The organism is Postechiella marina, from assembly GCF_039538365.1.
In the GTDB taxonomy this organism is placed as follows: Bacteria; Bacteroidota; Bacteroidia; order Flavobacteriales; family Flavobacteriaceae; genus Postechiella; species Postechiella marina.
The window spans coordinates 1-230,686 of record NZ_BAABCA010000007.1; the positions used below are offsets into that span (position 1 = coordinate 1).

The following is a 230,686-nucleotide window of genomic DNA, read 5'->3' on the forward strand; positions in this document are numbered from 1 at the left end:
AACGTTCGCTAATTACTGTTACCGTTTTTAGCGGGTGCAAATATACATTCCTTTTTGACTATAGCAAGGCTTTTTTTAACCTTTTTTTTATGTTTTTTTAATATTGAACTTAATGTGTTTTTAATCAGCGTATTACAAGAGTGGGTTTTTCAACTTTTTTTATAGCTTCTGAGAAATATACTTTTTTATTCAAAAATTACAATGTAGCGTGTTACTTTTAAGTATTGAATATTGGTAAATTTTCTTGTTTTTTGATTGGAATGACTTGCTTTTGCTTCTTTAATTAAATTTAAAACAGTTCTTTTTTTATTGGCTTTTATGGTTTGACTACCTTGTTGCATTGTCCTTATTATATATACTACTGTTTTTATGTAATGGAATATATAAATTTGAACCCCAACTCTACCCTAAAACGGAATTGCTTTTTTTGTTGATTTTCTTCTATACAATAAAGATTCAAATATGATTGAAAGTATATTATGTGGATTTTTAATAGTGTATTGCGTTATAAAATACTTTATTATTTTTTTTACAGTAAACTACTTTCTTTTTCTAAAAAATATATTTCCCTATTTAATATGGGACATCCTTTTTTAATTTAATAGACTGTTTACTTAATTATTAACTAATAAGTATCAAACTTTTATCTTATATTATAATTATCTTAAAGAAAATTTAGTAATAAGCGCATTACTATATAACAAAAAAATCCCGCGTAAACGGGATTTTTATTATATAGGATGCTAAAGCAACTTTAGCTACTGTATTACTATACAAATAAAGGCCTATTTTGCATTAACGCATTTACTTTGTTTTTTACATTTGCTAATACTGCTTCATCTTCGAAATTATTGATTACCTCATCTACTAACTCGACAACAGCTATAATTTCTGTTTCGTTTAAGCCACGCGTAGTAATTGCTGCTGCACCTAGACGAATCCCAGATGTTACAAATGGTGATTTATCGTCGAACGGTACCATGTTTTTATTTACTGTTATGTCTGCTTTTACAAGCGCTTGCTCTGCATCTTTTCCAGATAGGTTTTTGTTGCGTAAATCAATTAACATACAGTGGTTATCTGTACCATTAGATATAATTTTATATCCTTTACTTACTAATGCATTTGCCATTGCTGATGCATTTTTCTTTACTTGTAATTGATAAGCTAAAAACTCATCTGTTAAAGCTTCTCCAAAGGCTATTGCCTTTGCTGCTATAATGTGCTCTAAAGGTCCTCCTTGGTTTCCAGGGAAAACTGCTGAATCTAACAAAGAAGACATTTTTCGTAAGTTTCCGTTTTTAAGTTTGATTCCAAATGGGTTTTCGAAATCTTCGCCCATCATAATCATTCCTCCTCTTGGACCTCTTAGGGTCTTGTGAGTTGTTGTTGTTACGATATGGCAATGCGGTAACGGATCGTTTAATATTCCTTTTGCAATTAATCCAGCTGGATGCGAAATATCTGCCATTAATATTGCTCCTACACTATCTGCAATTACTCTAAAACGTTTAAAGTCTATATCTCGAGAATATGCTGATGCACCTGCAATTATTAATTTCGGCTGTTCTTTTGTTGCAATTTCTTGAATTTTATCGTAGTTTAAAACTCCTGTTTCTTCTTCTACACCGTAAAATACTGGATTATATAATTTACCTGAAAAGTTTACTGGCGAACCGTGAGTTAAATGCCCACCATGAGACAAATCGAATCCTAATATTTTATCGCCTGGGTTTAAACACGCATGATAAACCGCTGTATTTGCCTGACTTCCAGAGTGTGGCTGTACATTTACATAAGCAGCACCAAATAATGCTTTTGCTCTATCTATTGCTATTTGCTCTACTTCATCTACAACTTCACAACCTCCATAATAACGTTTTCCAGGATATCCTTCTGCGTATTTATTTGTTAACACAGAGCCTGCAGCTTCCATTACTTGTGGGCTTACAAAATTCTCTGATGCAATAAGTTCTATACCATGTAATTGGCGTTCTTTTTCGGCTTGAATAAGTTCAAAAATCTGTTCGTCGCGTTGCATAAAATTAATTATCTGATTAAATATTTAGCAAAAATAGCAAATAGATTACTTATTGCTGTATAAAAAGAAATAATTACTTATAAGTTTTTAACGAAATTATAAACTGTTAGAGATTATATAGATTTTACACAATATTTAATAAAAAAATAAAAAAATTATGTACGTTTGATAAGAATACAACAATAACATCCCTTAAAATTATATACTATGCCTATTACCGCTAATAATCCTGATAGAATATCGTGGTTACACGTTGACAAAAATTCAGATTTCCCTATTCAAAACATTCCATTTGGAGTGTTTTTAACTCGAGATGACATTATTACCATAGGAACAAGAATTGGTGATACAGCCATAGACCTTGGTGCTTTACACCAATTAGGTTACTTTGAAAACATACCTTTAACAGATGATATTTTTCTTCAAGATACTTTAAATGATTTTATTGCTGATGGAAGAAAAACATGGCGCCTAGTTAGAAATAGAATTGCCGAAATTTTTGATGCCGAAAATGACATCTTAAAAAATAATTTAAAACATAAGGAGGTTGTTCTATTTCGTTTAGACGAAATAGAAATGCAATTACCAGTACAAATTGGCGATTACACCGATTTTTACTCTAGTATAGAGCATGCCACCAATGTAGGCACTATGTTTAGAGACCCAGACAATGCTCTATTACCAAACTGGTTACATATACCAGTTGGATATCATGGTAGAAGTTCTTCTATAATTCCTTCAGGAATACCTGTACACAGACCTCTAGGCCAAACTTTACCTGGAGACTCTAAAACTCCCGTTTTTGGCCCATCTAAACTTGTGGATTTTGAACTAGAAATGGCTTTTATTACTACAGATGCTAACGACTTAGGAGACAGCATACCCGTTAACGAAGCCGAGGAATACATATTTGGTATGGTTTTATTTAACGATTGGAGTGCTCGTGATATCCAGAAATGGGAATACGTACCATTAGGTCCATTTTTAGCTAAAAACTTTGCGTCTTCTATTTCGCCATGGATTGTTACACTAGATGCTTTAGAGCCTTACCGTGTAGAAGGACCTAAAGCTATTAAGCCACAACTTGACTACCTTCAATACAAAGGAAAAAAGAGTTTTGATATTAATTTAGAAGTGTCTATACAACCAAAAGGCGCTAAAGAAACCGTAGTTAGCAATTCTAACTTTAAATATATGTATTGGAATATGGCACAACAATTAGCACACCACACTGTTAATGGTTGCCCTATAAACTCTGGAGACATGATGGGAAGTGGAACTATTTCTGGGCCAACACCAGACTCTTATGGATCGATGTTAGAATTATCTTGGAGAGGAGAAAAGCCTATTAAAATGAATGATGGTTCTGAGCGTAAATTTATAAATGATTACGATACTGTTATAATGCGAGGCCATTGCGAAAAAGATGGCACACGTATAGGTTTTGGAGAAGTATCTTCACAATTACTACCCGCAAACATTAAAAATAAAACACTAGAAAACAATTAGTTAGACTTATATTGAAAGTTTTGGTTAGTTTTGGCATTACTATTGAAATAATACCCAAATAACCAAAACTTTTATCTTATGAAAAAAGGACTACTCTTATTTTTTACATTTATATTTCTTTTTGCTTGTAACACAAGAAAGCAAGTAGAACAAGCTGTAAATTCGGGCAATTACGATCAAGCCATTTCGACTGCTTTAGAAAAACTACGAACTAATAAAAACAAGAAGCGTAAATACGATTATGTATTAATGCTCCAAGACGCATATTACAAAGCTATAGATCGAGATTTAAACACTTTAGATTTTCTAAAAAAGGATAACAACCCCGAATCTTTAAGCAGAATTTACGAGTTATATTTAGATTTAAACGCTAGACAAGAATCTATAAAACCTATTTTACCTTTGAGTATAGACGGAAAAAACGTTCCGTTTAAGTTTAATAATTATAGTAATAATATAGTTGAAGCTAAAGAAAACGTATCGGACTATATGTACGAAAAAGGTATCTCGCTTTTAGAGTCTGACGATAAAGTAACTATTAGAGAAGCATACAGTGTTCTTGAATATTTACAGCATATTAACCCCAATTACGAAAACACACAAGAACTACTTGAAGAAGCTCACCAACGTGGCACAAATTACATATTGGTTGGCATAAACAACCAAACCCAACAAATTATTCCTGCTCGTTTAGAAAAGGATTTATTGAATTTTGACACCTATGGACTTAATAAGTTTTGGAGCGTATACCATGCCAATAAAGCTGAGCATATTAAATATGATTATGCTATGCAACTTAACTTAAAACACATAAATATTTCTCCTGAGCGTATTAAAGAACGTGAATTTATTAGAGAAAAAGACATTAAAGATGGTTGGAAGTACAAACTGGACAGCAAAGGTAATGTTGCCAAAGACACTTTAGGAAACGATATTAAAGTTGATAAAATTATTAGAGTTAAGTGTCGCATTAAAGAAACTATACAAACTAAATCATCTCAAGTTATTGGAGATGTGGTTTATTTAGATCTATTATCGAATCAAGTATTAGATAATTTTCCTGTTAAAAGTACATTTGTTTTTGAATATATTTTTGCAAAATCTAGAGGAGATAAACGTGCGTTAAACAATGACGATAGAAACTTATTAAAAAACAGGCGTATACCCTTCCCTACTAACGAACAAATGGTTTTTGATACTGGAGAAGACTTAAAGCTACAGTTAAAGGATATTATAAATTCCTATAAGATTTAAATAAACAAAAAAAACGCCCAACCAAGTTGGGCGTTTTTTTTGTTTTTACTTTACTCTAAATTAAACAAACTGAGCCAAATCAATCTCGTTTATAATTCCATGCGAAGCATGCTTTACAACCACTCCGTTTTTTATAACCAAAATTTGCGGAGACTCGTGTATTACTTGGAATTTATACCCAACCTCGTTACTAACATCTCTATAACTTAACAAATCTAAATAATATAAATCTAAATCTTTTTCGGTTAAATTATACATGTCTACAAATTGCTTCATAACCATTGAGCTTATACCACAACGTGTAGAGTGCTTGAATATAACTTGCGTTTTATTAGCCGATTTTTTTTCTATATGTTCAAGTTGAGGCAACTCATTTAAAGGTATCCAAGGTAAAACCTTTTTCTCCTTAGACTCTGTTTTTGCTCCAAAAATTTTATTAAAAACCCCCATAGTATCTTTTCTTTTTTTTAATTATGATTTAATCATAATTTATTACAACTAAATATAACACCAAAACAGTAATTTTAAACACTTTTAAAATTGCTAATACGCTTCACTATTATTTAATTTTTAATTTTAGTCCTTTAATCTATTTAAAACTTACAATTAAAAAACATTATATATGTGATTTTTTTGCAGTATTACTAAATTTCACAATAAATGTAGAGCCTTCTCCAACAACACTTTTTACACTAATTTTTCCTCCCATAGATTCTACGTGTAATTTGGTCATATACAAACCAACACCTTTAGCGTTAGGATGCCTATGGAACACCTTATTTAAACCAAATATTTTATTACGATGCCTATCTAAATTTATACCAAGACCATTGTCTTTAACTTTTAAAACAATATTACCATCTATAAGCTCTGTATGTAAATGAAGTTTTAAAACTCTAGATTTAGATCTATATTTTATAGCGTTTTCTATCAAATTAAGAAAAATACTTTCAAAATAAACCTTGTTATGAAGTGTTTTGTTAATTGAAGTAAAATCGCTTGTTATTTCTGCTTTAGACTCTATTATTTGCCCAGCTAAAACCTCTTTTGTTTTTTCAAAAGTTTTATCAAAATAAACATAAGACACCTTTACTTTTCCTTCTTTTACCTTTAAAGCTTCTAGTAAGGTGTTAAGAGTAAATGTAAGATGATTTACCACTTTTTTAAATTTTTCAAAAACCTCTTCCTTATCACTATTATCGTCTGATATAGCATACAAATCTACTAAAGAGCTAAGGTTACTAACTGGAGCTCTTAAATTATGAGATGTTATTTGGGCAAAATCTGCCAACTGTATATTTTTACTTGTTAATTCTTGAGCTAGTAGTTTTAAATTATCGTTAACATGAATAATTTTTTGCTCAGCTTCCTTTTGTGCTGTTATATCTCTAATGGCTGCAGAAACCAATATACCTTCTTCGGTTTCTAATGGACTTAAACTTATTTGAACCGTAAACTCTTCGCCATCTTTATTAATACCTATTAATTCTCTGCGCTCTCCAGTTTTTATAAATCTAGGGTTCTCAAAATAATCATCACTATAAACTATAAAATTATCGATAATACGATCTGGAATTAATACTTCTATTTTCTTATCATAAAGTTCTGAAGCCGAATAACCAAACATTTTTTCTGCTTGTTTATTTACTAAATGGATTCTTTTATTTTCATTTAAAATAATCATAGCATCTGGAGCAGACTCTAACAAGCCTCTAAACTTAATTTCGGCTATTCTTTGCAAAGTTATATCTTGACATGTACCAACTACCTCTATAATTTCCCCATCACTATCTGTAAAAATTTTAGCTAAAACTTGAATAGTCTTAACACTATTATCTTCCGATATAATTCGTTGTACCAATTCACCATCAAAATGTTTTGTCTCCAAACCTTTTTTCATATATGACTTAACCTTATCTATATCATCTGGATGAGTTATTTCAAATAAAGTATTGGGCTTAACCTCAAAAGAATTTTTATTAAATCCCATAATATCATATAAATTTGAAGACCAAGTAACTATATTCGTTTTTAATTCCCACTGCCAGTGCCCCATCTTAGATATTTTCTCTGCAAAACTTAACAATTGGTTTTGTTTGGTTAGGGCACTTTCACTTTGCTTTATTTCTGTAATATCCTGAAAAATTCCATAAACACGTACACATCTACCTTCTATAAATTCGGCTTGACCAATATCTCTAATCCAAATATCTTCTCCCTCCATATTAATAACTTCCAATTCGAGATCAAATGGCTCTCCTGTTTCTTTTATCTTTCTTATAGAGTTTATTATTTTATCTTTACTTACCCCGTCTTTATATAAATGCAAACTAGAATTTCCATAAACTTGATAATCTTTTGGCAATTTTAATATTTCTCTAGACATATCGCTAAATGTAAGCTTATCTGTCTCAATATCTAGTTCCCAAGTACCAATTCGCGATACTTTATTAGTACTTTTTAATATTTGCTCTATTCTATGCTTTGCTAAACTCTGTTTTTTTATATCGGTTATATCACCAGTATACATAAGCAAACCACCTACTTCGCCATCTGGTAAATACCATGGTCTAACATCCCAAAAAATCCACTGCACAGATCCGTCTGCTCTTACAAAAGGGGCTTCTTCACATTTATCTATATAACCTGCTAAACACTTTTTGTGTTGCTCTTTCCACTCCTGCTTAATCTCCGGAAACACTTCGTAATGCGATCTACCAATAACAACTTGCCCTTCCATATTGTAATCTTGCTTCCACTTTTCAGATACAGCCATATATTTCATATCCTTATCTAGCATAGCTATTGATGGTGGAGCCTGATTAATAAAAATTTTATTAAAACGCTCTTTATGTTCTAAATCTATTTTAAGCTCTTTTAATTCGTTAAGGCTTTGCTTTATTTGTAATTTAGAATGTGCAAGTTTTTCGTTGCTACGTATTAATAACTCATTTTTTCTAATTAATTGCTGAATATTAGGAAACCACAAAAAGAAAAATCCAACTGTTAATATTAAAACAGATAAACCAAAAATAGTATAGTAACTATTTTTGGTACTTATAAAATTTGCTTGTGCTATTTTTAAATATTCGTTTACAATAGCATCCATACCAAATAAAAAAGACAATTCTGTTTCTTTTATGAGTCGTTGCGTTTTTTTGTTTAATTTAAAGTCTGGTAGAGATGATATGCTATCACTGGTTTTAACCAGTGTTTTTAAATTAACATCAACATCTCGAAATAAAGAATTTAACTTACTAGCCCTTTTAGTTTCCTTGTTTTTTTTTAATAAAAATTCGTGTGTTTGCTCTAACTCTTTGGTAAAAACTTTTAAAGAATCTTTAATTGTAGCTGCAGGCACTAGTCTTGTATCGCTATCTAAGGCAAATATTGCTTTTACTATACGCTGACTTAACATACTTTGTTTGCCAGATTTACTAATTAAAAAAGCATCTTCTCCTTGTGTTAAAATATGACTTTTAATTAAAACAAAAAAAGCCACAAATACCAAAGCAGAAATAGTTACAAAAAGCAGAAATCTTTGCCTTATTTTATTTTTGAGCACTCTCACTTATCAAATTTTTTAAAATAAATACTAAACTTATGGTAATTAGTCCATAATAAAAAGTAATAACGTTAAATATTTTTATATCAAAATTTAAGTTAATACTAATGCTTTTCAAACTAAAAGACTAACATTCGTTTTCAAAGCAAAATTTAATCCCACATAACAAAGACAAAAAGTCATTAACCAATACATTTTAACCGACATTTTGTCGGTTAAAATGTATTGGTAAGATTATTGTCTTAATTAAATTAAAAATAAAAAAGACCCGTTATGAACTTAAATAATTATACAATAAAATCGCAAGAAGCCATACAGCAAGCGCAACAAATTGCTCAGGGTTTCTCGCACCAACAAATAGAAAACGAACATATTATTAAAGGCATTTTTGAAGTTGATGAAAATGTATTACCATTCATTTTAAAGAAACTGAACGTAAATATTAATATTTTAGAACAAGCCTTAAACAAACAACTAGAAAGTTTCTCTAAAGTTTCTGGTAGTGAGCTTATGCTATCTAGAGAAGCAGGAAAGACATTAAACGAAGCATCTAATGTTGCTAAAAAAATGAATGACGATTACGTGTCTATCGAGCATTTAATAATAGCTGTTTTTAAATCGAATAGTAAAATAGCCCAAATGCTAAAAGACCAAGGTGTTACAGAAAAGGGTTTAACAGCTACTATAAACGAATTGCGAAAAGGCGAAAATGTAACATCACAAAACCAGGAGGACACATACAATTCGTTAAATAAATATGCTAAAAACTTAAATCAATTAGCTAAAGATGGTAAGTTAGATCCTGTAATTGGTAGAGATGAAGAAATTAGAAGAATACTTCAAATTTTATCTCGCAGAACAAAAAACAACCCAATTTTGGTTGGAGAACCTGGCACAGGAAAAACTGCTATTGCTGAAGGCTTAGCACACAGAATTATAGATGGCGATATTCCTGAAAACCTAAAAGATAAGCAAATTTTTGCCTTAGACATGGGTGCTTTAATTGCAGGCGCTAAATATAAAGGTGAATTCGAAGAACGTTTAAAATCTGTTATTAAAGAAGTAACCACAAGCAACGGAGATATTGTGCTATTTATAGACGAAATACACACCCTAGTTGGCGCTGGAGGCGGACAAGGAGCCATGGATGCTGCAAACATTTTAAAACCAGCTTTGGCCAGAGGAGAACTTCGTGCTATTGGAGCAACAACTTTAGATGAATACCAAAAATACTTTGAAAAAGACAAGGCTTTAGAACGTCGTTTTCAAAAAGTAATGGTAGACGAGCCCGATACCGAAAGTGCTATTTCTATACTACGTGGCATTAAAGAAAAATACGAAACACACCACAAAGTACGCATTAAAGATGAAGCTATAATTGGAGCTGTAGAGCTTTCTACGCGTTATATTACAAATAGATATTTACCAGATAAAGCTATTGATTTAATGGACGAAGCTGCATCTAAATTGCGCATGGAAATCAATTCTAAACCAGAAGAACTAGATGTATTAGATCGAAAAATAATGCAATTAGAAATAGAGATTGAAGCCATTAAACGCGAAAAAGACGAAACTAAGTTAAAGTCTCTACGGTCTGATTTAGCCAATATAAAAGAACAACGTAATGAAATTAATGCCAAATGGAAATCTGAAAAAGAAGTTGTAGACAATATACAAAATATAAAGCAAGATATTGAAAACTTTAAGCTTGAAGCAGAAAAAGCAGAGCGTGATGGCGATTATGGAAAAGTAGCAGAATTGCGTTATGGAAAGATCAAAGAGGCGCAAGAGCAGCTAGAAATTTTTCAAAAACAACTTGATGCACAAGATGAAACTTCGCTTATAAAAGAAGAGGTTACTTATGATGATATTGCAGAAGTTGTAGCTAAATGGACTGGTATTCCTGTTACTAAAATGCTGCAAAGCGAACGCGAAAAACTTTTAAAGCTAGAAGACGAATTACACAAACGTGTTGTAGGCCAAGAAGAGGCTATTATTGCGGTAAGTGATGCTGTACGAAGAAGCCGAGCTGGTTTACAAAATCCAGAAAAACCCATAGGCACTTTCTTATTTTTAGGAACTACTGGTGTTGGTAAAACAGAACTTGCAAAGGCTTTAGCAGATTATTTATTTGATGACGAAAATGCCTTAACACGTATTGACATGAGCGAATATCAAGAACGCCATGCAGTGAGTCGTTTAGTTGGAGCACCTCCTGGATATGTTGGCTACGATGAAGGAGGACAATTAACAGAAGCAGTAAGACGCAAACCTTATTCTGTTGTGCTATTAGATGAAATTGAAAAAGCACATCCTGACACCTTTAATATTTTATTACAAGTATTAGATGAAGGGCATTTAACAGATAATAAAGGACGTATTGCAGATTTTAAAAACACGATAATAATTATGACTTCTAACATGGGAAGCCAAATTATTCAGGAACGTTTTGAAGCAGTAAAAGATATTGATACCGCCATGGAAAGTGCAAAAGTAGATGTATTAGGCTTACTAAAACAAAGCGTAAGACCCGAGTTTTTAAACAGAATAGATGACACTATTATGTTTACACCTTTAAGCAAAAATAATATTGTAAACATAGTTGGTTTACAACTAAAAAGCATTACAAAAATGATAGCTAAACAAGGTATTACTTTTGACGCTACACCAGAGGCTGTAAATTATTTAGCAGACAAAGGTTATAATCCAGAATATGGAGCCAGACCTGTTAAACGAGTTATACAAAAAGATGTATTAAATGCCTTGAGTAAAGAAATATTAGCAGGAAAAGTAACTACAGATAGTATAATACTACTAGATGCTTTTGATAATAATTTAGTATTTAGAAACCAAAGCGATTTGGTTACAGAACAAATTTAATAGTTTCTATTTATAACATATACCGCTTAATTAGCCTATTAATAGGTTGATTAGAAAAAAAGCAACAAGAATCTTTAATTAGATAATTGTTGCTTTTCTTTTTAATATACCGATTGGTATATTTTAATTATATTTGTAATATCATGACAACAAAAGCAGCATTAACTTCGCAACATATTATCGAAATTTCGGCTCCTATTTTTAATAAAAATGGGTATGCTGCCACTAGTATAAGCGATATTACAAAAGCTACAGGTTTAACTAAAGGCGCTATTTATGGCAATTTTAAGAACAAAGAAGAACTAGCTTATGCCGCATTTAAATACATGGTAAAATCGTTAATTAGCCCTTTATCAAATCATTTAAGAGAGAGCAGTTCGCCAATTAAAAAATTATATTTAATCACAGATTTTTATAGAAATTACTACCCGTTTAGTAAACAACTTGGCGGTTGCCCTATTTTAAACATAGGTGTAGATGCCAATCATAGCAATTCTGAGTTGTTGCAACGTGTTCGAGAGGTTATCCAAAGAATTCAAGATCAATTATGTAGCATTATAGAAAATGGTATTGACGCTGGAGAAATTTCTACCAACATTAATGCTATGCAATACGCTAAAAGAATTGATACCATGATACAAGGTGCTATATTTATGACTCACACCTTAAACGACAACTATTACATGGAAGACACCATGAATTTAATAGACGAGTTAATAGATTTAAAACTAAAAATATAATATTTTTTTACATATAAATATATCGTTTGGTATATTATTAAAACATAATTTATGAGTAATTTACCAAAAGTACTAGCGAGTGAAGCTAAAATTAGATTTCCAGACTGCGATCCTTTTAACCATTTAAACAATGGCAGTTATATGGACTACTTTATGAATCATAGAGATGATGTACTAATAGAAAATTATAACATTGACATATATAAAATGGCGTTAAAAATTGGAAAAAGCTGGGTATCCAGCACCAATCAAATAGCTTATTTAAAACCTGCTCTATTATCAGAAAAAGTAATTATAGAGTCTAAAGTAATCGCTTTTACAAACAGTGAGTTACAGGTAGAAATGTGTATGTATAATAAAGATAAATCGCATTTAAAAGCTATGCTTTGGTCTGGATTTGTGCATTACAATTTAAAAAATCAAAAAAGAGAAACACATTCAGAAGATTTAATGCAATTATTTAAATCTGTTGTTATACCTGTAAAAGAGCACACTTTTGAAGAACGATTAAAAGAAATAAAGTCATTTAATTTAACAAAAGAAGTCTAAAATTCAAATCTTTTTATAGTAAAAATTATTTTTGGATACTTTTGAATGCAGTTCGTCTAAAAAATAAGCATAGATTAAATTTTAAGAAAATTTATATATAAATTAGCAAACACATAGTCCCCAAAACTATATATAATAAGACTTAATTTACAACTCCATTTTTGGTATTAACTACTAATATTAAAAAGTTAAAAACTACGAAATATTAATGAATATCTCCCAATTCATAGATTACGCTGTGCATAAAGATAGCGTAGAAAAAGAAGACATTATAGCATTATGTAATAACGCAGAACAAAACAATTTTTACTCGGTTACTATACCTAGCTCTTTTGTTTCGTTTGCCAAACAATTATTAAAAGGTACAAGTGTAAAAATTTGTGCTATTATAGGTTCTCCATTAGGAAACGACTCTACAAACTCTAAAATTTCTGAAGCAAAAAAAGCCATACAAGAAGGCGCCTTTGAAATTGATATGACTATTAATTTGTCTGCTCTAAAAAAGAAAAATTATATAGCGGTACTTAGAGATGTTAATGATGTAAAACTAGCTATAGGCCATACCGTTTTAAAAGCCTGTATAGAAATAACACAGTTAAGCAAAAATGAAATTATAAAAAGCTGCGAAATTTGTTTAGACACCAATGTAGATTACATTAAAACATCTAATACTTTTGTACGAAACAGCGCCACATTAACTGCTGTTAAAATTATACGAAAGACTGTTAGAGAAGGATTAAAAATTAAAGCTTCTGGCGATATAAAAGATTACGAAACCGCTATAAAATATCTTGATGCTGGCGCAGAAAGAATTGGTACCTCTTCTATTATAGAAATAAAAGAACACTCTAGACTACTAAACAATTCTAAAATATATAAACAGTATTTAGAGTCTAAAAACAAAACAAATTTAACTACTAAAAAAGAAACCAGTTTTATTTAATATTTAAATAAAGACTACATAAAACTAAAAAAGCATCCTAAAATTAATAGATTTTAGGATGCTTTTTTTTTTAATAAAAGTCTACTTTAACATTTTGTAATTCTATTTTAGACAGTAACTGTAGCTTTTCTTGTTGAAATAATTCATCTAAAGATTGTAATTTAACGCTACCTGTTTGTGGTTTATAATTGTTATAATCTACAAATCTAATCCCTTTTATATAGCGCTCGTTATAAGCTTCTCGAAACCTAAAACCTATTCCTTTACCTTCTTCATAAGAATATGCCAAATAATCAACTTTAAAAGTTTCTTTATTTACCCAATACACAAAAACGTCTTCAAAATCTTCTCCTCCACCCGCTTCATCAAAAGTGACTTTTATTTTATAATAAGCAGTATTTTTAATCTTTGTTTCACCTAAAAAAGTTTTATTTACAGCATTTGATTGTAATCCATAGGGTAAAACAGAAAAATAATGTACAGAGTTTACAGATGCAGCATATTTAGTAGCCATACTATCTATAACCTTAACCTTTTTTTTATTTACTAATCTATTAAAACCTTCATTGTTTAATAAATCTTGTATAGAGTCTTTAGTACTAACAAAACTACGTGTTAACAAAAATTCACCTTTATTTCTTGTTGCACTATAAAACTTATCTCGAAATGTAAAACTAATTTTAGACGCATCTATCTTATGCCCTCCAGAAACCGCTATAGCTTTATCTATAATCGTATTTGCATCCCTTTGTTTTTCTGTTTTACACGCAAAAACAAAAATTAAAGGCATAAAAAATATTGCAAATCGCTTTATCATAATTTAATATTTAAAAAGTAAGTCGTAAAATTAATTAAACCTTATGCACATAAATAAAGATTAACTTAAAATTTAGAAATTAAATTTAAGCTAATCTTACAACCAGTAAATTTTTGAGATAATAGATTTATTGCTTCTTTGCTAAGTTGCAACACTCTTGGGTAACCACCAGTGGTTTGGCAATCTCGCATTAAAACAATTAATTTTCCAGAGGGCGTTAATTGTACTGTACCTGGCAGTACCGGAGCTGTAATTATAGGCGCTAAACTATTAGTTACAGTTTCTTCTAATTGATAGGCCATTCTGTTATTCTGTTTTGAGACCGTAAACGGTTTAAAAAATAATTGTTTCTGTTTATCTTTTGCTAACTCATTAAACTCTGGGCCTTTAAAAACCGACAAAGTATTAGAAGCTATGTAAGATGCATCAACTCTTAAAAAAGCATTTGTTTTTAAACTTGGTTTTAAAGTAGACTTAATTTGTAATTCATCATTTTTATTAAGCCTTATCTGCTTTGTAATATTTTGATACATGCTTTTACTCTGCATAACTTCTGGAGCGCTAAACCCACCCAAAACAGCTAAATAACTTCTAAACCCGTTATGTAATTTACCAAACGATAGAATATCATTAGCTTTAATATTTATAACTTTATTAATACTAATAGCTAAACCATTTAATTTGGCAGACATATCTGCACCCGATATAACAATATAAGTTGCAGTATTAAAAAGTAATTTAGCACCCGTCATGGTCATTTCTATAACAGCTTCGTTTTTACTATTCCCCAACAAAGCATTAGCTATTTCGGCAGATTTTCTATCCATAACACCAGAATAAGGTACGCCATATTCCTGAAAACCTATACGTCCAAAATCCTGAACAGTAGTATAAAAACCGGCATGTAAAACTTTTATCATACCCTATTATTTTCTATAACATAAACATGGGCATCAACCAATGTTTTAATATCTTTATAAACCTTTAACGAAATAGGATAAAATTTAATTTTATCTCCAGCCTTAGCAAAACAAGGTTGCTGCTTTGTAACATCGAAAAAATTAATTGGTGAATTACCAATAATATTCCAACCGCCAGGGCTTTCGCTTGGGTAAACACCTGTTTGCTCTCCTCCAATTGCCACAGATCCTTTATTAATTTTTAACCTTGGTGTAGCCTTTCTAGGCATAAAAATAGAAGCATCTAAACCGCCTAAATATAAAAAACCAGGTAAAAAACCTATAAAGTAAACCGTATAAATAGTTTGCGAATGTATTTTTATTACTTGATCTATACTTATATTTTTATCTAATGCAATGGCATTTAAATCAATTCCAAAATGGGCGTCATAACAAACAGGAATTCGCCATAATCTCGAAGTATTTTTTAAACCTATATCTTGAGAAAGATAAACACCTTTTAATACCGCTAATTGCTCTTCAAAAGCAAATAATGCTTCATTATAAATTACAAGTAAGCTATTGTAAGCATTAGTAATTTGTATTAACCCTTTAATAGCCTTATTTTCAATTTTAAACTTAAAATTTAAAACATCCTGCAGTACCTCATCATTAATAACAGTTGGCCATTCTATTAAAATAGAAGTCTTTCCAAAGCGTTTATATGTAATATTAAAAGACATTAATTGTTAGTAGTTATCTAATTGCAATACCATTTAACTCTAATTTATCTTTCAAATTTTTAATTAAAACAACAGCATTAGGGTTATCGCCATGAATGCAAAACGTATTAGCCATAATATTAATTTCTTTACCACTAATAGTTTTAACCCTTTGCTTAGTAACCATATTAAAAACATGATTAAACATGGCATCAACATCACTAATTAAAGCATCTTTTTCTTGTCTAGAAACCAAGGTTAAATCTTCGTTGTAATTTCTATCTGCAAAAGCTTCATAAACAATACCAATGCCATTTTTAGTAGCTATATCTGCAATAACAGATTGGTATGGTACATATAATTTAACCGGCAACACCAAGCTTTTCATTACTTCAATAATAACATGTGCAACCTTAGTATTAACCGCAGCTACATTGTAAAGTGCACCATGTGGTTTTACATGGTGTAACACTCTATGCTCTTTAAAGAGTATAGTTTGTAAGGCTTTAATTTGTTTTTTTAAAGATGTAAATAAAGCAGCACAAGACATATCTATGTGTACACGACCAAAATTAGCTCTATCTGGAAACGATGGATGCGCTCCTATTTTTACAAGATGTGTCTTAGCTAAACGCACAACAGTTTCCATAGAGGTTTTATCTCCAGCATGGCCACCACAAGCAATATTACAAGACGAAATAAAAGGCATAATCTCGGCTTCGTTACCTATACCCTCGCCCATATCTACATTAATATCTATTGCTTTATTTTCCACCTAACCAATTTAATTATAATTTATTTTGAAGACTAATTTATTAAGAACAAATAATTACAAAACATCGTTTTCGTTAATATAATTAACCAAAAGCGCCACCACATAACTATAACTTTCCATACCTTTATTTTGCTTATTAGCCTTTAAGTAACCACTATAAAACAACTTAAAAAAAGGTTCTATTGGGTTTTGGTGTGCATCCCAAAATATTCGCACTTCCTCATAATTTTTTAAAACACCGCTATTTAAAGTTTTTACAATTTGGGTATACAAAGCCTCATCGCGTCTATAAATTTCGTTTAAACAATAACGCAACCCAAACGTATAACCGCAATATTTAAAATATATGTTTTCGTTGTTAATAGCAGCCAAACAACCAATAAAATTAGCCTCGTTTTCTGCAGCAAACCCTAATTGATGCGCCATTTCGTGCGTAGAAGTTGTCGAGAATTTATAAACCGGAATCATGCCATCTACCTGCGCCTCGTTAGTCCAAGGATTTAAATATCCACTAAACCCCATGTAAGTTAAAGGCAAACTAAACAACGATATTTTAGCACTAACTGGCGTATATTCTAAATCTGGAAACTGCTTTTTTAACCCCACATAACCAGCGGGCGCCATATTTAAAACCTCGTGTTTTGCATAAGGTACATTTACCTTAACCGTATCATTTTTAGTAATTTTAAAATGTGTAGCATTAGCTCGCTCTATTAATAATTTAGTAACATTAACAAGCTGCTCTGTGGTATAATCTGCATTTATATTTAAACTTTTATGCAATGGCAAACGGTAATAATTAAACCCCCAAAATAAATGAAACGCAAAATAAATAATAGAAACCGCAGTAAACACATCTACAAACCACTGCTTAGTATCTTTTCGTAAGCGCTTTCTATTTATAAAAAGCCACCTAACAGCATAAATAATACCAAAAGCATACACCAAATCGCCAAACGAAAATGGCAACCAACCTAACATATATCTAAAAGCCTTAGATATATAAACATACAAACCATTACTATAATACAACTCTACAACATCAGGATAATTCCCTAGTAATTTCACAAAAAAATATTGCGGAATTAACAACAACGCTATAATGGTTTTCTTCTCTTTTAGCATAAATCAAAAGTAATAAAAATTTGCACCCTAAAGCCCTTGCATGTCAATAAAGGTTTCTACCTGCTTTCCGCTATATCTTTTTTTCGCAACCTCAAAAAAGGATGCCGCATCAATCAGGAGTAGCTGCCTAAATCAGTCCTTTTTTGCTATCTTTGACACATAAATTACATACACATATGAGTCAAGATATAAGACAACTCGAACCACAACAACTTTGGAATAAGTTTGCCGATTTAAACGCTGTACCACGCCCTTCTAAAAAAGAAGAACGCGTTATTGCCTTTATAAAAGATTTTGGTAAAAACTTAGGCTTAGAAACCATTGAAGACGAGGTTGGAAACGTGATTATAAAAAAGCCAGCAACCACTGGTATGGAAAATAGAACTACCATAGTTATGCAATCGCATTTAGATATGGTACATCAAAAAAATAACGATACCGTTTTCGACTTCGATACACAAGGTATCGATATGTATATAGATGGCGATTGGGTACGAGCAAAAGGCACAACCCTTGGTGCAGATAACGGACTTGGAGTTGCAACAATAATGGCTATTCTAGAAAGCAAAGATATTGTACACCCCGCAATAGAAGCGCTTTTTACCATAGACGAAGAAACAGGTATGACAGGTGCTATGGGTTTAAAAGGAGGTTTACTTTCTGGAGGCATCCTACTTAACCTAGATACCGAAGAAGACGACGAAATTGGTGTTGGCTGTGCTGGCGGAATCGATGTTACCGCTACAAGAACTTATAACGAAGAAGAAACACCTGAGTTTAAAATTGGTTACAAAGTAACTGTTAAAGGTTTACAAGGCGGGCATTCTGGTATGCAAATTCACGAAGGTTTAGGTAATGCAAATAAAATTATGAACCGCATATTATTTGATGGTTTCGAAAACTTTGGATTACGCATTTCTGAAATTGATGGTGGTAGTTTACGCAACGCTATTCCTAGAGAAAGCAATGCTATTGTTGCCATAGATGCTATACACGAAGAAGCTTTTGTACTAGAAATGCAATTACAAGCAGATACTATTAAAACCGAACTAAAAACCATGGAGCCCGATTTAGAAATTAGTGTTTCTAAAACCGAAACTCCAGAAAAAATAATGGATCTTGGTATACAAGAAGGTTTAACAAGAGCTATTTACGCTGCCTGTAATGGCGTATATAGAATGAGTGCCGATATTCCAGAATTGGTAGAAACATCAAACAACATAGCCCGTGTTATTGTAAAAGAAGGTCAAGTTAAAATTGGATGCTTAACACGCTCGTCGGTCGAGAGTGCTAAATGGGATTTGGTTAACACACTACGAGCAACCTTTGAGTTAACTGGTTGTGAGGTAGAAGCCTCTGGCGATTACCCAGGTTGGACACCTAATATGGATTCTGCAATTTTAAAAGTACTTTCTAAAATATATATAGACATGAATGGCCAAGAAGCTCATGTTGCTGCTTGTCATGCTGGTTTAGAATGTGGTATTTTAGGAACTAATTACCCAGATATGGATATGATTAGCTTTGGGCCAAATATTAAAGGTGCACACTCGCCAGACGAACGTGCTCAAATATCATCGGTTCAAAAATACTGGAAGTTTGTTTTAGAAATTCTAAAAAACATTCCAAAAGCATAAGATCATAAAAGCTTATTTTAGCGTAATTTTTAAACGTTTTAGTACAAGTTACTCTCACATTAAAAATTACGCTTAAACTAAGTTTTATTTTCTATTTATTAGTTTCCAACCATAAAATTTTCTAAAATTAAGTATTTACCCTATAATTAGAATTTAAAATTCTCTACTATTCCAGAAAGCAAATTCCGATATGAGGAAACTAGAGGAGATAATATAAGTTGAGAATTGATACAACTTAAGGCACAGGGTCGTAACCAGAACCACCCCATGGATGACAACTAAATATACGTTTTATAGCTAACCAACTTCCTTTTATCAATCCGTGTTTTTGCAATGCTTTTTTTGAATAACTCGAACATGTTGGATTATATCGACATGTAGCAGGTGTTAATGGAGATATAAAGATTTGATAAATTTTTATCAAAAACAAAAAAGGTGCAATAAGTAGTTTTTTCAAAATAAAGCAATCTAGCTACCAAAGGTAAATAAAATATAAAGGTTTATTAATACCTTCTTACCATAAAAAGATAGAGTACAGGTTTTTAAAGCTGTTTGTAGCTTTACTTAACACATTTATAAACGATCTTTATGTGCTTTGTAAAAATCTTGAACCAACTTGGTTTGAGTATCATTTAATTTTTCTGTTTTTAAAAACCAATATACACGTCTTGCAGCTATAAAGTTTCCGTTTAAAAGTGGCATAACCTGTTTAATAACCGTTGCAGATCCTGTATTCTTAGTCTGCATAAGTTCTAACAAAATGGAAACTTCGTGAAAAGATTTTAAATTAGAAAACTCTTTACTAACACCATCTAAAAAGCTTTTTGGAATACTTTGACTTGAAGTATTTAAAGATCTTATTACTGCTAATTTTTGTTCTTTATTACCATTAACTATTAATTGATGTAAGGTGCTTAAATAAACATCTAATGGTGCAGATTCTAAATATAGCAGGCCCGTTTTTAATAGTTTTTCATTGTCTAACAACCTATTATAAACTGCTGTAGTGTATTTAGGCGCATATAGTTTTCTAGATTTTAAACTTTTAACCGCTATATTAAAATAGGTATCATCTTCTTGATTAAAAAGAAAATTAAAAAGATGCTCTTTGGACACTAGCCCTGTTATGGTTTTTATATTGGCTATAACATTACCGTTAGCCCAATGCCATAATGTAAAACAAGTGAGAGCTGCACCAGGAACGGTATCTTTTTCGTCCAATTCTAATGCTGTAGCACCAGAAACTGCATCAATATCTTCGCTTAATTCATCTGGAACAGTTAATATGTCTTCAATAAAAACTTTTTTAAAAGGCGATGCAGTATTAGATAAAATAGTATGCAGTTTATAATAATCTTCTGGGGCAAAAACATCGGCTTCATACTTTTCTAGCGTAGCACCTTCATCTAACTCATATTTAGTGTACTGCCCTATATTATCCCAAAATAGCCTAACAGGAATAACTTTACAAACCTCTTCTAAACATATAACAGACCTAACATCCATATAATATTCAACAGGTAAACCTGCTTGGTTTTGCACTTCGGTTAAAACCGTTTCTACCAATGATTTTTCTCCAGGATGAGAAATAACCAATGTGTGCTCTATAGTTTTTAATTGTGTTCGATTATCTTCTTTGTTTACTAAAAACCAAAAAGGAAAAAGAAAGCAAACTATTATTTTAAAGTTATATATCATATTAAATTATGCGTAACAACGTACTTCAAATAACTTTACATTTTTCATGCCATAAGTTTCTGTCATATTTATTCGAATTGCTGTTGTTTTTATTGTATTAAAATTAAATTTAATAAGACGCGTTCTATTATCTGTTATAATTCCTAATTTTTTCCATTGCCCATTTACACGACCTTCAATATTTAAAGCTTTAAGCATTTCCTTTGGCACTTGATTCCCGTAAAGTTTATCATTCTTACTATCTTTTCGCATCATAATGTTTCTTTTAACATTAGTATCACACTTTAGCTCTACCTTAGACACATTTACAGGGATATTCCATTCTAATTGAATTTTAGCATTTAAACCATCAGATTGCCAGTGGTTTATTTCGCCATCAATATCTCTAGAAATTCCGTTTATTAAATTTTTAGCATCTCCAGAAGACGTTGTAGAACCAAATATTTCGTTGGCCTTTTTTGCTAAATCTAAAGGATCTTTAGCAGGTCGTTTAGGTATAAAAGCATCATCTCTCATAAGCTGTTCTTGAAGCTCGTTTATATAGTTTTGCCCAACCTCTCTTGGTAAAATGTTTCTTTTATTGCAAATAGTTGCAGCTGTACCTACTGCTTGACCTTGCAAAGCACATGTTGCCATTATACGACTTGACGACAATGCTATATGTGTTTGACTTACGTTACGACCAGCAAACATTAAATTAGATACATTTTTTGAATATAAACTTCTAAATGGAAACTGATAAACACTTTTAAAATGATAATGAAAATAGCTAGGAGGTTCTGATATGTTTTCTATTCCGCCAGGGTTATGCTCGTCTAAAGACCAACCTCCAAAAGCTACTGCATCGATAAAATCTCTATGCTCGGTCATATCTTTTTCAGACATAATATAATCTCCAATAAAACGTCTTGACTCTCTTCTACATGGTAAAGACCCTACCCAATCTAAAGCTAAATTATCGGCTTCAGGAAAATTACCAGAATTTTTAATATAATCCCACACTCCATGAAGATACGCCATAAGCTTATGTCTGTTTTCTTCAAAATCTGCAATAATATCATCATCACTTCCTACTTCAATCCACCAAATACCATCTTTAAACCATTTAAAATGTCTTCTTGGATGAGCACCTTCGTGGGTATATTTTATAGCGTAAGATGGTGGCGAGTACTTTATTGGTCTTCCCATATCTTTAGAAGACATTAATAACGATGCACCCATTTGCCAACCATCTGCAACATCTGGTGCGTAAGTCTCATTAAATTCTGCTTTACCTTCTCTACCTGTTCTATATTCGGCTCCCGAAGTTGCAGCTAACAAACCATCTCCAGAACAATCTATAAAAATAGAAGCATTGATAGTATACATTTTTTCGGTAGTGGCTTGCCAACAAAGTGCAGACTTTATTTTGTCTCCATCCATAACAGCCTCTACAGCTTGAGTATTTAACATTAACGTTAAATTAGGCTCGCGTACTACAAAATCGTACATCACATGATCAAAAATAGGAAATGACTCTTGCTCGTTTTCGAAACGATTATGTAATAAAATTTCTTCTATAATTCCAGTTTCGCGTTCTGCCTTACCTTTTAAGTTATTAACACCGTTTAAATGCACACGCATTTCGCTTGATGCATTACCGCCTAAAACCGGTCTATCTTGAATAAGGACTGTTTTTGATCCGTTTCTTGCCGAAGCAACAGCTGCACAAATACCAGCTGCACCACCACCAATAACAGCTACATCATAATTAGCTATAGGCTTTCTGTTTGGTATGCCACTCTTGCCAGTACCTAAATGATACCATTTATCTTTTGGCTTATCGTAAACTATATCGTTTGTGCTAGCACAAGAAGTAAAAATCATTGGTATAGTGCCTGCTGCTATAGCTGCGCTTGTTCCTTTCCTAAAAAAATCTCGCCTTTTCATAATTCTTCGTTTTATATTGTTCTAATAATTAGTTTTAGTTGGTATATTTCCTGACCATCCTTTATTGAATTGTTGAATAAGCTGTTTAACCAATTCCGGATTATTATCAGCTATATTTATAGTTTCTTTGGGGTCTATTTTATGGTCGTAAAGTTCAATGTACAAAGGAGTTTTACTTAAATGCTCACGATCTTTCCAAACAATAAGGCGATATTGTTGTGTTCGCATAGCGTACCCCATTAATGTGTTTTCGAACAAATCTCTGTCCCAATTTTCTTTTTGTTGCTTTTTTACTCTAGTTTCTACCTCCTCTATTAATGGTCCAAAATAAGTTTCTCTCATTGCAGGTCTTAAAGGATAAGCTCCCCATTCTCTTAATGCTGGTGAAGGAAATTGACTAAAAGCTGCTGATTTCCATTTAACATTTGGATCTTTTAATACAGGCACAAAGCTTGAACCTTCGACATGGCTTGGAATATCTATACCTGCCAAATTAGCTAAGGTAGGATACATATCTACAAGCTCTACTAAAGCATCAGTAGATTTACCACGATTCCCCTTAGGCATGTCTGGAGTCCAAATTATAAGTGGCACTCGTGTAGCTATTTCGTAATTAGTAGCTTTTCCCCAAATCCCCATATCGCCTAAATGCCAACCATGATCGCTCCAAACAATTATTATCGTGTTTTCTCTAACTCCTGCCTCTTCCAGAGCTGTTATCATTTTACCAATTTGGGCATCAACATAACTTACACATGCTAAATAAGCATGCTTTAATGTTAACGCAAGATCTTTATCTATGCTCCCTTTCTTTGGTATTCCACTTCTAACACGAAGCTCAAAAGAAGGATGCAATCCCATTTCTGCACCTCCTTTTGGCATACTGTCTTGCGCAGTTACTTTTAATTCTTCTCTATTGTATAAATCCCAATATTTTTTTGGAGATACCCAATTAAGATGAGGTTTATTAAAGCCTAAACCCAAAAAGAATGGTTTATTTTTTTTGGCAATCATTTCTTTCATTGTAGCTATAGCTAGTTCTGTATTGTAACCATCCGAAAAAGTATTGTCTGGCACATCAACACCTTCATAAGCTTGCCCCATAGCTAATCCGTATTTAGCAACTTTACCATATTTAGCAATCATTTCTTTTTTAGTGTGAGCCCGTTCTTTTATATTTTTTTCTAATGCAAAACCTACTGGTTTTTTTATGCCTTTAAACGTCATACTATCTACAGCTGGTAATCTACTCCACGATTTTTCGTCATCTAAATCGCCATGATGGAATATTTTACCTGTATATACGGTTTCATAACCATTATTTTTAAAATGCTGAGGTAGTGTTACTACATTAGGGTTTGCTTCTCTAAATTTTATATAATTATGAAAAACCCCACTGGTTTCAGGTCTAATTCCTGTTAATAAACTAGCTCTTGATGGTCCACAAATGGCTTGTTGGCAATAAGCTTTATTAAAAAGCAATCCATCATTTGCTAATTGATCTAGGTTTGGACTAACAGCTACTTCTGAACCATAACAACCTAATTCTGGCCTTAAATCGTCTATACCTATAAAAAGGATATTGGGCTTTTTTAATTTTTGTTGTGCTTTGGTGCAGCTTAAACACAATAACAGTGTGCATATATATAAAGCGAATTTCATAATAAATAATGTAGTTACCTAAATAAGTTTTAGTTGGTTTGTTCCAGCAATTTAAGAAGGCTTTATGTAAAAATTGTATAAATTCGTATTACAAAAACTTAACATTGTGCTTTTTAAGACTTTTTAAAAACTTAACTTACAAAAAACAAATACTCATGAAAAAAGAGCTTAAAACATTACATATAAGCCATTTAAAAAAAATAAAAGTCTATTTTTTTCTTATAAGCACACTTATCATTTGTTCTTTTCTTCAATTACAAGCACAGCAATTTAAATCTTACTACAATTCTAACAATTCTTTAAAAAAAAAATATTCTGACTCAATTTTTAAAAGTTATAAAAAAGCCTTTACACAAGCTTCTTTAAAAAAAGACACAATTAAAATAGTAAATAACCTTATAAACCTAAGCATTTATAAACGAAATAATTTAGACTATGATGATGCCTTTAATGATGCTGGCGATGCTCTTTTTTTAGCTGAAGAATATGGGAATTATTTACTACAAGCAAAAGCTTTTGAAGAGCTAGGTGCCTTAACCTATTTATACAAACAAGATGATGAAGCAGGTTACAACTTTAAAAAAGCGCATTATTACTTCAAAAAACTTTACAAAAACAAAAAAATAGAAGCTAAGCAACTCTATAAATCTTATTATAACTTAGCACTATATAGCCAAAGAAAACAGAATATTAAACATTTAAAACTCTATATTGATTCTTGTAACTTATTAAAACATAAACTAAAGAACAATGAGATATATGATGTTTTTCTTGATGAGAAACGAGCTACTTTTGAAGGTTGGCAAGGCCAAACTTTACAATCTATTACCCTACTAAAAAAATCTGTTAGTACACTTGAAAACTTAGATGTAACTAAACTAAACCATCGTATTTCTAAAAGTTTTTTATTAATTCTTTATGGAAGAATTGGTGTTATCTATATGGCTATGGGTGAATTGGATCTTGCGAAATCTTACTTTAACAAATCGGTAACTTCTGAAGATATATGCGGTGAAGGTATATTTTATAAAGCTTTTATTTATGAAAAATTAGCCAACCTACTTGCTGCTCAAAAAAATTACAAAAAAGCCTTTGAGTACAGAGAAAAAGCTAACGTAATTTACAACACCTATTTAAACCCGAGAAACGATAAAAACCAAGGGTTTTTAACTATTAGAAATCGTTATAAAGATCAATTAAATAAAAAGAACGCCTTACTTAATAAACAAAGTTTAGAATTAGCAGAACAAAGGCAAGAAACTTTAAGATTAAGAATTTTCTTTTTTATAATCCTATTTACCTTTGTTGTGTTATTTTTTCTTGTAAGGTCTAGAATTAAGACTTTAAAATATCAAAAAAAGGAAGAAGACTCTAAAGCGCTTTTAGATGTTAAAAACAGTGAATTAACTACAAGCACATTACAGTTAATTGAACGCGAAGAGGTTATTAAAATGCTAAGCGATCATGTTAAAAAAAATAATTTAGACAAAGGTACACGCACATTATTAAAATCTATAGAAAAACGATCTGTAAGTCTATGGGATGCTTTTAATAATAGGTTTATTTCTCAAAACGAAGGGTTTTACGAACGTTTACAGGACAAAGCACCTAATTTAAGTGCTGCAGATTTAAAAATTTGCGCTTTAATTAAATTAAATTTTTCTGGAAAAGAAATGGCTTATTTATTAGGTATTTCTCTTGGAAGTGTACACGTAGCAAGACATCGACTTAGAAAAAAAATGAATCTAAGTCGAGATGTAAATCTTACTAATTTTATAAATTCTATTTAGTTTGTAGAAAACGTAGTACCTTCTCTACTATCTTTTAACTGAATCCCAACTTCTGCTAGTTCGTCTCTAATTTGATCTGATAAAGCAAAATCTTTATTTGCTCTTGCTTGCTGTCTTAGTTTTATTAACAACTCGACTGCGCCAGATAACTTATCGCTTCCTGCTTCTGTTTTACTTTCGTTTTGAAGTCCTAAAACATCAAAAACAAAAGCATTTATACTATTTGCAAACAGGGCTAAATCTTTAGATGATAAAGTTTCTGTTCCTTCTTTTACTTGATTTATATATTTTACAGATTCAAATAAATGAGCTATAAGAATTGGCGAATTAAAATCGTCGTTCATAGCATCATAACACTTTTGTTGCCATGCATTAATATCTATTGAAGATATTTCTGAAGCTTTTAATTTCTTTAAATTATTAACCGCATCCATTAACCTATAAAATCCTTTTTCGCTGGCTAACAACCCGTCATCTGTTAGATCTAAAACACTACGGTAAGACGATTGTGCTATAAAAAAACGAATAACACTTGGTGCATATGCTTTACTAAAAAAATCGTTATTTCCAGAAAGCAACTCGTCTGGGTTAACAGTGTTTCCTGTAGATTTAGACATGCGTTGCCCGTTAAGCTCTAACATATTTGCATGCATCCAATAATTAACTGGTGACTTGCCTTTAGCAGCTTCATTTTGAGCAATTTCGCATTCGTGATGCGGAAACTTTAAATCCATTCCGCCTCCATGTATATCAAATTGTTCGCCTAAATACTTTGTACTCATCGCTGTACACTCTAAGTGCCAACCAGGAAAACCATCGCTCCAAGGCGAAGGCCAACGCATTATGTGTTGTGGTTCTGCTTTTTTCCAAAGTGCAAAATCTTGTGGATTTTTTTTATCACTTTGACCATCTAATTCTCTAGTATTATGAATTAAATCTTCAAGTTTACGCTTACTTAATACACCGTAATCTTTGGTTTCATTATACTTATGCACATCAAAATAAACAGATCCGTTTACTTCGTATGCAAAACCATTTTTAATTATAGTTTCAATTAATTCAATTTGCTCTATAATATGCCCTGTTGCTGTAGGCTCTATACTTGGTGGCAAAAAGTTAAATATGCTTAATATATTATGAAAATCGACCGTATAACGCTGCACAACTTCCATAGGCTCTATTTGCTCTAAACGTGCTTTTTTAGTAATTTTATCTTCACCTTCATCGGCATCGTTTTCCAAATGTCCTGCATCTGTAATATTACGAACATAACGCACTTTATATCCCAAATGTTTTAAATAACGAAAAATCATATCAAAAGACATGAAAGTTCTAACATTTCCAAGATGTACATTACTGTAAACCGTTGGTCCGCATACATACATACCTATATAACCTTCTGTAATGGGTTTGAAGGTTTCTTTAGTTCCTGTAAGTGAATTATAAATTTTTATTGGGTTGGTGTTATAAAGTTGCATTACTGTATGTTATTTAGTAGTTTTTATTAAGTTGACCATTTTAAACTTTAAGAGAATGATTTCGTAATGCATTAATCTTAATTTGTTATAAATTCAACCTGCAATCTAATACTTTTGTAGTTTTTTTTCGGAAATAAAATCTATTGTTTTTGATATTATAGTTTGATTTAACAAATTAAAAACAGAATAGGCAAACAATTGCCATAAAATAAGCTTTATCTTTAATTTGTTAATCTAGTTGTGCCTTCTGCTATATTTTAAGGTATAGAAACCAAACTTTTCTTTTCTTATAAATTCTGCTGCATAACTATATAGTTATTTTTAGTTTCATTAATTTTTTCCAAACCTCAAGTTCTCTAACTAATATTTATGCGTGCTAATGGTTTCATGCTAAATAAATAACATCTAAATAAAATACATATTAGAATTTAGTATCTAATTTAATGTAATCTAAAAATTCTCTTCGTGTAGCGTTTTCTTTAAATTTACCGCCAAACTCTGAAGTTACCGTGCTACTTTCAATATCGCGAATACCTCTGGAATTAACACATAAATGTTTGGCATCTATTACACAAGCTACATCTTGAGTGTTTAAAACCTCTTGCAATTCTTTTACAATTTGAATGGTTAGGCGCTCTTGTACTTGCGGACGCTTTGCAAAATAATCTACAACACGATTCATTTTAGACAATCCAACTACTGTACCGTTAGATATATATGCAATATGTGCTCGCCCCACTATAGGTAATAAGTGATGCTCGCATGTAGAATAAAGTGTAATATTTTTCTCTACAAGCATTTCTCCATACTTATATTTATTATCAAATGTAGATGCCTTTGGCTTATTTTCTGGATTTAATCCTCCAAAAATTTCTTTTACAAACATTTTTGCTACACGGTTAGGTGTACCTCTTAAACTATCGTCTGTTAAATCAAGACCTAATGTTTCCATAATATGGCGCACATCGTCTTTAATAATATCTATTTTTTCCTCGTTGGAAAGTTTAAAAGCATCGCTTCTCATAGGTGTTTCTTCAGACGTACTTATATGGTCGTCTCCTATAGAATCAAAATCTTCAATGTTATTTTCCGTTTTCATTTAATTTAAAATCATGTTTTAAGGGTGCAAAGATAAGTAATTCACTTTTCTTTATGTTTTGAATTAACAAACAATTAATGACTTAAAATGTTTGTGTACAATTTTTAATGTAAAATACATTGTTTGCAAAAAAAAGCCTGAACCTTAACGTTCAAGCTTTTTTATAGTATGTTTTATTCTTTCTAGATATTAAAACTTAAAGATAAAGTAATATTAGAGTTTGTTTTATCCAATAAAATAGGACTTGTTAAACCTTGATTAAACATTGGTGTTTCGAAATCTCTCATGTATTGGTCGAAAGTAATATCGAACCTTGTGTTTCCAAAATTATAACCAACACCTAGAGAGTAACCGTTTAAATCTCCAACAGTTGTACCGTTTTCATACGGACTTTCTTCAAAACGGTAACCGCCTCTAAAACTAAACTGCTCGTATTTATACTCTCCTCCTAGTCTATATGTTGCAGCAGCAGCCAATTCGCTGTTTATTTGGTTGTTTTGTGCTGTAAAATCTCCTGTAGGCTTAAACTTAGCATTACCATAATCTTTTCGAGAATAATCGAAACTTATTAAACCTTGTTTGCCAACTACATAAGCTAAACTACCTGTAAATTTAGCTGGTGTTTGTAATTTATATTCTGGATAAACATTAATAATACCCGGATCTATAACATCTAAATCTTGGGCTACCAACTCACTAGTATCTAAAAACTGCGTTGTTTCTTCTTCTATGGTATACCATGTTGGCGAGTCGTAAGTTAGACCCAACCTAAGTTCTTTACTTAGTTTAATAATGCTACCTATTTGAAACGAAAATCCGTTTCCTGTAGTTCTTAGTGTATTTCTAAAGTCTATTTCGTTAATTAAACCACCGTTTCCATTAGTTTCATACAATCTTGTAGAGCGTTCGTAATCTATAAAGTGAGAATTTAAATTTATACCTAAATATAAATTATCGCCATATTGTGCTGCCATATTAAAAGCTATTTTACCATTATACCCTGTAGATAAATATGAGTAATCGTGTGTAAAATTACCGTTTTCTAAGTTAATTAAATATTCTGTATTGTTGTCATCATCTATATCTACCGGTTGTAAAATATAAGATTCAAATCCTAAAAAAGCTTGTTGGTGTCCAAACCCGTAGGCAGCTCCAATATCTGCATAAGCATCAGCAATAGACTCTCCTTCTAATGTAGAAATATCGCCTAATGGTAACCCATTGGCATAATCAAAAAAATAACTAGCAATGGTATTATCAAAATTAGTATTAACATTAGTATTGATTCCTGCAGCAAACCAATCGTCTTCATAATCACTTGTTTTATCGTAAGCCACACCTATGGTAAACTTTTTCCATGGCGAACTTGTATTATTATTTCTAAAAACAAAAGAAGCTCCACCTTGATTTAAAGAAAAATCAGAATTATTTGTAGAGGCTTCGCCTCCAAAATACTGCGTGTCGTTTGTATAATCTAAAATATTTACAGAAAACGATGCATGACTCTGACTAAACACTGCAGATCCTGCGGGGTTTATGCTCACCGCACTCATGTCGCCACCTAAAGCTCCAAAAGCACCACTTAAAGCTCTAAACCTTGCTGTTCCTTGTACTTCACTTTGAGAGTATCGCAGGGCATCTGTTATATCTTGCGCATTTAATAAAGGCATAGCTAGAACCGCTACGAATAGTATGATTAACTTTTTCATATAGTAATTTTTATTTTTTTTTGATTTTATCTTCCTCTTCTTCCTCCACTTGAAGAACCTGATCTTCTGCTGCTTCCAGAACTACTACTAGATCGACTTGTAGAATAAGAACCAGAACTACTACTAGAACTAGATGAAGACCTTCTTGTAGGTGTAGAATATGATGACTTATTAGAACTAGATCGACTTGTAGAATAATTAGGAGATGAAGAACTAGAACTTCGTCTTACCGTTGAAGAAGAACTTCTTGATGTTGGATAAGATGATGATCTTGTACTACTACTTCGTCTTACAGAGTTTGTACTTATAGCTTTAGATGACGAACTTCTACCTGTTGAAGTAGATGCACTTCTTCTTGAAGCGCTACTGTATCTTGATGTTGGAGAAGCACTACTACGTCTTATAGAACTACTAGTTCTGCCTGTAACGTTAGAAGATGATGTTCTTCTTGTAGAGTTATAAGCTACACCTCTATTACTATTATAATAAGGTCTGTTTCTATAATATCTATTATTATAGCCATAAAAACCACCATATACATAAGGATTGTAAAAACCTATATTACCATAAAAACCGCCATATCCAGGAAAACCATACCCCCATCCAGAGCCATAAAAGTCATTATATCCCCAATTATTATATCCAAAACCCCAGTTACCATAATACGGTCTGCTTCTCCAACCATAATTATAACCCCAATTATTCCAACCCCAATTATTATAACCGTAACCCCAATTGTTCCATCCGTTTGTGTGCACGTTTACAATAACATTATCATTAGTTTGTCCCCAACCTGGATATCCATTGTAAGTATTATCTACATTTTCATCTGCATAATAATCACCTTGATAAGAATCAATATCTGTAAAAATGACATCTCCATCACTAACATCTTGAAACTCTAACGCTTTATTTTTAAAATAATTCTCGTAATAACCATTGTTAGAGTTAGAAGCAGATTGATGTGCCGATGCTACTACTTTTTGTTGCGTAGGTTGCGGAGCAGAATCTCCATATATACCATCATTATCTACACCAACATATTGGTAAGATCCACATGACGATAAACCAAATAATAATCCGATTAGGGCTATAAATGGTATTTTGCTATTTAAGTAGTTATTAAAGTGCATATCTCTAGATTTTAATTGTTGGACATAACAAAAATAGTTAGTTTTGTTGAACTATTTTTATATTTAACATAATCACAATTTTTGTGCCAAAATATTAAACATGAGCAAAAAACTAACAAGTAGAACTGAGGATTACTCAAAATGGTATAACGAACTGGTTGTCAAGGCTGACTTAGCCGAGAACTCCGCAGTTAGAGGTTGCATGGTAATTAAACCTTATGGATATGCTATTTGGGAAAAAATGCAAGCAGAATTAGACAAAAAATTTAAAGAAACAGGACACCAAAATGCTTATTTTCCATTATTTGTACCTAAAAGTTTATTTGAAGCCGAAGAAAAAAACGCAGAAGGTTTTGCTAAAGAGTGTGCTGTTGTAACACATTACAGATTACAAAACGACCCAGATAAACCAGGGAAATTAAGAGTAGATCCAGAAGCAAGACTAGAAGAAGAACTTGTTGTTAGACCGACATCTGAAGCCATAATATGGAATACATATAGAGGATGGATACAATCTTATAGAGATTTACCTTTGTTAATTAACCAATGGGCCAATGTAGTGCGCTGGGAAATGCGTACACGATTATTTTTACGTACTGCAGAGTTTTTATGGCAAGAAGGTCATACTGCTCACGCCACAAAAGCAGAAGCACTTGATGAGGCTAAATTAATGAATAACGTTTATGCTAATTTTGTAGAGAACTTTATGGCTATTCCTGTTGTTCAAGGCGTTAAAACAGAAAGCGAACGTTTTGCTGGCGCAGACGAAACCTACTGCATTGAAGCATTAATGCAAGATGGAAAAGCCCTGCAAGCAGGAACTTCTCACTTTTTAGGTCAAAACTTTGCTAAAGCATTCGATGTAAAATTTGCTAATAAGGAAGGGAAACAAGATCATGTTTGGGCAACGTCTTGGGGTGTATCTACAAGGTTAATGGGTGCTTTAATAATGACACATAGTGACGACCAAGGCTTAGTACTACCTCCTAGCCTAGCACCAAACCAAGTTGTTATAGTACCTATATATAAGAGTGACGAAGATTTAAACGCTATTACAGAAGTTGCTAATAGTATTATTACAGACTTAAGAGCAAAAAACAGAACTATTAAATTTGATAATAGAACAACCCACCGACCAGGTGCTAAATTTGCACAACACGAATTACAAGGCGTACCACTACGTATTGCTATTGGACCAAAAGATTTAGCTAATGGTACTGTAGAAATTGCTAGACGAGATAACTTAACTAAAGAAACCGTTTCTTTAAACGATTTAGTAAACAGAGTTGAAGAATTACTAGAAGATATTCAAGCGTCATTATATAAGAAAGCTTTAGATTATAGAGATTCTCATATTACAGAAGTAGAAAACTTTGATGATTTTAAAAATGTTTTAGAAAATAAAGGTGGATTTATTTCTGCTCATTGGGATGGTACAAATGAGACTGAAGATAAGATAAAAGAGCTTACAAAAGCCACTATTAGATGTATCCCTCTGGAAAACAAGGAGGAAGAAGGGGTTTGTGTATACACAGGTGCACCATCGAAACAACGTGTGTTATTTGCAAAAGCATATTAATCGAAAAAAAATCAAAAAAAAAATCAAAAAAAATTGAAAAAGTGTTGTGACATTTAAAATAAGTTGTATATTTGCACCCGCAATGCAGATATTGCTAGTTATTTGAAAGGAATTGTAAGTTAAAAATTAATTTTTATATTTGCATTCTCAGCACAAATGGCCCGTTCGTCTATCGGCTAGGACGCCAGGTTTTCATCCTGGTAAGAGGGGTTCGATTCCCCTACGGGCTACAATTTTTATAATAAAGAAAGAACACAGTACACATGGCAAATCATAAGTCAGCGTTAAAAAGAATTAGAAGTAACGAATCTAAAAGATTAGTAAACAAATATCAGCATAAAACTACTCGTAATGCTATTAAAAAATTACGTGAATTAACTGATAAGAAAGAAGCTGAAGCTTTATTTCCTTCTGTTTCTTCTATGTTAGATAAGTTAGCTAAGAAAAATGTAATACATGCTAACAAAGCTGCTAACCTTAAATCTGGTTTAGCTAAATTTGTAGCTACTCTTTAATATAAATTAAAGCTAAAATATTTAAAAGCTTCTCAGAAACGAGAAGCTTTTTTTGTGGTTCAAATTTTTAATTTAATATTTGTAAAAAAAGCAATTCTTTTACTATAATTTTATGAGTAATAATATATTTAGAAACTACACCAATTCTATATCTAATAATAAAATAAAACCTCTCCTATTAGTTCTATTATCGCTTTTAATGCTATTAACCAACGCTTGTAAACAAGAAAGTTATAACGAGCCTATAATATCTCTAGAAAAATACCACATTAAAGAAGGCTTTAACTTAGAGGTTGTTGCTTCAGAACCTTTTATAGAAGCCCCAGTAACTATGGATTTTGACAACCAAGGACGCATGTGGGTTGTAGAAATGCGTGGTTATATGCAAAATCTAGAAGGCACTGGAGACGATATGCCTAACGGAAGAATTACTATTTTACAAGATTTGGATAATGATGGTATTACGGATCATTCTAAAATATTTTTAGACAGCCTTGTCTTACCAAGAGCTATTGCTCATGTATATGGCGGTTTATTATATGCAGAGCCACCTAACCTTTGGTTTGTAGATATAGAAAATGACAAACCCGCCAATAGGGTTTTAGTCGATTCGCTATATTCTGGAAACGGAAACGTAGAGCATCAGCCTAACGGATTGATGATGCATATAGATAATTGGATTTATAATGCAAAATCTAAATATAGATATCAAAAGAAAAACAATAAATGGATAAAAGAAGCTACCACCTTTAGAGGGCAATGGGGCATTACCAAAGATAATTTTGGCAGACTTTATTATAACACCAACTCAACACAACTTATTGGCGATTATGTTTTACCTAATACCATAATTAAAAATACATTTTACAAACCCGAAGAAGCTTTAAGTAAAAAATTAACTCCAAATCAAAGGGTTTACCCCTTACACCCTACTGCAATTAATCGAGGCTATATAAAAGGCAGATTAGATAAAGACAGTATTCTTGTAAATGTTACCTCTGCTTGTAGTCCGATAATTTACAGAGGCGATAAATATCCCGAAAGTTTTAAACAAAATGCTTTTGTTTGTACCCCCGAAGCTAATGCTGTAAAACGAAATATTTTAAATTTTTCTTCAAATAAAATAACAGCAAAACAAGCGGTTGTTGGCAAAGAGTTTATTGCTTCGACAGACGAAGGTTTTCGTCCTGTAAATTTATTTAACGCGCCAGATGGTAACATGTACATTGTAGATATGCACAGAGGCATACTGCAAGACAAAGTGTTTTTAACACCTTATTTAAAAAAACTATACGCCAAAAAGAAATTAGATACCATTATTGGCATGGGGCGCATTTTAAAAGTTACCAACCAAAACAACACGAACAATACAACCTTAAACATTGCAAATTTTAACACCACTAAACTTGTTAAACTATTATACCACAATAATGGCTGGTTTAGAGATAGAGCTCAGCAATTGTTAATTACTCAAAAAGACAAAAATGCTATACCTCTATTAAAGAATGTATTAAACGACACTAGCAATAGTATAGCCCAAATACATGCTATGCATACGCTAAATGGTTTTAATGCTTTAAATTTTGAGTTATTAGAAAAGATACTATACTCGAATGGAGATAGCAGTGTTATTAGCCATGCGCTTGTTTTATTAGAACAATTTGCTCACGAAAACAAGGTAACATCTGTAAAAAAAATAACAGAGCATTTATTTTTAAAAAATAATACCGAAATAGATTTATACACCATTTTATCTTTAGGGCGTTGGGTAACATTATCTAAAGATGATATGTTTCCTGCATTGTGGCAAATTTCTAACAAGTACAAAAAGGACCTATTATATCAAGAAGCATTGATAAATAGCTTACGTGGTTTAGAAGAAGATTATTTCTTGTATTTAAATAAAAATAACAAAAACTCTCAAGACAATGTTTTTACAAAAGTTTTGGATACAACATTAACTAATAAAAAGAATTATATAAAAAACTCCGTTTACGGTAAAAAAGGGGTTAAACAAAATGCTAAATCTGCTGGACAAAAAATATTTAAAAATTTGTGCGCTACCTGCCATGGTATTAATGGCGAAGGTGTAGAAAATCTTGCTCCTCCATTAAAAAACTCTGAATATATAAGTAAATCGTCAAAAAGATTAGCTTTAGTTATTCTACACGGTTTATCTGGACCTATACATGTAAATGGTAAATTATACGAACTTAATACTACCATGCCAGGCCTGGTTAATAACCCCGATTTTAGTGACAAAGATATTTTTAATATTATTAAATATTTACAAAATACTTTTTCTGATGCCCCTAAACCAATTAATTTAGACCAAATTAAAAAGCTTAGAAATATAAAACCAAAAAATGGTGGTGTTTTTAGCGAAACAGAATTGCTAGAATTAGAAAAATAAAATATTCGTTTTTGATTTTTTTTGAGTCAATAAAAATTTAAATTTGCAAATAATAGAAGTTAATTAATCATATAACATACGCCCTTTTGGAAAATAAAAAAGCAATAAAATTAATCGATAAAATTCTAGAAAACCTTGACGCAACAGGAATTAACACAGATGCATTAATAGACGACATTAAAGAATTAAGAACTTATGCTTTAGAGCAACAAGTGCCTTTAGTTGTTAAGGTACTTAGACTTACTTACGAGCATATTGAAGCAAACCAATCTTTTCTTATTCCAATTCTTGAAGATGAGAATGACGAGGAGCTTGCAGAGGCACAAGAGGTTGAGTCTACTCCTGTAGAAAGTCTTAAATATTTAATTGCTCTTACAAGAAATCTTAATAACAAGATGAATATATCTGATTTAAGAGAATATAAAGAGCTTTTAATGGCGTATTAAAATATAATATATATAATAAAAAGAAAGCCTAAACATTAAAATGTTTAGGCTTTCTTTTTCGATTTCAATATTAATTACTCTACAAGCTTAGCCCCATCTACCATTTTAAACATAGCATCACTAGGCGCAGTTTTAGATACAGATACATTATTAAATTGTATTGTTTTACTAACTGTTGTAGTTGGCTTATTATTTACAGTTTTATACCAAGTTAAAGTTTCTGGCAATAACAAACCATTAATAGTTTGCCAATTACTGTATTTTATATAACTAAATTTTTCACTTTTTTCTTTAGTAAAATAAGTAACAGTATAACTTAGCCAAGTCATTTTATGCGTTTTTGCATCAAAATATAAAACATACTCGTCTCCAGAAGACAACCCTACTCCATTATTATAAGAAATTTTAACACCAGGATATGTTTCTCCCTCAACCACTAAAGGTTCAACGTTTTCATAATTAATTCCATCATCACCTAAAATAAAAGGCATAGCATAAAAATAAGTTCTTAAATTATAATAAAACTTAGCATTGCCTTTATACACCGAAGCATCGTCTTTTAACCAAACCTTTTCTCCATCAAACCCTATTTTATAATTATCCGTTTCTACTAAAGCTTTTCTGCTTTTTAGAGCAGTTAATGTTTTCTCTATACCATTTGGTGTATCAAACTCAAAAACCAAACTCTTCATAGTATTCCAAGTATCTATACCTCCATGAGCTTTAAAAACTCCAGAAATATTATCTGGATAAATTTTAGAAGCTTTAACCGGTATTACACTCATTTTTTCGTTCTGCTTATTTGCAGTTTTATTTGTGTTTTGCTTACAAGACATTATTAATAATAGTGTTGTAATTGTAAAAAGTACTCTCATAATATTTATAATAAAATAGATTAGCGCGATAAGTCGAATAAATCCATATAAAATTACATTAAAATAAATTACTTTTGTTCTTAGATGAATAAATTAATTACCAGCATACAAAACCCCTTTATTAAGCAGCTTTCTCAATTAAAAGATAAGTCGAGAATACGCAAAAAAGAACAGACTTTTTTAATAGAAGGCTTACGCGAAATAGAACTTGCCATAAAAGGAAATTACGATATTGAAACGATTCTATTTTATGCTGATTTATTTTCCGAAGATCAATTAAATAACCTAGTTAATAAAGACGTAAATGTTATAGAAATTTCTAAAGAAGTCTATCAAAAACTAGCTTATAGAGATACTACTGAAGGTGTATTAGCTATTGCAAAAAGTAAACAACACCATATTTACAACTTAGAATTTAAAACAAAAACGCCATTAATTTTAATTGCAGAAGCTCCAGAAAAGCCTGGAAATATTGGTGCTATTTTAAGAACTGCAGATGCTGCAAATGTAGACGCTGTTATTATTGCAAACCCAAAAACAGACTTATACAACCCTAACATTATTAGGTCTAGTGTAGGTTGTATATTTACAAATCAAATTGCAACAGGTACAACAACAGAAATTATTGATTTTTTAAAGTTGAAAAACATAAATATTTACTGTGCGATTTTACAAGAATCTGTTACCTATCATTCGCAAGATTTTACAAAACCAACTGCTATAGTTGTTGGAACAGAGGCTACTGGTTTAAGCAACGAATGGCGCATAAATTCTACTCAAAATATAATAATACCTATGCAAGGTGAAATAGATTCTATGAATGTATCGGTTGCTGCTGGCATTTTAATTTTTGAAGCCAAAAGGCAACGTAATTTTAATTAAAAGTTATCTAGAACCAATTAAATAAAGGTTATTCTAGTAAATAATAATTCTACAAAATAACATGACAGCAACTACCTTATTTTACATTATTATAGGTATTATAATTATTAATTTTATAGTTGATAAAATTTTAGACGCCTTAAATGCAAGACATTATAATGATATATTACCCAAAGATTTAAAAGATGTTTACGATGATACTGAATATAAAAAATCTCAAAACTATAAAGCTACTAAATATAAATTCGGATTAATTACTTCTACCTTTTCTATACTTTTAACACTAGGCTTTTTACTTTTTGATGGTTTTGAGTTAATTGATAATATAGCTAGGCACTATAGCGAAAACTCGATTGTAATAGCTCTTATTTTTTTTGGCATTATAATGATTGGCAGCGATATATTAACAACACCTTTCTCGTATTACAGCACTTTTGTTATAGAAGAAAAGTTTGGTTTTAATAAAACAACTGCAAAAACCTTTTTTTTAGACAAAATTAAAAGTTGGCTAATGATGTCTGTTGTTGGTGGTGGTATAATTTCTTTAATTATTTGGTTTTATAACATTACAGGTTCTCTTTTTTGGTTATATGCTTGGGCTTTAGTTGCAGTATTTACTTTGTTTATGAATATGTTTTACTCTAAACTTATTGTACCACTTTTTAATAAGCAAACCCCATTAGAGACAGGTGTTTTACGTGATAAAATTTCTGAATACGCACAAACTGTAGGTTTTAAACTAGACAAAATTTTTGTTATAGATGGCTCCAAACGTAGTACAAAAGCTAATGCTTATTTTTCTGGATTTGGAAACGAAAAACGTGTTACCCTTTACGATACTTTAATTAATGATTTAGATGATGATGAAATTGTTGCTGTTTTGGCGCATGAGGTTGGACATTATAAAAAGAAACACATTATTTTTAATTTAGTCGCTTCCATTTTATTAACTGGTTTAACTCTTTTTATTTTGTCTCTGTTTATTTCTAACCCCATATTATCTAACGCTTTGGGTGTTAAAACACCCAGTTTTCATATTGGATTAATAGCTTTTGGTATGCTCTATGCTCCAATTTCAGAAATTACTAGTTTAATTATGAATATAATTTCTAGAAAGTTTGAATATCAAGCTGATGATTACGCAAAAAACACATATAAAGCAGAACCTCTTATTACATCTTTAAAAAAGCTATCTAAAAATAGTTTGAGTAATTTAACACCACACAAAGCATATGTTTTTATGCATTATTCGCACCCAACACTTTTACAGCGCATTAATAATTTAAGACAGTAATTATTATAAGAAAAATAAACAATCTTATCTTTTTCTATTTTAAACAAAATTTCAAAGTGTAAGAATTTTTTACTATATTCGTTTTGTATCAAATCTTACTCAGGTTTATGTTGCATTACTTGCAACAAATAAATACTCTAATTATATACAATTACTTTATTAATAACATTATGAAAGTATCAAAGGAAGGTGCGTATGTTAGCCTAAAAACAAATCAAGGTAGTGCTGATGAATTACGTAATTTTTTAATTGCAAGTGCCCCAGTTGTTAAGGAAACAGAACCAGATACTTTGTTATGGATTGCGCTTCAATTAGAAGAAAACACATTTGCTATTTTTGATACTTATACGAATATAGAAGGCAAAAATGCCCATTTTCAAGGAAAGGTTGCTGGCGAACTAGCAGAAAAAGCACCAACATTAATTGCTGGCGGATGGAATAACGGAGTACTTAAAAATGTAATTCATCCTAAAATACTTGGAGCTAAAGTTGATACAAAACACACAAATAAAGTAAAAAAAGCCCTTGTTATTAAATTTACTTCAAGTAAAGGTAAGCAAGAAGAAGTTGTAGATTTTTTGATAAATAGCGCCAACATTGTTGAAGAAACTGAGTCTGAAACCCTGTTTTGGTATGGACTTAGAATAGATGACAATACCTTTGCCACTATAGTTTTATTTTCTGACCAATATGGAATTGACCTACATATGTCTGGCCAAGTTGCAAGAAAACTACAAGAAAAAGCCCCTGATTGGATTGAAGGTGATTGGGAAAAAGGAATTATTGAACATATTAATATATTTGATGTTATAGCGATAATTTCTCAATAAAATAGACATAGTAAAACTTTTTAAATTTTATTAAAAATACCATAAACAACAAACAGATGCGTTAACGATTAAACGGTATGTTTGAAATCCTCTTTACCTTTTTTAGGCAAAAAGATTGAGTAGTGAAAGCGTGTTAAAACGTCCAAAATATAAAACAAAAAAACTGTCTATAAATTAGACAGTTTTTAAATATTTGCATTATAACAAGGTTTTAGCCTTCTTTTGCTGCTAAATAACGCTCTGCATCTAAGGCAGCCATACAACCTGTACCTGCAGCAGTAATGGCTTGTCTGTAAACATGATCGGCAGCATCTCCAGATACAAAAACACCTGCAACGTTAGTTTTTGATGTTCCTGGTTCGTTTATAATATACCCTGTTTCGTCTAAGGTTAAGTAATCTTTAAAAATATCTGTATTAGGTTTATGTCCTATCGCTGCAAAAAATCCTGTTGCATCTATATCGCGTTTTTCGTTTGTTTGATTATTAAACACACGTACACCAGTAACCACTTGCCCGTCTCCTAAAACCTCTTCGGTTTCAGTATTAAACATTATTTCTATATTTTCTGTATTAATAACTCTTTTTGCCATAATTTTAGAAGCTCTAAACTCGTTTCTACGCACTAGCATAGTAACTTTTTTACACAGTTTAGATAAGTAATGCGCTTCTTCGCAAGCAGAATCTCCTGCCCCAACTATTACAACTTCTTGATTTCTATAAAAGAATCCGTCGCAAACAGCACAAGCAGAAACTCCGCCACCTAATTTAAGGTATTTTTGTTCTGACTCTAAACCTAAATATTTAGCAGAAGCTCCTGTAGAAATTATAATAGTATCTGCGTGTATCTCTTTTGTATCGTTAACCCATACTTTGTGCACATCTCCAGAGAAATCTACTTTTGTAACCCAACCATCACGTACATCGGCGTCAAAACGCTCTGCTTGTTTTTGTAGTTCCATCATCATTTCTGGTCCTGTTATACCAGTAGGATATCCAGGGAAATTTTCAACCTCATTTGTTGTTGTTAATTGTCCTCCTGGTTGCATACCTTGATACAAAACAGGGGCCATATTAGCTCTAGCCGCATATATTGCAGCTGTATAACCTGCAGGTCCAGAACCTATTATTAAGCACTTTACTCTTTCTATTATATCAGACATAGTTTAATTTGTTTATTATACTAACAAAAGTAGCTTTTTTGATATAAAACTAACATAGAAGTTATTAACAGTTAATTATAGTACAATATCTAAAATCTATTGCTTTTAACCGTACTTTTGCTATTAATTGTAAACCAAAACACATAAGTATTATGAAAACTAACCTACTTTTTATTACAGTAATTTCTTTAATTATTTTTTCTTGCAATAATGCTAAAAACGAAAAGGAAGCCATACCTACTGAAACACGCTCGTTAGCAGGCACATGGGAACACACTAGCACTTACAAATACGTAAACGGTAAAATTAATGATACTGTAAAAGTAAAAACTGATAGCAGACAAATTAAAATTTATACAGACTCTAAAATTATGTGGTGTAAGCATGTAAAAGCAGACTCTACAGATTGGTTTGGTTATGGTAATTATACCATTAAAGGAGATACACTTACTGAGATTTTAGAGTACGGATCTAGAACCATGATACCGCATATAGCTTATAACGATACCTTTACCTTTAAGTTAGATTTAAATGAAGATAGTTACAACCAATTAACCATTGATGATAAAGGCAATAAACTTTTTGCAGAAAATTACCGCAGAATTAAATAATTAATTATTAAGGCTCTTGTAAATGTTTTAACGTTATATGTTTATATTTAAACTCTATTATTTAAAATAAGGATATGAAAATTGTAGTATTAGATGGATACACTTTAAACCCTGGAGATTTAAGCTGGGATGTTATAAAACAATATGGAGCATTAAAAGTTTTTGATAGAACTAACTTTAACCCAGAAAATGTTATTAAAACTATTGGCGATGCAGATATAGTTTTTACTAATAAAACACCGTTACCTAAAACTGTAATAGAGCAAGCTCCAAACTTAAAATATATTGGTGTTTTAGCTACGGGGTATAATGTTGTTGATGTTGTTACTGCAAAAAAATTAAATATTACAGTTAGCAATGTGCCTGGCTATGGTACCAACTCTGTAGCACAATTTACTATGGCGCTTTTGCTAGAAATGTGCCACAACATAGGCAAACACAGTAAATCTGTACATAATGGAGATTGGATTAAAAGTCCTGATTTTTGTTTTTGGAATTCGCCTTTAGTTGAATTAAAAGACAAAACTTTAGGCATTATTGGTTTTGGAAACATTGGTCAAGCTACTGCTAAAATGGCAGAAGCCTTTGGGCTAAATATTATTGTATATAGCAGGACAGTAAGACAGGAATTAGAATCTGAGAATTGCACCTTTGTTTCTTTAGAAGAATTACTACAGACTGCCGATATAATTAGTTTACATTGCCCTTTATTTGAAGAAACAAAAGGTATTATTAATGCAGATAATATTTCTAAAATGAAAGATGGTGTTAAAATTATTAATACCTCTCGTGGTCCGTTGATAGTTGAAGAAGATTTAAAAAATGCTTTAAACAGTGGTAAAATTTCTAGCGCAGCTTTAGATGTTATTTCTAAAGAACCTATGAGCGCTAACAACCCGCTATTGCAAGCAAAAAACTGTATTATAACTCCACATATTGCTTGGGCTCCTAAAGAAGCTAGACAGCGTTTAATGCAAACAGCTGCTAATAATTTAAATGCTTTTATAAATGGAAAAATTATAAATGCTGTTAATTAAAATACAACTAAAAAGTCCGACTTAAAACTAGTTTTAAGTCGGACTTTTTTTAGTTTATGTTTTAATACAATAATTACATGTTATAAACACCTCCGTTAATATCGAGGGTAGCTCCTGTAATAAATCCGTCGTATTCTGAAGCTAAAAACAAAACAGCTCTTGCCACGTCTGCTGCATTACCTGCTCGCATAATAGGAATACTAGCTGTTGTTTCGGCTGCAGATTCTTCTGTAGTATGTGTATTATGGAACGACGTACCAAGAATAAGACCTGGTGCAACTGCATTAACCCTAGTACCTTGAGCGCCTAACTCTGTAGAAAGTGCTCTTGTAAAAGTTAAAATAGCTCCTTTACTTGTAGAGTAAACTAACGAACCTGGATGACCGCCTTTGCGTCCTGCCAACGATGCTAAATTTACAATACTACTGCTTTCGTTTTTTGCTAAATATGGAGATGCTGCTCTTGTTACAAACATCATAGAAGTAAGGTTAATATCCATTACTTTATGCCAAAACTCTGCTTCCATTTCATTTAGCATTTTTCGTGCCACTAGCGAACCTGCATTATTTATTAAAATATCTATACTACCTAAGGCTTCTACCGTTTTTTCTACTAAAGCTGTGGCATCAAATTCTTTTGTTAAATCTCCACTTATAGCAATTGCATTTTGTGCTTTGCTTTTTGCATATTCTACCAACTTGTTAGCAGTTTCTGCACTAGAAAAATAATGAATAGCAACATGAGCACCTTTATCTATAAAGTGCTTTGTTATTGATTCGCCAATGCCCTGAGCGCCTGCGGTTATCAAAACATTTTTCCCTATTAATTTATTAGTGTTTTCCATATCTTTTCTTTTGGTGGGATAATAATTTAATTATTATCATTTGCTCTTTTTTTATTCTTATTACTTAAATATTCTACTCAAGACTTCTTTTAACTAACACCACAATATTCGTATAACAATTTAAAGTGCTTTTTCATTAATTGTTCTGCCTCGTTTGGTTTTTGATCTTTAATAGCCTTAAAAATATCTAAATGCTCATTAATTCTTAATTCATCTAAATCGTCGTATGCGGTATGGTATTTTTTAAAATCTACAATAATTTGAGGTGTAATACCTATCATAATTTGATTTATTGTAACGTTTCCGCTGGCTTTTGCTATAGCTAAATGAAACAACAAATCTTCTTGAACAGCATCATCTTCTCCTGATTCTAATTTAGCTTTATGAGCATTTAATGTTGCTTTAATTCTATCCAAGTCTAGTTCGGTACGCCTTTCGGCAGCAAGTCTAACTGCTTTTAATTCTAATAAAATTCTTGTTTCTACTAAAGATTTAAAATTTGGTAAGCCTAAACTTAAAATATCTTCAATCATCCCTTTCATAGCAACAGTACCTATGTTTGCCAAAAATGTACCACTTTGAGGTTTTGATATTAAAATACCATAAGATTCTAACTTTAGAATAGCAACCCGAACACTTCGCCTGCTTACATTAAACTTTTCGGCTAATATGCGCTCGGCTGGCAATCTATCTCCTGGTTGAAAGTGTTTCTGAGTAATTAAATCGTTTATCTGAGAAATAATTTTTTTTACTCGTACTGTTATTTCTTGGTTTTCGTTTTTTGAGAGGACATCTAAATTCATATTGATAAAAATTGGTACACCAAATTTATTGAATTTATTACTTCTTTAAACAAGAAAAGAGATTTTAGTTTTAAAATCTCTTTTCTTGTTTAATATATGCACTATTTAAATAAATCTACTGGCCTAAAATTTAGACCAGTAGATTATAAAACTAAAATCAAACTATTTTTTAGTACCCTGTATTTTGAGTAATTACGCCATTAGTTGCATCTATTTCAGAATTTGGAATTGGAAATACATAATAATTACTATTAACTGTTACTCCCATGGCAGCATCAACAGTTCCAGTTCTAACTAAATCAAACCATCTTTGCCCTTCAAAAGCCAATTCTAATCTTCTTTCGTTAAGAATAGCAGTTCTAACATCATCTTTTGATGTTACCGTTCCAGTTAAACTAGCTAAACCTGCTCTTGTTCTTATATCATCTAATAAAGGTAATACTGTATTTGCAGCAACATTATTTTCATTCATCGTTTCTGCAAGCAATAATATAACATCTGATAGTCTGATTTCTATCCAATCATTCTCTAAACCTCCACTATACTTAACACCTTTTTCGGCTACTTCATCAATAGTTAGAGCTTTTCTTACCGTATCTCCAGCAGCATCAAAAGCAGCTGTTAAACTAGGGTTTAATGGTGGTTGTGCTTTATCTTCACTCCCGTCATACCAAACCGTAAATTCGCTAAAACCATATTCATCTCCCCAAGCAACTGACTTTTGGGTAGCAAAAATAATTTCTGAATTACCATCAGATAATACATTAGAAGTAGAAGATTCTAAAACCACACCTTCCATTGCTGACTCACTTATTGCGTCTTCAAGGTAACCTTGAGCAGTACCAAAATCTGCCATATATACATAAACTTTACCTAATAATGCATTAACAGCAATACTAGAAGCTCTTCCTTCTGATAGTCCAGAATTATCTAAAACTAAAGCATCTGTTAAATCAGAAACAACTTGAGTATAAATACTTGCAACTGGTTGTCTTGCTAAAATAGAAGCATCTGTTGTACTTGGTGAACCTGAAAGATTCAATGGTACATCACCAAATACTATTGCTAACTTAAAGTAAGATAAACCTCTTAAAAACTTAGCTTCTGCTATTTGAGTAGCATCTGTTCCATTTTCTATAACGTTATTAGCACTTAATATAGACTTATATAAATTAGCATAAAAAGGTCGGAAAAATTGATCTTCCATACTAGAACTCAAATTATTATTAAATTCACTAAAATCAGTATAAGGTGCTTCTTGCATTAACATGTTATCAGCTCTAAAATCTCCCATTACTGCCATAGGAGTAGAAGCCCCTTGCTGATAATAATAAGCCGCATTTAAAACATCTGTAAAATCAGTTAAAGAATCTGCACTTGCTATATTTGGTGGAAATTGCTCTAAATCTTCACACGCTGTTGTAAACAACATGGCAATTAATCCTATTAAAAATATTTTTTTCATTTTTTTTCTATTTAAAAATTAACATTTAATCCAAAAGTGAAACTTCTTACAGTTGGACTTGACCCTAATTGTACACCGTAAGTTAAAGGTCCTTGATAAGTATCGCCTCCTTGATTAGCAGTTAAAACACCTTCAGGGTTATATGATGTATAATCACTTGATGTAAAATACAATAAGTTAGTTGCTGCTGCATATATTCTAACAGAACTTAGACCAACTTTTTCTGCAATATCACTATTTAAAGTATATCCTATAGTCATATTACGTAAAGCAACATAAGAAGCATCTTGTATCATAGAATCTGCACCATCTCTGTTTCTAATAACATGTTGACCATTGTGATCTGCAATCCTAGTATTATCATTATTATCTAAATTAGTATCAAAGGTAGGCTGTAAAGTTCTTCCCCATTGCGAACCATAATAAAGTGGGTCTAGATTATAAACATCTCCGCCTTGTGCACCTTGGAACTGTAAAGACAAATCAAAATCTTTATAAGAGAAATTATGAGACATACCCCAATAAAAATCTGGTGAACTTTGTCCTATTTTAACAAGGTCTTCACTATTTATTACTCCATCTTCATTTTGATCTACAGCATAACTATATCCGCTCTCTTTGTATGGATATTCTGTAGGATCTGACATATAAACCATTTCAACTTCTCCAGTTGTTTCATACCCCCACATTTCTCCAATTTCTCCACCAACATAATTTCTAAAAGTTGGACCTCTACCACTTGTACCATATTGATTATCTGGTAATGCTTCTAAGTCTCCTAAATCTGTAACTTCTGTCTCTACTGTTGATAAATTTCCGCTAAAACTCCAAGAAAAGTTATCATTTCTAATAGCATTAAAATTCATCTCGAATTCAAATCCTGAGCTTCTTACGTCACCAGAATTTAAATTAATTGCCGATGTTCCTAAAACTTCTGATACACTTTGTTGAATCAACATATCTTCAGTATCAGATGTATAGTAATCTATTCCTAATCGTAAACGATTGTTCATTAAACCTAAATCTACACCATAGTTAGTTTCTGTATTGGTTTGCCAAGTTAAATCAGAATTCTCGATATCTGAAGGAATTAAATATCCGTTACCATATGCTGTAGTTGCTGGATTTAAAAGACTTAAAGAGTTATATGCTCCCAAGAAAGATGTTGTACCAAGAGACCCTGTACTAACTCTTAATTTTAAAAGACTTACAGCTTCTGAATCCCAAAATGCTTCGTTATGTACATTCCATCCAAGAGAAACAGCTGGGAAAGTTTCATAACGTTGATTTTTACCGAAACGAGAATCACCATCACGTCTTATAGAAGCAGATAATAAATATCTATCATCATACGCATAGTTTACTCTACCAAAAACACTTTCTCTAGCAATAGTCTCATCTCTTTCAGACACTGTAATATTAGCAGGATCTAAAAGTGAATAGTTAAGAGGTTCATCACTTGGTAAACTAGTACCAACTAGACCAATTGCTGTTGTATATAAATTTTGAAACTCAATTCCAACTACCGCAGAAATATCGTGCTTATCATTTAACACTGCAGCATAATTTAAAGTTGTTTCACTCAATACAGAAGATCTTTTTGTATTTGTTTCATTAAGACGTGTTTGAGAAATTTCTCCACTTCTGTGAGCTTGAGATAATTGATGGGAGTTCGTCTCAGTATCTCTCATATCTCCACCTAAAACAGTCTTTATATTCAATCCATCTATAATTTGGTATTGTAAATAAGAACTAATATTAGCAAAATAAGTTTTTTCTGTAGAACTTCTTTCTAATAGTTTTGCTCCAGGCCCTTGATTACTTGAACCTCCAAAAACACCAGATCTTCCTCCATAATGCCAATCGTGCGCATAATCACCTGGTTCCAAAGTATATATACTAGAATTAAATTCAGTAGCACTATCTGGAGATCCTGAGGTAATATCACTATCAAAAGAGTCGCCTCCTTGATTCTGCCATTCTTGATCTAATTGTTGTACATAAGCAATCGAAGCTTCTGTATGTATAACTGGATGTACACTATAAGCTCTTAAAAGATCTCTCATATCATGAGCTAATAAAGTTCTATCCGAAGTAAATCCATTGAAACTTACACCTGCTTTAAACTTATCACCTAATTTAGCATCTACATTTAAACGTGCATTAAGTCTTTCGAAATCTTGAGTTCGCACAATACCTTCTGTATCTTGATAACCAACAGAAGCAAAATAATTTACATCCTCAGTTCCTCCACTCATACTAAAATTATGACTTTGAGTTGAACCGTTTTGAAATAGCCAATCTTCTACAGCTACTTGATTAGGAGAGTCTCTGTAAAGAGCATGTCTAAAAGCTAAAGTAGCAGGATCTACTTGTGAAACATCAAAAGTACCATTCGCGATATTAGCGTCTGCTATATCAGCCCATTCAGCTGCAGTACCTTTTATATTATCAATATATTTACTTGAAAAACTAGTATAAGCATTATAATTAAAGCTAGCTTTACCTTGTTTCCCTTTTTTAGTTGTTACTAAAATAACACCATTTGCACCTCTAGAGCCATAAATAGCTGCAGAAGCTGCATCTTTTAAAACCTCTAAACTTTCAATATCGTTTGGGTTAACAGTTGCCAAACTACCAGAAATAGGATACCCATCTACAACAATTAACGGACCTGAATCTCCCGAAAGAGAAGAAGCTGCTCTAATTTGTATTTTAGGATCAGCACCTGGCTCTCCACTTTGGTTTTGTATTAAAACCCCAGCTAATTTTCCAGCTAAAGCATCATCGACACGAGTAGCTTGTATGGCAGCAACATCGTCACCTCCTACTTTTGCAACCGCTCCTGTTAAATGCGATTTTTTACGTGTACCATAACCAACAACTACTACCTCATCTAATTGCGAGGCATCTTCTACCAAATTAATATTTAACGTTTTTTGATTAGTTATTGTTACAGATTGAGAAACATAACCTATAAATGAAAAATTAAGGACATCTCCACTTTTAACTACTATTTGAAATTTTCCATCAAAATCTGTAGCTGCTCCTTTTGAAGTGTTAGCTACAATTACATTAGCTCCAGGAATAGGCATACCTCCTTGGTCTAATACTGTACCGGATAATTGATATCCGTCTTGTGCAAACAATGATATATTATATATCAACATTAACACTAAAGTAAGTTTCATTTTTAAATTCATTTGTAAATCTTTTTAGTTATTTTTTTGGTTTTCCACTTTGGTTTGACAAACTGGTTTACCAGAGTGGTACGCCAAATATATGTTATTTTTTTGTTAATTAATACATATTTGTCAATTAATTGATCAAATATTTTTAAAACTGCATTATTACTGGCCTAAACTTATTTTATATGGAGTAATTTTAACAAAATATTTAAGGATTTGATTTTACCATGTTAATTTATTTCGAAATCTATACTGTATAAAAATCATTATAAATTAAGACTAAAAACACCTAACATTTACTGTATAAATGCAAAACACCCTAATCAAATAGAAATCTATTTAATTAGGGTGTTTAAAACTTAATCTACTATAATTTAAACTATTATAGTAGTAAATTATTTAGTTACTTTAATTACTCCTAAATCTAATCCGTCTGTTCCTTTTTTCTTTAATGGTGATTTTTCTGAAAGCTCAAAACTTCATGCATTAAATTCTGGTTTTAAGTTATAAAGTTTATCAATGTTATATTTTTGATCTCCAGTAACTATCACCTCATCAGATTTATAATAATTATTATTCACCACATTCACAATAGGTTCCCCAACAACCAAATGCATATTTAAACCTTTTGTATTATTGAAATTGTTATTCTGAATGTCGTTAACCTGAACACCATATAAAGATATAGCTGCATTATATTTATTCTTTTTACCAAAACCTACATTATTAAATGTATTGTGATCGACTTCTAGAAATGGGCCGAATGTACTTTCGTCTTTTCCACCTCTATATAATCTTAAAGCAGCACCTTGTAAATCGGTTACCGTGTTGTTTTTCATGATGAGATACTCAACGTTATAAGCTCCAATATCATCAGTTTCTTTATCTAATGCCGTGATATGACCAGAAATGTTTTTGAAAGTTGAATTTTGAATACTTATCGTATCTGCAAAGGTTCCTTTTGAAACTCTTAAGACATCGAATGAATGATTAACCACCATATCCTTGAACTCGCAATTATCTATGAATAATTTATAATTATCAATCATTGAGTTTTTACTTGTGCTAATTACTGAATTACCAGCGTAATCTGGAGATTTTGTACCATCGAAACTCACATTTTCAAGTGATAAGCTTCCTCCGTTTTGAATTTCGAAAGCCATCATACGTTCAAACAAAACGGTTGCTTTTTTAGCGCCAACAGTTTTAAACGTAAGCGGATGATTAATTTTTACAGCCTTTGTTATTAAATATGTTCCATCGTCTTCTAATTCTATAATATCACCAGCTTCAGAAGTTTTTACAATTTCATATAAGGTATTAATACCTGGCTCTACCTTAATCGTTTTCCCAGTATTTAATGCTACGCTATTATCTGCTTTTGAATACCAAGATGTTCCTGTATTAGCTTTGGTTGCAATTTTTGGACTGATTGAAATTTCATTTTTAATTTTATCAGACTTCGGTATTAAAAAGCCTTGGTCATTTTTCACCAAAGTAATAGCTGCATTTTCAAAACCGCTTTTAATTGCGGATACTCCATTTTCTCCAAGAAGATTATCCTTAAAAGTTATACCGCTAATATCATCATACACGGTAAACGTATCATTTTTATTTTCGTTATAAAAAATGTTTCCTGAAATTTCTGAAGTTCGTGGTGCTTGACTGCGTTCTGAATCACTACCCGCACAAAGTTGAATATGATCGCAGTTAATAAATGTATTGTTTTCTAATTTAGAATCGATAACCGGCACATAACGGTTTGGTGGCGAATTTGGCACACCATTCATCATTACAAAAGCACCTCTAAATCGATAACCAGTTAAACCAATATGATAATTATTAATTACCGTTTGCGTTTCGTTTATAATACGCACACCACCTGTACTCGGTTTTCCGTTACCAATAAAAACATTACCATCTACCATGGTTTCGTTTCCATGACGCATGGTTAAGGTTCCTGTACATTCGTAAAACGTGTTGTATTTAAATGTGTTTTGACAGGCTTTGTTTGAAATAATTTCGTGCTCGCCATTTGTTCTATCAAAATAATTGGACTCTACTAAAGTGTTTGAGTTTTCTAAGGCATGATGACTTGTACCAATCCTTAATGTTTCGCCACCGTTATTACCGTAAGTTGGTCTTGGACCAAAATAATTATGATCGATGCTGTGGTTGTTTTTTCGGCTGCCTTCAGTATCTAAACCAACAATCATGGTAACACCTAAATTCTTTTTACCAGCAATATGGTTATGATCGATGCGGTTGTTCTGCCCGTAGATGGTTACCCAATAATCTTGAACTTGACGTTCTGGATTGTTATAATTATCAATAACACATTCGGTTAAACGACAGTTATTAGCCATTTCTTCTCTATTTTTTCTGAATGAAATAACAGCGTTGGTTGGCGTATATCCGTTTTTAAAAACTAAACCTTCAACAATTAAATGTTCTCCAGCCAATTGTAAGTTAGAGTTACCTTCTAAAGTTACTTTCCCTTTTTCTTCAACGGTTAATGTAATAGGCTCTTCTTCGGTTCCTTTTCCTTCAAAAACAAGTTCCGCATTGTTCCAAACACCATTAGCTAATGTAATAACATCACCAGGGTTTGCATGTTTTACAGCATCGTTAAATTCTATAACATCTTTTACCAACAATCCGTTTGATACTTCTTCTTTACAAGAGAAAGTTAAAGCAAAAATCATGCATGCTACGATATGAAATTTTAATCTATTTTTCATTTAAATAATTTTTTAAAAATATTTAGTCATTATTCCAATTACACCTGTGTAAGACACTACACAAGAGAAAAACAAGGCTGCATATAATCCTATATTAACCCCTAAACTTGTTTTATAGCCTTTCATTACCTTTTTGTTATTTACTAATAAAATAATTCCTAAAACAACTAGCGGTAAAATGAATACATTAAAAACTTGAGACAGGATTTGAATTTCTATAGGATTCCCTCCAAAAGCAGGACCAATTAAAGCCACTAAACATGCTATAAATGTTATAATTCTGAATTGTTTTGAATTGGTATCTAACTCTCCCGATTGATAATCGGCCACTAATAAAGGTGCTATTAATAAACATGGAAAAATAGAAGACAAACCTGCACTTAAAGCCCCGAAAAAGAAAATAGTTACCGCCCATTTACCAGCAACAGGCTCTAAAGTATTTGCCATATCTAATACTTGAGTTACCACTTTACCATCGTAAAACAAAGCACCTGCAGCAACCGCCATTATAGTCCCGCTAATAACAAAAATTAAAATGGCTGCGGTAATTGAATCTTTTTTCTGTCTGTCTAAATCTTTAATGGTCCACCCTTTTCCTTTTACAAATAAAGGACGGGATAAAAACGTTGCTGCTGCCATAGTTGTACCTACAAATGCTGCTACTAACATTTTACCGTCTGGAACATCGGGAATAGATGGTATTAAACCTTGAACAACATCCATGGGTAATGGCTGCACTAAACATAGCGACAGGATAAATGAAAGCCCCATTAAGGATACAAAAATCACTAATATCTTTTCGAAAAACGTATACTTACCAACTAGCATTAGCAAGTAAAAAACGATTATAATTATTATGGCTGTAATTAGAACAACCTCGTATTTTAAATCGCCCAAACCATCAAAATTAACTGCGAGTATTTCATAGATAATATTAGAAGATATACCTAAAATCCCCATCAGGGAATTCCATTGTCCAAAAGTGATACCGACTATAATTAAGATAGCCAAAGCCTTACCGTATTTTAGGTGTTTTTTAAACCCAAAAAGTGCTGTTTCGCCTGTAATTAAACCATAGTTTCCATAGACAAACATTAAGACGCCTGAGAATAGGCAACTTAATAATAACACCCATAATAATTGCATGTTGAATTTACTACCAGCAACAATCATAGATGTTACACTACCTGTACCAATAGTATAACCAATTGCAAAAATACCGGGTCCGAAACCCAATACAATCGCTATGATTTTTTGGAGTAAGGATTTCTTCTCTTTTGATTCTGCCATAGGTTGAATTATTTAGTTTAGTTAGTTTTTAAATTTTAAGATGATTACCAGTTTGTGTGGTGAAATTTACCAGTAGCATCGTCGGTGCGTTGATACGTATGTGCGCCAAAATAATCGCGCTGTCCTTGAATTATATTTGCAGATGAATTTGCTGTTGTATAATTATTTAAAAAATTAACAGACTCGCTTAAACAAGGCACTGTTAGTTCTTTTACAATACACTCTGCCACAACTTTATTTACAGATGGTTTTAAGGCTTTTACTTTATCTATGATAAGTTGGTGTTTTAAAATATTATCGTCTGTCTTTAAAACATCAATGAGTTCTACCATAAAATCTGATTTTATGATACAACCATTTGTCCAAATTCTTGCAATCTCGCTTAAATTTAAACTCCAATTATAAGCTTTACCAGCTTCAGAAATTAATTTAATACCTTGATAATGGTTTATAATTCTTGCAAATTGATACGCCTCTAAAACATCGTTATTCTCTAGGTTTAAAGCTGATGGCGTTATATTAAAGTTCTCTCTTGCTTGCAATCTTTCTTCTTTATAAAACGACGTATAACGTGCAAACAAAGCAGATGCAATTAGTGTACTTGGAGCACCTAATTGCGCTGTGGCAATTGTGGTCCAGTTCCCTGTTCCTTTATTTCCAGCTTTATCTACAATTTTATTAATTAGCCAATCTTCGCCATCTTTCTTTCTTAAAATTTCTATTGTAATTCCTAATAAATAGCTATCTGCTTTAGGTTTCCAAGATTCTAGAATATCGGCAATGTCGTCTGGGTTTTTCCCTATAAGTTTAAAAATGGTATAAACCTCGGCTAGCAATTGCATTTCGACATACTCAATACCGTTGTGAACCATTTTTACAAAATGCCCACTCCCCTCTTCACCTATATAAGTACAACACGGTAAATTATTGGCATCTTTGGCCGATATACTTTCTAAGTAAGGCTTCACTAAATCGTAAATCTCCTTATTTCCACCAGGCATTATTGAAGGTCCTTTAAGCGCTCCTTGCTCGCCTCCAGAAACACCAACACCTATAAAGTGAATGTTTTTAGACTGTAAGTAATCGTAACGTTCTTTAGTTTTTAAGTAATTAGAATTTCCGCCATCAATTAACACATCGCCATCAGATAAAAACGGAATTAAATCATCAATAACCATATCTGTAATTTTACCTGCATTAACCATAAGCATGATTCTTCTTGGTGTTTGCAAAGAGTTTACAAAAGCTTCGATATCTGAAAATGGTTGAGCCAATTCTAGCTCTTTATGTGCCTTTTTAAAATTAACCGCTACATCGACCTCAAGATCGTCAACATGTCTATTAAACATAGAAATTCTGAATCCGTTGTTTGCTAAGTTTCTGCAAAGGCTTTTTCCCATAACCCCTAAACCAAATAATCCAAATTCTGAAGTATTCATTAATTCGTTTTTTATTTTTTTAATAATCTGTTTTGGTGTTAAGCTAATATCTACTGTTATGGCTTCCTTTGGAGTTTCTAAAATATCGAACTGCGATTTTAGTAATTCCGGAGGCATAAAATGATCTGCTCTACTATTTAATCTTTCGTAAATCTGATTGAAGCTACCTGCTAAATGTACCCATTTCGTTTGCGTTTGAATGCCTTCGCTTAAAATAGTTCTATACTTCTGTTTAAGTGCAGAACATACAATAACACAGCTGTTAGTTTTTAGTTCCTTTTTAGCTAAATCATTTAACGTTTCTAGCCAACCTTGTCTGTCATCATCATTTAAAGGTTTACCAAGCGACATTTTTTTAATATTACTTTCTGGATGAAAATCGTCGCCATCAAAAAAAGGCATCCCTAAAGTTTCTGCTAATAATTTTCCAATGGTACTTTTACCACAACCCGAAACGCCAATAATAAATATTACTTTGTTCAATATTTCTGGTTTTAGTGTTTTGGTGCTTCTCCTGGTCCTACTGTTGCTTCTTTAAACCAAACCTCTGCATAACATCCGTTGGCATATTGTTTTGCTATATCACCACCATAAGTTTCAGACCCCGTATAATACACTATGTTTTTTTCTGGATCTTTACCATTTGTTTGATTATAAGCGCCTTGTTTAAAATACTGAATCTCGCCAGCATAAGCACTATCGCGCTCTACACCGTCGCGACCTAAAGTAGAATATAAAGTCCAAATTTGCTCAGGGATATCTTCTTTTTTTGTAAAATCAGATTTCAACAAGTTTTTTGTGTACGTTTTCGTTTCATGACCTTCACTTGTAAATGTTACATACATAACACCTTTATATACATTAATTACATAACTAAATTCTTCTCCCAAAGCAATACCATCTTCTGGCTCCGTTGGATATGTATCTGGGCTATCGCCAACAACAGAAATATCATGCCCCCAAACTGCTGTTGAGAAATCCCATCTGCCTGAGTTTTCGCCTGCTGTATTAATTTCATAATTCCAGAATACCGAACCTTTTGTGTGGCCTGGGAATTTTTTATAAAAGATTTTTATTGGCTCGTTTTCATTACCTTCGTCACTATGAATTTGCCCAACAACCACAGAATAAGAAGCAGCAACTCTAGCATCACCAGAAGTAGACACATGTTGTACTTTTAATGTTCCTGTTAGTTTACCTCCAACTTCTGGAATCCAGTGTTTTTTTTCACCTAACTCGGTTCTAGTATTACTTGATGTTCTTGAGGTTATACCCGAATTTGGTGTTTTATAAACCACCCAATTTGTATCGTTTTCGTTTACTACGTAGAAAAAATCTTTTTTCTCGTAATTTAATAATGAATCTGTGTGTGTGCCATCTCCAAGAAGAATTTTCCATTTATCCATAAAAGGTATAACGTCACTTGGATAAACGGTGCTGTTTTCTTGTTTTAATTCGAGAGTTTTTACTGTTTTTTTACAGCTAAAGAAAACTATTGCTATGCAAGACAATAAAAAAATTAGAAATAACGATTTAGACATTTTAATACTCATTTTGTTAGTTTTTTCATTGTTTCGACCTAAACTACTTAAAATCTAAAAAGAAATAATATTAAATAATTCCTTAAATCAATCTGGTAAACCAGATTGGCGTACCAAATATAATTATATTTAATTAGGAATAAAATTTATTTAACTATAATAACAAAAATATTTAGTAATAAATGTATTAAATGAAGTCTTATCTACTATTAACACTAAGAGAAAGCTTATTACTTAAGAATTAATAATTATTGAAATAAAGCCGATTTTTCAACAAAAAAAAAGAGCCAAAAAGAAACAATTAAGTCTATATAAAACAAAAAAAGTAATTTAATTGTAAAATAGAAGCTGGTAAAAAGGAAAAAGCCAACAAAAACGTTTGTAAAACAAAAAACACTGTTAATAATAAAATTAACAGTGTTTTTGTTTACCTATCTAAAGGTTGTCGGGGTGGCAGGATTCGAACCTGCGACCTCCGCGTCCCAAACGCGGCGCGATAACCGGGCTACGCTACACCCCGAATTAATACGGTTATCTCTAACGGGATGCAAATATACTTTTTTTATTCATTTATCAATTATTATTTAATAAAAAAAATGAATATTTTTTTATTTCAACTGATAACATATAAAACTTGTAATTTAGCTTAACCTAAACAGCATTTTAAATCTTGTGAATTTTATTTTAAGAGCACGCCTTATTCTCCCCTTTTGCTTAATACATTTTTTAAGCTATTCGCAGAGCTTACTAAGTGGTAAAGTTATAGATAAAGAAAATGGAATAGCCATACCTTTTGTAAACGTAACCAATAATAAAAGCAATTATAAATTACAATCTAACCAAAATGGGCTATTTACACTTCATCATTCTGGTACATATACCTTTAAAAAAGAGGGCTATTTAGATTATACCATTGATATTAAAGATAACTCGTTTCATATTATTCAGCTAACAATAAATCCTTCAAAATTAAAAGAAATTATAATAAACGCTAATTACCTTCCTAAAACACTAAAAGAAGCAACATCTACAACTAACATTTTAACTAATAAAAATCTAAAGTTAGCCAATACTACCGATATTTCTTTGGTTTTAAACAAAGTGCCTGGCGTATTTATGCAAAGTGGCGCATTAAACACTAATAGAATATCTATTAGAGGTATTGGAGCTAGAAATTTATATGGCACAGCAAAAATTAGAGCTTATTTTAAAGATATACCACTTACCAACGGAAGTGGAGCGACAAATATTGAAGATTTTGAACTTGAGTCTTTATCTCGACTAGAAATTATAAAAGGTGCTTCTAGCTTATATGGAGCAGGATTAGGAGGTTCTATACAACTAACACCACAAAATAGTTATGTAAACCAATTTGATATAGAAAACGAAATTTCTATGGGTTCTTTTGGGTTAATAAAAGGGATTACAAAGCTTAATTATGGTAATAACAAAACCAGTTTAAATGCGATTTACAGTAACACTCATAGCGATGGTTTTAGAGACAACAATACCTACGACAGACAAACATTTACGATAAACATAAATCGCTTTATAAACAAAAAAAACGAAATATCTATTTTAGGAAGCTATATAGATTTAAAAGCTTTTATACCTAGTTCTATTAATGAAGACACCTATAAAAACTCACCCAAATCGGCAGCCTTTACTTGGAGCAATGCAAAAGGGTTTGAAGACTCTAAACGCGGGTTGTTAGGTGTTTCTTGGCAACATAATTATAATGAGAACTTAAAACAAGTTTCTAGTATATTTACATCGTTTAGAAACGCATACGAACCTAGACCTTTTAACATACTTACAGAAAAAACACTAGCCTTTGGGTTACGATCTCGCTTAATTGGTCACTCTCTATTTTTAAATACGCCCATAAGTTGGACTTTTGGAGGAGAAACATTTAAAGACATTTATAAATGGGGTACTTTTAGTAATTTATATCAAGATTTACCTTCTGCCAACGGAAGTGTTAAAGGAGATAGGCTCTCTAACTTTAAAGAAAAAAGAAGGTATTTCAATGTTTTTATAGAATCAAACTACAGTATTTCTAAAAACACAACACTGTCTTTAGGCTTAAATTATAACAAAACAGCTTATCATTTAGAAGATCGATTTAAAATTTCTGATACCAATATAGACCAATCGGGCTCTTTTAACTATAAAGGCATTTTATCTCCAAAAATTGGTGTTGCTCATCAACTATCACAATCTATAAATATATACGCTAATTCAAGTCATGGTTTCTCTCCTATTTCTCTAGAAGAAACGCTTTTACCAGACGGACAAATAAACACAGATTTAAAACCCGAAACAGGTTGGAATTTTGAATTAGGCACCAGAGCAGCTCTTTTAAAAAACCGTTTACAATTTAATGCTGCTATTTTTAGGCTTGACATTAAAAATCTTTTAGTTGCAAGGCGTACCAGCCAAGATCAATTTATTGGTATTAATGCTGGTAGAACACAACACGATGGTTTAGAAATAAATTTAAATTATAACTGGCTACAAATAGAAAGCCTATCCATCAACTCATTCTTAAACTACACATTAAACAACTTTATTTTTAAAGATTTTATTGATGATACAAATAATTATTCAGGAAACGATTTAACAGGTGTTCCTTCAAGCATTTTTAATGCAGGATTAACTGTAAACTCTCATTTAGGGTTTTATGGCAATATTAATTTCCAGTATGTTGGTAGCATGCCAATTACAGATTCTAATAGTCTATACAGTAATAGTTATAGTATTACTAACCTAAAAACAGGCTACAAAACTAACCTTAATAAAAACCTTAAACTAAATACCTATTTTGGTTTAAATAATATATTTAACAAGGCCTACGCTTCGCAAATTTTAATAAACGCATCTGGTTTTGGTGGTAATGCACCTAGATATTATTATCCAGGAAATCCCATTAATTATTATACTGCAATTAACTTAAATTATACTTTTTAACGTAAATTTATATCAAAAAGCAAAACATGAAACACATACACTCCATAGTAATCCTTTTATTAGTTACGCTTTCTGCCTGTGCACAACAAACGGACTCTGCTGTAAAAGCAGAAACACCACCCCACTTAAACTATACAACAGAAACAGTTGTTCCAGATATTAACAACCCATGGGGTATGGCGCTATTACCAGATGGCAGTATGCTAATTACAGAAAAATCTGGAAAACTTATTCTTTTTAAAGACGGAATAAAAACAAGTATTACGGGCTTACCCGATGTTTATGTGCGTGGCCAAGGTGGTTTATTAGACATTGCGCTGCACCCTAATTTTGCTGTAAACGGATGGATATACTTTACCTATGCATCTTCAAAAGGAGAAGGCGATGGCGGACACACAGCATTAAGTAGAGCAAAAATTAAAAACAACACCTTAATAGATCTTCAATTATTATACAAAGCAAGTCCGAATACTAAAAAAGGTCAACATTGGGGTTCTCGTATTGCTTTTGATAATGATGGATACATCTATTTTTCTATAGGAGAACGAGGAGCTCGCGATGTAAACCCGCAAGACATAAATAGAGATGGCGGAAAAATTTATAGGCTACATGACAATGGCAGTATTCCAAAAGATAATCCGTTTGTAAATGTAGCAAACGCAAAAAAAGCAATTTATAGTTATGGGCACAGAAATCCACAAGGCATGTTTAAACACCCAATAACTGGCACTATTTGGGTAAACGAACACGGGCCAAAAGGTGGCGACGAAATAAATATTATAAAAAAAGGAGCTAATTATGGTTGGCCTGTTATTTCTTATGGTGTAAATTATAGTGGCACATCGTTTACAGAAATAACCGAAAAAGAAGGTATGGAGCAACCCTTATTTTATTGGGTACCTTCTATTGCACCTTGCGGAATGACTTACGTAACTTCCAATAAATACCCAGACTGGAAAAACAATATCCTTGTAGGGTCTTTAAAATTTCAATATTTAGAACGTTTGATTTTAAAAAATGATGTCGTTGTAAAACGAGAGAAACTTTTTGAAAATATAGGAAGAGTTAGAAATGTAATTGAAGCAACAGATGGTTACATTTACATTGCTGTTGAAGGTAAAGGTATTCTAAAAATAATTTCAAAAAAATAAGTAATAATGAAATTAATATTTATAAGCTGTATAACAATTTTAGCATTACTTAATGCTAACCTTAACAAAAACATTTACACGCAAACCAATCCATTACAAGAAAGTATAGCACGCGGTAGCGACATTTATTTAGATTTCTGTATAAATTGCCATATGGCAAATGGCGAAGGTGTTGATGCTACTTTTCCGCCTTTAGCAAAATCAGATTATTTAATGCAAGAAAGAGCAAAAAGCATTAAAGCAATTAAGTTTGGAATAGAAGGAAAACTTACTGTAAACGGAAAAACATACAATAGTAATATGGTTCCGCTAGGGTTAAGTGATGACGAAGTTGCTGACGTTATGAACTACATAACAAACAGTTGGGGTAATAAAAATAACAAAATGATTACTGAAGCTGAAGTTGCCAAACTAAAAAAATAAAACCAACTACCCTTTTTTGACTGCGGATTTAACTAACTTTGTAAAGACTAACAAAATAATGAATCATGCTTATAATAGGAATTGCTGGTGGTACTGGCTGTGGAAAAACTACGGTTGTAAATCAGATATTAAAAGAACTTCCAGAGGGTGAAGTTGGTGTAATATCTCAAGACTCTTATTATAAAGATACGACACACTTAACATACGACGAACGTGTAAAAATAAATTTTGACCACCCAAGATCTATAGATTTTAAACTTTTAGCAGAACATTTAAAAGCTCTAAAAGAAGGTAAAATTATAGAACAACCTGTTTACTCTTTTGTTAAACATAACAGAACCGGAGATACTATTTTAACCCACCCAAGAAAGGTTATGATTATTGAGGGTATTTTAATACTTACAAATCCAGAATTAAGAGAAATGTTTGATATTAAAATGTTTGTACATACAGATACAGACGAGCGCTTAATAAGGCGATTAAAACGAGACATATCAGAACGTGGAAGAGATTTAGACGAGGTGCTTTCTAGGTATTTAACAACCTTAAAGCCCATGCACGACCAGTTTATCGAACCTATGAAAGAGTATGCAGACATTATTATACCAAATAACAAGTACAATACTGTTGCTGTAGATATTGTTAAAACTATTATAAACGACAAACTGTAAAATGGTTAAAGGCAAAATAAAAAGTAAATGGTTAAAGCCATTTAAAAATGTATTTATACTTACATTAATTGCCTTTACGGTATGGATGCTCTTTTTTGATAATAATTCGTGGTTTATTCACAACGAATTAAATAATGAAATAGACGCTTTAAAAACAGAAAAAGAATACTATAAAAAAGAAATAGAAAAAGATAATAAAGCAATTAAAAAGTTAAGTACAAAAGATGGTTTAGAAAAATTTGCTCGCGAAGAATATTACATGAAACGTGAAAACGAAGAAATCTTTATTATAGAGTACGAAGACAGTTTAAAAACTAAAAATAATGCCGATTAAGTTATTTAATGAATTTACACCCGTTTCTTCTAAACAATGGAAACAAAAAATTCAGTTTGACCTAAAAGGTGCAGACTATAACGAGGCGCTTATTTGGCAAACACCAGAAGATATTGCTGTAAAACCTTTTTATCATGCAGACGAGTTTTCAAACTCATCAGGAAACTCGAATACTAAAGCTACAAACTGGAAAATTTGCCAAACTATATATGTCTTTGATGTCGAAAAATCGAATATAAAAGCTTTAGAAATTCTTGAAAAAGGCGTAGATACTTTAACCTTTATTATTCCGTCTAAAGATATTGCTCTAAAAAATCTTTTAAAAAACATAGACAAACAAACTCCTATTTATTTTAATTTAGAGTTTATGTCTGAAGATTATATTACTAACATACTTCTATTATTTCCGTTAGCAAACATAACTATAGATCCTATTGGAAACTTAGCCAAAACTGGAAATTGGCACACTAATATAACTACAGATTTTAATCAGTTTCAATCTATAACAAACCGCACAAATGCTATTTCTATAGATATTTCATTATACCAAAATGCTGGGGCAAATATGGTGCAACAATTGGCATACGGGCTTAATCATGCTAACGAATATTTAAATAAATTAGATAAGCACATTTCCAAAGAAAAAAAAGAATTATTTAAAATCATATTCAATGTCGCTGTAGGTAGCAACTATTTTTTTGAAATCGCTAAACTAAAAGCATTAAGAATACTTTGGAAAACCTTGGCTACCGAATATCAGTTTAATCAAGATTGCCAAATTATTGTAACGCCTACAAAAAGAAATAAAACACTTTACGATTATAATACAAACCTTTTACGCTCAACCACCGAGTGTATGAGTGCTATAATTGGAGGCGCAAACACGATTTGCAATTTAGCTTACGATGCTTTTTACCATAAAAGTAACACATTTGCAGAACGTATTGCTCGCAATCAATTACTGATATTAAAACACGAAAGCTATTTCGATAAAGTAAATAACCCGTCTGACGGGGCTTATTATATTGAAAATATTACCCAACAATTTTCTGAAAAAGCATTAACTCTATTTAAAGATATTGAAAATAATGGTGGTTTTTTAGAACAACTAAAGCTAGGTACTATTCAAAGAAAAATTAAAGAAAGTGCAACAAAAGAACAGCTTCAGTTCGATTCTGGAGACCTTATTTTATTAGGTAGTAATGCATACCCAAACCCTAACGATAAAATGAAAACCGAGTTAGAACTTTTTCCGTTTGTAAAAACTAACAAAAGAAAAACACTAATAGAACCTATTATAGAGAAACGGTTAGCAGAAACATTAGAGCAAAACCGCTTAAATAAAGAGTAACCTTTTATATTTATTTTTTAAAATGAAAACACCATTTTTTAAACTTTTTGTAGTCGCTTTATTAATAACTTTTACAAGTTGTAAAAAAGAAGTAAAATTATCAGAATATAAATTTGCAGAAAAAGGCATTGTTTTAAACTGTGATAAATTTGATTTAAAACTTTTAAATGAAGCCCTATTTTCTTTTGAAAATGATATTATTAATTTTTATTCTAAAGATGAAAAAAACGTATCTCGTGCTTACGGACAATTTGTAAGAAATGCTGTTAACAACCGTCTTAACTACAAAAATGTAGCATCTCAACATACTTTAGAGATATTCGAAGTTTTAAAAACTAAAACTAATTTGTGGAATTTAAACAATACCGTAAGCAAATTTAATTACAATAATCCTGTTTTTAATTGCATAAAGCAAAACATACAAAACAAAGATTTAAAAACAACTTTAAATGCCTTAACAACTACTAATTCAATGAGTCCTAAATTATTTGGAGCATCATTAAGTAAAGGTTTTGTATACGCCGAAAAAGACAAATATTTAGCAGCTTACATAGCTTTCGATTTATTTTATGCAAAATTCTTTGATATCGAATTTTCAAAAAAATAATATTAAAATCAATTTTAAACTAAACTAAACTAAACCACAAAATAGATTTGAGAAAAAACCTTCAACATATAACTATTAAAGACACAAATAATAAGGAGACTACAAACGAAAATTCTTTTTTAACAGCAGAAAACATTGAGATTAAATCTACATATTCAAAAAAAGACATTGAAAATTTAGAGCATCTTAATTTTGTTGCTGGTATTGCTCCAAATTTACGTGGCCCTTATAGCACAATGTATGTTAGAAGACCTTGGACTATTAGACAATATGCAGGTTTTAGTACCGCCGAAGAAAGCAATGCTTTTTACAGACGTAATCTTGCTGCTGGACAAAAAGGACTTTCTGTTGCTTTTGATTTAGCCACGCATAGAGGTTACGACTCTAACCACGAGCGTGTTGTAGGAGATGTTGGAAAAGCTGGAGTTGCTATAGACTCTGTGGAAGACATGAAAATTCTCTTCGACCAAATTCCTTTAGATAAAATGTCGGTTTCCATGACCATGAATGGCGCAGTTTTACCAATTATGGCATTTTATATTGTTGCAGCAGAAGAACAAGGTGTAAAACCAGAACTATTAGCAGGAACCATTCAAAACGATATTTTAAAGGAGTTTATGGTACGTAACACGTACATTTACCCTCCAACACCATCCATGAAAATTATTTCGGATATTTTTAAATATACGAGTAATTACATGCCTAAATTTAATAGTATTAGTATTTCTGGCTACCACATGCAAGAAGCTGGAGCCACATGCGATATTGAATTAGCTTACACTTTAGCAGATGGCTTGGAATATATAAGAAAAGGATTAGCTGCAGGCATGGATATTGATACCTTTGCCCCTCGCCTATCTTTTTTCTGGGCTATTGGCATGAATCATTTTATGGAAATAGCTAAAATGCGAGCAGCAAGAATGCTTTGGGCAAAATTGGTAAAACAATTCCATCCAAAAAACGAAAAATCTTTATCATTACGCACACATTGTCAAACTAGTGGTTGGAGTTTAACAGAACAAGATCCTTTTAACAATGTAGCGCGTACAACCATTGAAGCTGCTGCTGCTGCGTTTGGAGGCACACAAAGTTTACACACCAATGCCCTAGACGAAGCCATAGCATTGCCAACAGATTTTTCTGCAAGAATTGCAAGAAACACTCAAATATTTTTACAAGAAGAAACCAAAATAACAAAAACGGTAGACCCCTGGGCTGGCAGCTATTTTGTTGAAAAACTTACTAACGATATTGCACAAAAAGCATGGTTATTAATTGAAGAAGTTGAAGAACTTGGTGGCATGACAAAAGCTATAGAAGCTGGTATTCCTAAAATAAGAATTGAAGAAGCAGCTGCTAGAAAACAAGCTAGAATAGATTCTGGCCAAGATATTATTGTTGGTGTTAATAAATACCGATTAGAGCAAGAAGACCCCATTTCTACGCTTGAGGTAGATAACCAAACAGTGAGGCGTCAACAAATAGAAAGCCTAAATAAAATTAAAGCTGAAAGAAATACTAAAAAAGTAGAACAAGCATTAAATAATTTAACAGCAGCAGCAAAGTCTGGTCAAGAAAATTTATTAGCTTTAGCAGTAGAAGCAGCACGAGAACGTGCTACTTTAGGAGAAATTAGTGATGCTTTAGAAATTGTATTTGGAAGATATAAAGCTCAAATAAAATCATTTTCTGGCGTGTATAGTAAAGAAATTAAAGACGATAAATCTTTTGCAAAAGCAAGAGAACTAGCAGATTATTTTGCTGAGCAAGATGGTAGAAGACCTCGTATCATGATTGCAAAAATGGGACAAGATGGACATGACCGTGGTGCAAAAGTGGTAGCTACTGGTTATGCAGATGTTGGTTTTGATGTTGATATTGGACCATTGTTTCAAACTCCAAAAGAAGCAGCAAAACAAGCTGTAGAAAACGATGTTCATGTTCTTGGCGTATCGTCTTTAGCTGCTGGACATAAAACCTTGGTTCCGCAAGTTATTCAGGAATTAAAAAACTATGGTCGAGAAGATATCATGGTAATTGTTGGTGGTGTAATACCAAAACAAGATTATCAATATCTGTTTGATGCTGGAGCTGTTGCTGTTTTTGGTCCAGGAACTAAAATAAGTGAAGCAGCCATTACACTTCTAGAAATATTAATAGACTAAAATAATAAGTAACACCATTAGATAGTGGATTACAACATACTCGACATCATAAGTATTTTATCCCTATTTATTGGACTTTTTTTTGGCGTTTTTCTATTCTCAAAACATAACAAAAACAAACTTAGCAATAAAATATTTGGTGCATTTTTAATTTTATGTGCCACTGACAATATATTTTTATCTAAATTATTACACACCAATTTTGAAGGACTTAGTCGTTTTATTGCCTTTGGTGTTTTTTTACAACTTCCTGTGTTTTATCTTTATGTGCTTTCGGTTTGTTATTCAGATTTTAAACTAAAACCAAAACATTTGTTGCATGCTATTCCTTTTGTTATAGTTAATATACTTATGGCTAGCACTATTTTTGGCATAAATCCAGACTCTAAAGTATTATTACTATCAGGTCTTACAAACGATTTTAAAAATGCATTTATCCATGTTTTTGTACATATACAAGTTGTATCGTATTTAGTAGCTGTTTTTGTGGTTTTGCGTAGAGCTAAAAAAATATACCTAGAAAATTATGCAAATGCTTCTATTGCATTTTACACGTGGTTATTTCAATTAACCATTGTTATTTCTATACTTCATAGTTTTGCCATATTAAAAAATATTTACAAGTTTTCAGACTACGACACCTTTTATTATTGGACTAGAATCTTACTTGTTTTAACCGAGTTAATTATTTTTTGTTGGTATGTTTTAAAGGCTCTAAACACACCAGAGCTATTTAAAAGTGTAGATTCTAAATTAAAATTGGCTAGCAATTTAGTTTTAAATGACGCTGTTACTAAAGAAAATAAAGCTGTAAATACTGATGTTGAAGCATTGCAACACTACATGACAACCAAAGAACCATTTCTAGATTCTTCCTTAACCATGCAAGATTTAGCAAATCAAATAAACTCAAATCCAAGAGATACTTCAGTACTAATAAACCATACTATTGGCAAACATTTTTTCGACTTTGTAAACGAATATCGCATTGAAAAAGCCATGCGTATTTTAGAAAACCCAGCTAAAAACAAGCAAACCGTTTTAGAAATTTTGTACGAGGTTGGCTTTAATTCTAAATCGTCTTTTAATACTGCTTTTAAAAAACATACAGGCTCTACGCCTACTGCGTACAGAAAATCAAATCAAAACCAAGTTGCATAATTATGGATAACACTACAATAATTAGTATTATCAGTCTTATAATAGTTGTTTTATTTCTATTTTTTGCAGTGTTTCTTGTTAGCGTAAAAACCACTAAAAAACTAAGTAACAAGCTACTTGCGTCTTTTTTGGTAGTAACTGCAGTAGATATTAGCGTGTTTTTTTACGCATCGCTTATAGAATTGCATCCTGTTTTAGAAATGCTAAGAATACAACTGTCTTGCTTTAAAGATCCTTTGCTATTCTTGTATATTTTATCGGTAATTTATTCTGATTTCAAACTAAAACCGAAACATTTACTACTGTTAACACCTTGGGTAATTTGTCTTATTATTTTAATTCCTAATTTCTTTTCTGTTTCAGAAGCAAATCAAACTGCATTTCTTCAAAATTACTCACAGTCTTTTGAAGCTCGAGTAATAAGACAAATAAATCGCGTTGTAGAAATCCTATACATCATCGCCGAAATCTATTACCTAATACGTTACAGAAAATTACTTTTAGAAAACTACACAAGTAAAGAAGCTTTTTATAATTACCATTGGTTAAAGCAGCTCATAATTTTTATTTTAGTTGGTCAAGCCTTAACATTTTTAAAAGGATACATTAGAGATTCTGGTGCTTTTGAGGTTGAAATCGTTAATATTTACCGCGTTATTTTATTAGTTTTTGGCCTATTTTTCAGTTTTTGGCTAGTTTTTAAAGCGTTATTATCTCCAAAGTTATTTAGAGGAATTGGTATAGACTTAAAGTTAGCAAAAGAAATGATTTCTGAAAAGGAAGATACCGCTAACAACAAGCAACATACTCAAATTGAAAAATTAAAAGCTTACATGGCTACTGAAGCACCTTACTTGGATGCTTCATTATCGGTACAGAGTTTATCAGACCAAGTTGGTATTCCTCCAAGAGAATTATCAATCTTAATTAATCAAGAATTAAATCAGCACTTTTTCGATTTTATTAATAGTTTCCGCATTGAAAAAGCCAAAGAAATTTTAGAAAATCCAGCTAAAAACAAACAAACCGTATTAGAAATTTTATACGAAGTTGGTTTTAATTCTAAATCCTCATTTAATACTGCCTTTAAAAAACACACAGGAAACACACCTACAAGCTATCGTAAAATCACTCAAAATCAATAACTTGTAAAAAGTCGAACGTTTTACAATGATAAAGTCGAACTCATTTTTATTTAAAAAAGAGTTCGACTTTTTGCATTCGGTCGCATAGCTTTAGTTTCTACTTCATATTTGCATCAAACAAAATGTAAATCAAACAAAACATCAACATCATGAAACGAGCAGTTTTAATTTTAATCTTATTTTTTCCATTATTTGTTATTTCACAATCTGAAATAAAAGGACGTATTACAGACACCAATGAACCTATTGTTTTCGCCAATATTATTTTAACCAACCCAAACAACGATAATGTTATTGGAACCACATCAGACTTTGACGGTAACTTTACTTTAAACGCAAAAAACGGAATCTACACACTTACCATTAGTTATGTTGGCTATACCACTTACACTTCAAACATTAAGTTAGAAAAAAATTTGGATTTAGGACTAATTACACTAACTGCAGATCAAAACGCTTTAGACGAAGTGGTAATTACAAGTCGAAAAAAACTGATTGAACAAAAGCCAGACAGACTAATTTTTAATGTAGAAAATAGTATTACCGCAAGTAATGGTGATGCTTTAGATGCTTTAAAAATTGCTCCTGGATTACAATTACAAAACGGTGAAATTAATATGTTTGGAAAAGGAAACCCAAGAGTATTGATTAACGATAGATTGTTGCCACTTTCTGGCGAAGAACTTACTAGCTACCTAAACACTTTATCTGCAAACGACATTAAGAAAATAGAAATTATTACTTCGCCACCAGCAAAATACGAAGCTTCAGGAAATGGCGGGTTAATTAATATTATTCTAAAAAAAGGAACCCAAAACGCTTGGAAAAACACAGTTGCGATTACACACAATATAGATACTTACAACTTTACAACCTTTAGAAACAGTTTACTTTACAACAAAAACAAGTGGAATGTTTCTTTAAGTTTAGATAAAACTAGAGGTTATATTAGAGGTAAAGAAGATTTTCAAGTGTATTATCCAGAAAGTACTTGGGATATAGATATTAAAACAAAAGATCATAAAAAAGCTTTATCTGGCCGCTTACTTTTAGACTATCAACTATCAGATAAAACAACCATTGGCATACAATATTTAGGAAGTAAAACCAATCCAGATATTAGTGATACAAGTGTAACTAGCATTTACAACACCAATAATACCTTAGATTCTTTATTAATAAATAATGGTGGCGAATTTGATGAAAGAATAAGCAACAGTTTAAACCTACATGCTATTACAAAATTGGACACTTTAGGAAGAAAACTATCTATTGATGCAGACTATTTTAACTATGATGCTGAAAAAAGCAGAGACTTTTTAACCAAAAGCTATGATGCTAATTATACGTTTCAAAATATTAATCAATCTGCACGAGGAAATTCAATTCAAAATTTAAAAAACAGAAGTTTTAAAGTAGATATGGAACATCCAATACAGGCCATAAACTTATCATACGGAGTAAAAATTAGCGCAACAGAAAGTGAGAGCAAACTCGATTTTTTTAATACAATTACTGGTACTCCAGAATTAGATACTAACATTTCAAATTCATTTAAATACACAGAAAATAATCAAGCCATTTATATAAACGGAAACAAAACCATCAACGATAAATGGCAAGTACAATTAGGATTAAGGTTAGAAAATACACAAACCGAAGGGTTTTCAAAAGAGTTAAATCAAACTACCAAAAACAACTACGCAAAGCTTTTTCCTACTGTTTTTATAATGCATAATAGTAATGATAATAATGTGTTTTCATTTAGTTATTCTAAAAGAATACAACGTCCAGCATTTAGCCATTTAAATCCTTTTAGAATTTACGTAAGCAGTAATACATACAACCAAGGAAACCCGTTTTTACAGCCTAGTTTCAATGATAATTTTGAACTAAAGCACACTTTTAAAAACAAACTAACAACTAATATATTTTACAATATAAGAAGCAATGCTTCTGGAATAATTTTCACTTCTAGTATTGAAGATAACACGCAGATAGTTACAAGAGAAAACTTTTTTAATCAATACACTATTGGTATTGGGCAAAGCTATGTTTATAATAAATTGAGTTGGATACAAAGCGTCAATAACTTTAATCTTATTCACGTTAAAAGTAAATTTAATAATGCTATTAATGCGCAACCTCAAAATGGTATTTCTTATGTAGCTTCAACTAGTAACACTTTTAAAATAGATAACCAAAACAAAATTCAGTTGGATGCTAACTACAACTCTAAAGCAAAATCTGATTTGTTTTCAATAGGAGATTCTTACAGTATAGATTTGGGTTATAGCACATCATTTTTAGATAAAAGCTTAAATTTTTCCGTACTCGTTAAAGATATTTTTGCGACTTCTTATTTAAATAATTTAGAGTCTAATGTCAATGGTGTACGTCAAGTTTATGGGCAAAATAGAAATAACAGATATGTACGTTTTTCTTTAAATTACAACTTTGGAAACAAAAAAATAAAAGGTAAAAACAGGCAATTTGGTAATAGTGAAGAAACCAGAAGGGTTAATTAATTTCTATACAAAAAGATACATGTAATAAGCAGCTTTTTCAAGCTGCTTATTAGTTTAATCAACTGTTAACAAATTCCATTTTTATTCCTCATAAATAATCGTATTTTTGTCTCTAATAAAACCAAATTTTTTAATGGGTAAAATCATTGCAATTGCTAATCAAAAAGGTGGTGTTGGAAAAACCACAACTTCAATAAATTTAGCAGCATCTTTAGGTGTTCTGGAAAAAAAAGTATTACTTATAGACGCTGATCCTCAAGCAAATGCAACTTCTGGTATAGGTATCGATGTAGAAACTGTAGAAGTAGGAACCTATCAACTTTTAGAGCATTCTCACCCAGTAAAAGATGCTATTATAAAATCTGAAACACCTAATTTAGATATTATACCTGCTCATATTGATCTGGTTGCCATAGAAATAGAGCTTGTTGACAAAGAATCTCGTGAATATATGCTAAAAAAAGCTTTAGCAGAAGTTAAAGACGATTACGACTATATTTTAATTGATTGTGCACCATCTCTAGGTCTACTAACTCTAAATGCTTTAACTGCTGCTGATGCTGTAATTATTCCAATACAATGCGAATATTTTGCTTTAGAAGGTTTAGGCAAATTATTAAATACAATAAAAAGTGTTCAAAAAATACACAATAAGTCGTTAGACATTGAAGGTCTGCTACTTACTATGTACGATTCTCGTTTACGACTATCTAATCAAGTTGTAGAAGAGGTTCAAAAACACTTTAACAACATGGTGTTTCAAACCATTATACAACGTAATGTACGTTTAAGTGAGGCTCCTAGCTACGGTGAAAGTATAATTAATTATGATGCTAGTAGTAAAGGCGCTGTTAATTACTTAAGTTTGGCAAAAGAAATCATCAATAAAAACTCTTAAATTATGGCTAAAGCAACTAAAAAACAGGCTTTAGGAAGAGGTTTATCTGCTCTTTTAAAAGACCCAAGTAACGACATTCAATCTAGTCAAGATAAAAATGCCGATAAGGTAATAGGAAATATTATTGAGTTAGATCTTAACTCTATTGAAGTTAACCCGTTTCAACCACGTACTAATTTTAGTGAAGAATCGCTTCGCGAATTAGCATCATCTATAAAAGAACTAGGTATTATTCAGCCTATTACGGTTAGAAAATTAGATTATAACAAATTTCAATTAGTATCTGGAGAGCGTCGTTTTAGAGCCTCTAAATTACTTGGTTTAGAAACTATTACAGCTTATGTACGTATAGCTAACGATCAAGAATCGTTAGAAATGGCATTGGTTGAAAATATTCAACGTCAAGACCTCGACCCTATTGAAATAGCATTATCATATCAACGTTTAATAGACGAAATTAATTTAACACAAGAGCAAATGAGTGAGCGAGTAGGAAAAAAACGTTCTACTATAGCTAATTATTTGCGTTTATTAAAATTAGACCCTATTATTCAAACAGGTATGCGAGATGGCTTTATTTCTATGGGACATGGTCGTGCTTTAATTACAATAGAAGATCAATCTGATCAACTAGATATCTACGAAAAAATATTAACCAACAAGTTATCTGTAAGAGAAACAGAAGGCTTAGTACGAAATAACAATAAACCAGAAGAAGAAAAGCCTAGCGCTTCAACTGATGATACAGATGAAGATACAGTGCCAAAACACATAAAAAAAGGCATAAAAGAGTTTTCTGAATACTTTGGACACAAAATTGACGTTAAAATCTCTAAAAATGGAAAGGGAAAAATTACGATTCCTTTTCACTCTGAAGAAGATTTTAATCGTATTAAAAAATTAGTTCAACGTGACAAATAAATTTATAATAGCAAGTTTACTTTCTCTATTATGTTGCTTTTCGTTAATTGCTCAAAATAAAAAGAAAAAAGCCAAAACCGAAATACTAGAAAACGTTGTTGTAGAAGACAGCATACAAGTAAGTACACCTATAAATGTTCTTGCTCCTGCAAAGGCAGCTTTTTATTCTGCTATTTTACCTGGTTTAGGCCAAGCCTACAATAAAAAATACTGGAAAATACCAATTGTTTATGCAGCTTTAGGTACAGGTGTGTATTTTTACATTGACAATAACAACCAGTACAATAGATATAGAGACGCCTATAAAAGTAGGCTTGCAGGATTTGAAACCGATGAATTTTATTTTGATGGTAATGGCAACAAACTCGAAGCCCCAAGGGTAACTACAGAAGGCTTACAACGTGCTCAAAAATTATTTAGAAAAAATAAAGAGGTTTCTCTTTTAGTAACCTTAGGCTTATATGCCTTAAATATTATTGATGCCAATGTAGATGCGCATTTACTGCAATACAATGTAGATGAAAATCTAACACTAGCACCACACTATAAATTTAACGATATAAAAGCAACTAATAATGTTGGTTTATCGCTAAATTTTAAATTTTAATATTGATTGCCAAAAATTATAATGCATCAATACAATTATAAAATAAACAACACATGAATATTGCTCTATTAGGATACGGGAGAATGGGTAAAACCATTGAAGAAATTGCTATAAAACGCGGACACAACATTGTTTTAAAAATAGATAAAGGAGACACTAATTACGATATTACAAAAGCTGATGTTGCTATAGATTTTAGTATTCCAGATGTCGCTTTTAATAACATATCTAATTGTTTAAAAAATAATGTTCCTGTAATTTCTGGAACTACTGGTTGGTTAGACAATTACGATAATGCAATTTCGCTTTGTAAAGAAAACAATGGTGCTTTTATATATGCATCTAACTTTAGTTTAGGCGTAAACATCTTTTTTGAGCTTAATAAAACATTAGCTAAAATGATGAGTAACCTTAACCAGTACAATGTTACTATGGAAGAGATTCATCACACTAAAAAATTAGATGCTCCTAGTGGTACAGCTATTTCTTTAGCTAACGATTTAATTGCAGAACATAGTGATTATAAAAAATGGGAACTAGATAAAGCTACAGAAGAAAACAGTATTCCTATTGTAGCTAAACGTATTGGAGATGTACCTGGCACACACACAGTAGATTATGAAAGTGAAGTAGATACAATACATATAGAACATGTTGCCCATAACAGACAAGGCTTTGCGTTAGGAGCTGTAGTTGCTGCAGAATGGATTATTGGTAAGTCTGGAGTTTTTACAATGAATGATGTGTTAAATATAGGTTAAAAGCAAAATAGCTTGTAACATAACTTAAAGAATAAGCCACTAACAACAAGAATTAAAAAATTACAATTATGACATTAATGCAATGGTTTATATTTATCTTGATTATTCAAGTTATTCACGGTCTGGGAACTTGGAAATTATATATTAAGGCTGGTAGACAAGCATGGGAAGCCTTTGTACCTGTTTACAACGGTGTTATATTAATGAAAATAATTAACAGACCTGTTTGGTGGGTTATTTTACTATTCTTACCTGTTGTAAACCTTATTATGTTTGTGGTAACATGGGTAGAAACAGCTAGAAGCTTTGGAAAAAACAGCTACTTAGATACTTTTCTTGCCATAATAACTTTAGGATTTTATAATTATTACCTAAACTATATTGCAAATGTAGAATACGTAAACAACAGAAGTTTACAACCAAAATCTGGATCTGGAGAGTGGACAAGCTCTATTTTATTTGCCATTGTAGCTGCTACTGTTGTACACACCTACTTTATACAACCATTTACAATTCCATCATCTTCTTTAGAAAAATCGTTACTAGTTGGCGACTTTCTATTTGTAAGTAAGTTTCATTATGGAGCAAGAGTACCAATGACCACTGTTGGAGCTCCCATGGTACACGATACCATTCCTGGACTAAACAAAAAATCATACTTATTTAACGATCATTTTGAAGAGAGAAAAACATCTTGGTTAAATAAATTACAATTACCATATTTAAGAATTCCTGGTTTCGAAAAAATTAAAAGAAACGACATTGTTGTTTTTAATCAGCCTGCAGATACTTTGCTGGATATGAATAACTTTAAACCAGACAGAAACTACTACAAACCAATTGATAAAAAAACAAACTTAGTAAAACGTTGTGTAGCTATAGCTGGCGACACCATGGAAATACGTAATGGTTATGTGTATATTAACGGGAAGCAAAACGAATTACCAGACCGTGCACATTTACAATTTAGTTACCATGTACAACCTAAAACAAACCGTTTTAATCCATCGGTTATGGCTAACAGATACGATATTACAGATGGTTTTGGTATTATAAATAATGAAAACACATATTATTTTTCTGCTATATCTGATGAAGCAAGAGAAAAATTTAAGAACCACCCAAACGTAGCAAGTATTACACCAATACGTGCTACAAAAGGAGAAAGAGATTTAAGTATTTTTCCGCATGATCCAAACTATAATTGGAATGTCGATTTCTTTGGCCCTTTGTATATCCCTAAAAAAGGGGCATCAATAGATCTTAATTTAAACGTTTTACCGCTTTATAAACGTGCTATATCAGAATATGAAGGCAACACCGTTAAAGTTAATGGCAATCAAATTTTAATAAATAATAAAGTAGCTACAAGTTACACCTTTAAGCAAGATTATTATTGGATGATGGGTGATAATAGACACAACTCTTTAGATGCTAGATCTTGGGGACTTGTACCTTTTGACCACGTTGTTGGAAAACCTGTTTTTATATGGATGAGCTGGAATACTCACGGTAAAGGACTAGACAAAATACGTTGGAATAGATTATTTACTACTGTTGGTGGTAGCGGAACAGCAACATCGTTTTTTATTCCTTTTTTAGTTGTTTTATTTGGTTTTATTGGCTTTAACAAGTGGAGAGCATATAAAAAAGAAAATGCTTAGTAAAATTTAAGAGCAATAAAACAAGCTATTAAAACGCATTTTAATGAGTATTATAATACATCCAACATACTTTTCTAGTATAGCTACTTTTGTTGCTATAGCGCAAGCAAATGAAGTGACTTTTGAAGTAGATGATAATTTTTTAAAGCAAACCTACAGAAATAGAGCTTATATTTATGGAGCAAATGGTAAACTAACCTTAAATATTCCTGTAATTTACTCTCAAAAAAATCGTCAAAAGTATAGAGATGTTAAAATCTTTAATGAGGAAAAGTGGCAAATTTTACACTGGAAATCGTTACTATCTGCCTATAAAACATCACCTTTTTTTGAGTATTATGAAGATGAGTTACATCCTTTATTCCATCAAAAGGCAAATTATATATTAGATTTTAACTTTAAGTGCTTTGAAGTTCTTTCTAATTGCTTACAATTAGAAATAAACAGTAAAAAAACAGAAACATATTATAAAACCGTTGATACTAAGACAGATTACCGTTATTTAGTACAAGCAAAAAAAGAGCAGGCTCAAAATTTTGAACCTTACACTCAAGTTTTTGGCAATAAACATGGTTATATAGACAATTTAAGCATTTTAGATTTGCTTTTTAACGAAGGTCCCAATGCCTTAAATTATTTAGAGTCTCAGACTTTAGCTAAATAAACTATAATGATACAAACTATTGCACATTATGGCTGCCACTTTTTATTACCATTAACTGTTGCATTGGTATTTTATAAAGCCAACTGGAAACATGCTTATTTACTTATGCTACTTGGTATGCTTATAGATCTAGATCATTTGTTAGCCACTCCAATTTTCGATTCTAATAGGTGTAGCGTCAATTTTCATCCGCTACACACCTATTACGCACTTATCATCTATATATTACTTTTATTTCCGAAGAAAACGCGTTTAATAGGCTTAGGATTGGTTATACATATAATTGCAGATACGGTAGATTGTTCTTTTATGTAAAGTTTAAAAAATCTAGTATAAAATTAAGTCTATATTAATTAGTTAAACTTAAAGATGTCATTATTGGATAATGATCTGAATAATGATCATCAAAAGCTTTAAAACCGTTAATATTAAAGGCTTCATCTGCTAAAATAAAATCTATTCTAACAGGAAAAAATCTAAAATCATAACTTCTTCCAAATCCATTTCCTGCTTCTATAAAAGTATCGTTTAAATCGCCTCTTATTTTTCTATACACATAAGAAAATGGTGTGTTATTAAAATCGCCCGAAATAATCATTTTATAAGGACATTCCTTTTTATGTTTTAAAAACAATTCGGTTTGAAATTGTTGCATTTTAAATGTGGTACCCACACGGTTAAACAAACGCTCAGAATCTTCTTTTTTAAGATGTTCTACATTGGTATTAATATGCAAAGATTCTAAATGAATATTATACACTCTAATAGTATCTTTACCCTTAACAACATCTGCAAAAATGGCATTATTACTAGTTTTAGGAAACTCTATAGACCCTGAATTTATTATAGGAAACTTAGAGAATATTGCTTGACCATACTTTACTTTTTTACCCGATAATTTCTCGTATTTATATTTAAAAAAAGATAAATCTATATTTTTATGCGGATGGTATTCTTGAAAACTTAAAATATCTGGCGATTCCTTTTTAATAAAATCTATAATTTTAGTTTCTACACCTTTTTCGGGAATCCAATCGTATAAATTAAAAAGGCGTACATTATAATTCATCACTTTAAAGTTACCATGGCTCTCCACTTTTTTTGATGACGAAAACTTATATAACGACCCAAAAGAAATATAGCCAAAAACAAGCACAAAAAGCGAAATCATAAAGTGTTTTTTAAGTTTTATAAACCAATATAAAAAGAACAACACATTTGTTATGATTAAAAACGGAACTCCTAAACTTAAAACAGAAAGTACAGAAAAATTTTTAGGAGGTAAAAAGGGTAAAATATAAGAAAACAAGAGTGCTGCTACCAATATAGCATTGATTAAATACAAGATTTTATCAATAAAACTCAGTTTCTTCATTTATAAAATTTATTTACCTGCTCTAAAAAGTAGTTCTTTTTCTTCTGCAGTAAGACTATCGTAACCACTTTTACTAATTTTATCAAGAATAATATCTATCTTTTTTTGATTATTAAACTTATTAAAATCAGATTTAGTATAACCACCAACTTTACTTTTATTTTTATGTACTGTTTTTAAAGGCCCTTTTTTGCTACCTTTAAACATATTTACAACTGCATCTGCTAGTTTTTCGAATCCTTTACCAATATCATTCCCTTTTAACAATTGTGTGGCATAAAAATAACCTAGAGCAGATCCGCCAAGGTGGGCTATATTTCCACCAGCATTACCCAAAATAGGGTCTTTAATACCTCCTAAAATACCAAAAACATCAAGTATTACAACAGCAGCTCCTAGATACCAAAACTTAAAATTAACAGTAAAAAATCTCATCTCTCGGTTAGGCATATAAGCACAAAGAAAAATAAGTAATGCACGCACAGCTGCCGAAGCACCTACAAGTCTAGAACTACCAAAGGTTTGAGGAAATAAACTATAAATTACAATAAACAAAAAACCTCCAGACATAGCCCCCAGAAAATAGACATTTAATGCCATTTTAGGATTAAAAAGGTTTATAAACCACTTGGCTATTACATACAACAAGAACATATTAAAAAGAATATGCATAAAATCGTAATGGGTAAAAGCATAGGTTATAATTGTCCAAGGTTTAACAATAAGCTCTGAAAATGTACTAGGCAATTCCAACCAACTTAAACTTGCTTGAGCACCTCCAGGCATTACAATACCTAATATAAATGCCACAAGAAAAACAATAACGTTTACCGCTATTATTTTTTCTAACACATTTAGATTAGACAATTTGTTTTTTATATCATAATTTAACGACGTCATTAATTCCAACGGTTTTTATTAAACTGCGTTTTTTTCCAATACCACATAACTATAAAGCCAACTATTGCGCCACCAACATGCGCAAAATGTGCTGTATTACTAGGGCTAAATATAGATTGTCCTGTTATACCCGAAATTAAATCGATAAGAATAATTCCAGGAATAAAAAATTTGGCTTTTATAGGGATAGGTAAAAAAATCATCATTAATTCTGCATTAGGATTCATCATTGCAAAAGCAACCATAACACCCATTATGCAACCAGAAGCTCCCACCATACCCGTATTAAACGCTTCTAAAAAAGACATTAACTCTTCTCCTGGTAAAAACTTATCCCATCTGGTATCTCGCATACCAATAGATGTGTTTAGCGTTTCGTAAATTTGATTAATATCGAAACCTGCATTTACCAAAACATCTAAATCTTTGTAAAAAACAAAAAAAGAATACCCCATTTGAAGTGCTACTGCCCCCAACCCTGCCGATAAATAAAGAAACAAAAACTTTTTGCTACCTAAATAGTGCTCTACTGGTGTACCAAACATCCACAAAGCAAACATATTAAATAATATGTGCGAAGGTCCACCGTGCATAAACATATGCGTAATAATTTGCCAAGGCTTAAACAAATCGTTTTTAGGGAAAAACATAGTAAACCACTCTCTAAACAATTCACCACCACCAATAAACATGGTACCTACAAACATAATCACGTTAATGATTATTAAATGTTTAACAGTATCTGAAATACGCATCATATTATATAAATTTTTTATCTAATTCGTCCACACTCATAGTTATAAACGTGGTTTTATTAGTAGGAGAAACATTAGGTTCTTTACAAGCAAATAGTTTATTTACCAAATGTTCTTGTTCGTTTTTTTCTAACGACTGCCCTGTTTTAATAGCCAAACTTTTAGCCATAGATTTAGCTAATAAATCGGTTGCACTAAAATGACTGTCAGGTACTTCGTTTTCTACATCGCTAATTAATTGTTCTAATATAATAGACACTTCGCTTTCTGGCACACTTACAGGAACACCTGTAATCTCCAAAGATTCGGTAGAAAAATTAGAAAAAATAAAGCCTGTACTTTCTAAATCGTCTTTTAATTCTTTAATAATAACAACCTCCTGAGTTGTAAAATGCAGCTCTAACGGAAATAATAATTGTTGGCTTACAGACTCTTTTACTGTAATATTTTTTAAAAAATCTTCGTATAATACACGTTGATGTGCACGATGCTGATCCATAACCAACATACCAGATTTTATGGTACTTACAATATATTTATTATGAAGCTGATACGTTGTGTGCACCTGCTCTATTTGATTATCGTCGCTAAAAATTGAAGCTGTTGCTTGCTCGCTTTCAAACTGCACTTCAGAGAAATCTTGCTGAGTTACATTACTTTTAGACTCTACTCCAACATACAAACTCTCCCAATGCTCTGTAGATTCTTTTTTATATGACGTTTTTTGAGGTTGTGGTGTAGACTTAAAGCTTGTTTCTTCTTTAAATGGATTATAACTTCTATCGACTGTTACAGATGGCGTACTAGGTTTGGTCTCGCTATTACTATAGCTATATGGTGTATCTAGATTGGCGTCACGCTCAAAATCCAGAACTGGCGCTATATTAAACTGTCCTAAACTATGCTTTACAGCAGATCTTAATAAAGCATAGAGTGTATGCTCATCGTCAAACTTTATTTCTGTTTTAGTAGGATGAATATTAATATCTATAGTTTGCGGATTAACTGTTAAGTTTAAAAAATAACTAGCATGTGTTCCGCTTTTAAGTAATCCATCAAAGGCAGAAGCTATGGCGTGATTTAAATAAGCCGATTTTATAAAACGATTATTTACAAAAAAATACTGCTCGCCTCTTGTTTTTTTGGCATACTCTGGCTTGCCAACAAAACCTGAGATTTTTAAAACCTCTGTATCTTCATCTACAGGCACTAGTTTTTCGTTGGTTTTATTACCAAATATGTTAACAATACGCTGTCTGTAATTACTAATGGGCAAGTTAAACGATTCGCTTCCATTATTATACATTGTAAACGCAATATTTGGATGCGCTAAAGCCACACGGTAAAACTCGTCTATAATATGCCTTAATTCGACAGTATCAGACTTTAAAAAATTTCGTCTCGCTGGTATGTTGAAAAATAAATTTTTAACAGATAGCGACGTGCCTTTAGGTGTTACAACCACATCTTGAGATGTAATATTACTCCCTTCTATAACAATACTAGCTCCAACTTCATCGTCTTCTTGTTTTGTTTTTAACTCGACATGAGCAATGGCAGCAATACTTGCTAAAGCCTCGCCCCTAAACCCTTTTGTGTTTAATAAAAATAAGTCGTCTGCATTTCTAATTTTAGAGGTAGCATGCCTCTCAAAACTTAGTCGCGCATCTGTAACACTCATGCCTTTGCCATCGTCTATAACCTGAACAAGGGTTTTACCTGCGTCTTTAATAATTAATTTAATAGTTAACGACCCTGCATCAATTGCGTTTTCTAGCAGTTCTTTAACCACAGAGGCTGGTCGCTGTACAACTTCTCCTGCAGCTATTTGGTTTGCTACATGATCTGGTAAGAGCTGTATTATGTCTGCCATGTATTATTTTAAGAAAAGAAAATAGATAAATCGAAATCTATGATATAAAGAAACACTAAAACTAGTACAGCAACAATAATTAATGTACGTCTGTTTGCTTCTCTATCTGGATTATTTTTTAATTCATCTAAAGCATTATTTATTTTAGTTTTTAAGTCTTTACTACCGCCTACTGTCGATCTAAATTCATCAAACTTATGTTTAATTTGATATGGACTACCTTGCCCTTTATCATCGTAATAACGTGGCGTATAACTATACTTTTTGTTCTTTGGTAATTTTTGACGTCCCATAGTTTTGAATGTTTTAGTTTACAAATAGTTTTTTTCTAATACATACATGCAAATCAATAATAATACCAAAAGTAAAATTACAGTTTTTACAGGCATTACACTTCCCATTCTAACTTTATGCCCAGTTTCTCTACGCCATTTAGATATAAATTCTTTTTGGTTAGATTTATCTTCCAACTGAGACTGCTCTAGACTTTCTTTAGAAAATCTTGGCTTATAATTAAACGTTTTATTTTTCCTTTTATTAAACAAAATAGTATAAATCCTTATCTATCAAAAATACTTAAAAATACGTAGAAACAGGGCGTGCAACTCCCAAAATTTGTTAACAAAAACGAAGTTTATTGGTTTTACAAAAAAATAATGTTGTGATTAATTGGCTAAGCAATTAATACATTATTGCCTTACACATCTTTTTTTTTACTCTTTATAAATACCTGCAAATAGATAGGGATCTCATCTTGATTGGTATTTATAATACTTTATTTTAACCTTTTGTAAAGTTAAGATTGGAATCTCAAAATTAAACAAAACGCTAACCAATATAGGTTAATGTAAATAATCGAGACCAAAAGTATTTTGGGATGTAATTGGATATGGCAACTTTAAAACCACATAAAACAGAGTAAGTACGCTATTATACCGCTAAAATCGCAGAGCACACGTTTTACCTTACTTACAAACTAACAGGTTTTAAATAGATTTACAAAGACATAAAGACTCTGCTATACATTATTAAAACTAGAAACTGCAGTAATAATTTTTAAGAGTATAAAATTAATTGGTTTGGGTTAACTAACTATTTTGACGTAATTCTGCCATTTTAATAGCTGCAATAGCTGCTTCTGTACCTTTATTACCGTGTTTACCACCAGAACGATCTATAGATTGTTGCATAGTATTATCGGTTAACACACAAAAGATAACTGGTGTTTCGTGTAACACATTTAAATCTTTAACACCCTGGGTAACACCTTCGCATACAAAATCGAAATGCTTTGTTTCACCTTGAATAACACATCCAATAGTAATAACTGCATTTACCATTTGTTCTTGCATTTTTTTTGCACCATAAATAAGCTCGAAGCTTCCTGGCACATCCCAACGTATAATATTTTTAGGTAATACACCGTTTTCTATTAAGGCGTCGTAGGCCCCTTTGTATAAACCTTCTGTAATGGTATCGTTCCATTCTGAAACAACAATCCCAAACCGGAAATTTTCCGCGTTTGGGATTGTGTTTTTATCGTAATCGGATAAATTTTTATTTACCGTAGCCATATTATTTATTTGCTAAAACCTGAGCTTTACCAATAAACACGTCCACATTAGCTGCTTCTGTAGAGTTGGCAAACTCATCTTTAATTCTTTTGTAATACGTTAACGCTTTATCTGCTTTTCCTAAATCTAAAGCAACAGCTCCAGCTTTACTTAGGTACATAGGCGTTGTATACTCGTTGTTTCTCATGTTGGCTGCTTCTTCGTAATAACTTAAAGCATCTTCTTTTTGGTTTAATTGCACAAAGGCATCACCAATATTACCTTTTGCCAAAGGCGCTAAAATTTCGTCTTCGCTAGAAAAATTACTTAAATGTTCGATAGCATTTTTATAATCTTTTAAGCGTAAATATGCTGTACCTGCATAATAGCTTGCTAGGTTAGCAGAATCTGTTCCGCTATATTCAGAAATAATATCTAGCATACCAAACTTACCTTCTCCACCGTTTAGTGCTAAATTGTATAAAGAATCTTTTTCTACACCTGTAACTGCTTGATCAAAATATTTTTGGGCTTGAAACATATCGTTCATAGCTTCCATTTGCTTTGGTTTAGCCACATACTCTTTATAAGCTAAAGAGCCTAAAACTACAGCAGCAACTACTCCTATAATAATAAATATATACTTTTGATTTTTTGCTACGAAATCTTCTGTTTTCGATGCTGTTTCATCAAGTGTATTAAAAACTTCAGCAGTTGTAGATTCTATTACTTCTTCTTCAACCTGTTTTTCTACCTTAGTTTTTGGTTTGTAACCTCTTTTATTATATGTCGCCATGCTTCGTTCTAAATTAATGTGGCGCAAAAATATAATTTTTCTTCATAATTAAAAGGGTATTTATTTGATATTTTTCAATAATTTGCACTTCTTTTTCACAGTTTGGGCTATAAATGCCCTTTTAGTTGTTGTTTATATGATTTTAAAATCGCTTTCTTTACTTAATTATAAAAATTTTGATAGTAAATCGTTTGTTTTTAATGACAAAATTAACTGTATTGTAGGAAATAATGGCATTGGAAAAACCAATGTGCTAGATGCTATATACCATTTATCGTTTGGTAAAAGCTATTTTAATCCTGTTGCAACTCAAAATATAAGGCACAACGAAGATTTTTTTGTTGTAAATGGAGATTACACTAAAAACGAAAAAAACGAAAAAGTAATTGTTAGTTTAAAACGCGGACAAAAAAAAGTAATTAAACGAAATGGCAAGGCTTACGATAAGTTTAGCGAGCATATAGGCTTTTTACCTTTGGTAATTATATCGCCAGCAGATAGAGATTTAATTATAGAAGGTAGCACAACGCGCAGAAAATTTATTGATAGTGTTATTTCGCAAAGCGATCAAAATTACCTTTCGGATTTAATTAAGTATAATAAGGTATTGGCGCAGCGTAATGCTTTATTAAAATATTTTGCTTTAAACCATACTTTTAATGCCGACACGATAGATGTATACAACACGCAATTAACCGATTATGGCTCTAAAATTTTTAAGAAAAGAGATACGTTTTTAAAAGCTTTTATTCCCATATTTAAATCGCGTTACGAAGCTATTAGTAATGGTAACGAGGTTGTAGAGTTGGTTTACGACAGCCATTTATTTGAAAACGATTTAAATTTACTTTTAAAAGCAAATATTAATAAGGATAGAGCGTTACACTATACATCGGTTGGTATACATAAAGATGATTTATCTTTTAATATAGAGAATCATCCTATTAAAAAATTTGGGAGTCAGGGGCAACAAAAATCTTTTTTAATAGCATTAAAATTGGCTCAGTTTGATTTTATAAAAGCGCAAAGTGGTGTAAATCCTATTTTATTGTTGGATGATATTTTTGATAAGCTTGACGAAAACCGTGTGGGACAAATTATTAAATTGGTTGATGACGAAAATTTTGGGCAACTTTTTATTAGCGATACCCATGCAGAACGTACAGAAAATGTTATTAAACAGGTACACCAGAGTTACGAGATGTTTAAATTGTAGAGTAGTTTTAAGCGCTTGCCTTTTTTAAAATAAGATAACTTTCGCAAATAAAAAACATAGGCAGCAAAGTAGCCCGCGTTAGGGATTGCAGAGAAAAGCCCACAGCTCCCTTTTTTGGGTGCGAGGACTTGTAACGTAAAGCCCGACCCTTTTCGGGTAACGCCCAAATATTTTTAATACTTTTGCTACATATATTAATGATTAAGATTTACAATTATAAATAATGGCTAAACGTATTAAAGAAAACCTAAGCATATCTGACGCTTTAAAGGAGTTTGTATCTGAAAATAAACTTGAGAAAGGTTTAGACAAGGTTAATGTTGCTGATGCTTGGGCAAAACTTATGGGTAATGGCGTAAACAATTATACTACTGCCATACAATTAGAGCGCGAAACGTTATACATACAACTAAGTTCTAGCGTACTACGTGAAGAATTAAGCTATGGGAAACAAAAAATTATTGATATGCTTAACGAAGAGTTGGGCAAAACAGTAATTAAAAAACTGATACTTCGATAATTAGGCGCTTAAATAAATATTAAAATAAAAATATTAATTTAACATTGGTGTTATTATTTAGTCTATATTTGTGGCTTAATTATTATAATACAAATACAATGAGTAAAGGTACCGTAAAATTCTTCAACGATTCTAAAGGATTTGGATTCATCACTGAAGATGACAACAACAAAGAACATTTCGTACACATTTCTGGATTAATCGATGAAATTCGTGAAGGTGATGCAGTAGAATTCGATCTACAAGAAGGTAGAAAAGGATTAAACGCCGTAAACGTAAAAGTAATCTAATTATATATATAGATTCTAAAATTTACAAAAGGAGCCTATCAATTTATTTTGATAGGCTTTTTGATTTTTAATTTAATTGGCATTATATTTGTTTATAACAAGTTATTAATTAAATATTTAAAGTATGAGTAAAGGAACAGTAAAATTTTTCAATGATTCTAAAGGATTTGGATTCATTGTTGAAGAAGGTTCAAACAAAGAACATTTTGTTCACATTTCTGGATTAATTGACGAAATTCGCGAAGGCGACTTAGTTGAATTTGATTTACAGGAAGGTAGAAAAGGATTAAACGCAGTAAACGTAAAAGTTGTATAACATATATATTATTGCTTTTTAGAAACAAAAAAATCCTGCCAATTGGCAGGATTTTTTTATTGATATATGTTTTTTATGCTTAAAACATTTCTCTACCAGAAAAATGGAAAGCACCTTCTATAGCAGCATTCTCGTCGCTATCGCTTCCATGCACTGCATTTTCGCCCATAGAGGTTGCGTACATTTTACGAATGGTACCTTCGGCAGCATCTGCTGGATTTGTAGCTCCGATTAATGTTCTAAAATCGTTAACAGCATTTTCTTTTTCTAAAATAGCAGCAACTATTGGTCCTCTTGTCATAAACTCAACTAACTCTCCAAAAAATGGACGCTCGTTATGCACTGAATAAAATGCTTCTGCATCAGCTTTTGTCATTTGTGTTAATTTCATTGCTACAATTCTAAATCCTGAAGCTGAAATTTTTTCTAATATTGCACCAATGTGTCCGTTCTCTACAGCATCTGGCTTAAGCATTGTAAATGTTCTATTTGTTGCCATTTTAATAAAAATTTATTCTGTTATAATTTATGTGTCTTATTTAAACACACCTATTTTTTCTAATTTTCTGCAAAAGTAGTGCATTTCTATTAAAAAACAAGGTAAAGCAATCATAATCACTATTTAATAACATCGCCTTATTTTTAAGTTAGCATCTTTTTATTATGATATAACTAGTGCTACCAATAACCTTATCTTTTATAATAGTTTTAACTATCATATCACATCCTATTTACTTAAGAAAAATTAAAAAAATTGTATATTCGCCTCCTATGACAAAAGAAGATATTACGAGTATAAAACAATTACTTTCTACTAAAAAAAAGATTGTAATTGTACCGCATAAAAACCCAGATGGAGATGCTATTGGATCTACTTTGGGACTATACCATTTTCTATTAAAAAATAATCAAGATGTACAAGTTATTTCGCCTAATGACTATCCGCATTTTTTAAAATGGATTCCTGGAGAAAATACAATTTTAAAACACGATACAGATACTGATAATTGTAATGCATTAATTAATAATGCAGATATTATTTTTACTTTAGATTTTAATGCTTTTCATAGAACAGGTAATATGGAATCTGTTTTAGCAAACAGCAGTGCTTTAAAAATAATGATAGATCACCACCAAGCACCAGACGATTATGCAACATACACGTTTTCTGATGTTTCGATGAGCTCTACCTGCGAGATGGTATATCATTTTATTGCCATGCTAGATCAAACTAAAAATATAGACCAAACTATTGCAACCTGCTTATATGTTGGTATTATGACTGATACGGGTTCTTTTAGGTTTAGATCGACAACAAGTACAACACACCGCATTATAGCAGAGCTTATAGACAAAGGAGCAGATAATAATGCCATACATAATAATGTATACGATACCAATAGCTACAATAGGCTTCAACTTTTAGGATGTGCACTTAGCAACTTAAAAATAATTCCAGAATCTAGAACTGCCTATATTACTTTAACACAAAATGAATTAAATAAATTCGATTATAAAAAAGGAGATACAGAAGGTGTTGTTAACTATGCTTTATCTTTAAACAATATTATTTTTGCTGCTATTTTTATAGAAGACAGACAGGAAGGTATTATTAAAATATCGCTACGCTCTAAAGGTACATTTTCTGTAAACGAATTTTCTAGATCTCATTTTAATGGTGGCGGACATAATAATGCTGCTGGTGGACGAAGCGAATTATCGATGAGAAAAACCATTGAAAAATTTATTGGTATCTTACCTAGTTATAATAAAGCTCTTAATAATGACTAAACTATACCACATACTTGTTGCCCTACTCCTTTTTGTTTCTTGTAAAACCCCTGAAGCTAGAAAACCTATTTCTGTAAAAACAGGGTCTTTTATTGATGCATCGGTAGAACGAAATAAAAAACTATATGCCATAGAGCAATCGCATATAGAAGAGTTAATGAGTAAGAAAAAAGATAATAATTACATCGCATCTAAAAGTGGGTTTTGGTACTATTATAATACTAAAACTGAAGCAGATTCGCTTATAACACCCGGGTTTGGCGACATAGTAAACTATAATTACAACGTAAAAGCATTAGACGGATCTGTAATTTATTCCAACCAAGAATTAAGAACCCAAAACTATGCTATGGATAAAGAAGAACTATTTACCGGACTTAGAGAAGGTTTAAAACTTATGAAACCAGGCGAAACAGTTACCTTTTTATTTCCGTCGCAAAAGGCCTATGGCTATTATGGCGACGAAAATAAAATAGGCAGCAACACCCCTTTAATATGCCAAGTAACGGTTAATTCTATAATTAAAAATCAAACAAAATAATAAATATGCGTGTTTTAAAAACCTCATTTAAAAGCTTATTTGTCATTTTAATAACAATAAGCTTAAGTTCTTGCAAGGCACAATATCCAGATTTGGAAGATGGTATTTATGCAGAAATTATAACAACCAAAGGCGTTATGCTTGCCAAATTAGACTATAAAAAAGTACCTATTACGGTAGCTAACTTTGTATCTCTAGCAGAAGGTACAAATACTATGGTTAAAGAAGAATACAAGAAAAAGAAGTACTACAATGGCCTTATTTTTCATCGTGTTATAGACAAGTTTATGATTCAAGGAGGAGATCCTACAGGAACAGGGTCTGGTAACCCTGGGTATAAATTTAATGGCGAATTTCACCCCGATTTAAAACACGATAAAGCAGGTGTATTATCTATGGCCAATTCTGGACCTAATACTAATGGTAGTCAGTTTTTTATCATGGAGGTACCTAAACCCTTTTTAGATAATAACTATAATGTTTTTGGTCAACTTATAGAAGGTATAGATATTCAAGATTCTATTTCTAATGTAAAAACAAATCCAGAAGACCGACCTCTTGAAGATGTTGTTATTCAAGAATTAAATATTATAAGAAAAGGAAAAGAAGCCAAAAAGTTTGATGCTCCCAATGTTTTTGTAAATCATTTTGCAGAAGTAGAACGTCTTGAAAAAGAGAAGAAAGCTAAAGCTAAGGCTATACTAGAAGCTACTAAAGCTAAATTTGACAAACAAAAACAAAACGCCATTAACTTACCTTCTGGCCTACAGTATTTTGTATCAGAAAAAGGTAAAGGCGAAAAACTAACAGAAAACGATATTGTTTCTGCTCATTATGCGGTTTATTTTGAAAGCGGAAAAATACTAGAAACAAGCAACTTAAAAACCGCTGAAGCTTTAGATATTGTTAACGAAAAACGAAAAGCTGCAGATGCTTACCAACCTATAGAGGCCGATATTAGCCCTAGCGCAGGTATGATTGCTGGATTTAAAGAAGGTTTACAACAACTTAATGTTGGAGATAAAGCCACTTTATTTATTCCATACCATTTAGCCTACGGAGAAGCAGGAAATCGCGGAATACCAGCTAAATCTAATATTATTTTTGAAGTTGAAATTCTTGAAATTATAAAATAAAACTTATGCACATATTAAAATTTGATTGGAACCCTATAACAGGAATTGATATTATAGGAAGCTTTAAACTCCACTTTTATAGCCTTATGTGGGTTATAGCATTTCTTTTGGGTTGGCAATTAATGAAACGTATTTTTACTAAAGAGAAAGTATCTTTAGAGTACTTAGATCCTTTATTTATATACACTGTTTTAGCAACTATGCTGGGTGCTAGATTAGGACACGTTTTATTTTATCAAGCAGAATTAATAACAGAAGATTTTTTCAGCATTTTTCTACCCGTTAAATTTAAAGGCGGATTCGAGTTTACAGGTTTTCAAGGTCTTGCAAGCCACGGTGCAGCAATAGGTATTATTGTAGGCATGTATTTATACAGACGTAAATACAATTACAAATCGTTACTCTGGATTTTAGATAGAGTAGTAATTACCGTAGCCTCAGGAGCTGTTTTTATAAGAATAGGTAACTTTATAAACTCAGAAATTATTGGTAAAGAATCTGGCGATTTCCCATTGGGTGTACGTTTTATTCAAGAGTATTACAACAAATACGAAGCAGTTCGTGCCACAGGTATTAAAGATGTGCAAAAAGCATACAATGCCATTGCAGACACGCCACAATTTGCAAACTTATTACAAGAAGTACCATACAGGCACCCAGCGCAATTGTACGAATCTTTCTGTTATATTTTTGTATTCTTAATTTTATGGTATTTCTATACTAAAACAGAGAAAAAAAATCAATCTGGTTTTCTATTTGGCTTATTTTTAGTGTTATTATGGACTATTCGTTTCTTTGTAGAGTTTGTAAAAGAAGCACAAAACATAGAACGTGCAGAGTGGGCCCTTAACACAGGCCAATGGTTAAGCATACCATTTGTAATTATTGGTTTATATTTTATGTTTATGTACAAACCCAAAAATGCAGTAAAATAACATGAAAAACAGAACATGTTATACACTAACGCTATTAACTTTTTTGGCGTTTACTTTCTCTTGTAAAGAAGAAAAGAAAACCGTTAAACAAACGGAAATAGCATTTACTAAAGAAGGCGAACTTTCTATCATTAAAAAAGATACAGATTCTATTCTTGTTAAATTAGATATAGAAATTGCAGATACCGATTACGACATACAAACAGGTTTAATGTATAGAAACAACATGCAAGCAAACCAAGCTATGCTTTTTGTTTTTAAAGATGAAAGTCTGCGTAATTTTTACATGAAAAATACGCATATACCACTAGACCTTATTTTTATAGATCAAAACAAAACCATTGTAAGCTTTCAAAAAAACGCAAAACCGTTAGACGAAACCTCCCTACCATCAAACCAACCAGCGCAGTACGTTCTAGAAGTTAATGCAGGCAAAGTAGATTATTGGCAAGTTAGTATTGGCGATCAATTAAAATTTTAATATAAAATAATACTATATCTCATAAAATCGCTTTACAATATCGTCGTAACTTTTAATTGTTTTCTTAACCCAATCTAATCGTTTCTCGTCAAACTCTTCTTTAGTTAAGCGCCAATTTATATTCGTTTTACGCAACTCTGTAGTAACATGCTGTAAAATTATAGCAGCAGATACAGATATGTTTAAGCTCTCTGTAAAACCAACCATAGGTATTTTTAAAAAGCTATCTGCCTCATCAATAACATCCTGGGTTAAACCCTCGGTTTCTCTACCAAAAAAGAAACACGATTTTTTAGTAATATCAAACTCATGTAAAACAGCATCGTTTTCATGCGGTGTTGTAGCCACAATTTGATAACCCTTCGCTTTTAAATCTTTAATACACGACTTTACAGAATCAAACCTATTAACATCCACCCATTTTTGAGCGCCCATAGCAATCTCCCTATCTATAGTCTTAGAGTTTTGCTCTTCAACAATATTAACCTCCTGCACACCAAACACATCGCAACTACGTATTACAGCACTGGTATTGTGCAATTGGTATACATCCTCGGTAGCCACTGTAAAATGTTTAGTACGCTCTTTTAATACCGCATTAAAACGCGCTTTTCTATTATCAGACAGATAAGTTTCTAAATGCTCCAAAAGTTTTAAATCAATCATAAATTCAAAAATAACAAATAATTTGGGGCGTTACCACAAGGGTCAGGCTTTCCGCTATATCTTTTTTTTTAGTTAATATTTAAACTACATTACTTCTTAACATGGCTAGGTTTTAACACCAAGAAGTTACTTCGTCGCAAAACGCCTCGTAACCATACCTATTTATCAAAGTAAAAAAAAGGATACCGCATCAATCCTTAACGCAAAAACCAAAAGTAGCATATTCATAAAAAATAACACAAGTTCAACTTGTTCAAAAAAATATATTATCTAATTTTATAAAATGAAAAAACATATAGTGGTACTAACAGGTGCAGGTATAAGTGCAGAGAGCGGTATAAAAACCTTTAGAGATGCAGATGGATTGTGGGAAGGTCACGATGTTATGCAAATAGCCACACCACAAGGTTTTGCAATAAACCCCAAACTTGTATTAGAGTTTTATAATCAACGCAGAAAACAACTGCTAGAAGTACTACCAAATCAAGCGCATTTAGATTTAGCTAAACTAGAAAAAGCCTTTAAAACAACCATAATTACACAAAATGTAGACGATTTACACGAACGTGCAGGAAGTACAAATGTAATACACCTACATGGCGAATTATTAAAAGTACGCAGCACAAAAAACCAAAACGACATACAAACTTGGACTAAAAATTTAGTTTTAGGAGATACCTGCAAAAACGGACACCAACTAAGACCACACATAGTATGGTTTGGAGAAGATGTAACCATGATGGATAAAGCTATAGAGGTATGTAAAACCGCAGATGTTTTAATTATTATTGGCACATCCATGCAAGTATATCCTGCTGCAAGTTTAATGCATTATGCTCCAGAAAACACAACTATTTACTTTATAGACCCTAAACCAAATATAGAAAGCAAAACAAATCTAACTGTTATAGCAGAAAAAGCAACTGTTGGCGTAAATAAAGTTATAAAATTGCTATAACTTTTAAAAAACCAGCGTTTTCTTACTAATTATCAAAAGCTTAACCTAAAAAGAATTTTAATTGCAGTACTATAAACTACCTTTGCAAAAAATGTTGAAATAGCATTTTACTAAAAGATAGATATAACTATGAATGCAATATTTACAGATGCTAGTTTTCAAAACATGGTAAACATAGCAAACCGCTATAGTATAAGCACTAACGCTGTTACAGATTTAACCTATACCTTAATGCCTAGTAATGGCACCATGGCACAATTTAACATTCCAGAATTAGGTGGTGGTGGCCAGTGGATGCTTGGTGGCATGACTATGGTTGGCGATATGTTTAACAACCAACTTAAAGCCACTGTAGACGGACTTTGTTTCGAGCTATCTAACTTAATAAATCAAGGCGACATACAATACAAACCCTTACCAAAACCAAAAAATCAAAATGGTTTTCAATCTAGTAATTGGTGGGGCAATTTAGGATTTCCTAATTCTACAGGAAGCCAAAACGGAACTAGCTACGCCATCTTTTCTAACATTAACCGTTTAGCTATACAACAAAATGGAGAAGTTATTATTTTCGATACCCTTAATAACCAAATTGGTGGTGTTGGCCAACAACAAGGAGGAAATTACTCGGTTACATTTACTAGTCAGTTTGGCACGGTAGATTTAAATACCTTACCTATTGTATCTGGCAAAGAACATATTGAGAAACCGCAACAAGTCAATAATAATGTTATTACAAAAGCACAAATAGCTCCTATAATAGAAGAGACAACACACAACATAACTAATACCGATTTAGAAGAAGATATTTTTGGTAAAATAGAAAAGCTCGCTAGTTTAAAAGACAAAGGTTTTATTACCCTAGAAGAATTCGAAAACAAAAAAACTGATTTACTTAGCAGGCTATAAAAGCATACTTAAAACTTATTATAAATTATTGAATGCGTAACTTTTATAAACTGCTGCTTATTAACTAACATAAAAGACTATATTCGCGCATTATTTAAAAAATCGATTTTATGAAACGTATTAACGAATACAAGAAATTATTTAGTGCAGAACAAGACATGAGTCTTAAAAACTTAAAATCGACTTACCGCAAGTTGGTAAAAACATGGCATCCAGACAAGTTTCAAGCAGGAGACGAAAAAGCTATTGAAGCCGAAGCCATGAGCAGAAAAATTATTGATGGTTACCACTTTTTAGTAAGTATAGCTCCCGAAACAAAAGCTGCTAACTTAGAAGAATTTAAAGTAACCATGTCTAGTCCAATTATGGATTGGCAACATAAAGGTCAGCTTTTAGAAATTACATTTTTAAACGGAGATACTTACGAATTCTTTGGTGTAAACAAAGCATTATACATTAAATTTTCGCAATCTGATAAGCAAACTCGTTTTGCTAAACGAAACATATTTAACAATTTTACATACAGAAAAATAAGAAAAAGTGAGGTTGTTGCTTAATGCACAACCTTATTTATTCTTCTCCTCTATCCATCTACTCATAAACTTGGTACTTTGCATGGTATGATGTTGTAGCATTTGCCCCGTAAAGTTATTTAAACGTTTTTGGTTTATATATTTAGTAGTATCTTCTATAATTTTTATAAAACGCATACTATGCTCGTTATAATTAAACCGGGTATTTATTACTTGCATTCCATTTTCTTGGTAAGTATTAAAAAGTACTTGGTTGGTATATAATGCGATGGCTTTATTAGCAAATGTTTCTGGATTATCTTCAATAAAACCGTTTGGTTCTATGCATCCAAACATCCCTTCTGCTCCAATTTTAGTCATTACACATGGCGTCCCATTTTTCATAGCATCAACTAACTTACCTTTTAAACCTGCTCCAAAACGTATTGGTGCTAAACACACTCTAGCTTGTTGCATTGCTATATTAACATCTTCTGCAAAGCCTTTTATAAAAAAACCTTGCTTTTTATTATGAAGCTGATTTACTTTTTGCGAAGCATAAGCGCCATAAACGTGCAATTCTGCCTTTGGTAATTGCTTCTTTATTAAGGGCCAAATGGTTTCTTTTAAATATAAAACAGCATTATAATTAGGTTCGTGCAAAAAATTGCCAATAGTAATAAAATGATTACGAGCTTCAAATTCTGGAAAAACTTTAATATCATCATCTAAAACAGTATCAAGCATAAAAGGTAAATAAAATAATAAAGCCTCATCCACTTTAAAATCATTTTTAAGTATTTCTATCTCTACCTCAGAGATTATTAAACTTATATCGCACCTATAAATACTTGCTATTTCGCGTTTAGCGATATCACCAAAAAGATATGTTTTATTAAATGCCTTGCCCTCTTTAAAAGCTTGATGCCTACCTTTGCGCAAACAGTGTAAATCTTCTGTATCTAATATTTTTATAGCATTAGGGCATTGCTCTGTTACTCGCCAACCAAATTGTTCTTCCATCATAAATCGATCGAATAAAACAATATTAGGGTGCAACGCTTTTACAAAATCATCAAAACTAGTATTATTTAACGCTATAGAAACTGGTGTAACATCTATGCTTTTTAAATCGAAAGCATTATCGCTTTTAGCACACGGACTAGCAAACGTAATACTATAATTTTGAGATTGAAATACCTGTATTAGCTGCATCATTCTGCTCCCTGCAGCAGAACTTTTGGGTTCTGGCCACACAAAACCAATGATAAGTAGTTGTTTATTTGTCACTAATAATTATTTGTTATTTTTAAGTGCTGTAGTATTTAAATACAATTAAAGCCCTAAATTATTCAGGTTTCTTTTCTAGACTATATTTTATACGCACTAATTTAGCCCAATTAACTACTGCTTCTATTTGAGCTTCGTTTAATTTAGCCTCGGTATGCGTCCAAGTATAACTTGCTAAAGGCATTTCTTTCTCTTCCATCATTTCTATAAGTTCGTCAAACTTATGGTCTTTTCGCTTAATAGAATTCCCTTCCCAATTTGATATATTAAAATGTTTTTTACCGTCTTTTACATGACTTGCTAACCAATAATTAACAGGTGTTATGTTATTGTACCATGGGTATTGTGTAACATTACTATGGCAATCGTAACAAGCTTCTTTTAAAATAAGTTTGACATCTTCAGGCGGATTTGTTTCTGTTAAAAAAGCATCAATAGAACTTAATTCGCCTTCATTTTTATCAGGTCCAAAAAATTGAGCTATTACAAGAATTATTAATAAAACAACAAGACTCTTTTTTATTATACGCATTTTAGTAAATTTAGATTTTAAAAATACTAAAATTCGTTTGACTACAGAGCAACTATATCAAGAATTAAATTACGTTAACCATTCGAAAGAAAAACGATTGCATTATGCTAATTTGTTTTTAAACAATCCTAGTCTAATTCCTAAATTACTCGATATTCTTTTTAGAGTAGACGATAAAATATCGCCTCGTGCAGCTTGGGTATTCGAGTTTATGTGCAACCACCGCATTGAAGCCATAATTCCTTATCTAGACACCTTTACTAAAAACCTTAATAAAGTTCACCTAGACTCTGCAGTAAGGCCGGTTGCAAAAATTTGCGAAATGTTAGCCAAAGCTTATACCTCTAAACAAGATAATGCTATTAAAACAAACCTAAATGCCACACATAAAGAGCGCATTATAGAAACCTGTTTTGATTATATGATTAACGATGAAAAAGTAGCCCCTAAAGCTTATGGCATGGTTACTCTTTTTTTATTAGGAGAAGAATACGATTGGATACACCCAGAATTAGCACTTATTTTAGAACGCGATTTTGCTCTGCAGAGTGCTGCATTTAAAGCTCGCGCTAGGCATATTTTAAAAAAACTAAAGAAAAAGAGAATATAAAACCTTGAAAACTTAGACTTTCAATCTTCCTACTTACGCCTAAAAAAACTATCTTTGCCACTTCTAAAAAAACAACATACATCATGTCATTATCACCTCTTAATGCTGTTTCTCCAATAGATGGAAGATACAGAAGTAAAGTAAACGAATTAGCGCCTTATTTCTCTGAGGAAGCCCTTATAAAATATCGTGTATTAGTAGAAATAGAATATTTTATTGCGTTATGCGAAATTCCGTTACCCCAACTAGAATCTATTGATAATGCCATTTTTGATGATTTAAGAGCCATATATAAAAACTTTTCTTCTGAAGATGCTGCTGCCATTAAAAAAATTGAAAGCATAACTAACCACGATGTAAAAGCAGTTGAATATTTTATAAAAGAAAAATTTGATGACTTAGGCTTATCTGCTCACAAAGAATTTATTCACTTTGGCTTAACATCTCAAGATATAAACAACACAGCTATTCCTTTAAGTATTAAAGAAGCCATGAACAATGTTTATGTGCCAGAATACTTTACAGTTCTTGAAAAATTAAAAACATTAACACAAGATTGGGCAGATATTTCTATGTTAGCGAGAACGCATGGCCAACCAGCATCTCCTACCCGATTAGGTAAAGAAATTGATGTTTTTGTTGCGCGTTTAAACGAGCAGTTTAATTTATTAAATGATATACCAAGCGCTGCCAAATTTGGTGGTGCAACAGGAAACTTTAATGCGCACCATGTAGCTTACCCAAATATTGCCTGGAAAGCTTTTGGCAGTAAATTTGTACAAGAAAAATTAGGTTTACACCACTCGTTTCCTACTACCCAAATAGAGCATTACGACCACATGGCTGCTTTATTTGATACTTTAAAAAGAATAAATACTATTTTAATTGATTTAGATAGAGATATTTGGACATACGTGTCTATGGACTATTTTAAACAAAAAATAAAAGCTGGAGAAGTAGGAAGCTCTGCAATGCCACATAAGGTAAACCCTATAGATTTTGAAAACTCTGAAGGTAATTTAGGCATAGCAAATGCTATATTCGAGCATTTATCGGCAAAACTACCTGTATCGCGTTTACAACGTGATTTAACAGACAGCACGGTTTTACGTAACGTTGGTGTACCTTTTGGGCATACTTTAATTGGTTTTAAATCGACTTTAAAAGGTTTAAATAAATTGTTATTAAACGAAAGTAAATTTGCTGCCGATTTAGAAAACAATTGGGCGGTAGTTGCAGAAGCTATTCAAACCATACTGCGTCGCGAAGCTTACCCTAACCCTTACGAGGCTTTAAAAGGTTTAACACGAACTAACGAGAAGATAAACCAAGATTCTATTTCTAATTTTATTGACACCTTAGAAGTGTCTAACACAATAAAAGAAGAATTAAAACGTATAACACCTAGTAACTATACAGGAATATAAATTTTAAGTATGTTAACAGACAAACAATCTTTATTACTTTGCGGTATTTTAGCTGGTGCCATTTTTGTTGGAGGCGTATTAGATATACTTAGTAACTTTATTGTTCAAACTGTATTAACCCTTATATTTATAACCATTATATTAAATATATTTTATACAAACGGAAAGTATAAGGAGCGAAAAAAAAGAGCATCTAAATAAAAAAAGGCTTACCAAATGGTAAGCCTTTTTAATATTAACATTTTATAATGTATACCATTATATTCAAAATAAATTTGAACTACTCACTGGTACTATTTGAAGAAATCGGCAATTCCTTCAAACTGAGATTTATCTAGGTTGGAATGTTGCATCGCTTCAACCAAAGTATATATTTTATTTGGCCTCATATTGTTTCCCAATATTCTAACAACAGCAAAACCATAATCTTTCGAGCTTCCTAATAAAATAACCTCATCTGCTTCGTCGTCATTACCTACATATTTTACAGATATTTTATTGCCTTTATCTCTAAACTCAATAAGCTCGTTGTATTTTTTGTTTTGCAAAATAGCTTTTACTTTAGCTAATTCGGTATTAAATTCTTCTACATTGGTATCGCTAATTTTGTAACCTAAAAAGTTTAATCTTTTAACAGATTTATAAGCTTCTTTTTGTGTTTCGTTAAGCTTAGATTCGTCTATTTTAAGCATAGAAATTGGCAAATCTTGAGACAGAAAGTTTTTTGTTTCTTGGTTATCTACAAAATACCGCTGCAAACTAGGTTCGCTACTACAGCCTATTAATGTTACAGAAACTAATAAAACACATATTATATAGTTGATTGTTCGTTGCATGATTGATGAATTATAATGTGTTATTATTTATTTAAATGTTTCCCTCCTGGAATATTCATTTTATCTGTAAGTTTAGATATTTCATTTAAATCGATATCGCCGGTTAACGATACAACAACGGTTTCTATTTTACGTTCTTTTCCGTTAATTTCTACCTTGTCTTCCATAACTTTATCTATACCATTTACAAAAATTAAAAGCTCTTTAACATGATCTGCATCTTTACCTTCTTTTACATAAAACTTAACTTCGGTACCATCATCTTTAACCTCCATTAACTCTTCTAAAGCACTAGATCTAGATTTAACCCACTTAGACACATCGGCAGATATAGCCTTATTATCTGTAACAATGGTTTTAAAACTGGTAATACTTTTTACCATATCTATATAGGCTTTAGCTTCAGCATCGTCTACATTAATACCCATTTTTGCTATCATCTGAAACATTTTAGGTTTTATAGATACGTAGGTTACATCTGGGTTTTCGCTATATTTATCAAAAATATTTTTTTGCGCCATCCCTGTTAAAGGCATTAACATTAATGCCATTACAAATACTATTATTTTATTTCTCATTTTATTAAATTTTAAATTATTCATTTGCTATTAATTAATACTTTTTAAAAATTATTTGTGTTGTGTTTTCAATTTCGTTTAAATACCCCAAAGTAGATGTTCCCTTTTCAATTTTATTAAGATACCCTACTGTTGATGCACCTTTATTAAAATGACTCGAAATCATGGCTAGAGATTTAGATACTTCGTCTAGCGCCTCTTGAGGGTCGCAATACGTACCTACTAAATTCTCTTGGCAACCTTCTACCACAGGTTTATTTAAATAAAACCCTAACATAAGAACCGCTACAGCTGCGACAGAAATCCACTTGTAATTAAAATTACGTTTTGTTTTTAATGGAACGTCTTTAGTAAACTGTTCTTTTTTATTCCCCAAAAAATACGCAAACATTGGCTTGTACATTTCTAAATGTGGTGCTACAGTGTCGCTAGAAAAATAGTTTTTTAACACTTGCTCTTCTTTAAGAGATGTTTCACCGTTTTCGTATTTTTCAAGTAATTTTTCTATATCATTTAATACCATAATTATGTGTATTAGTCAGTTTTTCTCTTATTGTTTTTCTCGCTCTAGATAAAGCCACTCGTACTGCTGTATTATTCATATCTAACATTTTAGCAATTTCATCTAAATCGTACTCTTCTATATCTCTTAGTTGAATTATCATTTTCTGCTGCTCTGGTAAATCTTTTATTATGCGCTCTACCCAATTTACGCTGTCTACTAATTCAACCTGTTTTTGTAATCCTGTTTGCTTATCTTCATAATTACTATGTACAATCTTTAAATTTTGAGCTTGTTTAGATTTTAATTTATCAAAACAAAAATTCTTTGTCATAGTCATAGAAAAAGCTTCAACGTTTTTATACTCTGCAATTTTCTTCTTATTGTTCCAAAGTTTTAACAAAACTTCTTGAGTCGCATCTTCTGCCTCTTCTGTAGATACTAGTAATCGTTTTGCTAAACGAAAAACTTTATCCTTAAAAGGCATTACAATATTTAAAAACTCGTTTTGAGTCATTGTGGTTAGCTTTAGTTAAAAATAGCTTAGTTATTGCTATTTGATATTACGACGACGGTGTTTCGCATTTGTTACATCAAAATTTAAAATTTATTACATAAATCTTAAAAACCTTATTTTTTCTATAGGTTACAGATGTTTATAGTATAACAAATTAATCTATTTTATTTTTTATTACACAATAATGTAAGTAAATTTAGGGTTTACTAGACTACTTATACTAAATGCCTCTTATGAAAAATTATAAAGCCCTTTCCTTACTATTATTTATTGCCCTAATTTTTACAAGTTGTTTTGAAGATAATGACGATAATCAAATTGCTGTTAGCTCTATAAACGATTTTGTTTGGAAAGGGATGAATAGCTTTTATTTATATAAAGATGACATTCCAGACCTTGCCAATAACAGATTTGCTAACAATGAAGAATTAAAAGTTTATTTAAATAGCTTTAATTCTCCCGAAGGCTTGTTTGAAAGTTTAATTCACCAACGCGAAACTATTGATAGATTTAGTTGGATTGTTGATGACTATATAGCGTTAGAACAATTTTTTGATGGTGTTGTTACAAACAACGGTATGGAGTTTCAAGTTTTTAGATTTAGCACAACAGACACTAATCGATATGGCATTGTAACCCACGTATTACCAAATACAAGTGCCGAAGCTAATGGTGTAAAACGAGGCGATATTTTTTATGGAATAGATAATGTGCAGCTTACCGCAAATAATGCTAATGCACTTTTAAGTGCCGATAATTACACTATAAACTTGGGGGTTTATGATGATAATGATACTACAGACACTAGCGACGACTCTGTTACAGAAACAAGTGAAACCATTGCCCTAACTAAAGAACAATACACAGAAAACCCTATATTAATTAACAAGGTATTAAATATAGCAAATAAAAACATTGCTTATTTAATGTATAATGGTTTTACTGGCACAGAACAATTTAATGCCGAATTAAATTCTGTTTTTGCTAACTTTAATAGTGCTGGTGCTACCGAGTTGGTTTTAGATTTACGATACAACCCAGGTGGCTCTGTTAGCACAGCTATAATGCTATCTAGTTTAATAACAGGACAATTTACTGGAGAAATATACAGTACAGAACAATGGAACTCTGAAATTCAAGAAGCATTAGAAACTGAAAATCCAGAATTATTAATAAATAGATTTGTTAGCAGCAATAATGGCGCTGCATTACAAAGTTTAAATTTAGACAGGCTTTTTGTTTTAACCACTAACAGAAGTGCATCGGCTAGCGAATTGGTTATTAATTCACTAAGACCTTATATTGATGTTGTTCAAATAGGAACAACCACTGCTGGAAAATACCAAGCTTCTACCACACTATACGATTCTGACAATTTTAGACGCGAAGGCGCCAACCCTAGCCATACTTACGCCATGCAACCGCTAATTTTTAAATCTTTAAATGTAGAAGGGGTTACTGATTATTTTGATGGACTGGAACCAGATATAACTTTAAGCGAAAAAGTAAGAAATCTTGGTGTTTTAGGAGACGAAAACGAACCGCTTTTAGCAGAAGCATTAGCTATTATTACTGGCACAGGAAAACCACAAAGAGAGAAAGGTAATAGCGTTATAATGTCTGATAAAAAAATAAACAGCTCTCCTTTTGAAGGCAACATGTATATTGATAAAGATTTACCAATAGATTTAATAAAAAAGACCTTCTTTGAATAAACACAAAACCTACTTCAATTGGAGCACAGGTAAAGATTCTGCTTTAGCCTTATACCATTTATTACAAGATGAACGCTACAGCGTAAGCGAATTAATTACTACTATAAACAGTCATTATAATAGAGTTTCTATGCATGGTCTTAGAAAAGAGCTATTAATAGCTCAAACCGATGCTTTAGAAATTCCTATTAGTTTAATAGAACTTCCTGAAATGCCAAGTATGGAAGTTTATGAGCAAAAAATGGAAGAAACCGTTTCTAGACTTAAAGACAACGGATTTACACATAGTGCTTTTGGCGATATTTTTCTTGAAGATTTACGTGTTTACAGAGAAAACAAATTAAAACAACAAGGTTTTGAAGCCATATTTCCTATTTGGAAAAGAAACACCAAAGAATTGATTTATGAGTTTTTAGATTTGGGTTTTAAAACCATTATAGTTTGTGCCAATTCCAAATATTTAGGAGAAAACTTTGTAGGAACTGTTATAGATAAAGATTTTATAGATAATTTACCCGAAAGTGTAGATCCCTGCGGTGAAAATGGTGAGTTTCACACCTTTTGTTTTGATGGGCCTATTTTTAAAACCCCAATATCATTTACAATAGGCGAAAAAGTATATCGAGAGTACAACGCTCCAAAACAAGATAACGATTCTGTTTGTAAAAGTGATGCCGAAAAATATGGTGTTTGGTATTGCGATTTACTTTTAAAATAAAAGAGCTGCTATACAGCAGCTCTTTTATTTTAAATTTAATTATAACCTTAACGCTTTATTAATTTCTGACTACGAACTGTATTTACCGTTTTTAATTTTATTAAATAAATCCCAGGTAATAAGTTATCTATTCTAATAGCGGTACCTTTTGTATATAATGCTTGCTTAAAAACCAAACGACCAGAAACCGAATAAATTTCAACCATTCCAGTATCTTGAACATGTACTATCGTTGTTGCTGGGTTTGGGTATATTACAATAGCTGTATTATCTTTAACTCCTCTCGTGCTTAATGTTTCGTTCTTAATAACACCAACAGCATCCAAATCAAAACCAGAAGAACTAAATGGAGTAGCGTATGGATCATTAACTATGTTTCCGTAACTATCGTATGTTGCATATGTAGGATCTATAGTACCAATAACATCAATAAGTTTTACATGGGTAATAGCATTTTTATTTAGCATAGCATCGTCGGGGATGTCATCTAAATTAAAAGGTGTGCCATAACTAGCTCTATATTTACCTGCAAAATTATTAATATAAGTTGGATCTATACTACCAAAGCCACCAACTTGAGTATCTGTTTGAGTTTGACTATGTGATGGAAATCTAAAAAAGTTAGTTCCATCAGAACTCACTTCAACAAAAGCTAATTCTAAAAACGTATCGCTAAAACTATTTTCAAAAACAGCAAAATCAAAACCCGAATTATTAACTATTGGTTTTTCAAATGTTAACACCGCTGTTCCTCCATCTCCAAGACTAACTACCGAATTATTAGATTTTCCAATAGCATTATTAGCTGTACCATGAGTTGCCAAAGGCCCTGTAGGGTTGGTAATATTTTGTGGGCCACGTACCACACTAACTCCTGTTGCCCAAGCTATAAAATTTTCAGAATCGCGATGAATAGCTGTTGAGCCATCTACACCTGCTTTTGGGGCGTAAGATTGCGCACTAATAGATAAACTAAATAGCATTAAAAGTAATAAACTAAAGAAATTTTGCTTCATAATTTTTTAAATTTGGTGTAAAAAAAACAGTCACAAAAATGCAACTGTTCTTATATGTTGTTATTAAATTTCTAATATTAACCCCTTAAAATCATAGCAATAGTATAATTTTAGTGGTTAAATTTTCTATATATTTTTTTAATTAAAATAAATTTTAGAAGCACCAAGACCAACATTAAAAGTCTCTAGTAAACTAGCATTAGTTAAATCGTAAATCAATAATTCACTTTGCTCTGTAAAACTTGCATTAGTAACATAAACTTTGTTATTGTTAACAGAAAGTCCGTAAAGGTTAATATCTGCTACGTCTAAAACAGAAGTTATTGGTAAATCAGACGCATCATCATTTAATTCGTAAATTTTATTACTCATAGCGTAATAAACTTCATTATTATCGTGAGCCATTTGGCTTGGGTGCATACCTGCATCAAACTCAAGCGTCTCAATAACTGCATCTGTTGCTGTATTAATTCGTGTAATAGAAGCTGCAGTTTCTACAAAATCTGATTTCAATGTTCTATTATCACCGCTACATAAAACAACCAAATTTCCATTAGAGTCTAAAGCCATTTCATCTGGCGCATCATTAACGGTAATCGTTTCAACACTATTATCTGATGTATCAATTACCGATATAATATTATTAATATTGTAGCCTCCTTTGTGAGATATATACAAACGATCATCTTTAGCTAAAATTCTCTCTGGACCTTCAGCTATATCAACAGTACCTGTTACAGTATTTGTAGTTAAATCGATTTCTGCAATAAAATCATCTGTAGTATCCGTTCCGTCTCCCCAGTTTGTTACATAACCTCTTCCGTTTAAAAAAGTAATATATCTTGGAGTTATTAAACCTGTTTTTATTTCGGCTTGCTTTACAAACGTATATCTATTTACTACAGTAATAGTGTTAGCATTATCAGAGATAATATAAGCTAAATCTCCATTAAACCCTACAGATTGCAAATACACCCCTAAATTTTCGGTGTTAACATTATAATAAATTTCATTCTCTACTGTTTTGTAATCGTCTGAAATATAAGATACAGATGCTGGTCCGCCTTCTGCACTAACTAAAATACCATTATCGTAATCTCCTAATGGTAATTGTTCACCTCCATCATCGTCATTAGAACAAGAAAAGACAAAAAGTGATACAGATAAAAGTGATAAAATAATTTTCTTCATTTTTAATTTATTAAAGTTTATAGTTAATTTGAATATTAAAATTTCTATTTGGCATAGGCCTAAAAGCTACATTTTCGTAGATTTCATTAAATATATTTTTAAGGACAACTTCTGCTTCAAGCTCGTTTTTTGTGTTTTTAAAAAAGGTATAACGACATCCTAAATTCCCTACATCGTAACTTTTTAAAGACCCAAACCTTCCTTTTAAATTATCTGCTGTAGTAAAAACATCTCCATTAAACATATGTTGATAAAATACTGTAACAGCCTTATAATTATAAGCCATGGCTAAATTCCCTTTATGAAACGGTACATAAATAAGTTGTTTATTCGTTTCTAAATCTTCAGATACGGTGTAAGAGTAATGCCCAGAGATGTTAAATTGATGCTTATTAATGGTGTAATGCGATTTCACCTCTAATTCGGCGCCATAACTTGCAACTTCACCAATATTTATAGGCGACCACAATCCTGTAATATTTGGTTGCCACTGTATCATATCTTTAGTATTAATATAATAACCATTAAGTTTTACATTAAAATTAGGGTAATTAAAATTTTGCCCTAAATCTATTTGATAAGACGATTCTGGAACCAAATCTAAATTTCCGCCTGGTTGCCAATATAAATCGTTAAAAGTAGGAATACGGTAGTTTTTAGAACCGTTTATTTGAATTTGATAATGTTCAAATAAATCAAAAACAGCATCAACCGAAAATACAAAGGGTCTCTCACCTCCTGTTGTAAAATCTTGTCGTAGGTTAACGCCATAACCTAATAAGTTATTAGGTTTATGATTAAGTAACACTGTTGTAGAAAACATGTTTCTTACCGGCTCTTTAAAACTATCTCCGTTTCCTTTAGAATTTGAATATTCTAATATGGTTTTAAATTGGAGTTTCTCATTAAAACGCACATTAAAATTATGGTTAACTAATATTGTATTTACTTTTCCTAAACTATAATTTTCTTTATCCTTATTCTCAAAATATTTAAACATTTCGTGTAAATGGACTACTTTTAATTGCGACCTAAATTTACCTGTAGTTCTAGCCCACTCTATCATAGATTTAAAATTCTCGTCTTCGTATTTAGCGCGAGAGGGTCCCACCAAAGTTCCAGAAAAATGACGTTCGCCCATGTAACTTTGATGATACAGTTTTAAAATATCTTTGTTAGATATAAAAACGCCAAGATTTACATTCATGTTTAAATTATGGAACTCTCCATTTTCGTTTATTTTATTGGTGCCCAAATATTTATAATCATTATCAGAATCTACATAATCTACACCAAGGTTTACTGTCCAAGCTTTACTACCAATAGAAGAATTAAAGCCAATATTTTTTAAATTATAACTTCCATATCCTGTTTTTAAACGCGTTTCAGAATGGTTATTAAATTTTAAATCATTATTTAAATGAATACTACCACCAATAGAGCCACTTCCATATTGCACACTACCGCCACCGCTTCTAATATCTATAGAACTATAATTTGATGTATTTATGGTATTAAAATCTGTTTGCCCGTTTAACTGAGAATTAATATTAATACCATTCCACACTACTGCTGTTTGCGAAGCTGTGGTTCCTCTAAATGATGGAGAAGACACCATACCTGCACCATTTTCTTTAAAATAAATATTAGAATTAAAAGCTAATAAATTGGTCAAAGAAATTGCGTTATTACGCAAAATAGAGTCTGTAAGTTTTTCTATTTTTACACCCGAAGCATAATTTTTTAATTTACTATCGCTTAAAATTACAGCTTCTAGTTTTTGAACACCATCTACCTGCGCTTGTAAATCGTTACAAACGCTTAAACCTAAAATTAAAAATGTAATAATTTGTTTCATAAATCTTTTAAACTCTTTACCCGAGAGTTCTTTTAGATGACGAAAATGGCAGGTCTCCTGACTTATTTTATGTTATTTTACCTTCCCAGCATATACCAGTGGTTTTTGAAGTTAATAACACCTTAAAAAAAGTATCGAAAATATTTCGATAAAAATTTACAGTTGCGGGAACAGTTCTGGTTTTTCACCAGATTCCCTTTTAATTTATTTAATATGAATATCAAATAAAACCAAAATTCGCTGCAAAGGTACCACCTATTTTTAAAATGAAAACTATCTTATTATGTAATTCTTTAAAAAGAAGTATCATAAATTAAAAAAAGCTTAGTATTTTCTAAACAGAAATTGATAAAAATGAAGATAAAAAAAGCTAGAAAGCTATTAAGTTTTCAAAAGTGACTTTATGTTAACTCTATATCAAAAAAAATAATGACCTTTGGCATATATAATTTCTTAGATGCGCTTTATAATAACCTTACTCTGTATTTGTTTATTTTTTTCTTCTTGTAAAGAAAAAACAAATACTAAAACAATGCTTTCTAAAACTACTAAAGCTGTTTTTCAAAACATTAAATACTCAAAAAACTTTAATATAAAACATTACAACAATTACAAAAAAATTGAAGTCACTTCTCCTTATCCAAATAGTAAAGACACTTTAAAATATATTTTAATAAAAGATGGGCAACCTATACCTTACCACGATAAGAATACTCTTATTATTAAAATTCCTATTAAAACTGTTGTAGCTATGTCTACTACAAACATACCTGCCCTAGAATATTTAAATATTGAAGATCGTTTAATTGGTTTCCCTAACACAGATTACATATCGTCTAAAAAAACAAGACAACGTATTGATGATGGTAAAATAAGAGACTTAAATAACAACTTAGAAATTAACATGGAATTATTGTTAGATCTAAATCCAGAATTGGTTATAGGGTTTTCGGTAAACGGTAACGACAAAACTTTAAATAAAATCAAGAAATTTGGAATTCCTGTTATTATAGACGCTGCTTGGACCGAGCAAACTCCATTAGGTAACGCCGAGTGGATTAAATTTATTGCAGCATTTTTTGATAAAGATGAAGAAGCGAATACTTTATTTAATAAAATTGAAACCAATTATTTAGAAGCTAAAGCACTTGCTAAAAAAACAAAAAGCATACCAACTGTTATTTCGGGGTCTTTATTTAAAGATGTTTGGAATATTCCTGGGGGACGCAGTTTTGTTGCTAAATACTTAGAAGATGCAAATACAAGCTACCTTTGGAAAACAAATAAATCTACAGGAAGTCTTCAATTAAACTTTGAAAATGTTTTAGACAAAGGACAAAAAGCAGATCTATGGATTGGAGCTGGTTCTTTTAAAAATAAAGAAGAAATGCTAGCTAAGCATAAAGGTTATGGCTATTTTAATGCTTTTAAAAACAACAAAACATATACCTATACTAATAAAATTGGTCCAAAAGGCGGTTTACTTTATTATGAATTAGGCCCTTTACGCCCAGATTTAATATTAAAAGATATTATTAAAATTGCACACCCAGAATTATTACCAAATTACGAATCTTTCTTTTTTAAAACCTTAGAGTAATTGGAAACCACTAAATCGTATAAAACAACATTCTTAACACTAGCCTTGGCTACTTTGGCGTGCTTTTTTATTAATATTAGTTTAGGTTCTATTACTATACCAAATTCAGAAATATTTAAAAGTTTTTTTGGTTCTATAGACAACAGGTCTTGGCAACATATTATTTTAGATTATAGGTTACCAAAAGCATTCACAGCTATTATTGTAGGTTCTGGACTTGGAATTTCTGGTTTAATGATGCAAACATTATTTAGAAACCCACTTGCAGGTCCTTTTGTTTTAGGCATAACATCTGGAGCAAGTTTAGGCGTAGCTTTAACCATAATGGGAGCCTCTATTTTTGGAGGTGTTTTAACTACCATTTTAATATCTAAATGGAGTATGGTTATCGCTGCAAGTTTAGGTAGCTTTTTAGTGCTTTTGGCTGTTGTTATTGTTTCAACAAAAATTAGAGACACAATGGCTATTCTTATTATTGGGTTAATGTTTGGTAGTATAACCTCTGCAGTTGTTAGTGTATTATCCTACTTTAGTTCTGCCGAAGAATTACAACAATACATCTTTTGGGGTTTTGGTAGCTTAGGCAATTTAACCTGGGAAGAACTTCTTGTTTTATTTATAATTTACCTTGCAGGAATACTTATTAGTTTAAGTTCCATAAAAGCTTTAAACACCTTATTACTTGGCGAAAATTATGCTAAAAGTTTAGGATTAAACATTAAAAAGAGTCGCTTACTACTTATTATTTCAACAAGTTTATTAGCAGGAACTATTACCGCATTTGTAGGGCCTATTGCTTTTATAGGTTTAGCCATACCACATATAACCAGACAAATATTTAGCACTTCAAATCATAAAATATTGCTGCCAGCAGTTTTTCTTTTAGGCGCTATAGTAATGCTTATATGCGATAGTATTGCACAATTACCAACTAGCGATTACACCTTACCAATAAATGCCATAACCTCCCTTATAGGAGCTCCTGTAGTTATCTGGTTATTAGTTAGAAAACGTAAAATGATGTTTTAAATATAAATAGTGAAAAACAAAAACCAACATACCATATTAAAAACAGAAAACCTGTCTATAGGTTATGCTTCAAAAAAGAGTAAAACTATAGTAGCTTCTAATATCAATATTGAATTACAACAAGGTGAATTGGTTGGGCTTATTGGTGGTAATGGTATTGGTAAATCTACACTGTTAAAAACACTAACTAGAGTTCAAAAACCACTTAACGGGTCTATTTTTATTAACAACAACGCGCTTGCAAAATTTGAAGCTTTAGAATTAGCGAAAGCCATGAGTTTGGTTTTAACTGAGCAAATTTCGTCTAAAAACTTATCGGTTATCGAGCTTGTTGCACTGGGTAGGCAACCGTATACTAATTGGGTTGGTAATCTATCTAAAAACGATAAAAACATTATTAACAAAGCATTGCAACAAACTAATATAGAAGGCTTAAAAAGCAAAAAGTGTTTCGAACTTAGCGATGGTCAACTTCAAAAAGCAATGATTGCTCGCGCATTAGCGCAAGACACCAATTTAATTATTCTAGACGAACCAACTACACACCTAGACATGTATCATAAAGCTTATGTTTTAAAACTGCTTCAAAAGCTTGCAAAAGAGACCAACAAAACCATATTATTTTCGTCTCACGAAGTAGATTTAGCCATTCAACTTTGCGATAAATTAATAGTTATGACAAATAACAACGTGGTAACAGACACGCCATGTAACCTTATAAAAAAAGGTGTATTTAATACTTTATTCCCAAAAAACTTAATTTCTTTTGATGAAAAAACAGGACGTTTTAGGGTAAATAAATAATCTTTCATTTATTTAAAAAGTTAAGGTATCTGTCTTCCTTCTTCAAATCAAAACAATTACCTTTGATTATATTTTTATATTTAATGAACGATAACATCATTTTAATTCTCGCTATTTTAATTTCTGCTGCCATAGGCGGATATTTAGGCATGCTTTTTACAAAACTTAAAAGCAAATCTGAAAAAAGTACTTTAGAAGAACGTAATGCTAATTTACAGCAACAACTTAACGATTTAAAACAATTTTCGACAAACGAAAACGAAAAACTAAATCATACGTTTAATAACCAAATAACCGATTTAAAAGAAACTATTTCTAAAACGGAAGCAGAACGCGAAGAAATACGCAGAGAAAAAGATTTTTTAAACTCTGAATTAGCACGTAAAAACACAGAATTAGAAAACCTACAACAATTAAATTTAAAGCGCGATGCCGAATTAGAAGAGCGCCAAGAGCAATTACGTAAAGACTTTGAGTTACTAGCCAATAAAATTCTTGAAGAAAAATCGAATAAATTTACAGAGCAAAATAAAGAAAATATAAAAAACATTTTAAATCCGCTTCACGAAAAAATTCAAGGTTTCGAGAAAAAGGTTGAAGATTCTCAAAAGGAAAGCATTAGCATGCATTCGGCACTAAAAGAACAACTTTTAGGATTAAAGGACTTAAACCAACAAATGACTAAGGAAGCCACCAACCTAACCAGAGCTTTAAAAGGTGATAGTAAAATGCAAGGTAATTGGGGGGAATTGGTTTTAGAACGTGTTTTAGAAAAATCTGGTTTAGAAAAAGACAGAGAGTATTTTGTACAACAAAACTTTACTCGAGAAGATGGCTCTCGTGTTTTACCAGACGTCGTTTTAAACCTTCCAGACGGAAAAAAGATGATTATAGATAGTAAAGTATCTTTAACAGATTACGAACGCTTGGTTAATGCAGAAGATGATGACAAACCACTGCATTTAAAAGCCCATGTTAACTCGATAAGGCGACATGTAGATCAACTTTCTGAAAAAAATTATCAAGATTTATACGACATAGAATCGCCAGATTTTGTTTTACTATTTATTCCTATAGAACCTGCTTTTGCTGTGGTTGTTAACGAGGATAACTCTATTTACAACAAAGCCTTTGAGAAAAATATTGTTATTGTAACACCATCTACCCTATTGGCTACGCTTCGCACTATAGATAGTATGTGGAACAACGAAAAACAACAACAGAATGCCATAGAAATTGCTAGACAAGCAGGAGCTTTATACGATAAGTTTGAAGGCTTAATGAAAGATTTAATTGGTGTTGGCAAAAAAATTGACGCCTCGAAGGTAGACTATAACTCGGCCATGAATAAACTATTTGAAGGTAGAGGAAACCTAATTACTAGTGTAGAAAAACTAAAAAAAATGGGAGCTAAAGCAAAAAAGGCATTGCCAGAAGCCATTATTAAACGCGCCCAAGAAGAAGATTAATATATGAAAATTTTATTTAAAATATTTATAGGAATACTAATAGCTATTGCTTTATACTTTAGTTTTATTTACTTTGTTAGCTATAGCGAAGGTGTTAGAGCGGGAGAGTTAGTTAAATTTAGTTATAAAGGCATTTTATTTAAAACTTGGGAAGGAGAAATAAGTCAAGGCGTTTCTGAAGGACAAACCTTTATTTTCTCTGTTGAAGATAACGAAAAAGAAGTGATTAAAAATTTAAACGATTTTCAAGGTAAGCTAGTTAAGCTTCATTATTTCGAACGCTTTAAAACACTCTTTTGGTTAGGTGATACCAAATATTTTATAACAAAAGTAGAAGTACAAAATTAAATATCAGTTTATGTTTAAACACGCAAAAGAATCTCAAATAACAATTACAGAACTCATGCTACCATCGCACTCTAATTTTAGCGGTAAAATTCATGGTGGGCATATTTTAAATTTAATGGATCAAATAGCTTTTGCTTGTGCTTCAAAACATTCTAGGCACTATTGCGTAACAGCATCTGTAAACAAAGTAGATTTTTTAAACCCTATTGAGGTTGGCGAATTAGTAACGCTTAAAGCATCGGTTAACTACACAGGTAGAACATCTATGGTTATTGGTTTACGAATAGAATCTGAAAACATACAAACAGGAGAAGTAAAACATTGTAACTCTTCTTATTTTACAATGGTGGCAAAGGGTGAAGATGGTAAAAATGTACCCGTTCCTGGTTTAATTTTAGATACAGAACAAAGTGTAAGACGTTTTGCTAGAAGTATAAAACGCCAAGAACAAGCTAGAAAACGCTCTAATATTTTTAAAGCTTCAGAGTTTAAAATAGACGAACATATTGATTTTATTAAAACCCAGAATGCCAAAATAGAATTATAATTACATATACTAAATTCAAAATAAATATAGTACAAAAAAAATCCGCTAATAGCGGATTTTTTTGTACTATATATTTAATATTTACTTACTTAAATACATTTTACGTCTTGAGTAAAGATCGTAAAAAGCATCATCTTTTAAGCTATCAATAAATAAGATACTTTCTCCTGTACTTTTCATTTCAGGACCTAATTTCTTATTTACATTATGGAATTTGTTAAAAGAAAATACAGGTTGCTTAATTGCATAACCATCTAATTTTGGTTTAAAATCGAAATCTGTAACCTTCTTCTCGCCTAACATTACTTTAGTAGCAAAATTTACATAAGGTTCTCCATAAGCTTTTGCTATAAATGGCACTGTTCTAGATGCTCTTGGGTTAGCCTCTATAATATAAACAACATCGTCTTTAATAGCGAACTGAATATTTATTAAACCAACTGTATTAAGCGCTAAAGCAATCTTTTTAGTATGCTCTTTAATTTGCTCCATTACCAAATCGCCTAAGTTAAAAGGTGGTAGTAAAGAGTTACTATCTCCAGAGTGTACACCACAAGGCTCTATATGCTCCATGATACCAATAATGTAAACATTTTCTCCGTCGCAAATAGCATCTGCCTCAGCTTCAATAGCACCATCTAAATAATGGTCTAACAATAACTGATTTCCTGGCATTCTACTTAATAAATCAACAACATGTTTTTCAAGTTCTTCTTTATTAATTACAATTTTCATTCCTTGTCCTCCAAGAACGTACGATGGACGCACTAATATTGGAAAATCTAAAACATCTGCAATTGCTGAAGCTTCATCAGCTGTAGTAGCAATATCAAATTTAGGATAAGGAATATTATTTTCTTTTAACATATTAGAAAACAAACCTCTATCTTCAGCTAAATCTAAAGCTTCAAAGCTAGTTCCTAATATTTTAATACCATACTTAGTTAATTTTTCTGCAAGTTTTAAGGCTGTTTGTCCTCCTAATTGCACAATAACACCTTCTGGCTTTTCGTGTTTAATAATATCGTAAATATGCTCCCAGAATACAGGCTCGAAATATAACTTATCAGCTGTATCAAAATCTGTAGATACTGTTTCTGGATTACAGTTAATCATAATAGTTTCGTAACCAGACTCTGCTGCAGCTAAAACACCGTGAACACAGCAGTAATCGAACTCAATACCTTGTCCTATTCTATTTGGCCCAGAACCTAAAACAATAACTTTTTTCTTATCTGTTACAATACTTTCGTTGTCTGCATAACGCTTACCGTCTGCAGTTTCCATATCGCTTTCAAAAGTAGAATAATAATAAGGTGTTTTTGCTTCAAACTCGGCAGCACAAGTATCAACTAATTTATAAACTCTATTTATACCTAATGCTTCACGTTTACTATATACTTCGCTTTCTAAACATTTTAACATGTGTGCTATTTGTCTATCACCGTAACCTTTTTGCTTAGCTTCTAGTAATAAATCTTTTTCTATAGTATCTATAGTAAATGTAGATATCTCGTTTTTAAGCATATGTAATTCTTCATATTGCTTTAAAAACCACATGTCAATTTTAGTAATTTCGTGTATACGACTTAATGGAATACCCATTTCTATCGCATCATAAATAATAAACACACGATCCCAAGAAGCATAAGTAAGCTTCTCTATAATTTGATCGTAGTTTTTATTCTCTTTACCATCTGCACCTAAACCGTTACGCTTAATTTCTAAAGATTGTGTTGCTTTGTGTAACGCCTCTTGAAAAGAACGCCCAATACCCATTACCTCTCCTACAGATTTCATTTGAAGGCCTAATTGTCTATCGGCTCCTTCAAATTTATCAAAGTTCCAACGTGGTATTTTTACAATAACGTAATCTAAAGTAGGCTCGAATAATGCCGATGTCGATTTTGTAATTTGATTATTTAATTCATCTAAATGGTACCCTAAGGCTAATTTAGCTGCTATTTTTGCAATTGGATACCCTGTTGCTTTACTGGCCAAAGCCGAAGAACGTGACACACGAGGATTAATCTCGATAGCAATAATATCTTCGTTTTCGTCTGGAGACACAGCAAACTGTACATTACATCCGCCAGCAAAATCGCCAATATTACGCATCATATGTATAGCCATATCACGCATTTTTTGGTATGTTTTGTCGCTTAAAGTCATTGCTGGAGCTACAGTAATAGAATCTCCTGTATGGATTCCAATAGGGTCCATATTTTCAATAGAACAAATAATAACAACATTATCGTTAGAGTCTCTAAGTAACTCTAACTCATACTCTTTCCAACCTATTAAGGCTTTATCAATCATAACTTCGTGAATAGGAGAAATTTCTAATCCACGAGTTAATAACTCATCAAAATCTTCTTCTTTATATACAAACGACGCACCAGCACCACCTAAAGTAAACGAAGCTCTAATAATTAATGGGAATCCAAATTCTTGAGCAATTTCTTTACCTTTTAAAAATGAATTTGCAGTAGCTTGAGGCGCCATAGGCACACCAATTTTAAGCATTAGCTCTCTAAATTGTTCTCTGTCTTCTGTAATATTAATAGCATCAATATTAACACCAATAATTTCTACATCAAAATCTTTCCAAATACCTTTTTCATCTGCTTCAATACAAAGGTTTAATGCAGTTTGCCCACCCATTGTAGGTAAAACAGCATCAATTTGTGGATGTTCTTTTAAAATCTGAATAATCGATTTTGTGTTTAAAGGCAGCAAGTAAACATGATCGGCCATAGATGGGTCGGTCATAATAGTTGCAGGGTTAGAGTTTATAAGTATGGTTTCTATCCCATCTTCTCTAAGAGACCTTAAAGCTTGAGTTCCCGAATAATCAAACTCACATGCTTGTCCAATAACAATTGGTCCAGATCCAATAATTAATATCGATTTAAGTTTAGAATTTTTTGGCATTTTTTTACTGTATTGTGTTTTATAATAAGGCTTTGCAAAAATAGTATTTACTAGATATAAAAAAAGGCGTTGCTATTAAGCAACACCTTTTTATTATCAACAATTGTTAATCATTATTTTTTATGTCTTGTTTCAGTAGACACAGATAATTTTTTTCTCCCTTTTGCTCTTCTACGAGCAAGTACTTTTCTACCATTGGCAGAAGCCATTCTTTCTCTGAAACCGTGTTTGTTTCTTCTCTTTCTTTTTGACGGTTGAAACGTTCTTTTACTCATTATCTTATATCTTTAATTCTGAAATGTATTTTAAAATATTGGTGCTTACCCAAAACTGACCGCAAATATACAAAGAGTTTTTACTTTGACAAATGTTATTTAAAAATATTTTTTATTTCAATCTTTTAATTTCAAAACCTTACAAATCTACTGTTTATTTGGGCTTAACAACCTGTATTTGTTAAAAATCTATGACTATATTTTAATAAAAAATTAGTTTATTTGCATTCTAAACCAAAAACAGCGCTTATTTAAACTTAAATAAGTGTTTAAATAAACATATAATACGCCATTAAAATGTACAATAAAATTATAAAACTTATTATAGCCATAGCAATTATAGTTTTTGCTGTTTATCAATTTACAGAAGGTTATATAGGTAATGGCATCATGCTTATACTATTATCTTTAATCTTTATATTTCTATATTTTAAAAACGAGTTTATATTATTAGCCTTTTTAAAATTACGTAAACAAGATTTTGATGGCGCTAAAAGCTGGTTAAACAAAATTAAAAACCCAGAAACCGCTTTAGTAAAAAAACAACAAGGGTATTACAATTACCTACACGGTATTATGGTGTCGCAAAGTAACATGAACGAAGCCGAAAAATACTTTAAAAAAGCACTTAGCCTAGGGTTATCTATGGATCATGATTTGGCCATGGCTAAACTAAACTTAGCTGGTATTGCTTTTTCTAAACGAAGAAAACAAGAAGCGCAAAAATTATTATCAGAAGCACAAAAGCTTGACAAACAAGGTATGCTTACAGATCAAATAAAAATGATGAAAGATAATATGAAACAAGCCTCAGGACCAAAACAACACTATGGTGCTGGTAGCTCTTTAAGAGCGCAAAAACGTAGAGGTTAAACCTTTACACTTTATTTTAACATCTATTTGTTTTGCGTTACCCAAGGGTCGGGCTTTCACTACTCGCTTCCTCCTACCGTCGGCGAGCTTAAACATGTCGTTCAATCCCTAACGCGACCTATTTGTAGGATAGTCAACTCTTAATAAAAGCTAGAGCTTACTTAATTAAGCAAGTTACTTTTTAATAACCGTTCCTACAATATCAGATTCGTTAATTAAACCTATATACCTAGAGTCTATAGAATTGTGTCTATTATCTCCAATTACAAAACATTTATCCTTTGGGATTTTTAAAGGACCAAAATTATCCATATTCCAGTTCTTATTATATTTTTCTTTTACTGCTTGATCTGCAAAGAATTTTTGTTCCATTTTAATATCATCAGATAGTCCATTTTCTTCAGCTACTTTATCCAATAACGTTAACATCATTCTATCCTTTATTTTAAAGGCTTCAGTTTCTTCATTAATTACTTCATTTTTTATTAAATCAAAATACGCTTCAAATTCAATAGAGTAAAAATGTTTTAATGCTATATTTTTATCAATATTTAAATCGTTAATAAAAAAAACACCATCCCTTATTTCTATTATATCATCTGTTTTACCCAAAAGTCGATGCACCCTAACCTGTTTACCATATAAGCTATCTTCATATTTGTAACAAATAAAATCTCCGTTTTCAAAATTAACCATATTAGAAACTAATATTTTTGAATTTGCTTTAATACCAGGATCGTTAGCTGTAGTAGGGATATTGTATATTTTTAATATATTCATTTCTCCCAGAGCCACAAAAATTACAATTAAAGCTCCTAGGCTAATTAGTAGTAATCTTAATATTTTTTTCATAAACAACTTAACTAAATTTTACATAAAACACTATAAATCAATACAAACATCTTATTCGTAAATATCTTGTTTAAAAAATAGTTAACAAAAAAACAAAAAGCCTTAGTGCATAAAACATTAAGGCTTTTATATAAGTTATATATTAATAATACTTTATTAATTATAGTACCCTTCTTTTGGTATTGATATGTGGTATAATTTACGCGATTTATTGTTAAGGTGTGCTTCGCGCAGCCAAGGGTTGTGTATTTTTAATACCTTATAATTAACTCCAAAACGCTCTGCGAATTTAGAAAAATCTTTTACTGCTGTATCTACTTCTACTTTATAAGTTGGTATGTTACTATACAAATCTTTATCTCTAAAGTTAAAGCCATATTTACTAGGATTAGACAGAATTTCTTTAAGCGCTACAATTCTAAATAAATAGCGCCCAGTTTCTTCACCCAAAAGCAAATCGTAATAGCTTGACACTTGTTGCTCTCTCAATCTTCTAGACACTCCTGCAGTTCCTGCATTGTATGCAGCAGCAGCCAACGTCCAAGACCCTAAACTTGCCTTAGATTTTAATAAATATTTACAAGCCACCTCTGTAGCCATTTCTAAATTGTAACGTTCGTCTACATTACTGTTAACTTCTAAACCATTTTCTCTACCGGTAGCAGGCATAATTTGCCAAACACCACGTGCACCAGCAGGAGAAACCGCATTTGTTAAACCACTTTCTATAACTGCTAAGTATTTAAAATCGTCTGGAATACCATACTTAGCCAAAATAGGCTCTATTATAGGAAAGTATTTTTTAGCACGTTTAAACATTAATAATCCGTTAGATTGCCAATAGGTATTAACTAAAAGTTCTCTATCCATACGCTCTAAAATATCTGGATTGTTAAGCGGCATGGCTTCGCCTGCAAAATTTAAATCGCTTGGTACTTGTAAGGCGTAAACATTATAATCGTTTATAAGTTTCTTTTCGAAATTTTCATCGGTAGGAACGTCTTGTAATGCAAAAACAAATAAGGTGCATAAACTTAATAATCCCACTAAAGCTAAAGCTTTCTGTACTATCTTCATTCTTAAAAAGTTTTGTTTAAAATTAGTAAAAATAGCTTAGCTATCTAAAATTATTCTAGGTAAATTTTCGTTAAACCATTTATACTTATTTATCACCGCAATATGAGTGCCATTCTTTAAAATAATACAATTTTGTATGTTTTTTATTGGAAAAACTTTATCGCTATCGCCATGAATATGTATTAATTTAGGGTCTGGTTTTTCTTGGTTCCAGGAAACCATGTTTTTAATAGCCCAATTTAAATATTCACTATCGTTTACAGACAGATATTTTTTATATAATTCTATACGTTTTGTTACGGTTTCTCCAAAGGCATATTTTTCTATAATATCTATATTACTTGCTAGTTGTGTTGGCAATAATTTATAAGCCTTAGTTGCTTTTGCTAATAGCATATGTTTTGGTAATTCGTGCATAGATTTTACACTAGATACTATTATAAGCTTACGCAAATTAATATGCTTACTCATTTCTTGAACCAATACACCTCCAAAAGACACGCCCAACAAAACAATATTTTCATGTTTAATTTTTGCACACATTCTTAAAGCGTAATCGCTTATTGGCTCGTCTTCTATAGGTAAAAACCACTCTAATAAATGTATTTTAAATTGAGGTTCTGGTAACTTTATGTATTCAAAAATTAATGGACTTGCAGCCATACCTGGCATTAGGTACACGTGAATTATATCTTGCTTCATCTTGCCTAAATGTAATTACTTTTCTTTTAAGCAATAAAATTAACAAACAGAACTAACAATTTCTACTTAAAAGGCAAGTAAATAACCTCCTAAAAAACATGTAATTCATTATTTTACAAGGTTTTAACTTTTAAACGTCTTTAATGTGATGATTTTTTCGTACTTTTGCACGGTAAAACTCGATAAATAGTACTCACTATTTAAGTTTTCGAACAAACAAAACAAATATACTATGGTTGAAGCTGCTGAATTAATAGATAACGATTTCTTACGTCAGTTTGAAATTAAAATTGATGACCAACTAGCAAAAATTGAGTATTCACTACAAGATAGAAAAATTTTTTTAACGAAACTTGTTATTCCTGAAAACGTAACAGATGAATCATTTAGTAAAGATTTTTTAAGTGCTGTTTTCGAACTTATTCAAGAACGAAACTTAAGCGTTATGCCTACTTGTCCTGCAATAGCAAAATTTGTAAGAAGTAACAGAAAGTACAAACGTATGTTACCTGTTGGTGTTAGAATATAACCTAACAGTTTTTAAACATTAAAAAACCCGAAACTTTAAAAGTTTCGGGTTTTTAGTTTGTAGTTAGTGTAATTAATTAGTAAAATTTTAAATAATCGTCTGAAACTTTATCTAAAAGTAAATTTTCTGAAGACGACATAACAAGTTGACCTTCGCTATTTAATATATAGAGAGATTGAGTAGTTTCTCCTTCTAAAACAATAGTTACTTCTTCATTATTTTTTTCCCAATTAAAAGCAACCGAACTCGAAATAATTTCGCCTGTATTAAATGTTTCGGTAGAAATTTTTAAACCCGAACTGTTTTTTCCAAAAACTAGGGTAAGCGTATTTGTAGAATTTGTATTAATTATTACATGCTCCCACACACCTAATACATCCAGTCCCTCATTAACATCATCACTAGAACAACTTGTTAGGGTAGGTAATGTAAGTACGCAAGTTAATATTAAAAGTAATTTTCTCATAGCTTTGGGGGCTTTTGTAGCTTGAAAAGTAATAGTAAGCCTCCAACTTATATAAAAAACTAGTTGATTGTATAGAATATTAGACAAACGACAGATAATAAGCAATTAAGTCTTATTTATTTCGATAAAACAGAGTTAAACTCCAACCTTACCAAACCATCTTCGTCTATTTTTGTTAGTTCTACTTGGTGTATAGTATTAACCAATTCTGGGTTCCATGGGGTTTTTACTTTTATATAGTTTTCTGTAAAACCATGTATATAGCCTTCTTTATTTTCGCTTTCAAAAAGCACAGTTCTACTACTTTTTATCTGACTTTCGTAGAAAGCACGTCTCTTTTTAACCGATAGACCTCGAAGCATTTTACTTCGTTTACTTCTTACATTACCTGGCACAGCATTATCCATTAAAGCTGCTTCTGTATTATCTCGCTCAGAATATGTAAATACGTGTAAATATGATATATCTAATTCATTTAAAAAATTATAGGTTTCTAAAAAATAATCGTCTGTTTCTCCAGGAAAGCCTACAATAACATCTACACCAATGCAGGCATGTGGCATTACTTCTTTTATTTTAGCAACGCGATCTACATATAATTCTCGCATGTATCTACGCTTCATTTTTTTAAGAATCTCGTTACTCCCACTTTGTAATGGAATATGAAAATGTGGCACAAAAGCTCTAGATTTAGCTACTAAATCTATGGTTTCGTTTTTAAGTAAATTGGGCTCTATAGAAGATATTCTTAATCGCTCTATACCTTCTACTTTATCAAGTTCGGTAACCAAATCTAAAAACGTGTGTTCGTGCTTTTTATTACCAAACTCACCTTTACCATAGTCTCCAATATTTACCCCTGTTAAAACGATTTCTTTAATATTTTTCTTCGAAATTTCTCTAGCATTTTCTAACACATTAAGCATAGTATCGCTTCTAGAAATCCCTCTGGCCAAAGGAATTGTACAGTATGTGCACTTATAATCGCATCCATCTTGAACTTTTAAAAAAGCACGTGTTCTATCTCCTATAGAATAAGAGCCTACATAAAAATCTGCTTCTTCTATTTCGCAAGAGTGTACTTCGCCTAAGTCGTTTTTAGAAAGGTCGTTAAGGTAATCTGTAATTTTAAATTTTTCGGTAGCTCCTAAAACCAAATCTACACCATCAACATCTGCCAATTGCTGTGGTTTTAATTGTGCATAACAACCAACAGCAGCTATAAAAGCATCTTCATTCTTTCTTTGCGCTTGTTTTACAATGGTTTTAAATCGTTTATCGGCATTCTCTGTAACAGAACAAGTGTTAATTACATATATATCTGCAGGTTCAGAAAAGTCTACCCTATCAAACCCCTCATTTTCAAAGTTTCTTGCAATGGTAGAGGTTTCAGAAAAATTAAGCTTACAACCTAGTGTGTAAAATGCGACTTTCTTTTTAGTATTCATTCCTATAATTAAAAGCGCAAAGTTAATAAAAAAAGAGCGTTTCGAAATGAAACACTCTTCTGTTTAAACTAAAAAGCTATTAATAGTTCTGTGAGAGACTTATACTATAAAGTAATAACTAAGTCTATATAATAAATAAGACACATAAATATTTAAAAAGTCACAATTGTTATGAAGAATATTAGAAATAACATACTTTTGGTTTATAAACCACCATTAAGTGATTAAATCGCGTAAACCATTATACCATACAATAATTACCGTTTTTACTATTGCAGTAATTGGTATTATCTTTTCTTGTGCTGATAATAAAAAAACGACATTAGACCACCTTGTTTTTAGATATAACGAACATAAAAACATAGGCTCGTTAGACCCGGCCTTTGCAAAAGACAATGCCGATATTTGGGCTACAAATCAACTTTTTAATGGTTTGGTACAAATGGATGAGAATTTAAATGTAAGACCTTGCATTGCCAAAAGCTGGACCATTGCTAATGATGCACTAACCTACACGTTTACCCTTAGAGACGATGTTTACTACCATAAGCATAAGTTATTTAAAAAAGATTCTACTAGAACGGTTTCTGCAAAAGATTTTGAATATAGTTTTAACCGACTTTTAGGCAAACAAATTGCCTCGCCTGGCAGCTGGGTTTTAAACAAGGTAGATACTTTTAATGCAGTAAACGATACAATTTTTAAAATTAAACTAAAACAATCTTTCCCTGCTTTTTTAGGGCTGCTTACCATGAAATACTGCTCTGTAGTGCCTAAAGAAATTGTAGAGCATTACAAAAACGACTTTAGAGCAAACCCGATAGGCACTGGGCCTTTTAAATTTAAACGTTGGGAAGAAAATATAAAACTAGTGTTTAGAAAAAACACTAATTATTTTGAAAAAGACCAACAGGGTAACACATTACCTTTTTTAGAAGCTGTAGCTATTACTTTTTTACCAGACAAACAAAGTGAATTTTTACAATTTGCTCAAGGCAATATTGATTTTGTTTCTGGTTTAGACGCCTCTTATAAAGATGAGTTATTAACTGCTACAGGAAAATTAAGACCAAAATACAACAGCACCACTAATATGATACGTGGCCCTTATTTAAATACAGAATACTTGGCGTTTTATATGGAAAGTAATGCTTTAGAAATACATTCTGAGTTACTAAGAAAGGCTGTAAACTATGGTTTTGACAGAAATAAAATGATGATTTATTTACGTAACGGTATTGGTATTCCTGCCAACGGAGGCTTTATACCAAAAGGTTTGCCTGGATATAATAATACTATAGGTTACACCTACCAACCCGAGAAAGCAAAAGCACTAATTAAACAATACGTAAGTGAGACAAACCATAAAACACCAAAAATAACAATTACAACCATTGGTAATTACTTAAGTTTTTGTGAATACATACAGCGCGAACTGCAAAAAATAGGTTTAGTTGTTAATATAGATGTTATACCTGCTGCAACGTTAAAAGATGCCAAAGCTAATGGGCTATTAGATTTATTTAGGGCGAGTTGGGTTGCAGATTATCCGGATGCCGAAAATTACCTCTCGCTTTATTACAGTAAAAATTTTGCTCCAAACGGGCCAAATTACACACACTTTAAAAACACCCAATTTGATACATGGTACGAACAGGCCTTTACAGAGACTAACACTTTAAAGCGTGAAAAATTATATACCAAAATGGATTCACTAGTAATGAGTAAAGCGCCTATTATTCCTTTGTTTTATGATGAAGTTGTGCGTTTTACAAGAAAAAACGTAACTGGTTTAGGCATTAACCCAACCAACTTATTAGATTTAAAACGGGTTAAAAAACATTAATTTACTTTAAAATAATAAATATCGTCGTCTCCTTTTCCTTTAAGTCGTTTTGATGATAAATAGCCAGAAGAATTACTACTGTTAATTATAAAATTAAAATCGTCTTTTACACTATTTATTGGTTTTGGCATTTTTTCTGCTTTGGCAAAAGTACCATCTTCTAACATTTTACAACGGTATAAATCGAAACCTCCATATCCGTTAGACCTGTCAGATGATAGATAAAGCGTATTATCGTTACTTACAAATGGAAACATTTCTCGACTATAAGAGTTTACTTTAGATCCTAAATTTTTAGGTTCGCTATAACTTCCATTTTCTAAAACATTAACTTTAAAAATATCCGACCCGCCTTTTGTTGTTTCTTTACCTCCACGAATATTAGCTATAAAATACATGGTTTTTCCGTCTGTACTAAAAACAGGATGCCCATAAGAGTATCTTGGTTTACAAAAAGGTAACACTTTAAAGTTTGTCCAACCTTTACCATTTACATACTCACCTACTTTTATTGTAAAATTAGTGGCTTTAAATGTGCCTTTAGGCTTATCTTTTGCATTATAATGCGCACTTAAAAAAAGCTGCTTACCATCTCTAGAAAAGGTAGCGCTTGTTACATTACCTATAAGCTGTTTAGAGTCTATTTCTATAGGCTTGTGGTTCGTAATTTGCCCGTCTGGAGAAACGGCACCCTCGTATACTGCAATTACAGGGCTACCGCCCGACTTTTTAACTTTACCGTTTTTAGATAGTAAATAGCTTGTAAAAACAACTTTATTTCCTTGAGCATATTTTATGCTATAATGGGGTCTATCGTCGTTTATTTTTAAATTAGTAAGGTTGTAATTTAAATTTTGAGAAAAGCTAACTAAACCTATTAAGTAAATAATTTTATAAAAATGTTTCAAAATAAAGTCTTGTATTAGAGCTAAATATACGAATATTTAATAATTACAAACTATTTTTACATCTTAATAACTGGCTTAACTCGATAATGTGTTAGGGATTGAACGGTATGTTTAAAATCCTTTTTGCTTTTTTGCAAAAAGATTGAGTAGTGAAAGCCCAACCCTTTTCGGGGTAACACCCAAATATTTCTTATTCTCTTCTATACTTTTTAGTTTCTTCGAAAACGTGCTCTAAAATAGCTTGGTCTTCTTGTAAAAACTCTAGTTTTCTGCGTTGCATAACGACTTTAGCTACTTCGAAAGCTTTTTTGGTTAAATAAGTTGTAAAACCAGAACTACCACCCCAACTAAAACTTGGCACAAAATTACGCGGAAAACCACTGCCAAAAATGTTAGCGCTTACACCTACAACTGTACCTGTATTAAACATGGTATTTATTCCGCACTTGCTGTGATCGCCCATCATAAGTCCGCAAAACTGCAAACCTGTACGTGCAAACCCTTCGGTTTGGTAATCCCATAAACGTACTTCTGCATAATTATTTTTAAGGTTAGAGTTATTGGTGTCTGCTCCTAAATTACACCACTCTCCAAGTACTGAGTTGCCTAAAAAGCCATCGTGTCCTTTGTTTGAAAACCCAAAGATTACAGAATTATTAACCTCGCCTCCTACTTTACTATGTGGCCCAACGGTTGTTGGCCCATAAATTTTAGCACCTAGTTTTATAGTTGCGTTTTCGCATAAAGCTAAAGGTCCTCGTACAATAGCACCCTCCATTACCTCGGCATTTTCGCCAATGTAAATAGGCCCAGAACTAGCATTAAGTGTTGTAAATTCTAACTTCGCTCCTTTTTCTATAAAAATATTTTCTGGTGCTATTATATTGTTACTTTCTGGTATGGGTTGCGATGTTCTGTCTTTTGTTAGCAAATCGAAATCTACTTGCATGGCTTCACCATTTTTAGAAAATATATCCCAAGTGTTTTCAACCTTTAAAATAGCTTCGTTAAATTCTATAGCTTCGTATGTACTAAAATCTATGTTTTCCTGTGTATCGTTAGTAAAAAAAGCAATAACATCTTCTTCTTTAAAAATAGCTTGATTAGCCTTTAATGCCTTTATTTGCTTTACCAAGCTAGGATTGGGTAAGTAAGAAGCATGTATCATTATATTCTCTTCCATTTCTACCATTGGGTATTTTTCCGATAAATAATCTTCTGTTACCGTAGTTGTGGTTGTATTTAAAACCTTTTCCCATTTTTGACGAATGGTTAAAATACCTATGCGTATATCTGCTACAGGACGCGTATAGGTAAATGGTAATAAATTGTTTCGAGATGGACCATCAAAAAGAATATAATTCATTTTTAAGATAATAATTAAAAGTTAAAAGTAATTACTTTTGCTTGTTTAAGCTTGTGGCTAATTCGATTTCAAAAGTAACTTAATTGCTTAAAATAAAAAAACCTTCAATATTAATAAATATTGAAGGTTTTAAAATATATAACTTAGCTAAATTATTTTTTGAACTTAGCGTATTTTGTTTTGAATTTGTCAATACGACCAGCTGTATCTACTAATTTAGATTTACCAGTGTAAAATGGATGAGATGTTCTTGAAATCTCCATTTTTACTAATGGATATTCTACACCGTCAACTTCTATAGTTTCGTTTGTACTTGCTGTAGATTTAGTTAAAAACACATCGTCGTTAGACATATCTTTAAATGCTACTATTCTATAATTTTCTGGATGTATACCTTTTCTCATCGCTAAATGCTTTTATTACTTTCAATTTTGGAGTGCAAATGTAACTATTTTTTACAAATGTGCAATACTTTTTTTTATTTTTATTTTAAACTTAATTGTAACGTTTTGGTATCTTTGAATACTAACTGTGTAACTAATCAAAAATACTCGACAATATTATGGAAAAAACTTTAAAATCTATTGCTACTAATTACGGTCTTTATTTAGGAGCTACTTTAACTTTACTAATATTAATTGGTTATGGTGTTAACCTAGATTTGTTTACACAAATATGGTTTGGCCTTTTATTCTTATTCTTAATATTAGCGTTTGGTATTGTTTCGGTTTTTAAATCGAAAAAATTATTAGGTGGCTATATTTCTTTTAAAGATGCCTTTACTGCATATTTTATTACTATTTTAATAGGTTTAACTATTAGCTCTATAATTAGCGTTGTAATTTTTAACTTTATAGACCCAGATGCTGCGGTAGATTTACAACAAAGAATTATAGACTCGCAAGTGGTACGTTTAGAAAACTACAATATGCCAGCCGATGCTATTGCTAAAGTAGTAGACGAAATGGAGAAAAAAGGAAATATGTACTCTATTAGTAATATTTTACAATCTTTAGTGTGGCAATTAGCAGGTTATAGTGTTGTTGGACTTATTGTTGCTGCAATAATGAAAAAAAGAAATCCAGACGCCGAATAAATTCTGTATTTTTGAATATTATTTATTTGAAAAAATTACATGAATATATCTGTAGTTATACCACTACTTAACGAAGAAGAGTCTTTAATAGAATTACATGATTGGATTGCAAAAGTTATGCAATCCAATCATTTTACATATGAAATTATTTTTATAGATGATGGAAGTACCGATACGTCTTGGAATGTTATTTCTAAATTATCATCTCTATCTAAACACGTAAAAGGCATTCGTTTTTTAAAAAACTTTGGTAAATCGCAAGCTTTACATGCTGGTTTTGAAAAGGCTAAAGGTGATGTTGTTATTACAATGGATGCCGATTTACAAGACAACCCAGACGAAATCCCTAAATTATATAGCATGATTGTTAACGACGGGTTCGATTTGGTTTCTGGTTGGAAAAAGAAACGTTACGATTCTGTAATCTCTAAAAACCTTCCGTCTAAACTCTTTAATTGGGCTGCACGAAAAACATCTGGTGTAAAATTAAACGATTTTAACTGCGGTTTAAAAGCTTACAAAAATGTTGTTGTTAAAAACATTGATGTTAATGGAGAAATGCATCGCTACATTCCTGTACTATCAAAAAACGCAGGCTTTACCAAAATAGGAGAAAAAATTGTACAACACCAAGCTAGAAAATACGGAGAAACCAAATTTGGTGTAGAACGCTTTATTAATGGTTTTTTAGACCTAATTACTATTTGGTTTTTATCTCGATTTGGTAAACGCCCAATGCACCTATTTGGCGCTTTAGGATTTATAATGTTTGCCATTGGCTTTGGCTTTTCTTTTTATTTAGGTATAGATAAACTTTACTTAAATAGAACTGGTAGGCTTATTACAGAACGCCCACAGTTTTATATCGCACTTTCTACAATGATTATTGGCACTCAATTTTTTGTAGCAGGCTTTTTAGGCGAAATTATTTTAAGAACCAAAAGAGATAAAACACGTTACTCCATAAAAAAAGAATTAAATTTTTAATAAGGCTATTAATAATAAACTATATAAAACGATTAAGAAATTAATTATAAGTTACAGCCCATTAAATAAGGCTAAAAAACAATGAAATTCTTACTTTTGCACTGAAAAACTTAAAATTATGATACACATAGAACCAACCATTTTAGAAAGAATAAACGCATGGCTAACCCCAGCTTTCGATAAAGAAACACAAGCTTTTATTAAAGATAGTATTGCCAACAACCCTAAAGATATACAAGAAAGTTTTTATAAAGACTTAGAGTTTGGTACTGGTGGTATGCGTGGTGTAATGGGAGTTGGAACTAACCGTATTAATAAATACACATTAGGAAAGAGTACACAAGGATTAAGTGATTATTTACATAAATCGTTTCCTAACGAAACACCTAAAGCTGTTATTGCTTACGATTGTAGACACAACAGTAAAACTTTAGCTAAATTAGTTGCCGATGTGTTTTCTGCTAATGGTATAGAAGTCTTTTTATTTGAAGATTTACGTGCAACACCAGAATTATCGTTTGCAGTAAAGCATTTAAACTGTCACTGTGGTATTGTACTAACAGCATCTCACAACCCGCCAGAATATAATGGATATAAAGTGTATTGGCAAGATGGTGGGCAATTAGTACCTCCGCACGATAGCGCAGTTATAAACATGATTAATGCCTTAGATTATACTGATATTAAGTTTGAAGCTAACGATAGCCTTATTACCTATATTGGTAAAGATGTAGATGATGCTTTTATTAACGCATCTGTAGAAAAAGGAAGTGTTGGCGCTACACAAGAAGCAAAAGACAATTTAAACATTGTTTTTACATCGCTTCATGGTACATCTATTACTGCTGTGCCAGAAACATTAAAACGTGCAGGATACAAAAATGTACATATTGTAAAAGAGCAAGAAGTACCAGACGGAGCGTTTCCAACGGTAAAATCTCCAAACCCAGAAGAACCAGCTGCTTTAAAAATGGCCTTAGAACTAGCTGATGAAGTAAATGCAGATATTGTTATTGGTACAGATCCTGATTGTGACAGGTTAGGTGTTGCAGTTCGTAACGCACAAGGCGAATTACAATTACTTAATGGTAACCAAACCATGCTAATGATGGTCGATTTTCTATTAAAACAATGGAAAGCTGCCGGTAAAATAGTTGGTAAAGAATTTATAGCAACAACAATTGTCTCTACGCCAATGCTAAACAAATTAGCAGACGCTTACGGTGTAGACAATAAAATTGTTTTAACTGGTTTTAAATGGATAGCCAAGTTAATTCACGATTTTCCTGAACTAGATTTTATTGGTGGTGGCGAAGAAAGTTTTGGTTTTATGGTTGGCGATTTTGTAAGAGATAAAGACGCGGTTACCTCTACCCTTTTAGCTTGCGAAATAGCAGCTATAACAAAATCTAAAGGTAGCTCTTTCTTTAATGAATTAGTTACCCTATACACAGAGCATGGCTTTTACAAAGAAAAACTAGTTTCTATAACAAAGAAAGGTATAGAGGGTGCTGCAGAAATTAAACAAATGATGATTGATGCTAAAGAAAACCCTTTAAAAATTATTAATGGCTCTAAAGTTGTAAAGTTTGAAGACTACAACCTATCTATAGCTAAAAACATAATTACAGGAGAAGAAAATAGCATTGATGTACCAAAATCTAACGTATTAATATACTATACAGAAGATGGTAGCCAAATTGCTTTAAGACCAAGTGGTACAGAGCCAAAAATAAAATTTTATGTAAGTGTTAATACTAAATTAAACACTTCAGAAGATTTTATAAAAACAGAAAAAGCTTTAGACCAAAAAAGTGAAGATATTTTAAAAGACATGAATCTTATTTAATGGATTATTTAAAAAAGCTTTCTAAATTTATAATGCCATACAAACGTTATGGCATTTTAAATATTATATGTAATGTTTTTTATGCTTTATTTGGTACACTAGCCATGGTGTCTCTAATGCCAATGATAAATGTGTTATTTGGAGAAAGCGAAAAAGTCCTTGTAAAACCTGTATATAGCGGTTTTAATAATTTAAAATCTTATTTACAAGACTCTTTAAACTACCTAATTACCTCTACTACAGAAACACAAGGACCTCAACAAGCTTTGTTATACATGATTGTTTTAATAATTTCTTTATTTTTATTAAAGAACTTATTTAATTATTTAGGACTGTATTACATTACCTTTTTAAGAAATGGTGTGCTAAAAGATTTAAGAAATGATATTTATAGCAAAGTAACCTCTCTACCAATTTCTTATTATTCAGAAAAAAGAAAAGGAGATATTATTGCGCGTATTTCAGGAGATGTTAATGAGGTAAAAAACTCCCTATTAGCAGTTCTAGAACTCATAGTAAAAGAACCATTAACTATTCTTTTTGCTATTGTAGCAATGTTTACACTTTCTACATCTCTAACTATTTTTGTTTTTCTATTTATACCTATATCTGGTTTTATAATATCTAGAATAGGTAAAAGCTTAAAACGAAAGTCTGATAAAGTACAGAGTGAACAAGGTGTATTTTTATCTACACTAGAAGAAACATTAGGAGGCTTAAAAGTTATAAAAGGCTTTAATGCAGAAGAAAAGTTTAATACAAAGTTTCAAGAATCTACAAATCGATTTTATAATTTTTCTAATATCCTTTTAAACCGTCAAAATTTGGCTTCGCCAACAAGCGAATTTTTAGGTATAGTAACCATCGCTGTTCTTTTATGGTACGGTGGCAGTATGGTTTTAATAGAAAAAACACTATCTGGTGGCGCTTTTATTAGTTTTATGGCACTCGCCTACCAAATACTTACTCCTGCAAAGGCCATAAGTAAAGCTAGTTACAAAGTAAAAGCGGGTAACGCAGCTGCAGACCGTGTTTTAGAAATTTTAAATACAAAATCTCCTCTTGACGACAAAACCAATGCTATTTCGAAAGCAGATTTTAATACATCAATTAATTTAAATAATATTTCATTTAAATATGAAGAAGATTTAGTTCTTAAAAACTTTTCTATTAATATCCCTAAAGGAAAAAGCGTAGCTTTAGTTGGACAATCTGGAAGTGGGAAATCTACCATTGCAAATCTAGTAACTCGTTTTTACGATGTAAATCAAGGTAATATTTCTATTGATGGAAAAGATATAAGAGACCTAACAAAACAATCGCTAAGAAACTTAATGGGGTTGGTTACACAAGATTCTATTTTGTTTAATGATAGTATAAAAAACAATCTTCTTATCGCTAAAGAAGATGCTAATGACGAACAAATTATAGAAGCCTTAAAAATTGCCAATGCCTGGGAATTTGTAGAAAACCTTCCTAATGGAATAAACACAAATATTGGCGATTCTGGAGGCAAACTATCTGGAGGACAAAAACAACGCTTAAGCATTGCTAGAGCTGTGCTTAAAAACCCTCCAATTATGATACTTGACGAAGCCACTTCTGCTCTAGATACAGAAAGCGAAAAACTGGTTCAAGATGCTTTAGAAAATATGATGAGAAACAGAACCTCTATAATTATTGCTCACAGATTATCTACTATTCAAAATGCAGACGAAATTGTAGTTATGAGAAAAGGAGAAATAGTAGAACAAGGTAAGCACCAAGAATTAATTGAAAAAAACGGAGCATACAAGAAACTAGTAGATATGCAAAGTTTCGACTAAATTAGTAACAACATTACAAACTATAAAACAAAAAAGGATAGAGATTTGGGCTTCTATCCTTTTTTTTAGTTTAATGCTAGACTTGGGAACGACTAACATCATAAGTAGGTTTATGCTTCAAAAATAAAACAAATAATCTTTTCTTACAAGAAAAAATGCATTTTATCGTGTTTTTATGTTTTTAATCGATATTTATAATCATAAAAGACTATTTAACAGCGTATTACAATTTTATTCAAAATAATAAAATACAGCATTAAACTTTTAGTATATTTATTAGTCTAATATCCAAAGTGCCCCTTGTGATTGACGAAATACAACTTATAGAAGAACTAAAATCGGACACCAAAAAAGAACAAGCCTTTAGAGCCCTAATAACGCTTTACAAAGAGCGCTTGTATTGGCATATACGACATATTGTAAAATCGCACGACGACACAGATGATGTGCTTCAAAACACATTTATCAAAATATATAAAAACATACACAACTTTAAAGGAGATAGCAAATTATTTTCTTGGATATATCGTATAGCAACAAACGAATCTATAACATTTATAAATAAAAATGCTAAACGATTACAAACCACAAACGAAGAAGTACAACAACTCGCCATAAACAATTTAGCATCTGATGTTTATTTTGAAGGCGATGAAATACAATTAAAATTACAAGAAGCTATTGCTACTTTACCAGAAAAACAACAATTAGTTTTTAATATGAAATATTTTGAAGATATAAAATACAAAGAAATGTCTGATATATTAGAAACTAGCGAAGGTGCTTTAAAAGCATCATATCATATTGCAGTAAAAAAAATTGAAGCCTATTTAACTAAAAATTAAACCTTTAATAATAAAACAAGTCTTAGTAGTAAGATGAAAAAGAATAATATAAATAGCATAAAAGACTCAGGGTTTAAAGTTCCTAAAGATTACTTTTCTAATCTTGAAGATCGCCTTATGTCTGAAATTAAACTTAACCAAACGGTTAAAGACTCTGGATTTAAAGCTCCAGATGATTATTTTAATACGTTAGAAAGTAATATATTAAGTAAGGTTTCTAAAAAGGAGCCTACCAAAGTAATACCTTTATTTAATAAAAAGAATTTGCTTTATATAACCAGTATCGCTGCTGCAGTTTTACTTTTATTTAATCTTTCTATTTTTGAAAAGGAAACTAAGTGGGACACTTTAGATGCCGATACTGTTGAAAACTATATATTAAATGGTAATGTTGGCACTTACGAAATAGCCTCACTTTTATTAGAAGGCGATATTGAAGAAGAAAACTTTACATCTATAGAATTTACAGATGAAGCTATGGAAGGGTATTTTATAGAAAATGCCAACATAGAAGACTTAATGATAAAATAAAAATTATATGAAGACTCCAATTTTAACCTTATTTATACTCTTATTTACAATAAGTGTATTTTCTCAACATAAAGACAGAGAACGCATAAAAGCCTTAAAAGTATCTTTTATTACAGAAAAATTAGACCTAACAACAAAAGAAGCCCAAGCATTTTGGCCTATTTACAATGCTTACGACGAAAACTCTAGAAAATGCAAATATGAAGATATGCGCAACATTAGAAAAGAAATAAAAGAAAATGCAACGACTATAACAGACGAGGAAGCAAAAAAATTATTAGAGAAATTAGTTGACGCAGAAAACAAACTGCATAAAGAGCGAGTAGATTTAATTGCTAATTTGAAGAAAATAATATCTCCAAAAAAAATAATTTTACTTAAAGCTACAGAAGACGACTTTAACAGGAAACTTTTTGACGAATATAAAAAACGCAGACACGAACGAAAATAACACTGCTATGTCAAGATTAAAACATATCAACTTATATTTTTAGTTGTTTTTTAATCTATAAACTTTAATTTAGATATTCTCCCCACACCAGCAGCATAGGCTATAGAATCGTTTAAAAAGCGTATGGTATAAAATCCTTCGTCACTTAAATGTTTCCATGTATTTCCAGCATCATTACTATAGTCAATGCCTTTAAAACCAACAGCAACAAGTTCTTGCGCATTACTATTTGGAACATATTGCACACAGCTACGGTAACCCGGGTTTTGAGCATTTGCAACTACTTGCCATGTTTTACCACCATCTTGTGTTCTTATTTTATTTGCTCTATTTGCATCTGGTAGGGTATAATCGCCTCCAATGGCAAACCCATTTAAAGCATCGTAAAAATCCATAGAGTAAATACCTTGGGTTTCTTTGTCTTTAACTATAGGTGTTATAACCACATCCCAAGTTATTCCTTTATCTGGTGAAACATAAACCCTACCCGCAGTTGTAGCTATCCAAGTTTTATTTCCTACAATAGCAATATTTGTATCGCTTGCTGCAAAGGCGCCTTCGTTTTTAGTTCCTTTTGGTAAATCTTCACAAGATAATTTATTCCAAGTGTTTCCCCCATCACGCGTTATAATTATGCTTAAACACCCATCAGTAGAATCTCCTATGGCTATGCCTTCATTATCATTCCAGAATTCCATAGCATCGTAAAATACTTTGGAATGAGATTCTTGGTAAACCAAAACCTTTTCATCATTTTTTATTTTGTACAATCTTGCAGGATTCCCTATAGAAAGTCCATATCCAAATTTACTAGTTACCGCAGCAGACCTAAAATTATTCTTAATACTATCGTGGGCCATTGGTATAGGAAAAACAATATTCGATTTTTTATCGTATTCACTATAATAAACAGTACCACCAAAACCATTAGACGTTAGAAAAAACACATGGTCGTCGTCTGTAATTTCTAAAGCCCGAATACTTAGTGTAGAATCTAGAGTATGTGTTTTAAATTCTACTGTGTTTATTATTCTTGAAACTTGCTTTTTATCAGTTTCTTTACAAGAGATAAAACTAATTAACAATAACACGACAACCTGTTTCATAACTTTTCAAATTTGTATAAAAATAAAAAAGCTTCTTTAACTTATTTAATTTTGCAGATAGTATGGACCAATACGATATTAGTAATACATCACTATCTACCCCTCATTAAACAAACATTAAAGATAACTTAATTGTTTAAATGCCATAAAAAAACAAAAACTTGCGCTAATGTCTTAATTATTTATAAATATTTTGGAGCATTATACAAGACTAAGACTTACAATTTGCCCTAGCCAGCAATTTAAAGAAATAAACTTTTTAAAGCACTAAACAAATACACATTTAAAACGTAACTTTGCACCCTTATTTTAAAGATCATGCGATTACACAGAAACTTATGCTTCTCGGTTATAGACGGTTTAACCTTAATTTTTAACGAAGGTAAATACGCCGATAAAGTTATACAACAACTTTTAAAACGCGATAAGCGTTGGGGCGCTCGCGACAGAGCTTTTGTTGCAGAAACCACTTACGATATTGTACGCTGGAAACGCCTATATGCAGAAATAGCTGAAGTAAAAGCTCCCTTTGATAGAGACAACCTATGGCGCATGTTTGCTGTTTGGGCAACATTAAAAGGTATTAAATTACCAGATTGGAAATATTTTGAATCTACACCAACTAGAAAAATAAAAGGACGTTTTGACGAACTGTCTCAAATTAGAAAATTTAAAGAATCTATTCCGGACTGGATGGACGAAGTTGGAGAAAAAGAACTAGGCAAAGCACTTTGGAGCAAAGAAATTGAAGCTTTAAACCAACAAGCAGATGTTGTTTTACGTGTAAACACACTTAAAACAACTAAAGAAAAACTACAAACTATTTTATTCGATTTAGATATAGAAACAGAGTTTGTACAAAATCATCCTGCAGCTTTAAAACTAAAAGAGCGCGCTAATGTTTTTACAACCGAAGCTTTTAAAAATGGTTTTTTTGAAGTACAAGATGCATCATCTCAATTAGTAGCCGAATATTTAGATGTACAACCAGGTATGCGTGTTGTAGACACCTGTGCAGGTGCTGGCGGAAAAACATTACACCTTGCCTCTTTAATGGAGAATAAGGGGCAAATTATTGCCATGGATATTTATGGCAATAAGCTACACGAACTTAAACGTCGTGCAAAGCGTAATGGAGCACATAATATAGAGACTCGTGCTATTGAGTCTACAAAAACCATTAAAAAACTTTACGATAAAGCAGATCGTGTTTTAATAGATTCTCCATGTTCTGGTTTAGGTGTTTTACGCAGAAACCCAGATGCTAAATGGAAATTACAACCCGACTTTCTAGATAAAATTCGTAAAACACAACAAGACATTTTACAACAATATTCTAGAATGGTAAAAAATGGCGGAAAGTTAGTTTACGCTACCTGTTCTGTATTACCTAGCGAAAACCAAAACCAAGTAGAAGCGTTTTTAAAATCGGAAGCTGGAGAAAATTTCACTTTAGTTAAAGATAAAAAAGTAATGGCTCATAAATCTGGTTTCGACGGATTTTACATGGCATTATTAGAGCGCAAAGCTTAACAACAAACTTATACCTTTTTTAATACTATAATACTTTGTCTTTATACCTAATAAAGGCAAAGTTTTTTTATAGACTACTTCATACTTTTTTCCCATTACAAAGTAGAGTCTTTTAACTCAGCTTAAAAATTAACAATCAACCGTTTTCAATTTTTTAAAAGTAATAGAAAATAAGTCACTCTTTTCACATACATTTTCAACAAGCCCTATAAATAAACTTAACACACTTATTTAAAAGTAATTAACAACTTATTATGTTAAAATAAGAAATAATTCTGTTAAAAACGGTTAAAAACGTTAAAGCAATTATAAAAATAATCTTACATAAATAAAATACATTTGATTTGTTTTAAACAATTAAAAACTTAAAACAATGAAAAAAACACTACTAGTAATGGCTATTTCCTTTTTAGGATTTGCAAAGGTTAATGCACAAGACGTTAATTTTGGAGTTAAGGGTGGTTTAAACTTCGCATCTATAACGGGAGACAACACATCTATTAAAGACGACCCTGTAACTGCCTTTAATTTAGGAGTTATGGCAGAAATTCCTATTTCAGAAGAATTCTCTTTTCAACCCGAAATATTATATTCTGGCCAAGGTTATAGCACGGGTTCTGGAGACGACGATTTAGTAGCCTTAAACTATTTTGACGTGCCTTTTATGGCCAAATATTATGTTACCAAAAAATTTAGCGTAGAAGCAGGACCGCAAATTGGCTTTTTACTATCGGCTAAAGAAGACGATGTCGATTATAAAGATCTTTTTAAAACAACCAATTTTGCTGCCAATTTAGGTATTGGCTACAAACTAGATAGCGGACTTAATTTTGGGGCTCGATACAATTTAGGCTTATCTAACATTAACGATGTTGGCAGCTCAAAAAACAGAACTGGGGTTTTACAGCTTACCGCTGGTTACTTTTTTTAACACCAAAATACTTATTTAATTATTAGTAAAACCGAAGTTTAACTGCTTCGTTTTTTTTTATATGATATAATTAGTATTCAATAACCAATTTACTTATGCTTTATCATAACTACTGCATTAAAACATAGCGCAGATTTGCTCAAACTCTTTTTGTATTGTAATACATATGCAACATAAAAAAGAATCTGCAAAAAACATAATCAACTTTGAAATACCGTTCTAAGCAAAAAACAACATGTTTAAAACCTAGTGGATAACTCGCTATTTTCCGTTTAACATTTAGTTAAAATTTGATTAAAAAGAAGTAAATTTGCTTTTTCTTTTAAACAACACAAACTAACATATAATGATTCATTTCTTTGGAAACGTTACAAGCAAAGTATTTGCAGTACAAACAGTAGAAGAATTATCGACAGAGGACACCTCTAAATTAAACTGGCTTTTTGGTAATAAACCAAAAATAGATCAAGCATCGTTGGATGCTTTTTTTGTTGGCCCAAGAGCAGCTATGATTACGCCTTGGAGTACCAATGCAGTTGAAATTACTCAAAACATGGGTATTAACGGTATTATAAGAATTGAGGAATTTGAAGCTATTGCTGAAGATTTTAATGATTTCGACCCTATGATTTCCGAGAAATTTAAAGGGTTAAACCAAGAGTCTTTTACTATAGATATTGAGCCTGAAGCCATTTTAAACATTGAAGATATTGCAGCCTACAACCAACAAGAAGGTTTATCTTTAAGCGATGAAGAGGTAGATTATTTAAATAGTGTTGCAAAGAAAATTGGAAGACCATTAACCGACTCTGAAGTTTTTGGATTCTCGCAAGTAAATAGTGAACACTGTCGCCATAAAATTTTTAATGGAACTTTTGTTATTGATGGCGAAGAAAAACCTGTGTCGCTTTTTAAAATGATTAGGCAAACTTCGGAGGCAAACCCTAACGATATTGTTTCTGCTTACAAAGATAATGTGGCTTTTATTAAAGGCCCTAAAGTGCAACAGTTTGCACCTAAACGAGCCGATATCCCAGATTATTACACTACACAAGAGTTTGAATCTGTTATTTCGCTTAAAGCAGAAACACATAACTTCCCTACTACAGTCGAGCCTTTTAATGGTGCTGCAACTGGTGCAGGTGGAGAAATTAGAGATAGACTTGCAGGTGGTAAAGGCTCTTTACCATTAGCAGGAACCGCAGTTTACATGACCTCGTACTCGCGCTTAGAAGAAAACAGACCTTGGGAGCAAAAATTAGATGCTAGAGACTGGCTATATCAAACACCAATGGATATTTTAATTAAGGCATCTAACGGAGCTTCAGATTTTGGAAACAAATTTGGTCAACCTCTTATTTGTGGTTCTGTTTTAACTTTCGAGCATAACGAAAACTCGTCTTCTAGCGATGCTAAAGCTAGAAAGCTAGGATTTGACAAAGTGATTATGCAAGCTGGAGGTATTGGTTATGGTAAAATTAACCAAGCATTAAAAGACACACCTAAAACAGGTGATAAAATAGTAATTCTTGGTGGTGAAAATTATCGAATTGGTATGGGTGGTGCAGCTGTGTCTAGTGCAGATACTGGAGAGTTCGCATCGGGTATAGAACTAAACGCTGTACAACGCTCTAACCCAGAAATGCAAAAACGTGCTGCTAATGCGGTTCGAGGTATGGTAGAAAGCAATGAGAACTTTATTGTTTCTATTCACGATCATGGTGCTGGTGGACATTTAAATTGTTTATCTGAATTGGTTGAAGATACTGGCGGTAAAATAGATTTAGATGCTTTACCTGTTGGAGACCCAACCTTATCAGACAAAGAAATTATTGGTAACGAATCGCAAGAGCGTATGGGCTTAGTGATTGCCGAAGAACATATAGACACGTTAAACAAAATAGCAGATAGAGAGCGCTCGCCAATGTACACAGTTGGAGACGTTACTGGAGATAATCGTTTTACATTTCAATCTAAAACCAAAGGCAACAAACCTATGGATTTAGCTATGGAAGACATGTTTGGAAGCTCGCCAAAAACCATAATGACCGATAAAACGGTTAAAAGAAATTACAAAAACCCAAGATATAAAACCAAAAATTTTCAAATCTATTTAGAGCAAGTTTTACAGCTAGAAGCTGTAGCTTGTAAAGATTGGTTAACAAACAAAGTAGACCGTTGTGTTGGTGGCAAAGTAGCTAAACAACAATGTGTTGGTCCGTTACAAATTCCGTTAAATAACGTTGGTGTTATGGCGTTAGACTTTAACGGTAAAGAAGGTGTTGCTACATCTATTGGGCACTCGCCTATTTCCGGATTAATTAATCCGGTTGCAGGAAGTAGAAACTCGATTACAGAAGCGCTTACCAATTTAATTTGGGCGCCCTTAAAGGATGGTTTACAAAACGTATCGTTATCTGCTAACTGGATGTGGCCTTGTAAAAACGAAGGTGAAGATGCCCGTTTATACGAAGCTGTAAAAGCAGTTTCTGAATTTTCTATAGATCTCGGTATTAATGTGCCTACTGGAAAAGATTCGCTATCAATGAAACAAAAGTACCCTAACGAAGATGTTATATCTCCTGGTACTGTTATTATTTCTGCTGGTGCTAATTGTAATGATATTACCAAAATTGTAGAGCCTGTTTTTAAACAAAATGGTGGAGATATATACTACATAAATATATCTCAAGACGATTTTAAATTAGGAGGAAGTTCTTTTCACCAAGTTTTAAATACTATTGGAAACGATGCCCCAAATGTAAAAGATGCTGCTTATGTTAAAAACGTATTTAACACTATACAATCTTTAATTGTAAACGAGCAAATTATTGCAGGACACGATGTTGCTTCTGGTGGTTTAATTACAACTTTACTAGAACTGTGTTTTGCAGATATAAATACCGGTGCAGAATTAGATTTATCTAGCTTAAATGAAGAAGACTCTTTAAAAATATTATTTGCTGAAAATTCTGGAATTGTAATTCAGGCTAAAGACGCTTCAATAGAAACGGTATTAAAAGAAGCTAATATTCAATTTCATAATATAGGACAAGTAACCAAAAGTGATACCTTAAGTGTTATTAATAATGATGAAGTATTTTTATTAACCATTTCTAAATTACGAGACGTTTGGTATAAAACATCATTTTTATTAGATCAAAAACAAACCGCAAATGGTTTAGCAGAAGAGCGATATAATAATTTTAAAAATCAACCTTTACAATACACTTTTCCTAAACAGTTTACAGGAAATCTACCAGAATTAAATGGAAAAAGACCAAAAGCAGCTATTCTTAGAGAAAAAGGAAGCAACTCTGAACGCGAAATGGCTAATGCCATGTATCTAGCTGGTTTTGATGTAAAAGACGTACACATGACCGATTTAATTTCTGGTCGCGAAACACTTGAAGACATTCAGTTTTTAGGAGCTGTTGGAGGTTTCTCTAACTCAGATGTTTTAGGCTCTGCAAAAGGATGGGCAGGCGCTATTAAATACAACGAGAAAGCAAATAAGGTTATAAAAGATTTCTTTGCTAGAGAAGATACTTTATCTGTTGGTATTTGCAATGGTTGCCAACTTTGGATGGAATTGGATTTAATTAACCCAGAACATGATGAGCATGGAAAAATGAACCATAACGATTCTAAAAAACACGAAAGCGCGTTTACCTCTGTAAAAATTCAAAAAAACAATTCTATAATGCTTTCTAGCTTAGCAGGAAGTACTTTAGGTGTTTGGATTTCTCATGGTGAAGGCAAATTTAATTTACCTTACAGCGAAGACAAATATCAAATTGTAGCTAAATATGCTTACAAAGAGTATCCGCACAACCCTAATGGCTCTGATTTTAACACAGCTATGATGTGCGATAAAACAGGTCGTCATTTAGTAACTATGCCACATATAGAACGTTCTACATTCCAGTGGAACTGGGCAAACTACCCAGATGGACGTAAAGACAAAGCTACACCTTGGTTAGAAGCTTTTGTTAATGCTAGAATTTGGCTAGAAAAATAATTAGGAAATTATATACAACTTAAAAAAAAAGCTTTTACCTTGGTAAAGGCTTTTTTTATGCCTAATAACCAACTAAAAACGAAACCATTACCATGTTTAAAAACCTAATTGTTCTACTTTTTATTTTTACACACTACTCAAGCGTATTTTCTTTACAAAGCCAAAACACTCCAATTAATAAAGTAAAACGTCATGTTTATAAAGACGGTATTGTTTCTATGGAAAAATGGTTTGGTAACGATAAACAAATTGATAGTATTAAAACCTATTATACTACAGGAGAGTTAGACGAAGTATTTTATATACTTAATGGTACAACACATGGCAAATGCTATAAATTTAATAGTAAAGGTAAAAAAGTAACAACTTGGGAATACAACAAAGGCAAGCTCGAAAAAAGAACCGATCATATTAAAGAATATAATAAAAAGGACGAAGAAAAAATAAAAGAGTTACACACTAAATTAAATGCATTAAACAACGATTTAAGACAAAACCCTAAAAACAGTGGTAGCTTTGCTAAACGCGCATATATTAGGTATATGCTTAACAACAAGATACTGACATTACAAGATCAAAGCCAATTAGAAAAAAAGATTTTAACCATTCAAAAAGTAATGAAAGGTAAAAACTTAGGCAAACCTTTAGGAAATATTTACGACGTAAAAGGTGCTATTTATTCTTCTTTTGAAATGGAAAACTATGCAACGCATTATAGGTTTAAGGCTACCGAAGCTGACCCTGAAAACGCACGCTTACATTTTAATTTAGGCGCTTATTTATTCAAAATAAAATCTTATCGTCTTGCTAAAATATATCTTAATAAAGCTCTAGAAAAATGGCCTAAACATGCTTTTACACATCGTGTCTTAGCTGCTATGCATAGTGATTTTGAAGATTATGAAAAAGCAAAATATCATATAGATATTGCTTTTCCTAAAGAAGAACACCTTTTAAAACATGGATCGGGTAAGGTAGAACGCGATATTAGAGTACTCAAAGGCTTTATATCTCATAAATTAGGTGAATCAGACTCCGCAATCGATGATTTAAAAGAAGCTATTAATTTAAATAAAGAAAACTCGTTTGCCTATAGAAACCTTGGTGTTGTTTATCACGATATTGGTAACCATAAATTGGCTTGTAAATATTTGCAAAAAGCTAAGGCTCTAGGCTACGAAAAAAAGCATGACAGAAACGATTTGCAAGCCTATTTAGACATATCGTGCAACACTCCAGAAACAGTTATATCTTCTAAATCTGAAGCAAAAAAAGAAATAATAACAAATACAAATCCTTTAAACAAACCTTATGTTTTCCCTAATCCTACAGTTAATATTGTTTCAGTCAAAAACATACCTTTTAAAAATTACGAATACAGCATCTATAATTTTCAGGCTAAATTAATTAGAACATCCCAGGCTTTAAATAACAGTATTAATCTTCAAGATTTACCTACTGGATTGTATATTTTAAAGATTAAAAATAAAGATACCGTGCATAGTTTTAAAGTTGTAAAAAAATAACCCATAAAGATTTAAATTAAAGAAATAAACAATATAGACCTTTTAATTACTTATTTAATTAAATTATAATCGAAACCGTTTCCGAAAATTTAAATGTTTTTTAAAGCTAAATAAATCTTATATATTGACTTCATTATCAAAACAATAATATATAATGAAGATTAATTTTTCGACTAAAAAAGCAAAAAATAAAATTTTATTAACAGCCCTATTGTGCTTTACTTTATGCAGTTACGCGCAGCAATCTGGTATAGAATTAAAAGGAGTTGTTAAAGACGGAACAAACTACACCGTACCTTATGCCTCTATTAGTTTTACAAATAAACCAAAAGGCACTGTAAGTAATGAAGACGGTTTATTCTCTTTAGTAATAGAAAACCATGAGGTTAACGATACTTTAATTGTCAACTCGATGGGATACGAGCCCTTAAAATTTAAAATTCAAGATTACATAAATAAAAAAGAGAACGTTATTTTATTGCAAGAAAGTATTGTAGAGTTGTCTGAAATAAAACTTCTTAGTCCTGCAGACTATGTTAAGAATGCTCTTAAAAACCTAAAGGATAATACCATAAGCAGTTCGCATGAATTAACTTTACTTTACCGAAGAGCATCGAGTGAGGAGAAAAAAGCTAGATTTTTTGTTGAGCATTATATGAAAATTAGAGATAGAGGTCCTTCTGCGATAGGCATTGAAGCTATAGAGATTTTACACTCTAGAAAATCTGCCGACTACCGTTTCTTTAAAAAGAAAGAGTTTAGGCACTCAGTAATTCCAATGACTATTAGAAACCCTGTTAGGCAACACATGCCTATAAAAAAGATAACATGGAAAAAAACAGGAGATTCGTCTTATGGCGATGAAGACGTAGTTATAATAGAAGGCAAACCTAAAGGACAAGCTTCTTTTAAATTATTTATTGGCATAGATACCTATAGCATTTACAGAATAGAAAATAGAGCAAACAACTCGTTATATGTTTATAAAAGAAACAATTCGGGGAAACTACACCTTAGCTACCATAGCAGACAATGGACATCGCAAGAAAAAATACCTTTAGCTATGCAAAAGCAATTAAGAAAAAGCATTAATCAAATACAAGCTACATATAAACACGAAGTTTTTGTTTTAAACGTAGTAACCAATAAGAAAAAAATAAAAGTTAACCATCAAGAAAAAGCAGCCAAAACAGATATGGCATTGTTAAAAGTGGACTATAATGCTAGCTTTTGGAATAATTTTATTGCTCCGCCAGACACCAAATACTTCAAAAAAATAAAAAAAGAAATAGAATCTAACTTTGGTGTGCCACTCGAGAAGCAATTTGAAATAGTTAACTAATATATCAAATTATCATATTCATAATAATAGAAAGGAGTTTTTATCAAAAAACTCCTTTTTTCTTGTATTATTTGAAAATCATATTTAATTTCATACTTTGCAATACTACAAATACGATTAATAGCAAATGACAAAAGTTACCCGAATTTTCGATATCCCGTACTATATGCACGAGACATATAAGTTAAACAAAGCGTTTACAACCAAATACAATGGTAAATGGGAATCAATTTCATCACAAGAATATATAGATAAATCTAATGCGATAAGTAGAGGTTTATTAAAGCTTGGTGTTAAAGCAAATGATAAAATAGCTGTTATTTCTAGTACAAATAGAACAGAATGGAATATTTTAGATATTGGAATTTTACAAATTGGAGCTCAAAATGTTCCCATATACCCTACTATATCATCAGAAGATTACGAGTATATTTTAAATCATTCAGAGTCTACTTATTGTTTTGTTTCTGATAAAGAAATATTAAAAAAACTAAATAAAATTAAAGGAAATACACAATTAAAAAAAGTGTACACCTTTGATGATATTGAAACAGAAAATAATTGGACCCAAGTTTTAAACCTAGGAGAAGACACCGTAAACCAAAAAGAAGTAGAAACCAGAATGGCACAAGTAAAGCCTAATAATCTAGCTACTTTAATATATACCTCTGGAACAACAGGGAAGCCAAAAGGTGTTATGCTATCTCACGACAACTTGGTTTCTAATGTCTTGTCTAGCGAAAAACGTGTCCCTTTTGAGTATGGCAAATCTAAATCGCTTAGCTTTTTACCTATTTGTCACGTTTTTGAACGCATGATTCTTTATTTATACCAATATTGTGGTGTAGAAGTTTACTTTGCAGAATCTATCGAGAAAATGAGTGATAACCTTAAAGAAATAAAGCCTACGGTTATGACTGCTGTTCCAAGGCTTTACGAAAAGGTCTTTGATAAAATTGTAGCAAAAGGAACCGAATTAACAGGCATAAAAAAAGCACTATTCTTTTGGGCTGTAGGTTTAGGTTTAAAATTTAAACCTTACGGACAAAACGGATGGTGGTACGAACTCCAATTAAAATTAGCTAGAAAATTAATATTTAGTAAGTGGAAAGAAGGGTTAGGCGGTAAATTAGACCTAATGGTTTCTGGAAGCGCTGCTTTACAACCTAGATTAACTAGAGTTTTTGCAGCTGCAGAATTACCTATTATGGAAGGTTACGGATTAACAGAGACTTCGCCCGTAATATCTGTTAACGACATGAGAAACGGTGGTTTTCGTGTTGGTACAGTTGGTAAAATAATTGACAACGTAGAAGTTAAAATAGCTGAAGATGGAGAAATACTAGTAAAAGGACCAAATGTTATGCTTGGCTATTATAAAGATGAAGAAAAAACAAACTCTGTTATATCTAATAATTATTTCCATACAGGAGATATTGGAGAGATTTGTAGCGAAGGTTTTCTTAAAATTACCGATCGTAAAAAAGAAATGTTTAAAACTTCTGGAGGAAAATATGTTGCTCCTGCCCTAATAGAAAATCAATTAAAACAATCTCGTTTTATAGAGCAAGTTATGGTTATAGGTGAAGGCGAGAAAATGCCAACAGCTTTAATTCAAATAAATCCAGACTTTGTAAAAGAATGGGCAATTAGGCATAATATAGACTACATCTCTTTAGAAAATATTATAAAAAACGAACAACTACTAGAACGCATTAGCGAAGAAGTTACAACTTGTAACAACAACTTTGGAAAATGGGAACAAATTAAAAAATTCGAATTAACACCAGATATTTGGTCTATTGATGCAGGACACCTTACTCCTACCATGAAAATGAAAAGAAAAGTGATAAAAGAAAAATACGCTGCTCTCATAGAAAAAATATACAGATCATAACATCCTTTTCTACATTTTTGATTTAAACCTCTAACATTTTTTAAATTTATTATGCATGCATAATAAATTTTTCATATATTTGGATTCAAGAACCTCTCATATGAAAGATAAAACGATAGATTATGTTCTAAGAACAACCTGGCTATCAGTTAATAAAATGTATAACGAAGAAGCTGCCAAATTTGAAAGCACAATGGCAACAGGTTTTACACTTTTAAGCATAGACCCAGAAAAAGGCACACCTTCTACTGCGCTTGGGCCTAAAATGGGCATGGAAGCAACCAGTTTGTCTAGAATATTAAAAACGATGGAGAAGAAAAAATTAATAGAAAGACGCCCTAACCCTGAAGATGGTCGTGGTGTATTAATTCACTTAACACCATTTGGTAAAGAAAAAAGAGACTACTCAAAAGAAAAGGTAATCACTTTTAACGACGCAATTAAACAAAACATATCAGAGGAACAATTAAAAAATTTTTATGATGTAGCCGAATTAATAAACAACATGGTTACCAACAAAAAAATATATAATCAAAAGTAATTTAGTTAAATTATTATGAGTAAACGTATCATTAAAAAAATTGCAGTTATTGGCTCAGGTATTATGGGTAGCGGTATTGCATGTCATTTTGCCAATATTGGTGTAGATGTATTATTGTTAGACATTGTTCCTAGAGAGCTTAATGCTATAGAGCAAAAAAAAGGCTTATCTTTAGACGATAAAGTGGTAAGAAATCGTTTAGTAAACGATGCTTTAAAAGCTGCTTTAAAATCTAAACCCTCTCCTATTTATCATCAAAAATTTGCCAATAGAATCTCTACTGGAAATCTAGAAGATGATATTGAAAAAGTAAAAGACGTAGACTGGATTATTGAAGTTGTTGTAGAAAGGCTTGACATAAAAAAGCAAGTTTTTGAAACTTTAGAAAAACACAGAACTCCTGGTACTTTAATAACATCAAACACCTCTGGAATTCCCATAAAATTTATGAGTGAAGGCAGAAGTGAAGATTTCCAAAAGCATTTCTGCGGAACTCATTTTTTTAACCCAGCACGTTACTTAAAATTGTTCGAAATAATTCCTGGACCTAAAACCGATGCCTCTGTATTAGAGTTTTTAAATGGCTATGGCGAACAATATCTAGGAAAAACATCGGTAGTAGCAAAAGATACACCTGCTTTTATTGGTAACAGAATTGGTATTTTCAGCATTATGAGCTTATTTCATGCTGTAAAAGATTTAGATTTAACCATTGAAGAAGTAGATAAATTAACTGGTCCGGTAATAGGACGTCCTAAATCGGCTACTTTTAGAACTGTAGATGTAGTAGGTTTAGATACTTTAGTACATGTAGCCAATGGTATTGCAGAAAACTGTAAAAACGACGAGCAATTAGATTTATTTAAGCTACCAAGCTTCATCAATACCATGATGGAAAATAAGTGGTTAGGAAGTAAAACCAAGCAAGGTTTTTACAAAAAAAACGTATCGGCAGATGGTAAAAAAGAAATTCTATCTTTAGATTTAAATACCTTAGAATATCGTTCTTCTAAAAAGGCAAAATTTGCAACTTTAGAACTTACGAAATCGATTGATAAAGTTGTAGATAGGTTTAAAGTGCTTGTTTCTGGAAAAGATAAAGCTGGCGAATTTTACAGAAAAAGTTTCGCTGCTCTTTTTGCTTATGTTACCAACAGAATTCCTGAAATAACAGATGAACTATACAAAATTGACGATGCCATGAAAGCCGGTTTTGGATGGGAACATGGACCTTTTCAAATTTGGGATGCCATTGGTGTAGAAAAAGGAATAGAAATAATGAAAGCCGAAGGTTTAGAACCTGCTGCTTGGGTTAACGCTATGTTAGCTTCTGGAAGTAAGTCGTTTTATTCTGTAAAAGAAGGCGCAACGTATTGCTACGATATACCAAAGAAAACACAAGAAAAAATACCTGGTCAAGATGCTTTTATCATCTTAGACAACATAAGAAAATCTAACGAAGTCTTTAAAAACTCAGGAGTAGTTATTGAAGATTTAGGCGACGGAATTTTAAACTGCGAATTCCAATCTAAAATGAACACCATTGGTGGCGATGTTTTAGCAGGAATTAACAAAGCTATAGATTTAGCCGAAAAAAATTATCAGGGATTAGTTGTTGGTAACCAAGGCGCTAATTTCTCAGTTGGCGCCAATATTGGAATGATTTTTATGATGGCTGTAGAGCAAGAATACGACGAGCTTAATGGTGCTATAAAATATTTTCAAGACACTATGATGCGTATGCGTTACTCATCAATCCCTACTATATCTGCACCTCATGGTATGTCTTTAGGTGGTGCTTGCGAATTATCAATGCACGCCGATAAAGTTGTAGCAGCTGCAGAAACCTATATGGGATTAGTAGAATTTGGTGTTGGTGTAATTCCTGGTGGCGCAGGATCTAAAGAAATGGCTTTAAGAGCTTCTGATACATTTAGAAAAGGAGATGTTCAATTAAACACACTTCAAGAATACTTTTTAACCATCGGTATGGCAAAAGTGTCAACCTCGGCTTACGAAGCTTTCGACTTAGGTGTACTTCAAAAAGGTAAAGACATTGTAGTTGTTAACAAAGATCGACAAATAGCAACAGCAAAAGCCCATGCCAAATTAATGGCAGAAGCTGGCTATACGCAACCTATTAAACGTACTGATGTAAAAGTACTAGGAAAACAAGCTTTAGGTATGTTTTTAGTAGGAACAGATTCTATGAAAGACTCTAATTATATTAGTGAACATGATATGAAAATTGCAAATAAACTAGCTTATGTTATGGCTGGTGGCGATTTATCTGAACCTACTTTAGTAAGCGAGCAATACTTACTTGATTTAGAACGTGAAGCATTCCTTTCTCTATGTACCGAAAGAAAAACATTAGAAAGAATACAACACATGTTAACCAAAGGGAAACCTCTTAGAAATTAGAAATAAGAAGCAAGACTATAAGATTCAAGATAATACGATTGATTCTTGACTCTTAATTCTATTAATCTTAAAGAAAAAAAATGAAAACAGCATATATAGTAAAAGCATATAGAACCGCAGTTGGTAAAGCACCAAAAGGCGTGTTTCGTTTTAAAAGAACCGATGAATTGGCTGCAGAAACCATCAAATATATGATGAAGGAATTGCCTAATTTAGACCCTAAACGTATTGACGATGTTATAGTTGGAAACGCCATGCCAGAAGGCTCTCAAGGTTTAAACATGGCACGTTTAATCTCTTTAATGGGACTAGAAGTTATAGATGTTCCTGGCGTTACAGTTAATCGTTTTTGCTCTTCAGGTGTAGAAACTATTGGTATGGCAACCGCAAAAATTCAAGCAGGAATGGCAGACTGTATTATTGCTGGAGGCGCAGAAAGTATGAGTAGCGTACCAATGACTGGCTTTAAACCAGAATTAAATTATGATGCCATTGTAAAGGCAGGTCATGAAGATTATTATTGGGGTATGGGAAATACTGCTGAGGCTGTAGCTAAACAATTTAAAGTATCTCGAGAAGATCAAGATGAATTTGCATACAATTCGCATATGAAAGCCTTAAAGGCACAAGCTGAAAATCGTTTTCAAGATCAAATTGTACCTATTGATGTAGAACAAACTTACATTGACGCTAACGGAAAAAAAGCAACTAAATCTTATACAGTAACTAAAGATGAAGGACCTAGAAAAGGAACAAATAAAGAAGCTTTAGCTAAATTAAGAGCAGTATTTGCTGCTGGCGGAAGTGTTACTGCTGGTAACTCGTCGCAAATGAGTGATGGTGCTGCTTTTGTAATGGTAATGAGCGAAGATATGGTTAAAGAATTAAACCTAGAGCCTGTTGCCAGAATGGTAAATTACGCTGCTGCCGGTGTAGAGCCTCGTATTATGGGAATTGGTCCTGTAAAAGCTATTCCAAAAGCATTAAAACAAGCTGGTTTAAAACAAGACGATTTAGCTTTAATAGAATTAAACGAAGCTTTTGCTTCTCAATCGTTAGCTGTAATTAGAGAGCTAAACCTTAATCCAGACATTATTAACGTAAACGGTGGCGCAATTGCATTGGGTCATCCACTAGGATGTACGGGCGCAAAATTATCTGTACAACTCTTTGACGAAATGCGTAAACGCGACATGAAAGGTAAATATGGTGCTGTAACCATGTGCGTTGGTACAGGACAAGGTGCTTGCGGATTATTCGAATTTTTAAATTAATACAAAACCCCAATTAAACTATATAAAACAATATGGAAGCAACAGAAAAAGACTTATTAAGAGGTGGGCAATTCCTTGTAAAAGAAACTAAATGTGAAGATATATTCACCCCTGAAGATTTTAACGAAGATCAGCTTATGATGAAAGAAGCTGTTACCGAGTTTGTTGACAGAGAGATTTGGGCTCATAAAGCACAATTTGAAAAGAAAGACTACGCATTAACAGAATCCTGTATGCGTAAAGCTGGAGAACTTGGCTTTTTAAGCATTTCTGTTCCTGCTGAGTATGGCGGAATGGGCATGGGCTTTGTAGATACTGCATTAGTTTGCGATTATATTTCTGGAGCTACAGGCTCTTTTAGTACTGCTTTTGGGGCACATACTGGTATTGGTACCATGCCAATTACTTTATATGGAAATGAAGAACAGAAACAAAAATACGTTCCTAAATTAGCTTCTGGAGAATGGTTTGGATCTTATTGTTTAACAGAGCCTAGCGCTGGTAGCGATGCCAATTCTGGTAAAACAAAAGCAATACTCTCTGCAGACGGGAAAACGTATAGTATCACTGGGCAAAAAATGTGGATTTCTAACGCAGGTTTTTGTAGTGTAATGATTGTTTTTGCTCGTATCGAAGACGATAAAAATATTACTGGTTTTATTGTAGAATACGATCCAGAAAAACCTAACGGAATTACTATGGGAGAAGAAGAGCACAAATTAGGAATTCGTGCATCGTCTACCAGACAAGTATTTTTTAATGATACTGTTGTACCTGTAGAAAACATGTTATCTACAAGAGGTAATGGTTTTAAAATAGCAATGAACGCCTTAAACGTTGGTAGAATTAAACTAGCAGCTGCTTGTCTTGATGCACAGCGTCGTGTTATTACAGAATCTATTAAATATGCCAACGAGCGTATTCAATTTAAAACGCCAATTTCTAGTTTTGGTGCTATTCGCCAAAAAATTGCTGAAATGGCAACAAATTGTTGGGTTGGTGAAGCTGCAACCTATAGAGCTTCTAAAAATATCGAAGACCGTATTGCGCTTCGTCAAAACAATGGAAAAGACACGCATCAAGAAGCAGAATTAAAAGGTGTAGAAGAGTATGCTATAGAATGTTCTATATTAAAAGTTGCTGTATCAGAGCATGTACAAAATTGTACAGATGAAGGTATTCAAATTTTTGGTGGTATGGGATTCTCTGAAGAAACTCCTGTCGAATCTGCTTGGAGAGATGCTCGTATTGCACGTATTTACGAAGGTACAAACGAAATTAACAGGATGCTTAGTGTTGGCATGCTTATTAAAAAAGCCATGAAAGGTCATGTCGATTTACTTGGTCCTGCAACAGCTGTAGCTAACGAATTAACAGGTATTCCTTCTTTTGAAACTCCAGATTTTTCAGAATTGTTTTCAGAAGAAAAAAGCATCATCAAAAACCTTAAAAAATTATTTTTAATGGTTGCAGGAGCTGCTTTACAAAAATATGGTGAAAAAATTGAGCAACACCAACAACTTATGCTTGCCTCTTCAGATATTTTAATTCAAATATATATGGCAGAATCGGCTATTTTGCGTGCAGAAAAGATGGCTAAAAAACAAGGTGAAGATAATGTTAAAGAGCAAATAGCTATGGCTAAGTTAAACTTATTCCATGCTATAGATGTTATTGAAACTGCAGGAAAACATTCTATTATTTCTTTCTCTGAAGGCGATGAGCAGCGTATGATGCTTATGGGATTAAAACGTTATATTAAATACGTTAACATGCCAAATATTATAGAGTTAAGAAATATAATTTCTGATAAAGTAACAAAAGAAAACAAATATTGCTTTTAAGCAATTACGATAATTTTTGAGTGACTAATTCAATTATAAAAGGCGCTTTTTGCTATTATGCAGAAGCGTCTTTTTATTTTTTATTACATTTAAAGTAAAATTATAGTCATGAAAAAAATTATAATATACCCTATTCTATTAATAACAACTTACCTATTTGCTCAACAAGATAAACAACTAGAGCCTAAATTAGAAAATATAGCTTGGATTTCTGGAAACTGGAAAGGCAAAGCCTTTGGAGGCATAACAGAAGAAAATTGGAGCAAACCAGCTGGTGGCTCTATGATGGCAACCTTCAAATTAATTAACGATGATAAAGTATCTTTTTACGAAATTGAAATCATCCGCGAAATAGAAAACTCTTTACTCCTTCAACTAAAACACTTTAATAATGATTTAAAAGGCTGGGAAACTAAAGATGAAACAGTAGATTTTCCTTTAAAATCCATAACAAAATCAAAAGTAGAATTTGAAGGCATGATTTTTGAAAAAGTTAATGATAATGAAATGAATATTTATGTTGATATTCATAAAAAAAATGATTCGGTAGAAACTATAAAGTTTAACTACAAGAAATAAAATTAACAAATTCTTTTGAAGCTTTTTATTTAATTTTGAAAAAAAATAATCAATGCAAAAACAACTACAATTATTATTAATTTTTATACTCTTTCCTATAGTTTTAATTAATGCTCAAGGTTTACTCAATCAAAAAAATAATTTTACAAGACAAGACACTTTAAGAGGTAGCATAACTCCAGAGCGCGAATGGTGGGACTTGCTACATTACTACTTAGACATAAAAGTAGATCCTGATAATAAATTCATTTCTGGAAAAAACACTATTAAATATAAAGTACTGAGCGCTAATTCTGTTATGCAAATAGATTTGCAAACACCAATGAAATTACTTAAAGCTGTTCAAAACAATAAAGAATTAGACATTAAACATGATGGTAATGCCCATTTTATTACATTAACAGATAAACAAGAAATTGGAGCCACTAATAGTGTTGTGGTATACTACGAAGGCAACCCCAGAGAAGCTGTAAATGCCCCTTGGGATGGAGGTATTTCTTGGAAAAAAGACAGCAATGGTAATCATTTTATAGCATCGTCTTGCCAAGGTTTAGGTGCCAGTGTTTGGTGGCCATGTAAAGATCATATGTACGATGAAGTTGAAGGCATGAAAATTAGCGTTAATGTACCTAGTAACTTAACAAACGTATCAAACGGTAGACTAACTTTAGTAGAGCGCATAGGAGACACCAAAACCTACACGTGGGTTGTAAAAAGCCCCATAAACAATTACGGTGTTAATATTAATATTGGTGACTATGTTAATTTTTCTGAGGTTTTCGATGGCATGGCTGGTAATCTTGATATGAATTATTACGTTTTAAGAGATAACATAGATAAAGCCAAAGAACAATTTAAACAAGCCCCAAAAATGATTAAAGCTTTCGAGCATTGGTTTGGACAATATCCTTTTTATGTCGATAGCTACAAAATAGTAGAAGTACCTTATTTAGGTATGGAGCACCAAAGTTGTGTAACCTATGGTAACAACTACCAAAACGGGTATTTAGGTAAAGATTTATCAGGAACTGGTTGGGGTTTAAAATTCGACTTTATAATTATTCATGAATCTGGACACGAGTGGTTTGCAAATAACATTACCAATAAAGATGTTGCAGATATGTGGATTCATGAAGCTTTTACATCATACTCTGAAGGTTTATATCTAGACTATTACTTTGGCAAAGAAGCCTCGGCTGAATATGTTATAGGAACAAGAAAAAACATTGTTAACGACAGACCATTAATTGGCACATATAACGTAAATAAAGAGGGGTCTGGAGATATGTATTTTAAAGGTGCAAATATACTTCATACCCTACGACAACTTATTAAAGATGACGAAGTATGGCGTAAAATTTTACGTAAAATGAATGTAGAATTCTACCATCAAACTGTAACAACTAAGCAAATTGAAGATTTTTTATCTTATGAAACTAATATTGATTTAACTGCTTTTTTTAATCAATATTTAAGAACAATACAAGTTCCTACACTAGAGTTTTCTCATAAAAAAAAGACTCTAAAATATAGATGGATTAATATTGTAAATGATTTTGCCATGCCAATTCAAATAAAAATTGGAGATGAAGAACAGTGGATTACCCCAAAGGCAGAATGGCAAACTCTAGAAACTCCTTCTAGTAAAATGCCTATTACTATTGATAAAGATTTCTATATTGAAACCAAAGAAATATAACGATTTTGGAACTTACAGAACTTTATTTTAAAACAGATACAGAATGGCGTGCATGGTTACACGAAAACCATAATAACGACCAAGGTGTTTATTTAATTTTTTATAAAGTTGAAAACAAAGAAGCCTCTATGCGGTGGGAAGAAGCTGTAAAAGTAGCGCTTTGTTATGGCTGGATAGACTCTACAGTTAAAAGTTTAGGAAATGGTAAACGCAGGCAACGCTTTTGCAAACGCAAACCAAAAAGTGTTTGGAGTGCTCTAAACAAAAAGTATATAAAAGAGTTAACAGCGAATAACCTAATGCATCAATCAGGATTTGATATTATTTCTATTGGAAAAAAAAATGGCTCTTGGACTGCACTAGATAATGCTGAAAAAGGTATTATTCCTGATAATTTACAAATGGCATTTGATGAGAACCCCAAGGCATTTAAAAATTTTAAAAACTTTGCTCCTAGTTACAGAAAAAGCTACTTATTTTGGGTAAATCAAGCAAAACGAGAAGACACCATAAAAAAGCGCATAAACCAAGTTATTGAGTTATGCGCTAATAATATTAAAAGCAGAGATACTTGGTAATTTTTAATCACGGATTTATAAATAAATCAATCTCTTTTTTAGTTAAATTTGGATTTGCACCGTCACTTTGTGCAACCAAAGCTCCAACTGCACAGGCATAATCTATAGCTTTTTGAGGAGGAACTTTATTACTTAACAAACTCACTAAAGTACCTAAAAAAGAATCTCCTGCTCCAACGGTATCGACTACCTTAATTTGATATCCACTGTTATAATAAAGTGCACCATCAAATAACAAAACAGCACCATGTTGCCCTTTAGTAACGCATATACAATTGGTATTTGTTTTTTGTGCGATGTAATTTAAATTTTGCTCTAAAGAATTATATTTTGAACCTAAATACGCACTAACCTCATAAAGTTCATCGTCATTAAACTTAATAAAATCAGATTTATCCATAAGGTACATTAGGGTATCCTTATCGTAATGAGGTGGTCTTAAATTAAGATCGAATATTTTATATTTAGCAAATTCCAACAGTTTATAAAGCGTGTTTTTAGAAGATTCATCTCTAGTAATTAAACTTCCAAAAAGTAATGCATCAGATTGTTTTACAACTTCTATTAAATCATCATTCAATTCTATTTTATCCCACGCACTAGGATATTCAATGGTATATGAAGCAGACCCTTTATCATTTAAAACAACCTTAACCTCTCCTGTTTTATAGTCTTTTAAAACCTGAATACTAGCCGTATTAATATCATTTTCATTTAAATAATCTAATAACACCTTTCCAGGCTCATCATCTCCAATCGCGCTAATCATAGCAACATTATGCCCGAACGATTTTGCTCTTAATGCCACATTTAATGGCGCTCCTCCTATTTTTTTATGCGTAGGAAATACATCCCACAAGATTTCTCCGAAACTTACAATATTAGACATATAATATCTTTAAAAACCTTAGATTTAATATATATTCGATTCCATAGTTCTTTGATTTATAGAACTTCTAAAAACTTCTAACATACGTTTTGCAATACCTGTCCAACCAAAGTTACGACGCGCAAAACGCGCACCTTCTACCGATAATTCATTACGTAATTTTGGATATAAAAGAGGCATAGCCATCATCGCACCAAATTCTTTAGGTCGATGCGGATCTGCAAATAAACCTTGATTACCAAAATCTATTAAATCGCACAACCCGCCATGAACCGTTATAATTGTTGGTGTTCCGCATGCCATAGCCTCAATAGCCACCATACCAAAAGGTTCGTATCTAGAGGGCATTACAAAAATATTTGCTGAACGATAAACGTTGGCTAAATCTTCATCGGCAATATAATTTTTCCAAGAAATTTTATCTGCTACCCCTAACTCTTCAGCCATCTTTTTGAGTTTGGCAATCCCTTGATTATCCTGCTCAGATTGATCGCCACCAATAGCTGCAACTAAACGCGCTTCAGGACATAATTCAAAAACAGTAGGTAAAGCTTGAAATAACAAATCGTATCCTTTGTTATGCGCCATTCTACCTAAGGCCAAAATATCGGTTGGTTGAATGTCGTACTTCGCTCTAATTTTATCATTTTCTTTGGAAGGTACCGGAAAAAATCTATTCTCGTCTATTCCTGGAGGAATCATACCACAGTTTTTAGGTAAAACATCGTATTGCTTAGTAAGTAAATCGACTTGTGGTAACGTAGTAGCAATAACGTAATTACACATTTGATATACGAAATATTCCTTTCGAATACGTTCTTTAAAACGATAGGTTTTTTCCATTTCTTTTTCGTCCATGTCGCTTCCCATACTGTGCTGCTTCCACCATCCTAAGGAGTGCGGTGTATGCACGTGAGAAATCCCTAACTCTTCAGCTATTTTTTGTCCTGCCCAACCTGCATCCCAATAATGTGTATATACAACATCGTATTTTTTCCGCTCTTTTTTAATGGCAGCCAACGTATTGGTTACAAACTTTTTAAGATGATCGTGCATATCCTCTTTTCTAATAAATTTTTTACCTCCAAAAGGAATTCGCCATACACTATAATTTTCATCAACCACATCGTATTCTGGTTGGTCTTCAAATTGACGCGTTACTAAATCTACACGTTTTCCTAATCTGCTAAAACGTTCTGCTAGCTCTAAAACATATACTACTTGTCCACCAGTGTCTGGCTTTCCTAATTCTGCATTTGCTCCTACATAGCCATGTAAAGAGATCATCAATATTGATTTCATTGTATTTTGTTTTAGTTAATATTATTTAATTAATTTTAAATCGTGACAAGCAGAAATATACTGAGCAGCAGACCAAGCCTGATATGCTTTGCCCATTGGCTTACCTGTTGTACCATGTGCCCATTCTGTAAACTCCCATTCTTCGTTTATACCTTCCTTATTTATTAAGGCAAGCTTGTGTAGTTCTGCTATAGCTATATCTTTAAATCCTAATTTATTTACGAATTTAACCCAGAATCCACCAACAAATGGCCAAATACCACCGTTGTGATAATGGTTTGGTAAGTTTAATAAGTTTACGGTGTAATATGGTCTCCAATCTGGATCGCCAGGACTTACAACTGGGTAAACGTTGGCTATTGGAAATGGGTCGTTAACACCAACACCCCACATAAACTTAAAGGTTTGGTGTGCTTTTTCGGCATCAATGGTACCATGTAAAAAAGCTAAAACATTTCCTAAAGTATCGCAACGCCAACTAAAATCGAAAGGTGTTGTTTGTGCTATTAAATACGAGGTATCTCCAAGAGTAAATTGCTTTTCTGCAAAAGACACCGATTGAAATAATTGTTGTTGTGTAGATGGCCAGAAATTTTGCAATATTTCTTTTTTTATAACTTGAGACCATCTAATATATTCTCCTGCGTCCTCATGGTCTCCTAACATTTCCATCATTCTACCGAAACATACATTGGCACGATACCATAGAATTTCGTCGTAAAGAATGTTATAACTTCTTCCAAATAAATCGGTCCAATCTCCAGCCTCAGGAATTTCTAGTAAAGCATCGTTATTACTATCGTGTGCTCCTAACCAACGCATGGTTTCTTTTATATCTGTAATATGAGTTCTTAAAAACTCAATATCTTTAGTTTCATTTACATATTCATAAAAAGCAATAACTACCCAAATTCCACTATCTATAGAGCAAATACCACCAACCCCAGAATAATCTGGAATATTATTTTTAATACGCACGTTAGATGGAATTTGACCATTACGAGAAATATGCTCAAACAAGGTTAAAAGTGTTTGGCGCGCACATTTATGAATATCTTCATGCTTATGAATTAAAGGAAGCGCTCCAATAACGGTAATAGCACCATCTCTGGCCCAAACACTATAATAATTCTCATCTGTACCATGAGCAACATTATCTTTTATGGAACATGCTGAAAATCCTAATGGCGTAATATTTTTTCGTAAAGCTTCCACTGCTTTATCATAACCTTCAAGAATTAAAGCTACTTTTTCATCGGCACCTTCAGCTGCTAGACTTTCAGATTCTTGTTTTATAAAAAAATCATCAGTATGATCGATATTCGATTCATCGTTCGCTTTATTAGGCAAAATCCCGTAGTATACTAAACCTTCAATAATACCATCACTTTTTTCTTTTTCGGTATGATAAACTTGTCTGTGTTTTGTGTATTGATACAGCTCTTCATGGGCATTAGCTACCACAATACCTTTAACATTTGCCATATCGAACATAGCAGAATCATTACCACTATCTCCTGCTACTAAAACCTCTTCGGTTTTAATACCTAAAGTTTTTGTAAGCCATTGCAATGCATTGCCTTTATTGGCAAATTTTGGTAAAATATCTAAAAATTTATCTCCTGAATACACCACATTAATACTCATGTTAGCATCTTCAAAATCTTTCTCGACACTTGCTATTAATTCTGGACTTGCATTATGAAAAAAGTAACTTCTTTTATAAGCATGCTGAAACTTTGTTGGCTGATCGCTAATGGGATGATCTATTTTTTGAATTAAAGTTTCTACTTCCTCTAAATCCCAACCATCATCAAGAATATTATTAAACTCTTTTACAACACTTTTTTCTTTATAATTATAAATATGAGTTCCAACTCCAGAAATAATATAATCTGGTTCTGGCAAAACACCTTTATCTATTAGAAGAAGTACATCACCAATTAAACGACCTGTGTTATAGGTTAAAAAAACATCTTTAGGTTTATACTTTTTCCATATTTTTCTGAAATTACTTTTATGGGTATGAAAGTCCATTAATGTATTATCAATATCGAAAGAAAGGAGACTAATTTTAGGCTGAATACTATCTTTAATTTTGCTCATGTTTAAAATCTAAAATTTTTATTTTTTAATGATTTTGGATGATTTTTGGTAGAAAATAGATGAATTTACATCAAAAAACAAGAAAAAAAGGCTATTTATGACTATTATTAAAGTTGTAACAATTAGTACGCTGAAGAATAATAAATATGAAAAATAGTACTTTATAAACTGAGCATATGATAATGTTTAAAACAAAAAAGCTTGTAAGAAAAAATATATTTTTCTTACAAGCTTTAATAGTATCCTTTCAATATTTTAGTTTTATAAACCGCTTATAAAACTCCCATAAGGATCTTTAAATTGAATACCCTCGGTAAAGCGTTGTTTACTTAATTGTTTGTATTCTACTAATGCCCAAAGCACAAATTCTTTTACGAAATAAGAATCTTGCGTCGATAAGTTAGGTTGATACTTCGCCAATAAATCATCTAAAGGAGAAATAGCGTTTAGAATATTTTTATATTCTTTATCTCTTAAATCGTCTAGCAACTCAAAACCTTCTTTTTGATTAAAGAACCAAGACACAATATCGTCATAAGGACTTTCTTGATCTTGCTTTTGAAGTTTACCTATTTTTGGAAAAAAGGTTTCAAATAAAGTTTTAACCGCTTCTCCAATTAAATTAAACGCTACTGCTGCTGCTCCTTCTTGCTCGCCTTCGTAAACCAACTCGACTTTGCCGGTTATGGCAGGAATAATACCTACAAAATCTGACAATCTTAATGTTGTTTGTTCGTCTCCATTTATTAACGCACGACGCTCTGCTGTACTTAATAAGTTTTCTAGAGCTGTAATACTTAAACGTGCGCTTACACCACTTTTAGCATCTATATACTCGCTTTCGCGTGCTTGAAAAACAATTTGTTCTAACAAATCTCGAGCTAAATCTGGCACAACTACAGAAGCATTCTGACTTTCTACCAGTTTAGCTTCTTGTTCTGTAATTTTTCTTGCAGTTTCAATATCTGCTGGGTAATGTGTTAATATTTGCGATCCTATTCTATCTTTTAAAGGGGTAACAATACTTCCTCTATTGGTGTAATCTTCAGGGTTAGCGGTAAAAATAAATTGCACATCTAACGGTAACCTCAACTTAAACCCACGAATTTGAATATCGCCTTCTTGTAGAATATTAAATAATGCCACTTGAATTCTAGCTTGTAAATCTGGCAACTCATTAATTACAAAAATACAGCGGTTTGCTCTTGGAATCATCCCGTAATGAATCACACGATCATCTGCATAACTTAATTTTAAATTGGCTGCCTTTATAGGGTCTACATCTCCAATAATATCGGCAACGGTAACATCTGGTGTTGCTAATTTCTCTGCAAAACGATCACTTCTATGCAACCATGTTATTGGTGTATTATCGCCGTGTTCTTTAATTAATTCTGCTGCAAATCTAGAAATGGGTTGTAACGGATCGTCATTAATCTCAGATCCTTCTACAACAGGTATATATTCATCTAACAAATTAAGCATTAAACGTGCTAACCTTGTTTTTGCTTGACCACGCAGGCCTAATAAATTAATATTATGTCTTGATAAAATAGCACGTTCAAGTTCTGGAATTACCGTATTTTCGTATCCATGAACACCTTCAAAAGTTGTTTCTTTATTTTTTATTTTTTCGATTAGGTTATCCCGTAATTCATCTTTAATAGATTTTGATTGATATCCCGATTTTTTTAGTTCTCCTAGTGTTTTTATATATTCTTCTTTCATATTACATCTTTTTGCTATTTTGCTTAGCACTTACTCTTTTATCAAAAATTCTAGAAGCTAATAGCTACTAGTTAAAAAATTATCCTTTAATTCTTTTCTTTCTGTTTGTTTCGTAATCTTCAAAAATCATTTCGCCTAAACCTTTAAGACCTGTATAAAATGCTTTTCCTTGATTTGCATGCGTAAATTCTCTAACAAATTGCATTAGGTAACTGTCTTGAGCTATCATAAACGTCGTTATAGGAATATGCAGCTTTCTTGCCTGTTGTGCCATCATGTAACATTTATTTACAATGTGAGAATCTAGCCCATTACTGTTTTTATAATACTGTCCGTCTGGTAAACGTAAACAACTAGGTTTACCATCTGTTATCATAAAAATTTGTTTATTGGTATTTCTTTTTCGACGTAACAAATCCATCGCCAATTGCAAACCTGCAACGGTATTGGTGTGATATGGTCCCACTTTTAAATACGGTAAATCTTTAATTTCAATTTGCCACGCATCATTACCAAACACCAAAATATCTAGGGTATCTTTTGGATAACGCGTTGTTATTAATTCGGCTAGCGCCATAGCTACTCGTTTGGCAGGTGTAATTCTATCTTCGCCATACAAAATCATACTGTGGCTAATATCAATCATTAACACCGTACTCATTTGAGATTTATGCAATGTTTCTTCAACTACTAAATCGTCTTCAGAAAGTGTAAAGTCTCCAATACCATGATTAATTTGAGCGTTTTTTAAACTTTCGGTCATAGACACTTTATCTAAAGCATCTCCAAATTGATAGTTTCTAAAATCGCCAGTATGCTCGTCTCCTATCCCTGGACTTTTACTTTTGTGATTGCCTTGCCCACTGCGCTTTATCTTTCCAAAAATATGATCTAATGCTTGTTGACGAATAGCACGTTCTGTTTTAGCGGTAATAGCCAAACCTGCGTTTCCTTCGGGATCAATTTCTTCTTTTAAATAACCTTTTTGTTTTAGGTCTTCAATAAAATCGTCTATAGTATACTCTGCTGTTGTAAGTTTATACTCCTTATCAAGTTCGCGTAACCAATCGATGGCTTCATCAAAATCGCCCGAAGTATGTGTAATAAGCTCTTTAAAGATATCGAATAACTTATCGAAAGGCGATTGAAAAGGTGCTTCGTATTTAGTAAACACAAAACCTTTTCTGTTCGTTTTATTATTTTCCATAGCTCTATAAAAATACTATATTTTTATAGAAACAAGAAAACCATATTTAGATTTATCTTTACTTTAACAAAAGTCTTTAAGGTTACTATTCTACACGTTTTAATCCATTAAGATTTTCAATCTTAATAAACTTACCAATTGTAGAGATTAAACCTTCTCTTTTAAATTGGGATAGCACGCGAATAGCAGACTCTGTTGCAGTACCAACAATGCTAGCGTAATCTTCTCGAGATAATAACACACTTAAGGTACCATCTGGGTTTTCGCCAAAGTTTTCTTGTATATAAATTAAAGCTTCAGCCAACCGCTGTTTAACCGTTTTTTGAGCCATATTTACAATAATATCATCAGAATCTTTTAAATCTCTTGCCATATCTTGCAACACATCAAAAGAAAATTTAGGATTGCGTTGTAAATCGCTTATTATTTCATTCTTAGGAATAAAACACACTTCCATATCATTTAAAGCTACAGCCTGAAGGTTAGAACTCTGACCACTTATTATAGAGCGTTGCCCAAGTAATTGCCCTTTTATCACCATTTTTACAATTTGGTCTTTTCCGTTTTCACTTAGTTTAGACAGTTTACATATACCATCACGTATACAATATACGCCATTTAAAACCTCGCCTTCTTCAAAAATAACTTCTCCTTTTTTTATTTTTTTAGATGATTTACACCCAGAAATACGAATTAACTCATCTTTTGTTAACGATTTTAAAGCGTTAAATTGTTTTATTATACATTGTTCGCACTTGCCCATGATTTAAAATAAGTTATAATTATGCATGATTAATGCAGCACTAAAAAAGGAGTTTCTGAGTAATATTTAATTTCTGGAACCGTAGGTTTAAACAATATTTTCTGGAAATAATTTAAATTTCTAGCCAACATCGTAATCAGATTAATATGTTGATTTTCAACAAAATTCTGAACCTGAGTTTCAATTTGTTTATTGGTTAAAAAATGAAAACTGTGCTTATTATCTCCCAAATAATCATCTAAAAAAGCTTTATTTTCTTGCTGCTCTACATTAAGTATTGCTTCCCTATTTTTAATATGTAAAACTCGAACAGAAGCCTTATTGTTAGTTACAATATTGTTTATATTCTCTAAAGTTGCTGGAGAATAAAGCGTTAAAAAATCTGTTGGAAATGCAATTTCTTTAAGCGAAGAAAATTTTGCGTTTTTTGGCACTACAAGAGTTGAACATTTTACTTTGGTAATAACATGACTCGTGTTACTGCCAAGTGATGTTGCAGTAAAATCTGAAGCACCTTTTGTGCCCATAACTATAAAATCTATTTGCTTTTCTTCTACAATATTCCTGATGGATTTAACAAGGTAATTACTGTCTTGAACCGTAATAAATCTATGATTATTACTTTTTGGTAATTCCGATTTAATTCTATTAACGGTTTGCTCTAATTTAAATTTCGCAGGAATTTTTAAAACTTGAGAAATGTTATAATCGAATAACGAATCAACCGTATTTTCTGGAGTTTTCACATTTAAAAGATAGAAATTACAAGGCGATTTTTTAAAAAACCGCACCGCATATGCTATGGCGTTCCACGCATTTTCAGAAAAATCGGTAGGTATTAATATATTTTTCATGCTTATAATAAGTATCTAGGTCACAAATATATAAGCATGAGCGTTCTTGAAATATGACCAAAATCATATCAACAGATAATTCAAGGCATTATTCTATTTTTTGAAGTGCTTTCATGTCTAAAATTCTAATATTACGCCCTTCAATTTCAATAATTTCCATGTCCTTAAAACGAGACAGCGTACGTATTAAACTTTCGGTAGCAATACCTGCAACACTAGCCAAATCGTTTCTAGAAATCCTAATAGCGTCTTCTGGTTTTCTGTTTAATTTCTCAGCAAATTTTAAAATGGTTGTTGCTGTACGCTTTCTTACGGAACTATAAGCCATTTGTAGTAATTGGTCTTTAACACCAACTAAATCTTCGTTTAACAATTGTATTAGCTCTAAAGTTACGTTATGATTGCTGTTTAGCACATCTTTAAGCTCGTTTTTAGAAATACCCAACAATGTAGCATCTTGAATAGCTGTTGCTGTTTCTTTATAGGTCGTGTTTTGTGTAAATGATGTATAGCCAAACAAATCGTCTTCCTTATGTAAGGCTGTGGTTAAATCTTTACCTTGTTCATCTAACTTATGGCATTTAATTAATCCTTTTTCAATTAAATAAATGGTGTTGGAGTGTTCGCCTTCTTCGTAAATATTTGTGCCTTTGCTAAAGGTTTTGGTTTCGCCATTATCATCGAAGAAATTCTTTAAATCGTTTAAAGTTCTAATATCATCTTCAACCTCATCTTTAGATCCCGCCTTGTCTCTAGTGTCTTTTAAAATAGCAGCCTTAGCCAATCTACTTTCAATAGCACTAATTAATTCATCTTCTTCAAAAGGTTTTGTTATATAATCATCGGCACCTAAATCCATGCCTTTTCTAACATCTTTACGCTCCGTTTTTGCAGATAAAAATATAAAGGGAATATACTTCGTGTTTTCAGTTTTAGACAACCCTTGCAAAACGCCATAGCCATCTAATTCTGGCATCATAATATCGCAAACAATAATATCTGGAATCATGCTTAAAGCAGTTTCTAATCCTAACTTTCCATTTGGTGCAGTGGTTACAGCATAGTCTGAAAGTTCTAATAATTCGGCTGTATTTTCTCTTAAAATAGTATCGTCTTCTATTAGTAGTATTCTTTTCATTATTCTGCTTTATTTTTCAATAAAATTATAAATGTACTTCCTTTATTTTCTTCGCTTGTAAAACTTATAGAACCTCCTAAATTTTCTAAATGGCTTTTTACAATATTTAAACCAATACCAGTACCTTGCGTTAACAGTGCATTTTCTGCTCTAAAATACCGATTAAATATTTGTTTTTGATCTGCCTTTGGAATTCCCATACCATGATCTGATACAACAAACTTAGTCTCGGTTTCATTTTGATTGATTTCAATACCAATAACACCATGTTCTGGCGAATATTTAATGGCATTGTGCACCAAATTTGACAAAGCCAATTCCACTATTTTTTCATCTTGATAAAGCGCGTAATCATCAATATTTTCAGGATACTTAATGGTTTGTCCTTCTTTTAAAAGCATATTGGCGTTATACACGACTTCGTCTACAACCTTACTTAATTTAAAGGTGCTGTATTTGTAGTTGATTTTTCCTGTTTCAAGCTTCTCGATAGATAAGAAATCATTTAAAATATTGTTTAAATAATGTACCTTATCGGTAATCGTTTTAATATGCTTATCGCGTTTTTCTTGCTGCTTTTCTAATTTATATTTTCCCAGTAACATTGCCGAGGTTAAAATACCACTTAAGGGTGTTTTAAACTCATGAGATACCAAGGATAAAAACTTTGTTTTTAACTCATTAAGCTCCTTTTCTTTTTTAAGCGCATTGCTTATTTTATCTTGAGCCTCTATACGTTTTTTAATTTCTAAATCGCGCTCTTTATTAACTTCTTTTAATTCTTCAACCGTGGTTATTAGCTCAATAGTTCGGGTTTCTACCTTTTTTTCAAGCTCATTATTTAAGGTTTGCAATTCTAACTCTTGCTTTTTTCTAACAGAAATATCAATAACCAAAGCCATTACAAAGGTTTCTCCATTAATATCCATAGGATTTAAACCAGCCTCTACTGGAAATGTATGACCATTTTTATGAGCGCCGTATAAATCTCGCCCATGCCCCATTTGACGCTTTTCACGATTTTTCATAAAGCCATCAAAATTCTCGCCATGGTTGGCATGGTAACGTTGCGGAATTAAAACATGAAGATGTGCATTAAGTAATTCGCCTTTAGTATAACCAAACATATCTTCGGCAGATTTGTTGGTAGAGACTATTTGCTGCTTGGTATTTACAACAATAACACCTTCTGAAACCGCCTCAAAAAGCACATTAAAAACATCTTTATCGTTTTGAAACATTTGTTTTCTAATTAGAATCAATTTTTAAACTCGAATACCAGTTTTAATTGAAAGTGTTGTAAAAATATACAAAACATGACTAATATCATATTTAAAAGTAGGTTGATTTATGACTTTTGTCTCAGGTATAAATGAGCAAATATTATGGGGCAAAAAACTTGTTTCCACTGTGGGTTAGATTCATCATCGACCGAGATTATTTTTGATGACAAATCGTTTTGTTGTAACGGTTGCAAAACGGTTTACGAAATTTTTTCTGTAAACGATTTAACCTGTTACTACGATTTACAAAATGCCCCAGGAACAACTCCTAAAGAGATTGAAGGCAAATATAATTTTCTTGATAACGATAAAATAGTTGAGAGTCTTCTGGAGTTTAACGACGAAAAAACGCAAATAGCAACCTTGTACATTCCGCATATTCATTGCAGTTCTTGTATTTGGATTCTTGAAAATTTGAATAAATTAAACCCTAGCATTTCATCTTCAATAGTAAATTTTGGAAAGAAAACGGTTCGTGTTAATTATCATACCGAAAACTTTAGTTTAAAAACCTTAGTGCAATTATTAAGCAGTATTGGCTACGAACCTTTTATTAGCTTGGACGATTATTCGGTTGGTAAAAAAAATGTAGACCGATCGCTTATTTATAAATTAGGCGTTGCAGGTTTTGCCTTTGGGAACATTATGTTTTTATCGTTTCCGGAGTATTTTCAATCTACCGAATTTTGGCTAGAACAATATAAACATGTGTTTAGATGGCTCATGTTTGCCTTTTCGCTTCCTGTTGTTTTTTACTGCGCGCAAGATTATTTTATATCGGCATACAAAGGTTTAAAAGCAAAAATTTTAAATATTGATGTGCCCATAGCCTTAGGTGTAAGTGTTTTATTTTTAAGAAGTACAACCGAAATTGTTTTAGACCTCGGCACAGGCTTTTTTGATAGTTTATCTGGTCTTGTTTTCTTTTTATTACTAGGGAAATTTTTCCAGCAAAAAACCTATAATTTCTTATCTTTTGAAAGGGATTACAAATCGTATTTCCCTATTGGAATCACTAAGATTGAAGCTGATGGAAAAGAAACTTCCATTCAAGTTTACGATATTAAAAAAGGCGACCGACTATTAATTAGAAACGAAGAGTTAATTCCGGTAGATTGTATTTTAATAAAAGGTAAAGCACGAATAGACTATAGTTTTGTTACAGGCGAATCTGAAGCGGTATCGAAACAATCTGGCGATAAATTATTTGCTGGTGGAAAACAACAAGATGGCAGCATTGAAGTTGATGTTTTAAAAACCGTAGAGCAAAGTTATTTAACCCAACTTTGGAGTAACGATGTGTTTAATAAAAACAAAGAAGACAGCTTTACAACCTTAACCAATGCTATTAGTAAAAAATTTACCATCGTGGTTTTAAGTATTGCTTTTATGGCCACAGCATATTGGTTGTTTGTAGATTCTACCAAGGCTTTAAACGTGTTTACCGCTGTTTTAATTATTGCATGCCCTTGCGCCATTGCTTTGGCTGCTCCTTTTACCTTCGGGAATTTACTTCGCATTTTTGGTAAGTTTAAATTCTATGCTAAAAACGCATCGGTTATTGAGCAATTGGCAGCTATAGACACTATTATTTTTGATAAAACTGGAACAATTACTGCAAACAAAGAAACATCTATTGAATACGATGGTTCTGAACTTTCTACAAATGAAGAGGCTTTATTGAAGAGTACATTGCGAAACTCTAACCATCCTTTAAGTCGCTCTTTGTATACGCTTTTAGCGGAAAATGATATTGTGACTTTAGATGCTTATGAAGAACATATAGGACAAGGTATTACTGCACAACACCATACGAATTCCATAAAAATCGGGTCTGCTCCTTTTGTTGGTTGCACCACTGATACTGCAACGTTAAATACTGCTGTACACGTAAGTACAAACAATACATACAAAGGGAAATTCACATTTTACAATAAATACAGAAAAGGACTTTCTAAGTTGTTTAACAAATTAAAAAAGGATTATGACTTGGTAATTTTATCTGGCGATAATGCTGGAGAAGCAGAAAACCTAACCAAGTTGTTACCTGCTAAAACGAAGTTGTTTTTTAACCAAAAACCTGAGGATAAACTGGAATATATAAAACACCACCAAAATTCTGGTGCTAAAGTATTAATGATTGGCGACGGATTAAATGATGCTGGAGCCCTAGCACAGAGTAACGTGGGTATTGCTATTTCGGAGAATGTTAATGTGTTTTCGCCTGCTTGTGATGCAATTTTAGACGCCACAAAATTTAATGGATTACATCAATTTATTAAAGCATCGAAATTGGCTATTAAAATTATAAAATGGAGCTTTTTACTATCGTTTATTTACAACAGTATTGGTATTTATTTCGCAGTTACAGGGCAATTAGCGCCCGTTATCGCTGCTATTTTAATGCCTTTGAGTTCTATTAGCATTGTGGTGTTTACAACGGTTTGCACGAATGTAGTAGGCAGAAAACTTAAATAATGATAAAACGGATTTTGGCAGATAAGCGCGTTGGGGATTGTAGTGGATAGCCCACAGCCCGACTTTGGAGGTGCGAGGACTTGTAATGGAAAGCCCGACCCTTGTGGTAACGCCCAATAAAAAATGAACAAAAGAGCCAAACATGACCAATATCATCTTTTAAATTCTAGTATGAAAGTACTTTTGAACCATAACTTCAAATAGGTATGAGTGTTATATATATTTTATTGACTATAAGCATTATAGTGGCTATTGGCTTTTTTATAGCATTTATAATGGCTGTAAAAAGCGGACAATTTGACGATAGTTATACGCCATCGGTACGCATGCTATTTGAAGATGAATTAATTAAAGAGAAACCAGAAAAAACGATACTAACCAAAGAAGAATAACAATTACAATTATGAAAATGGAACAATTTCATTACGATAATAAAATCGTTACAAAGTTTATTTACGCTACCATTGTTTTTGGTGTTGTAGGTATGGCAGTAGGTTTACTACTTGCCTTTATGTTTTTATTTCCAAACTTGACCGATGGCATTTCATGGCTTAGTTTTGGTCGGTTAAGACCTTTGCATACTAATGCTGTGATTTTCGCATTTGTGGGAAATGCCATGTTTGCCGGTATTTACTACTCGTTACAGCGTTTATTAAAAACCCGTATGGCTAGCGACTTGTTAAGTAACATTAACTTTTGGGGTTGGCAACTTATTATTGTTGCTGCTGCCATTTCGTTGCCTTTAGGTTATTCTACATCTAAAGAATATGCCGAATTAGAGTGGCCAATTGATATTGCCATTGCACTTATTTGGGTGGTTTTTGGTGTTAATATGATTTGGACCATTTTAAAACGTAGACAACGCCATTTATATGTCGCTATTTGGTTTTACCTAGCTACGTTTGTTACGGTTGCGGTGCTTCATATATTTAATAGTTTGGAGTTACCGGTTAGCGGTATGAAAAGCTACTCGGTTTACGCTGGTGTTCAAGATGCCTTAGTACAATGGTGGTACGGTCACAATGCGGTGGCTTTCTTTTTAACAACGCCTTTTCTAGGTTTAATGTATTATTTTGTGCCTAAGGCTGCCAACAGACCGGTGTATTCGTATAGACTTTCTATTGTGCATTTCTGGTCGTTAATATTTATTTATATCTGGGCAGGACCACACCATTTATTATACACAGCGCTTCCAGAATGGGCGCAAAATTTAGGTGTTGCCTTTTCTGTTATGTTATTAATGCCATCTTGGGGTGGTATGATAAATGGGCTTTTAACATTGCGTGGTGCTTGGGATAAAGTACGAACAGATCCTGTTTTAAAATTTATGGTTGTTGCTATTACTGGTTATGGTATGGCGACTTTTGAAGGCCCAATGCTTTCACTTAAAAACGTTAACGCTATTGCGCACTTTACCGATTGGATTATTGCCCACGTACACGTTGGTGCTTTAGCTTGGAATGGGTTTATGGCTTTCGGTCTTATTTACTACTTAATTCCGCGATTATTTAAAACTAAATTACACTCTACTGGCTTAGCCAATTTACACTTTTGGTTAGGGACTTTAGGTATTATTATTTATGCTTTACCTATGTATGTTGCTGGATTTACCCAAGCTAGTATGTGGAAACAATTTAACCCTGACGGTACATTAGTTTATGGTAACTTTTTAGAAACGGTTACTGAAATTATGCCAATGTATTGGATGCGTGCCATTGGTGGATCGCTTTACATTATCGGGATGTTTATTCTTGTTTACAATGTTATTGTTACTATTAAAAACGGTAGCAAAGTGCAAGATGAATTGGCTGAAGCTCCAGCTTTAGAGCGTGTAACTAAAAAACGTACCGCAAACGAAGGTTGGCACACGTGGTTAGAAAGACGCCCAATTCAATTAACCATTCTAGCAACTATTGCCATTTTAATTGGTGGTGTTATTCAAATTGTACCAACCATAATGGTAAAATCTAACATACCAACTATTGCAAGTGTAAAACCTTATACACCTCTTGAATTGGAAGGTCGAGATATTTACATACGTGAAGGTTGTGTGGGTTGCCACTCGCAAATGATTCGTCCGTTTAGAAGTGAAGTAGAACGCTATGGCGAATACTCGAAAGCTGGGGAGTTTGTTTACGACCATCCATTCCTTTGGGGAAGTAAACGTACCGGTCCGGATTTACACAGAATTGGTGCAAAATACTCAGACAACTGGCATTTTAACCATATGTACGATCCGCAAAGTACCTCATCGGGTTCTATTATGCCGCGTTACCCATGGCTAATTACAGGGAAAAGTAGTGCGCTTGATAAATCGATGACCGAGGCTAAAATGGAAGCTATGGTAACCTTGGGTGTTCCGTACACAGAAGACGATATAGCCAACGCACAACAAAGCATGTTAGATCAAGGTGCGCAAATTGAAGAAAACCTTCATGCCGATCCTGATTTTGCTAAAACCTATAAAGCTGATAAGGATTACGCTGCAGAAAACGGAGAAGACTTTATAGAAATGAAAAACAGGGAAATTGTTGCACTTATAGCCTATTTACAACGCTTAGGTACAGATATTCATGTTAAACCAGAGCAACAACAATAAAATAGTTAATCGTATTTAGCTATTGGTTTTAATAAACTAAAAACCAATGGCTATTAACCAAAAACAATATAACAACCATGTTGAAATTTGTAAAAAACCATATGGAAAGCATTACAGGTATTGAGATATACCCTATGATTTCCCTTCTTATATTCTTTACCTTTTTTGTAATGCTATTTTGGTGGGTTATTACAGCCAAAAAAGAGTATATAAAATCAGTAAGTAACATACCATTAGATAACCAAAACGACACAACATTATGAGACAATTAGTTCCATCCTGGATACGTGTTCCAGTAGTATTTTTTATCATTTTTGGAGCAGTAGAGTTCTTTGTAGACTCTGGAGATAAACCAGCATTTATAGAATATCCTGCAGTATTATTGTTTCTACTTTTGGTATTACTTATACTTATTGCTACCCAAGCTATTATTGCTGCTCTAGAAAATGTGATGCTTCATAAATTAGATGAAGAAGCTAAAGCACGCTTTTTAGCCGATAAAGAAAAGTCGGTTAAATTTACTTGGATTAAAGAAACCTATTTAAAATTACTTGGCTCTAAACCTATTGAAGAAGAAGGCGAAATTGTATTAGACCATAATTACGATGGCATTAAAGAGTTAGACAATAACTTACCGCCTTGGTGGATTTACTCGTTTTACATTTCTATAGTTTTTGCTGCGGTTTATTTGTTAAGATTCCATGTGTTTAATGGCTACACGCAAATAGATGAATTAGATACTGAATTAGCTGAAGCTAGAATAGCACTTGAAGAGTACAAAAAAACAGCAAAAGACTTAGTGGATTTTAATACAGTAACCCAGTTAACTGATGCTACCGATTTAACAGCGGGTAAAACCATTTTTGAAACCAATTGTGTGGCGTGCCATATGATTGATGGTGGTGGCGGAATTGGACCAAACCTAACCGATGAACATTGGATATTAGGCGGCGGTATTAAAAATGTATTTAAAACAATATCTGAAGGTGGACGTTCTGGAAAAGGTATGATTGCTTGGAAAGCACAACTTAAACCTTCTCAAATGGCACAAGTAGCAAGTTACGTTTTGAGTTTTCAAGGTACAACACCAGCAAACTCAAAACCGGCAGAAGGGGACATTTGGGTTAGTGAAACTGAAGACACTCATGCTGCAAACTAAATAACACTTTATTAACTAAACTTTTACTAAAACTATTTATAGACCTGTCGGGTTTTTAAAACCTGACAGGTATAACTAAAAAAAACTAAGAAATACCTACAAGGTTCTAGAAACCTTGCAGGAAACTGAAGAAACAACAATGAAGTATACGTTAATTGAGTGATAACACTTTATTATCTAAACTATTTTTCCCAGACCTGTCGGGTTTTAAAACCTGACAGGTATAACTAAAAAACTAAGAAATACCTACAAGGTTTTAGAAACCTTGCAGGACAATTAAATAACATGGAAACTCCACAAAACGAATCATTTAGAGACTCGATTGGTACGATTACCGAAGATGGTAAACGCGCTTGGGTATACCCTAAAAAACCAAGTGGCAAATTCTATGACTATAGAAAATATGTGAGCTACTTTTTATTAGCCTTTTTACTGTTATCGCCTTTTATTAAAATAAATGGCAATCAGTTTTTAATGTTTAATGTTTTAGAACGTCGTTTTAATATTTTCGGGTTTCCGTTTTGGCCACAAGACTTTCATTTGTTTGTTATTTCGATGCTAATAGGTGTTGTATTTGTAACACTCTTTACGGTGTCGTTTGGACGTATTTTTTGCGGTTGGATTTGTCCGCAAACCATTTTTATGGAAATGGTTTTTAGACGCATTGAATACTGGATTGAAGGCGACAGAAACAAACAACGCAAATTAGCAAAACAGCAATGGGATGCCGAAAAGATTAGAAAAAAAGGACTTAAAACGGTAATATTCATTATCATCTCGTTTATAATTGCCAATGTATTTTTGGCGTATCTAATTAGCAGCGACAAGCTTATTGAATACATATTAGAAGGTCCTGCCGAAAATATAAGCACTTTAATTTCTCTACTTATTTTTACAGCTGTTTTTTACTTTGTTTTTGCTTGGTTTAGAGAACAAGTTTGCATAATTGCTTGTCCGTATGGAAGATTGCAAGGTGTACTTTTAGATACTAAATCTATTGTTGTGGCTTACGATCATAAACGTGGCGAAGCGGAAAACGGTAGAAAAAAATTTAGAAAAAATGAAGATCGCGAAGCCTTAGGTCATGGAGATTGTATTGATTGTATGCAATGTGTTCATGTTTGCCCTACCGGAATTGATATTAGAAATGGAACACAGCTAGAATGTGTAAACTGTACTGCTTGTATTGATGAATGCGACCATATTATGGAGAGCATTAATTTACCAAAAGGCTTAATTAGATATGCTAGCGAGGAAAACATTGAGAAGAAAACGCCTTTTAAAATCACACCAAGAATTAAAGGTTACATCGCTGTACTTTCTATTTTAATAGGCTTACTAATTGGCATGTTATTTTTAAGAAATGATGTCGAGGCCAATGTTTTACGATTACCAGGTCAGCTTTACGAACATAAAGAAAACAACATTATAAGCAATGTATTTACTTATAAATTGGTAAATAAAACGAGTGATGCAATTGAAGATGTAAGTTTTAAACTGATGTCGCATAAAGGCGAATTAAAATTGGTTTCTACAAGTGAGGATTTTGTTGTGCCAAGTCAAGGTATTACAGAAGGCACTTTATTTATTGAGATTAATAATTCGGCTTTAAGTGGCGATAGAAATAAAATTAAAATAGGCGTTTTTAAAGGCGATGAGTTGATTGAAACGACTACTGCTAACTTTTTGGGACCTAGGAGTTATAAATAGTTTTCAGTCGTAGTCTCAGTAAACAGTGCTTACTCTTGCGAAAAAAAACAGGGTTGTATTAATCCTTCGAGGTTTTGACAACCTTGTAGGTATTAATAAAACAAAAACGGTTCTTACTATTATGATGAAAAGATGTTTAACTAACTCATCGTGCTGAATGAACCAAAAGACCTGTCCGGTTTTTGAAACCTTACAGGTCTAGAAAAGCAAACAAACCTAAAGTTTGAGTTAGAAAATGACTTTGGCGGATGGTGCATTAGGGATTGAAGCGGCATCCTTTTTTGCCATGAAAAGCAAAAAAGATATAGCAGAAAGCCCGACCCGATAGGGTAATGCCATAAAAAGTATAATAATGAGATTTCCACTTTTGCGGAAATGAAAAAAAAATATCAATATGAAATTTAATTGGGGAACTGGAATTGTACTAGCGTTTATAGGCTTTATTTCGTTTATTATGTACTTTATTATTACTATGAATTCGGGTAATAAATACGATCATGATTTGGTTAGCGAGGATTATTATGCCGATGAGTTACAATACCAAAACGATATTAATAAGCTAGAAAACACAAAAACATTAACCACGAATGTGCGTTACGAAAGAACAGATGCGGGCTTATTGATAACCTTCCCAGAACGTTTTGATTACAAGCAAATAACAGGAAACATGTTCCTATATAGACCATCTAACAAACAACTAGACTTTGAAACTGCTATATCATTGTCTAATTCTAATTTGCTCATACCTGACAATCGTTTGGTAGATGGTCGTTGGAACATAAAAATAGATTGGGAATATCATGGAAAATCTTATCTGTTTAAAGAATCTATAAATTATTAGCATGTTAGCATCTGCATTTATACTTGGTTTATTGGGGAGTTTTCACTGCGTGGGCATGTGCGGACCCATTGCTTTTATGCTGCCTGTAGACCGAAATAATGCTGCTAAAAAAATATCGCAAATTACCATTTATCATTTAGGCAGACTTTTAGCCTATAGCCTTATTGGATTAGTGTTTGGTTTAATAGGCAAGAGTCTGTTTATTTTTGGTTACCAACAACAATTATCTATAATTATTGGTGTTTTAATGATTTTGGTTGTTGTTATTCCGCAAAAAACATTTAATAAATACAATTTTTCTAAACCGGTTTATAAGGCTATTTCTAAAGTAAAATGGGCACTAGGTACTGCTCTTAAAAAGAAAACCATGGATACGTTTTTAACCATTGGTTTTTTAAATGGCTTTTTACCATGTGGTTTAGTATATATGGCATTATTTGCTGCTATTGCTAGCGGAAACGCTGCTAGCGGTAGTTTATACATGGCTGTTTTTGGCTTGGGTACTATACCTTTAATGACTACTGCCATTTATTTTAGTCATTTTTTAAAAGGTAAGGCAAGACAGCGTATCCAGAATGCTATTCCGGTTTTTGTAGTGGTTATTGGTGTTTTGTTTATTCTTCGAGGTTTAGGCCTTGGTATACCCTACATCTCTCCTACTCCGGTTTACGATTTGGTGACTAACACTTTGGATTGCCACTAGTAAGTTTCGTTTCTTTTAAATATTAATATGTTATTAATTAGTTAAATTAATAGTCTTATATCTTTATTTAATAGTAACACTATTATATTTGCGTATAAAATAACCAACGATGGACTCATTATTCTCTAACTTAAAAATTTCGGTGCCTGAAAAAATATATGTAAAAGACCCACAATCTTCAGATTTAGGTAAACGCATTATACAACATAGCATTATAGTTATAAACGATATTGGTTTTGATAGCTTCAACTTTAAAAAATTAGGAAAAGCTATTGGCTCTAATGAGAGTTCTATTTATAGGTATTTTGAAAGTAAACACAAACTTTTACTTTACTTATCGTCGTGGTATTGGGCATGGATTGAATATCAACTCGTTTTTGAAACGCACAATTTACAGTCTTTAGATAAAATTGAAAAAGCTATTGAAATAGTTACCAGAACCGTGAAAGAGGATTCTAAATTCTCCCATATTAACGAGGTTATTTTAAACAAAATTATAGTGAATGAAAACTCTAAATCTTTTTTAACAAAAGAAGTAGATCAAGAAAACAAAGAGGGCTATTTTATTATTTACAAACGCATTGTACACCGCTTACGAGACATGATAAAAACTGTAAACCCAAATTACAAATACCCTTCTAGTTTAGCTAGTACTATTTTAGAAGGCAGTTTACATCAGCATTTTTTAAAAGACCATTTTGCATCTATTACAGATTGTAACGATGGGCTTTCCCCAACCATTTTTATAAAAAACTTAGTACTTAACACCCTTAGCGTCTAACTATGGAAAACAAACAAAAAACACCTTGGCAGCGTTTATTAGGATTGCTTCAATTAGAAAAAAGAGATATTTTACAAATTTTCTATTATGCTATTTTTGCTGGAATTGTGGCACTTTCATTACCACTGGGTATTCAAGCCATTATTAACTTAATTCAAGGTGCACAAATATCTACTTCGTGGGTTATTTTAGTTATTATAGTAACTATAGGCGTTGCTTTTTCTGGAGCATTGCAGCTTATGCAATTGCGTATTATTGAGACTATACAACAACGTATTTTTACACGAGCTTCGTTTGAGTTCTCTTATCGATTTCCAAAAATAAAAATGTCGGAGTTACATAACTTCTATCCGCCAGAATTAGCCAATCGTTTTTTTGATACTTTAACCATTCAAAAAAGTTTATCTAAAATATTAATTGATGTACCTACAGCAATTTTACAAATTTTGTTTGCCCTTATATTGTTATCGTTTTATCATCCATTTTTTATCATATTTGGCCTTTTACTTTTGGGATTAATTTTTGTTGTTTTTAAGTTTACAGCACGCAAAGGACTAATTACCAGCTTAAACGAATCTAAAAAGAAATACCAAGTGGTACATTGGATTCAAGAAATAGCTAGATCTTTAATTAGCTTTAAACTATCTGGAAGTACAAGTTTAGGTATTAATAAAAATGACGATTTGGTTAACAACTACCTTAAAGCTAGAGAAAGTCATTTTAAAATTTTAATGTTACAATACATACAAATGATAAGTTTTAAACTTATTGTAACCGCTAGTTTACTATTAATTGGTGGCGCCTTAGTGCTAAATCAAGAAATGAATATTGGGCAGTTTGTTGCTGCCGAAATTATTATTTTACTAGTTATTGCTTCAGTTGAAAAATTAATTTTAGGCCTTGAAGCTTTTTATGACACTTTAACCTCTTTAGAAAAAATTGGACAAATTGTAGATAAAGATCTAGAAAGTCAAACGGGAGAAAGACCACAATTTAACAAAGGGCTACAAATTGAATTAGAACATGTGGCTTTCGAGGTTAATAATAGAGACAAACATATTTTAAAAGACATTTCGCTTAAAATAAATGCCCAAAGTAGAATATTGATTAAAGGTGAAAGTGGCTCGGGAAAATCGACCTTACTAAGATTAATTGCTGGAGTAATTGAACCTACCGGAGGACATATTTATGTAAACGACATGTCTATTAGTAGTCTGCATTTAAATTTTTACCGTTCGCAATTGGGTTTATCTCTATCAGATGAGAGTCCGTTTGAAGCTTCTATTCGAGAGAATTTAACCTTTTCGAATCCGGATATATCTGATGAAAAAATTTACGAAATATTGGAAATCGTTGGATTAAAACCCTACCTAAGAGAACAACCAGAAGGCTTAAACACCATACTTTATCCTGGAGGAAAACAAATGTCTTATTCATTATCTAAAAAAATAGTTTTAGCTCGTGCTATTTTAAAAAAACCTAAAGTTCTTATTCTTGAAGATGCTCTTGATAGGTTTAATAGAACAGAAACCCAAGCTATTGTAGACTATTTATCGCATAAAGATAGGCCTTGGGCACTTATTGTAGTTAGTTTTAGTTCGGTATGGATGGATAAGTGTAACGAAATAATTACGTTAGAAAAAGGAAATATTAAATCTAAAACCGTTTAAGTTATGCTGAATATATCAAACAATCAACTAAACAGAAACATAGATTTAGCTGCTTATAAATCTGGTAAAAAAATTATGGATATTAAGTATTATAAATACTTTAACAGATTTTTACTTGTTGCAGCCATTATATTAATAATAGTGCTTTTCTTGCCCTGGACACAAAATATAACTGCGCAAGGTAAAGTAACTACACTAAAACCAAACCAACGCCCGCAACATATACAATCGCAAATACCTGGTCGTATTGAAACTTGGTATGTACAAGAAGGAGATAAAGTTAAAGCAGGAGATACTATTTTAAGAATATCTGAAGTTAAAAGTGATTATTTTGATGATAAATTGGTGGAGCGTACCAACGATCAAATAAAATCTAAAACCCAATCGGTTACTGCTTACCATGGCAAAGTTAGCGCTTTAAACAGGCAAATTTCTGCTTTAAGAAATGAGCAAAAATTAAAGTTAGAGCAAACTCAAAACAAGTTGTTACAATCTAAATTAAAGGTTAAAAGTGATAGTATTGATTTGGCAGCATCTAAAACCAATTTAAAAATTGCAGAAACTCAATTTAACCGAATAAAAACCTTGCAACAAGAAGGTTTAAAAGCAGTTAAAGATGTTGAGGAAAAACGATTAAAACTTCAAGAATCTCAAGCTAAATTTATCTCTCAAGAAAATAAATTTTTGGCAAGTAAAAATGAAGTTATTAATGCTCGCTTGGAGTTATCTAGAACCAATGCCTCGTATGCCGATAAAATATCAAAAGCAGAAAGCGATATGTTTACTGCACAATCTAGTGGGTTTGATACCGAAGCTCAGGTTTCTAAATTAGAAAACGCATCAACAAATTATAAAAAACGTAACAACTTATTATATGTAACTGCTCCTCAAGACGGTTTTATAAATAAAGTTTTAAAAGGCGGTATTGGCGTTACTTTTAAAGAAGGAGAAGAGTTGGTTGGTATTATGCCTGCACAAATAGATTTAGCAGTAGAAACCTATGTAAGACCCATCGATTTACCTTTATTACATATTGACGAAAAAGTTCGTGTACAATTTGATGGTTGGCCAGCCATTGTTTTTAGCGGTTGGCCCAATGTATCTTACGGTACTTATGGTGCAAAGGTTGTAGCTATTGAGCGCTTTATTAGTGATAACGGAAAATACAGAGTATTGTTGGCACCAGACGAAACAGATAACCCATGGCCAGAAGCTATTCGTGTGGGATCTGGAGCAAAAACCATAGCATTATTAGAAGATGTTGCTATTTGGTTTGAGTTGTGGAGACAAGTAAACAGTTTTCCACCAAATTACTACCAACCAGAAAATGCAAAAACAACCTCTAAAAAGAAATAAAATGAGAAAGCAGTTATTTTATATTCTTATACTTGTTGGTGGTTTTGCCTCGGCACAAGACAGCACCTCAACCATATCTCTTTCTGAGTATTTAGGTTATGTAAAATCTTTTCATCCTATAGTAAAACAAGCTAATTTAGTTATTAATGAAAGTGAAGCAAAACTCATGAAAGCACGTGGTGCTTTTGATCCTAAATTAGAAGTAGATTACGACAGGAAAAAGTTTAAAAACACCGAATACTACGATAAACTTAATGCCTCTTTTAAAATACCCACTTGGTTTGGAATAGAATTAAAAGGAAATTTTGAGGAAAATACAGGCGAGTTTTTAAATCCGGAATCTTATGTACCAACCGACGGATTATACAGTGCAGGTGTATCTGTTCCGGTTGCTAGAGGCTTACTAACCAATAAGCGTATGGCCATGTTAAGGCAATCGCGCCTATATGTTAAACAGGCCAAAGCAGACCGCCAATTACTAGTAAATAACATTTTATACAAAGCTACTGTAAGTTATTTTAATTGGTTAAAAACTTATAACGAAAAAAGGGTTTACCAAGATTTTTTGGATAATGCAAAAATACGTTTTAATGGTATTAAAAAGAGTTTTGAGGTTGGAGACAAACCTGCCATTGATACTTTAGAAGCAAGAATAGCCCTAAATAACAGAAAACTTAATTTAGAAAAATCTAGAATTAAGTTTATTAAATCTACTTTGGAGTTATCCAACTATTTATGGCTAAATAATAATACGCCAATAGAAATTAAACCAGGTATTATTCCAGATGTTAATACTTTTGAAACTATTGATGTAACGCTAAACACCTCTAATTTAGATATTGAGAATTTTGATATTGATAGTCATCCTAAGCTACAATCATTAGACTATAAATTTAAAAACTTAACGATTGAAAAACGCTTAAAACGGAATAATTTATTACCACAAATAGACTTACAGTATAACTTTTTATCGAAAACACCAGAAGTTGCCAGATCCTTTAGTACATCGGCTTATAAAAGTGGGGTAAATGTTAGTTTCCCTTTGTTTTTAAGAAAAGAACGTGGCGATTTAAAACTGGCTAAAATAAAGTTACAAGACACAGAATTCGATATTCAAAATACACGCGTAAGTTTAAAAAATAAAATAAGTGCTATTAATCAAGAATTAGAATCGTACACACTACAAAATTTATATACAAGTACTATTGTAGACGATTATTCTAAATTATTAAAAGCCGAAGAACGTAAATTCTTTTTAGGCGAAAGCTCTTTTTTTTATGTAAACACTAGAGAATCTAAATTAATCGATGCTAAACTTAAAGCTATAAATTTAGAAAATAGCTTTTTTAAGACCAAGGCGAATCTGTTTAATGTTTTGGCTCTATCGAAGGTAGAGCTTAATTAATTTTTATACTGTTATTTACTCTATTATCTTAATATTAATCTAAAAAAAAATTATAAACTTTTTAAATTAAACCTTTACTTCTTTGCTAAATAAGTAGGCCTTATTTTTTTGAAAAACCCACCTATTTAGTAAATGCAAAAATGACAGTTATTTTAATTAAAATAGGCTAATAATGTATTCAGGTGTCAAAATTTCAGAAAATTAAGTCTATTATATTTTGGCATTTAATTTGCTTTAATATTAAACGAAATCGAATAAGATTTCAAGTTTGAAATAATGTTTAATTTAAAATTTTGTAATTATGAGCAATTTAGTTAGTGTTCCTAAAAACGGAAGTTTAGCAAACACAAATTCAAATGCAAACTTCCCCACTCTGTCCAATTTGTTAGATGACATTTTTAACAGAGATTTACCATCGGTATTTAATTCTAATTTTAACACAGGCATTACTTTACCCAAAGTAAACATTAAAGAGACAGCCGATGCTTTTATTGTAGAAATGGCAGTTCCTGGTTTAAAAAAATCAGACTTTCAAATTAATCTCGACAATCAAGTTTTATCTATCTCGACCCAAACTAAGGAAGAAAACGAACAAAAGGGAGAAAACTACACACGCAGAGAGTTTGGTTACTCGTCTTTTAAAAGAACTTTTAATTTACCCGAAAGTGTAAATGATGAAAAAATTAATGCGACCTATCTTGAAGGGATTTTAAGTATTCTTTTACCAAAAAAAGATGAAGCCAAACAAAAGCCTGCAAGAAGTATTGAAATTACTTAGTAATTCTTCTAAATTTTAAAGTAGTATAATTAATGGGATGCTGATTTTTTTTCGGCATCCCTTTTAATAATAGGTTTAACTTAAAACTTGAACTAATGAAAAAGTATATCTTATTATTTATGGTTGCTTGGCTAGGTGTTAGTTGCAATGGGCAAAACAATAAAACAGAAAAAAAAGATGCTGATAAAAACTTAGTTAACAAACCTAAAGGATCTTGGAAGGTTGATAAGGCTTTTGATGAAAATGGTAATTTAATAAAATACGACAGTATTTATTCTTATACGTCTATTAATAAAATTGATGATTTTTCTGCTTTAGATAGAGATAGTATAATTCAAGATTTTAACTCTAGGTTTTTATCAAATTTCTCATTGTTGGACAATCAACGATTTGATTCTATATTTGCTCAAGACTCGCTTTTTACAAAGCATTTTTTTTACGACACTTTTTTTAAAAATTATACAAATCTTGATAATTTAAGGCAAGAAATAATTAGTGGGCATAAAAAAAGATAGAGTTATACCAATCGAAATTAATCAAACAAAAAGGCGTTAACTAATTAGTTTATGCCTTTTTTTTAAATCAAAACCTAGCGGTAATGTCTAACAAATTTTTATTGTGTTTACTCTAAACGGTATTTGTTAAAAACTAGCACTAACAAATATGCCTACTATTTATTGTTTATAGCTAACCTTAGCTAACTTACCTGCGTTAGGGATAGTAGTGGCATCCTTTTTAAAACCTTAATAAAACTTAGTTTTTAGGCTTAAATTTCTATTCGTTGGTTGCTACATGGTTTATACTTTACAATAACGTTTTAAAAAGATATAACGAATAGCCCGACCCTTTTCGGGTAACGCCCAAATTTTTATACTAATAATTGATTTTAATCTTTTTTTGGGGTTAATAATTTCGCAAAAAAAGCGTTAAACCTGATATATTTAACGCTTTTTCTATTAAAAATTAATTACTATTTAAATCTTAAATGTAATAACTGGTAATGAGGAATGATTTGCTACATCCTCTCCTACACTACCCTCGAATAAATGAGCTAAGCCTTTTTTGCCATGTGTTGGTATAGCAATAATATCTGCTCCTATTTTATTAGCAAAATTTAAAATGCCATCTTCTGGCGTGTAGTCTGCCACATAGTGCACATCTTCCATTTTATTTAAATTGCCTTCTGCTTTTGTAAAAAAGTTAACAACACGTCTCTCTATTTCTACAGAGCTTTTAAAATTACTATTAGGTAAATTTACGTATACCATATACATTTTGGTTCTTGTTTTTCCAAACATTTTTACCGCATTTAGATAAGGCTTTATTGCGTCTTCAGAAAAATCGCAGGCAAAAGCGACAACACTAAAATTAACCGTGCTTAAATTATTTTTTACAACCAAAACCGGTATGTCTGAATAACGCACAACGCGCTCTGTATTAGAGCCTACAAAGTATTCTTTTAAACCACTAGCACCATGAGAGCCCATAATAATTAAATCTGCATTATGTTGTTTGGCAATATCGTTTACCTCGCTAAACACTTTAAAATGCTTAATTACCCCAGATACCTTAACACCTTTTAAATAGTCTTTATTTATAAATTTTTCTAACTTCTCTTCTATAAGCTTAATAAAGAACATGGCTTTGGTATTTTGCTCTCCGCCAGAAACAGATAAAATAGTTTCGGACATTTCTAACATATGCAGTACCAAAATTTCTGCTTTGTTATTTTTTGCCAATTCTGCAGCTGTTTTTAAAGCATATTCTGAGTATTTAGAAAAATCGATAGGTACAATTATTTTTTTCATAACAATTACATTTTAAATTTAAAAAAATCAATTAAACAGTCATAGAAAACAACTGTGTATTAGGGGCTTTTCTTTGTAGTAAAACATCAAAAGCCATACAGACGTTTCTAACAAAAGGTTGCCCTTTCTTGGTTACCTCTAGAGTATTTTTATTTATTTTAAGCAAACCATCTGTTTCCATTTCTTTTAATTGCATAAGTGCCTCTGGTAATTCTTTAAAATACAAAGAAACGTCTGCCCAACTGGTTTTAAAACGACACATTAGGTTAAGTATGTGCTTTCTAATAATTAAATCTTCATTGTTTAAAATATGCCCGCGGTAAACGGGTAAAATATTATTATTTACTAAATTATAATAACTCTCTATTCCTTTTACATTTTGAGAAAACCCATACCAACTATCGCTAATTGAAGATACTCCCAAGCCAACCATAGCTTGTGTTTTAGATGCTGTGTAGCCCATAAAATTGCGATGCAATTTAGACTCTATTAAAGATTGATATAAAGTATCTGTTGGTAAAGCAAAATGATCCATGCCTATTTCAAGGTAGCCTACTTTTGTAAGCATATCTTTTCCTAATTCGTATTGCGCTCTTTTTAATTCTGGAGAGGGCAAATCGTTATCATTAAATCCGCGTTGCCCATTACCTTTAATCCATGGCACATGTGCATAACTGTAAAAAGCTAAACGATCTGGCTGTAACTCTTTTGTTTTTAATATGGTTTGCTTTACGTGTTCTAGGGTTTGAAATGGTAAACCAAAAATAATATCGTGCCCTACAGATGTATAACCAATTTCTCTAGCCAATTCTGTTGCTCTTTTTACGTTTTTAAAAGGCTGAATTCTGTGTATTGCTTTTTGTACGGTTTCATTATAATCTTGAACACCATAACTTACACGCCTAAAACCAACATTATAAAGCGCTTGTAAATGTTCGCGGGTTGTATTATTGGGGTGTCCTTCAAAAGAAAACTCATAATCGTTTGCTAATATAGCAGACTTTAAAATTTCTTTAATTAAAAACTGTAAATTTTCTGGACTAAAAAAAGTAGGCGTACCACCACCCAAATGTAACTCTTTAATCATTGGTTTTTCGTCAAACACATCTAAATACAAACGCCATTCTTTTAAAACCGCATTTAAATAAGGAGCTTCTACACTATGCTGTTTTGTAATTCGCTTATTACAACCACAAAACGTACATAAGCTCTCGCAAAAAGGTAAATGAATGTATAGACTAATGCCTTCTTTTGCATTACTCTCTTTAAAAGATTTAACCAAAGACGATTTCCATTTTATTAACGAAAACGTGTTGTTATCCCAATACGGAACCGTAGGGTAACTGGTATAACGTGGCCCAGCCACATTATACTTATTAACTAATTTATGCATACCTAACATTTAATACGTCAAAATTAGTGTACACTTTCATTAAAAAATATGATATATATCATAACTATAGTTTGCTATTAGATTAATATGCCTTAACTTTCGGATAAATAAAAAATTCAATTAATATGAAAAAAATAAGCCTACTATTATTAGCCTTAACTTTGAGTTTTGCATCTTGTAAAAACGAGAAAAAAGAAACAAAAACGGAAACTACTGAAACTGCTGCAACAAAAAAATATGTGGTTAAACCAGAAGGAACATCGGTAAAATGGACAGCTTATAAAACGACGGAAAAGAAAGGTGTTGGCGGAGAGTTTACAACTTTAAATTTTGATGAAAAGTCTGGAGCTACACCACAAGAAGCTTTAAATAATTTAAGTTTCTCTATTCCTGTAAGTAGTGTGTTTACAAACGACGCCACTAACACACGTGATGCTAAAATTAAAAATTCGTTTTTTGGCGCTATGCTAGATACCGAGTTTTTAACTGGTAAAATAAAATTTATTAACGGTTCTTACATTGCATCTATAACTATGAATGGTGTTACAAGTAACTTACCTTTAGACATTAAAATAACAGACGAAAGACGTGTTACTTTAACCGGTGTTATGAATTTAAAAGATTGGAATGCTTTAGATGCCTTAGCATCGCTTAATAAAGTATGTTTCGACTTACATAAAGGCGCAGACGGTGTTAGCAAAACTTGGGAAGATGTTGCCATAGAAGTGAGTACTTTTTTACGCGAAAACTAATTACATAAAAAACATCTCTATTAACCACAAGGGCATAACCAATATATGACACTAGAACAAACTATAATAAAGTTTCAGCAAAAAGACGAAAAGGCTTTTGAAACCCTATACAATATGTATAGAGATAGCATGCATGGAACTATTTATAATATTGTTAGAGACTATAGCATAGCAGACGAAGTTATGCAAGATGTTTTTATAAAAGCATGGCATAAATCCGATACTTACTCGAGCAAAAAAGGACGTTTTTTTACATGGATTTTAAACATTGCAAGAAATGCTGCCATAGATAAAACACGTTCTAAAAACTTTAAGAAAACAAAACAAAACCTTAACTCTGATTTTTTCGTAGATATAATAGAAACCAGTGATAGTTTAGATGACAAAACTGATGCCATAGGTATTAAAAACTTTGTAACTAAACTTGGGCAAAAATGTAAAGATGTTATAGAGCTTCTTTATTTTAAAGGCTACACGCAAAGTGAAGCTTCTGACACCCTAGAAATGCCTATTGGTACAATTAAAACTAGAAACAGAAATTGTATTAAGGAATTAAGAAATATGGTTTTAAATTAAAATGGATATAAAAGCATACATAGAATCTGGAATTTTAGAGCTATACGTAGCCGGTTCACTTTCTGATCAAGAAAATCAGGAGGTTTACAACCTTATGCAACAACATCCTGAAATATTACAAGAAGTTTTAGAAATAGAAGCTGCCATTATTAAACTTACAGCTTCGACATCTCGAGAAGATAATAACAAGATTTTACAAAGCATAAAAGACGCTTTAGGTTTTAATAGTAACACCACCAAAGTGGTATCTATAACCAAGCCTAAATACAACTGGATTACTTATTCTGGATGGGCTGCATCAATTTTATTGGCTGCAGGATTATTTTGGACAGTAAATCAAAACAAGCAATTAGAGTCTGACATAAAAATATCTAAAACTCAAGAATCGCTTTTAGAATTTCAAATAGAAAGCTCTAAAAACAGCTTAAAAGAGGCAAATACCTTAATATCTGTTTTACGCGACGATAATATTACTAAAGTACAACTAGCGGGTCAAGGCAATTTTGCTAATACTTATGCTAAAGTGTATTGGGATAAAGAATCTGATCGTATCTTTTTAGATGCCGCAGGTTTACCAGAACCACCTGAAGGTAAAGTTTACCAAATGTGGTCTTTAAAACTAAACCCATTAGCACCAACTAGTTTGGGTACTATTGACGATTTTAAAGCAGATGCTAATAAAATTTTCGAAATTAAAAATGCTAACGATAGTGAAGCTTTTGGTATAACGCTTGAACCTACTGGTGGTAGCGCTTCTCCAACTATGGAGCAACTATATACTTTAGGAGTAGTAAGCTCGACATAATTTAAACATAGCATTACCATAATTTTAAAAAAAAGGTTTAATTATAGACATATAATTAAACCTTTTTTTATGAGTTTATGTTACTAAACTATTATGCAAAAAAAAACACCCAATTGCATTTCTACAATCAAGTGTTTCAACCTAACAAAATCAATTAAAAAAACTAATCTTCCCTTAAAATACTAGTGTTTTATTAATCCCTCAATTAATTAAAAATATTTATATATTAAAATCTATAAGAAATAGTTCCTTTTATAAAAAATGGTGTGCCAGGTGTAAAATGAATTTCTTCTACAGGTTGCGCTTCGTTTTTAAGTCTAGATTCTGTTGCAAATTGAGTTTCATTCCAATCTACATCAAATAAATTCTCGATTGCAAAACCAACGGTTACATTGCTAAAGCTATAATTAATATTAAAATCTGACACAAAATAACCTTTAGCTTCAATACTATTATCTTGGTTTGCTGGTCTATCATCTATATACCTATAACGCAATCCGCCAGAAAAATTATTTAAATTATTAACAGACAAGCCACCTGCCATTGTAAAATCTGGTGCTAAGGGTATGTAATTTTGTCCTTCTGCATCTTCAATACTTCTTGCATGTGTTAAGGTGGCATCGGTATCCAAAAACAACCAATCGTTTAATTGATATCTAAATCCTAAATCTACACCATAACGCTCTGTTTTTCCGCTAGGTTCTACAATACCAGCATCGCCTACGTAAACAAATTCTTGTTCTAAAAACAAATACCATAATGCAGAATTAACTACTAATTTAGGTGTAGGTTTCCATATATTACCTATATCTAAACCGTAAGACCTAGGTAAAATATCTTTTCCTAAGTTGCTAACTACAACTCTTGTATCGTTTGAATGAAAACCTATTCCAGATTTTAAATACAACTGTAAATTTGATTTAGCATTGTAATAAAAATTAAGTTTAGGGCTTAAAATAGTTTTAGTTTCTGCCTGAGTTGTATAATTTGTTTGAAGCCTATCATTATATAAAAACTTAAAATAATCTATACGTAAAGCTGGAGCTATTTTAAACTTGCCAAACTCAAATTCTGCATTTGTATAAGCACTCATATTGGTTTGATTTAAATCTCCTAGTTGCACATTTTCTAGAGTAGTTGTTCTATTTAATGTTTTAGAAAGCTCTATATCTTTAACTATATCGTGCCTTAAGCTTACACCAGAAGTTAATACCAATTCTGCTTCTCCAATATGGAGATCGTTTCTTATTTCTGAATTAAACCCTAAAATTTGGCGATTTTCCTTTTGTTTTATTTGATCTCCATTGTCTTCATCTTCTAAAAAGAAGGTGAAATTTGAGTATAATTCGAAATTGTATTGCGAATAAAAGGCATTCGTTTTTATAGTAGCTTGATCTGAAATATACTTACTAAACTCTACATTAAAGTTGGTTCGAGATGTGGTACCGCCTTCGGTATCATCAATAGCACCAAAACGTGAAATATTACCATTATCTACCTCGCGTTGCGGAATTTGTCCAGAAGCATCCCAACGACTTGTAAAATGAGACAGGCTTAACGATAACTTATCATTGTTAGGCGAAAAAGACACGTATTTTCCAAATAAATTAAGACGGTTAAAATTTTGAGGCGAATCGTATGGTCCATCTGTTGCAATATATTCTGTTGCTATGTATGCGTTTTGGTTTTTAGTGTTTTCTAACAAATTAAACATTCCTAAAGTACGTAGTGTGTTAAATTGTCCCGCAGTAAAAGAAATACTACTTTCTTTTAAATAATCTTTAGTAGAAAAATCGACATATCCAGCTGTAGCAAAATCGCCCTGATCTGCATAATATGCTCCTTTTCCAAAATCTATTTTATTAATAGTTTCTGGTATTACAAAGTGTAAATCGCTATAGCCTTGCCCATGAGCATGAGATACCATATTTATTGGCATGCCATCAACCGATAGAGAAATATCTGTACCATGATCTATATCAAACCCTCTTAAAAATATTTGCTCTGCCTTACCTCCTCCTGCATGTTGACCAATAATTAATCCTGGTACTTTTCGTAATATTTCTTGAGACGAATTTACCGGATTTGTTTTTATATCTAACCTAGAAATTGTACTTATAGGGTTTAACTCTTCTGTTATAACTAACTCGTTTAACTGAAATGTTTTTTCTGCTAAAGCTATCTTTTGCTTGGTATTAAAACTATCTAAGTTTAGAACAAACACGGTATTTTTAAATCCTAAAAGACCTACTTTTATAGAATCTCCCACATGATTATCATTTAAAATAAAAACACCATTCTCTGTAGAGTGCGCATGACTTTTGGTATTTAAATTATAAATATAAGCGCCTTCTAATGGTTGATTAAGCTTGTTATATATTGTTCCTTTTATTTGCTGTGCATACCCAAAACTAAATTTAAGTGTCACTAATAAAAATAATATATGTTTTAAATTTCTCATTATTTAGTACTTTATGTTTTTATATATTTTTAATTTTCTCAGCCATTAAAGGTCCAAGCTCAAAAGTACTTTCTAATAACTCTTTTTTCAAATTTTTAGCATCATTAAATTTACCATTTGCTTTGTAAACTTTTGCTAAATGAAATAATGTTTCTGGTTCAAAAGTTTTTCCAACAACATATTTTTCCATAACTGCTAAAGCGTCTTTAACATCGCCATGGTTATAATAGGTCCATGCTAATAAATCGTAAGATTGCGGTGTCGGTCTGTTTGCTATTTCTTGGTTTGCAATAGCCAATGCCTTGGCAGATTTTTTTTGATTTTCTGCTAATAATAACGCATTGTACTTATTGTACATGTCTCCGTATAACGGATTACTCACGTCTTTTTGGTACAATTCTAATTCTGTTAATTTTAAATTTTCATCGTTTTTAAATTCTGCAATTTCAGATTTTAAAAGGTGATAATCTGGTGCATTATAACCTTGAGTTACTGCGTTTAAAATACGTAAAGCTTCGTCTGGATTTTTTTCGTAAGAATACACTATCCATGCAATACCCTTTTTAGCATAAGCATCGTTTGGATCTATTTCTAAGGCTTTTAAATAAAAATTATAAGACATCTCTATTAAGCCTGCATGCCCGTAATAATCTGCAAGATTTGTGTACGTCCACTGCTTTGTGCCTGGTAAATTTGATGACTCGGCAATAGCCATTGCTTTATCTAAATACTTTATAGCGCCATCTAAATTACCTTTATGATCTAACCATTTAGACAATCTTATTAAATAATCGAAATCGTTAAAATCTTCAAACGTATTTAAATTTTGTTTAGCCATTTTATAATTACCTAACTCTAAATACACATCGAATAGCATTTTTTGAGTAGACTCTAAGTTTTCGCCAATAGCCTCTGCTTTTTTTAGCAACTCTAAAGAGGATTTAAATTTATGCTGAGAAATATAATTTCTAGCCAGAGCTCTTAAATAACCAGATTTTTTATAGTTGGTAGCTTTATTAGCATCTATTAAATGTTTTTCTGCTTTTATAAGCGACTCTATATTACCAGTTTTGTTAAATAATAAAGATTGAGCTGCTGCTGCTTTAACCAAGTATGGAAATTGATTTGGGTCTTTTTCTAGCTTTTTTTCCCAGAAAGCATAATCTGCCAAAGCAAGTTGCAGCACCTCATCTTTATCTGTTTGTAAATATGTGTTATAATCTAATTGATTTGTAATTTGTTGGTTGTTGTTTTTACAGCTTAAAGCACATACAAACAAGACCATTATTAATATTTTGTTAGGATTCATAATAATAGTTTTTTTAATTTTTGTTAGGTAATAAAAAAAAATCAGAGCATATTAGGTAGTATGCTCTGATTTGAGAGCTTCTACCAAGGTGAAGCTAAATATGGAAATGAGGTCAAAAAGGGTTTATCATTTGCATCTACGTTATCGTCAGACAGTGTTGGGTTTTCAGAGAAATCTTCTCCTCCAAAAATTAATAATAATTCTACTGTAATAACATCGTCTGCTAAAGCACGACCTGTTAAAACGTTAGTCCCGTCATAAAAAGTTGTAGTTCCGTCTAAAGAAACATTTAAAACATCTGTAGCTAAAAGCCCTGTAAATGTTGGAGCATCTAGCATTAATGCATTTTGATCTCCTTCGTTTGCATAAGCAGGACTTAAACCTGTTAAATTGGTTTCGAACATGCTTTGAAATGCTGCATTTTGCTCTGATGGAATTGTAGTGTTAAACGCATCTTTACTATCTGCAGAAACAAAAACAGTATTTACTGCTGGTCTACCCATTTGATCTTCTTGCATATATGTTCCAGAAAAATCTGGTCCGGTTGGCATAACTACATTGTTATCGTCGTCGTTAGAACAGTTAAATGCTAAAACAGAAATAGATAAAGCGAATGTTAATATTTTTATAGTTTTCATAATTTATATCTTAATGGTTATTTATTATTTTCTTTTAGATTCTACCCAAGTATTAATGACACCAGAACCACCAATCATAGATTTTGGAACTTCGACTACGATAGACATAACATTACTTCCTGCAAATGTATCTGCTCCTGGATCGTTAAAGCTAGGGGCATCACCTGCTATTATTTCGCTATATCTAGCAAAGTCCATAAAGAAAGGATCGTCTCTTGGTCCTGCAAAAAATGTCATTCCGTTTAAAGAAGATGTAATAGCATTAGATCCGTAAGGTGTAATATCTACCCAACCACCAGCAGTAGCGGTTGTAGCAATAGTACTTGCTAAACCTGTTTGCGATGGTGCCACTGGCCCAAAAAAGTACATTTTACCATCTCTTGGTATTGCTTGAATAACAAGATCTTCAACCTTATCATCATTGGTATCAATATTAAATTCTACCAATACGTTTTCGTCAAACATAGCTGCACTAGTTGCACTTGGGCTTAATAAACCTTGTACATTAGCTACAAATACTAAATTGTCTTCGTCTTCACCTTGAAAGGCATAAAAATCTGTAATATCACTACTACCTCCTTTTACTGCTGGCGCATCAATATGATCTGCCGCTACTAATAAGAATCCAGCTACCGCTACTATTCCTATTCCTAAAACTTGTTTTAAATTCTTCATAATTTTGAAAATTTTGTTAAATTGTTAATTATTGACTTCACGCATACCTACGAAGTTTTTTTAGGAGCGGTTTTGTTAAAATTATGTTAAAGCGAAAAAAGTGCTAAATATTGGAGATAAAATTTATCTTTACTCTAATTATAATTTGCTAAAAAATGAATCCGTCAGCTAACGGTTGGATAAAAAAACTACTTAAAGAAGTAAAAGGCAAAGATGCTTTTTTTAATTTTAAAGACGATGTGTTTTACAATGCAGCACGGTCTAGTGGTTTTATATATGGTAGCAACATTAATATTATATCGCATATTATTGACAAAGAAGATCTTACAGAAGAAGAAATATGCAAAGTAAACTTACTTATTTCCTTTCTTTATACGCATAAAAACTCAAACTGTAAAGATGATTTTACAGATAGTGTTATTAACTTTTACACTGCTATAAACGAAATAAAAAAATCTTTTTTTAACGATCTTTTTATTGGTAAAAAATCTGAAGAACAGTTAGAAAGAATTATACATAAACGCATTCAAATTGATGCTAACCTTATTACCAAAAACTTTAATTATTTTATAATTAATGCACTTTTATTTGTCGATGTACTAGCTTACAAGCATTATTTAACTCATAAAGACATATCGAAAGATTACATAAAAAATCTAGAAGCTTCTTTAGAGTGCATTACACTTAATGTTTTAAACTCTAAAACGGTTAAAAATAAATATGACGACGGATTAATTAAACTTTTTGAGTCGTCTTTACGTTTTCAAAATAATGCTAATATAGATTATAAAACCGCTATAAATCAATTAGAAACTAGTCTAGAAAAATTTTATATTCTCGATATTGCCTGTATGAGCACTTGGAGCGATCGTGTTATAGACAACAACGAAGCTTTATTTTTAAATATGCTTGGCAAAGATTTAAACCTACATGCTACACGTGTAAAAGAATCTATTGAGGTTGTTAATTATTTTTACTCAACAAACAAAGACAACATAGCCCTTTTAAGCTCTAAAAATATTGTAAAAAGTTTTTACAATAATTCTAGTAAAATGGTAAATAAACTAATTTCGAGAAATAGTAAACGTTTGTATCAAGAGTTAAAAGACAGCAAGGAACTAATGATTCTTATTTCGCAATCTACCGTTAGAGACTTAACCGAAGCCGAAGCAAAAAAAGTACAAGAACAACTACTCGACATTTTTAAATCTATACCAAGTCTAGCCATCTTTTTATTGCCTGGCGGAGCAATATTACTACCACTGGTAATAAAATTTATTCCAAAACTATTACCATCTGCTTTTGATGACAACAGAGTTGAGGAGTAAATAAACTCTTAAAAAAAATCTATTTAAAGGTTATTTTATGTAATTTTCTTGATATAATTTGAAGATTACACATGAAAAACCTGTTAGAAAATAACGAAAACTTAGACCCTGAAGATTGGGAAGCCTCTAAAGCATTAATGCACAAAATGGTAGATGATGCTTTTGACTATGTAAAAAACGTTAGAGATCGTAAAATTTGGCAAAATATGCCTAACGAGGTTTTAGAAACCTTTAAAACTAAATTACCAAAAACACCTAGTAGCAGCGCTTCTGTTTACCAAGAATTACAAGATAATGTATTACCCTACCCTATGGGAAATATTCATCCTCGTTTTTGGGCTTGGTATATGGGAAACGGAACCATATCTGGTGTTATGGGAGATTTCTGGGCCTCTATTTTAAACCCTAATTTAGGCGGAGGCAACCATGCTGCGCATAAAGTAGAAGAACAAGTTATTAATTGGATTAAAGAAATTATAGGTTTTCCTGAAACCGCTAGCGGATTACTTGTAAGCGGTGGCTCTATGGCAAATTACTCTGGCTTAACTGTAGCAAGAAACGTAAAAGCTGGTTACGATATTAGAGCCGAGGGTTTAAAAGAAAACAACCTAGTATTTTATGGCTCGACAGAAGTACATAGCTGCAATACCAAGGCTGTAGAGTTGTTAGGTTTAGGCACAAAAGGCTTAAAAAAAATTAAGGTTAATAATGATTATACCATAAATATTAATGCCTTAAAACAGCAAATTGCTTTAGATAAAGCCAACGGATTGCAACCCATTTGTGTTATTGGTACTTCTGGCACAGTAAACACGGGTGCCATAGACAACCTAAATGCTATTGCAGATATTTGCGAAAAAGAAAACTTATGGTTTCATGTAGATGGTGCTATTGGTGCTATTGCCATGTTATCAAACAAAGTAAAACCGCAACTAAATGGTATTCAAAGAGCTAATTCTGTAGCTTTAGATTTGCACAAATGGCTACATATGCCTTTTGAAGCTGGCTGTGTGCTAATAAAAGATAGTTACGAGCATAAAAACACCTTTTCTTTAATTCCAGAATATTTAGAAAAAAATACACGAGGCTTAGCCTCTGGCGACAATTGGTTTAGCGAGTATGGCTTGCAATTATCTAGACGTTTTAGAGCCCTAAAAGTTTGGATGTCGTTAAAAGAACACGGTAGCGAAAAATTTGGTAGAATGATAACCAAAAACGTAGATCAAGCCTATTATCTAGCCAACCTTATAGAAATACATCCAGATTTAGAACTCTTGGCACCTGTGGGTATGGATATTGTTTGTTTTAGATACAATAATGGTAATAATACATTAAACGAATTAAATGCAATAAATAAAGAAATTAAACTACAAATAGAAGAACGTGCCATAGCACTTCCTGGCTACACCACTTTAAACAACATATATTGTATACGCTGTGCAATTTCTAGCCACCGTGTTACTAATGCAGATTTTGATGACTTAATAACCCACATTTTAAGTATTGGCAAAGCAATTAGTAAATAAGTCATTCACTTTATATTTGAAATAATATAAATTTTGCTTTTTTTCAGTTAGATTTACAACAATATTAACTATCCAACATAAACATACATGAAATCATATTCTATAGAAGACATAAATAATATACTTAATGGTGAATTAATAGGACACACTAGCCAACAAATTGATGGACCAGAACAACTATTAAAAGCTAAAGAGCATCAAATTACTTTTATAGGAAGTAGAAAATATGTTAAACAATGGGCAGACTCTAAAGCTTGTGCTGCTATTATTAACGATAACTTAAATTTAGAACCAGGAGAAAACCGTGCGTTAATAAAGGTAAAAAATGCCGATTTGGCCATGGCAAAAATACTAGAACTTTTTAATCCGCCTGCACCAGTTTTCGAAGCCGATATACATCCTACTGCGGTAGTTCACGAATCTGCAACTATTGGTAATGGCTGTAAAATTGGGGCTAATTGCTATATTGGCAAAGATGTACAATTAGGAAACGGTGTTGTTTTATACCCAAACGTTTGTGTTTTTGACGAGACAACTATTGGCGATAATACCGTAATTTGGTCTGGAACCGTAATTAGAGAACGTTGTATTATAGGAAACCATTGTATTTTTCATACCAATGTTAGTATTGGAGCAGACGGATTTGGGTATAGACCTAGTGATGATGGTCGCGGGCTTGTAAAAATACCACAAATAGGAAACGTAATTATTGGTCATTATGTAGAAATTGGAGCCAATTCTTGTGTAGATCGTGCTAAATTTAGCTCTACTATAATAGGCGATGGCTGTAAAATAGATAACCTCGTACAAGTGGCACATAACAGTGTTATGGGACGTTCTTGTATTATGGCTGGGCATAGTGGTCTTGCTGGTTCTGTAACCCTTGGAGATGGCGTTGTTATTGGAGGTAGCGCATCTATTAAAGACCATACTACACTACATTCTGGTGTTACTGTTGGCGCAGGATCTGGTGTTGTTGGAGATGTGGCTGCAGGAAAAACAGTTCTTGGCTATCCTGCTCAAGATGCTAGAGATATGCTTAAACAATGGGTTGCTGTTCGTCGATTTATGAAAAGTCAGTAAATCTTTAAATACTAAATCTAGTCTTTAAAATTAAAAATAAACATGCAAAAGCAATTATTACTTCATGTTTTTTATAAAGTGCATTATAAATATATTCTTATATTATTTATGTCGCTTTATGGCTGTAATACAAAATTAAAGACTTCTGCCAAGAAAGTGAAAAACCTTTATCCTTCAGAACAATTAAAAATAAAAGATCATAACGATTGGGCTGTTAAACATTACCCAAAACGAATAAAAAAGTTTAAAGAATCTCCTCTTAACTTTGGAGATATTGTGTTTATAGGTAACAGCCTTACCGAAGGCGGAGGAGATTGGAGTAAAAAGCTAAACAATGCACACATAAAAAACAGAGGCATATCTGGCGATAACACCAATGGTGTTTTACAACGTCTTAGCGAAATTGAACACTACAAACCCAAAGCTGTATTTCTACTTATTGGTATTAATGATTTAAATGACAAACTAACCCTTAAACAAAGTCCAAACCCAAAATATGTTGGTCACAATATTTTAAAAATTACAAACAAACTACATAAAGCTATACCAGAAACTAAACTATATGTGCAAACACTTTTACCTGCTGTAGACAGTTTGCTTATGCCACATATAACAACCGTAAACAGCATTATTAAAAATAATGAAAACAAAAACGTTTACGAAGTTATAGATTTACATTCTGCATTTATGGATGCTAATAACACTACCAAAAAAGAACTTTTTAAAGATAGGCTACACTTAAATGCCAATGGGTATAAAGTATGGAGCCATTTTGTAAAAGACTATATCGCAAACTAAAATTTAGAATAGTAAACCATGCCCTCTATTTCTTGGTACTAGAAGCAAAAACTATGTTACTAAACGTTGGTGGATGCTCTGTAATACTACCAGCTCCTTTTTTATTTACCTTAAATGTCACGTCTTTTGTGGTTGTAAATAATAATACAGATAAAAAAGATGTTTTTAAATAAGGTTTTAAGTACATAAAAGCTTCATTTAAAGAAAACTCATTTTCCTGGTCTTCTGTATCTCTAGATTGGTAATGCAATTTAACTAAAACCCTAAAAGCTTCATCAGAATAAATAGGTCTTACAAAAATGTTTTTCAAATTAGGCTTACCTATTGTTTTTGCCATCGTTAATTTAGCAAAACGTTTTTCTTCAACACTTTCTTCAACTTGTTTCCAAAAAAGGATAAACTCATCTTGATACGACATAAACTTATTATTACTAGTAGTATATTTAAGTATCAAAAGTAATACTAATAAATCAATCCTTAGTTATACGAGTTATAAAACCACTATTCACTTTTATTTACTAAATTTAATTGCTTAATTTTCGAATATGAAAAAAGCCCGTTTTATATTATTTATTTGTATTCTAAACATCAATTTTTGTTTCACTCAAAACGAAATAAATATAGATGCTTTAATTGATAACATGACGTTTAAAATTAATTTATACAATTTAAAAACGAATGAAAACATAAAACAACTTACCATAAAACAAACAGATAGTGTTGGTATTAAGTACACCATAGGAGTTTCTACTTTACTAGCTATTGATAATTATCAAATTTTAAATACAGATACGTTTAGTAAATTCCATTACACACCTACTAAACTAGAAACAGATGAATACGTAAAAAATAAAATTAAATACATTATACACAAAGCTGGTTTTCTGGTACCTAAACGCAAAGGCAAGTTAAAAATTAAAGCAAAAACCATTGTTTTAAATATAAAAAAGCCAACGCTAAAAAAAGATATTTTTGGTAGTTCGCTTTACGAACAAACGCTAACCAGAATTAAAATGAAAAATAAAAAGCTTATTTTTCATGCTGAGTAATAGAAAACACCAAATTAAAAAACACATGAAGGTTACAACTGCACAAAACGATAGGATTGCTAAAATGACATTTTCATCGGTTTACCCTCACTATGTAAGTAAAGTAGAAAAAAAAGGAAGAACTATTGAAGAGTTACATCAAGTTATAGAATGGCTAACCGGGTTTAATGTTGATAAAATAAACGAGCTAATAGACGAAAAAGCTACATTTTCGGAATTCTTTAAGCAAGCTAAATTACACCCAAATTCTCACCTTATAAAAGGGGTTATATGCGGGTATCGTATTGAAGATATTGAATTTGAATTAACAAAACAAACAAGGTACTTAGACAAACTGGTAGACGAGCTAGCCAAAGGGCGTAAAATGAATAAAATATTACGAGAAGACAAGTAATACCCTCTACTCCAACCATGTTTTAAAATCTTTAACACGCTCGCGAGCTACAATAACATCCTTATCAGTATACGTTTTTAACTTTATTTGCAATCTAGAATTGGTATAACTTACCATATCTTTTATGGCATTTATGTTTACAAAAAATTTTCTGTTTATTCTAAAAAACGTTCGAGGTTCTAACTCTTTTTCTAAATGCTCTAAAGTAGTATCCAAAAGGTAATTTCTACCTTCGTTCGTGAATAAATATGTACCCTTATTTTCGCTATAAAAACACTCTATATCGTCTATATTTATAAGCTTTAAGTGTTGTCCAACTTTAACCGAAAAACGTTTTTTATAAACTCTATCTATAGGGTTTACTAATAGCTTTTTAATATCGTTAAAATCTAGCGTTACTGCTTGTTTTTGAGGTACACGCTCTTTGTATTTTTTAACAGCTATTTCTAAATCGTCCTCGTCTATGGGTTTTAACAAATAATCTATGCTGTTTAATTTAAAGGCTTGTAGAGCATATTCATCATAAGCTGTAGTAAAAATTATAGCCGATTTAATTTCTATAGTTTCAAAAATCTCGAACGAAAGTCCGTCACTTAACTGAATATCTAAAAAAATTAAATCTGGGTGTTCGTTATTTTGAAACCACTCCAAAGACTCTTCTACAGAATGCAGCATGGTTTCGGCATTTAAATCTAATTTTTTAAGCATACGTTGCAAACGTCTTGCCGATGGTTTTTCGTCTTCTATAATTAATGCATTCATCTTTATAATCCTATTTTTTATGTTCTATTTACTGCTCTACTTGAGGTTTTTATTTACTATTCCCAACGGGTTTTATCTTCGTCTATATATTCTTGTATTTTACGATCTTCCCATTGCCTGCTAAATAGTACATTTTTTCCAAATACACCTATGGCATGGAAACCAAGCCCGATTCCCCAAAAAAAGGCAGTAGAAAAAGTACCAAAGTTCCATATATTTTCTAGCCCATAATTTACCGCTATAACACCTATTAAAAATACATTTACAGCAATATACGATACCAAATGCCAGTAAAAACCTTTAAGTTTGTCTAATCGTTTTTTTGCTCTTAAATATGCATCTTGATTAGAAAATGTACTCGATGTTTTTGATTCTATTCTATGTCGTTTCATAATACCTATGTTTTAGTCCCAGTTTTTTTCTTCTTCTCTAATAAACTCTTCCATTTTACGTTTTTCCCAGCTGTTGCCTAAAAAACGACGACTTACAAAAACTCTAAATGCTTGTATACATAAACCTAAGCCCCAACCAAACATTGGAAACCAAAACCATTGGTAACCCCAGTAAGTATGGTAGTTTATAAATATTAAAAAAGGAATAACTAGGCAGTAAGACATTAGGCTATAGTAAAACCCTTTTAACTCGTCTACATGATTTCGGGCGCGCAAATAAGCATCGTCCATTTCGATTGATGATTGTGTTTTCATAACTGATATTTGTTTAGTAAGCATTGGTATTGACACTGCAAAACTGCTTGCTTCTTTATTAATTAATACTTTTTTATTAGTAAGTAAATCGTAACGTTGGGTAATATTATTTAAACCAACACCGCTACTCTTTTTTACTATTTGTTTAGGTTGTAAATTATTTTGGACAACAAGATTACCATCCTTCTCGTATATTTCTATATGCAATGGTTTACTACTTGTTACCATATTATGTTTTACAGCGTTTTCTAATAATAACTGTAAAGACAGAGGTACAACCTTACTCTCTGCATTAGAGGCTTCTTCTGGCATTTCGAAAACTATACTATCTTCAAAACGCATTTTTAAAAGCGTCATGTAGGTTTTAGCAAATCTTAATTCTTCATTTACAGTTACTAATTCTTTATCTTTTTGCTCTAACACATAGCGATATACTTTAGATAACGAAGTTGTAAACCGTTGGGCGTTATCTGGGTTTTCTTCTATTAAACTTGTTAATACATTTAAACTGTTAAATAAAAAATGTGGATCTAATTGATTTTTTAAAGCATCGAATTTTGCACTTGCAGTACCTGCTATTACTTTTTGTTCTTTTATTCTATTTTGCTGATACTTATTATAAAAATATACAACATGAAATATTATTACTATGGTTAATGTTACCCACATTCCAAAGGAATAATTGCTCCATTTTTGATTTTTTAAAAATATACTAATGCTTTGTTCTTCTAGAGTTAAAGCTGTTAAGAGTCTTAAAACAAACAGTCCCATTAATGTTATAATGGCAGATCCCGTAATACCAATTACAACACGCTTTACTACATCTGTTTTTTTCCATTGGCGCTGCTCTAAATAATCGAAAAAGAACATATTAGAATAACCTAAAACAAAAGAATACAACTGGCAAAAACCAAACTGAATTACAAACTCGCTAATACTATTATAAGAAAACCCGTTTGTTAAAAAACTACTTAAAACAAATATAACACAGCCAATAATTAATGTTATAAAAATATGTTTAACTGATTTTGTCATGGTTTCTTTATTAATTAATTTTAATTTTAATTTTAAACTAAAGTTATTCTTGCTTTAAAGTTAGCAAAAAGTTGTAATGTTTGTGCTAATCTTAAATTAAATAGCCTTACTTGTTTAATGATTATTGCTATTTAATTTCTTATTTTATTCTAGGTAATTTTTAAGGCGGATTTAATGCACCAGAGCCAAATAATATTAAGCTAGACTTTAAAGTTTTCATACTGTTCGTTTTTGATTGATTGATTGATTGATTGATTGATTGATTGATTGATAATTACACTACAAATATCTAACAGCAATACAGATTTAAAAAAAAGGAATACCCCAACTGTAAAAAATTATACCTGAATTGTAAAAACCACATATACAAATATAAAAACAGGTAGCATATACTTATTAAAGTATGTGCTACCTGCTTAATTAAAGACTAAAAAAATAATTAAACTATTTCATTTTAAAGTTTATTGGTAAACTAAATGGTACACGAACGGGTTCGCCTCTCTGCTTCCCTGGTGTCATTCTTGGTAAAATGCTAACAATACGGTGCGCTTCTTTTTCTAGTACTTTATCTGGACCTCTTGTTTTTATTTTTTTAATAGATCCGTCTTTTTCTATAGTAAAAATTACGAATACCCTACCGCTTATCCCCATATCTAAAGCTAATTGAGGGTATTCGAAATTTTTACTTACATGCTGCATAATCATTTTTTGAAAACATGCTCTACGCTGCGATTTTTTAACACCTTCGCAACCAGGAAACACGGGTACATCTTCAATTATTGCAAATGGCACTTCTACATACTCATCGACCTCTGCAACTTCAACATCCGAAACACTAACAATACGTTCTTCAACCACATCTTCTTGACTAATTTCTGTGCTTTCTATAACCGTTTCTTCAACTTCAATTAAATCTTCTACAACTTTAATTTGTTCTGTAACTACTGCTGCAGGTGGTGGTGGCGGAGGTGGCGTATTTAAACTAAGAAGAGGTATTTCTTCTTCAACAACTTCTTCCATACTTAACACATCCAATACAACATCTCTTTTCTCGTAAGTTTTATACTCTAAAGCTTGCCATGATATAAAAAGCATGATATTTAAACCGATAGCGAAATAAAGGCTGCTATTCCTTCCAACCTCTAATTCTGGATTCTTTTTTAGTTTCATAACTCTAACATTTAATACATTAAAATTATTGGAATTCTTAGAATTTAACCATGATAATTATCATATTACCAAAAAATCTATTTTATAACAGTCATATTTATACAAATTACAAATGTGCTACAATAAAAACATATGGTTTTATAATTAACTAAAAACCTAAAAATCAGCTAAAATCAAGTTGTTCTACATTTTATTTAAAAAAATATGTTATAACATTGTAACATATTTAAAGTTTAATATACTTATACAATAACTAAACCACACCATTGAATAAAGAGCTTGAACATAGTTTTGTAGAATTGCTAGAAAAGCATCAAAATATTGTGCACAAAGTTTGCCGACTTTATACAAACAATTATGATGCGCATAACGATTTATTTCAAGAAATAACCATACAATTATGGAAGGCGTATCCAAAATTTAGAGGCGATGCAAAATTTAGTACTTGGATGTATAGAGTTGGCTTAAACACTGCCATTACCCTTTACAGAAAATCTAAACGAACCATTAAAACTCAAGATTTTGAAGGCGTGTCTTTTAAAATAAAAGCAGAGGATTATGACGATACACAAGAAGAACAATTAAAAGTACTATATAAAGCTGTACACCAACTAAATGATATTGAAAAAGCTCTTGTTTTCTTGTATTTAGAAGACAAGGACTATAAAGAAATTAGTGAAACTTTGGGAATTAGTGAAGTGAATGCCCGTGTGAAGATGAATAGAATTAAAACAAAATTAAGAACCATTTTAAATCCGTAAGCCTATGGATGAATTAGACCTATTAAAAAAAGATTGGAACAAAGAGAGTTCTAATCACACCAAAGTATCTGTAAAAGATATTTATGGTATGTTACATAAAAAATCGTCTTCTATTGTAAAAACCCTTTTTTACATAAGTATTGCAGAACTTGCATTTTGGATTATTATTAACACTATACCCTATTTTACATCGGATGATTATCAAGAAAAATTAGATACCATGTTCCCCAACGAATATGTATTTATGGGTATTACCATTTTTAGTTATATAGTTATATTAGTTTTTATCTATTTTCTATATAATGCTTATAAAAACATCTCTGTTACAGATAGTGCTAAAAAGCTTATGGAGAATATTTTAAAAACACGTAAAATAATTAAATACTACGTGCTTTATAACCTTATAATGATGGGTGTATCGCTTGCTTTTGGTTTTTACCTATCGCTGCAACACGATACAAATGTTATTAATAGTATAGAAAGTTTAGGCGAAAATGGCTTAATTATTATTATAACCATTCTTGCTGTTTTTTCAATTATTTTTCTGGTTATTTTCTGGTTATTTTACAAGTTAATTTATGGTATTCTTTTAAAACGTTTAAATCGCAATTACAAAGAGTTAAAAAAGTTAGATTTATAAGTAAATCTTTATTATTAGAAGTGCTAAATAAGTTTTATTTAACTTACAATACTTTTAAGTTTAGTTTTTAAATACAGTTACTAAAAAGGCTTATTTGTTTTCTTTTTTATATGTAAAACCAGCTAAAGCCTCTTTAAAAACACATACAGTATTTTACCTTAAGATAAAACATAAAAAAGCCTGTTTACAATATGTAAACAGGCTTTTTTATTATAAAATTTAAGGGTTACTCCTTCCCTTTTCCTTTTAATTTATTTACTGTATCAAACATAATTGGAGTTGCAATAAATAATGATGAGTATGTACCTACAACTACACCTACAATTAATGCAAACATAAAGCCTCTAATAGATTCTCCTCCAAAAATAAAGATAGCTAATAATACTACTAATGTTGTTAAAGAAGTATTTAACGTTCTACTTAGTGTACTACTTAAAGAAGAATCTACTACTTTTTCGAACTTCCAGTTTGTGTGTTCGTTAAAAAACTCACGAATTCTATCGAAAACAACCACGGTATCATTTAAAGAGTACCCAATTACAGTAAGTATTGCTGCAATAAATGCTTGATCTACTTCCATATTAAATGGCATAAACTTATACGTTAAAGAGAAGATACCTAATACAATTAATACATCGTGAAATACTGCTGCAACTGCACCAAGAGAATATTGCCATTTCTTAAAACGGAATAATATGTATAAGAACACAACAATTAAAGACCCTAAGATAGCCCAGAAAGATGCTTGTTTAATATCATCTGCAATGGTTGGACTTACTTTAAAAGACTCCATTAAACCTACTTGTTTGTTTTCATCATTTAAATCTAAAAACTGCTCGTAGCTAACACCAGCTAAATACGGGTGTAATGTGTTATATAATTTTAATCTAATTTCTTCGTCTACTTCAGCGCTAGCTTCGTTTACTTTGTACTTGGTAGTAATTTTTAATTGGTTAGCATCTCCAACAGTTTTTGCATCGGCACTACCAAAAGCATCTGCCAATTCGTTAGAAATCTCTGAAGCACTTACATCTTGTGCAAAACGCACTTGGTATGTTCTACCTCCAACAAAATCTACACCTTGATCTAATCCTGTAGCAATTAAAGAACCTAAACTAACAAGAATAAAAACACCAGAAATAGCATAAGCAATTTTACGCTTTTTCAAGAACTCGATACTCATGTTTCTAAATAAGTTTTTAGTTGCTCCTGTAGAGAAGTTTAACTGTCCGCCTTTATTTACATACCAATCGATTAACAATCTTGTTATAAAAATAGCTGTAAATAATGATGTTGCAATACCAATTAATAATGTAGTTGCAAACCCTTTAATTGGCCCTGTACCAAATACAAATAAAATTAATGCTGTTAAACCAGTAGTAATGTTGGCATCTAAAATAGATGATAATGCATTACTAAATCCGTCTTTAATAGCTTCTCCTTGTGTTTTACCTTTAGATAATTCTTCTCGAATACGCTCAAAAATAAGTACGTTCGCATCAACCGACATACCAATGGTAAGAACAATACCAGCAATACCAGGTAATGTTAATACAGCACCTAATCCTGATAAAATTCCGAAGATTAATAAAATATTAAATAGCATAGCGATATCTGCAAATCCACCTGCTTTTCCATAATATAAAATCATCCAAACTAATACTAAAGCTAGAGCAATTAAGAATGACATAGAACCGCTATCTATAGCTTCTTGACCTAAAGAAGGTCCAACAACTGTACTAGAAATAATATCTGCAGACGCAGGTAATTTACCCGCACGTAATACGTTAGCTAAATCGATAGCCTCGTTTAAAGTAAAATCTCCAGAAATAGAAGAACGCCCACCAGAAATTGGCCCAGTAGTTACACCTGGAGCAGAATATACTACGTTATCTAAAACAATAGCAATTTGTCCTTGAGTGTTATAAGCTCTACCTGTCATTTCTTCCCAAATCTTAGCACCTTTAGCATTCATTTGCATAGATACTTCAGACTCTCCAGTAGCTCCAAATTCGTTACTCGCATCTGTTACCACTGCTCCACTTAATTCTGGCAAGTTATCTCTATTACCTTTTAAGGCATATAAATCTACTATTTCGCTTCCTTTTTCTGGCTTACCAAAAGCAAATTTTACATAACGTAATTCTGAAGGAATTAAAGCTTTTACTTCTTTAGAGTTTAAATACTCCATTATTGTTGCTTTATCTTTTATTTCGAACTGAGCAACAACTGGTCCGCCTCTATAGCCTTGACCTCTCATTAAATCTAAAATAGGATTAACTGCAGCTACAGCTGTAGAGTCTGTAGTAGCATCACCTAAAAGATCGCTAATTTTAGCATCTGCATCATTTTCTTCATCTGCAGACTCTGCTACCTCTTCTACGCTTTTTGCTGTAACGGTTTGCTTTAAAACTTCGTTTGCTTGGTATAAAAATGGTAAAAATTGTTCGCCTTTATAAGCATCCCAAAATTCTAATTGTGCTGTACTTTGTAATAAACTTGTTGCACGTTCTACATCTTTAACTCCTGGTAACTCTACTAAAATTCGACCAGAATTTCCTAAACGTTGAATGTTTGGAGAGGTTACACCAAACTCATCAATACGTTTACGTAATACTTCGAAAGCAGAAACAATAGACTCGTCTATTTTAGTTCTAATAATTTCTTTTGTTTCGTCATCAGACATATTTCCGTTAATTTCTCCATCTAATGCTTTTGTGTAAAAGATATCTGGAGACGCTAACTTCTTATCACCTTTAATAGCATCAAAAGCCACAAAGAAATCATCTAAATATGTATTCTGGCTATCTTTTTGAAGTTCTGAAGCATCATCTAAAGCTTTATTAAAAAGAGGATCTTTACTGTAATTAGCCAATCCTTTAATAATATCTTTTACAGATACTTGTAATATTACGTTAATACCTCCTTTTAAATCAAGGCCAAGGTTCATCGCTTTTTGTTTTACATCATTATATGTATATTTTGCTATACCAATGTTGTAAACTGTATCTGTTGCAATTGCAGATAAATAATTAGCCTCTTCTGCACTTCTTTTAGAACGGTAATCGTTTTCCGTTTCTGCTATTGCGCTAATAGCTTTTTCTTCTGCTTCTTTTTGAATTTGATTTCCTTTGAATGTAAATGATAATTGGTAAATACTAACCAACCCAAACAAAAGAGCAAATAATTTTACTAGTCCTTTATTTTGCATGTTTTAATTGTTTATTGCCATTTTTTTTAGGCGAGCAAATATAAAATTTACTTTACCATTTGGCACTTTTAATATGTAAAAATGATTTTAAAAACCCAAATAACAGATAGTATTGGGCATTATTTTAAGGTTTGCACTTCTAAATAAAGCACTTACCCTAAGTTTTTAGTTTTGTTATTAGGAATAATTTTTAGTTTATACTAATTAGCCCTTTTAGCATTTAGGGCCTGCTCTAACTTCTGGAATAATATGTAAAGCATCGCTAATTTGTATAGCTATATTTCTAGATACTCTGTAAGCTACTTTGGCTATATCTCCGGTTTGTTTAATATTTATTACCGGTAACGAAACGTCAAAATTAGGATTAAAACTTCTATCGTTTGTATATTTAGGTTCTAAAACAAACTTGCCATCTATATCTAAAAGAACATCGTTTGCTTTTTGAATTTCGTAAACATCTAGATCGTAACCTATTTGGATATCTTTTGAAGGAAACTTAGACTCTTTTTTCTCTTGATTTAAAGTATAATCAAGCGCTAATTCTTTTTCGTTGGATAGTTTTTTCTGAATGCTAGCAACATCGGCATCACTATAATACGCTATTTTTATTTTCCCGTTACTACCTTCTTTTATGCGCAAGTTGCCAACTCCAATGGCTTGTAATTGCCTTTTAACCATGGCAATTGTATGTTGTGCCGCGTCAGATGTTAATTCAACATCTGTAAACTGCAATACAATTTCTTGGTTTGGTAACGTTGTTTGATGCTGATTAACAACACCAAATAAGGTTAGTATAAAAATTATAGCACTAATGCACCATCTTGCTTTCATGCGCCAAATATAAAAAATAAAGGCTGTATTTCTACAGTCTTTATATAAATATCTAATTTAATTCTAATTACACCTATTATTTTTAAATAAAAAACCTGCTAGTTTTTTAAACTAGCAGGTTTTAGATATTTAAAATTTTACTTTGTATTATAGTTCTAACAATCCGTTAGTCTTTTTAACACCTTCTGCAGATTCTGCTAATTTAGTTTTTTCAGCATCAGATAGGCTAATGTTAACAATTTGCTCAATACCGTTAGCACCTAATACACATGGTACACCTATTGATAAATCGCTTAAACCATATTCACCATCTAATAATGCAGAGCAAGGAAAAATCTTTTTAGTATCGCATGCAATGGCTTGAACCATTCCAGATACTGCAGCTCCCGGAGCATACCAGGCAGAAGTACCTAATAAACCAGTTAATGTAGCACCACCAACTTTAGTATCTTGCACTACTTGATCCATTCTTTCTTCAGATAAAAACTCAGAAACTTTTACACTGTTTCTTGCAGCTTTTTCTATTAATGGCACCATACCTTTATCGCTATGTCCTCCAATTACCATACCGTCTACATCGCTAATAGGAGCGCCTAAAGCTTCTGCTAATCTGTATTTAAAACGTGCAGAATCTAAAGCTCCACCCATACCAATAATTCTGTTTTTAGGTAAATCTGTTGTTTTATGCACTAAATAAGTCATTGTATCCATTGGGTTACTAACCACAATAATAATAGTATTTGGAGAATGCTCTATTAAGCTAGAAGATACCGCTTTAACAATTCCTGCATTAATACCAATTAACTCTTCGCGAGTCATCCCTGGTTTACGAGGAATACCAGAAGTAATAACACAAACATCACTACCAGCAGTTTTACTATAATCGTTAGTAACTCCTGTAATTTTTGTATCGAATCCGTTTAAAGATGCTGTTTGCATTAAATCCATCGCTTTTCCTTCTGCATAACCTTCTTTAATGTCTAATAACACAACTTCTGCTGCAAAATCTTTTATTGCGATATACTCAGCACAACTTGCGCCAACTGCTCCTGCTCCAACTACTGTAACTTTCATAAGATAATATTTAAATTGTTTTTATTTTTTTGAGTTTTATATAAAATCGCACTTTACACGAAATTATTGATGATTAAAGATCGTATTTTATACGACTGAATTTTATGATTTTAGTCATACAAAACTACAAATTTTAATACTCTAAACGAAGAAAGTGCAAGATAAAAAATCTTGCACTTTCTAAAAACTAACAACTAACTAAAACTATATGAAAAAAATTAACTAAATTTTCTATTAAAATGATTTATTATCTGAATCCGAAATTAATTCCTAAAGAAAAAGCATCGAATTCTGATATATGATATTCTGCATTAAGCCTAAAAAAACCTAACTTTAATTTTGTGCCTATAGTACCACGTACAGCCGATACTTCGCTAGATACAGAAAATGGGTCTGTAACTGTTTCTGAAAAAAATGGCCCGTTTGATATTCTATAAGTACCTAACAAATCTGATTCTGATTTACCCTTTATATAACCAATACCGCCATAAAAATTAATAACTGGTAATTTTGTTGATGCTATTAACTGTGCCAAAATTGTATTGGTATCGTTCTCTAAGCGTTGGTCTTCTCCATCTATCCCAGAAGACTCTGTTAAATCGTAAGAACCATCTATATGTGTATAGGCCACTAAACCAGATATGGCTACAGGCAATATTTTATCTGCAGGTAACCACTTTGTAAATTCTACTTGCAAACCAGCGCCATACATACTTAAAGACACCTCGTCGGTTTCTATTTTTGGCACAAAACGCCCCTTAACCTCTATACCTTTACTAAGCCCTAATGCGCCTTGTATAAAAGCGGTTGGCAGTAAATTAGCGCTAGATTCTCCTATACCACTTGGCAAAGTAATGGTTTCGCTTTGCTCGCCTAAAAGAGCATCTTCATAAGTAACAATTATGTCTACATCCGGATCATTTTCGCCTAAAGCTGTAGCTACGTTTTTACTTGCCACACCATCAGGGAAACTAATTTCAAAATCTTGATCTGGATCACTATTATAATCTGCTATGCTCATTAAAAAAGATTTATTATCATCTTTTATAGTAGATGCATTGGCAATAATAGAAATTTCGAAACCTCCCAATGGTTTAGCTTCTGCAGTATTAAACCAATTGGCATTCATACTATGCATTAAGCCATTGGTTCCTGGCGCTAAATAATCGTTGGCAAAACGTTCTGCATTATCTACTCCTGCTACTAAAAGAGCATCAAAATCGTTTTGAGCGGTTAAAGACATTGTTGCCATACTAAGCAACATAAATAAGGGGGCTTTTTTCATTTTCTTACTTTGATTATACAAATATATAAAAAAAAACATACAAAAATACACTTTATCGAAATAAAAGGGTTTTTAACGATTTCTTAATATTGAATTTGCTGATTAAAATTGAACTCTAAAACTTACATTAGGTGTTAAACCCAATGAAAAATTATCTATTTGAATGGCTTTTTCTGAATTTTCTTGACTCACTTCGTAATATCGATTAACTGTATTTTTACGGTCTAAAACATTTAACACTCCTGCTCTTAATGTGCCTAAAGTCGATTTAGAAATATTAAAATTATAGTTAACTGAGGCATCAACCCTCATAAAATTTTCAAGATTTTCGCTATTTGGCGCCTCGTAGTTTACAAAAGTATTATTACCATCTTGTACTGTTTCGTTACCTTCTACTGGTTTTGTATATGGTTTACCCGATCTCCAAACGCCTCCTACAGAGATTTTTAAGTTTGAAAGCGCATCATAATTAAAAGCCATAGATACAGAATGTCTTATATCTACATTATTAGGAAAAACTGATGGTTCTAGAGTTTTAAATTCATAATTGTTTACACTATAGGCATAACTTAGCCATGCACTATAATTGTTTGCTGTTTTATTAATTAAAAACTCTACACCTTTGGCATTATAACTTCCTGCTGCATTTATATATTGAAAATTATTATAAAACCCTTGATTAGATACCGTAACTCCATCTACATTTTTATAAAAACCTTCAACATCTATCACTAGGTTTTTATAATTATACTCTAAACCTAGAGAAACCTGCTTACTTTCTGAAATTGGAATATTTTGCTCGTTAGCTAAAATCCAACGTCTGTTTTCTACACCTAAAAAATCGTCTTGAAAATCTATAATTTGTGTAGCAGATTGATTTTTAAACTCACCCTGTAACTTTATGGCATAACGATTAAATACTTTTTGTCTAAAATTTAAACGTGGTTCTATAATTAATTTATTAAACTTTTGGAAATAATTACCTCTACCCCCAACTCTTAAATAGGTATTGTTTTTATTAAACTCTATTTCGCCAAAAAGCGCATGATTTAATAATACTTCTTTCTTTGTTTTATCGTAAGATGGCGCACTAACATCGGTAGCATTTAAAATACCTATTTCGCTAAATTGATAACCATTTAAAACATTAATAGTATTGCTAACTTTAAACGTTGTTTTTAATTTAATACTGGTTTCTAAAACCTCGTTAGCCTGTATTAACCTTTGGTCTGTTTCTACTCTATAATCTATAGCATCTACATTATATTGAGAGTAAAACGCTGTGACCTCGGTATTAAATTTAGTATTCCATAAAGCGTTCCAACTCGCACCAAAACCTAAATTTTCTTGTTTTAAGTTGCTTGTTTTAGATTCCTTTTCATCTTCAGAATTTTTAAAACTTTCTCTATAATCTAAATTATTATTAATACCTATTATGTTGGCTCTAAACTTGTGGTTATCATTTAAATCGAAAAGTAATTTCGCTGTATAATCATAAAAGAAAAAATCTGAAGAACTTTTACTGTCGCTTGTATCACCACTATTAGTAGTAAGTTTACTATCTTGAAAACTACGCTCAAAATAATTATCGTAAGTAGGCGAATTTAAAACATCTGTAAAAGAGCGTCTGCCCGAAACATGCAAAGCCAGTTTTTTAGTTAATGGTATTTCTAGAAAAGCATCGGCATGAATTAAACTAGCTCCTGCTCCGCCAGAAAAGGTATTGGTAATCTTGTTTTTAGTAGACATGTTTATGGTACTAGAAACGCCTTCGTTAAACTCGCTTGAAGTACCGTTTTTAGTAACCACCACTTTATTTGTTAAATAAGGATTATAAGCCGATATAAGACCAAAAAAATGTCCTGAATGGTACATTTTTATACCATCCCAAAGCATTAAATTCTGATCGTTTGTACCACCACGAACATTTATATTTGCTATACTTTCGTTTACACTTTCTACACCAGGTAGAGCTTGAATGGATTGTAATATATCTGGATCTGTAAGTCCAGGAAGTATACCAAACTTATTGGTATTTAAAACCGTGCTACCATCAATATACTTTTGCAAACCTGTGGTTAAAAACTTAGATATTAAAATTTGATTTAAAGCTTCATTCTGGGCATCCATATTTAAGGTTTTACAAGACTTACTATTAAACCTTAAATGGGTAGCTTTAATTTCTATGGTTTTAAATCCTAAAAAAGATATATTTATGGTATCGTTAATACCAACATTAGTAAGCTCAAAATAACCATCTTTATCTATTATGGTACCTTTAGTTGTATTTTTTACAACTACAGATGCCCCAAAAAGAGGTTGCTTATCTGTACTAGAAATTACAACACCACAAATACTAATAACTTTATTTATTGTAGATATTGTAATATACCGCTCTGTTAAAAATTTAAAATTAAAAACGGTTGCATTGTTTAGCTCAGCAATAACAACTTTTAATGATGCATCTTTGTTTGGCTTACTTACTAAAACCTGAGCAAGCTCGTCTCCAGAATACGAAAACTTGACATCAAACTTTGCTTCTAATTGCTCTATAAGGTCTAAAAGGTCTATTTTTTCTTGAGCCTGTGCTATAGCTTGAAAAGAAAAACTAAAGACTATAAAAAGTAAGGTAATTATAGAGTTAGTTCTATTCATAGTTATAAAACTTAACGTTTTTACCCTCTATTTTATAACTCAGTTTTAATGGTATGGTTACAGCTTGTAGTGCTACATTTTTATTGCTATGTGTAAAACTTCCAGAAAATAATTTTGATGTATCTACGTCATCAACAGAAATTACAATATCGTATTGCACTTCCAATTCCTCTATAACCTGCCAAAGCGGTACATTGCTAAAACTAGACTCTTTTGTTAACCACGACGGACTTTCTGCATTAAAATCTTTAGTAACAACAACAGCTCCATTTACCAATCTAAAAGACTTTCCTGGTTTTAAAACCACATTACCTTGGCTACTTGTAACCTTTACAGAACCTTCGTAACATTGCACTTCAAAATAATTATCGCGCTCTTTTACATTAAATTGCGTACCTAAAACTTGAATATTTCCTGCATCGGTATGCACAGTAAACGCCTCGCCTTTGGTTACTTTAAAAAAAGCTTCACCATCTAATTCTAAATTTCTATTTACTTTCCATTCTTTTTTATTAAAAGATAGTTTAGATTGTGCATTTAATATAACTTGAGAATTATCGGGTAAATTAAATGTTTTGGTTTCTGCTATTTGAGTGCCAAAAGATTTATCGTTATTAAAAAACAAAAAGTAAGACGATGTAAGCATAACCACAAAAATCGCTGCTATTTTTAAAAACGATTTAAAATTTAATGGTATAACTTTAGGCTTATTCTTTTTAACCTGTTTTGCTTTAAAATCTGCTAAAGCTTTTTCTGCATCTACCTTTGGAGCTTTTAATTGTTTAGAATAAAACCCCAACTTCTCTAACGTAGAAAAATCTTCGTTTGGATATTTTTTCTTTAAGTCTACAGAAGACATTTCGCCTTCAAACCATTTTAATATGTCGTTTTCTTTATTCATCTTCTTGTCCTTTCTGTATTTAAGACACCTACATGTTAATTTACCCTACCCTTTATATCAATTAAATATTTTCGATATGTTCTCGTATTGTTTTTAAAGCTGCAGACATTCTTTTTTCTACTGCTTTTTGAGAAACCTCTAACAATTCTGCTATTTCTCGATATTTTTTACCTTCTATTCTATTAAGTAAAAAAACTTCGCGTTGCGCATCTGTTAATAAAGATATGGTCTTTTCGAGCTTATTTTTAAACTCTTCTTCTTCTAATATGTATTCTGGACTTTCGTTTGTTTGGTCTATATAAGGTGCTGCTTTAGCGTATTCTAAAACCACTTTATTATGTTTTACCTTATTTAAAAACAAGTTATTAACCGATGTAAACAAATACGTTTTTGCTTTAGTAAAATCTATTTTAGAACAGTTTTCCCATATTTTAGAAAACGCGTCTTGCACCAAATCTAGCGCATTGTCCTTATCGCCACATTTATAATATGCAAAATTACTTGCATGCTGTATATGCTCTAAATAAAAGGTGTTAAAGTAAGTTTCCTCACAAAGATTTGGCTTGCTATTGCTCATTATAAAGTAGGTTTCTAAGTCTAAAAATAAAAAAATCAAAAACAAAAGTAGGGTAAATTTATTTTTAATTGTCTTAAGCCCGAATGAAAACAAAATGCATTAAATCTATTTACATATAACTAAACAGATTAACTGCATTTTTAATCATATCAAAAAAAAAACATTAAAACGAGGTAGGGCAAAATAAAATAGGGTTGTCTTACCTACAGAACGCAAAAAATCAGAATTAAAAATTAAGAACCCAAAAAAATTATTATCATGAAAAATTTAAAACGTATTACAGCAATCTTATTAATGTCTCTTATTGGTTTTACATCTTGTCAAGATGATGACGATGCAGTAGTAGAGCAAAACCCAGATGCAAACTCATCAAACTCTCAAACCGCACAAAACATAGAACGTTCTTCTATGTATAATGGAAGTTTTGACGATTTTTTAGATGGCGTATCATGTTCTTCTATTTTATTACCAGTTACTGCAACAGTTAACGGAACCGATGTTAACGTTGCTAGCGAAGCAGATTACCAAACAGTAATAGATATTTTAACAGAATACAATAATGATGAAGATACTATTGTTTTACATTTCCCTTTAACTATTAAAATTAGCAATTACACACAAGTACAAATAGTTAATCAAACGGAATACGATGTTATTTTATCGGCTTGTTCACAAATAGAAAATGTAGCAGAAAGTGCTATCAACTGTTTAGATATAGATTTCCCTATTACTATAGTTACATATAATGTAAATTTTGAACAAACGGGAAGTATTGTTTTAGAGTCTAACCAAGAGTTATACACTTACATAAACGAACTTGGTAACGATCAATTATTTGCTATTAACTACCCTATAACAGCTACTTTAGCAGGCGAAAACACTATTAATATTGCTAGCGATTTAGATTTACAAACTCAAATTACAGCATGTTTAGGAATAGAAGATCAAAAAGAGGAAGCTAAAGAAAACGCCAAAGCACTCGAAACCATTTTAGTTGAAGGTGCCTTTAAAGTAGAATCTTTTATATACGAAGGTGCAGAAAAAGCAGAAGATTATGCAAACTACACCATCGATTTTGCTGGAGATTTAACTTGCGAAGCAGAAAACACAACGCTTACAGGTATGGATACTGTACAAGGTACCTATGGAGTAACCTCTGAAATAGAAGTGAATATAAACCTAAGTTTTTCTGGGAATGCCTCTTTCGAATTATTAAATAATTCTTGGGAGATAGCTAGCTATTCTCAAAGCTCAATCTCTCTAAAGAGCACTACAGATGCAGCAGTTACAATAGTTTTAGCCCAAATATAAACTAGAAGCCTGCATGTGTTACTTAAACTTAGGTGGAACAGCTATCATATAATGGTAGCTGTTTTTTTATTATAAAATATTACTTTTGAAAACCAATTAAATGTATCGCACTACCTTTTCAATACTTTTTAACTTATTTTTTTTTAAACAAGGTAGGGTAAATTTAAATAGAGTTGTCTTAACCATAGAAAGTGTAAAACACACTACTAAACCAAGGTAATTACAGCCTATAAAATTTAAAATCATGAAAAAATTAAAATTATTAATCGTTCTATTATTAACAGCTATATTTAGTTTTACATCATGCCAAAGTGAAATTGATAGCGAAAACGGAAATAGAGAAAATACTAACAACGCAACATCGCCAACAGCAAACAACCTAGAGCGCACATCGATGTACGATGGCAGTTTTGACGATTTTTTAGATGGTATGTCTTGCTCTTCAATATTATTACCTGTTACAGCGACAATAAACAATACAGAATTAACCATAATTAGCGAATCTCAATACAGTTTGGTTTTAGATTTACTTGGAGAATTTACTAACGATAATGATATCATCTCATTTCAATTCCCTCTATCTGTAAAACTAAGCAACTACACAGAGGTACAAGTAGCAAACCAAACAGAGCTAGATGCTTTAATGGATGCTTGCGAAACTGCAGAAAACGAAGCTAAAAATGCTATTAATTGTTTAGACATCGATTTTCCTATTACTATCTTAACATTTAGCTTAAATGCAGAACAAACAGGAAGTGTTGTTATAGAGTCTGAGCAACAATTATACACTTACATGAACAATTTTGAAAATGATCAATTATTCTCTGTAAGCTACCCCATTACTGGCACTTTAAGCGGAGACACTGTGGTTGAAATTACAAGCGATATGGATTTACAATCTAAAATAACAGAGTGTTTAGGCACAAACGAAGTAATGCAAGAAGCAGAAGTCAATGCTAACGAAATAAAAGATATATTAGTAGAAAGTGCCTTTAAAGTAGAATCGTATGTAGTATCTGGTATTAACAAAGCTAATAATTATGCAGATTACACTATAAATTTTACTAATAATTTAAGTGTTACAGCTCAAAACACAATAAATACAACTATTAACAATGTAGAAGGTACTTACGAAGTAGCCTCAGAACTTAATGTGTTTTTATCGCTAACATTTTCTGGCAATGCCTCTTTCGAATTATTAAATAATACTTGGCAAATAACAAGCTATTCTCAAAACTCTATTAGTCTACAAAGTTCTACAAATGCTGCAACAACCTTAGTTTTAGCTCAAATATAAAACTAGAAAAGCATTTGTTACGTATGTAAAATAGAACAGCTACTACAAATTTGGTAGCTGTTTAAAAAACAAATTCCCTAAATAAAATGAAACAATACACATTAATAGCAATAATGTTTTTAACTTTAATCTTTGGTTGTTCTAACAACGAAACAGTAACTACTGAAGACAGAGAAAACACAGAAAACAACCAGACTACCACAGTAAATAAAAACATAAATAGACAAGCAACAGGGAGTTCTGCAAACGACTTACTATCTGCCAACACCTATAAAAGTATGGTAATAGAAATGGTATATGTTGAAGGTTTTGAACCAGAACAAGCTAGTGTAGATAATTTTGTTTCATTTTTAAATAACAGAACTTTTAAACCTAATGGCATTACGGTAGAAAAACGCGAAATACCATCACTAGGTCAAGACACATACACAATAGAAGAAATCGCCAATATAGAAAAAGACCTACGCAAAAATTACAATACAGAAAACCAAATAGCTGTTTGGGCTTTATTTATAGATGGTAAGTCTAGTAACGATTCAGACTCTAACGTTGTACTAGGAACCGCTTATTGGAATACCTCGTTTGTAATTTACGAAGAAACCATTCAAAGATTTAGCAATAGCCCTTTTGAACCCAGTAGAAACCTCTTAGAAACTACCGTAATTACACATGAATTTGGGCATATTCTCGGACTTACAAATTTAGGATCGCCATTACAAACCGACCATGAAGACGACCAACACCCAAAGCATTGCGATGTAGACAGCTGCTTAATGTATTGGTCTGCAGAAACAGGAGCAGGTATTAGCAACATGGCCAACATGAGTACTGCACCTCAACTAGATGCGCAATGTATTGCAGATTTACAAGCCAATGGCGGAAAATAACATCTTTATTAAACCTCAATAAATTATATATGAAAACTACTTTTTTAACAACAATAACTATGCTATGCTTTATATTTAGCATAAATGCACAAGACAAAAAATCTAATGCTGGAATAAAACTAGGCTATAATTTAGCTGCTGTTAGTTTTGATGGCGATACAGAAACAGGACAAAGACACGGATTTCATGGCGGTTTTTACGGAGAATCTTTTGTATCTAATGCAATCGCTTTTCAAGTCGAGCTTTTATACTCGCAACAAGGTTACGAGTTAAAAGATAATAGTGGCACATTTACTCAAAAATTAGATTACATTAATTTACCGTTATTACTAAAAATATATCCTAGCAATAACTTTTTTCTAGAAGCAGGCCCGCAAATTGGCTATGCCATTTCTCATAAAGAAGAGTTTGACAGTAGCCTATTTAATGCCTCTCAAGAGTTTAATCCAGAAAGTTTCGATTACGGTATAAACTTCGGTACTGGTTTTAAAACCGACTCTGGTGTTAGCTTTGGTGTTAGGTATCATTTAGGGCTAGGCGATATTTACGACGAAGGAAACCCGCAAAATAGAGTATGGCAATTCGCTTTAGGTTTCGATTTTTAAACCTTATAGACTCTAATAAAAAAGGCTAGTTTAAACGTTTAAACTAGCCTTTTTTGTTTCAGCTTAGTTTGCAAACAAATCATAATAAATTGTTAAAGCATATAAAAAACAAAACCGCTCGATTTTTAACTTCGTACGTATGCCTAAATAACAAAAACCTAATAATTTATGAAACGATTTAAATCTCAATCTATTTTAGCAAGTATTATTTTAACGTCTTTAGTTACCTTTTCTTGTAGTGATGATGATAGTAACAAACCAGGTGCTATGAGTACCACAACAGTTTACGCTTCAAATAACGCTAACGGAAATATTACAAGTTACGATGTTACCGATGCTTCAAATATTACAACAAAAACACTATTAACATCGTCTACTATGGCAGATGGTATTTATTACGATAGCTCTTCTGATGCTGTTATACAAGCATCGCGTTCTGGATTAGGTCTTGAAGGCTTTTCTAACATTTCTAGTTTAATGTCTGGCGCTTCTGTTACAGCCGATATTTCTGGAACAAACGATATGTCTAGCCCTAGAGAACTTGCAGTAAACGGAAATATGTATGTTGTAGCAGATAATGCAGATGCAGATGGAAACGACACAACACCAGATGGTAAATTATTTATTTATACTAAAAGTGGCAATACATTTACTTTAAGAAACACCATTACTACCAATTTTAAATTATGGGGAATTACTTTTGATGGAAACGATTTATATGCCATTGTTGATACAACTAACGAGCTTGCTGTTTACAATAATTTTTTAAGCAATACAACTGATGCAACCCTAAGCGCATCTAAGCAAATTAAAATAGAAGGTATAGTTAGAACTCACGGATTAACTTACGATGCAGGATCGGACGTTATGATTCTTACCGATATTGCAGATGCTGCTAATAAAGAAGACGATGGTGGTTTTCATATTATAGAAAATTTTACAAGTAAATTTGCTAGCACAGCAAACAATGGCACATTGGCATTATCTAATCAAGTAAGAGTTGCTGGGTCGTCTACACGCTTAGGTAACCCCGTAGATGTTGCTTATGATGCCGATACAAAAATGGTATTTATTGCTGAAGCAGGAAACGCTGGCGGAAGAATATTAGCCTTTAACAACATTGGTTCTGGCGGTAATTTAGCCCCCGCAGTAAACAACGATTTAGCATCGGCTTCTTCTGTTTTTATTACAAAAAACTAAATAAAAACACATCATAAATACATTCAAATTAGTCACAAAAAGGTCAACTATAAAAGTTGGCCTTTTTTATTTTTTTTAAATTTTAAACTTTTGGTAGGGTAAAAAAGATTTTAGTTGTCTTAATAACGAAAGCTCTTTATTGGGTTAAATAATAAACTTAAAATCAAAATCATGAAATTATTAAAAACAACCATATTTATTTTAGCTATTAGTTTATCTTTTACTATACATGCACAAGAAACAGAAACTACAACAAAACTAGATAAAGAATCGTATTACAAAAAACGTGCTGCCGAAGATGCCAAATACGAACAACAATTTAAAGCCGAAAACAAGAAAGAAGATAAAGTTTTTTGGGAAGACCAAGCAGCCTACGAAAAAGAACTAAAACAAAGCGATAGAAAAGCCTATCGTGCCTACATGAAAGGTAAAAGAGATGCATATGCAGAACATTATGAGCACTGTAATTCGCACTGTCATCATGGAGACCACTATTACAGCCATGCATCATTTTATTATTACAGATACGATAATTACCATTACAACAGGTACCCAGAAAGAAGAGCAACCATACGCTCTAATGTTAGAGTTAACACACCTAGCCTAAGAGTTGGCTTAGGTTTATAAAAAAGCATTAAACGGGTTAAAAAAAATATATGATTTGAATTAGTCTCCAAGTCTATAAATAAAAAATGCCGCTTAAAAAAGCGGCATTTTTTTACATTACATATTATTATCTATGCATCAATATTTGCATACACAGCATTTTTCTCGATAAAATCTCTACGTGGCGGTACTTCGTCTCCCATTAGCATAGAAAAAATTCTATCAGCCTCAGTTCCATTTTCTATTTGTACCAAACGCATAGTTCTAAATTCAGGATTCATTGTTGTATCCCAAAGTTGTTCTGCGTTCATTTCTCCAAGACCTTTATAACGTTGTATTTTAGATCCGTCACCAAACTCAGACACGATTTTATCTCGTTCTGCGTCAGACCAAGCATATTGCTTTTTAGCTCCACGTTTTACTAAATACAGTGGCGGTGTTGCAATATAAATATGTCCGTTTTCAATCAATTCTTTCATATATCTAAAAAAGAACGTTAAAATTAAGGTTGCAATGTGGCTACCATCAATATCGGCATCACACATAATTACAACTTTATGGTAACGTAATTTAGACAAGTTTAAGGCTTTACTATCTTCTTCGGTTCCAATAGTAACACCCAAAGCTGTAAATATATTTTTAATCTCTTCGTTTTCAAAAACTTTATGAGACATTGCTTTTTCAACATTTAAAATTTTCCCACGTAGTGGAAGAATTGCTTGAAACGCTCTATCACGACCTTGTTTTGCAGTTCCACCTGCCGAATCTCCCTCAACAAGAAATACCTCACATTTTTCTGGGTCTTGCTCAGAACAGTCAGATAATTTACCAGGTAAACCACCAATACTCATTACAGTTTTACGTTGTACCATATCACGCGCTTTTTGGGCTGCATGACGTGCTTGAGCTGCTAGTATTACTTTTTGCACAATGGTTTTAGCATCGTCTGGGTGCTCTTCTAAATAGTCTGTTAACATTTCGGAAACCGCTTGACTTACCGATGCCGAAACCTCTCTATTTCCTAATTTTGTTTTGGTTTGCCCTTCAAATTGAGGCTCTTGAACTTTTACAGATACAATAGCAGTTAACCCTTCACGAAAATCATCTCCAGCAATGTCGAACTTTAATTTATCTAACATTCCAGATTCGTCTGCATACTTTTTAAGGGTATGCGTTAACCCTCGTCGAAAACCAGAAAGGTGCGTACCTCCTTCGTGTGTATTAATATTATTTACATAAGAGTGTAAATTTTCGGCATACGATGTGTTGTAAATCATAGCAACCTCAACAGGTACACCATTCTTCTCACCTTCAAAAGAAATAACATCTTTCATTAAAGGCTCTCTCGTTGCATCTAAGTATTGAATAAACTCAGACAATCCATTTTCAGAATGAAACGTTTCACCTTCAAACTCTCCGTCTTCTTTCTTATTTCGTCTATCAACTAAATGTACTGTAATACCTTTATTTAAGTAAGCCAACTCACGCAAACGACTCGCTAAAGTATCGTAGCTATACTCTAAAGTTTGTGTAAAAATAGTAGCATCTGGTTTAAAAGTAACCGTTGTTCCTCGTTTATCGGTTTCACCAATTTGCTTTACAGGATACAAAGCTTTTCCTCGCTCGTACTCTTGCTCGTATATTTTTCCTTCTCTATAAACCGTTGCCTTTAAACTATCAGATAGTGCATTTACACAACTAACACCAACACCGTGCAGACCTCCAGAAACCTTATAAGAGTCTTTATCAAACTTACCACCAGCACCAATTTTAGTCATTACAACCTCTAGTGCAGATACGCCTTCCTTTTTATGTAAGCCAACAGGAATACCACGACCATCATCTTCTGTAGTAATCGAGTTATCTTCATTAATAATAACTGTAATATTATTACAATGTCCAGCTAAAGCTTCATCAATCGAGTTATCTACAACCTCGTACACTAAATGGTGTAAACCACGCACACCAACATCGCCAATATACATCGAAGGACGCATACGTACGTGCTCCATTCCTTCCAAGGCTTGGATACTATCTGCCGAATAATTATGCTCGTTAAAAGCTTCTTTTTCTTCGCTCATATTATTTATATTGTTAATTTCAATTATTTATTCTTTATCTACTAAAAAATCTTTGGGCGTTACCACAAGGGTCGGGCTTTTTGTTGCAAGTCCTCGCACCTCCTACGTCGGGCTGTGGGCTATCCACTTCAATCCCTAACGCGGGCTTATCTGCCATAGTTATACCTTAAATTTAAGCCAACTAACTACCACAAAATTATTGCACAAAAAAAGACGCTTAGTAGCATCCTTTTGAATACAAACAAATATACGAAATACAAAAGCTATTTAAAAGCGACTTAACGAGTTTATCCAATAATTATTAACAATTATTAGTTTCTAAAAAAAGCGCTTAAAACGTCTAAAAACAGCTTTAAATTAAAAAACAGCATTTTAATTTAAAATCACAAAATTAAAAAACGAAAAAAAACAGCTTAGAATGCATTTTTTAATTTCTCCTTTTATTATTTTCACCATACTAAAAACGTTATTTCTGCTAATACATTAAAAACATTTCAAATTAATATTAGCTTTTTTAATAATATGATAATATAGAATAGGTTATCGCTAAATAATAGTGGATAGTCTATTTATTCTATTTATATTTGGGCAGCAAAAAAAACATGATAAATAATAACAACAATAATAATTTCAATAATCCTAATTACTAGGGTTGGAAGGTTGTTGTTTAAACATATATAAATAAAGCCTTCCTAAAATGGAAGGCTTTTTTATTAACATAAAAGATTAAAGACATGAGTAAAATTATGACAGTCGACATTTTGTCGAGTATTAAAGGCGCAGAACCGTCTGAAGCGGTAAGCAAATTATTTGATGTAATTAAAAATGCGCATCCTACAAATAATAATGCAGCCAATAATACTAATAAAAATGCAGTGTCTTTAAACGATTTAAGAGACGATATTATTATAGAAAGCTCTGCAATAGAAAAACAAATTATTAAAGAAAACTTCCCTAACGAAAAGAATGGTTTTCTAGTAGTATCTAAAGTTATAGAAGAATAATATGGATTCTCAAATAAAACACATACACCAGCAATTGGTAAATAAGGAAATAACTTGTACTGCTTTAGTACAAGACCGATTAAACCTATTAAAACAAAACACACATAATACCGTAAATACCTTACTAGATACTTTAGCACTAGAACTTGCTGCAAAGGTAGATGCTAAAATAGCAAACGGAGAAACTATTGGTTTACTAGAAGGTATCCCTTTTGGTATTAAAGATGTGTATATGGTACAAGGTACAACTACAACCGCTAGTTCTAACTTATTAAAAAATTACAAATCTGCTTACACAGCCACTGCTATTCAAAAATTATTAGATGCTGGGGCAATTCCCTTAGTTAAAGAAAATTGTGATAGTTTTGGGCATGGCTCTTCTAGTGAAAACACCATTTTTGGTGCAGTTAAAAATGCTATAAACCCCGATTTAGTTGGTGGTGGGTCTAGTGGAGGTTCTGCTGTAAATGTTGCAAAAAATTATACTGTATTCTCTATTGGAGGAGATACTGGTGGTTCTGTTCGCCAACCTGCAGGGTACAATAATATATATGGTTTAAAACCAACTTATGGTCGCATTTCGCGTTACGGATTAATGGCTTACGCCTCGTCTACAGATTGTGTTGGCCCGTTAGCCAAGTCTATAGAAGATGTTAGAATTGTACTAAATATAATGAGTGGTAAAGATGTTAAAGACCAAACCACTTATGCTTCGGCAGAAATAAACGAAGCTTCAATTTTAAATACCGAAGGCATAAAAACCATTGGATACTTTAAAAACTTTATAGATAATGATGCTATTGATGCTCAGGTAAAATTGGATTTCTTAGCGTCTATAGAAAAAATAAAAGCAAAAGGCATAGAGGTAAAAGCGCTAGATTTTTTCGAATCTAACACACTAGTGTCTACATACTACACATTGGCCATGGCCGAAACAGCCTCTAACCTATCGCGTTTAGATGGTACAAATTACGGTAATCGTATAGAGTCTGGTAGTTTAAAAGAAACATACTCGGTAACACGATCGGAAAACTTTTCGGAAGAAACAAAACGCAGAATTGTTGGAGGAAACCAAGTACTATCTCAAGGATTCTCTGATGCTATTTACCTTAAAGGTTTAGCACTTAGAGATCAAATTTCGGCTAATTTTGAAAACGATTTTAACGAAGTAGATATTATACTTTCTCCTGTTACACCAAGCACACCACCAAAAATTGGAGATAGTTTAAAAGATCCGCATGCCATGTATTTAAGCGATGCTTACACGGTTGGTTTTAGTTTAGGACAATTACCTACACTTACCATACCACAGGGAACAGCTACTGGCTTGCAAATTAGTGCTGCAAAAAATAATGATGAACTTGTTTTGAAGTTTGCTAACTTCTTAAAAGACACAATATAAATGGAATTAGAACAATTAAACGACGCTTTAAAAGCTAACGACTTAGAATTGGTAATCGGGCTAGAAACTCACGTACGATTAAATACTAAAACCAAATTATTCTGTTCTTGTCCTAACCAAGAGATAGACACACCAAACGAAAATATTTGCTCTGTTTGTACAGGGCAAATGGGTGTTTTACCTGCCATTAACAAAGAGGCTATTAATAAGGCCATTTACTTTGGTAAAGCTGTAAAATCTACCTTTAAAAACGAGGTTATTTCTTGGGACCGTAAACATTACGAATATCCAGACAACCCCAAAAACATACAAATTACGCAGTTTCATAACCCTGTAATTCCAGACGGACAAGTGTCTTGCTACCGTAACGATGGGTCGCAATTTACTGTAGAGCTAACTCAAGTACATATAGAGGAAGATGCTGCTAAATTAATGCACGAAAAGAAAACCTCGCTAGTAGATTTTAATAAAGCTGGTGTACCATTAATAGAAATAGTTACAGAACCTTGCGTGCGTAATATCGAAGATGCATCAACATATGCACAATATATACAACGTATTGTACAAAACTTAAAAATTTCTGAAGCTAATCTTGAAAAAGGGGAGTTTAAATCGGATGTTTCTGTTTCACTTCGTAAAATTGGAAGTAACGCTTTAAACCCACGTACAGAAATTAAAAACTTAAACTCGTTTAAGTTTATGGTCGATGCTTTAAAAGAAGAAATTGAAAAACAATTAAACTATTTTTTAGAGCATAAAGAGTTTAGACCAGACCAAACTACAGTTTTATGGGATGCCGAGTTAAAGCAAACCAAAACCATGCGTAAAAAGGAATTTGAGGCAGATTACCGTTTTATATCTGAACCAGATTTACCTTTTGTTGCCATAAAAGAGGTTATAGAATCTATAGATGTCGATTTAAGCACATTGCCTTTCGCAGTAGAGTCTATTTTAATTGAAGGTGGTGTTTTACCGCAAGATGCCAAATTTTTTACAGCAGATGCCTTAAGGTCGGAAACCTTTGTTACCATAAACAACAAAATTCAAGACCCGTCGTTTGTTGCTAAAACCCTAACAAACAATATTAAAGCAGAACAATATACTAGTATTGAAAACATTGAGAATTTAACCACTATTTTCTCTTTACTTAAAGATGATAAAGTAACTGTTGTTTTAGCTCAAAATGCTATTAAATCGTTACTAGAAGATGCTTCATTTAACTTTAAGGCTTATTTTGAAGCTAATACTATTTCAACATCTCAAATTGAAGATGCTATTAAAAAAGTAATTTCAGAAAACGAAGCTGTAGCCAACGATATTAAAAACGGTAACCAAGGAAAAGCAGGTATACTTGTTGGAAAAGTTATCGCTATTATTGGCAAAGGTGCTTCTGGAAAAGTGATTCGTCAAGGAATAATTGATGCGGTTGCTGGAGGCAATGGTGTTGAAAACGGGAAAACTATTGAAACAAACAACACATCCCCAAAAGCTAACAACCAAGAGCAAAAAGCTAATGAAGAAGAAGTGCTTCCTGAGATTCCTTTAATTATTAAAGACGAATATAGAACACATAAAATTTCTGATTTATCTGAAGCATCAATTTCCGAAACTGTTACGCTTGCCGGTTGGGTATCTAGTGTTCGCGATCATGGTGAATTAATGTTTATAGATTTACGCGATTCTAGTAACGAGATTTTTCAAGTACGTTTAAGTAGAGAGTCTTTTGCAAATCTAGACGATCTTGTAAAACTAAAACCAGAATCTGTAATTACAGTTACAGGAAGGGTTGTGCAACGAAAAGAAGACGATTACAATGCATCTTTAAGAGCAGGAACTATAGAGTTAGAAACATCTAACTTAGATATTTTAAACCTATCTAAAACCTTGCCTTTCGAAATAAAAAGAGCTACAAAAACAAACGAATCTGTTCGTTTTCAATATAAATACTTAGACCATAGAAATGACGATGTACGTCGTGCCATGATTAATCGCCATAAAGTGATTAAATTAATGCGTGACATTTTAGACGATCAAGACTTTATAGAAGTAGAAACCCCAATATTAACAGCGGGAACCGATGAAGGCGCTAGAGAGTTTATTGTACCTACACGTAAAAAAGCGGGATCATTCTATACACTGCCACAAGCACCTCAACAATTCAAACAAATTTTAATGGTGTCTGGATACGAAAAGTATTTCCAAATAGCACGTTGTTTTAGAGATGAAGATTCTCGTGGCGATCGCCAACCAGAATTTACACAATTAGATATTGAAATGGCTTACGCCAGCATGCAGCAAATTATAGACTTAAACACTAAGATGTTTAATAATATTGTTTCCAAAATATACGGTAAAAAATGGATTTTACACCCATTTGAAGTAATTACCTATAAAGATGCTATGGATAAATATGGTTGCGACAGGCCAGATTTACGTTTTGGTTTACAAATGCAAGATATTACAGAAATTGTAAAAGAAACAACCTTTCAAGTTTTTAGTAAACCTATTGAAGATGGTGGTATTGTAAAATGCATTAAAGTTTCGAAAGCAGAACAAGGTAATAAGCGTTTATCTAAAGGACAAATAGAAAAACTTACAGGCACAGCACAACAAAATGGCCTAGGTGGTTTAGCATATATTATTGTTAATGAAAACGATTTACAATCGCCAATTATTAAATTTTTAGGTGAAGAAATAGCTGCAGGAATTATTAAAGCTACAAATGCGCAAATAGGCGACATTGTATTCTTTTCTGCTGCCGATTATGAAACTGCTAATAAAGCTTTAGATGCTGTTCGACAAGAATTGGGAGCTATGTTACGTTTAATTAATCCTAAAGAATTAAGACCTGCATGGGTTATAGATTTCCCTATGTTCGAAAAAACAGACGAAGGGCGTTGGACATTTACACACAACCCATTTTCGATGCCTGCAACCTACGATATTAATAAACATATGGATGGTAAGGAAGACGAAATTGGAAGTATTATTGCCCAACAATACGATTTAATTTTGAATGGTTACGAAATTGGAGGTGGTTCTGTGCGTGCGCATAAACCAGAAATTTTAGAAGCTACCTACAAAAACATGGGATACAACAAAGCCGAAATGTTAAAAAGTGTTGGCACCATGTATGAAGCATTTCATTATGGCGCGCCTCCGCATGGTGGAATTGCTTGGGGTGTGGATAGGTTAATGATGATTTTAGAGAAAAAAGCATCTATTAGAGAAGTTATGGCTTTCCCAAAAACAGGAACAAGTGAAGACTTATTATTTGGCTCTCCATCGCCTCTATCAGACAAGAAAGTTGAAGAAATGAATGTGAGGGTGATGCGTAAATAAGCACCCTTTACTTTATTATAAAAACTAAAAGCTTCAGGAAATTACCCTGAAGCTTTTTTTTATCAATCAATATTAAAAACTTATTTCGACTTTCTAATAATTAATATCTCATCGTTAGAGAATTCCATCCAAGCAAAATCATAAACATAGTAATACACTTTACCTTTGCTATTTATGTGCTGATGTGTATGGTATTTAAATGTAAAATTCTTTTTTTCTAACATCATTCGCTCTACAGTAACTTGCACTTTGTTTTTACCCAAAACCTCTAAAAGAATACTTCGGTTTCTATGCAAAATAGAATCAATTTTCTCCACCTCTATCGCTGTTACTTTACGTAAGTTTACATGATAAAAGTTCTTGCATTTAACAGAGCAGAATAACTTATCTCTTCTTCCAACTAATTGCTTACTGCAAATTTTACATTTCATTTTATATCACATTAATTTATTAAAACAAGACTTATCAAACATACAAAACACTAGCTTACAAGTCATTAAAAATAGTCGTTTCTAACGGTTAAAATACCACTATTTTTACTACAGTATTTATAAAACGACTCTTTTTTACTACTTTTAATATTATTGGATTTTAATAAAAAAACCTACAAATGCAAGCCACTATATATCAACCTCTTAAAACTGCTAAGCGTATTAAAATATTTATTCCTTTTGAAAATATTAACCTGAGAATAGCGGTAAAAAAAATAGATAGTAGCTTTTGGCATCCTCACCAAAAATTATGGTCGGTTATAAATACAGACGAAAACTACAAAACCCTAAAAAGTATTTGCAAAGGCAATTACATTATTAAGAAAGATGTAAAATTTTCTCCAGTACCTAGTGTAACCTTAACTCAAAATGCTCTAGATGCCTTATATAATTTAGAAAAAGCTTTAGTATTAAAGCAGTACAGCGCTTCTAGTATTAACGTTTACAAAAAAATGTTTACCGTTTTTTTAGGAAAATTTATGCAAAGAAACTTAAGAGAAGTGAGCAAGGAAGAAATAGAAGGTTTTGTATACGAGCTAATAAAAAAGAGTAAAATTAGCGAAAGTTACCAAAACCAACTTATTAATGCCATTAAAGCTTATTACGAGCACGCCCTAAAAATGCCAAGAGAATATTATGATATTCAGCGTCCAAAAAAAACACGTAATATACCTAACGTATTAAGCAAAGAAGAGGTTTTAAACATTATTCAAGCTCCAACAAACATAAAACACAAAGCTATTTTATATACCATATACAGTTCTGGATTACGAATTTCTGAGCTTATAAACTTACGAATAGCAGACGTACACTCTAATGATGGATATCTTTTTATAAAAGATAGTAAGGGTAAAAAAGACAGAAAAACTATTTTATCCCAACAGTTAATATTACTACTAAGAGCATATTATAAAGCATATAAACCAGCATATTGGCTATTTGAAGGGCAACAAGGTGGTAAATATAGCACAACAAGTATACGATCTATATTTAGAAAGGCAGTTAAAGACACCAATTCGAATCCGTGGGCAACAGTACATACACTTCGACATTCATTTGCAACACATTGCATAGAAAACAATATAAGTATGCGCCATATACAGAACATGCTCGGGCACAACTCGCCAAAAACTACCGAAATATATACTAAAACAATAGAAATAAATAATAAAACTATAAAAAGTCCTTTGGATGATTTGTTGAATAATAGTACATTGCATCTATAAACGATATAACTGCTATTGAATATGAAAAATGGTGGTTATACAATTGTTACCAGCAAGCAAAACACAACAAAAAGTGACTGCCAAAATATATTCACAGAAGTTTTTAATAGGAACAGCCGAATTAATTATCGGAGATAAATCTATGGGAGCTGTTTATGGAAATTTTGAACCTAATGAATTGTATTTTGAAAAGATACAAAAGCACGTTTGGAAATTTTGGAAATCAAACAAACCTGATTATGAAAAATGGTATTCATTAAGATTTAATGTAAAACTGGAAAATGGAATATTCTTATCTCCACAAGGAGGCTACACTTTCGACGATATTGAAGATTTGAAAAATGAAACAATAAGAATTGACATAGCTGGAATTGATTGTCAAATTATAGAAGATAATTTCTTATCAGAATCCACTAAACCTTTTGTTGAAGAACCTTGGAGTGAAATTGACATAAAACAAAAAATAGCTTTTGAAGATGAATTAGTTAAAGAACTCGGAAATAATAAAAAAACTCTATTTAATATTTTTAAGAGAACAACTAAGGAGCATATACAGACAGGAACAGAATTTTCTGCATTTTGCCACGACCAGAGAAACGATGATGTTTTATTTGAAATTCAGAATTCTGACAGAGATTATAAGTTTGTTTTAGTACACTTAACTTGGATTGGAAAAAAGGAACAACAAGGATATCCTAAAATGGAATATTTTAAAGATTATAATGAGTTTGTAACTTCGAGAATGATACCTGATAAAATAGATTGGGAGATTTGAAATATGAAAGCCAGCTGGTAACACGGTGTATAAAACATAGCTAATAAGTGCTTAACCGAAAGGTTTGTGTATATTTATTAAGTCCGCCAAATTTTTAATTTGGCTTTTAAAAAATGAGAAATTAAAAACAAAATATAAAAATTCGGCTCTGTGTTAATCCGAAAAGTTAGTGTCTTTTTACACGCTACGTTTCATACACAAGTCCGTTGGCATTCATTGGCGGAACGCACTCAGAATGGAAAAATTATGATTAAAAGAAATTTTTCAATGATTTTAGTTATCATAGCTATGATATTAAATATCTTGAAT

202 protein-coding genes, 2 tRNA genes, 2 pseudogenes and 1 riboswitch (1 of these 207 cut by a window edge) are annotated in these 230,686 nt (G+C 31.9%); of the genes and pseudogenes, 119 read left to right on the forward strand and 87 right to left on the reverse strand.

Annotation, left to right across the window (positions count from 1 at the left end):
• Window positions 1-185: 185 nt before the first annotated feature.
• Together ABD715_RS15405 and glyA are read right to left on the reverse strand one after the other, a co-directional pair.
• Window positions 186-341 (reverse strand): hypothetical protein, encoded by a 156-nt coding sequence (locus tag ABD715_RS15405; RefSeq protein WP_344789220.1) that lies wholly within the window; start codon window positions 339-341, stop codon window positions 186-188.
• Window positions 342-769: 428 nt separating this feature from the next.
• Complete coding sequence (gene glyA, locus ABD715_RS15410; RefSeq protein ID WP_344789221.1) at window positions 770-2,041, reverse strand: serine hydroxymethyltransferase; 1,272 nt, start codon at window positions 2,039-2,041, stop codon at window positions 770-772.
• A 207-nt stretch (window positions 2,042-2,248) separates the two neighbouring features.
• On the opposite strand from glyA, the gene fahA reads away from it, so the two are divergent.
• The gene (gene fahA, locus ABD715_RS15415) at window positions 2,249-3,550 is read left to right on the forward strand and encodes a fumarylacetoacetase (protein ID WP_344789222.1); all 1,302 of its coding nucleotides are present in this window, start codon (window positions 2,249-2,251) and stop codon (window positions 3,548-3,550) included.
• 78 nt (window positions 3,551-3,628) lie between these two features.
• On the forward strand, window positions 3,629-4,804 hold the full coding sequence (locus tag ABD715_RS15420; protein ID WP_344789223.1) for a hypothetical protein: 1,176 nt from the start codon (window positions 3,629-3,631) through the stop codon (window positions 4,802-4,804).
• 60 nt (window positions 4,805-4,864) lie between these two features.
• Here ABD715_RS15420 and ytxJ read toward each other — a convergent pair whose 3' ends face one another.
• Both ytxJ and ABD715_RS15430 read right to left on the reverse strand, forming a co-directional pair.
• Window positions 4,865-5,254: a bacillithiol system redox-active protein YtxJ gene (ytxJ, locus tag ABD715_RS15425; protein WP_344789224.1), complete on the reverse strand. Its 390-nt coding sequence runs from the start codon at window positions 5,252-5,254 to the stop codon at window positions 4,865-4,867.
• A 166-nt stretch (window positions 5,255-5,420) separates the two neighbouring features.
• Window positions 5,421-8,375: a PAS domain-containing sensor histidine kinase gene (locus ABD715_RS15430; protein WP_344789225.1), complete on the reverse strand. Its 2,955-nt coding sequence runs from the start codon at window positions 8,373-8,375 to the stop codon at window positions 5,421-5,423.
• A 267-nt stretch (window positions 8,376-8,642) separates the two neighbouring features.
• Between ABD715_RS15430 and clpB the strand changes: the two genes are divergently transcribed.
• The 4 genes from clpB to deoC all read left to right on the forward strand — a co-directional run bounded on the left by clpB (window position 8,643) and on the right by deoC (window position 13,481).
• The gene (clpB, locus tag ABD715_RS15435) at window positions 8,643-11,249 is read left to right on the forward strand and encodes an ATP-dependent chaperone ClpB (RefSeq protein WP_344789227.1); all 2,607 of its coding nucleotides are present in this window, start codon (window positions 8,643-8,645) and stop codon (window positions 11,247-11,249) included.
• Between the two features lie 143 nt (window positions 11,250-11,392).
• Entirely contained in the window at window positions 11,393-11,989 is a 597-nt protein-coding gene (locus ABD715_RS15440) for a TetR/AcrR family transcriptional regulator (protein ID WP_344789228.1), read from the forward strand.
• A gap of 51 nt (window positions 11,990-12,040) precedes the next feature.
• Window positions 12,041-12,538 carry an acyl-CoA thioesterase gene (locus ABD715_RS15445; RefSeq protein WP_344789229.1) on the forward strand — a complete coding sequence of 166 codons (498 nt, stop codon included), beginning with the start codon at window positions 12,041-12,043 and terminating at the stop codon, window positions 12,536-12,538.
• A 208-nt stretch (window positions 12,539-12,746) separates the two neighbouring features.
• Window positions 12,747-13,481, forward strand: a complete 735-nt coding sequence (gene deoC / locus ABD715_RS15450; RefSeq protein ID WP_344789230.1) for a deoxyribose-phosphate aldolase — start codon at window positions 12,747-12,749, stop codon at window positions 13,479-13,481.
• A gap of 70 nt (window positions 13,482-13,551) precedes the next feature.
• Here the strand turns inward: deoC and ABD715_RS15455 are convergent, their stop codons facing one another.
• From ABD715_RS15455 to ABD715_RS15475, 5 genes are all read right to left on the reverse strand, one after another.
• Entirely contained in the window at window positions 13,552-14,298 is a 747-nt protein-coding gene (locus ABD715_RS15455; RefSeq protein ID WP_344789231.1) for a DUF6503 family protein, read from the reverse strand.
• A 65-nt stretch (window positions 14,299-14,363) separates the two neighbouring features.
• The gene (locus tag ABD715_RS15460) at window positions 14,364-15,218 is read right to left on the reverse strand and encodes a 5-oxoprolinase subunit C family protein (RefSeq protein WP_344789232.1); all 855 of its coding nucleotides are present in this window, start codon (window positions 15,216-15,218) and stop codon (window positions 14,364-14,366) included.
• On the reverse strand, window positions 15,215-15,940 hold the full coding sequence (gene pxpB / locus ABD715_RS15465; RefSeq protein WP_344789233.1) for a 5-oxoprolinase subunit PxpB: 726 nt from the start codon (window positions 15,938-15,940) through the stop codon (window positions 15,215-15,217). Before pxpB ends, ABD715_RS15460 begins: the two co-directional genes overlap by 4 nt.
• A gap of 13 nt (window positions 15,941-15,953) precedes the next feature.
• Window positions 15,954-16,694 (reverse strand): 5-oxoprolinase subunit PxpA, encoded by a 741-nt coding sequence (gene pxpA, locus ABD715_RS15470; protein ID WP_344789234.1) that lies wholly within the window; start codon window positions 16,692-16,694, stop codon window positions 15,954-15,956.
• Between the two features lie 54 nt (window positions 16,695-16,748).
• Window positions 16,749-17,819: a DUF3810 domain-containing protein gene (locus ABD715_RS15475; RefSeq protein WP_344789235.1), complete on the reverse strand. Its 1,071-nt coding sequence runs from the start codon at window positions 17,817-17,819 to the stop codon at window positions 16,749-16,751.
• A gap of 176 nt (window positions 17,820-17,995) precedes the next feature.
• Between ABD715_RS15475 and ABD715_RS15480 the strand changes: the two genes are divergently transcribed.
• Entirely contained in the window at window positions 17,996-19,456 is a 1,461-nt protein-coding gene (locus ABD715_RS15480; RefSeq protein ID WP_344789236.1) for an aminoacyl-histidine dipeptidase, read from the forward strand.
• Between the two features lie 235 nt (window positions 19,457-19,691).
• On the opposite strand, the gene yidD is transcribed toward ABD715_RS15480, so the two are convergent.
• The 4 genes from yidD to ABD715_RS15500 form a co-directional block, all read right to left on the reverse strand.
• Window positions 19,692-19,916, reverse strand: coding sequence for a membrane protein insertion efficiency factor YidD (gene yidD / locus ABD715_RS15485; protein ID WP_344789452.1), 225 nt, complete (start codon window positions 19,914-19,916; stop codon window positions 19,692-19,694).
• Between the two features lie 113 nt (window positions 19,917-20,029).
• On the reverse strand, window positions 20,030-21,154 hold the full coding sequence (locus tag ABD715_RS15490) for a hypothetical protein (RefSeq protein ID WP_344789237.1): 1,125 nt from the start codon (window positions 21,152-21,154) through the stop codon (window positions 20,030-20,032).
• A 6-nt stretch (window positions 21,155-21,160) separates the two neighbouring features.
• The gene (locus ABD715_RS15495) at window positions 21,161-23,083 is read right to left on the reverse strand and encodes an FAD-dependent oxidoreductase (protein WP_344789238.1); all 1,923 of its coding nucleotides are present in this window, start codon (window positions 23,081-23,083) and stop codon (window positions 21,161-21,163) included.
• A 21-nt stretch (window positions 23,084-23,104) separates the two neighbouring features.
• The gene (locus ABD715_RS15500) at window positions 23,105-24,745 is read right to left on the reverse strand and encodes a sulfatase (protein WP_344789240.1); all 1,641 of its coding nucleotides are present in this window, start codon (window positions 24,743-24,745) and stop codon (window positions 23,105-23,107) included.
• Window positions 24,746-24,900: 155 nt separating this feature from the next.
• On the opposite strand from ABD715_RS15500, the gene ABD715_RS15505 reads away from it, so the two are divergent.
• Window positions 24,901-26,535, forward strand: a complete 1,635-nt coding sequence (locus tag ABD715_RS15505) for a transcriptional regulator (RefSeq protein WP_344789241.1) — start codon at window positions 24,901-24,903, stop codon at window positions 26,533-26,535.
• Here the strand turns inward: ABD715_RS15505 and cysS are convergent.
• The 4 genes from cysS to ABD715_RS15525 form a co-directional block, all read right to left on the reverse strand.
• Window positions 26,532-28,013, reverse strand: coding sequence for a cysteine--tRNA ligase (cysS, locus tag ABD715_RS15510; RefSeq protein ID WP_344789243.1), 1,482 nt, complete (start codon window positions 28,011-28,013; stop codon window positions 26,532-26,534). The two genes, ABD715_RS15505 and cysS, sit on opposite strands and share 4 nt — an antisense overlap.
• A 421-nt stretch (window positions 28,014-28,434) precedes the next feature.
• Window positions 28,435-29,112 carry a GTP cyclohydrolase I FolE gene (gene folE / locus ABD715_RS15515; protein WP_344789244.1) on the reverse strand — a complete coding sequence of 226 codons (678 nt, stop codon included), beginning with the start codon at window positions 29,110-29,112 and terminating at the stop codon, window positions 28,435-28,437.
• Window positions 29,113-29,294: 182 nt separating this feature from the next.
• A complete protein-coding gene (locus ABD715_RS15520; protein ID WP_344789245.1) occupies window positions 29,295-30,821 on the reverse strand; it encodes an OmpP1/FadL family transporter in 1,527 nt (508 codons plus the stop codon).
• A 26-nt stretch (window positions 30,822-30,847) separates the two neighbouring features.
• Window positions 30,848-31,954 (reverse strand): hypothetical protein, encoded by a 1,107-nt coding sequence (locus ABD715_RS15525; protein ID WP_344789246.1) that lies wholly within the window; start codon window positions 31,952-31,954, stop codon window positions 30,848-30,850.
• A 100-nt stretch (window positions 31,955-32,054) separates the two neighbouring features.
• Here ABD715_RS15525 and proS point away from each other — a divergent pair, with 100 nt between their 5' ends.
• The 5 genes from proS to ABD715_RS15550 all read left to right on the forward strand — a co-directional run bounded on the left by proS (window position 32,055) and on the right by ABD715_RS15550 (window position 36,907).
• Window positions 32,055-33,533 (forward strand): proline--tRNA ligase, encoded by a 1,479-nt coding sequence (gene proS, locus ABD715_RS15530; RefSeq protein WP_344789247.1) that lies wholly within the window; start codon window positions 32,055-32,057, stop codon window positions 33,531-33,533.
• A gap of 158 nt (window positions 33,534-33,691) precedes the next feature.
• Window positions 33,692-33,763, forward strand: a tRNA-Glu gene (locus tag ABD715_RS15535).
• A gap of 33 nt (window positions 33,764-33,796) precedes the next feature.
• Complete coding sequence (gene rpsT, locus ABD715_RS15540; protein ID WP_344789248.1) at window positions 33,797-34,048, forward strand: 30S ribosomal protein S20; 252 nt, start codon at window positions 33,797-33,799, stop codon at window positions 34,046-34,048.
• Between the two features lie 112 nt (window positions 34,049-34,160).
• On the forward strand, window positions 34,161-36,461 hold the full coding sequence (locus ABD715_RS15545) for a DUF7133 domain-containing protein (RefSeq protein WP_344789249.1): 2,301 nt from the start codon (window positions 34,161-34,163) through the stop codon (window positions 36,459-36,461).
• Window positions 36,462-36,547: 86 nt separating this feature from the next.
• Window positions 36,548-36,907, forward strand: coding sequence for a hypothetical protein (locus tag ABD715_RS15550; RefSeq protein ID WP_344789250.1), 360 nt, complete (start codon window positions 36,548-36,550; stop codon window positions 36,905-36,907).
• Between the two features lie 74 nt (window positions 36,908-36,981).
• On the opposite strand, the gene ABD715_RS15555 is transcribed toward ABD715_RS15550, so the two are convergent.
• The gene (locus tag ABD715_RS15555) at window positions 36,982-37,782 is read right to left on the reverse strand and encodes a DUF6503 family protein (RefSeq protein ID WP_344789251.1); all 801 of its coding nucleotides are present in this window, start codon (window positions 37,780-37,782) and stop codon (window positions 36,982-36,984) included.
• 84 nt (window positions 37,783-37,866) lie between these two features.
• Between ABD715_RS15555 and ABD715_RS15560 the strand changes: the two genes are divergently transcribed.
• From ABD715_RS15560 to ABD715_RS15570, 3 genes are all read left to right on the forward strand, one after another.
• Complete coding sequence (locus tag ABD715_RS15560) at window positions 37,867-38,664, forward strand: TrmH family RNA methyltransferase (protein WP_344789252.1); 798 nt, start codon at window positions 37,867-37,869, stop codon at window positions 38,662-38,664.
• A 61-nt stretch (window positions 38,665-38,725) separates the two neighbouring features.
• Complete coding sequence (locus tag ABD715_RS15565; protein WP_344789253.1) at window positions 38,726-39,958, forward strand: M48 family metallopeptidase; 1,233 nt, start codon at window positions 38,726-38,728, stop codon at window positions 39,956-39,958.
• A gap of 170 nt (window positions 39,959-40,128) precedes the next feature.
• On the forward strand, window positions 40,129-40,788 hold the full coding sequence (locus tag ABD715_RS15570; protein WP_344789254.1) for a hypothetical protein: 660 nt from the start codon (window positions 40,129-40,131) through the stop codon (window positions 40,786-40,788).
• 211 nt (window positions 40,789-40,999) lie between these two features.
• Here the strand turns inward: ABD715_RS15570 and trxB are convergent, their stop codons facing one another.
• A complete protein-coding gene (gene trxB, locus ABD715_RS15575) occupies window positions 41,000-41,950 on the reverse strand; it encodes a thioredoxin-disulfide reductase (RefSeq protein ID WP_344789255.1) in 951 nt (316 codons plus the stop codon).
• Between the two features lie 152 nt (window positions 41,951-42,102).
• Here trxB and ABD715_RS15580 point away from each other — a divergent pair, with 152 nt between their 5' ends.
• On the forward strand, window positions 42,103-42,561 hold the full coding sequence (locus ABD715_RS15580) for a hypothetical protein (RefSeq protein WP_344789256.1): 459 nt from the start codon (window positions 42,103-42,105) through the stop codon (window positions 42,559-42,561).
• Window positions 42,562-42,635: 74 nt separating this feature from the next.
• The gene (locus tag ABD715_RS15585) at window positions 42,636-43,598 is read left to right on the forward strand and encodes a D-2-hydroxyacid dehydrogenase (protein WP_344789257.1); all 963 of its coding nucleotides are present in this window, start codon (window positions 42,636-42,638) and stop codon (window positions 43,596-43,598) included.
• Between the two features lie 73 nt (window positions 43,599-43,671).
• Here ABD715_RS15585 and ABD715_RS15590 read toward each other — a convergent pair whose 3' ends face one another.
• The 9 genes from ABD715_RS15590 to ABD715_RS15630 form a co-directional block, all read right to left on the reverse strand.
• A complete protein-coding gene (locus ABD715_RS15590; RefSeq protein WP_344789258.1) occupies window positions 43,672-44,442 on the reverse strand; it encodes an SDR family NAD(P)-dependent oxidoreductase in 771 nt (256 codons plus the stop codon).
• Window positions 44,443-44,531: 89 nt separating this feature from the next.
• The gene (locus tag ABD715_RS15595) at window positions 44,532-45,245 is read right to left on the reverse strand and encodes a FadR/GntR family transcriptional regulator (RefSeq protein WP_344789259.1); all 714 of its coding nucleotides are present in this window, start codon (window positions 45,243-45,245) and stop codon (window positions 44,532-44,534) included.
• A gap of 169 nt (window positions 45,246-45,414) precedes the next feature.
• Complete coding sequence (locus ABD715_RS15600) at window positions 45,415-46,710, reverse strand: RagB/SusD family nutrient uptake outer membrane protein (RefSeq protein ID WP_344789260.1); 1,296 nt, start codon at window positions 46,708-46,710, stop codon at window positions 45,415-45,417.
• An 11-nt stretch (window positions 46,711-46,721) separates the two neighbouring features.
• The gene (locus tag ABD715_RS15605) at window positions 46,722-49,901 is read right to left on the reverse strand and encodes a SusC/RagA family TonB-linked outer membrane protein (RefSeq protein ID WP_344789261.1); all 3,180 of its coding nucleotides are present in this window, start codon (window positions 49,899-49,901) and stop codon (window positions 46,722-46,724) included.
• Window positions 49,902-50,377: 476 nt separating this feature from the next.
• Entirely contained in the window at window positions 50,378-52,639 is a 2,262-nt protein-coding gene (locus ABD715_RS15610) for a chondroitinase-B domain-containing protein (RefSeq protein WP_344789262.1), read from the reverse strand.
• 12 nt (window positions 52,640-52,651) lie between these two features.
• The gene (locus ABD715_RS15615) at window positions 52,652-53,929 is read right to left on the reverse strand and encodes an Nramp family divalent metal transporter (protein WP_344789263.1); all 1,278 of its coding nucleotides are present in this window, start codon (window positions 53,927-53,929) and stop codon (window positions 52,652-52,654) included.
• Between the two features lie 44 nt (window positions 53,930-53,973).
• Window positions 53,974-55,851: an NADP-dependent phosphogluconate dehydrogenase gene (gene gndA, locus ABD715_RS15620; protein WP_344789264.1), complete on the reverse strand. Its 1,878-nt coding sequence runs from the start codon at window positions 55,849-55,851 to the stop codon at window positions 53,974-53,976.
• A gap of 11 nt (window positions 55,852-55,862) precedes the next feature.
• The gene (locus ABD715_RS15625) at window positions 55,863-56,921 is read right to left on the reverse strand and encodes a polysaccharide lyase family 7 protein (protein WP_344789265.1); all 1,059 of its coding nucleotides are present in this window, start codon (window positions 56,919-56,921) and stop codon (window positions 55,863-55,865) included.
• A gap of 433 nt (window positions 56,922-57,354) precedes the next feature.
• A tRNA-Pro gene (locus ABD715_RS15630) sits at window positions 57,355-57,429 on the reverse strand.
• A 152-nt stretch (window positions 57,430-57,581) separates the two neighbouring features.
• On the opposite strand from ABD715_RS15630, the gene ABD715_RS15635 reads away from it, so the two are divergent.
• From ABD715_RS15635 to ABD715_RS15720, 18 genes are all read left to right on the forward strand, one after another.
• Window positions 57,582-59,879 carry a TonB-dependent receptor domain-containing protein gene (locus ABD715_RS15635; RefSeq protein ID WP_344789266.1) on the forward strand — a complete coding sequence of 766 codons (2,298 nt, stop codon included), beginning with the start codon at window positions 57,582-57,584 and terminating at the stop codon, window positions 59,877-59,879.
• A gap of 26 nt (window positions 59,880-59,905) precedes the next feature.
• On the forward strand, window positions 59,906-61,030 hold the full coding sequence (locus tag ABD715_RS15640) for a PQQ-dependent sugar dehydrogenase (protein ID WP_344789267.1): 1,125 nt from the start codon (window positions 59,906-59,908) through the stop codon (window positions 61,028-61,030).
• 6 nt (window positions 61,031-61,036) lie between these two features.
• Window positions 61,037-61,453: a c-type cytochrome gene (locus tag ABD715_RS15645; protein ID WP_344789268.1), complete on the forward strand. Its 417-nt coding sequence runs from the start codon at window positions 61,037-61,039 to the stop codon at window positions 61,451-61,453.
• A 65-nt stretch (window positions 61,454-61,518) separates the two neighbouring features.
• The gene (gene udk / locus ABD715_RS15650) at window positions 61,519-62,124 is read left to right on the forward strand and encodes a uridine kinase (protein WP_344789269.1); all 606 of its coding nucleotides are present in this window, start codon (window positions 61,519-61,521) and stop codon (window positions 62,122-62,124) included.
• Window position 62,125: 1 nt separating this feature from the next.
• Window positions 62,126-62,458 carry an FtsB family cell division protein gene (locus tag ABD715_RS15655; RefSeq protein WP_344789270.1) on the forward strand — a complete coding sequence of 111 codons (333 nt, stop codon included), beginning with the start codon at window positions 62,126-62,128 and terminating at the stop codon, window positions 62,456-62,458.
• Window positions 62,448-63,809, forward strand: a complete 1,362-nt coding sequence (locus ABD715_RS15660; RefSeq protein ID WP_344789271.1) for a methylmalonyl-CoA mutase subunit beta — start codon at window positions 62,448-62,450, stop codon at window positions 63,807-63,809. The genes ABD715_RS15655 and ABD715_RS15660 overlap by 11 nt, the downstream gene beginning before the upstream one ends.
• Window positions 63,810-63,831: 22 nt before the next feature.
• Window positions 63,832-64,416 carry a hypothetical protein gene (locus tag ABD715_RS15665; RefSeq protein ID WP_344789273.1) on the forward strand — a complete coding sequence of 195 codons (585 nt, stop codon included), beginning with the start codon at window positions 63,832-63,834 and terminating at the stop codon, window positions 64,414-64,416.
• 47 nt (window positions 64,417-64,463) lie between these two features.
• Window positions 64,464-66,581 (forward strand): methylmalonyl-CoA mutase, encoded by a 2,118-nt coding sequence (gene scpA / locus ABD715_RS15670; RefSeq protein WP_344789274.1) that lies wholly within the window; start codon window positions 64,464-64,466, stop codon window positions 66,579-66,581.
• A 24-nt stretch (window positions 66,582-66,605) separates the two neighbouring features.
• Complete coding sequence (locus tag ABD715_RS15675; protein ID WP_344789275.1) at window positions 66,606-67,742, forward strand: helix-turn-helix domain-containing protein; 1,137 nt, start codon at window positions 66,606-66,608, stop codon at window positions 67,740-67,742.
• Window positions 67,743-67,744: 2 nt separating this feature from the next.
• Window positions 67,745-68,887 carry a helix-turn-helix domain-containing protein gene (locus ABD715_RS15680; RefSeq protein WP_344789276.1) on the forward strand — a complete coding sequence of 381 codons (1,143 nt, stop codon included), beginning with the start codon at window positions 67,745-67,747 and terminating at the stop codon, window positions 68,885-68,887.
• 149 nt (window positions 68,888-69,036) lie between these two features.
• Window positions 69,037-71,415 carry a TonB-dependent receptor domain-containing protein gene (locus ABD715_RS15685; protein ID WP_344789277.1) on the forward strand — a complete coding sequence of 793 codons (2,379 nt, stop codon included), beginning with the start codon at window positions 69,037-69,039 and terminating at the stop codon, window positions 71,413-71,415.
• Window positions 71,416-71,548: 133 nt separating this feature from the next.
• Window positions 71,549-72,313, forward strand: coding sequence for a ParA family protein (locus ABD715_RS15690; RefSeq protein WP_344789279.1), 765 nt, complete (start codon window positions 71,549-71,551; stop codon window positions 72,311-72,313).
• 3 nt (window positions 72,314-72,316) lie between these two features.
• Window positions 72,317-73,234, forward strand: a complete 918-nt coding sequence (locus ABD715_RS15695; RefSeq protein WP_344789281.1) for a ParB/RepB/Spo0J family partition protein — start codon at window positions 72,317-72,319, stop codon at window positions 73,232-73,234.
• Window positions 73,224-73,841, forward strand: coding sequence for a DUF5683 domain-containing protein (locus ABD715_RS15700; protein WP_344789283.1), 618 nt, complete (start codon window positions 73,224-73,226; stop codon window positions 73,839-73,841). Before ABD715_RS15695 ends, ABD715_RS15700 begins: the two co-directional genes overlap by 11 nt.
• A gap of 53 nt (window positions 73,842-73,894) precedes the next feature.
• Window positions 73,895-74,602 carry a 4-hydroxy-tetrahydrodipicolinate reductase gene (gene dapB, locus ABD715_RS15705; RefSeq protein WP_344789284.1) on the forward strand — a complete coding sequence of 236 codons (708 nt, stop codon included), beginning with the start codon at window positions 73,895-73,897 and terminating at the stop codon, window positions 74,600-74,602.
• A 68-nt stretch (window positions 74,603-74,670) separates the two neighbouring features.
• A complete protein-coding gene (gene lepB / locus ABD715_RS15710; RefSeq protein ID WP_344789285.1) occupies window positions 74,671-76,266 on the forward strand; it encodes a signal peptidase I in 1,596 nt (531 codons plus the stop codon).
• Window positions 76,267-76,309: 43 nt separating this feature from the next.
• Complete coding sequence (locus ABD715_RS15715; protein WP_344789286.1) at window positions 76,310-76,930, forward strand: WbqC family protein; 621 nt, start codon at window positions 76,310-76,312, stop codon at window positions 76,928-76,930.
• Between the two features lie 6 nt (window positions 76,931-76,936).
• Entirely contained in the window at window positions 76,937-77,245 is a 309-nt protein-coding gene (locus ABD715_RS15720) for a DUF6122 family protein (RefSeq protein WP_344789287.1), read from the forward strand.
• Window positions 77,246-77,279: 34 nt separating this feature from the next.
• Here ABD715_RS15720 and ABD715_RS15725 read toward each other — a convergent pair whose 3' ends face one another.
• From ABD715_RS15725 to ABD715_RS15760, 8 genes are all read right to left on the reverse strand, one after another.
• Window positions 77,280-78,305, reverse strand: a complete 1,026-nt coding sequence (locus ABD715_RS15725; protein ID WP_344789288.1) for an endonuclease/exonuclease/phosphatase family protein — start codon at window positions 78,303-78,305, stop codon at window positions 77,280-77,282.
• Window positions 78,306-78,314: 9 nt separating this feature from the next.
• Entirely contained in the window at window positions 78,315-79,205 is an 891-nt protein-coding gene (locus ABD715_RS15730) for a rhomboid family intramembrane serine protease (protein ID WP_344789289.1), read from the reverse strand.
• Window positions 79,205-79,963: a rhomboid family intramembrane serine protease gene (locus ABD715_RS15735; RefSeq protein ID WP_344789290.1), complete on the reverse strand. Its 759-nt coding sequence runs from the start codon at window positions 79,961-79,963 to the stop codon at window positions 79,205-79,207. The genes ABD715_RS15730 and ABD715_RS15735 overlap by 1 nt, the downstream gene beginning before the upstream one ends.
• Window position 79,964: 1 nt before the next feature.
• On the reverse strand, window positions 79,965-81,833 hold the full coding sequence (gene mutL / locus ABD715_RS15740) for a DNA mismatch repair endonuclease MutL (RefSeq protein ID WP_344789291.1): 1,869 nt from the start codon (window positions 81,831-81,833) through the stop codon (window positions 79,965-79,967).
• An 8-nt stretch (window positions 81,834-81,841) separates the two neighbouring features.
• A complete protein-coding gene (locus ABD715_RS15745) occupies window positions 81,842-82,126 on the reverse strand; it encodes a riboflavin synthase subunit beta (RefSeq protein WP_344789292.1) in 285 nt (94 codons plus the stop codon).
• A gap of 18 nt (window positions 82,127-82,144) precedes the next feature.
• Window positions 82,145-82,378: a hypothetical protein gene (locus tag ABD715_RS15750; RefSeq protein ID WP_344789293.1), complete on the reverse strand. Its 234-nt coding sequence runs from the start codon at window positions 82,376-82,378 to the stop codon at window positions 82,145-82,147.
• Window positions 82,379-82,921: 543 nt separating this feature from the next.
• Window positions 82,922-83,407, reverse strand: a complete 486-nt coding sequence (gene ribH / locus ABD715_RS15755; RefSeq protein WP_344789294.1) for a 6,7-dimethyl-8-ribityllumazine synthase — start codon at window positions 83,405-83,407, stop codon at window positions 82,922-82,924.
• Window position 83,408: 1 nt separating this feature from the next.
• Entirely contained in the window at window positions 83,409-84,182 is a 774-nt protein-coding gene (locus ABD715_RS15760) for a tetratricopeptide repeat protein (protein ID WP_344789295.1), read from the reverse strand.
• 136 nt (window positions 84,183-84,318) lie between these two features.
• Here ABD715_RS15760 and recF point away from each other — a divergent pair, with 136 nt between their 5' ends.
• The 4 genes from recF to ABD715_RS15780 all read left to right on the forward strand — a co-directional run bounded on the left by recF (window position 84,319) and on the right by ABD715_RS15780 (window position 86,524).
• The gene (gene recF, locus ABD715_RS15765; RefSeq protein ID WP_344789453.1) at window positions 84,319-85,398 is read left to right on the forward strand and encodes a DNA replication/repair protein RecF; all 1,080 of its coding nucleotides are present in this window, start codon (window positions 84,319-84,321) and stop codon (window positions 85,396-85,398) included.
• A gap of 223 nt (window positions 85,399-85,621) precedes the next feature.
• A complete protein-coding gene (locus ABD715_RS15770) occupies window positions 85,622-85,918 on the forward strand; it encodes a DciA family protein (RefSeq protein WP_344789296.1) in 297 nt (98 codons plus the stop codon).
• A 98-nt stretch (window positions 85,919-86,016) separates the two neighbouring features.
• Window positions 86,017-86,208 carry a cold-shock protein gene (locus ABD715_RS15775; RefSeq protein ID WP_034044451.1) on the forward strand — a complete coding sequence of 64 codons (192 nt, stop codon included), beginning with the start codon at window positions 86,017-86,019 and terminating at the stop codon, window positions 86,206-86,208.
• A gap of 124 nt (window positions 86,209-86,332) precedes the next feature.
• Window positions 86,333-86,524 (forward strand): cold-shock protein, encoded by a 192-nt coding sequence (locus tag ABD715_RS15780; protein WP_344789298.1) that lies wholly within the window; start codon window positions 86,333-86,335, stop codon window positions 86,522-86,524.
• Window positions 86,525-86,603: 79 nt separating this feature from the next.
• On the opposite strand, the gene ABD715_RS15785 is transcribed toward ABD715_RS15780, so the two are convergent.
• Window positions 86,604-87,023 carry a nucleoside-diphosphate kinase gene (locus tag ABD715_RS15785; protein WP_344789299.1) on the reverse strand — a complete coding sequence of 140 codons (420 nt, stop codon included), beginning with the start codon at window positions 87,021-87,023 and terminating at the stop codon, window positions 86,604-86,606.
• 272 nt (window positions 87,024-87,295) lie between these two features.
• On the opposite strand from ABD715_RS15785, the gene ABD715_RS15790 reads away from it, so the two are divergent.
• Genes ABD715_RS15790 through ABD715_RS15810 form a run of 5 tightly spaced genes read left to right on the forward strand, consistent with a single transcriptional unit; the run spans window position 87,296 to window position 91,408 of the window.
• Window positions 87,296-88,315 (forward strand): DHH family phosphoesterase, encoded by a 1,020-nt coding sequence (locus ABD715_RS15790; RefSeq protein WP_344789300.1) that lies wholly within the window; start codon window positions 87,296-87,298, stop codon window positions 88,313-88,315.
• On the forward strand, window positions 88,308-88,856 hold the full coding sequence (gene gldI, locus ABD715_RS15795) for a gliding motility-associated peptidyl-prolyl isomerase GldI (protein ID WP_344789301.1): 549 nt from the start codon (window positions 88,308-88,310) through the stop codon (window positions 88,854-88,856). The genes ABD715_RS15790 and gldI overlap by 8 nt, the downstream gene beginning before the upstream one ends.
• Window positions 88,857-88,861: 5 nt before the next feature.
• Window positions 88,862-89,992 carry a peptidylprolyl isomerase gene (locus tag ABD715_RS15800; protein WP_344789302.1) on the forward strand — a complete coding sequence of 377 codons (1,131 nt, stop codon included), beginning with the start codon at window positions 88,862-88,864 and terminating at the stop codon, window positions 89,990-89,992.
• A gap of 5 nt (window positions 89,993-89,997) precedes the next feature.
• Window positions 89,998-90,927, forward strand: coding sequence for a prolipoprotein diacylglyceryl transferase (gene lgt / locus ABD715_RS15805; protein ID WP_344789303.1), 930 nt, complete (start codon window positions 89,998-90,000; stop codon window positions 90,925-90,927).
• Between the two features lies 1 nt (window position 90,928).
• A complete protein-coding gene (locus tag ABD715_RS15810; protein WP_344789304.1) occupies window positions 90,929-91,408 on the forward strand; it encodes a DUF192 domain-containing protein in 480 nt (159 codons plus the stop codon).
• Window positions 91,409-91,420: 12 nt separating this feature from the next.
• Here ABD715_RS15810 and ABD715_RS15815 read toward each other — a convergent pair whose 3' ends face one another.
• Window positions 91,421-92,074 carry a TrmH family RNA methyltransferase gene (locus tag ABD715_RS15815; RefSeq protein ID WP_344789305.1) on the reverse strand — a complete coding sequence of 218 codons (654 nt, stop codon included), beginning with the start codon at window positions 92,072-92,074 and terminating at the stop codon, window positions 91,421-91,423.
• A 283-nt stretch (window positions 92,075-92,357) separates the two neighbouring features.
• Here ABD715_RS15815 and ABD715_RS15820 point away from each other — a divergent pair, with 283 nt between their 5' ends.
• The 3 genes from ABD715_RS15820 (at window position 92,358) to ABD715_RS15830 (ending at window position 94,498) form a co-directional block, all read left to right on the forward strand.
• The gene (locus tag ABD715_RS15820; protein ID WP_344789306.1) at window positions 92,358-93,032 is read left to right on the forward strand and encodes an SIR2 family NAD-dependent protein deacylase; all 675 of its coding nucleotides are present in this window, start codon (window positions 92,358-92,360) and stop codon (window positions 93,030-93,032) included.
• Between the two features lie 129 nt (window positions 93,033-93,161).
• A complete protein-coding gene (locus ABD715_RS15825) occupies window positions 93,162-93,941 on the forward strand; it encodes an SHOCT domain-containing protein (protein ID WP_344789307.1) in 780 nt (259 codons plus the stop codon).
• A 110-nt stretch (window positions 93,942-94,051) separates the two neighbouring features.
• Window positions 94,052-94,498 carry a KTSC domain-containing protein gene (locus ABD715_RS15830; RefSeq protein ID WP_344789309.1) on the forward strand — a complete coding sequence of 149 codons (447 nt, stop codon included), beginning with the start codon at window positions 94,052-94,054 and terminating at the stop codon, window positions 94,496-94,498.
• 9 nt (window positions 94,499-94,507) lie between these two features.
• On the opposite strand, the gene ABD715_RS15835 is transcribed toward ABD715_RS15830, so the two are convergent.
• On the reverse strand, window positions 94,508-95,743 hold the full coding sequence (locus ABD715_RS15835; RefSeq protein WP_344789310.1) for a glycosyltransferase: 1,236 nt from the start codon (window positions 95,741-95,743) through the stop codon (window positions 94,508-94,510).
• Window positions 95,744-95,801: 58 nt separating this feature from the next.
• Complete coding sequence (locus ABD715_RS15840; protein ID WP_344789311.1) at window positions 95,802-96,275, reverse strand: heme-binding domain-containing protein; 474 nt, start codon at window positions 96,273-96,275, stop codon at window positions 95,802-95,804.
• Between the two features lie 37 nt (window positions 96,276-96,312).
• Between ABD715_RS15840 and ABD715_RS15845 the strand changes: the two genes are divergently transcribed.
• The 3 genes from ABD715_RS15845 to ABD715_RS15855 all read left to right on the forward strand — a co-directional run bounded on the left by ABD715_RS15845 (window position 96,313) and on the right by ABD715_RS15855 (window position 98,513).
• Entirely contained in the window at window positions 96,313-96,885 is a 573-nt protein-coding gene (locus ABD715_RS15845; protein WP_344789312.1) for an adenylosuccinate lyase, read from the forward strand.
• 83 nt (window positions 96,886-96,968) lie between these two features.
• Entirely contained in the window at window positions 96,969-98,312 is a 1,344-nt protein-coding gene (gene purB / locus ABD715_RS15850) for an adenylosuccinate lyase (protein ID WP_344789313.1), read from the forward strand.
• A 9-nt stretch (window positions 98,313-98,321) separates the two neighbouring features.
• The gene (locus ABD715_RS15855) at window positions 98,322-98,513 is read left to right on the forward strand and encodes a hypothetical protein (RefSeq protein ID WP_344789314.1); all 192 of its coding nucleotides are present in this window, start codon (window positions 98,322-98,324) and stop codon (window positions 98,511-98,513) included.
• 92 nt (window positions 98,514-98,605) lie between these two features.
• Here ABD715_RS15855 and ABD715_RS15860 read toward each other — a convergent pair whose 3' ends face one another.
• Genes ABD715_RS15860 through ABD715_RS15875 form a run of 4 tightly spaced genes read right to left on the reverse strand, consistent with a single transcriptional unit; the run spans window position 98,606 to window position 100,745 of the window.
• Entirely contained in the window at window positions 98,606-99,148 is a 543-nt protein-coding gene (locus ABD715_RS15860; RefSeq protein WP_344789315.1) for a DUF4252 domain-containing protein, read from the reverse strand.
• A gap of 23 nt (window positions 99,149-99,171) precedes the next feature.
• Window positions 99,172-99,726, reverse strand: coding sequence for a DUF4252 domain-containing protein (locus ABD715_RS15865; RefSeq protein ID WP_344789316.1), 555 nt, complete (start codon window positions 99,724-99,726; stop codon window positions 99,172-99,174).
• Between the two features lie 34 nt (window positions 99,727-99,760).
• Complete coding sequence (locus ABD715_RS15870; RefSeq protein ID WP_344789317.1) at window positions 99,761-100,249, reverse strand: hypothetical protein; 489 nt, start codon at window positions 100,247-100,249, stop codon at window positions 99,761-99,763.
• Entirely contained in the window at window positions 100,236-100,745 is a 510-nt protein-coding gene (locus tag ABD715_RS15875) for an RNA polymerase sigma factor (protein WP_344789318.1), read from the reverse strand. Before ABD715_RS15875 ends, ABD715_RS15870 begins: the two co-directional genes overlap by 14 nt.
• A gap of 233 nt (window positions 100,746-100,978) precedes the next feature.
• On the opposite strand from ABD715_RS15875, the gene ABD715_RS15880 reads away from it, so the two are divergent.
• Complete coding sequence (locus tag ABD715_RS15880) at window positions 100,979-102,460, forward strand: S41 family peptidase (RefSeq protein WP_344789319.1); 1,482 nt, start codon at window positions 100,979-100,981, stop codon at window positions 102,458-102,460.
• Window positions 102,453-103,178 carry a Dph6-related ATP pyrophosphatase gene (locus ABD715_RS15885; RefSeq protein WP_344789320.1) on the forward strand — a complete coding sequence of 242 codons (726 nt, stop codon included), beginning with the start codon at window positions 102,453-102,455 and terminating at the stop codon, window positions 103,176-103,178. The genes ABD715_RS15880 and ABD715_RS15885 overlap by 8 nt, the downstream gene beginning before the upstream one ends.
• A gap of 47 nt (window positions 103,179-103,225) precedes the next feature.
• Here ABD715_RS15885 and ABD715_RS15890 read toward each other — a convergent pair whose 3' ends face one another.
• The 3 genes from ABD715_RS15890 to ABD715_RS15900 all read right to left on the reverse strand — a co-directional run bounded on the left by ABD715_RS15890 (window position 103,226) and on the right by ABD715_RS15900 (window position 107,243).
• A complete protein-coding gene (locus tag ABD715_RS15890; protein ID WP_344789321.1) occupies window positions 103,226-104,194 on the reverse strand; it encodes a T9SS type A sorting domain-containing protein in 969 nt (322 codons plus the stop codon).
• 138 nt (window positions 104,195-104,332) lie between these two features.
• Window positions 104,333-105,385, reverse strand: a complete 1,053-nt coding sequence (locus tag ABD715_RS15895) for a YncE family protein (protein WP_344789322.1) — start codon at window positions 105,383-105,385, stop codon at window positions 104,333-104,335.
• A gap of 10 nt (window positions 105,386-105,395) precedes the next feature.
• On the reverse strand, window positions 105,396-107,243 hold the full coding sequence (locus ABD715_RS15900; RefSeq protein ID WP_344789323.1) for a TonB-dependent receptor plug domain-containing protein: 1,848 nt from the start codon (window positions 107,241-107,243) through the stop codon (window positions 105,396-105,398).
• Window positions 107,244-107,273: 30 nt separating this feature from the next.
• Window positions 107,274-107,493, reverse strand: a riboswitch (cobalamin riboswitch).
• Between the two features lie 282 nt (window positions 107,494-107,775).
• On the opposite strand from ABD715_RS15900, the gene ABD715_RS15905 reads away from it, so the two are divergent.
• From ABD715_RS15905 to ABD715_RS15930, 6 genes are all read left to right on the forward strand, one after another.
• Window positions 107,776-108,843, forward strand: a complete 1,068-nt coding sequence (locus ABD715_RS15905; protein WP_344789324.1) for an ABC transporter substrate-binding protein — start codon at window positions 107,776-107,778, stop codon at window positions 108,841-108,843.
• A complete protein-coding gene (locus ABD715_RS15910) occupies window positions 108,844-109,872 on the forward strand; it encodes a FecCD family ABC transporter permease (protein ID WP_344789325.1) in 1,029 nt (342 codons plus the stop codon).
• 9 nt (window positions 109,873-109,881) lie between these two features.
• The gene (locus ABD715_RS15915) at window positions 109,882-110,676 is read left to right on the forward strand and encodes an ABC transporter ATP-binding protein (RefSeq protein WP_344789326.1); all 795 of its coding nucleotides are present in this window, start codon (window positions 109,882-109,884) and stop codon (window positions 110,674-110,676) included.
• Window positions 110,677-110,759: 83 nt separating this feature from the next.
• Window positions 110,760-112,145 carry a DNA recombination protein RmuC gene (locus tag ABD715_RS15920; protein ID WP_344789454.1) on the forward strand — a complete coding sequence of 462 codons (1,386 nt, stop codon included), beginning with the start codon at window positions 110,760-110,762 and terminating at the stop codon, window positions 112,143-112,145.
• Between the two features lie 3 nt (window positions 112,146-112,148).
• Window positions 112,149-112,493 (forward strand): 6-phosphogluconate dehydrogenase, encoded by a 345-nt coding sequence (locus tag ABD715_RS15925; RefSeq protein WP_344789328.1) that lies wholly within the window; start codon window positions 112,149-112,151, stop codon window positions 112,491-112,493.
• A gap of 10 nt (window positions 112,494-112,503) precedes the next feature.
• Window positions 112,504-113,040, forward strand: coding sequence for an acyl-CoA thioesterase (locus ABD715_RS15930; RefSeq protein ID WP_344789329.1), 537 nt, complete (start codon window positions 112,504-112,506; stop codon window positions 113,038-113,040).
• An 81-nt stretch (window positions 113,041-113,121) separates the two neighbouring features.
• Here the strand turns inward: ABD715_RS15930 and carB are convergent, their stop codons facing one another.
• Both carB and rpmH read right to left on the reverse strand, forming a co-directional pair.
• Window positions 113,122-115,974, reverse strand: a complete 2,853-nt coding sequence (gene carB / locus ABD715_RS15935; RefSeq protein ID WP_344789331.1) for a carbamoyl-phosphate synthase large subunit — start codon at window positions 115,972-115,974, stop codon at window positions 113,122-113,124.
• A 113-nt stretch (window positions 115,975-116,087) separates the two neighbouring features.
• Entirely contained in the window at window positions 116,088-116,249 is a 162-nt protein-coding gene (rpmH, locus tag ABD715_RS15940) for a 50S ribosomal protein L34 (RefSeq protein ID WP_042495769.1), read from the reverse strand.
• Window positions 116,250-116,546: 297 nt separating this feature from the next.
• Here rpmH and ABD715_RS15945 point away from each other — a divergent pair, with 297 nt between their 5' ends.
• Window positions 116,547-117,122, forward strand: a complete 576-nt coding sequence (locus ABD715_RS15945; protein ID WP_344789332.1) for a tetratricopeptide repeat protein — start codon at window positions 116,547-116,549, stop codon at window positions 117,120-117,122.
• Window positions 117,123-117,296: 174 nt separating this feature from the next.
• Here the strand turns inward: ABD715_RS15945 and lepB (ABD715_RS15950) are convergent, their stop codons facing one another.
• The 3 genes from lepB (ABD715_RS15950) to ABD715_RS15960 form a co-directional block, all read right to left on the reverse strand.
• Window positions 117,297-117,974 (reverse strand): signal peptidase I, encoded by a 678-nt coding sequence (gene lepB / locus ABD715_RS15950; protein WP_344789333.1) that lies wholly within the window; start codon window positions 117,972-117,974, stop codon window positions 117,297-117,299.
• A gap of 156 nt (window positions 117,975-118,130) precedes the next feature.
• Window positions 118,131-119,051 (reverse strand): lytic transglycosylase domain-containing protein, encoded by a 921-nt coding sequence (locus ABD715_RS15955; protein ID WP_344789334.1) that lies wholly within the window; start codon window positions 119,049-119,051, stop codon window positions 118,131-118,133.
• 36 nt (window positions 119,052-119,087) lie between these two features.
• A complete protein-coding gene (locus ABD715_RS15960; RefSeq protein ID WP_344789335.1) occupies window positions 119,088-119,753 on the reverse strand; it encodes an alpha/beta hydrolase family protein in 666 nt (221 codons plus the stop codon).
• A 232-nt stretch (window positions 119,754-119,985) separates the two neighbouring features.
• On the opposite strand from ABD715_RS15960, the gene ABD715_RS15965 reads away from it, so the two are divergent.
• Window positions 119,986-120,282 (forward strand): N-acetyltransferase, encoded by a 297-nt coding sequence (locus ABD715_RS15965; protein ID WP_344789336.1) that lies wholly within the window; start codon window positions 119,986-119,988, stop codon window positions 120,280-120,282.
• 76 nt (window positions 120,283-120,358) lie between these two features.
• On the opposite strand, the gene ABD715_RS15970 is transcribed toward ABD715_RS15965, so the two are convergent.
• The gene (locus tag ABD715_RS15970) at window positions 120,359-120,748 is read right to left on the reverse strand and encodes a hypothetical protein (protein ID WP_344789338.1); all 390 of its coding nucleotides are present in this window, start codon (window positions 120,746-120,748) and stop codon (window positions 120,359-120,361) included.
• Between the two features lie 116 nt (window positions 120,749-120,864).
• Window positions 120,865-122,196 (reverse strand): tRNA (N(6)-L-threonylcarbamoyladenosine(37)-C(2))-methylthiotransferase MtaB, encoded by a 1,332-nt coding sequence (mtaB, locus tag ABD715_RS15975; RefSeq protein ID WP_344789339.1) that lies wholly within the window; start codon window positions 122,194-122,196, stop codon window positions 120,865-120,867.
• A 280-nt stretch (window positions 122,197-122,476) separates the two neighbouring features.
• Between mtaB and ABD715_RS15980 the strand changes: the two genes are divergently transcribed.
• The gene (locus ABD715_RS15980) at window positions 122,477-124,042 is read left to right on the forward strand and encodes an ABC transporter substrate-binding protein (protein WP_344789455.1); all 1,566 of its coding nucleotides are present in this window, start codon (window positions 122,477-122,479) and stop codon (window positions 124,040-124,042) included.
• On the opposite strand, the gene ABD715_RS15985 is transcribed toward ABD715_RS15980, so the two are convergent.
• The 3 genes from ABD715_RS15985 to ABD715_RS15995 all read right to left on the reverse strand — a co-directional run bounded on the left by ABD715_RS15985 (window position 124,039) and on the right by ABD715_RS15995 (window position 126,720).
• Window positions 124,039-124,950 carry a TolB-like translocation protein gene (locus tag ABD715_RS15985; protein ID WP_344789340.1) on the reverse strand — a complete coding sequence of 304 codons (912 nt, stop codon included), beginning with the start codon at window positions 124,948-124,950 and terminating at the stop codon, window positions 124,039-124,041. The genes ABD715_RS15980 and ABD715_RS15985 overlap by 4 nt on opposite strands.
• A 190-nt stretch (window positions 124,951-125,140) precedes the next feature.
• Window positions 125,141-126,316 carry a GlmU family protein gene (locus tag ABD715_RS15990; RefSeq protein WP_344789341.1) on the reverse strand — a complete coding sequence of 392 codons (1,176 nt, stop codon included), beginning with the start codon at window positions 126,314-126,316 and terminating at the stop codon, window positions 125,141-125,143.
• A gap of 152 nt (window positions 126,317-126,468) precedes the next feature.
• Window positions 126,469-126,720 carry a type B 50S ribosomal protein L31 gene (locus ABD715_RS15995; RefSeq protein ID WP_344789342.1) on the reverse strand — a complete coding sequence of 84 codons (252 nt, stop codon included), beginning with the start codon at window positions 126,718-126,720 and terminating at the stop codon, window positions 126,469-126,471.
• Between the two features lie 158 nt (window positions 126,721-126,878).
• Here ABD715_RS15995 and ABD715_RS16000 point away from each other — a divergent pair, with 158 nt between their 5' ends.
• The 7 genes from ABD715_RS16000 to ABD715_RS16030 all read left to right on the forward strand — a co-directional run bounded on the left by ABD715_RS16000 (window position 126,879) and on the right by ABD715_RS16030 (window position 133,901).
• The gene (locus tag ABD715_RS16000) at window positions 126,879-127,412 is read left to right on the forward strand and encodes a DUF4199 domain-containing protein (RefSeq protein WP_344789343.1); all 534 of its coding nucleotides are present in this window, start codon (window positions 126,879-126,881) and stop codon (window positions 127,410-127,412) included.
• Between the two features lie 39 nt (window positions 127,413-127,451).
• On the forward strand, window positions 127,452-128,399 hold the full coding sequence (locus ABD715_RS16005; RefSeq protein WP_344789344.1) for a glycosyltransferase family 2 protein: 948 nt from the start codon (window positions 127,452-127,454) through the stop codon (window positions 128,397-128,399).
• A gap of 118 nt (window positions 128,400-128,517) precedes the next feature.
• Window positions 128,518-130,248 carry a phospho-sugar mutase gene (locus ABD715_RS16010; RefSeq protein WP_344789346.1) on the forward strand — a complete coding sequence of 577 codons (1,731 nt, stop codon included), beginning with the start codon at window positions 128,518-128,520 and terminating at the stop codon, window positions 130,246-130,248.
• Window positions 130,248-132,074, forward strand: a complete 1,827-nt coding sequence (locus ABD715_RS16015) for an ABC transporter ATP-binding protein (RefSeq protein WP_344789347.1) — start codon at window positions 130,248-130,250, stop codon at window positions 132,072-132,074. Before ABD715_RS16010 ends, ABD715_RS16015 begins: the two co-directional genes overlap by 1 nt.
• Window positions 132,075-132,376: 302 nt before the next feature.
• On the forward strand, window positions 132,377-132,919 hold the full coding sequence (locus ABD715_RS16020; protein WP_344789348.1) for an RNA polymerase sigma factor: 543 nt from the start codon (window positions 132,377-132,379) through the stop codon (window positions 132,917-132,919).
• A gap of 33 nt (window positions 132,920-132,952) precedes the next feature.
• Window positions 132,953-133,450, forward strand: coding sequence for a hypothetical protein (locus tag ABD715_RS16025; RefSeq protein ID WP_344789349.1), 498 nt, complete (start codon window positions 132,953-132,955; stop codon window positions 133,448-133,450).
• 7 nt (window positions 133,451-133,457) lie between these two features.
• Window positions 133,458-133,901 carry a Spy/CpxP family protein refolding chaperone gene (locus ABD715_RS16030; RefSeq protein WP_344789350.1) on the forward strand — a complete coding sequence of 148 codons (444 nt, stop codon included), beginning with the start codon at window positions 133,458-133,460 and terminating at the stop codon, window positions 133,899-133,901.
• 50 nt (window positions 133,902-133,951) lie between these two features.
• On the opposite strand, the gene ABD715_RS16035 is transcribed toward ABD715_RS16030, so the two are convergent.
• Entirely contained in the window at window positions 133,952-135,007 is a 1,056-nt protein-coding gene (locus tag ABD715_RS16035) for a WD40/YVTN/BNR-like repeat-containing protein (RefSeq protein ID WP_344789351.1), read from the reverse strand.
• Window positions 135,008-135,325: 318 nt separating this feature from the next.
• On the opposite strand from ABD715_RS16035, the gene ABD715_RS16040 reads away from it, so the two are divergent.
• The 13 genes from ABD715_RS16040 to ABD715_RS16100 all read left to right on the forward strand — a co-directional run bounded on the left by ABD715_RS16040 (window position 135,326) and on the right by ABD715_RS16100 (window position 155,196).
• A complete protein-coding gene (locus ABD715_RS16040) occupies window positions 135,326-136,540 on the forward strand; it encodes an RsmB/NOP family class I SAM-dependent RNA methyltransferase (protein WP_344789352.1) in 1,215 nt (404 codons plus the stop codon).
• 373 nt (window positions 136,541-136,913) lie between these two features.
• Window positions 136,914-137,471, forward strand: coding sequence for a porin family protein (locus ABD715_RS16045; protein WP_344789353.1), 558 nt, complete (start codon window positions 136,914-136,916; stop codon window positions 137,469-137,471).
• Window positions 137,472-137,817: 346 nt separating this feature from the next.
• Window positions 137,818-141,492: a phosphoribosylformylglycinamidine synthase gene (purL, locus tag ABD715_RS16050; protein WP_344789354.1), complete on the forward strand. Its 3,675-nt coding sequence runs from the start codon at window positions 137,818-137,820 to the stop codon at window positions 141,490-141,492.
• 92 nt (window positions 141,493-141,584) lie between these two features.
• On the forward strand, window positions 141,585-143,018 hold the full coding sequence (locus ABD715_RS16055; RefSeq protein WP_344789356.1) for a T9SS type A sorting domain-containing protein: 1,434 nt from the start codon (window positions 141,585-141,587) through the stop codon (window positions 143,016-143,018).
• A 154-nt stretch (window positions 143,019-143,172) separates the two neighbouring features.
• Window positions 143,173-144,360 (forward strand): carboxypeptidase-like regulatory domain-containing protein, encoded by a 1,188-nt coding sequence (locus ABD715_RS16060; RefSeq protein ID WP_344789357.1) that lies wholly within the window; start codon window positions 143,173-143,175, stop codon window positions 144,358-144,360.
• Between the two features lie 127 nt (window positions 144,361-144,487).
• A complete protein-coding gene (locus ABD715_RS16065) occupies window positions 144,488-146,257 on the forward strand; it encodes an AMP-dependent synthetase/ligase (RefSeq protein ID WP_344789358.1) in 1,770 nt (589 codons plus the stop codon).
• Window positions 146,258-146,357: 100 nt separating this feature from the next.
• A complete protein-coding gene (locus ABD715_RS16070) occupies window positions 146,358-146,798 on the forward strand; it encodes a MarR family winged helix-turn-helix transcriptional regulator (protein WP_344789359.1) in 441 nt (146 codons plus the stop codon).
• A 15-nt stretch (window positions 146,799-146,813) separates the two neighbouring features.
• Complete coding sequence (locus ABD715_RS16075; protein ID WP_344789360.1) at window positions 146,814-149,222, forward strand: 3-hydroxyacyl-CoA dehydrogenase/enoyl-CoA hydratase family protein; 2,409 nt, start codon at window positions 146,814-146,816, stop codon at window positions 149,220-149,222.
• 80 nt (window positions 149,223-149,302) lie between these two features.
• Complete coding sequence (locus ABD715_RS16080; protein ID WP_344789361.1) at window positions 149,303-150,496, forward strand: acetyl-CoA C-acyltransferase; 1,194 nt, start codon at window positions 149,303-149,305, stop codon at window positions 150,494-150,496.
• A 32-nt stretch (window positions 150,497-150,528) separates the two neighbouring features.
• Window positions 150,529-152,340 (forward strand): acyl-CoA dehydrogenase family protein, encoded by a 1,812-nt coding sequence (locus tag ABD715_RS16085; protein ID WP_344789362.1) that lies wholly within the window; start codon window positions 150,529-150,531, stop codon window positions 152,338-152,340.
• 108 nt (window positions 152,341-152,448) lie between these two features.
• The gene (locus tag ABD715_RS16090) at window positions 152,449-152,919 is read left to right on the forward strand and encodes a DUF6265 family protein (protein ID WP_344789363.1); all 471 of its coding nucleotides are present in this window, start codon (window positions 152,449-152,451) and stop codon (window positions 152,917-152,919) included.
• 52 nt (window positions 152,920-152,971) lie between these two features.
• Window positions 152,972-154,618 carry a M1 family metallopeptidase gene (locus tag ABD715_RS16095; protein ID WP_344789364.1) on the forward strand — a complete coding sequence of 549 codons (1,647 nt, stop codon included), beginning with the start codon at window positions 152,972-152,974 and terminating at the stop codon, window positions 154,616-154,618.
• 5 nt (window positions 154,619-154,623) lie between these two features.
• A complete protein-coding gene (locus tag ABD715_RS16100; protein ID WP_344789365.1) occupies window positions 154,624-155,196 on the forward strand; it encodes a YdeI/OmpD-associated family protein in 573 nt (190 codons plus the stop codon).
• 7 nt (window positions 155,197-155,203) lie between these two features.
• On the opposite strand, the gene ABD715_RS16105 is transcribed toward ABD715_RS16100, so the two are convergent.
• From ABD715_RS16105 to ABD715_RS16145, 9 genes are all read right to left on the reverse strand, one after another.
• Entirely contained in the window at window positions 155,204-156,085 is an 882-nt protein-coding gene (locus tag ABD715_RS16105; RefSeq protein ID WP_344789367.1) for a carbohydrate kinase family protein, read from the reverse strand.
• Window positions 156,086-156,109: 24 nt separating this feature from the next.
• Window positions 156,110-157,387, reverse strand: coding sequence for a glycosyltransferase (locus ABD715_RS16110; protein ID WP_344789368.1), 1,278 nt, complete (start codon window positions 157,385-157,387; stop codon window positions 156,110-156,112).
• A 21-nt stretch (window positions 157,388-157,408) separates the two neighbouring features.
• A complete protein-coding gene (locus ABD715_RS16115; RefSeq protein ID WP_344789369.1) occupies window positions 157,409-159,493 on the reverse strand; it encodes an HAD-IIB family hydrolase in 2,085 nt (694 codons plus the stop codon).
• A gap of 261 nt (window positions 159,494-159,754) precedes the next feature.
• Window positions 159,755-161,221 carry a sigma 54-interacting transcriptional regulator gene (locus ABD715_RS16120; protein ID WP_344789371.1) on the reverse strand — a complete coding sequence of 489 codons (1,467 nt, stop codon included), beginning with the start codon at window positions 161,219-161,221 and terminating at the stop codon, window positions 159,755-159,757.
• Between the two features lie 79 nt (window positions 161,222-161,300).
• Entirely contained in the window at window positions 161,301-162,428 is a 1,128-nt protein-coding gene (locus ABD715_RS16125; RefSeq protein WP_344789372.1) for a vWA domain-containing protein, read from the reverse strand.
• Window positions 162,429-162,513: 85 nt separating this feature from the next.
• On the reverse strand, window positions 162,514-163,191 hold the full coding sequence (locus tag ABD715_RS16130) for a Crp/Fnr family transcriptional regulator (protein WP_344789373.1): 678 nt from the start codon (window positions 163,189-163,191) through the stop codon (window positions 162,514-162,516).
• A gap of 29 nt (window positions 163,192-163,220) precedes the next feature.
• Window positions 163,221-164,045: a universal stress protein gene (locus tag ABD715_RS16135; protein ID WP_344789374.1), complete on the reverse strand. Its 825-nt coding sequence runs from the start codon at window positions 164,043-164,045 to the stop codon at window positions 163,221-163,223.
• Between the two features lie 88 nt (window positions 164,046-164,133).
• Entirely contained in the window at window positions 164,134-165,183 is a 1,050-nt protein-coding gene (locus tag ABD715_RS16140; protein ID WP_344789375.1) for a response regulator, read from the reverse strand.
• Window positions 165,183-166,424 carry a PAS domain-containing sensor histidine kinase gene (locus tag ABD715_RS16145; protein WP_344789456.1) on the reverse strand — a complete coding sequence of 414 codons (1,242 nt, stop codon included), beginning with the start codon at window positions 166,422-166,424 and terminating at the stop codon, window positions 165,183-165,185. The genes ABD715_RS16140 and ABD715_RS16145 overlap by 1 nt, the downstream gene beginning before the upstream one ends.
• Window positions 166,425-166,568: 144 nt before the next feature.
• Here ABD715_RS16145 and ABD715_RS16150 point away from each other — a divergent pair, with 144 nt between their 5' ends.
• The 14 genes from ABD715_RS16150 to ABD715_RS16215 all read left to right on the forward strand — a co-directional run bounded on the left by ABD715_RS16150 (window position 166,569) and on the right by ABD715_RS16215 (window position 182,461).
• Window positions 166,569-168,944, forward strand: coding sequence for a heavy metal translocating P-type ATPase (locus tag ABD715_RS16150; protein ID WP_344789376.1), 2,376 nt, complete (start codon window positions 166,569-166,571; stop codon window positions 168,942-168,944).
• A 206-nt stretch (window positions 168,945-169,150) separates the two neighbouring features.
• The gene (gene ccoS, locus ABD715_RS16155; protein ID WP_344789377.1) at window positions 169,151-169,336 is read left to right on the forward strand and encodes a cbb3-type cytochrome oxidase assembly protein CcoS; all 186 of its coding nucleotides are present in this window, start codon (window positions 169,151-169,153) and stop codon (window positions 169,334-169,336) included.
• A gap of 11 nt (window positions 169,337-169,347) precedes the next feature.
• Window positions 169,348-171,543 carry a cytochrome-c oxidase, cbb3-type subunit I gene (ccoN, locus tag ABD715_RS16160; protein WP_344789378.1) on the forward strand — a complete coding sequence of 732 codons (2,196 nt, stop codon included), beginning with the start codon at window positions 169,348-169,350 and terminating at the stop codon, window positions 171,541-171,543.
• A 77-nt stretch (window positions 171,544-171,620) separates the two neighbouring features.
• A complete protein-coding gene (locus tag ABD715_RS16165; RefSeq protein ID WP_344789379.1) occupies window positions 171,621-171,806 on the forward strand; it encodes a CcoQ/FixQ family Cbb3-type cytochrome c oxidase assembly chaperone in 186 nt (61 codons plus the stop codon).
• Entirely contained in the window at window positions 171,803-172,702 is a 900-nt protein-coding gene (locus tag ABD715_RS16170) for a cbb3-type cytochrome c oxidase N-terminal domain-containing protein (RefSeq protein ID WP_344789380.1), read from the forward strand. The genes ABD715_RS16165 and ABD715_RS16170 overlap by 4 nt, the downstream gene beginning before the upstream one ends.
• 285 nt (window positions 172,703-172,987) lie before the next feature.
• Window positions 172,988-174,412, forward strand: a complete 1,425-nt coding sequence (gene ccoG, locus ABD715_RS16175; RefSeq protein WP_344789381.1) for a cytochrome c oxidase accessory protein CcoG — start codon at window positions 172,988-172,990, stop codon at window positions 174,410-174,412.
• Window positions 174,413-174,806: 394 nt separating this feature from the next.
• Window positions 174,807-175,253, forward strand: coding sequence for a FixH family protein (locus ABD715_RS16180; RefSeq protein WP_344789382.1), 447 nt, complete (start codon window positions 174,807-174,809; stop codon window positions 175,251-175,253).
• A gap of 1 nt (window position 175,254) precedes the next feature.
• Entirely contained in the window at window positions 175,255-175,956 is a 702-nt protein-coding gene (locus ABD715_RS16185) for a sulfite exporter TauE/SafE family protein (RefSeq protein ID WP_344789383.1), read from the forward strand.
• A 109-nt stretch (window positions 175,957-176,065) separates the two neighbouring features.
• On the forward strand, window positions 176,066-176,737 hold the full coding sequence (locus ABD715_RS16190) for a TetR/AcrR family transcriptional regulator (RefSeq protein WP_344789384.1): 672 nt from the start codon (window positions 176,066-176,068) through the stop codon (window positions 176,735-176,737).
• 2 nt (window positions 176,738-176,739) lie between these two features.
• Window positions 176,740-178,407: a peptidase domain-containing ABC transporter gene (locus tag ABD715_RS16195; RefSeq protein WP_344789385.1), complete on the forward strand. Its 1,668-nt coding sequence runs from the start codon at window positions 176,740-176,742 to the stop codon at window positions 178,405-178,407.
• Window positions 178,408-178,410: 3 nt separating this feature from the next.
• Entirely contained in the window at window positions 178,411-179,763 is a 1,353-nt protein-coding gene (locus ABD715_RS16200; protein WP_344789386.1) for an HlyD family secretion protein, read from the forward strand.
• A gap of 1 nt (window position 179,764) precedes the next feature.
• Window positions 179,765-181,168 carry a TolC family protein gene (locus ABD715_RS16205; RefSeq protein WP_344789387.1) on the forward strand — a complete coding sequence of 468 codons (1,404 nt, stop codon included), beginning with the start codon at window positions 179,765-179,767 and terminating at the stop codon, window positions 181,166-181,168.
• Between the two features lie 301 nt (window positions 181,169-181,469).
• Window positions 181,470-181,946, forward strand: a complete 477-nt coding sequence (locus ABD715_RS16210) for an Hsp20/alpha crystallin family protein (RefSeq protein ID WP_344789388.1) — start codon at window positions 181,470-181,472, stop codon at window positions 181,944-181,946.
• Between the two features lie 95 nt (window positions 181,947-182,041).
• The gene (locus ABD715_RS16215) at window positions 182,042-182,461 is read left to right on the forward strand and encodes a hypothetical protein (protein ID WP_344789389.1); all 420 of its coding nucleotides are present in this window, start codon (window positions 182,042-182,044) and stop codon (window positions 182,459-182,461) included.
• A gap of 459 nt (window positions 182,462-182,920) precedes the next feature.
• Here ABD715_RS16215 and ABD715_RS16220 read toward each other — a convergent pair whose 3' ends face one another.
• Together ABD715_RS16220 and hemN are read right to left on the reverse strand one after the other, a co-directional pair.
• Window positions 182,921-183,754 carry a universal stress protein gene (locus ABD715_RS16220; RefSeq protein ID WP_344789390.1) on the reverse strand — a complete coding sequence of 278 codons (834 nt, stop codon included), beginning with the start codon at window positions 183,752-183,754 and terminating at the stop codon, window positions 182,921-182,923.
• A 31-nt stretch (window positions 183,755-183,785) separates the two neighbouring features.
• On the reverse strand, window positions 183,786-185,147 hold the full coding sequence (hemN, locus tag ABD715_RS16225) for an oxygen-independent coproporphyrinogen III oxidase (protein WP_344789391.1): 1,362 nt from the start codon (window positions 185,145-185,147) through the stop codon (window positions 183,786-183,788).
• Between the two features lie 125 nt (window positions 185,148-185,272).
• Between hemN and ABD715_RS16230 the strand changes: the two genes are divergently transcribed.
• The 3 genes from ABD715_RS16230 to ABD715_RS16240 are packed head-to-tail and all read left to right on the forward strand — an operon-like array spanning window position 185,273 to window position 187,280.
• Window positions 185,273-185,899 (forward strand): hypothetical protein, encoded by a 627-nt coding sequence (locus ABD715_RS16230; protein WP_344789392.1) that lies wholly within the window; start codon window positions 185,273-185,275, stop codon window positions 185,897-185,899.
• A gap of 45 nt (window positions 185,900-185,944) precedes the next feature.
• Window positions 185,945-186,475, forward strand: a complete 531-nt coding sequence (locus ABD715_RS16235) for an RNA polymerase sigma factor (protein ID WP_344789393.1) — start codon at window positions 185,945-185,947, stop codon at window positions 186,473-186,475.
• Between the two features lies 1 nt (window position 186,476).
• Window positions 186,477-187,280 carry an anti-sigma factor gene (locus tag ABD715_RS16240; RefSeq protein ID WP_344789394.1) on the forward strand — a complete coding sequence of 268 codons (804 nt, stop codon included), beginning with the start codon at window positions 186,477-186,479 and terminating at the stop codon, window positions 187,278-187,280.
• 226 nt (window positions 187,281-187,506) lie between these two features.
• On the opposite strand, the gene ABD715_RS16245 is transcribed toward ABD715_RS16240, so the two are convergent.
• The 4 genes and pseudogenes from ABD715_RS16245 to ABD715_RS16260 form a co-directional block, all read right to left on the reverse strand.
• A complete protein-coding gene (locus tag ABD715_RS16245) occupies window positions 187,507-189,741 on the reverse strand; it encodes a TonB-dependent receptor (RefSeq protein ID WP_344789395.1) in 2,235 nt (744 codons plus the stop codon).
• Window positions 189,742-189,760: 19 nt separating this feature from the next.
• On the reverse strand, window positions 189,761-191,050 hold the full coding sequence (locus tag ABD715_RS16250) for a tetratricopeptide repeat protein (RefSeq protein WP_344789396.1): 1,290 nt from the start codon (window positions 191,048-191,050) through the stop codon (window positions 189,761-189,763).
• Between the two features lie 80 nt (window positions 191,051-191,130).
• Window positions 191,131-192,057, reverse strand: a pseudogene (locus tag ABD715_RS16255) (DUF4331 family protein).
• A 33-nt stretch (window positions 192,058-192,090) separates the two neighbouring features.
• Window positions 192,091-192,363 (reverse strand): annotated as a pseudogene (locus ABD715_RS16260) (DUF4331 family protein); the annotation flags it as partial.
• A 155-nt stretch (window positions 192,364-192,518) separates the two neighbouring features.
• Between ABD715_RS16260 and ABD715_RS16265 the strand changes: the two are divergent.
• The 4 genes from ABD715_RS16265 to ABD715_RS16280 all read left to right on the forward strand — a co-directional run bounded on the left by ABD715_RS16265 (window position 192,519) and on the right by ABD715_RS16280 (window position 197,098).
• On the forward strand, window positions 192,519-193,691 hold the full coding sequence (locus ABD715_RS16265; protein ID WP_344789397.1) for an LETM1-related biofilm-associated protein: 1,173 nt from the start codon (window positions 192,519-192,521) through the stop codon (window positions 193,689-193,691).
• 71 nt (window positions 193,692-193,762) lie between these two features.
• Window positions 193,763-195,217, forward strand: coding sequence for a pyridoxal phosphate-dependent decarboxylase family protein (locus ABD715_RS16270; RefSeq protein ID WP_344789398.1), 1,455 nt, complete (start codon window positions 193,763-193,765; stop codon window positions 195,215-195,217).
• 87 nt (window positions 195,218-195,304) lie between these two features.
• The gene (gene lpxD, locus ABD715_RS16275; RefSeq protein ID WP_344789399.1) at window positions 195,305-196,300 is read left to right on the forward strand and encodes a UDP-3-O-(3-hydroxymyristoyl)glucosamine N-acyltransferase; all 996 of its coding nucleotides are present in this window, start codon (window positions 195,305-195,307) and stop codon (window positions 196,298-196,300) included.
• A gap of 42 nt (window positions 196,301-196,342) precedes the next feature.
• Window positions 196,343-197,098 (forward strand): GDSL-type esterase/lipase family protein, encoded by a 756-nt coding sequence (locus tag ABD715_RS16280; RefSeq protein ID WP_344789400.1) that lies wholly within the window; start codon window positions 196,343-196,345, stop codon window positions 197,096-197,098.
• Window positions 197,099-197,123: 25 nt separating this feature from the next.
• Here the strand turns inward: ABD715_RS16280 and ABD715_RS16285 are convergent, their stop codons facing one another.
• The gene (locus ABD715_RS16285; protein ID WP_344789401.1) at window positions 197,124-197,516 is read right to left on the reverse strand and encodes a hypothetical protein; all 393 of its coding nucleotides are present in this window, start codon (window positions 197,514-197,516) and stop codon (window positions 197,124-197,126) included.
• 127 nt (window positions 197,517-197,643) lie between these two features.
• On the opposite strand from ABD715_RS16285, the gene ABD715_RS16290 reads away from it, so the two are divergent.
• Together ABD715_RS16290 and ABD715_RS16295 are read left to right on the forward strand one after the other, a co-directional pair.
• Window positions 197,644-198,147, forward strand: a complete 504-nt coding sequence (locus ABD715_RS16290; RefSeq protein WP_344789402.1) for a hypothetical protein — start codon at window positions 197,644-197,646, stop codon at window positions 198,145-198,147.
• A 25-nt stretch (window positions 198,148-198,172) separates the two neighbouring features.
• A complete protein-coding gene (locus tag ABD715_RS16295; RefSeq protein WP_344789403.1) occupies window positions 198,173-198,541 on the forward strand; it encodes a DUF2200 domain-containing protein in 369 nt (122 codons plus the stop codon).
• Window positions 198,542-198,547: 6 nt separating this feature from the next.
• On the opposite strand, the gene ABD715_RS16300 is transcribed toward ABD715_RS16295, so the two are convergent.
• The 4 genes from ABD715_RS16300 to ABD715_RS16315 all read right to left on the reverse strand — a co-directional run bounded on the left by ABD715_RS16300 (window position 198,548) and on the right by ABD715_RS16315 (window position 202,215).
• Window positions 198,548-199,303: a LytR/AlgR family response regulator transcription factor gene (locus ABD715_RS16300; RefSeq protein ID WP_344789404.1), complete on the reverse strand. Its 756-nt coding sequence runs from the start codon at window positions 199,301-199,303 to the stop codon at window positions 198,548-198,550.
• A 56-nt stretch (window positions 199,304-199,359) separates the two neighbouring features.
• Window positions 199,360-199,695, reverse strand: coding sequence for a 2TM domain-containing protein (locus tag ABD715_RS16305; protein ID WP_344789405.1), 336 nt, complete (start codon window positions 199,693-199,695; stop codon window positions 199,360-199,362).
• 12 nt (window positions 199,696-199,707) lie between these two features.
• The gene (locus ABD715_RS16310; protein ID WP_344789406.1) at window positions 199,708-201,045 is read right to left on the reverse strand and encodes a histidine kinase; all 1,338 of its coding nucleotides are present in this window, start codon (window positions 201,043-201,045) and stop codon (window positions 199,708-199,710) included.
• Between the two features lie 444 nt (window positions 201,046-201,489).
• Window positions 201,490-202,215, reverse strand: coding sequence for an energy transducer TonB (locus tag ABD715_RS16315; protein ID WP_344789407.1), 726 nt, complete (start codon window positions 202,213-202,215; stop codon window positions 201,490-201,492).
• A 266-nt stretch (window positions 202,216-202,481) separates the two neighbouring features.
• Between ABD715_RS16315 and ABD715_RS16320 the strand changes: the two genes are divergently transcribed.
• The gene (locus ABD715_RS16320; RefSeq protein WP_344789408.1) at window positions 202,482-202,976 is read left to right on the forward strand and encodes an RNA polymerase sigma factor; all 495 of its coding nucleotides are present in this window, start codon (window positions 202,482-202,484) and stop codon (window positions 202,974-202,976) included.
• A gap of 4 nt (window positions 202,977-202,980) precedes the next feature.
• Window positions 202,981-203,616, forward strand: coding sequence for a hypothetical protein (locus tag ABD715_RS16325; RefSeq protein ID WP_344789409.1), 636 nt, complete (start codon window positions 202,981-202,983; stop codon window positions 203,614-203,616).
• A 226-nt stretch (window positions 203,617-203,842) separates the two neighbouring features.
• On the opposite strand, the gene secDF is transcribed toward ABD715_RS16325, so the two are convergent.
• The 7 genes from secDF to ABD715_RS16360 all read right to left on the reverse strand — a co-directional run bounded on the left by secDF (window position 203,843) and on the right by ABD715_RS16360 (window position 214,150).
• Entirely contained in the window at window positions 203,843-206,827 is a 2,985-nt protein-coding gene (gene secDF / locus ABD715_RS16330) for a protein translocase subunit SecDF (RefSeq protein ID WP_344789410.1), read from the reverse strand.
• Between the two features lie 213 nt (window positions 206,828-207,040).
• Window positions 207,041-207,658 carry a hypothetical protein gene (locus tag ABD715_RS16335; protein WP_344789411.1) on the reverse strand — a complete coding sequence of 206 codons (618 nt, stop codon included), beginning with the start codon at window positions 207,656-207,658 and terminating at the stop codon, window positions 207,041-207,043.
• A 147-nt stretch (window positions 207,659-207,805) separates the two neighbouring features.
• On the reverse strand, window positions 207,806-208,732 hold the full coding sequence (locus ABD715_RS16340; RefSeq protein WP_344789412.1) for a malate dehydrogenase: 927 nt from the start codon (window positions 208,730-208,732) through the stop codon (window positions 207,806-207,808).
• A gap of 247 nt (window positions 208,733-208,979) precedes the next feature.
• Complete coding sequence (locus ABD715_RS16345) at window positions 208,980-210,017, reverse strand: DUF6588 family protein (RefSeq protein ID WP_344789413.1); 1,038 nt, start codon at window positions 210,015-210,017, stop codon at window positions 208,980-208,982.
• Window positions 210,018-210,119: 102 nt separating this feature from the next.
• Window positions 210,120-212,672: a TonB-dependent receptor gene (locus tag ABD715_RS16350; RefSeq protein ID WP_344789414.1), complete on the reverse strand. Its 2,553-nt coding sequence runs from the start codon at window positions 212,670-212,672 to the stop codon at window positions 210,120-210,122.
• Window positions 212,665-213,573: a FecR family protein gene (locus ABD715_RS16355; RefSeq protein WP_344789415.1), complete on the reverse strand. Its 909-nt coding sequence runs from the start codon at window positions 213,571-213,573 to the stop codon at window positions 212,665-212,667. Before ABD715_RS16355 ends, ABD715_RS16350 begins: the two co-directional genes overlap by 8 nt.
• 61 nt (window positions 213,574-213,634) lie before the next feature.
• Window positions 213,635-214,150, reverse strand: a complete 516-nt coding sequence (locus ABD715_RS16360; protein ID WP_344789416.1) for an RNA polymerase sigma factor — start codon at window positions 214,148-214,150, stop codon at window positions 213,635-213,637.
• A 258-nt stretch (window positions 214,151-214,408) separates the two neighbouring features.
• Between ABD715_RS16360 and ABD715_RS16365 the strand changes: the two genes are divergently transcribed.
• The 6 genes from ABD715_RS16365 (at window position 214,409) to ABD715_RS16390 (ending at window position 220,077) form a co-directional block, all read left to right on the forward strand.
• On the forward strand, window positions 214,409-215,461 hold the full coding sequence (locus tag ABD715_RS16365; RefSeq protein ID WP_344789417.1) for a hypothetical protein: 1,053 nt from the start codon (window positions 214,409-214,411) through the stop codon (window positions 215,459-215,461).
• 244 nt (window positions 215,462-215,705) lie between these two features.
• Window positions 215,706-216,758: a hypothetical protein gene (locus ABD715_RS16370; protein ID WP_344789418.1), complete on the forward strand. Its 1,053-nt coding sequence runs from the start codon at window positions 215,706-215,708 to the stop codon at window positions 216,756-216,758.
• Between the two features lie 86 nt (window positions 216,759-216,844).
• On the forward strand, window positions 216,845-217,645 hold the full coding sequence (locus tag ABD715_RS16375) for a zinc metalloprotease (protein ID WP_344789419.1): 801 nt from the start codon (window positions 216,845-216,847) through the stop codon (window positions 217,643-217,645).
• A gap of 29 nt (window positions 217,646-217,674) precedes the next feature.
• Entirely contained in the window at window positions 217,675-218,250 is a 576-nt protein-coding gene (locus ABD715_RS16380; protein ID WP_344789420.1) for a porin family protein, read from the forward strand.
• A 168-nt stretch (window positions 218,251-218,418) separates the two neighbouring features.
• Complete coding sequence (locus tag ABD715_RS16385) at window positions 218,419-219,450, forward strand: hypothetical protein (protein ID WP_344789421.1); 1,032 nt, start codon at window positions 218,419-218,421, stop codon at window positions 219,448-219,450.
• Between the two features lie 171 nt (window positions 219,451-219,621).
• A complete protein-coding gene (locus ABD715_RS16390) occupies window positions 219,622-220,077 on the forward strand; it encodes a hypothetical protein (RefSeq protein WP_344789422.1) in 456 nt (151 codons plus the stop codon).
• A 110-nt stretch (window positions 220,078-220,187) separates the two neighbouring features.
• Here the strand turns inward: ABD715_RS16390 and gyrB are convergent, their stop codons facing one another.
• Window positions 220,188-222,137, reverse strand: a complete 1,950-nt coding sequence (gyrB, locus tag ABD715_RS16395; RefSeq protein ID WP_344789423.1) for a DNA topoisomerase (ATP-hydrolyzing) subunit B — start codon at window positions 222,135-222,137, stop codon at window positions 220,188-220,190.
• A gap of 746 nt (window positions 222,138-222,883) precedes the next feature.
• On the opposite strand from gyrB, the gene ABD715_RS16400 reads away from it, so the two are divergent.
• Genes ABD715_RS16400 through gatB/aspS form a run of 3 tightly spaced genes read left to right on the forward strand, consistent with a single transcriptional unit; the run spans window position 222,884 to window position 227,885 of the window.
• Window positions 222,884-223,141, forward strand: a complete 258-nt coding sequence (locus ABD715_RS16400; RefSeq protein ID WP_344789424.1) for a hypothetical protein — start codon at window positions 222,884-222,886, stop codon at window positions 223,139-223,141.
• Window position 223,142: 1 nt separating this feature from the next.
• Window positions 223,143-224,543 carry an amidase family protein gene (locus ABD715_RS16405; protein WP_344789425.1) on the forward strand — a complete coding sequence of 467 codons (1,401 nt, stop codon included), beginning with the start codon at window positions 223,143-223,145 and terminating at the stop codon, window positions 224,541-224,543.
• Window positions 224,544-227,885 carry a bifunctional amidotransferase subunit GatB/aspartate--tRNA ligase AspS gene (gene gatB/aspS, locus ABD715_RS16410; protein WP_344789426.1) on the forward strand — a complete coding sequence of 1,114 codons (3,342 nt, stop codon included), beginning with the start codon at window positions 224,544-224,546 and terminating at the stop codon, window positions 227,883-227,885.
• A gap of 80 nt (window positions 227,886-227,965) precedes the next feature.
• Here the strand turns inward: gatB/aspS and ABD715_RS16415 are convergent, their stop codons facing one another.
• Window positions 227,966-228,316, reverse strand: a complete 351-nt coding sequence (locus ABD715_RS16415) for a hypothetical protein (protein ID WP_344789427.1) — start codon at window positions 228,314-228,316, stop codon at window positions 227,966-227,968.
• Between the two features lie 179 nt (window positions 228,317-228,495).
• Here ABD715_RS16415 and ABD715_RS16420 point away from each other — a divergent pair, with 179 nt between their 5' ends.
• The 3 genes from ABD715_RS16420 to ABD715_RS16430 form a co-directional block, all read left to right on the forward strand.
• The gene (locus tag ABD715_RS16420) at window positions 228,496-229,602 is read left to right on the forward strand and encodes a tyrosine-type recombinase/integrase (protein ID WP_344789428.1); all 1,107 of its coding nucleotides are present in this window, start codon (window positions 228,496-228,498) and stop codon (window positions 229,600-229,602) included.
• A gap of 28 nt (window positions 229,603-229,630) precedes the next feature.
• Window positions 229,631-230,377, forward strand: a complete 747-nt coding sequence (locus tag ABD715_RS16425; protein ID WP_344789429.1) for a hypothetical protein — start codon at window positions 229,631-229,633, stop codon at window positions 230,375-230,377.
• Window positions 230,378-230,623: 246 nt separating this feature from the next.
• Window positions 230,624-230,686, forward strand: partial view of a hypothetical protein gene (locus ABD715_RS16430; RefSeq protein WP_344789430.1) — the 5' end (the start) only. 135 nt of this gene lie beyond the right edge of the window; 63 of the gene's 198 nt are visible here — the first part of the coding sequence; the start codon lies at window positions 230,624-230,626; its stop codon lies beyond the right edge, outside the window.

Excerpts from the sequence above, each read along its gene's own strand:
- ABD715_RS15405 (WP_344789220.1), bottom strand. The coding sequence starts at position 341 with ATGCAACAAGGTAGTCAAACCATAAAAGCCAATAAAAAAAGAACTGTT.
- glyA (WP_344789221.1), bottom strand. The coding sequence starts at position 2,041 with ATGCAACGCGACGAACAGATTTTTGAACTTATTCAAGCCGAAAAAGAA.
- fahA (WP_344789222.1), top strand. The coding sequence starts at position 2,249 with ATGCCTATTACCGCTAATAATCCTGATAGAATATCGTGGTTACACGTT.
- ABD715_RS15420 (WP_344789223.1), top strand. The coding sequence starts at position 3,629 with ATGAAAAAAGGACTACTCTTATTTTTTACATTTATATTTCTTTTTGCT.
- ytxJ (WP_344789224.1), bottom strand. The coding sequence starts at position 5,254 with ATGGGGGTTTTTAATAAAATTTTTGGAGCAAAAACAGAGTCTAAGGAG.
- clpB (WP_344789227.1), top strand. The coding sequence starts at position 8,643 with ATGAACTTAAATAATTATACAATAAAATCGCAAGAAGCCATACAGCAA.
- ABD715_RS15440 (WP_344789228.1), top strand. The coding sequence starts at position 11,393 with ATGACAACAAAAGCAGCATTAACTTCGCAACATATTATCGAAATTTCG.
- ABD715_RS15445 (WP_344789229.1), top strand. The coding sequence starts at position 12,041 with ATGAGTAATTTACCAAAAGTACTAGCGAGTGAAGCTAAAATTAGATTT.
- deoC (WP_344789230.1), top strand. The coding sequence starts at position 12,747 with ATGAATATCTCCCAATTCATAGATTACGCTGTGCATAAAGATAGCGTA.
- ABD715_RS15455 (WP_344789231.1), bottom strand. The coding sequence starts at position 14,298 with ATGATAAAGCGATTTGCAATATTTTTTATGCCTTTAATTTTTGTTTTT.
- ABD715_RS15460 (WP_344789232.1), bottom strand. The coding sequence starts at position 15,218 with ATGATAAAAGTTTTACATGCCGGTTTTTATACTACTGTTCAGGATTTT.
- pxpB (WP_344789233.1), bottom strand. The coding sequence starts at position 15,940 with ATGTCTTTTAATATTACATATAAACGCTTTGGAAAGACTTCTATTTTA.
- ABD715_RS15475 (WP_344789235.1), bottom strand. The coding sequence starts at position 17,819 with ATGCTAAAAGAGAAGAAAACCATTATAGCGTTGTTGTTAATTCCGCAA.
- ABD715_RS15480 (WP_344789236.1), top strand. The coding sequence starts at position 17,996 with ATGAGTCAAGATATAAGACAACTCGAACCACAACAACTTTGGAATAAG.
- ABD715_RS15490 (WP_344789237.1), bottom strand. The coding sequence starts at position 21,154 with ATGATATATAACTTTAAAATAATAGTTTGCTTTCTTTTTCCTTTTTGG.
- ABD715_RS15495 (WP_344789238.1), bottom strand. The coding sequence starts at position 23,083 with ATGAAAAGGCGAGATTTTTTTAGGAAAGGAACAAGCGCAGCTATAGCA.
- ABD715_RS15500 (WP_344789240.1), bottom strand. The coding sequence starts at position 24,745 with ATGAAATTCGCTTTATATATATGCACACTGTTATTGTGTTTAAGCTGC.
- ABD715_RS15505 (WP_344789241.1), top strand. The coding sequence starts at position 24,901 with ATGAAAAAAGAGCTTAAAACATTACATATAAGCCATTTAAAAAAAATA.
- cysS (WP_344789243.1), bottom strand. The coding sequence starts at position 28,013 with ATGCAACTTTATAACACCAACCCAATAAAAATTTATAATTCACTTACA.
- folE (WP_344789244.1), bottom strand. The coding sequence starts at position 29,112 with ATGAAAACGGAAAATAACATTGAAGATTTTGATTCTATAGGAGACGAC.
- ABD715_RS15520 (WP_344789245.1), bottom strand. The coding sequence starts at position 30,821 with ATGAAAAAGTTAATCATACTATTCGTAGCGGTTCTAGCTATGCCTTTA.
- ABD715_RS15525 (WP_344789246.1), bottom strand. The coding sequence starts at position 31,954 with ATGCACTTTAATAACTACTTAAATAGCAAAATACCATTTATAGCCCTA.
- proS (WP_344789247.1), top strand. The coding sequence starts at position 32,055 with ATGAGCAAAAAACTAACAAGTAGAACTGAGGATTACTCAAAATGGTAT.
- rpsT (WP_344789248.1), top strand. The coding sequence starts at position 33,797 with ATGGCAAATCATAAGTCAGCGTTAAAAAGAATTAGAAGTAACGAATCT.
- ABD715_RS15545 (WP_344789249.1), top strand. The coding sequence starts at position 34,161 with ATGAGTAATAATATATTTAGAAACTACACCAATTCTATATCTAATAAT.
- ABD715_RS15555 (WP_344789251.1), bottom strand. The coding sequence starts at position 37,782 with ATGAGAGTACTTTTTACAATTACAACACTATTATTAATAATGTCTTGT.
- ABD715_RS15560 (WP_344789252.1), top strand. The coding sequence starts at position 37,867 with ATGAATAAATTAATTACCAGCATACAAAACCCCTTTATTAAGCAGCTT.
- ABD715_RS15565 (WP_344789253.1), top strand. The coding sequence starts at position 38,726 with ATGACAGCAACTACCTTATTTTACATTATTATAGGTATTATAATTATT.
- ABD715_RS15570 (WP_344789254.1), top strand. The coding sequence starts at position 40,129 with ATGAAAGTATCAAAGGAAGGTGCGTATGTTAGCCTAAAAACAAATCAA.
- trxB (WP_344789255.1), bottom strand. The coding sequence starts at position 41,950 with ATGTCTGATATAATAGAAAGAGTAAAGTGCTTAATAATAGGTTCTGGA.
- ABD715_RS15580 (WP_344789256.1), top strand. The coding sequence starts at position 42,103 with ATGAAAACTAACCTACTTTTTATTACAGTAATTTCTTTAATTATTTTT.
- ABD715_RS15585 (WP_344789257.1), top strand. The coding sequence starts at position 42,636 with ATGAAAATTGTAGTATTAGATGGATACACTTTAAACCCTGGAGATTTA.
- ABD715_RS15590 (WP_344789258.1), bottom strand. The coding sequence starts at position 44,442 with ATGGAAAACACTAATAAATTAATAGGGAAAAATGTTTTGATAACCGCA.
- ABD715_RS15595 (WP_344789259.1), bottom strand. The coding sequence starts at position 45,245 with ATGAATTTAGATGTCCTCTCAAAAAACGAAAACCAAGAAATAACAGTA.
- ABD715_RS15600 (WP_344789260.1), bottom strand. The coding sequence starts at position 46,710 with ATGAAAAAAATATTTTTAATAGGATTAATTGCCATGTTGTTTACAACA.
- ABD715_RS15605 (WP_344789261.1), bottom strand. The coding sequence starts at position 49,901 with ATGAAACTTACTTTAGTGTTAATGTTGATATATAATATATCATTGTTT.
- ABD715_RS15610 (WP_344789262.1), bottom strand. The coding sequence starts at position 52,639 with ATGAAAAATAGATTAAAATTTCATATCGTAGCATGCATGATTTTTGCT.
- ABD715_RS15615 (WP_344789263.1), bottom strand. The coding sequence starts at position 53,929 with ATGGCAGAATCAAAAGAGAAGAAATCCTTACTCCAAAAAATCATAGCG.
- ABD715_RS15625 (WP_344789265.1), bottom strand. The coding sequence starts at position 56,921 with ATGAGTATTAAAATGTCTAAATCGTTATTTCTAATTTTTTTATTGTCT.
- ABD715_RS15640 (WP_344789267.1), top strand. The coding sequence starts at position 59,906 with ATGAAACACATACACTCCATAGTAATCCTTTTATTAGTTACGCTTTCT.
- ABD715_RS15645 (WP_344789268.1), top strand. The coding sequence starts at position 61,037 with ATGAAATTAATATTTATAAGCTGTATAACAATTTTAGCATTACTTAAT.
- udk (WP_344789269.1), top strand. The coding sequence starts at position 61,519 with ATGCTTATAATAGGAATTGCTGGTGGTACTGGCTGTGGAAAAACTACG.
- ABD715_RS15655 (WP_344789270.1), top strand. The coding sequence starts at position 62,126 with ATGGTTAAAGGCAAAATAAAAAGTAAATGGTTAAAGCCATTTAAAAAT.
- ABD715_RS15660 (WP_344789271.1), top strand. The coding sequence starts at position 62,448 with ATGCCGATTAAGTTATTTAATGAATTTACACCCGTTTCTTCTAAACAA.
- ABD715_RS15665 (WP_344789273.1), top strand. The coding sequence starts at position 63,832 with ATGAAAACACCATTTTTTAAACTTTTTGTAGTCGCTTTATTAATAACT.
- ABD715_RS15680 (WP_344789276.1), top strand. The coding sequence starts at position 67,745 with ATGGATAACACTACAATAATTAGTATTATCAGTCTTATAATAGTTGTT.
- ABD715_RS15685 (WP_344789277.1), top strand. The coding sequence starts at position 69,037 with ATGAAACGAGCAGTTTTAATTTTAATCTTATTTTTTCCATTATTTGTT.
- ABD715_RS15690 (WP_344789279.1), top strand. The coding sequence starts at position 71,549 with ATGGGTAAAATCATTGCAATTGCTAATCAAAAAGGTGGTGTTGGAAAA.
- ABD715_RS15695 (WP_344789281.1), top strand. The coding sequence starts at position 72,317 with ATGGCTAAAGCAACTAAAAAACAGGCTTTAGGAAGAGGTTTATCTGCT.
- dapB (WP_344789284.1), top strand. The coding sequence starts at position 73,895 with ATGAATATTGCTCTATTAGGATACGGGAGAATGGGTAAAACCATTGAA.
- lepB (WP_344789285.1), top strand. The coding sequence starts at position 74,671 with ATGACATTAATGCAATGGTTTATATTTATCTTGATTATTCAAGTTATT.
- ABD715_RS15715 (WP_344789286.1), top strand. The coding sequence starts at position 76,310 with ATGAGTATTATAATACATCCAACATACTTTTCTAGTATAGCTACTTTT.
- ABD715_RS15720 (WP_344789287.1), top strand. The coding sequence starts at position 76,937 with ATGATACAAACTATTGCACATTATGGCTGCCACTTTTTATTACCATTA.
- ABD715_RS15725 (WP_344789288.1), bottom strand. The coding sequence starts at position 78,305 with ATGAAGAAACTGAGTTTTATTGATAAAATCTTGTATTTAATCAATGCT.
- ABD715_RS15730 (WP_344789289.1), bottom strand. The coding sequence starts at position 79,205 with ATGACGTCGTTAAATTATGATATAAAAAACAAATTGTCTAATCTAAAT.
- ABD715_RS15735 (WP_344789290.1), bottom strand. The coding sequence starts at position 79,963 with ATGATGCGTATTTCAGATACTGTTAAACATTTAATAATCATTAACGTG.
- mutL (WP_344789291.1), bottom strand. The coding sequence starts at position 81,833 with ATGGCAGACATAATACAGCTCTTACCAGATCATGTAGCAAACCAAATA.
- ABD715_RS15745 (WP_344789292.1), bottom strand. The coding sequence starts at position 82,126 with ATGGGACGTCAAAAATTACCAAAGAACAAAAAGTATAGTTATACGCCA.
- ribH (WP_344789294.1), bottom strand. The coding sequence starts at position 83,407 with ATGGCTACGGTAAATAAAAATTTATCCGATTACGATAAAAACACAATC.
- ABD715_RS15760 (WP_344789295.1), bottom strand. The coding sequence starts at position 84,182 with ATGGCGACATATAATAAAAGAGGTTACAAACCAAAAACTAAGGTAGAA.
- recF (WP_344789453.1), top strand. The coding sequence starts at position 84,319 with ATGATTTTAAAATCGCTTTCTTTACTTAATTATAAAAATTTTGATAGT.
- ABD715_RS15770 (WP_344789296.1), top strand. The coding sequence starts at position 85,622 with ATGGCTAAACGTATTAAAGAAAACCTAAGCATATCTGACGCTTTAAAG.
- ABD715_RS15775 (WP_034044451.1), top strand. The coding sequence starts at position 86,017 with ATGAGTAAAGGTACCGTAAAATTCTTCAACGATTCTAAAGGATTTGGA.
- ABD715_RS15780 (WP_344789298.1), top strand. The coding sequence starts at position 86,333 with ATGAGTAAAGGAACAGTAAAATTTTTCAATGATTCTAAAGGATTTGGA.
- ABD715_RS15785 (WP_344789299.1), bottom strand. The coding sequence starts at position 87,023 with ATGGCAACAAATAGAACATTTACAATGCTTAAGCCAGATGCTGTAGAG.
- ABD715_RS15790 (WP_344789300.1), top strand. The coding sequence starts at position 87,296 with ATGACAAAAGAAGATATTACGAGTATAAAACAATTACTTTCTACTAAA.
- gldI (WP_344789301.1), top strand. The coding sequence starts at position 88,308 with ATGACTAAACTATACCACATACTTGTTGCCCTACTCCTTTTTGTTTCT.
- ABD715_RS15800 (WP_344789302.1), top strand. The coding sequence starts at position 88,862 with ATGCGTGTTTTAAAAACCTCATTTAAAAGCTTATTTGTCATTTTAATA.
- lgt (WP_344789303.1), top strand. The coding sequence starts at position 89,998 with ATGCACATATTAAAATTTGATTGGAACCCTATAACAGGAATTGATATT.
- ABD715_RS15810 (WP_344789304.1), top strand. The coding sequence starts at position 90,929 with ATGAAAAACAGAACATGTTATACACTAACGCTATTAACTTTTTTGGCG.
- ABD715_RS15815 (WP_344789305.1), bottom strand. The coding sequence starts at position 92,074 with ATGATTGATTTAAAACTTTTGGAGCATTTAGAAACTTATCTGTCTGAT.
- ABD715_RS15820 (WP_344789306.1), top strand. The coding sequence starts at position 92,358 with ATGAAAAAACATATAGTGGTACTAACAGGTGCAGGTATAAGTGCAGAG.
- ABD715_RS15825 (WP_344789307.1), top strand. The coding sequence starts at position 93,162 with ATGAATGCAATATTTACAGATGCTAGTTTTCAAAACATGGTAAACATA.
- ABD715_RS15830 (WP_344789309.1), top strand. The coding sequence starts at position 94,052 with ATGAAACGTATTAACGAATACAAGAAATTATTTAGTGCAGAACAAGAC.
- ABD715_RS15840 (WP_344789311.1), bottom strand. The coding sequence starts at position 96,275 with ATGCGTATAATAAAAAAGAGTCTTGTTGTTTTATTAATAATTCTTGTA.
- purB (WP_344789313.1), top strand. The coding sequence starts at position 96,969 with ATGTCATTATCACCTCTTAATGCTGTTTCTCCAATAGATGGAAGATAC.
- ABD715_RS15855 (WP_344789314.1), top strand. The coding sequence starts at position 98,322 with ATGTTAACAGACAAACAATCTTTATTACTTTGCGGTATTTTAGCTGGT.
- ABD715_RS15860 (WP_344789315.1), bottom strand. The coding sequence starts at position 99,148 with ATGCAACGAACAATCAACTATATAATATGTGTTTTATTAGTTTCTGTA.
- ABD715_RS15865 (WP_344789316.1), bottom strand. The coding sequence starts at position 99,726 with ATGAGAAATAAAATAATAGTATTTGTAATGGCATTAATGTTAATGCCT.
- ABD715_RS15870 (WP_344789317.1), bottom strand. The coding sequence starts at position 100,249 with ATGGTATTAAATGATATAGAAAAATTACTTGAAAAATACGAAAACGGT.
- ABD715_RS15875 (WP_344789318.1), bottom strand. The coding sequence starts at position 100,745 with ATGACTCAAAACGAGTTTTTAAATATTGTAATGCCTTTTAAGGATAAA.
- ABD715_RS15880 (WP_344789319.1), top strand. The coding sequence starts at position 100,979 with ATGAAAAATTATAAAGCCCTTTCCTTACTATTATTTATTGCCCTAATT.
- ABD715_RS15890 (WP_344789321.1), bottom strand. The coding sequence starts at position 104,194 with ATGAAGCAAAATTTCTTTAGTTTATTACTTTTAATGCTATTTAGTTTA.
- ABD715_RS15895 (WP_344789322.1), bottom strand. The coding sequence starts at position 105,385 with ATGAAGAAAATTATTTTATCACTTTTATCTGTATCACTTTTTGTCTTT.
- ABD715_RS15900 (WP_344789323.1), bottom strand. The coding sequence starts at position 107,243 with ATGAAACAAATTATTACATTTTTAATTTTAGGTTTAAGCGTTTGTAAC.
- ABD715_RS15905 (WP_344789324.1), top strand. The coding sequence starts at position 107,776 with ATGCTTTCTAAAACTACTAAAGCTGTTTTTCAAAACATTAAATACTCA.
- ABD715_RS15920 (WP_344789454.1), top strand. The coding sequence starts at position 110,760 with ATGAACGATAACATCATTTTAATTCTCGCTATTTTAATTTCTGCTGCC.
- ABD715_RS15925 (WP_344789328.1), top strand. The coding sequence starts at position 112,149 with ATGAAAATTTTATTTAAAATATTTATAGGAATACTAATAGCTATTGCT.
- ABD715_RS15930 (WP_344789329.1), top strand. The coding sequence starts at position 112,504 with ATGTTTAAACACGCAAAAGAATCTCAAATAACAATTACAGAACTCATG.
- carB (WP_344789331.1), bottom strand. The coding sequence starts at position 115,974 with ATGCCAAAAAATTCTAAACTTAAATCGATATTAATTATTGGATCTGGA.
- rpmH (WP_042495769.1), bottom strand. The coding sequence starts at position 116,249 with ATGAGTAAAAGAACGTTTCAACCGTCAAAAAGAAAGAGAAGAAACAAA.
- ABD715_RS15945 (WP_344789332.1), top strand. The coding sequence starts at position 116,547 with ATGTACAATAAAATTATAAAACTTATTATAGCCATAGCAATTATAGTT.
- lepB (WP_344789333.1), bottom strand. The coding sequence starts at position 117,974 with ATGAAAAAAATATTAAGATTACTACTAATTAGCCTAGGAGCTTTAATT.
- ABD715_RS15955 (WP_344789334.1), bottom strand. The coding sequence starts at position 119,051 with ATGAAGATAGTACAGAAAGCTTTAGCTTTAGTGGGATTATTAAGTTTA.
- ABD715_RS15960 (WP_344789335.1), bottom strand. The coding sequence starts at position 119,753 with ATGAAGCAAGATATAATTCACGTGTACCTAATGCCAGGTATGGCTGCA.
- ABD715_RS15965 (WP_344789336.1), top strand. The coding sequence starts at position 119,986 with ATGGTTGAAGCTGCTGAATTAATAGATAACGATTTCTTACGTCAGTTT.
- ABD715_RS15970 (WP_344789338.1), bottom strand. The coding sequence starts at position 120,748 with ATGAGAAAATTACTTTTAATATTAACTTGCGTACTTACATTACCTACC.
- mtaB (WP_344789339.1), bottom strand. The coding sequence starts at position 122,196 with ATGAATACTAAAAAGAAAGTCGCATTTTACACACTAGGTTGTAAGCTT.
- ABD715_RS15990 (WP_344789341.1), bottom strand. The coding sequence starts at position 126,316 with ATGAATTATATTCTTTTTGATGGTCCATCTCGAAACAATTTATTACCA.
- ABD715_RS15995 (WP_344789342.1), bottom strand. The coding sequence starts at position 126,720 with ATGAGAAAAGGTATACATCCAGAAAATTATAGAATAGTAGCATTTAAA.
- ABD715_RS16000 (WP_344789343.1), top strand. The coding sequence starts at position 126,879 with ATGGAAAAAACTTTAAAATCTATTGCTACTAATTACGGTCTTTATTTA.
- ABD715_RS16005 (WP_344789344.1), top strand. The coding sequence starts at position 127,452 with ATGAATATATCTGTAGTTATACCACTACTTAACGAAGAAGAGTCTTTA.
- ABD715_RS16010 (WP_344789346.1), top strand. The coding sequence starts at position 128,518 with ATGATACACATAGAACCAACCATTTTAGAAAGAATAAACGCATGGCTA.
- ABD715_RS16015 (WP_344789347.1), top strand. The coding sequence starts at position 130,248 with ATGGATTATTTAAAAAAGCTTTCTAAATTTATAATGCCATACAAACGT.
- ABD715_RS16025 (WP_344789349.1), top strand. The coding sequence starts at position 132,953 with ATGAAAAAGAATAATATAAATAGCATAAAAGACTCAGGGTTTAAAGTT.
- ABD715_RS16030 (WP_344789350.1), top strand. The coding sequence starts at position 133,458 with ATGAAGACTCCAATTTTAACCTTATTTATACTCTTATTTACAATAAGT.
- ABD715_RS16035 (WP_344789351.1), bottom strand. The coding sequence starts at position 135,007 with ATGAAACAGGTTGTCGTGTTATTGTTAATTAGTTTTATCTCTTGTAAA.
- ABD715_RS16040 (WP_344789352.1), top strand. The coding sequence starts at position 135,326 with ATGCGATTACACAGAAACTTATGCTTCTCGGTTATAGACGGTTTAACC.
- ABD715_RS16045 (WP_344789353.1), top strand. The coding sequence starts at position 136,914 with ATGAAAAAAACACTACTAGTAATGGCTATTTCCTTTTTAGGATTTGCA.
- purL (WP_344789354.1), top strand. The coding sequence starts at position 137,818 with ATGATTCATTTCTTTGGAAACGTTACAAGCAAAGTATTTGCAGTACAA.
- ABD715_RS16055 (WP_344789356.1), top strand. The coding sequence starts at position 141,585 with ATGTTTAAAAACCTAATTGTTCTACTTTTTATTTTTACACACTACTCA.
- ABD715_RS16060 (WP_344789357.1), top strand. The coding sequence starts at position 143,173 with ATGAAGATTAATTTTTCGACTAAAAAAGCAAAAAATAAAATTTTATTA.
- ABD715_RS16065 (WP_344789358.1), top strand. The coding sequence starts at position 144,488 with ATGACAAAAGTTACCCGAATTTTCGATATCCCGTACTATATGCACGAG.
- ABD715_RS16070 (WP_344789359.1), top strand. The coding sequence starts at position 146,358 with ATGAAAGATAAAACGATAGATTATGTTCTAAGAACAACCTGGCTATCA.
- ABD715_RS16075 (WP_344789360.1), top strand. The coding sequence starts at position 146,814 with ATGAGTAAACGTATCATTAAAAAAATTGCAGTTATTGGCTCAGGTATT.
- ABD715_RS16080 (WP_344789361.1), top strand. The coding sequence starts at position 149,303 with ATGAAAACAGCATATATAGTAAAAGCATATAGAACCGCAGTTGGTAAA.
- ABD715_RS16085 (WP_344789362.1), top strand. The coding sequence starts at position 150,529 with ATGGAAGCAACAGAAAAAGACTTATTAAGAGGTGGGCAATTCCTTGTA.
- ABD715_RS16090 (WP_344789363.1), top strand. The coding sequence starts at position 152,449 with ATGAAAAAAATTATAATATACCCTATTCTATTAATAACAACTTACCTA.
- ABD715_RS16095 (WP_344789364.1), top strand. The coding sequence starts at position 152,972 with ATGCAAAAACAACTACAATTATTATTAATTTTTATACTCTTTCCTATA.
- ABD715_RS16105 (WP_344789367.1), bottom strand. The coding sequence starts at position 156,085 with ATGTCTAATATTGTAAGTTTCGGAGAAATCTTGTGGGATGTATTTCCT.
- ABD715_RS16110 (WP_344789368.1), bottom strand. The coding sequence starts at position 157,387 with ATGAAATCAATATTGATGATCTCTTTACATGGCTATGTAGGAGCAAAT.
- ABD715_RS16115 (WP_344789369.1), bottom strand. The coding sequence starts at position 159,493 with ATGAGCAAAATTAAAGATAGTATTCAGCCTAAAATTAGTCTCCTTTCT.
- ABD715_RS16120 (WP_344789371.1), bottom strand. The coding sequence starts at position 161,221 with ATGAAAGAAGAATATATAAAAACACTAGGAGAACTAAAAAAATCGGGA.
- ABD715_RS16125 (WP_344789372.1), bottom strand. The coding sequence starts at position 162,428 with ATGGAAAATAATAAAACGAACAGAAAAGGTTTTGTGTTTACTAAATAC.
- ABD715_RS16130 (WP_344789373.1), bottom strand. The coding sequence starts at position 163,191 with ATGGGCAAGTGCGAACAATGTATAATAAAACAATTTAACGCTTTAAAA.
- ABD715_RS16135 (WP_344789374.1), bottom strand. The coding sequence starts at position 164,045 with ATGAAAAATATATTAATACCTACCGATTTTTCTGAAAATGCGTGGAAC.
- ABD715_RS16140 (WP_344789375.1), bottom strand. The coding sequence starts at position 165,183 with ATGAAAAGAATACTACTAATAGAAGACGATACTATTTTAAGAGAAAAT.
- ABD715_RS16145 (WP_344789456.1), bottom strand. The coding sequence starts at position 166,424 with ATGTTTCAAAACGATAAAGATGTTTTTAATGTGCTTTTTGAGGCGGTT.
- ABD715_RS16150 (WP_344789376.1), top strand. The coding sequence starts at position 166,569 with ATGGGGCAAAAAACTTGTTTCCACTGTGGGTTAGATTCATCATCGACC.
- ccoS (WP_344789377.1), top strand. The coding sequence starts at position 169,151 with ATGAGTGTTATATATATTTTATTGACTATAAGCATTATAGTGGCTATT.
- ccoN (WP_344789378.1), top strand. The coding sequence starts at position 169,348 with ATGAAAATGGAACAATTTCATTACGATAATAAAATCGTTACAAAGTTT.
- ABD715_RS16165 (WP_344789379.1), top strand. The coding sequence starts at position 171,621 with ATGTTGAAATTTGTAAAAAACCATATGGAAAGCATTACAGGTATTGAG.
- ABD715_RS16170 (WP_344789380.1), top strand. The coding sequence starts at position 171,803 with ATGAGACAATTAGTTCCATCCTGGATACGTGTTCCAGTAGTATTTTTT.
- ccoG (WP_344789381.1), top strand. The coding sequence starts at position 172,988 with ATGGAAACTCCACAAAACGAATCATTTAGAGACTCGATTGGTACGATT.
- ABD715_RS16180 (WP_344789382.1), top strand. The coding sequence starts at position 174,807 with ATGAAATTTAATTGGGGAACTGGAATTGTACTAGCGTTTATAGGCTTT.
- ABD715_RS16185 (WP_344789383.1), top strand. The coding sequence starts at position 175,255 with ATGTTAGCATCTGCATTTATACTTGGTTTATTGGGGAGTTTTCACTGC.
- ABD715_RS16190 (WP_344789384.1), top strand. The coding sequence starts at position 176,066 with ATGGACTCATTATTCTCTAACTTAAAAATTTCGGTGCCTGAAAAAATA.
- ABD715_RS16195 (WP_344789385.1), top strand. The coding sequence starts at position 176,740 with ATGGAAAACAAACAAAAAACACCTTGGCAGCGTTTATTAGGATTGCTT.
- ABD715_RS16200 (WP_344789386.1), top strand. The coding sequence starts at position 178,411 with ATGCTGAATATATCAAACAATCAACTAAACAGAAACATAGATTTAGCT.
- ABD715_RS16205 (WP_344789387.1), top strand. The coding sequence starts at position 179,765 with ATGAGAAAGCAGTTATTTTATATTCTTATACTTGTTGGTGGTTTTGCC.
- ABD715_RS16210 (WP_344789388.1), top strand. The coding sequence starts at position 181,470 with ATGAGCAATTTAGTTAGTGTTCCTAAAAACGGAAGTTTAGCAAACACA.
- ABD715_RS16215 (WP_344789389.1), top strand. The coding sequence starts at position 182,042 with ATGAAAAAGTATATCTTATTATTTATGGTTGCTTGGCTAGGTGTTAGT.
- ABD715_RS16220 (WP_344789390.1), bottom strand. The coding sequence starts at position 183,754 with ATGAAAAAAATAATTGTACCTATCGATTTTTCTAAATACTCAGAATAT.
- hemN (WP_344789391.1), bottom strand. The coding sequence starts at position 185,147 with ATGCATAAATTAGTTAATAAGTATAATGTGGCTGGGCCACGTTATACC.
- ABD715_RS16230 (WP_344789392.1), top strand. The coding sequence starts at position 185,273 with ATGAAAAAAATAAGCCTACTATTATTAGCCTTAACTTTGAGTTTTGCA.
- ABD715_RS16235 (WP_344789393.1), top strand. The coding sequence starts at position 185,945 with ATGACACTAGAACAAACTATAATAAAGTTTCAGCAAAAAGACGAAAAG.
- ABD715_RS16240 (WP_344789394.1), top strand. The coding sequence starts at position 186,477 with ATGGATATAAAAGCATACATAGAATCTGGAATTTTAGAGCTATACGTA.
- ABD715_RS16245 (WP_344789395.1), bottom strand. The coding sequence starts at position 189,741 with ATGAGAAATTTAAAACATATATTATTTTTATTAGTGACACTTAAATTT.
- ABD715_RS16250 (WP_344789396.1), bottom strand. The coding sequence starts at position 191,050 with ATGAATCCTAACAAAATATTAATAATGGTCTTGTTTGTATGTGCTTTA.
- ABD715_RS16265 (WP_344789397.1), top strand. The coding sequence starts at position 192,519 with ATGAATCCGTCAGCTAACGGTTGGATAAAAAAACTACTTAAAGAAGTA.
- ABD715_RS16270 (WP_344789398.1), top strand. The coding sequence starts at position 193,763 with ATGAAAAACCTGTTAGAAAATAACGAAAACTTAGACCCTGAAGATTGG.
- lpxD (WP_344789399.1), top strand. The coding sequence starts at position 195,305 with ATGAAATCATATTCTATAGAAGACATAAATAATATACTTAATGGTGAA.
- ABD715_RS16280 (WP_344789400.1), top strand. The coding sequence starts at position 196,343 with ATGCAAAAGCAATTATTACTTCATGTTTTTTATAAAGTGCATTATAAA.
- ABD715_RS16285 (WP_344789401.1), bottom strand. The coding sequence starts at position 197,516 with ATGTCGTATCAAGATGAGTTTATCCTTTTTTGGAAACAAGTTGAAGAA.
- ABD715_RS16290 (WP_344789402.1), top strand. The coding sequence starts at position 197,644 with ATGAAAAAAGCCCGTTTTATATTATTTATTTGTATTCTAAACATCAAT.
- ABD715_RS16295 (WP_344789403.1), top strand. The coding sequence starts at position 198,173 with ATGAAGGTTACAACTGCACAAAACGATAGGATTGCTAAAATGACATTT.
- ABD715_RS16300 (WP_344789404.1), bottom strand. The coding sequence starts at position 199,303 with ATGAATGCATTAATTATAGAAGACGAAAAACCATCGGCAAGACGTTTG.
- ABD715_RS16305 (WP_344789405.1), bottom strand. The coding sequence starts at position 199,695 with ATGAAACGACATAGAATAGAATCAAAAACATCGAGTACATTTTCTAAT.
- ABD715_RS16310 (WP_344789406.1), bottom strand. The coding sequence starts at position 201,045 with ATGACAAAATCAGTTAAACATATTTTTATAACATTAATTATTGGCTGT.
- ABD715_RS16315 (WP_344789407.1), bottom strand. The coding sequence starts at position 202,215 with ATGAAACTAAAAAAGAATCCAGAATTAGAGGTTGGAAGGAATAGCAGC.
- ABD715_RS16325 (WP_344789409.1), top strand. The coding sequence starts at position 202,981 with ATGGATGAATTAGACCTATTAAAAAAAGATTGGAACAAAGAGAGTTCT.
- secDF (WP_344789410.1), bottom strand. The coding sequence starts at position 206,827 with ATGCAAAATAAAGGACTAGTAAAATTATTTGCTCTTTTGTTTGGGTTG.
- ABD715_RS16335 (WP_344789411.1), bottom strand. The coding sequence starts at position 207,658 with ATGAAAGCAAGATGGTGCATTAGTGCTATAATTTTTATACTAACCTTA.
- ABD715_RS16340 (WP_344789412.1), bottom strand. The coding sequence starts at position 208,732 with ATGAAAGTTACAGTAGTTGGAGCAGGAGCAGTTGGCGCAAGTTGTGCT.
- ABD715_RS16345 (WP_344789413.1), bottom strand. The coding sequence starts at position 210,017 with ATGAAAAAAGCCCCCTTATTTATGTTGCTTAGTATGGCAACAATGTCT.
- ABD715_RS16350 (WP_344789414.1), bottom strand. The coding sequence starts at position 212,672 with ATGAATAGAACTAACTCTATAATTACCTTACTTTTTATAGTCTTTAGT.
- ABD715_RS16355 (WP_344789415.1), bottom strand. The coding sequence starts at position 213,573 with ATGAATAAAGAAAACGACATATTAAAATGGTTTGAAGGCGAAATGTCT.
- ABD715_RS16360 (WP_344789416.1), bottom strand. The coding sequence starts at position 214,150 with ATGAGCAATAGCAAGCCAAATCTTTGTGAGGAAACTTACTTTAACACC.
- ABD715_RS16365 (WP_344789417.1), top strand. The coding sequence starts at position 214,409 with ATGAAAAATTTAAAACGTATTACAGCAATCTTATTAATGTCTCTTATT.
- ABD715_RS16370 (WP_344789418.1), top strand. The coding sequence starts at position 215,706 with ATGAAAAAATTAAAATTATTAATCGTTCTATTATTAACAGCTATATTT.
- ABD715_RS16375 (WP_344789419.1), top strand. The coding sequence starts at position 216,845 with ATGAAACAATACACATTAATAGCAATAATGTTTTTAACTTTAATCTTT.
- ABD715_RS16380 (WP_344789420.1), top strand. The coding sequence starts at position 217,675 with ATGAAAACTACTTTTTTAACAACAATAACTATGCTATGCTTTATATTT.
- ABD715_RS16385 (WP_344789421.1), top strand. The coding sequence starts at position 218,419 with ATGAAACGATTTAAATCTCAATCTATTTTAGCAAGTATTATTTTAACG.
- ABD715_RS16390 (WP_344789422.1), top strand. The coding sequence starts at position 219,622 with ATGAAATTATTAAAAACAACCATATTTATTTTAGCTATTAGTTTATCT.
- gyrB (WP_344789423.1), bottom strand. The coding sequence starts at position 222,137 with ATGAGCGAAGAAAAAGAAGCTTTTAACGAGCATAATTATTCGGCAGAT.
- ABD715_RS16400 (WP_344789424.1), top strand. The coding sequence starts at position 222,884 with ATGACAGTCGACATTTTGTCGAGTATTAAAGGCGCAGAACCGTCTGAA.
- ABD715_RS16405 (WP_344789425.1), top strand. The coding sequence starts at position 223,143 with ATGGATTCTCAAATAAAACACATACACCAGCAATTGGTAAATAAGGAA.
- gatB/aspS (WP_344789426.1), top strand. The coding sequence starts at position 224,544 with ATGGAATTAGAACAATTAAACGACGCTTTAAAAGCTAACGACTTAGAA.
- ABD715_RS16415 (WP_344789427.1), bottom strand. The coding sequence starts at position 228,316 with ATGAAATGTAAAATTTGCAGTAAGCAATTAGTTGGAAGAAGAGATAAG.
- ABD715_RS16420 (WP_344789428.1), top strand. The coding sequence starts at position 228,496 with ATGCAAGCCACTATATATCAACCTCTTAAAACTGCTAAGCGTATTAAA.
- ABD715_RS16425 (WP_344789429.1), top strand. The coding sequence starts at position 229,631 with ATGGTGGTTATACAATTGTTACCAGCAAGCAAAACACAACAAAAAGTG.